Source organism: Sulfitobacter sp. CW3, from assembly GCF_019392245.1.
Lineage (GTDB): Bacteria > Pseudomonadota > Alphaproteobacteria > Rhodobacterales > Rhodobacteraceae > Sulfitobacter.
In genome coordinates, this window is the sequence record NZ_JAHXRL010000003.1 from 112910 (window position 1) to 334754 (window position 221845).

Sequence of the window (221845 nt, forward strand, 5' to 3'; positions counted from 1 at the left end):
GTTTTGGCCCGCAGGATGAGCCAGATCGGGCTTGTCGAGGCGGATGAGGGGCCGCGGCTTCAGGCGGCTTTGCGGCCGGGGCAGCGGTTGGTGTCACCCGAGGGTGATCTGTGGCGGTGGGATGGTTTTCGGGCTTGGGCCGAGGATGCCCCATCGGCGGCGGCACTTCGATTGCAGCAAATTAACCGATTGGAAGTGCTGAAGCAGTCGCTTGAGCAAGCCAGCCAGCGGGCAGATGGCGCGCGGGATGCCCATGAAGCGCTGCAACAAACGTTGGTTGCACAAACCCAAGCGGACAAGTTGGCCCGCGATGCCCGCCGCGACGCAGATCGTGCGGTTGCTGATGCGGGCCGCGCGCTGAGCCGGGCGGAGGCAGATCGCAACCTTGCTGAGGGGCGGCTGGAAAGCCTTGGGCTCGCGGTTTCGCGCCACGAGGAAGAAGCGATGGTGGCCCGCCAATCCGTGATCGAGGCGGAGCGTGCCTTGGCCGAGCTTGATGATGTGGCAGAGGCTCGCGAAGGGGTCGAGACGTTGCGCATGACGGTGGAGGGCGCGCGTATCGCGATGATGTCGCGCCGGTCCGCACATGATGAACTGCGCCGCGAGGGCGACGCGCGACTAAAGCGCGCGCAAGAAGTGACCAAGGAATTAAGCGGTTGGCGTCACCGTCTGGACACGGCTGAAAAACGCAGTGCCGAGCTGGTGGAACGTAAAACCGCATCAGAGGCAGAGTTGAAGGACGCCAGTGCCGCACCCGCCGAAATTGCTGCCAAACGGGATGAGTTAACGCAGGCGATTACCCGAGCAGATGCCCGCAAGGCGGAGGCCGCGGATCGTTTGTCTGTGGCAGAGGGCGGTTTGCGCGAGGCCACTGTCGCGGAGCGGGATGCAGAGCGGCTGGCATCAGAGGCGCGCGAAGCACGTGCCCGGTCCGAAGCACGCGCCGACGCGGCGAAAGAAACTGTTGCCTATGCCGCAGAACGTATTGCCGAAGATCAGCAAATGACGCCAAATCAGCTGCTGGTATCGCTGGATGTTGATCCTGACAAAATGCCGGCCTCTGATGTTCTCGAGGCTGATGTGAACCGCCTAAAGCGCCAACGCGAGGCGCTCGGCGCGGTGAATTTGCGCGCCGAAGAGGACGCCCGGGAGGTTCAGGAAGAACACGATAATTTAGCCACCGAGAAAGAAGACCTGACCGAGGCGATCAAGACCCTGCGCAGTGGCATATCAAGTCTGAACCGTGAGGGACGCGAACGGCTTTTGACGGCGTTTGAGCAGGTGAACAGCAACTTTACCATGCTGTTCCGGCATCTGTTCAACGGTGGCGAAGCGAATTTGGTCATGGTTGAATCCGACGACCCACTGGAAGCCGGGCTTGAGATTATGTGCCAGCCGCCGGGCAAAAAACTCAGCACGCTGAGCCTGCTGTCTGGGGGGGAGCAAACGCTCACCGCGATGGCGTTGATCTTTGCGGTGTTCCTGGCCAACCCAGCCCCGATCTGTGTGCTGGACGAAGTCGACGCGCCGCTGGATGACGCCAATGTAACGCGGTTCTGCGACCTTTTGGATGAAATGTGCCGCCAGACCAACACGCGGTTTTTGATCATCACCCACCACGCCGTCACCATGGCGCGGATGGACCGGCTGTTTGGCGTTACCATGGCCGAACAGGGCGTCAGCCAACTGGTGTCAGTTGATCTGAAAAAGGCTGAAACACTCGTCGCTTAAGAATGGCGCTCGCCGGTACCGTTAGCCCCGCCCGTGCGGCGCGTTGAAATCAATGTCGGGATTGATCGGTATGATCCGGTTCGGGTTTATGGTGTCATGGCTGTAGTGATAATGGCGCACGATGTGATCCATCCTCACCGTATCGGCCACACCCGGCACTTGATACAGTTCGCGCGTAAAGGCCCATAGGTTCGGGAAATCGGTGATACGCTTGCGATTGCATTTGAAATGCAGGTGATAGACGTTGTCGAACCGCACCAATGTTGTGAACAGACGCCAATCGGCCTCTGTTAGGGTGTCACCCACCAGATATCTGGTGTTGGCCAAAATCCCTTCGATCCAGTCAAGGCTTTCGAACAGGGGGTGCACCGCGTCATCATAGGCGGATTGTGTTGTGGCGAACCCGCATTTGTAGACGCCATTGTTGACGGTGTCATAGACGCGGCTGTTAACCGTTTCGATGTCATCGCGCAGGTGTTCGGGCCAGTAATCGGCGGTGTTGCCGGTAATCGTGTCAAACGCGCTGTTGAACATCCGGATGATTTCAGAAGATTCGTTTGAAACGATCGTTTCGTTCGTTTTGTCCCACAAGATCGGCACGGTCACGCGGCCGCTGAATGCAGGATCTGCGCGGGTATAGATGTCGCGGGCATAGGGGTAATCAAACAGCGTATCGCCCGTGGCACCGGGGAAATCCGTTGCGAACTCCCAACCTTCGCCCAGCATATCCGGGTGAACGGCCGAGATTGATATGTGATCCTCAAGGCCCTTAAGCGCCCGAAAGATAAGCGCCCGATGCGCCCATGGGCAGGCATAGCTGACATACAGGTGATAACGTCCGCTTTCGGCCTTGAAACCATCATCGCCGCTGGGTCCGGCGCTACCATCCGACGTCACCCAATTGCGAAATTTCGCAGCCGAGCGTTCGAATTTCCCACCAGAGGATTTCGTGTCGTACCATTGGTCTTTCCAGACGCCATCCACCAAAAGGCCCATTGATCACTCCTTTACCTTGTGGGGCTAGATTAGCCCTCCTTAGGATTATGGCCACAGGTATGCGCGCACATCAGCTCTGCAAAGATGCACCACTGTCATCTTTTTCTCAGCATCGGTTGATTTCGCGCTGCTTCACGTCATCTTGGTTGCATGGGGGTGTAACATGGAAATTTCTCTGCCAAAGGATATCCAAGCCGGGTTAGCTGCGGCGCGCATAGAAAGTTTGCGCAAGGCGTCTAAGCTGCGGATTGATGTGAATGGAACGCAGTATCAGGTGCTGCGCCATTGGAAGACCGGTTTTGCGATGGATGTCGAAATCGCGCCAAAGCTGCGCGGGCTGGTCGACCTGTATGACGGTTCAATCCATCTGTTTCAGTGCCTTATCATCGCCGCCGAGGAAGAAGGCGGCGAGATGCAGTTCGAATTCAAACGCGCGACCAAAGTAGCGAAAAAGCCCGCGCTTGATTTCGTGCGGGCATCTGATGCGCCCGTGGCGTTGATCGCCATGGACACACCAGCTTAGCTTTATTGAAGGTCGCTGAACGCGTCGCGTAACCGGTTGCAGGCTTCCTCGACCCGTGCGCGGGGCGTCGCGATGTTAAAGCGCATGAACGTCTCACCGCCTTTGCCAAAGGTCGGGCCGTGATTCGCGGCAATGGCTGCGGTTTCTTCGACCCGTTTAGTGAATTCCGACCGATCCATGCCTGTACCCTCGAAATCGACCCATGCCAGATAGGTTGATTCCAGCGGCATCGACTTTAGCCCCGGAATGGAATTGATCGTGGCGTCGAAAATTCTGCGGTTGTCATCCAGATAGGCGACCAGCTCGTCCACCCAAGCGGCCCCTTCGGGCGAATAGGCAGCGGTAGCCATGACAAGGCCGAACGAATTTGGCGACAGGCCCATCGCATTCATCCGCGCAGCAAAGAGCGCGCGAAGCTTGGGATCAGGGATAATCACATTGCCGGAATGACTGCCCGCGATGTTAAATGTCTTGGTTGTCGCGGTCATCATCACCAGACGATCCTGAACATCGTCGATCAACGCCATCGCTGTGTGGGTCGTGCCGGGAAAAACCAGATCGTGATGGATTTCGTCTGAAACCAACACCAGATCGTGACGCTTGGCAAAGGCCGCGACCTGGGCAAGCTCGTCCTTTGTCCAGACGCGGCCACCGGGGTTATGTGGCGAACAGAACACCAGCATCGTTTCATTGCCTGTCATTTGCGCGTCGTAGGCATCAAAATCCAGCTCGTATCGGCCGTCGTTGTTGACCATTTCGCATTCAACAACCTTGCGATCAGCAGCCGAGATAATCCGCGCAAAAGCGTGGTAAACTGGCGTGAACAGAACCACCCCATCGCCCGGTTTTGTGAAGGCATCGATGCACATCGCCGCGCCGTTAACCAAGCCGTGGGTCGTGAAAATCCAATCTTTGTCGACCTTCCAGCCGTGACGGTTCTCCATCCACCACTGGATCGCGGCAAGGTATTTGCTGTCGTCGCCGAAATAGCCGTAAACGCCATGATCCAGCATGTCCTGAAGCGCGTTTTGCACAACGGCTGGTGGCCGGAAATCCATATCAGCGACCCACATGGCAATGCCAGTGTCGGCTGGTACACCGTAAATCGGCTCCATCTTGTCCCATTTGGCGCAATGGGTGCCGCGGCGGTCGATGATTTCGTCAAAATCCATGGGGCACTCCTGTTTTTGTTCGCCGGTACGCTAAACCTAATCTGCCTGACCGCAAGCCCCGAGGTTGCAGCGCGCCACTGGTTACCCTAAATCAACGTCATGAAACGCAATATTCTTCTTCACCCCGATCCTCGCCTGAAAAAGGTCTGCGCGCCTGTCGCCAATATGACAGACGAATTGCGCAGCTTGGCAGATGATATGCTGGCCACCATGTACGACGCGCCGGGCATTGGCCTTGCTGCGCCCCAGATTGGTGTGCTCGAACGTCTGATCGTGATGGATTGCGTCAAAGAAGAAGGCGAGGCACCGCGCCCTTTGATTATGTTCAACCCCGAAGTCCTTGCCGGCTCGGACGAGCTGAACACCTATGAGGAAGGTTGTCTGTCGATCCCCGATCAATACGCAGACGTGACCCGCCCCGCCGAGGTTGACGTGCGCTGGATTGACCGTGACGGCAATGAGCAGACCGAGACATTCAGTAAACTTTGGGCGACCTGCGTGCAGCACGAGATTGACCATCTCGATGGCAAGCTTTTCATCGATTACCTTAAGCCGTTGAAGCGTCAGATGATCACCCGCAAGATGACCAAGCTAAAACGCGAGCTGGCCCGCGGATGAGCGTGCTGGATATCGTTATCTGGCCAGACGCGCGGCTGACGCAACTGTGCACGCCTGTCGACATCATCACGCCTGAAATCGTGCAATTGATGGCTGATATGTTCGACACGATGTATGATGCGCCGGGGCGGGGTTTGGCTGCGCCCCAAGTCGGTCGGACCGAGCGTATCTTTGTGTTTGATGCGGGCTGGAAAGATGGTGCACCGACGCCAATCGCTTGTGTAAACCCCGAAATTATCGCCCTGTCCGACGATCGTTTGACCGGAGAGGAAGGGTGTCTGTCGATCCCCGGTGTCCCCATGGACATCGCCCGCGCTGCCAAAGTGACTTTGCGGTGGACCGACCTTGAAGGCACCCAAGAGCGCAGCTTTACCGGTGCCGAGGCGGTGATCGTACAGCATGAATATGATCACCTTGATGGTATTGTGATCTATGACCGTGTTGAAAAGGATGCCGCCCAATGACGGTTCGCAAGATCGTGCCATGGCCCAATGTCTGCCTGCGCACAGCCGCGGCTGACGTGACCGAGATTACGGACGAGATCCGCAGTCTTTGGGACGATATGATTGATACGATGGACGCCATGCCCGGTGTTGGCCTTGCTGCGACGCAGATCGGGGTGATGCTGCGCGTTGCTGTGGTCGATGCGTCGCAGGGGCGCAACAAGCGGATCAGGTTGGCCAACCCGGAGATACTGGATGCCTCTGCCATCATGAACGAACACGACGAGGCAAGCCCGAACCTGCCCGGCATGTCGGCCAAGGTGAAGCGCCCGCGCGGTGTGACTGTGCGCTATATTGATGAAAACGGCGTTGTAACGCGCCGTGATTTTGTGGGCCTCGAGGCGACAAGCGTGCAGCACCAGATCGACCATTTGGCGGGCAAGATGTATTTCGATAACCTGAGCAAAACCCGCCGGGATATGCTGCTGCGCAAGGCGCGGAAGTTCAAAGGATAGCCAAATGCGCGTGATCTTTATGGGAACGCCTGAATTTTCAGTGCCGGTTCTGGATGCATTAGTTTTGGCTGGCCATGATGTCGTTTGCGTCTATTGCCAGCCGCCGCGCCCTGCGGGACGTGGCAAAAAGGATCGCGCCAGCCCCGTTCAAAGCCGCGCCGAGGATTTGGGCTTGCCCGTGCGGCATCCTGTTTCGCTAAAGACGCCCGAGGCGCAGGCGGAATTTGCTGCGTTAAACGCGGATATTGCGGTGGTCGTTGCCTATGGTCTGATCCTGCCGCAAGCGATCCTTGATGCGCCAGTGCAGGGCTGTTTGAACATTCACGCGAGCCTTTTGCCGCGTTGGCGGGGGGCGGCACCGATTCACCGTGCGATTATGGCGGGCGATGCCGAAACCGGCATTTGCATCATGCAGATGGAGGCTGGCTTGGACACCGGCCCCGTGATCTTGCGCGAGGCGACGCCGATACGGGCGACGGAAACAACGATCCAGTTGCATGACCGGCTGAGCGAGATGGGCGCGCGTTTGATCGTGGATGCCTTGGCAAAGCTACCTGATCTTGCGCCGGAAAAGCAGCCCGAGGACGGCGTGACCTATGCTGCCAAGATCGACAAGTCCGAGGCGCATATCGACTGGACCAAACCAGCGGTTGAGGTCGATCGTCTGATCCGTGGGCTTTCACCCTTTCCGGGCGCGTGGTTCGATCTGGACGGCACGCGGATCAAGGTGCTGGGTTCATCCCTTGCGGCGGGCAGCGGGGCGGCAGGCGAAGTGCTGGACCGCAACCTGCGGATTGCCTGCGGCGAGGGCGCTGTACAACTGACACGCTTGCAACGTGCGGGCAAAGCAGCGCAAGATATCGATGTATTCCAGCAAGGCGCGCAAATCGTGCCGGGCACGATTCTGGGCAAAGGATAGCCAGATGTTTCCATCCATGATCGGCACCGTCGTGATCGCAGGGATCGTTGGATACCTGGCGGAAAACTCCGGCTTTACCCGCAACGGCATTTTGGCGTCGATTATCATCTGTGTGGGTGGCGCGTTTCTGTTTTACTTTGTGCGCTTGATGTTCGGGTTTGGGTTCAATTCGCCCGGGCTGAACGCGATTGTTTCATCCATCGGGGCGCTGATTATTGTCCCGTTCCACTGGCGTCGAAAATAGCCTTAGACGCGGGGCGGGCGGCCTTTGTAGACCGGCAGGTTCCATCCGAAATACAAAGATCCCGCACGTAAAACCCATGTCACGCAGGCACCTGCAAACAGGGCTATGGCATCATCGTTCAGAAAAAAAATGCGCAGAACGACAGCCGTTGCAGCCCCTGCAAACGCGGCGGTGACATATAGTTCACCTTGCTTAAGAACCAGCGGGACCTCGCCCACCACAACGTCGCGCATCAAGCCGCCCATGCAGCCGGTGATCATACCCATGAGGACCACGATGACCGGGGACTGATCTAGGGAAAACGCCACACCGGCACCAGCGGCCACAGCCACAGCCAGCGCAAAACTGTCGAGCCAAATCAAGGTGCGATAGCGGCTTTCAAGCAGATGCGCGGTAAAGAAAACCACCAAGGCGGCAGCAGCGGCAACGCCCAAATAAGCCGGGTTCGCGATCCAGAAGATCGGGTTGCGATCCAATAACAGGTCGCGCAATGTACCGCCGCCCAAGGCTGTCAGGCAGGCGATAAACCCAAAGCCGACAAGATCAAGCTGGGCACGGCTGGCGACCAAGGCACCGGTAATCGCAAAGACCAAGACTGACGCGTAATCAAGAAGATCGGTCAAGATCATTTGCCTTTGAACGGGGCCATGCCCGCCCTTGCCAATTCATCGGCGCGTTCATTTTCGGGATGGCCTGCGTGGCCTTTGACCCATTCCCACGTGACTTTGTGGCTTGCGTTGGCAGCATCCAGACGTTGCCATAGCTCAGCGTTCTTCACGGGCTTTTTCGCGGCGTTCTTCCAGCCGTTTTTCTTCCAGCCAAAGATCCAGCCGGTGATGCCGTTTTTAACATAGTTGCTATCGGTCACGATGGTGATTTCGGTCGCGCGGGCCAGTGCCTCGAGCGCGCTGATCGCGGCCATCAGTTCCATACGGTTGTTGGTGGTTGCTGCTTCGCCGCCCTTCAATTCCCGTTCTTTGATAATCTTGCCGTCTTCGGTTGCGCGCATCAAAACGCCCCAGCCGCCGGGGCCGGGATTACCTGAACAGGCCCCATCGGTATATGCAGTCAGTTTCGCCATGCGCGCAGGCATACCCAGTCTGCGAGGGTGCCGTCCAGCCCCTTATCGCGTCCTTTTGCATGCTCTTTTACGGTTAGTCCCGCATCGGCTAAAAGACCGGTTAATTCGTCTTGGGTGAAATAGGTATAAAGCCGGCCAAGCGTATCGCGATGTTCACCCGTTCCCGTTTTTACCCCGATGTGGAAAACACCGTTTGGGCGCAAGGACGTGGCGATGTTTTTCAGGTGACGGGGCATGTCGCTGCGGGGGGCGTGCAAGAGGCTAAAGTTGGCCCAAACCCCGTCATAGATGCCGGTACCCGTCAGGTCGTCAAAGCTGGCCTGCTTGGCCGTAACCCCGTCTTTTTGCGCGGCGAGGGTCACCATTTCTGGCACAGGGTCTATCGCGGTGACGACAAGGCCCGCGCGGGCCATTTGCTGTGCCGCGATGCCCGGACCGCAGCCCAGATCCAGAACGGTGCCGCTCGGTTTTACGGCCTCAATGAATGCTTTGAGTTGTGGATCACCAGTGATGCTCTGGTTAAACTCAGCATATTCCTGCGCTTTGGCTGCGTAGACGCCTAGCGTTTCTGGATCGCTCATAAAAACACGCCTGTCGCGAGGCAGATCAACACAATCGCGGTTAATAAGACACGCAGTTTCATCCACCATTCAGGGGCCAGCCCCCACCGCCAAAACGCGAAATCTAGCGCCAGCAATCCGGCAAAGCCGAACATCAGGTTCATGCCAGCGCCGACAGGGCCGCCGCCAGTCATGAAGAACGCCCAAAGTGCCGGAATGACTGCAAGGGTATAGCCTGTTGCGGCCTGTGCGCCGTCGGCCTTGGTGGCAAAGCCCCACAAGACGCCAGACATAAAAGACAAAATCACTGCGCCATAGAAAAGCTGGATATAGGGGCCAACAAAACGTCCGCCCAGATTGGCGGCAGCCCAAGTCGCGAGTGGTTCGTTGACCACCGTCAACGCGCCCCAGACGAACGGGACAAGCCCGGCAAGGCCCAAGATTAGCGGGGCGCGGGGAATGGTTGTCATGCGGGCACCCGCAAAACACGAGGGACTTTGAATTCCACGTTCTCGATCGCGGTCTCAACCAGTTCTTCGGTGACCGCGTAGCGGGATTTAAAGGCGTCGATGACTTCGTTGATCAACACTTCGGGGGCCGATGCGCCTGCTGTGATCCCGATGCTTTTGATCCCGTCTAGCGCACGCCAATCGATATCATCCGCACGCTGAACAAGCTGGGCATAGGAACAGCCCGCACGCGATCCGACCTCGACCAGCCGTTTTGAGTTGCTGGAGTTCGGGGCACCGACAACCAGCATGGCGTCGCATTTGGGTGCCATGGCTTTTACCGCTTCTTGGCGGTTGGTCGTGGCATAGCAGATGTCTTCCTTGTGGGGGCCGACAATGGCGGGGAACCGCGCGTTCAGGGCCGCGACGATATCTGCGGTGTCATCGATGCTAAGGGTCGTTTGTGTGACATAGGCCAGTTTTTGGGGATCCCGCACGGTTACGGTCGCGACGTCTTGCGGGGTTTCCACCAACAGTACTTCGCCCTCGGGCAACTGACCCATGGTGCCAACGGTTTCGGGGTGACCCTCATGGCCGATCATAATCATCTGAAGCCCGGCATCCGCATGGCGTTGTGCTTCGATGTGGACCTTGCTGACCAAAGGACAGGTGGCATCGACATAGACCATATTTCGGGCCTGCGCTGCATTGGGGACCGATTTCGGGACACCATGCGCCGAGAAAATGACCGGACGGTCGTCGGGGCATTCAGAGAGTTCCTCGACAAAGACGGCACCCTTTTCGCGCAGACCGTCGACGACAAATTTATTGTGCACGATCTCGTGGCGGACATAGACAGGTGCCCCCCATTTTTCGATCGCCATCTCGACGATCTTGATGGCGCGATCCACCCCTGCGCAAAACCCACGCGGGGCAGCAAGATAAAGGGTCAGGGGTGATTTTGACATGTCCGGCTCCTTGGGCTTGGTGCTTAGATAAGTGTTGAAGGCACAATCGTCCAGACGGGGCGGCACCACCGGAGGGACCTAACGCACGCGCGGTACAATGTCGCACGTCCCTCGAACGGGGCTGCGAGCATTGTTTTGGGGGATTCTTGCGCCGCTCAACGGGGTGCGAACGAATCACATGATATGATTTTTGCGCAGCATGCAGTTCAAACTGCATGACAATCCCGCATGATTTGTGCCCGCAGCAGTTGCGGTACAAATCATGCGGGACTTTCAGTCAGGATCAGTCTTCGCTGGTTTCACGCGGGGGGCGTCCGATGACGTCGCGCAGGTCTTCCAGCTCGATAAAATTGTCTACTTGGCGGCGCAGTTCGTCCGAGATCATCGGTGGTTGGCTGCGAATGGTGCTGACCACGGACACACGCACGCCTTGGCGCTGGAGGCTTTCAACCAAAGGCCGGAAGTCGCCATCGCCTGAAAAGATAACGATGTGGTCAAGATGCGGTGCCAGTTCCATCGCGTCGACGGCCAGTTCGATGTCCATGTTACCTTTGACTTTGCGCCGGCCCATGCTGTCTGTGTATTCTTTGGCGGGCTTCGTCACCATGGTGAAGCCGTTATAATTCAGCCAATCGACCAAGGGGCGGATCGGTGAATATTCCTCGTTTTCAAGCAGAGCGGTATAATAGAAAGCGCGCAAAAGCTTGCCGCGTCTCATAAATTCCGTGCGCAACAGCTTGTAGTCTATATCGAAACCAAGGCTTTTGGCGGCGGCGTAAAGATTCGAACCATCTATGAATAGTGCTAAACGTTCGTCTTTATAAAACATATGATGTCCTTGTCGAAATAGACTTCTAGTAACTTAGGCTTGAAGAATGATGCGCCAGAATAGGGTCTTTTTACCTGAAATCAATCATGTCCTTTGGGAACCCATAGCCATTTGTGACGAGGCGGCAAGTGTTAAACAACAGTAAATATGTAAGTGCCTCAGCCAGCGGACAAAAAGACGTCTGGGTGGCTTTGGGCAGTAATCAACCATCGGCGGTGGGCGGCCCGGCCGACACCTTGCTCTACGCGATTGAGCTGTTGAAGCAAAAGGGATGCGACATCCAAGCCGTGAGCCGGCTTTTCGCTAATCCTGCTTTCCCGCTTGGATCGGGGCCGGATTATGTAAATGCTGTGGTGGGTTTTCGGACGGACCGGACGGCTGCTGAAATACTTGAGGTGTTGCACGACATCGAAGCAACGCTGGGCCGCGAACGGCATGTTCGGTGGGGCGCACGATCTGTTGATCTGGATCTGGTGGCGGTTGGGTCTGTTGTTTGCCCTGATGCACAGACACAGAATCACTGGCGCACGCTGCCCTTGAACGATCAGATGTCCCAGACGCCTGATGAATTGATCCTGCCGCATCCACGGCTTCAAGATCGGGCGTTCGTATTGATGCCCATGGCCGAAATCGCCCCGGATTGGCTGCATCCCACGCTGGGCAAGACCGTTTTGCAGATGTTGAATGACCTATCGCAACAGGATAAGGACGATGTCAGACCGATTGAATAAGCCCTTGTAAATCTCGCAAAGGGCTTCTAAATAGTCGGCTTCTTGCAGCATTCATGATTGGAGCATCCCTATGGCCCGCGTCACCGTTGAAGATTGTGTGGACAAAGTTCCAAACCGGTTCGAGCTTGTTATGCTTGCCGCGCACCGTGCCCGTGAAATTGCAGCAGGTTCGCCTGTTACAGTCGACCGCGACAATGACAAAAACCCTGTCGTTTCCCTGCGTGAAATCGCTGATGAAACGCAGTCTGCTGACGATCTGCGCGAGCGTCTGATCGAAAGCAACCAGAACCAGATCGAAGTTGACGAACCAGAAGAAGACGCCATGGCGTTGCTGATGGGGGCTGAACAGGACAAGCCGGAAGAAGACAGCATGTCCGAAGAGATGTTGCTGCGGCAACTGATGGCAGCGCAAGGGCAGGGCTAAGACCCGCGCCCTTCGGGGCAAAGAGGCAGTACAGGCATGAACACCGCCGACATTACGGCTGACGATCTTGTCGCGCTTGTTCGCGCCTATAACCCTAAATCAAACGAAAAACTCATCCGTCTCGCCTATGACTACGGCGAGAAGATGCACGAGGGGCAGTTTCGCCATTCAGGCGAGCCCTATTTTACGCATCCTGTTTCCGTTGCCGCCATCTTGACCGAGCAGCAGCTGGATGATGCCACGATCATTACCGCCTTGCTGCACGACACGATCGAGGACACCAAAGCGTCTTATGCCGAGGTCGAGAAACGATTTGGTCAGGATGTCGCCGAGCTGGTTGATGGCGTTACAAAGCTGACCAACCTTCAGCTGAATTCGACCGAGACCAAGCAAGCCGAGAATTTCCGCAAACTGTTTATGGCGATGTCCAAGGACCTGCGGGTGATCTTGGTCAAGCTGGCCGACCGCTTGCATAATATGCGCACGATCAAATCGATGCGCCCCGATAAGCAGGTTCAAAAGGCCCGAGAAACGATGGATATCTATGCACCGCTTGCCGGGCGCATGGGTATGCAGTGGATGCGCGAAGAGCTGGAGGATCTGGCCTTTCGCGTCTTGAACCCTGAGGGGCGGCAATCGATCATCCGCCGCTTTATCACGTTGCAGCGCGAAACGGGCGATGTGATCCAGCGGATCACCGGCGACATGCGTCAAGAGCTTGAGAAAGCCGGGATCGAGGCCGAGGTCTTTGGTCGTGCGAAAAAACCGTATTCGATCTGGCGCAAGATGCAGGAAAAGGATCTGTCGTTTTCGCGGCTGTCCGACATCTATGGCTTCCGTGTGATCACCACATCTGACGATGAATGCTATCGGGCGCTTGGTGTTATTCACCGGCGGTGGCGGGCGGTGCCGGGCCGGTTCAAGGATTACATCAGCCAACCCAAAACCAACGGGTACCGGTCGATCCACACCACGGTTTCAGGGCGTGATGGCAAACGGGTCGAGGTTCAGATCAGAACGCGCCAGATGCATGACGTTGCCGAAACCGGTGTGGCTGCGCATTGGTCGTATCGTGATGGTGTCCGGTCGCGGAACCCTTTTGCTGTTGATCCGGTGAAATGGGTGGCGCAACTGACCGAACAGCTCGACTCCGAAGAAGATCACGAAGATTTTCTCGAAGCCGTCAAGCTTGAGATGTACGCGGATCAGGTGTTCTGCTTCACGCCCAAGGGCGAAGTGGTCAAGCTGCCCCGCGGGGCCACGCCGATCGATTTCGCCTATGCGATCCACACGCGGATCGGGTCGGCCTGCGTCGGGGCCAAGATTGATGGTATGCGGGTGCCTTTGTGGACGCGCGTGAAGAACGGCCAATCCATCGAGATCATCACAGCCCAGGGGCAAACCCCTCAGGTGACCTGGCTGGATATTGCGACAACCGGCAAGGCAAAGACCGCGATCCGGCGATCTCTGCGCGAGGTAGATCGTGCCCGGTTTGTGAGCCTCGGGCGGGAACTGGCGCGCTCTGCCTTGGAGCAAATAGGCAAGAACGCGACTGAAAAGGTGCTGCGCACAGCCGCACGTAACCTGCGGCTGTCCAGCCCCGAGGAATTGCTGGCGCAGCTTGGGTCGGCCCGTTTGACCGGTGTCGAGGTCGTGCAGGCGGTCTATCCGCATTTGCAGCCAAAGCCGGGCGAACAGGTCGACCAAAAACGTGCGGTTGTGGGCCTGCAACCCGGGCAGTCCTATGACCGGGCACCTTGTTGTCAGCCGCTGCCGGGGGAACGCATCGTCGGCATCACCTATCGCGGCAAGGGCGTTACGATCCATTCGATTGATTGCGAACGCCTGTCCGCTTACGAGGATCAGCCTGACCGCTGGGTGGACTTGCGCTGGCACGAAGGCCCGCATCCTGCGGCTTACGGCGCGACGCTTGATTTGACAATTGGCAACGGGGCCGGCGTCTTGGGGCGCATCTGCACGTTGATTGGTCAATCGGGTGCCAATATCTCGAATCTAGAATTTTTGGATCGCAAACCTGACTTTTACCGGTTGCTGATCTACGTAGAACTGCGAGACATAGCGCATCTGCATTCTTTGATGCCCACCCTAGAAGCAGAAAGCGAAGTGGCAGAGATTAGCCGACATAGAAACATGAAGGCTTTGAAAGCGAACGACAAAGAAGCCTGAGCACGCGAAGTTTGCCAAATCCAAGGACGATGAGTTGATTTTTAAACGTCGCGATCCAAAACCTGCACTACGCGCCATGGCCGAATTCATGTGGCCGCGTGGTGGATGGACGCGTGCGTTTCACTATGTAAAGCACCGTATGCGGCGTCTGCCTGACACCCCCGAACGTATCGCGCGCGGGATTTGGGCAGGTGTTTTCACGACTTTCACGCCCTTCTACGGGATGCACTTTATCGTGGCTGCATTGGTATCGCGGGTGATGCGGGGCAATCTGCTGGCCGCGTTGATGGGAACATTTTTCGGCAATCCGTTGACCTATGTGCCGATTGGCCTGTCGTCCCTGTCGATGGGGCATTGGATACTCGGCTCTCCGATGCAGCGGGGGGAGCACCGGTCGTTCGGCGGCAAATTTGTTGATGCGGGTTATGATCTATTTGCCAATTTCGTTGCAATTTTTACCGACCGCACCGCAGATTGGTCTGGGCTGACCGTATTCTGGCATCAGGTGTTTTACCCCTATCTGATCGGGGGCATCTTGCCCGGTATCATCTGTGCGACCATCGCATATTATTTGTCGGTGCCGCTTTTGCGGGCTTATCAGAAGCGTCGAAAAGGTGTGATTAAAGCGAAATTCGACGCGCTCAAGAAAAAGGCAGCGGCCAAGGCCGAGGCAAAACGCATTATAGAGCAGACGGCTCAGAAAGGGAGTGATCATGGCAGTGCAGGGTAAGTTGAGACTTGGGGTCAATATCGACCACGTTGCCACGGTAAGAAATGCACGCGGCGGGGCGTATCCCGATCCCTTGCGTGCAGCGCGCGCAGCCCAAGACGCAGGTGCAGACGGCATTACCGCGCATCTGCGCGAAGACCGTCGCCACATCACCGACGCCGACATCGAAGGGCTGCAAGAGGTGCTGACCGTGCCGCTGAACTTCGAGATGGCCGCGACGGATGAAATGCAGGCGATTGCATTGCGCCACAAGCCACATGCCGTGTGTATCGTCCCCGAAAAACGCGAGGAACGTACAACAGAGGGCGGCCTAGAGGTCGCCCGTGAAGAGAACAAGCTGGCACATTTTATTGCGCCCCTGCGCGACGCAGGGTGCCGCGTCAGCATCTTTATTGCGGCCGACCAGCGTCAGATCGAAGCGGCCAACCGCATCGGTGCCGAGGTGATTGAATTGCATACCGGCGCGTATTGCGATGCCTTTGCCGAAGGCCATTGGGACGTTGCGCAAAAAGAACTTCAAAAGCTCGAGGAGATGGCCAAGTTTGGGCATGATCTGGGGCTGGAAATCCATGCCGGGCACGGTTTGACCTATGACACCGTTTCACCTGTGGCGGCTTTCCCCGAGGTCCAAGAGTTGAACATCGGTCACTTCCTGATCGGCGAGGCCATCTTTCTTGGTCTTGGCCCGGCTATCGTGGAAATGCGCCGCCTTATGGATGATGCACGGGAAGGGTAAGGCCGCGGTATGATCCTTGGTATCGGAACTGATCTTGCAAATATCGAACGTATCCAAGGAACGCTTGATCGTTTTGGCGACCGGTTTCGCAATCGTGTTTTTACGGACATCGAGCAAACCAAGGCCGAGCGTCGCCGCGACGTTGCGGGTACCTATGCAAAGCGTTGGGCGGCAAAGGAAGCCTGCTCAAAGGCGCTTGGGACCGGGTTGCGGATGGGGATCGCCTGGAAAGACATGGCGGTCACCAATCTGCACAGCGGCCAGCCGGTGATGCATGTCACAGGCTGGGCGGCCGAGCGTTTGGTCCAGATGACGCCCGCAGGTCACGAGGCCATCATCCACGTTACTTTGACCGATGATCACCCTTGGGCGCAGGCTTTCGTGGTGATCGAAGCGCGCCCAATCGGGTAATAGCCGCCTTTACGTGGCTATCTCTGGCTTTGGATCCGCTGGCGCGGCGTGCATCGCTTGACTTGGGGCAGTCCTGCCCGCATGTAACCACAAACGGATCATCAGGAGCGCCATCATGGCTGCGAAGGAAAAAACAGGCAACGCGTTTGTCGAAACCATCAAAACAATCGTCTATGCGTTGTTGATTGCAGGTGTATTTCGCACGCTGTTTTTCCAACCCTTCTGGATTCCGTCCGGGTCGATGAAAGAGACGCTTTTGATCGGCGATTTCCTGTTCGTGAACAAGATGGCTTATGGGTATTCCTATGCGTCCTGTCCTAGCATTATTGCCCCGCGGTTTGGTATCGAAGTCGATGCAAAAGACATTTGCGGTGTGTTTGACGGGGACAATTCCCGTTTGTTCGCATCCCAGCCCGAGCGTGGCGACGTGGTTGTATTTCGTCACCCTGTTTCGGGGCGCGACTATATCAAGCGGTTGATCGGCCTGCCGGGTGACAAGGTCCAAATTACACGGGGCGTGATCAGCATTAACGGCACAGCGGTGAAACTGCGCGACGATGGCGTATTTGAAGAATCGATGGAGCGCCAAGGCCCGCAAGGCATGCGGCCACGGTGCGAAAACGGTGCCATCGGCGAGGGCGGCATTTGCAAAAAATCCCGTCAGATCGAAACGCTGCCAAACGGTGTCGAGCACGCCATCTTGAACATTGGCGATCAGGCGTCTGACAACACCGGCATTTATACAGTCCCCGCAGGGCACTATTTCTTTATGGGTGACAACCGCGACAATTCGGCCGACAGCCGTTTGGCACAGCAAGCGGGCGGCGTTGGCTTTGTCCCGTTTGAAAACCTGATCGGCCGCGCAGACCGGATCATGTTCAGCTCGGGCGGGCGGTCCATGTTGTTCTTCTGGACGTGGCGCGGCGACCGTTTTTTCAAAGCGATCAAGTGAAGTTAAGCGCGGATCTGAAGGCCTTTGAGGGTCGCATCGGGTACAAGTTTGTAAAACCCGAGCTGCTTAATCGTGCGGTTACACATGCGTCGATGTCCTCGGCCAACCGGGACGACAATCAACGGCTTGAGTTTCTGGGTGACCGGGTTTTAGGGCTGGTTATGTCCGAAGCCCTGCTGGCGCTGGACCCCGGTGCCACCGAAGGTCAGCTGGCGCCCAGGTTTAATGCGTTGGTGCGCAAGGAAACCTGTGCCGATGTGGCGCGTGAAATCGATATGGGGGCTGTCCTTAAACTGGGGCGGTCCGAAATGCTGTCTGGTGGCCGCCGCAAGCAAGCCTTGCTGGGCGACGCAATCGAGGCAATAATCGCAGCGATCTACTTGGATGGCGGGTTGGAGCCTGCAAAAGACTTTATCCTGCGGCATTGGGGTGATCGTGTTAACACGGTCAAGCAAGATGCCCGTGACGCCAAAACAGCGTTGCAGGAATGGGCGCAGGCCCGAGGGTATCCACCGCCATCTTATACACAGACCGACCGGCAGGGGCCGGACCATGCGCCAGTATTTACAATATCTGCGCAGGTTGAAAATGGGGCAAAAGCTGTCGCAACAGCACCCTCGAAACGTCAGGCCGAACAGGCCGCCGCCAAAACGCTTTTGGCACAGCTGGAGAAGAACTCATGACCACGCGTGCTGGCTTTATCGCCTTGATCGGTGAGCCCAATGCGGGCAAATCCACGCTTCTGAACCGGATGGTCGGTGCGAAAGTATCGATTGTGACCCACAAGGTTCAGACCACCCGCGCGCGCATTCGCGGCGTTGCGATGGAAGGGGACAGCCAACTGGTGTTTGTTGACACGCCCGGCCTGTTCCAACCTCGTCGCCGTTTGGACCGCGCGATGGTCGCCGCCGCATGGGGCGGTGCTGCGGATGCTGATATCGTTGTGCTGCTGATCGAGGCAAACCGTGGTTTGACCGAAGGTGTCGAGCGGATTTTGGAGGGGTTAGAGGGGATCGCTGAGGGCCGTAAAGTTGCCTTGGCGATCAACAAAATCGACCGCGTCGATGCGCCCGTTTTGCTGGGCCTTAGCAAAGAGATGAATGAACGGTTCCCATTTGTGGAAACCTTTATGATTTCGGCCGAGCGTGGGCACGGTATTGATACGTTGCGGCAGTGGCTCGCGGGCGAGCTACCCGAGGGGCCCTGGCTGTATCCGGAAGACCAGATCGCTGATTTGCCGATGCGCATGATCGCGGCTGAAATGACCCGCGAAAAGCTGACATTGCGCCTGCATCAAGAACTGCCGTACCAGATGACGGTCGAAACCGAGAATTGGGAAGAACGCAAAGACGGCAGCGCCCGGATTGACCAACTGATCTATGTTGTTCGGGACGGTCACAAGGGCATTGTTTTGGGCAGCAAAGGCGAGACAATCAAATCTGTCAGCAAGGCCGCCCGTGAAGAGCTGGAAGAATTCCTTGGCCGCAAGGTGCATCTGTTTTTGCAGGTCAAGGTGCGACCGAATTGGCTGGATGACGCAGAGCGCTATACCGAGATGGGGCTGGAGTTTAAGGACGGCAATGTCTGATTGCTGGATTAAACGGCCCTGCGGGGCGGATTTTTTTCCATTTGGAATAGGGGCTGACGCATGGCGCGGCTGACAGCGCGTTTTTGGGTCGACGCCTATTTGGCGCGGCTTCGTGTCTATGATATTCCTGCGTTTGTGGTCGCCCATGGCGATGACACGGGCGGGATTGTTCTGGTCAAGCTTTCGACCCTTGATGGAAATGCCGCGCTTTTCCACAAAAGCTTTGATCTCATGAGCGGCGAACGCACCTGGGTCGAGATGACCAGTGGGACGGAGGCCGATGTAGATGCGTCTATCGCAAAGCAACGCGGCTTTGACCCTGATCTTTGGGTGATCGAGGTTGAGGACCGGCAAGGGCGGCATCTACTGTTTGATGAGGGGTTGAGCTAATGGAGTGGCGCGATCAGGGTATATTGCTGAGCGCGCGGCGACATGGGGAAACCTCGGCTATCATTGAGGTGTTTACCCCCTCGCGAGGGCGGCATGCTGGCATTGTGCGGGGTGGAACCAGCCGCAAGATCGCACCGATTTTGCAGCCCGGTGCGCAGCTTGACGTGGCGTGGCGCGCAAGGCTTGAGGATCATATCGGCGCGTTCACTGTTGAGCCGGTGCGCAGCCGTGCGGTGACAGCGATGCAAGACCGGCTAAGTCTTGCGGGTCTGAACACGGTCACTGCATTGTTGTCGTTTTGCCTGCCAGAGCGCGAGCCACATGCCCCGTTGTATCACCGCACTCAGTCTTTGTTGGATTTGCTGGATCAGGGGGATTTGTGGCCGCTGGCCTATTTGCAGTGGGAGCTAAGCCTGCTTGAGCAGCTTGGCTATGGTCTGGACTTAAGTGCCTGTGCTGTGACGGGTGCATCCGAGGGGCTGGTATTCGTGTCGCCAAAGTCTGGCCGGGCCGTGACCCGAGAGGGCGCTGGTGAATGGGCGGATAAGATGTTGCCTTTGCCGCCCGTATTACGGGGCGAGGGGGATGCCACAAATGAAGAGATCGCGTTGGGTTTCAAAACGACCGGCTTCTTTCTGGAGCAACGACTGGCACGCGATCTGGGCGGCAAACCCCTGCCAGAAGCGCGCGCACGTTTTATCGACGCGTTCAGTCGGCAGCGTTGAAAACCATCGTTAATCCTTCGGGGTTTGACAGGATCATCGTGTCGCCGAGGACCTCGGATATCGAGGCTGCTGACAGTGCATCAAAGAATGCGGTTTCTTGGGCCAAGGCCGGGCAGGCCACCTTGGTCGAGACGAATTGCGTTACCTCGAACCACGGGTAGGGGACTTTCAGTGTCGCGGCGAAATGATTGCAGGGGCCGTTGCCGACGATTTTGGATCTCGCAGGGAATGTGAGGATTGCCGTGTCTGTAAACGCTGTGCCGTTCAATTCGACCAACTGCCACGTCTTGTCGGCCCCGCCGTAGCTGCGCAGGGTTTCGTCTGCGTCACACCCCGCAAGAAGCGCAAGGGTCAGCGCGAGTGCGACAGGTCGAAACATGTGTGTCTCCGGTTGGGTATCTGCCCGATATGGCTAGCTATCGGGCAGATGTTGATCGGGTTGATTAACCAAGCAGGCGGCGTGCGATGACCTGCGCCTGAATTTCGGCTGCACCTTCAAAGATGTTCAGGATGCGGGCATCGCACAGAACGCGGCTGATCTTGTATTCAAGGGCAAAACCGTTGCCGCCATGAATCTGCAAACCATTGTCAGCCGCGGCCCACGCGACGCGGGCACCCAGCAATTTGGCCATGCCAGCCTCGACGTCACAACGGCGACCTTCGTCTTTCTCAAACGCAGAGAAATAGGTCAGCTGGCGGGCGATCATGATTTCCACGGCCATCATCGCGAGTTTTGACGAAACGCGGGGGAAGTTGATCAGGGATTTGCCAAATTGCTTGCGGTCGATCGCATATTTCATGGCGATATCCAACGCAGATTGGGCCACGCCGATCGCACGGGCAGCGGTCTGGATGCGGGCCGATTCGAAGGTTTCCATCAACTGCTTAAAGCCTTTGCCTTCTTCGCCGCCGAGCAGGTTTTCACCTTTGACCTGAAAGCCGTCGAATGCCAGTTCGTATTCTTTCATACCGCGATAGCCGAGAACTTCGATTTCGCCGCCGGTCATGCCTTCGGTTGGAAAGGGGTTCGCGTCGTCGCCGGGTGTCTTTTCCGCCAAGAACATCGACAGACCTTTGTAGTCGGTGGTGTTGGGGTCGGTGCGGGCCAGCAATGTCATCACATGGGTCCGCGCGGCGTGGGTGATCCAGGTTTTGTTACCGGTCACGCTGTAATTATCGCCATCCTTGACGGCGCGCGTCCGCAACGACCCAAGATCGGAGCCTGTATTGGGTTCGGTAAACACGGCAGTTGGCAAGGTTTCAGCGCTTGAGATGCGCGGAAGCCATTTGGCTTTTTGTTCGTCTGTACCGCCTGCGAGGATCAGCTCAGCTGCGATTTCAGAGCGCGTGGCGAGGGACCCAACACCGATGTAGCCGCGGGAAAGTTCCTCGGACACGACGCACATGGACGCCTTTGACAGGCCAAAGCCGCCGAATTCTTCTGGTATTGTCAGGCCAAAGACGCCCATTTCAGCCAGTTCATTGATGACTTCGAGGGGGATCAGTTCGTCTTTGAGGTGCCATTCATGGGCAAAGGGTTCGACTTTTTCGACGGCATAGCGACGGAACTGCTCGCGAATCATCTCGAGTTCTTCGTCGAGGCCGGACCGGCCAAACATGACGTTAGCGGACTGTTCCTGCATCAGCTCGACCAAGCGCGTGCGGGCGGCTTGAGTGTTGCCGTTTTGGGTGAGCGTCTGGATCGCAGGGTTCATCAGGCCGCGCTGTGCGTCTTGGCCCAAGCCCATATCCTGAAGGCGAAGGATTTCGCCCTGGTTCATCTGGATGCCACCGTAGATCTGCCAAAGGTATTCACCGAAAGCGATCTGATGGATCAACTGCTCGGTCTCGCCGAACTGGCCGTCAACGCTTAGCTTTTTGGCCCAAAGCTGCATCTGGTTCAAAGATTGCGCATATGTCGCCAACCAGGCCAAGCCATGTGCGGCAGTCTGGTTTGCCTCGACCAACCCGTTTGAAACGCGCCCATCAACAGATACCATGTCGCGCACAGATGCTTTGGCTTTTTCCAAAATCTCGTCAACGGGGGCCAATGCCTGGCCGGTCAATTCAAGAAGATCATCAAGTATGACTTGCGCGCCGCTGGTCAAGCCGTGTCCATCATGTGCCATTTCGTACAGTCCTTTTCTAGCTTGCGAGGGGGATACTCCTTTCGCAGGTGCAGCACAATAAAGATACGTTTTCATGCGTCAATTTGGATGAAAATTACGCGGCGGAATTTCCGTGCACTCGCTAGTTCAACTGATATGACGGCGTTATGGATATACTTTTTGCATTTTTGACACCGCAGCAACTGGTCTTTGCCTTTGGTATCGCGCTGGTGGCGGGATTCATCAAAGGGGTCGTGGGATTCGCGATGCCATTGGTGTTGATTTCCGGGCTCACTTTATTCCTGCCACCTGAACTCGCATTGGCGGGGCTGATATTCCCCACAGTGGCGACGAACCTGTTTCAGGCGCTGCGTCAGGGATTGCAGGCTGCCTGGGCGTCGACACGGCTGTTTAAGGTATTCCTGATATCGGGGGGGATCATGCTGGTTCTATCCGCCCAGATGGTGCGGTTCTTATCCCCGCAGACGATGGCGCTGGTTATCGGCGTGCCGGTTACGCTGTTTGCGCTGTGGCAGCTTACGGGACGGAGCTTTAGCCTTGCGCAGCGATCCACCAAGGTTGAGCTTTTGGTGGGTGGTTTTGCTGGTGCGGTGGGCGGCGTTTCAGGTGTCTGGGGTCCGCCAACGGTTGCATACCTGACCGCGCTTGGCACACCCAAGCATGACCAGATGCGCGTGCAGGGCGTGATTTACGGCCTTGGCGCGGTTGCACTGCTTTTTGCACATTTTGGGTCTGGCGTACTGCGGGCCGAGACGGTCCCGTTTTCGATTGCCATGATCCTGCCCGCCCTTATCGGTATGTGGTTGGGCAGCCAGATCATGGATCGGATTGATCAGGCGTCGTTTCGAAAAGCGACGCTTGCCATTCTTTTAGTTGCCGGCGCGAACCTCGTGCGCCGCGGGCTGATGGGCTAACGCCTTAGCCTTGGCGTGCAACGGTGACACCCGAAACGTCTTCGATGAATGTCACAATGCGGGACTTGACCCCGTCATCACGGATCGATGCCAAAGCGCTGACGATTTCGACGCTTGGATCGCTTTTGGGCGCATCGTTGGTGTTGTCGTGCAGACCTTCAAAGAAATACGACGGCGCGACGTTCAATATTTGAGACAGTTCAAACAGACGGCTGGCTGCAACGCGGTTCGAGCCGATTTCGTATTTCTGAATTTGCTGGAACGACAGATTCAGCTGCTTGGCAACGTCGGTTTGAGAGAGACGGCGTAGGGTGCGAATTTGCTTCAACTTTTTACCTACGTGGACATCTACAGGATGGGACATGATCACTAATACCTCTGGTTGTTGTCCCATAGTCATCGCCAGAACTCGTATTCCGATCAATTGGGTAGTTATTTTCAATTAGTGGTTATCTTTTCACCCTAGACGGGTTACAAATGTAGTATTAAGGTATTATAAATTTACCATCGGGCCATGATGACCAAAGAAGTGAAAATAGAAGCTATGGAAACAGTGCGCGAAAAGGCACCGGCTTTGCTGTACGAAATGATACGTTCTTTCGTGGTGCTTGCGGACACATTGAACCTTAGCCACGCGGTTATTCAGCTGGATAGTACGCGTCAGACGGTCAGACGCCACATTGCAAACCTAGAGAAGATTAAAGGCGGCGAGCTTTTTGAGGTTAAAGAGCGTCGTTATTCACTGAGCCCCTTGGGGCATCTTTTATTGCCTGAGGCCAAGGACTTGATGGCAAATGCATCGGCGTGGTTGCTAGGAAATGCAGGTCAGGTAGATGGCCTTCAATACTTGTCTCATAGTTCCGTTGACGGCCAGTTGTTCTACTTGCAGCAACATCAAATTGATCGTGTGTTTTCGTCATCTGCAACGATGCTCAAGGATGTTCTGGAAGGGTGGGCGCGTGGTGGCGGCCAGTTGCAGCACGAAGCACTGAAAGAGGTACGTTCTTACTGTAATATTTTTCGACGCATTAGCGGCGATCTGGTGTTCGCCGAGGTGGGCGAGGATAGCTCTTTCATGTCATGGTTTGGCGCGGATGTGGCCCAATCGACGGTCGGTCGGGCCTTAGGTCAGATGCCTGGCGGCGTCGATTTTGCCCGTTTGGTTGATATCGCATACGTCGAAATCGAGAGAAGTCAGGCGATTCGTTTGGACCATATCCATACCGTGATCCCGAATCCAAACTCAGAAGTTCCGATTCCAATCAGTTATGAAAGGCTGATGTTGGGTGCCCGTTTTCCGGATCAAAGCCCTGCAATCATATCAGTTGTCCGAAGAACGTATGATATTGAAATCAAGGGTGTAGAGTCTGAATTGATCAGAACCATGCCGGAAAGTTACCTTATGTAACGAAAATCGGCAAAGAATTAACCAAAAAATGACGCAGGTGCGATTTCGCGCTACACTAAAGGCTCAACTCTATTTTTTAGGTGGGCCTCATGGCGATTATTGGACTGAACCCAGAAGATAAATTCAAGGCTGCAAGTGCGGAAATTTTAGATCGCTACGGTATTCGGCTTAGTGCTGGGACTGATTTCGACGAATACCGCGAATATGTGGCCAAAGCCCGCCCAGACCATCGTGTCGGCGAGCCGTTTGATCACAGGGTTCATGATATGTCCGAGGGTAAGGCATCTTGGATCATTGGCCGCGATGAGAGCGGAGAGATTATTCACCTTCAGGCGCTTCGCCTTTTACCAACCGAAGGGCAGCCTGTTTCCGAGTATTTTAGACAAAGCTTTCACGAATTCTCCCCCTCAGAACTAGATATCGACTTTGCCAGATCCCGTTATCGTCCGGGTCCCGGAGCCAAAAGGATCAATGGGCGGGTGGTTTATTCAGGTGAAACTTGGATCGGCGGTGCCCCTGGCCAGTTCCGCGGTACGGGAATCTCAAGTGTTTTGGGGCGTTTTGCCCTGCTGTCCGCCCTGAATGAATTTAATGCTGATTATGTGGTCGGGTTTATGGCGCGGCCCGTCGCCTACAAAGGTTTCTGTCTGCGCATGGGCTTTATGCACGCAGAGCCAATGGCGTTGCGCTGGTACATCAAGCACCAACACGAGGCGCTGGAAGGCGTAATGGTCTACATGAGTGACGACGATATACGCTTCATGTTGGATCTGCCGACAAACGAGATCGAGGCGCTAGCCGCCTGAACAAAAAAGGAGCCGCGAATGATCGCGGCTCCCTTAAATATCATCGATGTCTGAGCCTTAGCCGATTGCGGCAGCTTTAACGTCTTCGTCGATATAGGGCATGTACTGTTCAAAGTTTTCCGAGAACATCTTGACCAGTTTGGCTGCTTGGCGGTCATAGGATTCCGGGTTGTCCCATGTACGGCGCGGGTCCAGCAAAATATCTGCAACACCATCGACCGATACAGGTACCTGAAAGCCAAAGTTCGGGTCTTTGCGGTACTCGACGTCGGCCATTGACCCTTCGAGTGCCGCTGTCAAAAGCGCACGAGTTGCTTTGATTGGCATGCGGCTGCCGGTGCCGTATGCACCGCCCGTCCAGCCTGTGTTCACCAACCAGCATGTAGCGCCATGTGCGGCGATTTTTTCGCGTAGAAGGTTACCGTACACTTCGGGGCGGCGGGGCATAAACGGCGCGCCAAAGCACGTCGAGAATGTGGGTTCGGGCTCTGTCACGCCACGCTCGGTGCCTGCTACCTTTGAGGTGAAGCCAGACAAGAAGTGGTACATTGCCTGCGCCGGTGTCAGGCGCGCGATGGGGGGCAAGACGCCGAATGCATCGCAGGTCAACATGATGATGTTCTTGGGGTGGCCGCCCGTCGCCTTGGCCGATGCATTAGAGATATAGTGCAGCGGATAGGCGCAACGCATGTTGGCGGTCAGTGAATCATCGTCAAAGTCGAGCTCTTTGGTGTCTTCATCAAAGATCATGTTTTCGATGACAGTGGCGAATTTTTCAGTCGTCGCGTAAATCTCGGGCTCTGCTTCGCGGCTTAGGTTGATGGTCTTGGCATAGCAGCCGCCTTCAAAGTTGAAGGTGCCGTTGTCAGACCAGCCATGTTCGTCATCGCCAATCAGCGTACGGCCCGGGTCAGCCGACAGGGTGGTTTTGCCGGTGCCGGAAAGCCCAAAGAATACAGCCGTGTCCACAGGGTTGCCCGTCGCGTGGTTGGCCGAGCAGTGCATCGGCATCACGCCTTTTTCAGGCAACAAATAGTTCAGCAGCGTAAAGACCGATTTCTTGTTTTCGCCAGCGTATTCAGTGCCACCAATCAGGATGATCTTTTTATCAAAGTTCATCGCGATCACTGTTTCGGAGCGGCAATCGTGTTTTGCAGGATCAGCTGAAAAGCTGGGGCAGTTGATAACGGTGAAGTCCGCGATGAAATCATCCAACGCGTCACGTTCGGGACGGCGCAGCATGTGGCGGATGAACAGACCGTGCCAGGCCAGCTCGGTTACCATGCGCACATTGATGGCATGCTTGGGGTCGGCACCGCCAACAAGGTCTTGCACGAAATAATCGCGGCCTTGCATGTGCGCCAACATGTCTTGGTACAGCGCGTCGAACCCTTCGGGCGACATCGCGGCATTGTTTTCCCACCAGATCGTATCGGCAACGCTGTCAGTTTTAACGACATGTTTGTCCTTGGGGGACCGGCCAGTGAATTTTCCGGTTGTGACCAGAAAGGCCCCACCTTTGCCCAAGGTGCCTTCTTGGCGCTTTAGCGCGGCTTCCACCAACGCAGGTTCGATCATGTTGTAATAGACATTACCTAGCCCGCTCATGCCTTGGTCTTCGAGGCGGAATTGCGGATTTACGCGGCCTAATGTCATGTGATGTCTCCTGTAGGTGCGCCGGGGTGTGACGCCAGTTAGTGCATAGAATGCTTGGTCTTCTTGACCATGTGGGCGTCTTAGCACGGCGATTTATCAGATGAACAGGCAGCTTTGACGCAGTTAGCGCCATCATCTTGTTCTTTGTTGGCTAGCCCCCCAAACGAGCGGTTTTCAGCAACGGATCGTTTTGCAATTATGACACAGTAAGTGCGGCAATTTAGTCATTCCTAACCAAATTGTGGGGGAAATAAGGCCATAAGCTCGGGTGATTCGCACTTTAGCATTGATTCGCCACCGTAAATTGACGATCAGTGAAAGAAAAAAAGTAATAATTGAGCAGTAGTAAGGAAACAGGCGATGTCCAAAATTGCATTGGTGGATGACGACAGGAATATTCTGACGTCGGTTTCGATGACACTCGAAGCAGAAGGTTTTGAGGTCGAAACATATAATGATGGCCAGGCAGCGCTAGACGCTTTCAATAAAAAGTTGCCAGACATGGCGGTGCTGGACATTAAAATGCCCCGCATGGACGGGATGGATCTGCTGCAGCGGTTGCGCCAGAAAACCGCGATGCCGGTGATTTTCCTGACCTCCAAAGATGACGAAATTGACGAAGTGCTCGGCTTGCGCATGGGTGCTGACGATTATGTCAAAAAGCCGTTTAGCCAAAGACTTTTGGTTGAACGTATCCGGGCGCTATTACGCCGCCAGGAAGCCGTTGAAACCAACGAAGTCGGCGATACCGAGGAAACCAAGGTTATCGACCGTGGCGACCTGCGGATGGACCCGTTGCGCCACGCGGTTAGCTGGAAGGGCAATGATGTTTCATTGACCGTCACTGAATTCTTGCTGTTGCAGGCTTTGGCGCAGCGCCCGGGCTTTGTGAAGTCACGCGACCAGTTGATGGACGTGGCCTATGATGATCAGGTGTATGTCGACGATCGGACCATCGACAGCCACATCAAACGTCTTCGTAAAAAGATGCGTTCGGCGGACGACACGTTCTCGGCGATTGAGACGCTTTACGGTATTGGCTACAGATATAACGAGGATTGATCTGAAGGATGGCGATTGCCGAAAGGGATTTTGTGCGGGACACGGCCACCAGTATTCGGGACGGCGATGTTGTGCTGGGCGACGATTGGGTTGCTCCGGACAAGGACGCGACTGACGAATTGCGTGGCAGCCGTGCGCGTCGCGGTCTCTTTTCGTTACGCACCTCGCCGCTGACGCGCAAGATCATCACGTTCAACCTCATTGCGTTGAATGTGTTGGTTGCGGGTATTTTATACCTCAATTCCTCGCGCGATAGTCTGGCTGTTCAACGTGGTGCGTCGTTGGTCTCAGAGGCCGAATTGATTGCCGATATTTTTGAGGCCCAACTGCCCCTTGGTACGACAACAGATCTGGCTGCGGGCGAACCGGTGGACGTGGCCGCAAGCCTGAGTCGTTTGGACCTGCGCAGCGGGATCGAAGTTTTCGTTTTCGCCCCCGACGAGACCCTTTTGACACGGTCCGAGGGGCGGACCCCAACAGAGCCGGTTCATCAGCCCAGAAAAACCTTTCTGACAGATGGCCTTAACTGGCTGTGGTCAAAGCTTTCGTACCCCTTTGGACAGGGCGCGCCAGCGGACGTGTTGCCTATTCAGGTTCAGCTTAAGACGATGATTGCGGATACGCTTTCGGGTGGCACGCAAATTCAGAACAACCTTGATGCGGATGGTGGCACCTTATTTACCGTGGCCACCCCGATCTCGCAGAACGGCGTGCCCATCGGCGTGGTCGCAGTGACATCCGCCGCCGGCGAAATCGACGAACTTGTGCGCGGTGAACGTGAACGTGTCCTCCAGATGTTTGTGATCGCGACACTTGTATCTATTGGGCTTAGCCTTGTTTTGGCGTCGACGATTGCCAATCCTCTGGCTGATTTGGCCGCAGCGGCTGAACTTGGCCGTGACAAGGACGCGCGCAAGATGAACCCGGGGCGCATTCGAATTCCCGACCTGACCGCGCGCCCAGACGAGATTGGCAGGCTGTCGGGTGCGCTGCGCGGTATGGTGTCGGCATTGTATAATCGCATCGACGGAAACGAACAGTTTGCGGCAGACGTGGCCCACGAAATCAAGAACCCGCTGGCGTCTTTGCGCTCTGCCGTGGGGACGTTGCGGTTGATCAAACGCGAGGACCAGCGCGAGAAACTATTGGATGTTATCGACCATGATGTCCGGCGGCTTGACCGCTTGGTCAGCGATATTTCCAATGCGTCGCGCTTGGACAGCGAATTGGTCAAGGAAGAAGAAGAGCCGTTTGATTTGCTCGCCATGATCGGCAATCTGTCGCAGTACCTAGGCGAAGACGCCCGCAAAAAAGGTATCGATTTCATCACGGATCTGCCGAACGAGCCGATTATCGTGCATGGCCTTGAGGCGCGGCTTGCTCAGGTTTTTGTGAACCTCATTACCAATGCGGCGTCCTTTTGCGAGGATGGCGATGCGATCCGCGTTTGGGCACGCAAGCGCGAGAATCGCGTGTTGGTCGTTGTCGAAGACACCGGCCCCGGTATCCCTGATCAGGCCCTTTCCAAGATATTCAAGCGGTTCTATTCGCAGCGGCCCGAGGAACATTTTGGAAATAACTCCGGTCTTGGCTTGGCTATTTCAAAACAAATCGTCGAGGCGCATGGCGGCGTGATCTGGGCCGAGAACATTCGTCCGACAGAGGCAGATATCACGTCCGAGCCGCTTGGCGCGCGCTTTGTCGTTGGCCTGCCCATCTAGGGCGTGGCGAACACGGCCCCGCCCGAACTGGTGATCCACGCCACGACGGTTGGTGTCGATGGACGTGGGCTTGTTATTCTGGGCCCTTCTGGGTCGGGTAAATCTGCTTTGGCCCTTCAGGTTTTGGCACTGGGTGCCGTGCTCGTTGCCGATGACAGGACGCAGATTTCTCGCTCACCCTCTGGCCTTGTCGCGCGCTGCCCCTCCGCGATCTGCGGCATGATCGAGGCACGCGGGGTTGGCATTCTGAATGTACCGCACGAACAGGACGTTCCAGTTTGCCTTGCGATTGACATGGGGCAAAACGAAACAGAGAGACTCCCTTCCCCCCATACGGTAGAGTTGTTGGGGCAATCCGTACCATGTTTACACAAAAGTGAAGGCCCGCATCTTGCCGCCGCTCTTTTCCTAACCCTCAAGAATGTGCAACCAACGCGAAATGACTGATGCCTTGAAAAAAGCCCGACGTGTTGTTTTGGTGACCGGCCCTGCGGGTGCCGGCCGGTCCTCTGCGCTCAACGTGCTTGAAGACGCTGGCTTTGAGGTGATTGATAATATCCCATTGCGGATGTTGTTGGCGCTGCTTGATGCCCCCGATCAGATACGGCCGATGGCCTTGGGTATTGATCAGCGGAACCGCGATTTTTCGACGGATCGTGTCACCGAGGTGATCGCGCAAATGCGGGCGCGGCCCGACGTTCAGGCCGAACTGTTGTATCTGGATTGCGCGACGGATGTTTTGTTGCGTCGCTTTTCTGAAACCCGCCGGCGTCATCCTCTGGCGTTGTCAGATGCGCCCTCCGAAGGGATCAGACTTGAGAAAGAGCTGCTGGCACCGGTACGCGCGCAGGCCGATACGCTGATCGACACGACCGAGCTTAACATCCATCAGCTGCGCGAGGAAATCGAACACTGGTTCGCTGTTGGCGGGACGCACCACCTTAGTATTTCAGTCCAATCGTTTTCGTACAAACGTGGTCTGCCGCGTAGCGTGGATATGGTTTTTGACTGTCGTTTCTTGCGCAATCCGTTTTGGGAACCGCAGCTGCGGCACTTGAACGGGACGGATAAAGCGGTCCAAGATTACGTCAAACAGGATCCCCTTTATGGGGCATTCGCGAAACAGGTTCTGGACCTGAGCTTGTTAATTTTGCCGGCTTGCCAGTCTGAGGGGAAATCCCACATTTCAATCGCGTTTGGGTGTACCGGGGGCCAACATCGTTCGGTCACTTTGGCGCAAGCGCACGCTTTCAGCCTTGCAGAAGCGGGCTGGCAGGTGTCAATTAGGCACCGCGAACTGGACGAAAAAAAGCGGGAAGAGACGGCGCGTTGATAGGCATTGTTATCGTAGCACATGGAGGGCTGGCCAAAGAATACTTGGCCGCAATCGAACATGTCGTCGGGTCCCAAAATGGCGTCCGTGCAATTTCGATCGATGCCGATCATGATCGCGCAGCCAAAGAACGCGAAATCTGCGAAGCTGCCAACGCGGTTGATACCGGCGGCGGCGTTGTCGTTGTCACGGATCTATTCGGGGGATCGCCTTCGAACCTCAGCCTGATGGCATGCCGCCCAGACAACCGGCGCATTCTCTATGGCGCCAACCTACCAATGCTTATAAAACTGGCCAAGTCCCGTGACTTAGATGTCCCCGAAGCCGTGCGCGCCGCGCTTGCCGCGGGTCGAAAATATATTGATAGCCAAAATGTCAGCGCAGGATAATAAGGCCCCATGATGACCCAGGTTTCACTGAAGATCGTCAACGAAAAGGGGCTCCATGCCCGTGCTTCCGCCAAATTGGTCGAAGTCGTCGAAGCGTTCGATGCACGCGCCGAGGTCAGCAAAGATGGCATGTCTGCCTCAGGTGATAGTATCATGGGCCTGTTGATGCTGGCGGCGTCAAAGGGATCGACCATCGACGTGCAGACCTCTGGCCCTGACAAGGACGCGCTCGCGGAAGCGTTGACAGCCCTCGTCGCCGATAAATTTGGCGAAGGTCATTAGGCCAGTAAGCCTGCAAGTGATCCACCTCGTGTTAGGGACATCTCGATTTGATGAATGAAACGCAGTCAATTCAAGCCCCGCTAAAATCCGGAGGAGACGTTGAAACCGTTTCCTTCACCAAATACGACCGCCGTAGTTTGTCCTATGCGTCGACTTTTGATCATCCGATCAAGTCGGGCGTGATCAACATAATCGAGCTTTTGACCGCCAGGCTGTCCGTGCTGCGGATGATCCGCAAATTCGAAGAAAATGGCGCGCCCAAGGGCCAGGGCTTTTGGCGCGCCGCGCTCGATACGATGGGGATCGAGCTGACAACACCCCAAGCCCAACTTGACCGCATTCCCAAATCGGGGCCCGTTGTCGTGGTGGCCAACCATCCGCATGGTATGGTTGACGGCATGATTTTCGCCGACTTGATCGGCCGTGTGCGTCCCGACTACCGGATTTTGACGCGCTCTTTGCTGACCTCGATTGACGAGGTCGCGGGCAGCTACATGATCCCTGTGCCGTTTCCTCATGATCCTGATGCCCAACGCAAAGGCGTTGAAATGCGCGCAAAAGCGATGTCTTTTCTAAAGGATGGCGGTGTCGTCGCGTTGTTCCCCTCCGGTGTGGTCGCCTCTTCCGAGACCTTTTTTGGCCCGGCAGTTGAAGCCGAATGGAATGTCTTTACGGCGAAAATGATCCGCCGCTCGGGGGCTCAGGTTGTGCCGATGAAATTTCCGGGGGCCAATAGCCGTGCGTACCAGATCGCCAACAAAATCTCGCCCATGCTACGTCAGGGCCTTTTGCTGCACGAGATCGTTCACGCGTGCGACAAACCCCAAGGTCCGATTGTCGGCGATCCGTTGACCGAGGCACAGGTGGCAGCGTTTAAGGACGACCCGCGCGGGTTCATGGCATGGCTCCGCAACCACACGCTTAACCTCAAAGACTAACGGGCTTCCAAATGGTCTAAAATCCCGGGGGTCTGGGGGCTGGCCCCCAGACGGTTCATCTATCCTCAGCGGGTAGGAACCGGCACATCGCCGCGGTAGTCATAAAAACCCCGTTGCGTTTTACGGCCCAGCCATCCCGCTTCAACATATTTGGTCAGCAGCGGGCAGGGGCGGTACTTGGTGTCGGCCAGCCCATCGTGAAGCACGTTCATAATTGCAAGGCATGTATCCAAACCGATGAAGTCGGCAAGTTCAAGCGGCCCCATCGGGTGATTGGCCCCCAGCTTCAGCGAACTATCAATAGATTCGACCGATCCCACGCCCTCATAGAGTGTGTACACAGCCTCATTGATCATTGGCATCAGAATGCGGTTCACAATGAATGCCGGGAAATCTTCGGCTGATGCTGCGGTTTTGCCCAATTTCGCGACCACGGCCTGACATGCTGCGAATGTTTCCTTGTCAGTTGCAATACCACGGATCAATTCGACCAGTTGCATCACGGGGACGGGATTCATGAAGTGGAAACCCATGAATTTTTCGGGCCGGTCGGTTCTGCTGGCAAGCCGCGTGATCGAGATTGAGGATGTGTTCGACGTCAAGATCGTGGTGGGCTTTAGATGCGGGATCAGGTCCTCGAAAATCGCCTGCTTCACTGTTTCGCGTTCTGTCGCCGCTTCTATCACCAGATCGCTTTGGCCAAGATCGCTTAGGGTCTGTGTTGTCGTAATGCGTGCCAGCGCGGCATCGCGATCTGCTTCGGCGACTTTGCCGCGACCGACTTGCCGATCAAGGTTGCCGGTGATGGTCTCAACGGCGGCTTTCAGGGCCTCGGCGCTGACGTCGGTCAACAGAACATCATACCCCGCCAGAGCCATAACATGGGCGATGCCGTTGCCCATTTGGCCCGCGCCAACGATGCCGATTGTCTGGATATCCATGCGCTGTCCTTTGTGATTTTGCGCGCAGCATAGGGCGCAGTGGGTAGTAGCTGCAAGGGCCGGATTTCATGATAAGTTCTCGCAAATTCAATCTTTAAGGTATTCGAAAACCTTTGCAGCCATCTTGGGTATTGGGTGAGTTAACAAAGGTGGGTGTAATGACCTATGTTGCGATGGGGCCGGGGGCTCTAGACTATCAGCCGTGCAGGTATGGTACGTCAAAATTACTATTCAGGGGGCCCAGGCGCGAGCTGGACGAACCCTATGTTGCATTTGTCGGCGGGACAGAGACGTATGGGCGCTTTATTGAGAAACCGTTCGCCGCGCTGGTCGAGGAGGAAACTGGCCAGCGCTGCGTTAATTTCGGCTGTCTGAATGCCGGCATCGATGTCTTCGCCCGCGACCCGTATGTTCCGGGTGCCGCCGCTGCGGCGATGATCACCGTTGTTCAGGTGATGGGTGCCCAAAACATGAGCAATCGATTCTATTCGGTGCATCCGCGGCGCAACGACCGGTTCTTGGCACCGTCTGATCTACTCAAGACGATCTTTCGCGAAATCGATTTTTCTGAATTTCACTTCAACAAGCATTTGTTGACGACGCTTAGGAAGGTGTCGCCGGATCGTTTCGATGCCATCTACACCGAGCTGCAAGCGGCTTGGGTCACGCGCATGAGGCTGCTGGTCAAACAGATGCACGGCCAGGTCATTCTGCTATGGTTTGCAGATCATCACCCTGCCGAGGATATTTTGCCGTTAAGCGGTCTTGGCGATGATCCGTTGTTTGTGACGCGCGGCATGATTGCTGAAGTCGCCCCTTACGTAACACGTGTCGTCGAGGTCGTGCCATCCAGCCGGGCCCAAGAGGACGGAACAGAAGGGATGGTGTTCGCACCACTAGAAGCACTGGTCGCAAAGGAGCTGCCCGGCCCACGGGCCCACGCGGAAACTGCGGCTGCGATCGTGCAGGCCATGTCGGGAATGATTTAGCCAAGGTTCCAAATGAAAAGGCCCGCCATTTCTGACGGGCCTTTCAGCATTCAATTCTCAAAGCTGGCTTACAGCTTTTCGATCAGCTCTGGTACTGCTTCGAATAGATCGGCAACCAGTCCAAAATCGGCAACCTGAAAGATTGGCGCTTCTTCGTCTTTGTTGATTGCGACGATGATTTTGCTGTCTTTCATACCGGCCAAGTGCTGGATCGCGCCGGAGATACCGACAGCGACATACAGTTCAGGGGCGACAACCTTACCGGTTTGGCCAACTTGCCAATCATTCGGGGCATAGCCTGAATCGACCGCAGCGCGGGATGCACCAACAGCAGCGCCCAGTTTGTCCGCCAGTTTTTCGATCAGGGCAAAGTCTTCTTCGGAACCGACACCACGGCCACCGGAAACAACCACACCGGCCGAAGTCAGCTCGGGGCGGTCGCTGGCTGCGACGTGATCTTCGATCCAGGAGGACAGGCCAGGATCGGCAGCTGCCGAAACTGTCTCAACCGATGCAGAACCACCGGTTCCGGCAGCGTCGAATGTCGACGTACGGAAGGTGATTACTTTTTTCGCGTCAGTGGATTTGACCGTCTGAACAGCGTTACCCGCATAGATCGGACGCTCGAACGTGTCTGCATCTACAACGCCGGAAGCGTCAGAGATAATCATGACGTCCAGCAGCGCCGCAACGCGAGGCATCACGTTTTTCGCGTCTGTCGTCGCCGGGGCAACGATGTGGTCATAGTCACCCGCCATCGACACGATCAATGCCGCTGTCGATTCGGCCAAACGGTGACCCAAAGATGCGTCTTCAGCGACGATCACTTTGGACACGCCATCGATCTTGGAGGCCGCTTCGCCAGCCGCGGCAGCAGAGCTGCCCGCGCACAATACGGTTACGTCACCGATTTGCTTGGCTGCGGTTACGGCCTTTGCGGTCGCGTCCATCGCCAATTCGCCATCGGTTACTTCTGCAAGGAGTAGAACAGCCATTACACAGCCCCCGCTTCTTTAAGTTTCGCCACAAGTGCGTCAACGCTATCAACTTTGATACCTGCTGCGCGTTCTGCTGGTTCAACCGTTTTCACGATTTCCAAACGGTTGCCGACCTCGACGCCGTAATCGGCTGGGGTCTTTTCATCCATCGGCTTTTTCTTGGCCTTCATGATGTTTGGCAGCGACGCATAACGTGGTTCGTTCAGGCGCAAGTCAACGGTTACAACTGTCGGCATCGACACCTTGATCGTTTGCAAACCGCCATCAACTTCGCGGGTCACAACGGCGCTGTCCCCTTCGATTTCGACTTTGGATGCAAAGGTAGCCTGAGACCAACCCAAAAGCGCAGACAGCATTTGGCCTGTTGCGTTCATGTCGTTGTCGATGGCTTGTTTGCCACAAAGAACCAGCCCTGGCTGTTCTTCGTCAACGATCGCCTTGAGGATCTTGGCAACGGCCAGCGGTTCGATGTCATTGTGAACGTCGTCTGCTGCAACAACCAGAATGGCCCGATCCGCCCCCATCGCCAAAGCAGTCCGCAAAGTTTCTTGCGATTGCTTTACGCCGATGGAAACAACCACGACTTCATCGACCTGACCGGCCTCTTTCAGACGGATCGCCTGTTCGACAGAAATCTCGTCGAACGGGTTCATGGACATTTTTACATTAGCAAGATCAACACCCGTGCCGTCCGCTTTGACGCGTACTTTCACGTTATAGTCGATCACGCGCTTTACAGGTACCAATACCTTCATGGGCGTTATCTCTCCTCAGTTTACGACTCGGATATTTGGCCAAGTCATTTGAACTCTTCGTCGGTGTAACGAAGCATTTCGTATCAAAACAGATCAAAAACGGCGTTTGACAGTATTTGGACGCGGCGTTTTCAATTATTTTTTGTTATCTATTTGCCCCCGGCACCCACAAAACGTCATTTTCGCCGCTATTGTTCGCCATGCGGGCAGCGACAAAGAACCAGTCGCTTAGACGGTTGAGATAGCGGACGGTTGCCTCGTTCACATCTTCTTGCTGGGCCAGAAGGACGGTCAGGCGTTCTGCGCGTCGGGCAACGGTGCGGCAGACATGCAGATGTGCGGCCAGTTCACTGCCGCCGGGCAGGATAAAGCTGCGCAGTGGCGCAAGCTCCTTGTTCATCACGTCGATCTCGCGCTCTAGCCGGTCGACTTGTTCAGGGGCGATGCGCAGGGGCGGGTATTCTGCTTTTGCATCGGCGCTCATGTCTGGGCGGCACAGGTCGGCACCGACATCAAACAGGTCATTTTGAATACGTGACAAGGCGATATCCGTTTCGCCGGTCGCAACCAAACGGGCAACCCCGACAAAGCAGTTTAATTCGTCCGAGGTGCCATATGCCTCGACCCGGGGGTCGTGTTTTGGCACCCGGGTTCCATTGCCAAGTGCTGTATCGCCTTTGTCGCCGGTGCGGGTGTAGATCTTGTTCAGAACGACCATCAGCCAGCGCCCTTGCGAAGATAGACATATAACACGATCAAAACCACAGCGATAAACTGCGAAATAAGCCGGAGCCGCATCAGTTTATTCGAATTGCGCTTGTTGAATTCGCCGCCGCTGGCAAAACCGCCCAATCCCATGATCAGAATGATGATAACAACCAGCACCGCGATGCAGACAAGTACGAAAAGAGGGTCTGAGAACATAGGCTTTCCTTTGTGCTACGCTCAGATGTAGCGGGGCAAGCGCGTAGCGCAACCGGAATTTACCGTGCCAGCACCCAGTCAAGCGCCCGCGTCGGCAGTATTCGGCGTAAAAAACCGGATATATAGGTGGGGGTCGTGACATAATAGCGCGGGCGCGGCTTGGGTGCCTCTAGCGCGTGAACCAGCTTTTTGACCACGGCCTTGGGGGGCAGCTCGAATGTGTCGGGGCCGCTGCTTTCATATAGCCGTTTTTTAAGCTTGCGTTCGTATTGATCCCTGCGCGGAGATGCCTGCCAATCGATCCAGCGTTCAAAATAGGGGATCGAATTGGCGCGGATTTTTGAGGTCACGGGGCCGGGTTCGATCAGGATGATGTGGACCGGCGTGTCACGCATTTCGATCCTTAGGGTATCGGTCAGCCCCTCGAGCGCGAATTTTGTCGCGTTATAGGCCCCGCGCCACGGCATCGTAACCAAGCCTAAAACAGAGGAACATTGCACGATCCGCCCGTGCCCTTGGGCGCGCATGAGGGGCAAAACGGCACGGGTCAGCTCGTGCCATCCGAAAAAGTTGCTTTCAAAGATATCGCGCAGCGCATCTGTGGGCAGGTCTTCGACGGCACCGGGCGTGGCATGTGCGCCGTTGTTATAAAGCGCATCCAGCGTTCCACCCGTGGCATCCAGCACCTGCGCAAGCGCGGCGTGAATGCTGGCACTGTCAGTGTAGTCAAGCAACGGGCTGTCGAACCCTTCGGCGGTCAGCCGGTCACAGTCTGCTTGCTGGCGGCAGGTCGCGAAAACACGCCATCCCCGCGCGCGCAGCCCATGCGCTGCGGCATATCCAATGCCAGAGGAACAGCCGGTTATCAAAATGCTTTTGTCGGTCACAAAGGGCCCCCTATTTGAGACCTTTCATCGCGTGTTCGCCCTGTGATGGCAACGCAGCTTAGCTGTCAGAGAGCAGATAATCCGCCATCCAGCCCACGGGTCCCCCGTTGATCGGACGGATCTGCACCCAGCCAGTGCCGCTATCGCCGATGATCTCAACGCTATCGCCGCGGGACAGTTGGGTCACGACCTCGTATTGGGTGCCGGGGCCACCGCGCACGTTCACGCTGTTGCCCGAAACCGACCGGAGGTCGCTAAATCTGCCGGTATCAAGGGCAACCGCGCCGGTATCGTCGGGGGTGATGAGGCTGGGAATAATTGCTGGTGTGTCTTGGCTGGACGTCGTGCTGCCAATGTTCTGGGGCACCAAAGTCACTTGGTTCACCAAGGGAGCTTCGGCTGCTTTGACAGCCTCATTAACGGCAGACAACAACAGGTCAATGTCTTGGGCTGCCTCTTCGCCGCTGGTATCATCAAAGCCGGGCGGGGTGGTATCGACCGGCTTGATCTTGGCGCGCATTTGTTCGGCTTGGGGGGCGATTTGCGGCTCAACGCTTTGAGGTTTGATCTGGGGTTTAGCTGTCGCAACCTTTTCTTTGATGGGCGACACTTCGCTGACCGGTGGGCGCGGGGGCTCGAAATCAGCACCGCCGCTTAGCTCGTAAAAAGCGAGGCCCAAAAAGCCAAAGGTCAGCAGAATAAACCGTTTCATCGTATGTCCTCAATGCAGTAAGGGCCGAGAAGCCATGCAGTTGGCAGCCCCGAGACACGCACTTAGCCTATTTATCACAAATTACCCGTTGACGGCGGGAGAATCTTTGGAACGTTGCAGGACAGTGACAGTCGGGTGTTGTCCAGCGCCTTTTTAGCCAAACAGCCGCTTGCCGCTTCACGCCTGCTTGGCTAAACACCTCCTATGTCAGATATTACCGCCCCCCCAGAGTTCGACCCTCGGAATGTGTCCGAACCGCTGCGTATCGCGTTGGGCGACCGCTATCTGACCTATGCATTGTCGACGATTATGCACCGTGCGCTGCCCGATGCCCGCGACGGGCTAAAGCCTGTGCACCGTCGCATTTTGTACGCAATGCGTGAACTGCGGCTAAGTTCGACCGGCGGTTTCCGCAAGTCGGCCAAGATTTCCGGCGACGTGATGGGGAACTATCACCCGCATGGTGATGCTGCGATCTATGATGCGATGGCGCGTTTGGCCCAAGATTTCAACGTGCGCTATCCGCTCGTTGACGGGCAGGGCAACTTCGGCAACATCGACGGCGATAACCCCGCCGCAAGCCGCTATACCGAAGCGCGCATGACAGCCGTCGCCGAGGCGATGCTGGAAGGGTTGAACGAGAACGCCGTTGATTTCCGCGAGAACTATGACGGCACGCTGACCGAACCTGTGGTGCTGCCCGCGCAGTTCCCGAACCTTTTGGCGAATGGGTCATCAGGCATTGCGGTTGGCATGGCGACGAACATTCCGCCGCATAATATTTCTGAGCTGGTGGATGCCTGTGTTCACCTGATCAAATTCCCGAACGCTGGCGATGACAAGTTGCTTGATTTCGTGCCCGGCCCCGACTTCCCCACCGGTGGGATTATCGTTGAACCCGCTGAAAACATCGCCAATGCTTATCGCACCGGCAAAGGTGGTTTCCGCCTGCGGTGTCGGTACGAAGTCGAAGATTTGGGGCGTGGGGCGTGGCAGATCGTTGTCACCGAAATTCCCTATCAGGTCCAGAAATCCAAGCTGATCGAGAAAATCGCCGAGCTGATCCAGCTTAAGAAGATTCCAATCCTTGCGGATGTACGCGACGAATCTGCCGAAGATATCCGTCTGATCCTCGAACCACGCTCGAAAAACGTCGATCCCGAAGTGTTGATGGGCATGCTGTACCGCAGCTCCGACCTTGAGGTGCGGTTTTCGCTGAACATGAACGTGTTGATCGACGGGCTGACGCCCAAGGTCTGCTCGATGAAGGAAGTGTTGCGCGCTTTCTTGGATCACCGCCGCGAAGTTCTGCAGCGCCGTTCTGCCCACCGGATGGAAAAGATCGATCACCGTCTTGAGGTGTTGGAAGGCTTTATCGTTGCCTTCCTGAACCTGGACCGCGTGATCGACATTATCCGCTATGATGATGACCCGAAATCGGCCCTCATGGCCGAGGATTGGGGCAAAGACCACGTTCGCGCGACGAATGAATCCGATTACGTGCCACCTGCGCCGACATCTGAAAATTCCCTGTCCGAAGTTCAGGCAGATGCGATTTTGAACATGCGCCTGCGGTCGCTGCGCCGTCTCGAAGAGATGGAGCTGCTGCGCGAGCAAGCCGCATTGATGGAAGAACGCGCAGGCCTTGAAGACCTGTTGGAAAACGAAGAACTGCAATGGACCAGCATCATTGATCAGTTGCGGGCCACCAAAAAGCAGTTCGGCAAAGACTGGACCTTGGACGGCAAGAATATCGGCAAGCGCCGTACAACGTTTGCCGAAGCGGGCGAGATCGAGGACGTGCCGCTTGAGGCGATGATCGACCGCGAACCGATTACCGTTGTCTGCTCTGAGATGGGGTGGATCCGGGCGATGACCGGCCACATCGATCTTAACCGCGAGCTGAAATTCAAGGACGGCGATGGCCCTCGTTTCATCTTCCATGCTGAAACGACTGACCGTTTGCTGGTATTCGGATCGAACGGGCGTTTCTACACCGTTTCCGCCGCGACGTTGCCGGGCGGGCGTGGCATGGGCGAGCCGTTGCGCTTGATGGTAGACTTGCCAAACGACGTGCAAATCATTGATATCTTTATTCATAAAGCGGGTCGTAAGCTGCTTGTTGCGTCCTCTGCCGGGGATGGTTTTGTGGTGCCCGAGGACGAAGTTCTGGCGCAGACCCGTACGGGCAAGCAGGTTCTAAACGTGCGCGGCGACGTCAAAGCGATGATCTGTGCCCCTATCGCGGGCGATTCTGTTGCCGTGGTTGGCGAAAACCGCAAAGTGCTGGTTTTCGGTCTGGATGAACTGCCCGAAATGGGACGCGGCAAGGGCGTTCGCCTGCAAAAATACAAAGACGGCGGCATGTCGGACGCGACAACATTCGTGCGCGCCGAAGGGCTAAGCTGGCTTGACCCGGCAGGGCGTACACGCACCGAGGCTGACCTGACCGAATGGACGGGAAAACGTGCCGGTTCGGGACGCATGGCCCCCCGTGGTTTCCCGCGTGACAACCGTTTTGGCTAATCGGTCCACCCGATGACGGATGTCGCTTTGACATCGTCCACGACTGATCCCGTCGGCCTTCCTGTGTATTTTGTTGGTACCCGTGGTGCCCTGTTTTGGTTGGCGCTAAAGACCGGATTTCTAACGGTTATCACGCTGGGTTTTTACCGGTTTTGGATGAAAACAAGAATGCGGCGCTGGTTCTGGTCGGCGACCCGGCCCGGTGGCCACCCGATGGAATATGTGGGCGATCCGTGGGAAAAACTGCTGGGCTTCTTTATCGCGGTGGTCATTCTGACGTTTTACATTGGCATCATCAATCTGGTGGTCATGTTCGTCAGTTTCTCGGTCTTTTCGAGCGCGTCTGTGGGGTATCTGGCCAGTGTCGTCGGGGTAATTCCACTGTGGTTTTACGCGCAGTATCGGGCGCGGCGCTATGTTCTGGCCCGGACCCGCTGGCGCGGCGTGCGCTTTGGCCTTGAAAAAGGCGCGTGGGGCTATGCGTGGCGGGCGTTGGTGCATTGGGCGATCACGTTGTTGACGCTTGGGCTGTTGTGGCCACGCATGACATTTTCGCTTGAAAAATACATGACGGATCGAACCTATTTCGGCTCGGCGCGGCTGCATCAGGGCGGCCATTGGACCATGCTGTACCGTGCTGCGATCCCGTTCATTCTATCGGTTTTGATTATGGTGGCGGGCGCAATCTGGGTGTTCTGGCTGGACCCGATCGTAGTGTCCGCTGACGTAACTACCGACGACATCATCCGCTCGTTCGAGGAAATGATGGACGGCGGTGCCGCGGCAGCATTCCCTGTTGCCGGGGCGGAGCGGTTGGCAGTATTTCTATTCGCGATCATCGGGTTGATTTACGGGGCAATTCATTATCGCTTTGTCTCGAAACGTCAGATGGCCAACTATAAAACGACCGAAGGGGTGACGCTGCATTCACGTCTTAGCGGACCACGGGTGGCGAGCATTTACGTTCTGGGCAGTATTATCGCCTATCTTGTCTTGGTGCTTGGGATCATCGGGCTGGTGGTTTTCGCCATTTTGACGCTGGGCCCGTCGGCGATGCTGGGCGGGGCAATGGGCGATTTCGGGGCGGCTGTCGATCTTCCAAAGAGCATCGCAGTGCCCTTGATCGCGGCCTTTTACCTGTCGATTTTCCTCATGTGGAATGTGCTTTACAGTACTTTTGTCACCTTTCCGTTGATGCGCCACATGGCCAAAACGCTATCGCTGCCACGGCGGCATGGTTTGCAGGTCGTCAGCCAGCGTGACCGCGATGAATTTACCGAGGCCGAAGGCTTTGCCGAGGCATTGGATCTGGGGGCCGCGATATGAGCACGGGCTTCAATGGTTTTGGCGCTGCCTATTTCGATGGTGACCGCCCGATTGGCAAAGAGGTCAGCCTGCACATCGCCAATCACAACCTTCAGATCGGGCTTGATAATGGCACGACCCTTTTTTGGCCCGTGGAAGATATTCGAGTTCTTGAGGATAACGCCAACGCGCAAAGCTTTACCCTGCGGCTGATCACGGACCCCTTGGCGCGGCTGTTGGTCGCAGATCAAATGCTGCTTTGGTATCTACCAAATGCAAAGCGCCGCAGTCCGCCAAAAGGGCGCGGTAAACTGGCGCTTTGGGCGGCCGGCGCAGTTGCCGCTGTCGCGCTTCAGGTTACGGTTTTGGTCCCTTTACTGGCCGACCGCCTTGCCGTTTTTATCCCGCCGGCTGGCGAACGCGCCTTGGGCGAAGCCACGTTCGAACAGATACGCGGCGCGTTGGGTGAAGCCGGGCTTGCGCCGCTGGCCATGTGCGAAAACCCTGCCGGGGCGAACGCACTTGCGCAAATGACCGCAGCGCTGAACGGGGGGGAAGCCGCGCCCGAGGGTTTAAGCGTGACAGTGCTGGACCATGACATGGTCAATGCCTTTGCGTTGCCTGGCGGGTTTGTCGTGATCTTTAAAGGGTTGATCGACCACGCAGAAAGCCCTGACGAAGTCGCCGCCGTTCTTGCCCATGAGATCGGGCATGTGGTCAGCCGCGACCCGACGCGCCACGCGCTGCGTTCGGCGGGGTCCATCGGTATTTTGGGCCTGTTGTTCGGTGATTTTGCCGGGGGCGCGGCGGTCCTGTTTTTGACTGAACGCCTGATCAGCGCGACCTACAGCCAGCAGGCCGAAACGGACGCTGATGCATTCGGCTATGCGCGGCTTGAGGCGGCAAATGTATCGCCAGCGGCCCTTGGCACGATGTTTGAACGCTTGCGCGAGGAACATGGCGACGGCAACGAATTGCTGAACCATTTTCTAAGCCATCCCAGCCTTTCGGATCGCATTGAAAATGCCCGGGCCGCTGCTGACGAAACACATGAGTATGCGCCGATACTGGATGATGCTGGCTGGAAGGCCCTGCAATCTATCTGCGATTAAACGGGTTCCGCCGTTAGCCAAACCCCGCCTTCGGGGCGCAACGTGAGGATCATCACGGGTTCAGGATCCTTGCCTGTTACGGCAGTGAATTTGAACCGCGATAGCAAGGTGGCAAGGATGATCACGGCCTCTTGCAGGGCAAAGCTGGCACCGATGCAAATACGCGGGCCGTCGCCAAAGGGCAGATAGGCATAACGGTCGATTGATTTGCGATCCGCAAACCGTTCGGGCCTGAACGCATCGGGATTATCCCACAGCTGTTCGTGACGGCCCAAAGCATAGATCGGGATCATCACAGTATCACCCGGTCTGATGTCGCGCCCGCCCAAAGTGTCGTGTTTTTGCGCCGTCCGCGAAAGGATACCCGCAGGCGGATAAAGGCGCAGGGCCTCGTCGATAATCTGGCGGATAAAGGGCAGGTTTTCGACATCGTCGCCCGTTGCCGCGCGACCCTTCAAAACCGATTGCGCCTCGGCGCGGGCTTTGTCTTGGGCGGCTGGATCAAATCCCATCAGATACAGCGACCATGACAATGTCAGGGCCGTTGTTTCATGCCCCGCAACGATGAACGTTAGCAAATTATCGCGCAGCTCTGCGGTGTTCATCTGACGTTTTGTTTTGGGGTCCACGCCTTCTAGCAGCAGGTCAAGCAGATCGGGGGTGCCGTCGCTGTCCCGTTTGGCGCGTGCCTCGATCGCGATATCGGCCAGACGCTTCATTCGCCGTACGGCCTTGCCGGATACGATCCGGTCGGGGCGGGGCACCCAGTCGGGGAAACCCAGTATATCGAATAGGCTGACCTTGCCCGCTTGTGCGATATAATCTTCGATCGCCACGTGCACGGCCTCGCGATCGATGGTGTCGTCGCCCGAAAATGTGACATCGGAAATCACGTCAAAGGTTGTCGTGACCATCTCGTCCAGCATGTTGATGGCGCGCGGGCTTGCTGCACTGATACGGTGGCAGGAACGTTCGGCAGCGGCTGTCATGATCGGTGATAGGTTCAGCATATTGCGCGCTGAAAAAACCGGGGCGGCCGCGCGGCGCTGCCAGCGCCAATGCGCGCCTTCTGCAATGAACAGCGAATCCCCGATGGCGGGTTTCAGCAGGTTTTTGACAACAAGAGACTTGGGATAATCGTCGAGCCGATCAAGCAGAACCTCGCGGATTGCCGTCGGATCCATGACCATGTGCCAGCGTTTGCCGGTCTTGCCCGATACCATGGGTTGCTTGGTGGCGATGGCGGGGATGATGCTTAGGATATTGCGCCGCGCCATTTGCAGGCTTTTCAAAATGCCCCAAGGTTGGGTCACTAGCGGCACACGGACGGGAAGGGGCGGTTGGCTCATGAAAAGGTGCCTTTCTGCGACATATTATAGATAGGGTTTCGGCACCCGGCTGCAAATGGCCCAAAAGATTGCACCCTTGTTGGGCATGGGGTATCGCCATGGACACAGTTTGCGCCGATGGAGGCTTTAGATGTTTCGTGTTCTTGCCATTTTGATGACCGTTACCTTTGTTGCCGCGTGCAACGGTGCGTCCGACCTGAACAAGGCACCTGTGCCGCTTGGCGACTTTAACCTGTATCACAACATCGTGGTCGCGCCCAAAGTTCAAAAGCTGCCGATCAGCCGCGAGGTGAGCGAAGAGGTGCTGACCACAGCCGTCAAAGATGCGATTGCAGAACGCTTTGATCGCTATGATGGCGCGCGTAATTATCACTTTGGCGTCAGCGTCGAAGGGTATGTATTGGCCCCTCCGGGTATTCCGCTGGTACTGGCACCCAAATCGGTGATGATCCTTAAATTGACGGTCTGGGATGACGCCGCAGGCAAGAAGCTGACCGACAAACCATATCAAATCACTGTGTTCGAATCGTTCGATCAGGGGCCGATCGTAGGGTCGGGTTATACCAAGACCGCGGAAGAGCAGCTCAAGAACCTGAGCCAGAATGCTGCAAAGTCGATTGAGAACTATTTAGTTAAGCAAAATGACGCCGAAGGGTGGTTCAACCGCCCCGCTGACGCTGTGATTGTGCGGTCTGGTACCGCGGCTGCACCCACTGCCGACACCGAATAAGCTGAAATTACTTTGCCGATGCTGGTTTCAGGGGCGAACAGACGCTTGATTTTATGCGCCAGACCCAATACATCGCCCGCCAGATAGGTTTGGGTCCGACGTAGGGCCCTCATTAATATAAAGGGCTGCACCATGGCTAAGGCAAAGTTTGAACGTAATAAACCACACGTTAACATCGGCACGATCGGTCACGTTGACCACGGCAAGACGACGTTGACAGCTGCGATCACCAAGTATTTTGGCGATTTCAAAGCGTATGACCAAATTGACGGCGCGCCCGAAGAAAAAGCACGCGGCATCACCATTTCGACCGCTCACGTTGAGTACGAAACCGAAGCACGTCACTATGCACACGTCGACTGCCCCGGCCACGCTGACTATGTGAAAAACATGATCACTGGTGCGGCACAGATGGACGGCGCGATCCTGGTTGTGAACGCGGCCGATGGCCCGATGCCACAAACCCGCGAGCACATCCTGCTGGGCCGCCAGGTTGGTATCCCGACCATGGTTGTTTACATGAACAAAGTTGACCAGGTTGACGACGAAGAACTGCTGGAATTGGTGGAAATGGAAATCCGCGAATTGCTGTCGTCCTACGACTACCCAGGCGACGACATGCCGGTTGTTCCTGGTTCCGCTCTGGCAGCCATGGAAGGCCGCGATCCTGAGATCGGTGAAAACTCGATCCGCGCGCTGATGAAAGCCGTTGACGAATACATCCCGACACCAGCACGCGCTGTTGACCAGCCGTTCCTGATGCCAGTGGAAGACGTGTTCTCGATCTCTGGTCGTGGTACAGTTGTTACAGGCCGTGTCGAGCGTGGCGTGATCAACGTTGGCGACGAAATCGAAATCGTTGGTATCCGCGACACCAAGAAAACCACCTGTACCGGCGTTGAAATGTTCCGCAAACTGCTGGACCGCGGTGAAGCTGGCGACAACATCGGTGCCCTGCTGCGCGGCGTTGACCGTGAAGGCGTTGAGCGTGGTCAGGTTCTGTGTAAGCCAGGTTCGGTTAAGCCACACACCAAGTTCACAGCCGAAGCGTACATCTTGACCAAAGAAGAGGGTGGCCGTCACACGCCATTCTTCGCGAACTACCGTCCACAGTTCTACTTCCGGACCACAGACGTTACCGGTACTGTTCAGCTGCCAGAAGGCACTGAAATGGTTATGCCCGGCGACAACCTGCAGTTCGACGTTGAACTGATCGCACCAATCGCGATGGAAGACGGTCTGCGCTTTGCGATCCGCGAAGGCGGCCGCACCGTTGGCGCGGGCGTTGTGTCCAAAATCAACGAATAAGCCGCAAAGCGGGCCCGCCCCGCACTGCAGCTGATTGTATCGAAGGCCGCTCTGGAAACAGGGCGGCCTTTCCTTTTGCCGCGGTTGGGTGGATAGATTATGCACTTTGCGAAAGGTTGCCAGTATGAACATTACCCACGATTTCTTTCCCGGCGCGATTGGCCAGATCATTCAATTGCATGGCACGCACTACGCCAAGAATTGGGGCTTCACGAGCTACTTTGAAGCTAAGGTAGCCCAGCAGATCGCAGGGTTCGCCCACGGCAAACAAGAGACCGATCTGGTGTTGATCGCGCAGGATGATCAAGGGGTTGCTGCGTCCTTGATCCTTGACCTTCACGATCCGGAATCAGGCCCGCGCGGGGCCCATCTGAGATGGTTTATCTGTGCGGACAGATGTCGGGGCACCGGGATGGGGCGCAAACTGATGGCCCAAGCGGTCGCCCATGCCGAAACCCACACCAACGGAAAAATGTGGCTGCGCACCTTTGCGGGGTTGGAGCCTGCCTTGCATCTTTACCGTAGCTTTGGCTTTGTGTTGCAGGCTGAAAAGGAGGGCGATGTTTGGGGAACCGTCGTGAAAGAGCAAGAGTACCACCGAGCCGGCGACATCTAGAAGGATTTTCCCACCCATTGGTGCATATGCTCTTGATCCTTTGGTGATTCCAGACTACCCCACCACTCGGCATAGGGGTTTAGCTCAGTTGGTAGAGCATCGGTCTCCAAAACCGAGGGTCGTGGGTTCGAGTCCCTCAGCCCCTGCCAATTTTCCAGACAATGTGATGACGACATGCATGCCCTTTGGGGCGACCTGTCGCATGCCGCGTCGGCGCTGATACGATTGAAGTCTTGAATTCGGTCGCATTGGCCGCTACATCGCAGAAACCTTTGAAAAATAGGAAACGCGTCATGGCCACAGTCAACCCACTCCAGTTCATTCAGCAAGTGCGCTCGGAAGTGTCGAAGGTGGTATGGCCCACCCGTCGCGAAGTGATGCTGACCACTGTAATGGTTTTCATCCTTGCGGCATTGACGGCGGTGTTTTTCGCAATCGTTGATATTTTGATCCGTGGCGGTTTGCAGTACGTGCTTGCCTACTTTGGCTGATCTAACCGGGGATGTGCAAAACCTTGCTCACCCCCTTGAAACATTTGGGTATGCGGGCTATCCCGCAACCCTAACCTGACAAGGGGCGTGCGGCGATTCGAGTTGCGCGCCGATTTTTTGTTCAGGAAAGGCAGGCAGGTGTCTGCCGCTTTATTGAGAATTTGATGCGGCATAGATGCGCATCGCAAGACAGGGACCAGAGTTCAGATGGCGAAAAGATGGTATTCGGTCAGTGTTTTGTCGAATTTCGAGAAAAAGATCGCCGAACAGATCCGCACCACGGTCGCCGAGCAAGAGCTTGAGGACCAGATTGACGAAGTGCTGGTCCCCACCGAAGAGGTGATCGAAGTTCGGCGCGGCAAGAAAGTCACGACAGAGCGGCGCTTTATGCCCGGCTATGTTTTGGTGCACATGGAGATGTCCGACCGCGGTTATCACCTGATCAACTCGATCAACCGCGTCACAGGTTTCTTGGGCCCACAAGGGCGCCCGATGCCGATGCGCGATGCCGAAGTCACCGCGATCTTGGGCCGCGTCCAAGAGGGCGAAGAAGCACCACGCACGTTGATCCACTTTGAAGTGGGCGAGCGCGTCAAGGTTGCTGACGGTCCGTTCGAAGACTTCGACGGTATGATCGAAGAAGTCGACGACGAAAACCAGCGCCTCAAGGTGTCTGTGTCGATCTTTGGCCGTGAAACACCGGTCGAATTGGAATTCACTCAGGTCAATAAACAGATCTGAGCGGGTCGGCGGGGCAACCCGCCATGCGGTGGCAACACCGTTCGTTTGTGGGAGGCGAGGCTGCGCGCAGTCAAACCGGACCACGCTAGTAAACGATCACAACGCGTTGTGGTTGCGTAGGGTGGGTGCGAACCCACCGACATCAAAAGGAGAAGGCCAATGGCCAAGAAACTCGTCGGTACGATGAAGTTGCAAGTTAAAGCGGGTCAAGCGAACCCATCCCCACCTGTTGGTCCTGCATTGGGTCAGCGCGGGATTAACATCATGGAATTCTGTAAGGCGTTCAACGCCAAGACAGCGGACCTGGAGCCAGGTGCCCCTTGCCCGACCGTGATCAGCTATTATCAGGACAAGTCCTTTACCATGGACATCAAGACGCCACCTGCGTCCTACTACCTGAAGAAAGCTGCCAAGATTAACTCTGGCGCGAAAACACCAAGCCGTGAAACTGTTGGTACAGTGACCACCAAGCAACTGCGCGAAATCGCAGAAGCAAAAATGGCCGATCTGAGCGCTGTGGATGTTGAAGCCGCGATGAAGATCATTCTGGGCTCCGCCCGTTCCATGGGCATTGAGGTGAAGTAAGATGGCAAAATTCGGAAAACGCACCCGCGCCGCACGCGAAGCATTTGCTGGCAAAGCAGATCTGTCCGTTGAAGAAGCGGTTACACTGATCAAAGCAAACGCAAACGCGAAATTTGATGAAACCATCGAAATCGCCCTGAACCTTGGTGTTGACCCACGTCACGCCGACCAAATGGTTCGCGGTGTTGTTGGCCTGCCAAACGGCACAGGCAAATCTGTACGTGTTGCAGTATTCGCCCGTGGCCCAAAAGCAGACGAAGCCACAGCAGCTGGTGCCGATATCGTTGGCGCAGAAGACCTGATGGAAGCTGTTCAAGGCGGCAAGATCGACTTTGATCGTTGCATCGCGACACCTGACATGATGCCAATCGTTGGTCGTCTGGGTAAGGTTCTTGGCCCACGCAACCTGATGCCAAACCCAAAAGTTGGCACAGTGACCATGGACATCAAAGAAGCTGTTGAAGCTGCCAAAGGCGGTCAGGTTCAGTTCAAAGCTGAAAAAGGCGGCGTTGTGCATGCTGGCATCGGCAAACTGTCCTTCGACGAAGCCAAGCTGGTTGAGAACGTGCGTGCCTTTGTTGGTGCCGTGTCGAAAGCCAAGCCTACCGGCTCCAAAGGTACATACATGAAAAAGATCGCACTGAGCTCCACAATGGGCCCAGGTGTGACTGTAGAAGTAGACAACGCTGTAACCGAGTAATTCTCAGTGCGGTATAGTTTGTGGACGGGCCCCCTTGATTGTCGAGGGGGCCCGTTTGCGTTTATCTGTCAATTATGGATCATGTCGCAGATAACGGCGTCAAAAAGGGGCCGCCGATGCAAGAGCCGACTTGGTCAACAGTAAGTTTTGTAAAAGACACGCCCGAAAACCTGCGCCGGTTTGTTTCCTATCATCTGGGGCTCGGCGCGGCGCAGATGCGATTGTTTTTTGACGATCCGAATGATCCCAGCATTGAAATGCTCGCGGCGGTCGACCGTGTGACGGTTATTCCGTGTGATCCGGCCTTCTGGCTTGATCATTTGGGGAACGCCGAGATCGCGCTGCACGGCAGGCGCCAGAACTCTGCCGCGACCATCGGCTATGGGCAGGCGACCGAAGATTGGGTGTTGAACCTGGACGGCGATGAGTTCCTGCATCTTGGGGGTGTTCCGGTTGGCGGGTTTCTTGCTGCATTGCCTGACGCGATTGATGTTGTACGAATCCGCCCTGCTGAAAGGGTGTTTGTTGAAGACGCACGGGGTCGAGAGCATTACCGCCTTCCCATTGACCGACGCGCCGTAACCGACGTTCATGGCCCATTCGGAGGCAACACAAAACGGCGCATGGGTTTTTTCGGTCATCTGGATGGAAAATCCCTGATCCGATCGGGGTTGACCGATATCCAACTGCGCCAGCACTGGCCCGAGGATACGAATGGGCAGTCGCTGATGGACCTTGATCTTGAAGCGTCTTCCCAATTGGCGCTGCTGCACAGAAACGCCGAAGACTTTGCCACCTGGCGCGGCAAATTGGATTTTCGCCTGAACTCCAATTCTATTCCGGGGCGGTTACGGGGGGTACTTGCTGCCCTGCGGGAAGCCGATGATGAAACAGGGTTGCACGATGCCTATACTCGCATCTTCAGACTCTCGGACGCGTCGCTGGAAAAGATGGAAGAACTGGACGGCGTCTTTGCGCTTGAATTGCCACTGGACCGTTTCGAGGCCGACTATTTCTAAACCGCTAGGGCGGGGCGTCAGCCCGATCTAATGCACCGGTGGCATGAAGTCTTGAAAGGCTTCAATTTTAGCCCTTGGCATTCCGCGCTACACCCCCTAAACACGCCTTCGATTCACCTGAAGTTTCTTCGGGTGAGTCTTCTGTCCGAGACGAAGGGTGGCGATGAGCCTTAATTTCCTTTCTGAGATGGGAGACGTTAGAATTACCAAGCGCGCAAGCGTGAGGGCATTTTGGCTTATTCCCGTAAAATGGACCAAGACTGTTTGCGAAAGCAAACTTAATTGAGCCGGGGGGTAACCCCCAGATTTGGAGAAAAACTGTGGATAGAGCCCAGAAAGAACAGTTGGTCGACGAGCTCGGCCAAATCTTTGAAAGCTCTGGCGTCGTTGTGGTTAGCCACTACGTCGGCCTGACAGTTGCTGAAATGCAGGACCTTCGTGCGCGCGCTCGCGCTGCGGGCGGGGCCGTGCGTGTTGCCAAAAACAGGCTCGCCAAAATTGCCCTTGATGGAAAGCCATGCGAAAGCATTGCAGATCTCCTGACGGGTATGACCGTTCTGACCTATTCCGAAGATCCAGTAGCCGCCGCTAAGGTTGCTCAGGACTTCGCCAAAGAGAATCAAAAGTTTGTGATTCTCGGTGGTGCAATGGGCGAGAACGCACTGGACGCCGCCGGTGTCGAAGCCGTGTCCAAAATGCCTTCGCGGGAGGAGCTTATCTCCACCATCGCGGGCATGCTGGGCGCACCTGCTTCCAACATCGCCGGGGCCATTGGCGCACCTGCAAGCAATATCGCATCCATCTTGTCCACGATCGAGGACAAGGCGGCTGCGTAAAGCAATATCGTCAAGCTGGCGCAGGGTTGAACACTCGCGTTGGAACACACATATCGTTAACGGAAAGAGCTAAAACATGGCTGATCTGAAAAAACTGGCAGAAGACATCGTTGGTCTGACACTGCTTGAAGCACAAGAACTGAAAACCATCCTCAAAGACGAGTATGGCATCGAGCCCGCCGCTGGCGGCGCAGTGATGATGGCTGGCCCTGCCGATGCAGGTGCTGCTGCTGAAGAGAAAACTGAATTCGACGTCGTTCTGAAGAACGCCGGCGCATCGAAAATCAACGTGATCAAAGAAGTTCGCGGCATCACCGGTCTGGGCCTGAAAGAAGCCAAAGACTTGGTTGAAGCTGGCGGCAAGATCAAAGAAGGCGTCGACAAAGCCGAAGCCGAAGAAGTAAAAGCCAAGCTGGAAGCAGCTGGCGCAGAGGTCGAACTGGCGTAAGCCATTTGATCTGGGTGCCGTTTTCTTTCAAAGAAAACGGACCGGAATTTTTGAAAAATTCCGGGGCAGCCCGCAAATGACAAGGCTGGATGGGGATGTTTCCCTGTCCAGCCTAACCTGTTTTGACAAGTATTTCGCGTGAAATGCTTCTCTGGATAGGTCCTAAGGGTCGGAAGAGGTACGGTGGGACGTGCTTCAAGAATTGACCAGGATTTACCGCTCTTATGGGCGCGCATCACGGCCCCGGTGATGGCGTGCTCGGCAAGAGACACGAAAGGTGACATGACACATGGCGCAATCCTTCCTTGGCCAGAAACGTCTACGTAAATACTATGGCAAAATCCGCGAAGTGCTGGAGATGCCGAACCTGATCGAGGTTCAAAAATCCTCTTATGATCTGTTCCTGCGCTCCGGCGATGCGGACACACCGACAGATGGCGACGGCATTCAGGGCGTCTTCCAGTCGGTATTCCCGATCAAAGACTTCAACGAGACTTCGGTGCTTGAGTACGTCAAGTACGAGCTTGAAAAACCCAAATACGATGTTGAGGAATGTCAGCAACGTGACATGACCTACAGCGCGCCTTTGAAGGTTACGCTGCGTTTGATCGTATTTGATGTGGATGAAGATACTGGTGCGAAGTCGGTAAAAGACATCAAAGAACAAGACGTGTTCATGGGCGATATGCCTTTGATGACGCCAAACGGGACGTTCGTTGTGAACGGCACCGAGCGTGTAATCGTTTCGCAGATGCACCGTTCGCCTGGCGTTTTCTTTGACCACGACAAAGGTAAAACCCACTCTTCGGGTAAGCTCTTGTTCGCGTGCCGGATCATTCCGTACCGTGGGTCCTGGTTGGATTTTGAATTCGACGCAAAAGACATCGTATTTGCGCGCATCGACCGTCGCCGCAAACTGCCTGTAACGACATTGCTGTACGCGCTTGGTCTCGACCAAGAAGCGATCATGGATGCCTATTACGACACCGTGAACTACACGCTACAAGCGGGTGAAGGCTGGGTTGCGCCGTTCTATCCGGATCGCGTGCGGGGCACACGTCCAACATATGATCTGGTTGATGCCGCGACAGGCGAAGTCCTGTTTGAAAAAGGCAAAAAGATCACGCCACGCGCCGTCAAGCAGTTGGTTGATGAAGGCAAAGTAACCGAGTTGCTTTTGCCGTTCGGCCACATCGAAGGCAAGTTTGTCGCACGCGACATCATCAACGAAGAAACTGGCGCGATTTATGTCGAAGCCGGCGACGAGATGACGCTTGAGTATGACAAAGACGGCACGCTGATCGGCGGCACCGCCAAAGAGCTTGTTGATGCGGGCATTACCGAGATCCCACTCTTGGACATCGACAACATCAATGTCGGCCCCTACATGCGCAACACCATGGCGAACGATAAAAACATGAACCGCGACACCGCGCTCATGGATATCTATCGCGTTATGCGCCCGGGCGAGCCACCCACAGTCGAGGCCGCGTCGAACCTGTTCGACACGTTGTTCTTTGATAGCGAACGCTATGACCTGTCTGCTGTTGGTCGCGTTAAGATGAACATGCGTCTGGCGCTCGACAAAGAAGACACACAGCGCACGCTGGACCGCGATGATATCGTGTCCTGCATCAAAGCGCTGGTTGACCTGCGCGATGGCCGTGGCGATATCGACGATATTGACCACCTTGGTAACCGTCGTGTGCGTTCGGTTGGCGAATTGATGGAAAACCAGTACCGCGTTGGTTTGCTGCGTATGGAACGCGCAATCAAAGAACGTATGTCCTCGGTCGAAATCGACACCGTCATGCCGCAAGACCTGATCAACGCCAAGCCAGCAGCCGCTGCGGTGCGTGAATTCTTCGGCTCTTCGCAGCTGTCGCAGTTTATGGACCAAACCAACCCGCTGTCCGAGGTCACGCACAAGCGTCGCCTTTCAGCGCTTGGACCAGGTGGTCTGACACGCGAACGCGCGGGTTTTGAGGTACGTGACGTTCACCCGACCCACTATGGCCGGATGTGTCCGATTGAAACGCCCGAAGGCCCGAACATTGGTCTGATCAACTCGTTGGCAACCTTTGCCCGCGTGAACAAGTATGGCTTTATCGAAACACCCTACCGTAAGGTTTCTAACGGTGTGGTTTCCGATGACGTTCAATACATGTCCGCGACCGAAGAAATGCGTCACACTGTGGCGCAGGCCAACGCGAACCTTGATGAGAACATGAAGTTCGTGAACGATCTGGTGTCGACACGGAAATCGGGTGACTACACGCTGTCGCCTTCCGAAAACGTTGACTTGATCGACGTTTCGCCAAAGCAGTTGGTGTCCGTAGCGGCGTCGCTGATCCCGTTCTTGGAAAATGACGATGCGAACAGGGCCTTGATGGGCTCGAACATGCAACGTCAGGCTGTTCCATTGCTTCAAGCCGAGGCCCCGCTGGTCGGGACCGGTATCGAAGAAGTTGTGGCACGGGATTCCGGTGCGGCCTATATGGCCAAGCGTGGCGGTATCATCGACCAAGTCGATGCATCGCGTATCGTTTTGCGCGCAACCGAAGACCTTGAGCTGGGCGATGCAGGGGTAGACATCTACCGCATGCGCAAGTTCCAGCGTTCCAACCAGAACACCTGTATTAACCAGCGTCCGCTGGTGAAAGTGGGCGACACGGTTGTTAAAGGTCAGGTTATCGCTGACGGTCCGTCGACTGACATGGGTGAACTGGCCCTTGGTAAAAACGTGATCGTCGCGTTTATGCCTTGGAACGGCTACAACTACGAAGACTCCATCCTGATCTCCGAGCGGGTTTCGCGCGATGACGTATTCACGTCGATCCACATCGAGGAATTCGAAGTGGCTGCACGCGATACAAAGCTTGGGCCAGAGGAAATCACACGCGATATTCCAAACGTTGGTGAAGAAGCGCTGCGCAACCTCGACGAGGCTGGCATCGTGTACATCGGCGCGGACGTTGAACCGGGCGATATCCTTGTCGGCAAGATCACACCAAAGGGCGAAAGCCCGATGACGCCAGAAGAAAAACTGCTGCGCGCCATCTTTGGTGAAAAAGCGTCTGACGTTCGTGATACATCGCTGCGCGTTAAGCCGGGCGATTTCGGTACAGTTGTCGAAGTCCGCGTCTTTAACCGCCACGGTGTTGAAAAAGACGAACGTGCCTTGCAGATCGAGCGCGAAGAGGTTGAACGCCTTGCACGCGACCGTGACGATGAACTTGGTATCCTCGATCGCAACATCTATGCGCGTCTGCGTCAGATGATCCTTGGCAAAGTTGCTGTCAAAGGTCCGAAAGGCGTCAAGTCGAACAGCCCGATCACCGAAGAACTGCTGGATGACCAATTGTCCCGCGGTCAGTGGTGGCAGTTGGCCTTGGCCGACGAAGATGATGCAAAAATCGTCGAAGCGCTGAACGAACAGTACGAAATCCAAAAGCGTACATTGAATGCCCGCTTTGAGGACAAGGTCGAAAAAGTACGCCGTGGCGATGATTTGCCCCCAGGCGTGATGAAAATGGTCAAAGTATTCGTAGCGGTGAAGCGTAAGCTGCAACCGGGCGATAAAATGGCCGGTCGTCACGGCAACAAGGGTGTTATTTCCAAGGTTGTACCGATGGAAGACATGCCGTTCCTTGCGGATGGTACGCCAGTTGACTTCTGTTTGAACCCGCTGGGTGTTCCATCGCGTATGAACGTTGGTCAGATCCTTGAAACCCACATGGGTTGGGCAGCACGCGGCTTGGGCATCAACATCGACGAAGCACTTCAGGAATACAAACGCTCCGGCGATTTGACACCTGTGCGCGACGCGATGAGCCACGCTTACGGTGCGGACGTTTACGAAGAAGGCATCGCCGGCTTGGACGAAGCGGATCTGTTGGAAATTGCGGGCAACGTGACCCGTGGTGTGCCAATCGCGACGCCCGTCTTTGACGGTGCCAAGGAAGCAGACGTGAACGACAGCTTGACACGGGCCGGGTTCGATACCTCGGGTCAGTCGGTGCTGTTTGACGGCCGCACAGGCGAGCAGTTTGCACGCCCCGTGACCGTCGGCGTCAAATACCTGCTGAAACTGCACCACCTTGTGGATGACAAAATCCACGCGCGTTCCACCGGTCCATACTCGCTGGTCACCCAGCAGCCGTTGGGCGGTAAAGCGCAGTTCGGTGGTCAGCGCTTTGGTGAGATGGAGGTCTGGGCTCTGGAAGCTTACGGCGCTGCATACACCCTGCAGGAAATGCTGACTGTGAAATCGGATGACGTTGCAGGCCGCACAAAGGTCTATGAAAGCATCGTCAAAGGCGAGGACAACTTCGAAGCCGGTATTCCGGAATCGTTCAACGTTCTTGTCAAAGAAGTCCGTGGCCTTGGCCTGAATATGGAACTCCTGGATGCGGAGGAAGACGAGTGAGTTAAGCGCCGGAGTTTTTCAAAAACTCCGGACCGTTTTCTTGCAAAGAAAACGTCTCATTCCTTTCGCTTTCGAGACTAATCTAAGGATTTAAGATGAACCAGGAACTGACAAACAACCCGTTCAACCCCGTCGCGCCGATGAAGACGTTCGACGAGATCAAGGTATCTTTGGCATCGCCAGAGCGTATCCTGTCGTGGTCGTTCGGTGAAATCAAGAAACCCGAAACCATCAACTACCGTACGTTCAAGCCAGAGCGTGACGGCCTGTTCTGCGCACGTATCTTTGGACCGATCAAAGACTACGAATGTCTGTGTGGCAAATACAAGCGCATGAAATATCGTGGCGTTGTCTGCGAAAAATGCGGCGTTGAAGTCACGTTGCAAAAGGTGCGCCGCGAGCGGATGGGCCACATCGAACTGGCGTCGCCTGTTGCGCACATCTGGTTCCTCAAGTCGCTTCCATCGCGGATCGGCCTGATGCTGGACATGACATTGCGCGATCTGGAACGTGTTTTGTATTTCGAAAACTATGTCGTGATCGAGCCCGGTCTGACTGAGCTCACCTATGGTCAGATGATGACCGAAGAAGAGTTCATGGAAGCGCAAGACATCTATGGCATGGACGCGTTCACCGCCAACATCGGTGCCGAAGCGATCCGCGAAATGCTGGCCGCGATCGATCTGGAAGCCGAAGCAGACACGCTGCGTGCGGATCTGAAAGAAGCGACTGGCGAATTGAAGCCAAAGAAGATCATCAAGCGTTTGAAGGTTGTTGAATCCTTCCTCGAGTCCGGTAACCGGCCCGAGTGGATGGTCATGACCGTCATTCCGGTTATCCCGCCAGAACTGCGCCCGCTGGTGCCGCTGGATGGTGGCCGTTTTGCGACGTCTGACCTTAACGACCTGTATCGCCGCGTGATCAACCGGAACAACCGTTTGAAGCGTCTGATCGAACTGCGTGCGCCCGATATCATCGTGCGTAACGAAAAGCGTATGTTGCAGGAATCTGTAGATGCGTTGTTCGATAACGGCCGTCGTGGCCGCGTGATCACGGGTGCCAACAAGCGTCCGTTGAAATCGCTGTCCGACATGCTGAAGGGTAAGCAAGGTCGCTTCCGTCAGAACCTTTTGGGTAAGCGCGTCGACTTCTCGGGTCGTTCGGTTATTGTGACCGGCCCTGAACTCAAACTGCACCAGTGTGGTTTGCCGAAGAAGATGGCGTTGGAGCTTTTCAAGCCGTTCATCTATTCGCGTCTTGAAGCAAAAGGCCTGTCTTCCACTGTGAAGCAAGCCAAGAAGTTGGTGGAAAAAGAGCGTCCCGAAGTTTGGGATATCTTGGATGAAGTCATCCGCGAACACCCCGTCATGCTGAACCGTGCGCCTACCTTGCACCGTCTTGGCATTCAGGCGTTCGAACCGGTTCTGATCGAAGGTAAGGCCATCCAGCTGCACCCGCTGGTTTGTTCCGCGTTTAACGCTGACTTTGACGGCGACCAAATGGCTGTTCACGTGCCACTTTCGCTGGAAGCCCAGCTTGAAGCACGCGTCTTGATGATGTCCACGAACAACGTTCTGTCGCCAGCAAACGGCGCGCCGATCATTGTTCCTTCGCAGGACATGATCTTGGGTCTGTACTACACGACCCTCGAACGCGAAGGCATGGTTGGTCAGGACATGGTGTTCGGCTCTGTTGAAGAAGTCGAGCATGCTTTGAACGGTGGTGCGATCCACTTGCACACCAAGATCAAGGCACGGATCAAACAGATCGATGCCGAAGGCAACGAAGTGATGAAGCGCTTTGATACGACACCTGGTCGTGTCCGTTTGGGTGCCTTGCTGCCTCTGAACGCCAAAGCGCCGTTTGATCTGGTCAACCGTCTGTTGCGCAAGAAAGAAGTGCAGCAGGTCATCGATACGGTCTATCGCTACTGTGGCCAAAAAGAATCCGTCATCTTCTGTGACCAGATCATGACAATGGGTTTCCGCGAAGCTTTCAAGGCAGGCATTTCGTTCGGTAAGGACGACATGTTGATCCCTGACAGCAAATGGCCACTGGTTGAAGAAACCCGAGAGCAGGTGAAAGACTTTGAACAGCAGTACATGGACGGCCTGATCACTCAGGGTGAAAAGTACAACAAGGTTGTCGATGCATGGTCAAAGTGTAACGACAAAGTCACCGATGCGATGATGGGCGCGATTTCCGCAACCACACATGCCGACAACGGTTCCGAAAACGAACCGAACTCGGTTTACATGATGGCGCACTCCGGTGCGCGTGGTTCGGTTACGCAGATGAAACAGCTGGGCGGGATGCGCGGTCTGATGGCGAAGCCGAATGGCGACATCATCGAGACACCGATTATCTCGAACTTTAAAGAAGGTCTGACCGTTCTGGAGTACTTCAACTCCACCCACGGTGCCCGTAAGGGGCTGTCGGATACCGCTTTGAAAACAGCGAACTCGGGTTACCTGACCCGTCGTCTGGTGGACGTGGCACAAGATTGTATCGTTCGTATGCATGACTGTGGCACCGAAACGGCAATCACAGCAGAAGCCGCGGTTAACGACGGTGAAGTTGTATCGTCGCTGGCAGAACGTCTGCTGGGTCGCGTTGCGGCTGATGATATCCTGCGTCCTGGCACTGACGAAGTGTTGGTACCTGCGCAGACCATCATCGACGAACGTCTGGCGGATATCGTGGATGAGGCGGCTGTTTTGTCCGCACGCATCCGCAGCCCGCTGACCTGTGAGGCCGAAGAGGGCGTCTGCGCCATGTGTTACGGTCGTGACCTTGCACGTGGTACATTGGTGAACCAAGGTGAAGCTGTCGGCATTATTGCCGCGCAGTCGATCGGTGAACCAGGCACCCAGCTGACCATGCGTACATTCCACATTGGTGGTGTTGCACAAGGTGGCCAGCAGTCCTTCCTCGAGGCATCCCAGCCCGGTAAGATCGTGTTCGAAAACGCCCAAACCCTTGAGAACGCCGCTGGCGATATCATGGTCATGGGCCGGAACATGAAGCTGTCGATCGTGGATGAAAACGGCGAAGAACGCGCCAACCACAAGGTCGGTTACGGTACCAAGCTGTTCGTCAAGGAAGGTCAGTCGATCTTGCGCGGCGACAAGCTGTTTGAATGGGATCCGTACACATTGCCAATCATCGCCGAGAAGTCCGGTATGACCAAGTTCGTCGACCTTGTGTCGGGGATCGCGATCAAGGACGAGACGGATGATGCGACAGGCATGACCCAGAAGATCGTGATCGACTGGCGCGCTGCCCCCAAAGGCAACGAGTTGAAGCCTGAAGTTATGATTCTGGATGCCGATGGCGAGCCGGTCCGCAACGATGCGGGCAACCCGGTGACCTACCCAATGTCCGTTGATGCCGTTCTGTCCGTTGAGGACCAGACCGAAATCAAGGCCGGTGACATCGTTGCGCGTATCCCGCGCGAAGGCGCCAAGACCAAGGACATTACCGGTGGTCTTCCACGTGTGGCCGAACTCTTTGAGGCACGTCGCCCCAAAGACCACGCTATCATCGCGGAAATCGACGGCTATGTGCGCTACGGCAAAGACTACAAGAACAAGCGCCGCATCTCGATTGAATCGTCCGAGGATCCGGATCACAAAGTTGAATACATGGTGCCTAAGGGTAAGCACATTCCGGTTGCGGAAGGTGACTTTGTCCAAAAGGGCGATTACATCATGGATGGCAACCCGGCACCGCACGACATTCTTGCGATCATGGGTGTAGAGGCTTTGGCTGACTACATGATCGACGAGGTTCAGGATGTTTACCGTCTGCAAGGCGTTAAGATCAACGATAAGCACATCGAAGTTATCGTACGTCAGATGCTTCAGAAGTGGGAAGTTCAGGACAGCGGCGACACAACGCTGCTGAAAGGCGAACACGTCGATAAGCAAGAGTTTGACCAAGCCTGCGAAAAGGCGATTTCCAAAGGTGGCCGTCCGGCAACGGGCGAACCGATCCTTCTGGGTATCACCAAGGCAAGCTTGCAAACCCGCAGCTTTATCTCGGCGGCATCGTTCCAGGAAACCACACGCGTGCTGACCGAAGCATCGGTTCAGGGCAAGCGCGACAAGCTGGTCGGTCTGAAGGAAAACGTTATCGTTGGCCGTCTGATCCCAGCCGGTACCGGTGGTGCGACCCAGCAGATGCGCAAAGTTGCAGCGGATCGTGACAATGTGGTGATCGAAGCCCGTCGCGAAGAAGCTGAAACAGCTGCACGCCTGGCAGCACCAGCTGCTTCGGATGACGTGGTCGGAGGGGATGTTTTTAACACCGTCTCAAACGATGACGAAAGCCGTAACTGATCTTTGATCTGAGCTAGAAAATCAAAGGCCCCCGCTGAGAGATCAGCGGGGGCCTTTTGCATTTGGGGACTGATTTCCAACAAGTGGCGTAAGCCAGGCGTTTGTTGGCGGCGGCCCTGTCGCCCGTCAGGAACGGGGCTGGTACTTTCGCGATCTATGGGGCAATGATCACGAAATAGATACCCAATCGAAAGCCCGCACATGTCGCCAAACCTAATCGGAGCTCTATTTATGATGGGCTCAATGGCGGCGTTTACGCTGAACGACACGATGACCAAGACCACCGGTGGCGAGGTCCCGTTGTTTCAGCTGTTGTTCCTGCGCGGGTTGATCTCAATCTCGCTTTTGTTGATTTTATGGGGGCGTCTGGGGCCGATGCACCTACGGCTCAGCCGTCGTGACTGGAAATTGGTCGGTATCCGGTCGGCTTCCGAAGTGGGCGCGAGCTATTTCTTTGTGACCGCTTTGTTCAATATGCCCTTGGCGAACCTCAGCGCGATTTTGCAATCCTTGCCGCTGACCGTGACCTTGGGCGCGGCGCTGTTTTACCGCGAGGCTGTTGGCTGGAAACGTATGTCGGCCATTCTGGTCGGTTTCATGGGCGTAATGCTGATCGTCAAACCCGGCACGGAAGGGTTCAACATCTGGTCAGTCTATGCGCTGGTTGCGGTGTTATTCGTGACCGTGCGCGATCTCAGCACGCGGCGTCTGTCCGGTGACGTGCCATCAATGACAGTCACGCTGGCGGCGGTTCTGTCGGTCACGGTGTTTTCCGGTTTGGCCCAACTTGCCACGCCTTGGGCCCCGGTTTCGGGTGCCCATTGGACGGCCATCGCGGCGGCGGCTGTCTTCGTTTTGATGGGCTATTACTTTAGCGTTCAGACCATGCGGATCGGTGAAATATCGTTCATCGCACCCTTCCGATATACGGGGCTGATCTGGGCGCTGATTTTGGGCTGGTTCGTTTTCGGGGACTGGCCGTTACCGTCAACCCTTGCCGGGGCAGGGATCGTCGCGGCCACGGGTTTGTTCACGCTATACCGCGAACGCAAATTGTCACGACGCTGAGAATGCCGCGCGGACGGTCGCTGCGTCGATGGCGAAACGTGTGCGAAACATCTCTTCTTGCTCGACCGTTAGGGGCGATACATTGGCGGGTTTTTCACCCTTTTGGCGGCTGTCGTTCGATCCGTTGTGACCCCGCACAAACATATGTTTGGTGTCAAAAGACACTGTCGGCATAAAGCGGTTAATCTTGTTATGGGCGAAGTTCATGATCGTCATGGGGCAGCGCGGGCGCGCGTACATGCCTAATGCGGCCACATCAAAGGGGCGAAAGACTTCGAGTGCGGCAATGCCATCTGGCCCGTATTCCGCAATAAAGCCTTTGTTCCAGTCAAACGCGACGGTGCGGTGCTGTGCGATCAGGCCGGAACAATCCTTTGGCGCGGCCCGCAAGCGTTCGACAAAGTCGACGGCGACGGCATCATCGTCGTCAAACCGGAACTGCATAGAAGCCACATCTTGGTCGCGGGTGGTGTTCAGGATTTCCTTCATCACCTCGCGGTGCGGGCGCGGCGGTTCTGCGTGAATGCGGGCTTGGGGCAAATCTGCGGTGATGTCGTGCAAGCGGTCCAGGTATTGCTTGGGCATCGTGTCACCGACGACAATCACCAGTTCAAAATCAGGATCAGTTTGCGCCTTTAGGCAGGGCAGGGCGACGGTTTCAAATAATCTAAAGCGTTCTTCGAGCCGCCCGGCACCATAGAGATAGGCAATGCGGTCTTCGATCGTGTCGTGCCCGACCTGAAAGCCGCCAAGCGCAGGATAGGAAAACCGGCAAAGACCAATGATCTGCATCTGATAGGGGCCTTTGATCAACCACGAGAACCGTTCAAATATGGCGGGGCGTTGGCCACCATTGCAAGCGACAATTCCGCAGTGCACCGGATCAGGGCCCATTGTTACCGCTACTGTTGACAGCGGCGGCGACTCTGCCTATACGCGCCCTATCTCGGATGTGGGGGTCGCCCCGCTGTGCCGAAATCATACCACCTGTGGTCACGATCCGGTCTAATGCTGACCCGATCCTCTGTTACCCCACCGCCTCGTTTTCCTCGGTACGGAAACGCTGCGGTGATTTTGCTTTGCGCCACTTGCGCTTGGTAAAAGCAGCTTCGCGGACGCGTGAGGGGACCGAAATTTAAACCGCACTGGGGTCCGCCCCGCTGCACCACATATGTGAGCTAAACGGGGATAAAACCGGAATGCCAACGATCCAACAGCTGATCCGCAAACCGCGCCAGCCTAAAATCAAACGTTCGAAATCCATGCACCTGCAAGAATGCCCGCAAAAGCGCGGCGTTTGTACACGTGTTTACACAACCACACCTAAAAAGCCGAACTCGGCCATGCGTAAGGTTGCCAAAGTGCGCCTGACAAACGGTTTTGAAGTCATCAGCTACATCCCAGGTGAATCGCACAACCTTCAAGAGCACTCTGTTGTTCTGATCCGCGGCGGTCGTGTAAAAGACCTTCCCGGTGTGCGTTACCACATCCTGCGCGGTGTTCTGGATACTCAGGGCGTTAAAGACCGTAAGCAGCGTCGCTCCAAGTATGGTGCAAAGAAGCCAAAATAATTTGGGTGGGTCTTGGGCGGTTTTTCAATCGCCCGGGGCCGTCCAGCATACTTTCCCTTCGGGGATGAGCTGGGGTTGAGAGATACGCTGAAATCCACGCCTTAGGGCAAGGGGTATACCGGCCGGATCCAACCTTGGCGCAAGAACATTAGGAGCCTTAAATGTCACGTCGTCACGCCGCTGAAAAACGCGAAGTTCTGCCAGATGCCAAATACGGTGATCTGGTCCTAACAAAATTCATGAACAACCTCATGATCGATGGTAAGAAATCGGTAGCTGAGCGTATCGTTTACAACGCGATGACCCGCGTTGAAGACAAGATCAAACGCGCACCCATCGAAGTTTTCCACGAAGCTTTGGACAACATCAAACCATCCGTCGAGGTGCGTTCGCGCCGCGTTGGTGGTGCAACCTATCAGGTGCCTGTCGAAGTACGCCCCGAGCGTCGCGAAGCACTGGCGATCCGCTGGTTGATCAAAGCGTCGCGTTCGCGCAACGAGAACACCATGGAAGAGCGCCTTGCAGGCGAGCTGATGGATGCTGTTCAGTCGCGCGGTACTGCCGTTAAGAAACGCGAAGATACGCACAAAATGGCCGATGCGAACAAAGCATTCAGCCACTACCGTTGGTAATTCAGGCGGCATAACACGCCTTCGTCGCGCCCCAGGCTGGGGCGCGATTTATCCGTTTCAGATATATTCGAGGAAGCAGCCCCATGGCACGCGACTATCCGCTCACACGCTACCGTAACTTCGGTATTATGGCCCACATCGATGCAGGTAAAACTACCTGCTCCGAACGCATCCTGTTTTACACCGGCAAATCCCACAACATTGGCGAGGTCCACGATGGGGCCGCAACAATGGACTGGATGGAGCAGGAGCAGGAGCGCGGTATTACCATTACCTCCGCTGCGACAACAACTTTCTGGCAGCGCCAGGAATTGCCAGACGCAAGCGCCACATCCGACACCAAGTACCGGATGAACATCATCGATACCCCTGGCCACGTTGACTTCACCATCGAAGTTGAACGTTCCTTGGCTGTTTTGGATGGCGCGGTTGCCGTTCTTGACGCCAACGCCGGTGTTGAGCCGCAGACCGAAACCGTTTGGCGTCAAGCTGACCGTTACAAGGTTCCGCGCATCGTTTTCGTTAACAAAATGGATAAAATCGGCGCTGACTTCTTCAACTGTGTGAAGATGATCAAAGACCGTACCGGTGCGACACCTGCGCCTATCCAAATTCCAATCGGTGCCGAAACCGAGCTGGAAGGCATGATCGACCTGGTCACCATGAAAGAATGGGTCTGGGCCGGTGAAGATCTGGGCGCGAGCTGGGAACAGCGCGAAATCCGCGCCGACCTGAAAGATCTGGCCGACGAATGGCGCGCGCATCTGATCGAGACTGCGGTCGAGATGGACGATGACGCGATGGAAAACTATCTGATGGACGGCGCAGAGCCTGACGAAGAGACACTGCGCAAGCTGATCCGCAAGGGTACGCTGGCCATCAAGTTTATCCCCGTTCTGTGTGGTTCCGCATTTAAGAACAAAGGTGTTCAGCCGCTGTTGAACGCTGTTATCGACTATCTTCCATCCCCGATGGACGTTGTTGACTACATGGGCTTTAAGCCAGGCGACGAAGAAGAAACACGTAACATCGCGCGTCGTGCTGACGACAACATGGCCTTCTCCGGCCTTGCGTTCAAAATCATGAACGACCCCTTTGTTGGCACGCTGACCTTTACACGCATCTATTCCGGCGTTCTGAACAAGGGCGACACGCTCTTGAACTCGACCAAAGGCAAAAAAGAGCGCGTTGGTCGTATGATGATGATGCACTCGAACGATCGTGAAGAAATTCAAGAAGCGTTCGCGGGCGACATTATCGCGCTGGCGGGTCTGAAAGACACAACAACCGGTGACACGCTTTGCTCTGTTGCTGATCCTGTTGTTCTTGAAACAATGACCTTCCCCGATCCGGTTATCGAAATCGCGGTCGAGCCTAAGACAAAAGCGGACCAAGAAAAAATGTCCGCCGGTCTGGCCCGTCTGGCTGCCGAAGATCCATCCTTCCGTGTTGAGACCGACATCGAATCCGGTCAGACCATCATGAAGGGCATGGGCGAACTTCACCTCGACATCCTGGTTGACCGTCTGAAGCGCGAATTCAAGGTTGAGGCGAACATCGGTGCACCGCAAGTTGCTTACCGTGAAACGATCTCTCGTGAAGCCGAAGTGGTTTATACCCACAAGAAGCAATCGGGTGGTTCGGGTCAGTTCGCTGAAGTTAAGATGATCCTGATGCCAACAGAGCCAGGCGAGGGTTACTCGTTTGAAAGCCGCGTTGTTGGTGGTTCGGTGCCTAAGGAATACATCCCGGGCGTTGAAAAGGGTATTAAATCGGTCATGGACTCCGGTCCTTTGGCTGGCTTCCCGGTCATCGACTTCAAGGTTGCGCTGATCGAAGGTAAATACCACGACGTTGACTCCAGCGTTCTGGCGTTCGAAATCGCTGCCCGCATGGGTATGCGTGAAGGGATGCGGAAAGCTGGCGCGAAACTGCTCGAGCCGATCATGAAAGTCGAAGTTGTCACACCTGAGGATTACACAGGCGGCATCATCGGCGATTTGACATCGCGTCGCGGTCAGGTTCAGGGTCAAGATACACGTGGCAACGCCATCGCGATCGACGCTCAGGTGCCATTGGCCAACATGTTCGGCTACATCAACACATTGCGGTCGATGTCTTCGGGTCGTGCGAACTTTACCATGCAGTTCTCGCACTACGAGCCTGTGCCACAGAACATCTCGGACGAGATTCAGGCCAAGTTCGCGTAACTGTCGCAACGAAATAACTGGGATGGCGGGGAAAACCCCGCCCTACCCAAACCGTAGGGTGGGTTTTATCCCCACCATCCAAATTGAAAATCAAGGAGGCCACCATGGCTAAGGCAAAGTTTGAACGTAATAAACCACACGTTAACATCGGCACGATCGGTCACGTTGACCACGGCAAGACGACGTTGACAGCTGCGATCACCAAGTATTTTGGCGATTTCAAAGCGTATGACCAAATTGACGGCGCGCCCGAAGAAAAAGCACGCGGCATCACCATTTCGACCGCTCACGTTGAGTACGAAACCGAAGCACGTCACTATGCACACGTCGACTGCCCCGGCCACGCTGACTATGTGAAAAACATGATCACTGGTGCGGCACAGATGGACGGCGCGATCCTGGTTGTGAACGCGGCCGATGGCCCGATGCCACAAACCCGCGAGCACATCCTGCTGGGCCGCCAGGTTGGTATCCCGACCATGGTTGTTTACATGAACAAAGTTGACCAGGTTGACGACGAAGAACTGCTGGAATTGGTGGAAATGGAAATCCGCGAATTGCTGTCGTCCTACGACTACCCAGGCGACGACATGCCGGTTGTTCCTGGTTCCGCTCTGGCAGCCATGGAAGGCCGCGATCCTGAGATCGGTGAAAACTCGATCCGCGCGCTGATGAAAGCCGTTGACGAATACATCCCGACACCAGCACGCGCTGTTGACCAGCCGTTCCTGATGCCAGTGGAAGACGTGTTCTCGATCTCTGGTCGTGGTACAGTTGTTACAGGCCGTGTCGAGCGTGGCGTGATCAACGTTGGCGACGAAATCGAAATCGTTGGTATCCGCGACACCAAGAAAACCACCTGTACCGGCGTTGAAATGTTCCGCAAACTGCTGGACCGCGGTGAAGCTGGCGACAACATCGGTGCCCTGCTGCGCGGCGTTGACCGTGAAGGCGTTGAGCGTGGTCAGGTTCTGTGTAAGCCAGGTTCGGTTAAGCCACACACCAAGTTCACAGCCGAAGCGTACATCTTGACCAAAGAAGAGGGTGGCCGTCACACGCCATTCTTCGCGAACTACCGTCCACAGTTCTACTTCCGGACCACAGACGTTACCGGTACTGTTCAGCTGCCAGAAGGCACTGAAATGGTTATGCCCGGCGACAACCTGCAGTTCGACGTTGAACTGATCGCACCAATCGCGATGGAAGACGGTCTGCGCTTTGCGATCCGCGAAGGCGGCCGCACCGTTGGCGCGGGCGTTGTGTCCAAAATCAACGAATAAGCCGCAAAGCGGGCCCGCCCCGCACTGCAGTTGATCGTATCGAAGGCCGCTCTGGAAACAGGGCGGCCTTTTCTTTTGCCGCGGTGGTGAGATTACCGGCAGGCCGCGAAAATTCCGGCAGATTTGGCTGAATTGCCCACAAGTTTACTGTTCAAGCATGCCAAATGGGCTAGTGTTGGTCTATGAGACAGAGTTCATCCATCATTTGCCGATTTTTTGCCCTGCTGTTGTTGCTGTGGCCCTGTACCGTTGTCGCGGGGGAATTTGACCGCTTCGCGGGGAGCTTTACCGGCGAGGCTGAATTCGTCTTTGACGGCGAAACGCAGCGCCGAGATATGAGTACCACGATCGTGCCCACGAAGAACGGGTTCAGATTAAGTTGGACATCCGTGAGCCACAAAGACGATGGCCGGGCCAAGTCGAAGACGTATAATATTTTGTTCGAACCCAGCGGCCGCAAGAATATCTATTCCTCGGCGATGAGAACCAATGTTTTCGGCAAAGATGTTCCCCTGAACCCACTAAAAGGCGAGCCCTATGTTTGGGCCAGATTAAACGGTGATACGCTGTCGGTGTTTTCGCTGGTTATCGACGAAACCGGGGAATACGAGATGCAAGAATATCATCGCACCTTGGTTGCAGAGGGCCTGGAGCTGGAGTTTATCCGCTTGCGCAATGGCGGTGCCCTCAAGGAAATCCGGACGCTTTTGCACCGTATCGATTAACGCCGGCTTTGACCGTCAGGCCTCAGTGGATCTAACCCATGTCGTCAGTTCACCCTTCTGAAGTATCCACGCAGCGGCAGTACCTTTTGGCGTCCCTAGAGGAGGCGCAAGCAACGGTGCGCGCCTATGACACCAAGGCCCAGATTGTCGGCATCGGATATACATTTGCGCTGAATATCGTGGCGACTGTGATCGGGGGATTGCCCGGATACGGGAACGAAGGGCTGGTCTATGTGGTCCTATTCTGGGCCGTGGTTATGGCTCCGCTGTTCTTTTTTGGCTATGTCCTGTATCCTTCAAGACGGACTGCGCCGAAAGTAAACGACGATACAGAGAACGGCGTCGAGCGGGTCCTATATGTTCAGACGGCACGCCATAGGACGGTGGCCGACCTGCAATCCGCAGTATCTAAGGCGGATTGGCTCGCCGAGTTGGCGTATGAAGTGTTAAAGGTGTCGAAACTGCGCGAGCAAAAACGCCTTCGGTTTATCGTGGCGCTTTATGCGACCGTCTTTTCCTTTGCGCTGCTGGCAGTGAAACAGCTTTCGTCTGTGATCTAGGCGGGGCTTGCCGGCAAACACCACAGGTTTCCGCAGTCTGGCTGGAAACGTGAACTCGATACGGCAATTCCCCCTTGCCACAGGGGGCGACTCGACCTATAGAGCGCAAGTCTCAGCGGGGTGCGTTTTTACGCGCCCCGTTTGATTTACGATAAAGCGCAATGAAGGGCCGTGATGAGGCGTCTCTTCCTCTTCGTTTCTACTCCCAATGAGGGATGATGACATATGGCACAAAGCCAAAACATCCGCATCCGGCTGAAGGCGTTTGATTATCGCGTGTTGGATGCGTCCACACAAGAGATCGTCAACACCGCCAAGCGTACCGGTGCCTCTGTTCGCGGCCCAATTCCGCTGCCGAACAAGATCGAAAAATTCACAGTTCTGCGTGGCCCCCACGTTGACAAAAAATCCCGTGACCAGTTCGAAATCCGCACGCACAAGCGTTTGCTGGATATCGTTGATCCGACCCCCCAGACCGTGGACGCGCTGATGAAGCTTGACCTGGCCGCTGGTGTGGACGTCGAGATCAAGCTGCAGTCATAAGCGTAGGAGGGTAATATTATGTTGCGCTCAGGCGTTATTGCAAAAAAGATGGGCATGACCCGTTTGTTCATGGAAGACGGCAAACAGATTCCCGTAACCGTTCTCCAGCTCGACAAACTTCAGGTCGTTGCACAGCGTACCATCGAACGGGACGGCTACACAGCTGTTCAGCTCGGCGCAGGTACAGCCAAGGTTAAACGGACATCGGCACCCATGCGTGGTCACTTTGCTGCGGCAAAGGTTGAACCAAAGCGTAAGGTTGCAGAATTCCGCATCGACCCAGAAGCTATGTTGAATGTTGGCGAAGAAATCATCGCCGATCATTACTTTGCTGGTCAGTATGTTGACGTTGCAGGCACATCCATCGGTAAAGGTTTTGCCGGTGCGATGAAACGCCACAACTTTGGCGGTCTGCGTGCGACACACGGTGTTTCCGTGTCTCACCGTTCGCACGGTTCCACCGGTCAGTGTCAGGATCCGGGCAAGGTTTTCAAAGGCAAGAAAATGGCCGGTCACATGGGTTCCGCCCGTGTAACCACTCAGAACCTCGAAGTTGTCAAAACTGACACCGCTCGTGGCCTGATCATGGTCAAAGGCGCTGTTCCCGGCTCCAAAGGTGGTTGGGTGACTGTTAAGGATGCGGTTAAGAAGCCATTCCCTGACAACGCCATTCTGCCAGCTGCTCTGCGCTCCGCCGCAGAAGAAGCATCGAAAGCCGCAGAAGAAGCCGCAGCAGCAGCTGCAGCCGAAGCAGAAGCAGCAGCAGCGGAAGCCGCAGCAGCCGAGCAGGCCGCGATGGAAGCCGCAGAAAGCACTGACGCAGCCGCGCCAGATGCAGAAAAGAAAGAGGGTGACGCATGAAACTAGATGTCATCAAACTCGACGGCGGCAAGGCCGGATCGATCGACCTGGACGAGGCCCTGTTCGGCCTCGAGCCACGCGCCGACATCCTGCACCGCGTCGTCCGCTGGCAGCGCAACAACGCGCAGCAAGGCACGCACAAGGTCAAGACACGGTCCGAGGTTAGCTATTCGACCAAGAAGATCTATCGTCAGAAAGGCACCGGCGGCGCACGCCACGGCGCACGTTCTGCACCGATCTTCCGTTCGGGTGGTATCTACAAGGGTCCAACCCCTCGTAGCCACGGCCACGAGCTGACCAAGAAGTTCCGCAAGCTGGGTCTGCGCCACGCTTTGTCCTCTAAGGCAAAGACAGGCAACCTGGTCATCATCGACGATGCCGCATCGGATGGGAAAACCGCAGCACTGGCCAAGCAGGTTAAGAACCTCGGCTGGAAACGCGCTTTGATCATTGATGGCGCGTCGGTGAACGAAAACTTCTTGCAAGCCGCGCGCAACATCGAAGGTCTGGATATCCTGCCAACGATGGGTGCAAACGTCTATGACATCCTCAAGCGTGATACACTCGTGATCACCAAGTCGGGGATCGAAGCACTGGAGGCCCGTTTGAAATGAGCACCAAGCACCAACACTATGATGTGATCCGCAAGCCGATCATCACCGAGAAAGCAACAATGGCGTCTGAGAACAACGCCGTCGTTTTCGAAGTGGCAATCGACAGCAACAAGCCAATGATCAAAGAAGCTGTTGAAGCTCTCTTTGGTGTCAAGGTGAAGGCCGTGAACACGACCATCACCAAAGGCAAGTCCAAGCGTTTCCGTGGCCAAATGGGCCGTCGCAAGGACGTCAAAAAGGCTTATGTTACGCTCGAAGAGGGTAACACCATCGACGTATCCACCGGGTTGTAATCCGGTTGGTGGGTTCGCACCCACCCCACGAAAATAGCAAAAGCCCTCTGCCGTACGGTAGGGGGCTTTTTGCATTTGGGGCTGGAGGTCTGTCGGGGTGTGTTCAGTGATCAGAAGGCCGCTTTTGACATTGAAGCGGGCCCTGCCTTTTTAGGGGGCAAACCGCGCGGATCATATTGCTGCGGCGTGGCGTGACTTCCAAATTCTTTGGGCGGATGCTATCCCACGCGGGATCGTGCCGCTGGACAGGGAGTTCTGACGTTGCCAACGAGTGAACCACAAACACCCCACCACGCGACCACTGCCGAGTGCGAGGCTGCACTGGAACACATTCTGTCTGCGCCGGAGAGCGGCGCTGTGATCGGGCAATTGTGTTTTCGGCCGGAGTTCGAACAGCGGAGCTTTCCTGACACATTGGAAATGACCGTCAAGCACGGGATCACCGGCGAGCGATGGACAAAGAAGCCTTGGCTAACGCTGCCCAACGGCGACCCGGACCCTAGAATACAGGTTTCTATTCTCTCGCAGAGGGTGATGGATTTGTGCTGGCGTGATCGCGAAAACACCGTGCATCCCGGCGACCCCATCGTTGTGGATATGGACCTGAGTGCCGCGAACCTGCCGGTGGGAACGCGGCTTAGCGCTGGTTCGGCGATCCTTGAGGTCAGCGACAAATTCAACACGGGCTGCATCAAATGGCACGACAGGTATGGCAACGATAGCCTGCGGTGGATCAACAAGGCCGATCATCGCGCGTACCGCTTGCGTGGAATTCTTTGCAAGATCGTACAAGACGGGACCGTTAAGGTTGGGGATCAGTTGATTAAGCTGTGATCCGGTAGTCGATGGATGTGTGACGCATATAGTGTCCCAGGCCTTCCGGTTAAGGGGGGCGATACGTGCCGATCATGGCATGTCGTATTTGATATGTAGTATGGTGGTACACATGCCACGCACCTTCGCCCTTGACCCTATCGCCATCGTGACCTAAACGACCCCATCGGCAGCGCCCCGGATTCGTCCGGGGCTGTGTCGTTTTGTGCGTTGGTGGGTTTCACTCACCCTACGCCGGTCGGGCAGAGGGGTTCTTTGCCAGACATTCAAATTGGGGACCTTCGGGGCCCTATAACCATCTCGGCTTCAACTTGTTGAAGTCGGGCACAAGCAAAACGGAAGACAGAAAACATGGCACTAAAGTCGTATAAACCGACGACGCCAGGCCAGCGTGGGCTGGTACTGATCGACCGTTCGGAGCTTTGGAAAGGTCGCCCGGTTAAAGCCCTCACAGAGGGTCTTAGCAAGCACGGCGGACGGAACAACACCGGACGGATCACAATGCGTCGCAAGGGTGGTGGTGCAAAGCGCCTCTACCGCATCGTCGATTTCAAGCGCAACAAGCTGGACATGTCCGCGGTTGTCGCACGTATCGAATATGACCCTAACCGGACCGCATTCATCGCACTGATCCAGTACGAAGATGGCGAACAGGCTTACATCCTGGCACCGCAGCGTATTGCTGTTGGCGACAAGGTGATTGCATCGGCCAAGGCCGACATCAAGCCTGGTAACGCTATGCCATTCTCGGGCATGCCTATCGGTACGATCATTCACAACATCGAAATGAAGCCAGGCAAGGGCGGCCAGATCGCTCGTGCTGCCGGTACCTACGCCCAGTTCGTAGGCCGTGATGGTGGATATGCTCAGATCCGTTTGTCCTCGGGCGAACTGCGTCTGGTGCGTCAGGAATGTATGGCCACCGTTGGTGCCGTATCGAACCCTGACAACTCCAACCAGAACTACGGTAAAGCGGGCCGCATGCGTCACAAGGGCATCCGCCCATCTGTGCGTGGTGTTGTTATGAACCCGATCGACCACCCCCATGGTGGTGGTGAAGGCCGGACATCGGGTGGTCGTCACCCTGTTACGCCTTGGGGCAAGCCAACCAAGGGTGCAAAAACCCGCAACAAGAACAAAGCGTCCAGCAAGCTTATCCTACGCTCGCGTCACGCCAAGAAGAAGGGGCGTTAATAGATGTCTCGTTCAGTATGGAAAGGTCCTTTTGTTGACTCTTATGTCCTCAAAAAGGCCGAAGCCTCCCGCGAAAGCGGTCGCAGCGAAGTGATCAAGATTTGGTCGCGCCGTTCAACGATCCTGCCACAGTTTGTTGGCCTGACGTTCGGTGTGTACAACGGTCACAAGCACATCCCTGTAAACGTCAGCGAAGAGATGATTGGTCAGAAGTTTGGTGAATATTCGCCAACTCGCACCTATTATGGTCACGCAGCCGACAAAAAAGCGAAGCGGAAATAAGCCATGAGCAAGGATAAAAATCCCCGCCGCGTGGCCGACAACGAAGCCCGTGCAAAACTGCGCATGCTTCGCACAAGCCCGCAGAAACTGAACCTCGTCGCCGCAATGATCCGCGGCAAGAAGGTCGACAAGGCCCTTACGGACCTGACCTTCTCGAAAAAGCGGATCGCAGTAGATGTGAAGAAATGTCTTCAGTCTGCAATTGCGAACGGTGAAAACAACCACAACCTTGACGTGGATGAACTGGTCGTTGCCGAAGCATATGTCGGTAAGAACCTGATCATGAAGCGTGGTCGTCCACGTGCGCGTGGCCGTTTCGGCAAGATCATCAAGCCGTTTTCGGAAATCACGATTGTCGTGCGTCAAGTTGAGGAGCAAGCATAATGGGTAATAAAGTAAACCCGATCGGTATGCGTCTTCAGGTCAACCGCACCTGGGACAGCCGCTGGTACGCTGACACGAAGGACTATGGTGATCTTCTGCTTGAAGACCTCGCCATCCGCGCCTTCATCAAGAAAGAATGTGCACAGGCCGGTATCGCCCGTGTGATCATCGAACGCCCACACAAGAAGTGCCGCGTTACGATCCACACAGCACGCCCAGGTGTGATCATTGGTAAAAAAGGTGCAGACATCGAAGGTCTGCGTCAGAAAATTGCCAAAATCACCAAGTCTGACCTGCACCTCAACATCGTTGAAGTTCGCAAGCCAGAGCTGGACGCCGCACTTGTTGGTGAATCCATCGCACAGCAATTGGAACGCCGGGTCTCTTTCCGTCGCGCCATGAAGCGTGCCGTACAGAACGCCATGCGTATGGGTGCCCTTGGTATCCGCGTTAACGTTGCTGGCCGTCTGGGTGGTGCAGAAATCGCGCGTACCGAATGGTACCGTGAAGGCCGCGTGCCGCTCCACACTCTGCGTGCTGACATCGATTACGCACATGTCGAAGCGATGACTGCCTATGGCATCATCGGGATCAAGACATGGATCTTCAAAGGCGAGATCATGGAACATGACCCGGCAGCGCGTGACCGTAAGGCACAAGAAATGCAAGACGGCCCAGCACCTCGCGGTGCCGGCGGTCGTCGCTAAGGGGGAATGAAAGATGCTACAACCAAAGCGTACGAAATTCCGCAAGCAGCACAAAGGCAAAATCAAGGGTCTTGCAAAGGGCGGGTCTGACCTGAACTTTGGTACCTTTGGCCTGAAGGCTCTGGAGCCTGAGCGTGTAACAGCGCGTCAGATCGAAGCTGCACGTCGTGCAATGACGCGTCACATGAAGCGTCAAGGCCGTGTCTGGATCCGGATTTTCCCGGATCTGCCAGTCACATCGAAGCCTACCGAAGTCCGTATGGGTAAAGGTAAGGGTTCCGTTGATTACTGGGCATGCCGCGTTAAGCCTGGCCGCGTAATGTTCGAAATCGACGGCGTTAACGAAGACATCGCTCACGAGGCTCTGCGCCTTGCTGCGATGAAGCTACCGATCAAAACACGCGTTGTGGTCCGCGAGGACTGGTAATCGCGTGGGTTTCACCCACCCTACGTGGGCTGGGTGAAACCTATTGACGCCGTAATAATTAAGAAGCCCCTGCTGAGTGATCGGCGGGGGCTTTTTCCGTTTTAGTAATCGCCCGTCTAGGCACAGATTCTTTCGGAAAGCGTCCTTCGCGCACGCCGCTTGGGCTGCTGGTGGGTGCAGTGATTGTTCCGTAGCGACAGGTGATCACCTGGGTTCCACCCACGCTACGTAGGGTGGGTGGAACCCACCAGTGCGATGCTGGCCAATGCGGACCCATCGGTCTAAGGTGATGCAAAGACCACCACCCACATAAAGGTCACTCCCCATGAAACAAGTCCCCAAGCCCACCACTGACGAAGACCTCATCAAAGAGTTCCTCAACAAAGGCGGTACGATCAAGAAGGGCAAGACCAAGCCGATGCCGGATGATCTGGGTCTTTCCAATAATCAGTGGGGCAATAAGCTGACCAAGGAAGAGAAGGCCGCGGTCAAGGAGCAGGAAGAAGCGCGGAAGAAGCGGTAGGGTGGGTGAAACCCACCTGTCACTATCTTACCACAGACAACGCATGGGTCAGAAGGGACGCGTGGGTTACACCCACCCTACGCCCAAGCGTAGTTGAACGACACCGAGATGCGGTCTTCTTCGGCCATGTTCATCGGGACTTCGTGGCGCAGCCAGCTTTCCCATAGCAGAACATCACCCACAACCGGTTTAGCATAGACGAACTGGCGCAGTTCCTGCGGGGCGTCTTTCAACCGGCCGGGGGCTGCCATCATCATCGGCAGGCGCGGGTCTTCTAGCTTCAAAGCGCTCGTGCCTTCGGGCATCGCCACATAGGTCGTCCCGGAGATCACCGAATGCGGGTGGATGTGCGCGGTGTGAATGCCGCCTTCGGGCAGGATGTTGATCCAGATATCTTCCAGCTTCAGTTTCCGGCCATCCAGATCGAATGCCAGATCCTTGGCAAATGCTTTGACGTGCTTATCCAGCGCTTTCTTAACCGTCTTGAAGATCGGGAACCGCCACGGGAGGTCGGTCAGCGACGCGTAGCTGGTGTAACCGGGAAAATCGTTCTGATCACACCATTCCTGGCCGGCCTCGTCATCTTCCGCGATGCTCAGGCATGCGGCTTCAAGCTCGGACGGGTCCACGGGTTTGCCATGTTCGGACAAAGGGGCGCGGTACAGGCGGGTGACGAAAAGGGAATCTATCTGTGACATGAGGCACCTTCTACATCACGTCGGGCAGGGTGGCGATACGCATTTGCATAAAGGTCGCTTGCCAAGTGGGGGTAAGGGATGTAGAGGAACCTTTCACATGAACTCCACCAGAATCATGGTCACCCATAAGGGGCCTGCTGGTGATGTCGAAAGGAACAGGCGATGAACGCCAAGGAACTGCACGACAAGACACCCGACCAGCTTCGGGATGAACTTGTTAACCTGAAAAAAGAAGCTTTCAACCTGCGTTTTCAGCAAGCCACTGGCCAGCTGGAAAACCCTGCACGTTTGAAGACCGTTAAGCGTGACGTTGCACGTGTCAAAACCGTTCTCAACCAGAAAGCCGCAACCGCGGCATCTGCTGAATAATAGGAGCCTGAGAGTATGCCCAAACGTATCCTGACAGGCACCGTGACAAGCGATGCCAACGCACAAACAGTAACCGTATCGGTCGAGCGTCGCTTTACCCACCCGGTTCTGAAAAAGACCATCCGTAAGTCCAAAAAGTACCGGGCGCACGATGAGAACAACACATTCAAAGTGGGCGACAGCGTTCGCATCATCGAATGTGCACCAAAGTCGAAAACCAAACGTTGGGAAGTGCTGGAAGCCGCAGAGGCCTAAAGCGCTGCTCGTTCGGGCGTGATACCCTTGTTTCCCTTGACTCTGAGGGGCACAGGGGCCACACGCACGGACGAGATGCCCATTATGGGCAGACCAATTTAATCGAAACCCTGGGGAACGGGCACGCATCGCCCCCCAGAAGGTCGGGAGAAACCAAATGATCCAGATGCAGACCAACCTGGATGTTGCTGACAACAGCGGCGCTCGCCGTGTTCAGTGCATCAAGGTATTGGGTGGTTCCAAGCGTAAATACGCATCCGTCGGCGACGTTATTGTCGTGTCGGTCAAGGAAGCCATCCCTCGCGGTCGTGTGAAAAAGGGTGACGTGCGTAAAGCCGTCGTCGTTCGCACTGCCAAAGAAGTTCGTCGTGACGATGGTACAGCCATCCGTTTCGATCGCAACGCAGCAGTTATCCTGAACAACTCGAACGAACCCGTAGGTACACGTATCTTCGGACCAGTTGTTCGCGAATTGCGCGCCAAAAACTTCATGAAGATTATCTCGCTTGCGCCGGAGGTGCTGTAATGGCTGCTAAACTTCGCAAAGGTGACAAAGTCATCGTGCTTGCTGGCAAGGACAAGGGCAAGACGGGTTCCATCTCGTCTGTTGACCCAAAAGCCAACAAAGCAATCGTAGACGGTATCAACATGGCAATCCGCGCCACGCGTCAGTCCCAGACGTCGCAAGGTGGCCGTATTCCCAAAGCGATGCCGATCGATCTGAGCAACCTGTCGCTGGTTGATGCCAACGGCAAGGCAACTCGCGTTGGCTTTAAGATTGAAGGCGACAAGAAAGTGCGCTTTGCAAAAACCACGGGGGACGTAATCGATGCTTGATACTGCAACATATACACCCCGCCTGAAGGGCGTTTACAACGACACGATCCGTGCCGCCCTTAAGGAAGAGTTCGGTTACAAGAACGAAATGATGATCCCTCGTTTGGATAAAATCGTTCTGAACATCGGCTGTGGCGCTGAAGCTGTCCGTGACAGCAAGAAAGCAAAATCCGCTCAGGAAGATCTGACAACGATTGCCGGCCAAAAAGCGCTGACAACCATTGCCAAGAAATCCATCGCTGGTTTCCGCGTTCGTGAAGACATGCCTTTGGGTGCGAAAGTTACCCTGCGTGGCGAGCGGATGTATGAATTCCTGGATCGTCTGATCACGATCGCAATGCCACGTATCCGCGACTTCCGCGGCATCAACGGCAAAAGCTTTGACGGTCGTGGCAACTATGCCATGGGCCTGAAAGAGCACATCGTGTTCCCCGAAATCGACTTTGATAAAGTTGATGAGACTTGGGGAATGGACATCGTGATCGCCACAACGGCGAAAACCGACGCTGAAGCGAAGGCACTGTTGAAAGCATTCAACATGCCCTTCAACTCATAAGCGCGGGGAGGATTTAGATATGGCTAAGAAATCCATGATCGCACGCGAAAAGAAGCGTGAAGCACTGGTCAAGAAGTTCGCTGCAAAGCGCGCTGCCTTGAAAGAGATCGTAAGCGATCAAGAAAAGCCCATGGAAGAGCGTTTCCGCGCTTCCTTGGCTTTGGCGAAACTGCCTCGGAACTCCAGCGCTGTGCGTCTGCACAACCGCTGCCAGCTGACAGGCCGTCCGCACGCTTATTATCGTAAACTGAAAATTTCGCGGATCGCGTTGCGGGATCTTGGCTCAAGCGGCCAAATCCCCGGCATGGTCAAGTCGAGCTGGTAAGGAGCGCATCACATGAACGATCCTATCGCAGATATGCTGACACGCATCCGTAACTCCTCGTTGCGCGGTAAATCCACAGTCATGACCCCAGCTTCCAAGCTGCGTGCATGGGTATTGGACGTACTTGCCGACGAAGGTTACATCCGCGGCTATGAAAAGACGACGGGCGCCGACGGCCACCCCGCCATCGAAATCAGCCTCAAGTATTACGAGGGCGAACCTGTTATTCGCGAATTGAAGCGGGTTTCCAAACCCGGTCGTCGCGTCTACATGGGCGTCAATGACATTCCCGTTGTCCGTCAGGGCCTTGGTGTGTCGATTGTCTCCACCCCCAAGGGTGTGATGTCGGATCAGAATGCACGGCACGCCAACGTTGGCGGCGAAGTGCTCTGCACCGTATTCTAAGGAGAACAAAATGTCTCGTATTGGTAAAAAACCGGTCGACCTGCCCAGCGGTGTTTCTGCATCGGTCAGCGGTCAGACCATCGAAGTCAAAGGCCCAAAGGGTACACGTACCTTTAAAGCAACTGACGACGTTACAATGAGTGTCGAAGACAACGTGGTGACAATTACACCACGTGGCAAATCCAAGCGTGCCCGCCAGCAGTGGGGCATGAGCCGCACAATGATCGGCAACTTGGTTACAGGTGTCACTGAAGGTTTCAAGAAAGAGCTTGAGATCCAAGGTGTTGGTTATCGTGCTGCCATGACTGGCAACTCGTTGAAACTGAACCTGGGCCTGTCGCACGACGTTGACTACACACCGCCAGCCGGTGTGACCGTCACGGTACCGAAACAGACCGAGATTGTGGTAGAAGGCATTGACGAACAGCTAGTTGGTCAAGTCGCCGCGAACATCCGCCAATGGCGCAAACCCGAGCCTTATAAAGGCAAAGGTATCCGCTATAAAGGTGAGTTCGTCTTCCGCAAAGAAGGCAAGAAGAAGTAAGGATAGCTCAGATGGCAAACAGCAAAAGACAACTGTTTCTGAAACGCCGCCTGCGCGTTCGGAACAAGCTTCGTCGGGTCAACGCAGGGCGGCTTCGCCTTTCGGTTCACCGTTCGAACAAAAACATCAGCGCCCAGCTGATCGACGATGTCAAAGGGGTCACATTGGCCTCCGCGTCCTCGCTCGAAAAAGACCTAGGCGTTGTTGGCAAGAACAACATCGACGCAGCGACCAAAGTGGGTTCGGCCATTGCCGAACGTGCTAAAAAGGCCGGTGTAACCGAAGCATATTTTGACCGTGGCGGTTTCCTGTTCCACGGCAAAGTAAAAGCTTTGGCCGACGCAGCCCGCGAAGGCGGCCTGAAAATCTAAGACAACGTAGGCGGCACGCGATGTGCCGCCTCGATGATCCGGGGGCCTTTGTGACCCACCAGGATTGACCAAGAAAGGCGCTTGCGCCGTACCAAAAGGATGATGCCGCATGGCAAGAGATGACAACCGGGGTGGTAACCGCCGCAACCAGCGCGAAGAGACCCCAGAATTCGCCGACCGCCTAGTGGCGATCAACCGTGTTTCCAAGACCGTTAAGGGTGGTAAGCGTTTTGGCTTCGCCGCACTTGTGGTTGTTGGTGACCAAAAAGGCCGCGTAGGCTTTGGTAAAGGTAAAGCGAAAGAGGTTCCTGAAGCCATTCGCAAAGCCACAGAGCAAGCTAAGCGCCAAATGATCCGCGTTCAGCTGCGCGAAGGCCGTACACTGCACCACGACATGGAAGGCCGTCACGGCGCCGGTAAAGTGGTTATGCGTACAGCACCAGAAGGTACCGGTATCATCGCCGGTGGTCCAATGCGTGCCGTTTTCGAAATGCTGGGCATCAAGGACGTTGTGTCCAAGTCCATCGGTTCGCAAAACCCTTACAACATGATCCGCGCCACTATGGACGGTCTGAAAAAAGAATCCTCCCCTCGTTCGGTCGCGCAGCGTCGCGGCAAGAAGGTTGCGGACATTCTGCCCAAGCGTGAGGACAATGTTGAATCGTCCGCACAAGTGGCTGAGGAGGCATAAGCATGGCTAAGACGATTGTAATCAAGCAGGTTGGTTCGCCAATCCGCCGCCCCGCTGACCAGCGTGCTACGTTGATCGGTCTGGGTCTGAACAAAATGCACCGTGTACGCGAGTTGGAAGACACACCTTCCGTCCGCGGCATGATCCGCAAGATTTCTCACATGGTAGAGATCATCGAAGAAAAAGGCTGAGGTTACGGTGGGTTTCACCCACCCTACCAACACGCCGTAAGGTGGGTGAAACCCACCTTGAATCAAACGCCTCGCAGGAAACTGCGGGGCGTTTTTTTTGACTTGTCATTGAAAAATGAATTGTAACCTTCCATGTATCAATGACATTTAAAAAAGTAAGGTTTCAAAAAATGGTAGAATTTTATAAACTTTTTGCTGAATACCGTGCTGACATTAAGCACGAGAAAACAGATGAGATGATTGATTTTAGGGCTCGCGTTTATCTGGGGCCGCCAAACGATAATTTCACTATCAGGTATTCCCACACATATGCTGGGCAAGAAGGGCGCAGTTTTTACTATAGCAACTCTCAAACGCGCGCTGACACAGCGGAGGAGGCCGAGGCAACAGTTCGACGCTGGGCGAGAAGTATTGCAGGTTCAGATCGGTACCAGGGCTGGACGGAAGAGCTTTGATCTTTGGTAGTTTGCCAAGACGCTGAAACACGGTGCTCGCGGCTTGATAACTCTGCTGGAGGTGGTTATACGCCCCCAGTGGCCACCGATCCGCCACAAGAATCATGAAACGCCGCGTTTGGCCGCTCCCGTCGCTGGGGGCCACATCCGGCAAAAGGAGAAGCGACATGAAACTGCATGAACTGTCTGATAACGAAGGCGCCACCAAGAAACGCAAGCGCGTTGGCCGTGGTCCTGGTTCCGGCACCGGTAAAATGGGTGGCCGTGGTATCAAAGGTCAGAAATCCCGTTCGGGTGTAGCGATCAACGGTTACGAAGGCGGTCAAATGCCATTGTACCAACGTCTGCCAAAGCGCGGCTTTACCAAGCCGAACCGCAAAGCATACGCAGTTGTGAACTTGGGCCTGATCCAGAAATTCATCGACGACAAAAAGATCGACGCTGGTGCCGCAATCACCGAAGACGCGCTGATCTCTTCGGGTCTGGTACGTCGCAAGCTGGACGGTATTCGCGTTCTGGCAAAGGGCGATTTCACCACCAAGGTTGACCTCCAGGTCACCGGTGCGTCCAAGTCCGCAGTCGAAGCCGTAGAGAAAGCGGGCGGCAAATTGACCGTCACAGCACCTGCCGCGGCGAACGCAGACGCGTAACCTACCCTTTTGCCTTGTGAGCGGGCCGCGTCCCGCTTACATAGTCAATCGAGTTTTCCCAAATGCCGCCCGCCGGAAAACGGCTCGGGCGGCGTTTTTGCAAAGAAAGAGCCCTAATCATGGTATCAGCCGTCGAAAGCATGGCCGCCAACACCAGTTGGTCCGCGTTGGGCAAGGCCACAGACCTTCGCAACCGGATTCTATTCACACTGGGTTTGCTGATCGTTTATCGCCTTGGCACGTTCATCCCGGTTCCCGGCATTGACGGCACCGCCCTGCGCCAGTTCATGGAAAGCGCGGGTCAGGGCATCGGCGGCATGGTTTCGATGTTTACCGGCGGCGCACTTGGCCGCATGGGCATCTTTGCCTTGGGTATCATGCCCTATATTTCGGCCTCGATCATCGTTCAGCTGATGACGTCGATGGTGCCCGCGCTTGAGCAGCTCAAGAAAGAGGGCGAGCAGGGCCGTAAGAAAATTAACCAATATACACGGTTCGGTACGGTGGCTTTGGCGACCTTGCAGGCCTACGGTCTGGCTGTCTCGCTTGAGGCGGGCGATATCGCGGCCGATCCGGGCATGTATTTCCGTATCGCTTGTATGATCACGCTGGTCGGCGGCACGATGTTCCTGATGTGGCTGGGTGAGCAAATCACCGCGCGCGGCATCGGTAACGGTATTTCATTGATCATCTTCGTCGGCATCATCGCCGAAGTTCCAGCCGCCATCGCGCAGTTCTTTTCCTCCGGTCGTTCCGGTGCGATCAGCCCTGCGGTGATTGTTGGCGTGTTGGTCATGGTTATCGTGACGATCATGTTCGTGGTCTTTATGGAGCGTGCCCTGCGCAAGATCCACATCCAGTACCCGCGTCGTCAGGTCGGCCAAAAGATGTACGATGGCGGGTCTTCGCATCTGCCGGTCAAGGTAAACCCAGCGGGTGTTATCCCTGCGATCTTCGCCAGCTCGCTTTTGCTGTTGCCTGTCACGATCAGCACGTTCTCGGGGAATTCTACAGGGCCGATCATGTCAGTCTTGTTGGCAAACTTTGGGCCGGGGCAGCCGCTTTACCTGCTGTTCTTCGTCGCGATGATAGTTTTCTTTGCGTATTTCTACACCTTCAACGTCAGCTTTAAGCCTGACGAGGTTGCGGACAACCTTAAGAACCAGAACGGTTTTGTGCCCGGCATTCGCCCTGGCAAGAAGACAGCCGAATATCTGGAATATGTCGTTAACCGCATCTTGGTACTCGGCGCGGCATATCTTGCTGCGGTATGTATTCTTCCCGAGATTCTGCGCGGTCAGTTCGCCATCCCATTCTACTTTGGTGGTACTTCCGTTCTAATTGTTGTGTCGGTAACGATGGACACCATTCAACAAGTGCAAAGCCATCTGCTTGCACATCAATACGAGGGGTTGCTTGAGCGGTCACAGTTGCGTGGCAAAACAGGTAAATCCCGCAAAAAACGGAGCCCAGCACGTAAATGAATATTATTCTGCTTGGACCGCCCGGAGCGGGCAAAGGAACACAGGCGCGTCACTTGGTTGAGACACGCAATATGGTTCAACTTTCGACCGGCGACATGCTGCGCGAAGCAAAAGATAGCGGCACTGAGATGGGCAATATGGTTGCCGATGTCATGGCGCGCGGCGACTTGGTCACCGACGAGATCGTAATCGGGCTTATCCGCGAAAAGCTGGAAGACAAGACCGAACACGGTGGTTTCATCTTTGACGGCTTCCCACGCACGCTGGCGCAAGCCACGGCCTTGGGTGAGCTGATGAAAGCGACCGGGAAAACGCTGGACTGCGTGATCGAGCTGCGGGTGAACGATGAGGCCTTGGTTAAACGTATTGCTGGCCGGTCGACATGCGGCAACTGCGGTGAAGTTTACCACGACGTGACAAAGCCCCAGCCTGCCGATGGCAAGTGCGTCAAATGCGGGGCGTCTGATTTCAAACGCCGGGCGGATGACAACGAAGAAAGCCTGCGCAACCGTCTGATGGAATACTACAAGAAGACGTCGCCGCTGCTGGGTTATTATTACGCGCATGATTTGCTGAAGCGGGTTGACGGCTTGGCAGACATCAAGGTTGTCCAAGCGAGCATCGCTGCAATTCTGGACGCTTAATTAGCTACCTTGCGTATCTAGTTTTCAAAACGGCACCGCTGCATCGCACCGGTGCCGTTTTCATTGGAGGCCGCGATTTCAGCAACGCGGACGCCCCCGTATCAGCCTGAATGCAGCCAACAAGACCAATGGTGGGTTGACGCTTGTTGTAAATGGCAATAACCAGCCGTATCTCGCAAGAGAATCGAATTGCAACGGGTCTAGATCAAACCCCGCGCATGAACACCTGATCAGCTGCAGCCCGATGGCAATTATCGCCTCGGGCTTCACGTTGTGAAAAAAGGGTCTGGTATAACGGACCCGCAACGAAAAAGGAATAGCACACGTGGCACGTATTGCCGGCGTAAACATCCCGACTGCAAAGCGGGTTCCAATCGCCCTCACATATATCACTGGTATCGGTAACTCTTCGGCTGCGCAAATCTGCGAAGCGGTTGGCATCGACATCACCCGTCGTATCAACGAACTTTCGGATGCTGAAATCCTGAAGATCCGCGAATACATCGACGAAAATTTCTCTGTTGAAGGCGACCTGCGTCGCGAGACACAGATGAACATCAAGCGTCTGATGGATCTTGGTTGCTACCGTGGCCTGCGTCACCGTCGTAACCTGCCGGTTCGTGGTCAGCGTACCCATACCAACGCTCGCACTCGCAAAGGCCCTGCAAAGGCCATTGCTGGTAAGAAGAAATAAGGGGGTCTGATCAATGGCACGCGAAAAGACAAAAACAAAGCGTAAGGTCAGCAAGAACATCGCCGCAGGTGTGGCGCATGTTAATAGCTCCTTCAACAACACAAAAATTCTGATCTCTGACGTTCAGGGCAATGCGATTGCATGGTCTTCGGCAGGCACAATGGGTTTCAAAGGGTCGCGTAAATCGACACCTTACGCAGCCCAGATGGCAGCAGAAGATGTGGGCAAGAAAGCACAAGATCACGGCGTGAAAACGCTGGAAGTCGAAGTGCAAGGCCCAGGTTCGGGCCGTGAAAGCGCATTGCGCGCTTTGGCTGCTGCAGGTTTCAACATCACATCGATCCGTGACGTGACACCTATGGCCCACAACGGCTGCCGCCCACCAAAGCGTCGCCGCGTCTAAGGACATATATTATTTATGGGGTCGCGCCTTTGCGTGCGGCCCCGTTCTGCTTTTCTGAAACCTCGGGAGTTTCTTCGCCGTTTGGACATGGGGCAAGAGACAAGAATGGAGGGACGTATGATCCACAAAAATTGGGCTGAATTGATTAAACCACAGCAGCTGGACGTGAAGCCGGGCAATGACCCAGCACGTCAGGCAACTGTGATCGCAGAACCGCTTGAGCGTGGTTTTGGTTTGACCATGGGCAACGCGCTGCGTCGCGTTCTGATGTCGTCGCTGCAAGGCGCGGCCATCACATCTGTACAAATTGACAATGTTTTGCACGAATTCTCCAGCGTTGCTGGTGTGCGTGAAGACGTTACCGACATCGTTTTGAACCTCAAGGGCGTTTCCTTGCGTATGGAAGTCGAAGGGCCAAAGCGCCTGTCGATTTCTGCAAAAGGCCCTGGCGTTGTTACCGCTGGCGACATTTCTGAAAGCGCCGGGATCGAGATCCTGAACCGCGATCACGTAATCTGCCACCTGGATGACGGTGCCGACGTGTACATGGAACTGACCGTAAATACGGGCAAGGGCTATGTTGCGGCGGACAAGAACAAGCCGGAAGACGCGCCAATCGGGTTGATCCCGATCGATGCGATCTATTCGCCAGTGAAAAAAGTGTCCTATGACGTGCAGCCGACCCGCGAAGGTCAGGTGCTGGATTATGACAAGCTGACGATGAAGGTTGAAACCGACGGTTCGATCACGCCAGACGATGCAGTCGCATTTGCGGCGCGCATTCTGCAAGACCAGCTGGGCATTTTCGTCAACTTCGACGAGCCTGAATCTGCGTCGCGTCAGGATGATGACGATGGTCTGGAATTCAACCCGCTGCTGCTTAAGAAAGTAGACGAGTTGGAACTGTCTGTTCGTTCCGCGAACTGCCTGAAGAACGACAATATCGTGTATATTGGCGATCTGATCCAGAAGACCGAAGCCGAAATGCTGCGTACACCGAACTTTGGCCGCAAGTCCTTGAACGAAATCAAGGAAGTGCTGTCGGGTATGGGTCTGCACCTTGGTATGGACGTCGAGGATTGGCCACCGGACAACATCGAAGACCTTGCCAAGAAGTTCGAGGATTCGTTCTAAGAATTCATGCGGTGGGGAGCGATCCCCACCACATGCAAGACTGGGCCAAGAGGGCCCCAAGGAGAGTTGGCGCTACGCACGCCAACCGGACAAAGCAAAACCGCCCGTAGAGGGCATATCGTTGGAGACTAGAAAATGCGTCACGCACGTGGTTACCGCCGCCTGAACCGTACTCATGAACACCGCAAAGCGCTGTTCGCGAACATGGCAGGCTCGCTCATCGAACATGAGCAAATCAAAACAACTTTGCCAAAAGCAAAAGAATTGAAGCCGATCATTGAAAAAATGATCACGCTTGCCAAGCGCGGCGATCTGCACGCGCGCCGTCAGGCAGCAAGCAAGCTGAAGCAGGACCAGTATGTCGCGAAATTGTTCGACATCCTTGGACCACGCTACAAAGACCGTCAGGGCGGCTATGTTCGCGTTCTGAAAGCGGGCTTCCGTTACGGCGACATGGCACCGATGGCCATCATCGAATTCGTAGATCGCGACCGCGACGCGAAGGGTGCAAACGACAAGGCACGCGTTGCGGCCTATGAAGTTGCAGAAGACTAAAGCCATCTGCTTTATCTAAGATTTTAAGGCCCCTGCTTCTGCAGGGGCTTTTTTTATGCCTTCGGCGAGGATTTTATTCCATTTGGAATATGGGTGTTGCGAAAGCACCTTGGGCTGCGCATATCTTGGGTATGAAATATATCCTTGTCCTGCTCGCCCTGATTTCACTGCCCGTTCATGCGCAGACTGTTCCGACCTCTGCGGTTCAAATGCAGCTTAGCTTTGCGCCTTTGGTGAAAGAGGCGGTGCCAGCTGTTGTGAACATCTATGCACGCACCATTGTGCCAAGCAGTCGCACGCCGCTGCAATCCGATCCGTTTTTCGAGCGGTTTTTTCAAAGCCCGGATGCGGGACTGCCGCGCGTTCAAAACTCGCTTGGGTCGGGCGTGATTTTGTCTGAGGACGGGATTGTGGTATCGAATTATCACGTGGTTGGTATGGCGACGGACATTCGTATTGTCCTTGCTGACCGGCGCGAATTCTCGGCCCGCGTGATGCTGAGCGATGCGGACAGTGATCTTGCGATCCTCAAGATTGATGATGTGGCAGACTTGCCGTTTCTGTCCTTGCGCGACAGTGACGGGGTTGAGGTCGGCGAGTTGGCTTTGGCCATCGGGAACCCGTTCGGCGTGGGCCAGACTGTCAGCAGCGGGATCGTATCTGGCCTTGCGCGGTCGGGTGGTATGAACGGCGGCGGGCAGGGGTATTTCATTCAGACGGATGCCCCCATCAATCCGGGCAATTCCGGCGGTGCGCTGATTGATATGCAGGGCGATCTGATCGGTATCAACACATCCATCCTGACCAGTTCGGGCGGATCAAACGGTATCGGTTTTGCCATCCCTGCCAATTTGGTCAGCGCGTTTATGGATCAGGCGCGCAGCGGTGCGACGCGTTTTGCGCGGCCTTGGGCCGGGTTAAGCGGGCAGGCGGTAGATGCCGATATGGCGGCACCGTTGGGCCTAGACCGGCCCGGCGGCATTATTCTATCGGGGCTGCATCCGGTCAGCCCGTTTTTGGCGGCGGGGTTTCGTGTCGGTGATGTGATCATCGCCGTCGATGGTCTGGATGTGCATTCCCCCGCCGAGATGATTTACCGGATGAGCGTTGCCGGTCTGGGCAAGCAAGCCGTGATTACGCGCCTGCGCGAGGGGGAGCAAACGGATCTGGTGGTACGGTTGATCGAGGCACCGGAAGAGCCGCCGCGCGAGACGGTCATCTTGGGTGATGAGGAATTGCTACCCGGTCTGGAACTGTCACGGATCAATCCTGCGGTCCTGTCCGAGCTGAACCTGTCGCTTGAAGTAGAGGGCGTCGCCGTGATGGATGTTGGGCCCTTTGGTATGCGCGTTGGTTTGCGTCCGGGCGACGTCATTCTGGGGGTTAACGGCCAGAATGTACAAAGCCCCGAGCAAGTACGCAAAGCATTCAGGGGCCAGCGGCAGGCCGAATTGTCCGTGCAGCGCGGCGGACAGCGATTGTCACTGCGGTTTCGGATCTAACCGGTGAGCGATCTATTTGGCAGCACCCAAACGATTGCGCAAGGGGGGCATCGCCCCCTTGCGGATCGGCTGCGCCCTAAAACGCTGGCCGAGGTGATCGGACAAAATCAGGTACTTGGCCCCGAGGCACCGCTGACGGTGATGCTGGAATCGGGTTCTTTGGGGTCGTTGATTTTTTGGGGCCCGCCGGGCGTTGGTAAGACAACGATCGCGCGGCTATTGGCCGATGAAACCGACCTGCATTTTGTCCAGATCAGTGCGATTTTCAGCGGTGTTCCCGAATTGCGCAAGGTGTTCGAGGCGGCCAAGATCAGGCGGCAAAACGGGCAGGGGACATTGCTGTTCGTCGACGAAATCCACCGTTTCAACAAGGCGCAGCAAGATGGTTTTCTTCCGCATATGGAGGACGGTACGATTTTGCTGGTGGGCGCGACTACGGAGAACCCGTCGTTCGAGCTGAACGCCGCTGTGTTGAGCCGTTCGCAGGTCTTGGTGTTAGAGCGTTTGCCGCACACCGATCTTGAGCGATTGGCAGCGCGGGCCGAAGCAGAACTGGGCCGCCCTTTGCCCTTGGACGCTGCGGCGCGGGAAAACCTGCTTGAGATGGCCGATGGTGACGGGCGTGCCTTGCTGAACCTGATCGAACAGGTCGCGGCGTGGAAGGTCGAAGGTGCCTTGGATGGCAAGGCGTTATCGGCACGGTTGATGCGTCGGGCCGCACAATACGACAAGGGCGGGGACGCACATTACAATCTGATCTCGGCGCTGCACAAATCGGTGCGCGGGTCCGATCCGGATGCGTCGCTATATTGGCTGGCGCGGATGCTTGAGGGCGGCGAAGACCCGCGGTATCTGATGCGCCGGATCACCCGTATGGCCGTCGAAGACATCGGGCTTGCCGATCCGCAAGCCCAGGCGATCTGCCTGCAATCGTGGGAAACCTACGAACGCTTGGGGTCGCCTGAGGGGGAGCTGGCGCTGGCCCAGGCTGTGACCTATCTGGCGTTGGCGCCGAAATCGAACGCGGCCTACGTGGCATACAAGGCCGCGCGGCGTGCAGCAAAGCAGACCGGGTCTGCTCCGCCGCCCAAACATATATTGAATGCCCCCACGGGAATGATGAAGGATCAGGGGTATGGCGCGGGCTATGCCTATGATCACGATGCGGAAGATGGGTTTTCTGGGCAGAACTACTTTCCTGACGGGATGGACCGGCCTCAACTCTATCAGCCCGTGGAACGCGGGTTTGAGCGCGACCTGAAAAAACGGTTGGATTATTTCGAAAAGCTGCGTGCGGCGCGCAAAACTTGACAATCCGCGCACAAAGCGTGACAGACCGCAGATGATTTCTACCCTGTTCTTTGTGGCCCTTGGTGGTGCTATCGGCGCGTCATTGCGATACCTTTGGGGTGTCGGGATTGTGCGTGCTTTTGGCATTCTGGATTTTCCGGTGGCTGTGTTGACGGTGAATATTCTGGGATCGTTCATTATGGGGCTGTTCATTGTGGTGGCCGCACAAAAGGGGCTGACCCATCTGAACCCGTTCATTGCGACGGGTATCTTGGGCGGCTTCACGACGCTCTCATCGTTTTCGCTGGAAACGGTAACACTGATCGAGCGCGGCCAGATCGCATCGGCAGGGATATATGTGGCACTGTCAGTCGGACTGTCGGTGCTAGGATTAATGCTGGGCCTGTTGATGGCCAGAGGAGTATTTGCATGAGCCGGGTTCAAAACCTGATCATTGAACAGGGCGACGGGGATCAGCGGTTGGACCGCTGGTTCAAACGTATGTTCCCGCTGATCAGTCAGGGGCGCATCGAAAAGATGTGCCGAAAGGGTGAAATTCGCGTCGATGGGGGGCGGGTCAAAGCGTCTACTCGGCTAGAGGTGGGGCAGGAAATTCGCATTCCGCCGCTGCCCGATACCGAGGCCCCGCCGCCACCAAAACGCACGCGGATTTCCGATGCGGATGCCAAATTCATCCGGTCATGCGTGATTTACCGTGACGATTATATCATCGCGCTGAACAAACCCCCCGGCTTGCCGGTGCAGGGCGGGTCAGGCCAATCTGATCGCCACGTTGATGCGTTGGCGGATGCGCTGATGTTCGATCTGGATGAAAAGCCACGACTGGTTCACCGTCTTGATAAAGACACCTCTGGTGTGTTGATCATGGCGCGGACACGGTCGATTGCGGCTGATCTGACATCGTCGTTCAGGCACCGCCAAACCCGCAAGATCTATTGGGCGGCGGTCGCCGGTGTTCCGCACCCCAAGAACGGCACGATCAAGTTCGGCTTGGTCAAGGCGTTCGGTCATGGGGCCCGCGGCGAAGGCGAAAAGATGTACTGCGTCCACCCCAAGGATATGGACACAACCGAAGGGGCCAAGCGCGCTACGACCGACTATGCGACATTGGCGCAAGCGGGCAATCGTACCTGTTGGGTTGCCCTGATTCCGGTGACGGGCCGCACGCACCAGCTGCGCGCGCATATGGCCGAGATCGGGCATCCTATTGTTGGCGATGGTAAATACGGCGGTTCTGGTCAGGAAAACATGGGCGACGGCTGGGGCGCGCAACTGGGCGGCGACATCTCGAAAAAGCTGCATTTGCATGCGCGGTCCCTGACGCTTGAGCATCCGGTGACCAAGGCGACGTTGAACCTGATTGCGCCAATGCCAGAGCATATGGTGCGCACGTGGAACACGTTCCAATGGTCGCCATCGGATGTACCCGCTGACCCATTCGAGGAAGACTGGGCGTAAGAGCAGCAGCGCACCTGATCAATCTACCCGATCAGGTGCCCGCAGTGCCGACCTAAATCTGGAGCATTGAAAAATGAGTGATTGGAAAGCCAAACGCTTTTGGAAAGAGGCAGATGTTGTCCCATGTGACGGGGGGCATTCGGTCGAGCTTGATGGTCGCCCGATCAAAACGCCGGCAAAGCAGTTGCTGGTGTTGCCCACCGCCAAAATGGCCGATGCAATTGCCGCTGAATGGCAGGCGCAGGACGGGGTGATCAATCCGCTTACTATGCCTTGCACAAAAACGGCCAATGCCGCGATCGACAAGGTTGCAATTCAGCACGCCGAGGTTGCAGATATGCTCGCCGCTTATGGCGATTGCGATCTGCTGTGTTATCGCGCGGACAGCCCGCAAGAGCTGGTTGACCGGCAAAGCGCCGCTTGGGACCCGATGCTTGACTGGGCAGAGGATGCCTTGGGCGCGAGGTTGCAGCCGCGCACGGGTATCATGCATGTGCCGCAAGACCCGGATGTGTTCGCTGGTCTGGTGCGCCGGACACATGCCTTGGATCACTTTGAACTGGCGGCATTCCACGACCTTGTCAGCCTCTCCGGGTCATTGGTTTTGGGCTTCGCCGCGGCGATGAATGCCCGCGATATGGAATCGCTTTGGTACATGTCGCGCCTGGATGAGATCTGGCAGGCCGAATTATGGGGAAAAGACGACGATGCCGAGGCCCTCGCTGCAGCCAAAAAGGGCAGTTTTCTTCACGCAAAGTTGATGTTTGACCTGAGTAACAGCGACGAGCTGGTAAACTAGGCAATTGCCGTTTGGTCGAGGCTGTTTTTTAGGCATATAGCCTTGACGCGCTGGCATAAATTCGCCCAAACTCAGAACCACTAATGGGATCAATCCATTAAAATGGCCTCCGACCCAAAAAAGGTGTCGGATAAACCGCCCATGAACGTGGCGGAATTCAGGAAGAGGTAACTATGAATAAATCCGTATTTTTCGGTGCGCTGACAGTTGCTGGCGTTCTCGCCGGTGCGTCTGCTGCCGCAACACTTGACGACGTGAAAGCGCGCGGCAAGCTGAACTGTGGTGTAACAACTGGTCTCGTCGGCTTTGCCGCACCAAACGCCAATGGCGAATGGGAAGGTTTTGACGTTGCGGTATGTCGCGCTGTCGCAGCCGCCGTTTTCGGTGATCCAACAGCCGTTGAATTCATTCCTACAACCGGCAAAACACGCTTTACTGCGCTTGCCTCGGGCGAGATCGACTTTCTCGCGCGTAACACAACATGGACGTTCTCCCGCGATGTCGACCTGAAGTTCGACTTCATCGGTGTGAACTACTATGACGGCCAAGGCTTCATGGTTCCAAAATCCTTGGGCGTTTCTTCCGCCAAGGATCTGGATGGCGCGACTGTCTGCATTCAGACCGGTACAACAACCGAACTGAACCTTGCTGACTTCTTCCGCTCCAACAACATCTCGTATGAGCCCGTGCCAATCGAGACAAACGCCGAAGGCCAGCAGCAGTACCTTGCCGGTGCATGTGACACCTACACAACTGACGCATCCGGCCTGGCATCTACACGTGCCACATTCGAGACACCTGGCGACCACATCATCCTGCCAGAAATCATCTCGAAAGAGCCGTTGGGCCCGCTGGTTCGTCACGGCGACAACGACTGGGGCGACGTAACACGTTGGGTTCTGTACGCTCTGATCGCAGCTGAAGAACTGGGTGTTACATCGGCAAACGTCGAAGAAATGTCCATGAACACAACCAACCCCGAAGTTGCCCGTCTGTTGGGTTCCGAAGGTACGTTGGGTGAAATGCTGGGTCTGGACGCCGCATGGGCCAAGAACGCAATCGCGTCTCAAGGCAACTACGGTGAAATCTTTGCCAAGAACATCGGCGAAGAAACACCAATCGGTCTGGCCCGTGGCCTGAACGCTCAGTGGACAGATGGCGGCCTGATGTACGCGCCTCCTTTCCGCTAAGAACTTTGTCAAAGGGCGTGGATTTTTCCACGCCCTTTGCGCCTTCCAAGACAAAAAAACAAAACCGGCCAGCGATATCGAATGATGCGCATGAATGGATCCGGAACACAGGGATAATCTGATGACGACAATGTCCGACCCTCAACAGGGCTCGTTCCGGCTGTCGATGTTGCTAAACGACACCCGCTATAGATCCTACACATTCCAATTTATTGCTTTGATGCTGTTGATTGCGTTGATGGCCTTTTTGGGTGTCAATCTGATGCGCAACCTCGCCGAAGCAGGCCTGAATATCTCGTATGATTTCTTGGGCGTTCCGGCGGGTTACGACATCAACCAAACGTTGATCGACTATAACAGCCAATCGTCGAACCTGCGGGCGGCAATGGTTGGCATCATCAACACGTTGCTGGTTGCGTTTCTGGCCTGTCTGACGGCGACTGTGATCGGCGTGATCGCCGGCGTTGCGCGCCTGTCGCAAAACTGGCTCGTATCCAAGCTGATGTCCGTTTACGTCGAGATTTTTCGCAACATCCCCGTGCTGATCTGGATCTTGATGATCTATACGTTGATGACGGCGGTCCTGCCTGCGCCCAACGCGTTCCGCGGTGACAATGCTACGTCCAGCATGTTGTTTGATGCCTTCGCCTTTACCAACCGTGGGGTCTATATCCCTGCGCCAGTTTGGGGCCCGGGATCGATGATGGTCGTTGCGACCTTCCTTTTGTCGATTGTTGCGGTGTTTTTCTACCGTCGCTATGCCGTCAAACTATTGTTTGAAACCGGTAAGCTGTTGCCGACAGGCTGGCCGACACTGGCGATCCTGATCGTACCTACCATTTTGATGTTCTTCGTGATGGGGAGCCCGGTTGGGTTGGACCTGCCCGAGCTTAAAGGCTTTAACTTTCGCGGCGGTATCCAAATTGGCGCACCGTTGATCGCACTTTGGCTGGCGTTGTCGGTTTATACAGGTGCCTTTATTGCGGAAAACGTGCGGGCAGGGATTCAAGCAATTCCAAAAGGCCAAACCGAGGCTGCTGCATCGCTGGGCCTGCGCCCCAAGCGTGTAATGAACTTGGTTATCTTGCCACAAGCGTTGCGCGTGATCATCCCGCCGCTGATTTCACAATATCTGAACATCACCAAAAACTCGTCTCTTGCGATTGCTGTTGGCTATGCTGATATCACGGCGACGCTGGGCGGGATCACCTTGAACCAGACGGGCCGCGCCATCGAGTGTGTGCTGTTGCTGATGCTGTTCTATCTCACGATCTCTCTTTCGATCTCGGCGATCATGAACGTCTACAATAACAACGTCAGCCTGAAGGAGCGGTAATATGTCAGATACACATGCCCAAACCGTTACCTATGTCCGCGATACGATGCTGCCTCAGGCTGCACCGCCATCGACGGCACAAGGCCCGGTCAAATGGCTCCGCGAAAGCCTTTTTTCGTCGATCCCGTACACGATCCTGACCATCGCAGCGCTTTACGTGATCTACGTGCTGCTTTCCGGTTTCCTACCTTGGTTGCTGGGCGGCGTCTGGACGACGGCCAACATCCGTGAATGCCGCGAAGTGTTGGACGGCGGGGCGGGGGGCTGTTTCTCGGTTCTGTCCGAGCGTTGGAACCAGCTGTTGTTCGGTATTTCATACCCCCAAGACGGGTATTGGCGCCCGACATTGGCCTTTGTGCTGCTCTTCGTTGCGGTCGCTCCGGTCTTGTTTTCGTCGCTGCCGCGCCAGTTGCTGATCGTGACCGCGCTGTACCCTTTCATCGCCTTTTGGTTGATCTGGGGTGGTTCGCTATTGGTGCCGCTTTCGGCGTTGGCCAGCATTGGCATCGGCTATTTCGTCTATAGCAAACTGGTAAAGACAAGCTTTGCAGCCGGATTGGCGGGTGGCGTCGTTGCCGCAGCGGTGATCTGGTTTGTCTTAAGCTTCATCACACCCAGTTTGTCAGGCGTTCTTGCGCTTGAGGAAGTGGTTTCGCGGAACATGGGTGGCTTTATGCTGAACATGATCCTCGGGGTGATCTGCGTGTCCCTATCGCTGCCTTTGGGTATCGTGCTGGCGCTTGGCCGCCAGTCGAGCCTGCCAATCATCAAGATGATCTGCGTGGTCTTTATCGAATTCATCCGCGGCGTGCCGTTGATCACCTTGCTGTTCGTGGCGAACGTGGTCCTGGCGTATTTCTTGCCGCCGGGAACAAGCTTTGACCTGATCTTGCGCGTGATCATCATGATCACAATGTTCGCATCAGCCTATATCGCCGAAGTTATCCGTGGCGGTCTGGCAGCGTTGCCGCGCGGCCAGTACGAGGGTGCCGAAAGCCTTGGCCTTGATTACGCACAATCCATGCGTTTGATCATCCTGCCTCAGGCGTTGAAGATCTCGATCCCGGGTATCGTTAACGTCGCCGTGGGTCTGTTCAAAGACACCACGCTGGTATCGATCATTTCGATGTTTGATCTGGTGGGCATGATCCGTGGTCCGATCCTCGCCTCGACGGATTGGAACGGCGTTTATTGGGAATTGTGGGGCTTTGCCGCCCTTCTGTTCTTCATCGTTTGCTACGGCATCTCGCAATATTCACAATGGCTGGAACGTCAACTCCAGACCGACCACCATTAAGGAAAGGCTGTTATTATGGCTGAACAAGCAAAAGCACTACAGGTCTCGGACGAGGTCGCCATTAGCATTCAAGGCATGAACAAGTGGTACGGCACTTTTCACGTGTTGCGCGATATTGATCTGACCGTTTACCGTGGCGAACGTATCGTGATTGCCGGCCCGTCCGGGTCGGGTAAATCGACGCTGATCCGTTGCATCAACGCATTGGAAGAGCACCAAAAAGGCCGCATCGAAGTGGATGGTACGGTCTTGTCTTCTGATGTGAAAAACATCGACAAGATCCGGTCAGAGGTTGGCATGTGTTTCCAGCACTTCAACCTGTTCCCGCATCTGACGATCCTTGAAAACTGCACGCTGGCCCCGATCTGGGTGCGTAAAACCCCCAAGAAAGAAGCCGAAGAAATCGCGATGCATTTCCTTGAGAAGGTTAAGATTCCGGATCAAGCGGACAAGTATCCCGGCCAGTTGTCCGGTGGCCAGCAGCAGCGTGTGGCGATTGCGCGCAGCTTGTGTATGCGCCCGCGCATCATGCTGTTTGATGAACCAACATCCGCGCTTGACCCCGAGATGATCAAAGAAGTCTTGGACACCATGGTCGAGCTTGCCGAAGAAGGCATGACCATGCTTTGCGTGACCCACGAGATGGGTTTTGCCCGTCAGGTCGCCAACCGCGTGATCTTTATGGATGAGGGTCAGATTGTTGAGCAGAACGAACCTGAAGAGTTCTTTAACAATCCACAAAGCCCACGGACCAAGCTGTTCCTCAGCCAGATCTTGGGTCACTAGAAATACCAGTGGGGCGGGGGAAACCTCGCCTTACTGCGACGCGGGTAAATCGCGGGGCACGACCATCTGGATCATCTTGCCCGTCCGCCATTTGACGTCCGCCCAATCCTTAACATCAAACGTCGCAACAAGCGTTGCACCCGTGGGATAGTGATCGATCCCGCCGTTCGTCGGCATTTCGATGATCATTTCGGCCATGATCCCGATGCCCGGATTATGGCCGACGATCAAAACCGTATCACCCGACGCTTCCCGCAGCTTGGCCAAGATACGCTCTGCTTCTGCAAGATACAGATCGCGCGTAAAATGCACCTCAGCGCCGGGGGCAAGCGCCAGACCATCCAACGTCTCGGCTGCACGTGTGGCGGTCGAACATAACACGGTATCGGGTGCTATCTCTTGCTGCCTGAGCCAATCACCAAGCGCTGTGGCACTGGTGCGGCCGCGTGTATTTAGCGGGCGATCATGGTCGGATGTCGCCCCCGACCAATCCGACTTTGCATGCCGCATCAGGACCAGACGTTTCATCTTAACCCTTGCGGATGATGCTGCCGGCACCGTGTTCGGTAAAGAGTTCCAGCAAACACGCGTTGGGGGCACGGCCATCAAGGATGACGGCGGCGCGTACGCCCCCTTCAATCGCGTTCAGGGCCGTTTCTGTCTTGGGGATCATACCGCCTGCAATGGTGCCGTCCGCGATCATCTCGCGAATTTGGGCCGCCGTCAGTTCGGTCAGAACCTCGCCATCGGCATTCTTGACACCTGCGACATCTGTCAACAGCAGCAGGCGATCCGCCTTAAGCGCCGCAGCAATGGCACCGGCTGCAGTGTCGCCATTGATGTTAAATGTCTCGCCGTTACGGCCCATACCCAAGGGCGCAATGACCGGAATAATGCCCTTGTCCGCCAGATCACGCAGAAGGCGGGGGTTAACCTCTGTAGGGGCCCCAACGAGGCCCAATTCGGGGTCTTCCTGGTCGCAGATGATCAATCCGCTGTCCTTGCCTGACACGCCTACACAGCGCCCGCCTTGGGCTGTTATGGCCTGTACGATACGTGCGTTGACGAGGCCGGACAAAACCATCTCGACGACTTCCATGGTCGCAGCATCGGTCACACGTTTGCCGTTAATAAATTCAGACTTGATATCAAGCCGCTTGAGCATGCTGTTGATCATCGGGCCACCGCCATGAATGATCACAGGGTTCACCCCTACCTGACGCATCAGGGCGACATCGCGCGCGAATTCTTCCATCGCTTCGTCGCTGCCCATGGCATGGCCGCCCAGCTTGATAACCACCGTGGCGTCGGCATAACGTTGAAGATAGGGCAAAGCCTGGCTAAGGGTTTGCGCTGTGGCGATCCAGTCGCGGTTCATCTCTTGTTTTCTCATTCTATGCCTAAGGTACCCAAGGGTGTCTTCTACTTTAACGTGCTGATAATCGCACGCAATGTGGGAATTCCCCAACCCTTTTCCGACGATGTCACGACGATTTCCGGATAGGCAGCGGGGTGTTTGGCGAGCGCAGCACGTACCTGATCAAGTATCTTGGCGCGCTCGGCTTCTTTCACTTTGTCAGCTTTGGTCAAAACGCATTGAAAGGTCACAGCGGAACTGTCCAACAGCGACATGATTTCATCATCTACTTTTTTGACCCCGTGGCGGGCATCGATCAAAACAAACGCCCGGCGCAGGGTTTGGCGGCCAGATAGATATTGTTTCAGCAAACGCTGCCATTTCTCGACCACAGGAAGGGGCGCATTCGCATAGCCATAGCCCGGCAAATCGACGAGGTAATGATCGTCGCCTGCGGTGAAAAAGTTAATTTCCTGAGTCCGCCCCGGTGTGTTCGAGGCACGCGCCAGTGCCTTCATCCCTGTCAACGCATTGATCAAGGTTGATTTACCCACGTTCGACCGCCCGGCAAAGCAGACCTCCATCCGGTCGGCGGGGGGCAAGCCGTCCATAGCGACGACACCTTTCACGAACTCGGTCTCGCCGGCGAACAACAGTCGGCCCTTTTCTGCGGTCAACGCATCGGGTTCTTCTGCGATATTAAATTGGATTTGCATCAGATTACCTCTGCTTTTGTGCCAAGCGCGATATCGCCTGATTTGATGACCTCAGCATAGACGCCAAAATTCTGATGTCCAAATGCGCTGTTCAAGATATCCAGCGTTGCTGTGTCGCGTTCGCCCGTTATCGGGTTCGTGTTGGTGACTGGGCATCGCTTGATGGACTCACAGATGCGCAATACGGCATCCCCGATTTTGACATCGCGACCGATCCAGCCGAATTCGGCCCAGGCTGCGATGTCATCCAACCAGATATTTCCGCGCCACCGTTCTTTGGTGATCTCAACCCCCAAAGCATCCGCAACAGCGTGATGCGAGGCGGTTTTCATGATCGAGATCGACGGATAGGCGCTGTCGGTCATGCCGCGGTCTGGCACCGCAACGATGGCCGTCGGTGCCGCACGGCTGGCGGGGCAAAGCGGGGCAACCCAGTCCAAGAAACGCGCCACGTCGGCAGCAACATCGGGCTGGATGGTCAACGGGGCAAGATCCTGATGCGTCAACGTAACTGCCCGTTCGGACGCGTCCAGCGTGGCCCAGATACCGACAAGGCCGGGGGTACGTGACCCGATCATAAAGTTGTGGCAGCTCGCCCATGCGGGTTGGTCTGCATCAAACTTGGTCGCCTCGTGGGTCACGGCCCAGACCCGATCCCACGGCATGGTCTGGCCCTGGGTCAGGTGCACCCGTTCAATTGCCTCGCGCCCATGGCTTTTTATCGGGTGCCGGTAAAGGGCGCGGACCTGCATTACTTTTTGCCTTTGGACGGCGCCTTAGAATCGTTGGCAGCTGCCTTGTTTTTGCGTTTCAGCCCGCTTGTGATGTTCCCAAGCAGATCCGGTTTATACCCTTGGCTGCGCATGATCAGGTACTGCTGCGTAAAGGTGATGGTGTTGTTCGCGATCCAGTAGACGACCAGACCCGACGCAAAACCACCAAGCATGAACATGAATACCCATGGCATCCAGGCAAAAATCATCTGTTGGGTTGGGTCTGTGGGGGCCGGGTTCAGCTTTTGCTGAAGGAACATCGAGATACCCAAGAGCAGCGGCAAAATACCGATAAAGACCAATGCCATGACCGAACCCGCATCGGGTGACGCCCAAGGCAGCAAACCGTAGAAGTTGAAGATCGACGTCGGATCGGGGGCGCTAAGATCTTGGAACGGACCAAAGAAAGGTGCGTGGCGCAGCTCGAGTGTGACAAAGATCACCTTGTATAGCGAGAAAAAGATCGGGATCTGCATCACGATGGGCAAACAGCCCGCGGCCGGGTTCACCTTTTCACGCTTGTACAGTTCCATCATGCCTTGCTGAAGCTTTTGACGGTCTTCGCCGGCGTCTTTCTTCAGTTTTTCCATCTGCGGCTGAAGCTCTTTCATCTTCGCCATCGAGACATATGATTTATAGGCAAGCGGGAACAACAACGCCTTGATCAGCAGGGTAAGTCCGATGATCGCAATGCCCATGTTCCCGATCAGCAGGTTCAAGTGGTGCAGGACCCAGAAAATTGGTTTGGTCAGGAAGAAGAACCAGCCCCAATCGATCGAGTCGATGAACTTGTAGACGCCCTTTGCTTCATACTCGCGCAGAATTTCCCATTCCTTGGCACCGGCAAACAATTGGGTGGTTACGGTCGCGGTCGTACCCGATGCAATCGTTTGGGTCGGCAACACGGCCTCGGTTTGGAAGATTTCGGTGTTAGGCAGATATTTCACGGTCAGACGAGACGCTTGCGCAGGGTCCGGAATAAGGTTGGTCATGAAATAGTGGCCGGTGAAACCGATCCAGCCGTTCGTGACGCCGTCGATGCGTTCGGATGGGACACCATTAATCGGGTCAAGATCAGGGATGTCGTCCCAACCGGTTTCAAGGAGTTCACCATTGTTCATGGCGACCATACCCTCGTGAAGAATAAAGAAGTTTTGTGCGTCAGACGGAATACCGTGCCGGGCAATGATCCCGTAAGGTGCCATCGTAACGGATGTTTCGGATGTGTTTTCAACGGATTGTTCGATGTTAAACATGTAGTTTTCATCGATGGAGATAACCCGAGAAAAGATCTGGCCTGCGCCATTGTCCCACGCCATCGTCACAGGGGTGTCGACGGTAAGGGTTTCACCTTCGATCAACGACCAAAGAGTGTTGGGGCCTGGTACCTGTTCAGGGGCGATACCCGCGCCAGCAGCCCAGCCATAAAGCGCGTAATATGCATCTTCAGTGCCGGCGGGCGACAAGAGCGTCACGATCGGTGCATCGTCGTCAATTGTGGTCCGGTAGTCCTTGAGCATCAAGTCGTCGACCCGGCCACCCAAAAGCGAGATAGATCCCGTCAGGCGTCCCGTTTCGACAGGAATGCGTGGCGCTTGTTCAAGGGCATCCGCGCGGGTTTCGGCGGGATTGGGGGACGTTGCCGTATCGGTGCCGGTTGGAACCGTCGCGATTGGCGCGGTTGCGTCCGCCGCGGTTATCGACGTGGGTTGGTCAACGGTGGGGGCGGTTTCCGGAGGTGGAAACATCACAAACCACCCAAGAATCACTATGAAACTGAGAACCGTCGCTATAATGAGATTCTTGTTCTGATCGTCCATATGACCGCCACCTGATGTCTATAATATCAGCGTGGGTTCAACAGAGTGCAGCGCCAAAGGTCAAGCGGATTCGGCCTTGCGCCTGTAGTATTGGGGTTGGTTTTCTGCTGCGGAACTAGGCTTTTCCACCCATAATCCTTGGAACATCATGCAGTTTGCCGTTGTGCGCTTCGATCCAGGCAATCGTTTGATCGACAGGCATCGGGTGTGCAATCCCGAAACCTTGGACATGGTCGCAGCCAAGCTGGGCAAGAATGACGTGTTCTCCGACGGTTTCGACCCCCTCTGCCAACGTCTCAACTCCGAGCCGTTCGGCCATGGTAAGGATGGCGCTGATCATGCGCTGTTGTTCGGGGTCCCGGTCCGCTTTCAGTACAAAGGAACGGTCGATTTTGATGCGGTTTACACCAAAGCGACGGATCGACGTGATCGAAGCATGGCCCGTGCCAAAGTCGTCCAGATCGATGCGGCAGCCCAACTCTCCCAGGGCATTGATATTCCGAGTTATCATATCATCGGGTGCGCTTGCGACGACCGTCTCTAGGACCTCTATCGCGAGCCTATCCGGTGTGAGGTCAAAACGGTCCAGTTCCCAGCTGATTTTCTTGATCAAAAGCGGATTGCTGAGTTCAGAGCCGGCAAAGTTCACGCCGATTTGTGGCACGTGCAATCCCGCCGCGTCCCAGCTTTGTACTGCTGCAAACGCGTGATACATCATCATCTCGGCAAGCCGCTCTGACAATTCTGCCTGTTCCAGCGCGGGCAGAAAATCTGACGGCAGCAGCATCCCGCGGGTGGGATGAGACCACCTTGCCAATGCCTCGAATCCGCTGATCTGTCCCGTTTCAGTCGATATTTGCGGCTGGAACCACGGCATAATCTGACCGTTTTCCAACGCTTGGGCGACTTCGTCAATCAGGGCCGCAGATTGACCCGTTGGCGGTATCATCCGGTCGGTAAAGGCCCGGATACCGGATGGCCCATGGCGGGTCGCCTCTTTCAGCGCGGTGAGCGCAGCCCCTAACCAGCCGTCACCAGTGCTGCTGGGGGATCGCGCGTGCTGGCAGAACCCAACAGAGACCGAGACGTAAATTGCTGTTCCATCAATTGAAATCGGGTCTTCCGAGGCGCGTTGCAACCGGGCCGCCATTTGGATGCACAGTTCAAGGTCAAGATGCCTTACGGGATCAAGGCAGACGGCAAAGGTCACGTCGTCGATTATCCCCACACTGTCTTTGTCACGAAGGGAGGAAATAAGACGTTCTGAAATTTCCGTTCGCACTTGATCGGCTGCTGATTTGCCAAAGCGGTTTTGCAGCTCGGTAAAATCCTCAATCTCGAATGAAAAAATCGCTGATTTCCAGCCGATTTCGGTCGCTTTTCGAGATACCTGATTGGCCAGGTCTTTGAATGCATCGGGCTGGAGAAGGCCGGTCACCCCTTCGCGTGCGAGCAGCAGTTGGTTGGTTGACCCGTAGAAGCTGCCCAAAAAAAGATAGATAATGGGGATGGCAACAGCGCAGATCAGCAGCGCCCCTTCACCCCCGAACCAATACGTAGACAGGCAAAGAGCGGGTAAAAACGCCAAAGCCGGCGGGCCGGTCATGATCGTTGAAATACTGCGTCCCAAGTGTAGAACTGTTGCCTGCAAACTGCGCGCCATCGTTAAACCCCCATCTGACGCGGCTTGCGCGTCGGTGGATCAGCACTAGGGGCTTGCTGGTATCTGTCAGGTTAATGTTCCTGTTTTCTTCCAGCCTGAATGAGTAAGATTAGACGAAATTCTGCTAGGTATTTCTGGTCAACGCAGCAAAATCGAACAGTTTTGGGTCCAAGAGGTGTGAGGGCCTGGCGTTCATCAGGGCCCGAAACATGACCTGTCGGCGTCCGGGGCTGTTTGCTTCCCAGCCGTCTAGAATCGCCTTGACCTGCTGGCGTTGCAGCCCATCTTGCGATCCGCATAGATCGCAAGGAATAATAGGGTAATTCATAGCGTTAGAGAATTTCTCGCAGTCGGCTTCGGCGACATGGGCGAGGGGCCGATACACAAAAACATCGCCTTCTTCATTCAACAATTTCGGCGGCATTGTCGCAAGGCGACCGCCGTGAAACAAATTCATGAAAAATGTCTCTAGAATGTCATCACGGTGATGACCCAACACAACCGCACTGCAGCCTTCCTCGCGGGCGATACGATACAAATGACCGCGGCGCAGACGGCTGCACAGCGCGCAAAATGTCCGACCCGCAGGTATTTTATCCATCACGATGGAATACGTGTCTTGATATTCGATGCGATGCGGAACGCCCATTTTTTCAAGGAATGCGGGTAAAACAGTCGCGGGAAAGTTTGGTTGGCCCTGATCCAGATTACAGGCAATAAGCTCAACCGGGAGCAATCCGCGCCACTTCAATTCGTAAAGAATCGCCAGCAAGGTATAGCTGTCCTTGCCGCCAGACATACAAACCAGCCACTTGGTCCCCGGTTCAATCATGCCATATTGTTCAATCGCCTCGCGCGTGTGCCGCACAAGCCGCTTGCGCAGTTTGCGAAATTCGGTGCTTTGGGGGGCACCGTAAAAAAGCGGGTGAATATCGTCAGGTTGATCCAGCATGGACTTGGCTTAGATCAACTGCATGCGCCGATCAAGCGGCGGTTTGACCGTGGGGCTTATCGGCGTAGGTTTTTTATTAGATAATGTAGCTGCAATCCGTGCGGGCCGCGCGCGCAATGAACGCTAGTCCGGGACGTTATCAATGCCGCTGCTGCCCCAAGGGTGGCAGCGTGCAATACGGCGCACGGCAAGCCAGCCGCCTTTGATGCCGCCGTGTTTGTTTAAAGCCTCAAGCGCGTAGGCGCTGCATGTCGGCTGATACCGGCAGTTTTTGCCAATCCACGGGCTGAAAACCAAACGGTAGATATGCACCGGAACAGCAAGAAGACGCGCAAATATGGTCATTTCGCTTTGCCGTGTAGGATATCAAGGGCTTTGATCAGATCGGCCTGCAACTGCGAAAAGGGAATGCTGGCTGTTGCACCTTGCCGCCCGACCAACACGTAATCCATCCCGTAGCGCCCGTGATCTGGCAAAGCCAAACGGGCAATTTCACGCAGACGGCGCTTGGCGCGGTTACGGGCAACGGCATTCCCGACCTTTTTAGAGCAGGTGAACCCAACGCGGACGCCCTCTGCTTCGTCTGGGGCGCGTTTTCGCATCTGCAGGATAAACCCCGGCATGGCGACGCGGGGCGATCTGGTGGCCCGTTGGAAATCCGGTCTGTTCTTAAGCGTTGTCAAACGCAAAGAAACCGCCGGATGCGTTTCCCTTGGGGTGGCTGCTGTGCCATCCATGGGTGCCTCCGACGGTGTCATATTTTGCAAAAACTGAAAGCGCGAATTACGCGCTCAGTTTGGCCCGGCCTTGTGCGCGGCGCGAGTTGATGATCTTACGGCCCGCTTTTGTTGCCATACGTGCACGAAAACCGTGGCGCCGCTTGCGCACAAGGTTTGAAGGTTGAAAGGTGCGTTTCATCGCTCCGGCTCCACTTAATACGTTAGATCAGCACCAGATTCGGCGCATCACTGTTAATTCAAGCCCTGCCTCTAAAGCTGCTGCGCCCGCAAGTCAAACCCTTGAGGCGGCTAATTTGGCGAAGCTGCAATAAAAACGGCGATTTTTACCGCTTGGTGTTTCAATCCGGTGTTATAACGCCGGTTTTCTGCAACATACAGGGCTTTGCGATCAAGCGCGCGTGAGGTCCCTATCTGATAGCGGCGTAGTGGCCCATCTATAGGGCAGGCGGCGACATTGGCCGAGATAAAGGGTGACCCGAGATATGGTAGAGCAAACAAACGACAAACCCGCATGGCTTGGATATCTGCCAATCGCTGTGATCGTCCTTGTGGCGGTCGTCGGTTTTTTCACCCTGCGCGATTACCTGAGCTTTGAAACGCTACGCGACAATCACGAGGCGCTGATTGCGTTTCGGGATTCTCATTACGTGCTGACTGTCATTGCGTTTATTGCGACCTATATCCTGATTGTGGGGTTTTCGTTGCCGGGGGCAGGGATCACCACAATCACCGGGGGGTTCCTGTTTGGCACCCTGTTTGGTGTGATTTTCAATGTGACAGGGGCCACCCTTGGGGCCGTTGTGATCTTTTTGGCGGCGCGTATGGGTTTTGGCGAAAAGCTGAAGGCGCGCATGGATGCGTCAGAGGGTATGGTGCGCAAAATTAAAGACGGGATCGATAATAACCAGTGGTCAATGTTGTTCTTTATCCGGTTGGTACCTGCGGTGCCGTTTTTCGTGGCCAATTTGATACCGGCATTTCTGGGCGTGATGCTGTACCGTTTCGTGATCTCGACATTCTTGGGAATTATCCCCGGATCGTTGGTCTATACGTCGGTCGGTGCGGGGTTAGGCGCAGTGTTTGCCCGTGGTGAGACACCGAATTTCGGCATCATATTCGAGCCATATATATTGCTACCCATCCTCGGCCTCTGCGCCCTGTCACTTCTTCCCGTCGTACTGAAAGCCGTCACCGGCAAAAAGGAACTGCTGAAATGAACCGTATTAAAACCGACCTTTTAATCATTGGCGCAGGCTCTGGCGGGCTGTCTGTCGCTGCGGGTGCCGCGCAGATGGGGGCGGATGTTGTCCTACTTGAGGGGCATAAGATGGGTGGTGATTGCCTGAACTACGGGTGCGTGCCGTCAAAAGCGTTGATCGCGACGGGCAAGGCGGCATATGGCCAGCGCCATTCGGAACAGTTTGGCGTCGCAAACGCAGCGGGTGATGTGGATTATGCCGCAGCCAAAGATCACGTGGCCGATGTAATTGCACAGATTGCCCCGGTGGATAGCCAAGAACGATTCGAGGGGTTCGGGATCAACGTGATCCGCGAATTCGGGCGCTTTATCTCGAAGGACGAGGTGCAGGCGGGGGACACGATCATCAAGGCGCGCCGTATCGTTATTGCGACGGGATCGTCCCCCTTGGTGCCGCCGATTCCCGGGTTGGACAAAACCCCGTACGAGACGAATGAAACCCTGTTCGAACTGCGCGAAAAACCCGATCATCTGCTGATTATTGGCGGCGGCCCTATCGGGATGGAAATGGCCCAGGCGCATATCCGTATGGGTTGCCAAGTGACTGTGATCGAAGGCCGCAAGGCGCTGGCCAAGGACGACCCCGAAACGGCTGCAATCGTGCTGCAATCGCTAAAAAACGAGGGCGTCGAGATTGCAGAAGATGCCGAGGCCGCCGAAATCAGCGGCGATGTCGGTGCGATTGAGGTCAAAGCCAAGGATGGTCGGGTGTTCAAGGGCTCGCATCTGCTGGTCGCCGTCGGGCGCAAGACGAATACGGCCAAGCTGGACCTGGACAAAGCCGGGATCGAGCCCACCAAGAACGGTATCAAGGTGGATGCATCCCTGCGCACGACGAATCGCAAAGTGTATGCGATTGGGGATGTGGCAGGCGGGATGCAGTTCACCCATGTCGCGGGATATCACGCGGGTGTTGTGATCAGATCGCTGATGTTTGCGATCCCGTCCAAGGCGAAAACTGCGCATATCCCCTGGGCGACATATACGGATCCCGAATTGTCGCAGGTCGGTCTGACCGAGGCACAAGCCAAGGATGAACACGGCGATAAGGTCGAGGTGGTCCGCTTTCATTACAATCACAATGACCGCGCGATTGCAGAGCGTAAAACCAAGGGGTTTATCAAGGTGATGGTGGTCAAAGGACGCCCCGTTGGCGTCAGTATTGTCGGGTATCAGGCGGGCGAGCTGATCAACCTGTGGGCATTGGCGCTGGCAAATAACATGAAAATGAGCCAGATTGCCGGCATGGTTGCGCCTTATCCTACGATTGGCGAAGTCAACAAACGCGCGGCAGGGGCCTATTTCTCGCCGCGGCTGTTTGAAAGCGATCTGGTCAAAACCGTCGTGCGATTGGTGCAACGGTTCATCCTCTAGGGCACGCCGCGCATGTTGAAATCCTTTTCAGGCCGACTGCTTATTTTGACCACCATCTTTGTGATGTTGGCCGAGGTTCTGATTTTTGTCCCGACCATCGCGCGTTTCCGCGAAGAATATCTGATGAACCGGCTTGAACGGGCGCAGATTGCGTCATTGACGCTGTTGGCGAATGACATGATCGATCCGGCGCTCGAGGCTGAATTGCTAAGAACAGCCGAGGTGTTCAACGTGGTGTTGCGGCGTGATGAGGTACGGCAACTGGTGCTGTCATCGCCCATGCCGCAGTCAATTATGAACACCTATGATCTGCGCGATTCGACGGCGCTGATGCTGATCAAAGACGCATTCATGCAGTTGGCCGATACGCGGGACGGGGTGATCCGGGTGATCGGGGCACCGGTGCAGGATGCAGGGTCTTCGATTGAAATCACCATGCAAACCGTGCCGTTGCGCGACGCGATGATTGATTACGGCATTCGGATTTTGCTGTTGTCTGCCGTGATCTCGATCATCACCGCGTCATTGTTGTTTGTTGCTTTGCGCGCCTTGTTGTTGAAGCCGATCAAAGGCGTGGTTGGCCATATGCAAAACTATGCGCGGGCCCCAGAAGACGCGCGCCGCATTATCACGCCCTCGGCCGGTGTGACCGAAGTGCGCGAGGCAGAAGAAGCTTTGATGAAGCTTGAGACAGATCTGACCCAAGCCCTGCGCCAGAAAGAACGGTTGGCGCAGCTTGGGCAGGCGGTTAGTAAAATCAGCCATGATTTACGCAACATCCTAACCACGGCGCAGCTGTTCACCGACCGTATCGAGATGTCAGAAGACCCTAGTGTGAAACGGATGGCACCCAAGCTGGTCAGTTCGATCACCCGGGCCGTGCATCTGTGCGAATCGACGCTGGCCTTTGGCAAGGCCGAAGAACCCAGCCCGACACTGACTGTCACCGCGTTGGATCACATCATTCAGGACGTCGTGGACAGCGAGCGACTTGCTGCGGATGGGGCTGATATCAAATTTGTGCTGGATGTACCTGCGGACCTGAAAGTGCGTGCCGATCCCGAACAGTTGTTTCGTGTGCTGTCTAATCTGGCGCGCAATGCACGTCAGGCAATTGCCGCCACAGGGCAGGGCGGGCAGATTCGGTTAACAGCGACAGATCAGCCCAAACATTGGGTGATCGAGGTGCAAGATGACGGGCCAGGCCTGCCTGCAAAGGCCCGCGAGCATCTGTTCACAGCCTTTCGTGGCGGCGCGCGCAAGGGCGGCTCTGGCCTTGGCCTAGCGATTGCTGCCGAATTGGTGCGCGGACATGGTGGTACGCTTGAGTTAACGGAAACAGGCGCGTCCGGGACAGTTTTCCGGATATTGCTGCCCAAAGGCGACGGTACTTTTTAGGTCAATTGCAGGAAATTGCAGTTCAGGCCAAACAAGGGGTTGCAAAGCTCAGCGCCCAGAACTAAACCGCGCCGTAGTGCACCCGTAGCTCAGCTGGATAGAGTACCTGACTACGAATCAGGGGGTCAGAGGTTCGAATCCTCTCGGGTGCACCATTACTCTCTCAGACATATCCAGCACGGTCAGGCTATCGTCGTAGCATGTGCCGAAAATGAGAATCGTAGCAAAGCTGCCGTTCGTGTCGTTAGCAACCGATGACCGCTTGCGGGTCTAGCGTTGCCGGTTTTGCGTTCAGACAACCGTCCCAAAAATGACGACGCCGCCGATGACAAAGCGGCAGGCAATGCGTTGATTGCGCAGGGGGAGCAGACGCAAAAACACGGCACCGTATCGACCAAAGATATCTAGGTTTCCGGTCCGAGGTACCGCTTCAAACCCGGTCAGGGTTCATCGAACATGACAACGGCCCATTGCGCGACGCTATCAGTTGCCGCGAAATATCCGCGATTCGCCGATCATCTGTTCAAGGGCCGCGATGCGTTCAGCGCTTTGATCGGAACTGCGCGACTGGACTTCGGCAACCAGCGCTTCGATCAGGAAATTGATCGCAAGGGTCGAATCCCAGCTAGAGGGGACCTCGACCATTGACCGGAAACAGAACCGCGCGTGTTTCTCGATGGGCGATCCCCACGCGTCGGTGAATAGTACGATGCTGGCCCCCTGTTTCACGGCAAGGTTGGCCAGTTTTTCCAGCTCTTTCTCGTAGCGGCGAATGTCAAAGATCACCAAAACAGCGCCGGCATCCATGTCCAGCAAGGATTGCGGCCAAACGCTTGGCGACGAATCCAGCAGCGTCACCTGAGGGCGGATGATTTGCAGGTGGTTGAAAAAGTAATGCGCATTGGACCGTGTGATACGTCCGCCCAGCAAATAAAGGCGATGCGCGGGGTCGGACAGCAGCTCGGCGACTTGGTTGAACTCGGCCAGATCAAGCCGGTCTAGGGTGCGGTTGATGTTGTCAGACACCGCTTCGATAAAGCGCGACACGATATGATCGCGGCTGTCAGACGGGGGCGCGGCCTCCAGCTTGGCAAGCGGTTGTTTCATCCGTGCGCCGATTTCCTCGCGGATGGCGTCTTGCATATCCGAGAAACCGTCGAACCCCAGTTTGCGTGCCAATCGGATGATCGTGGGCGATGACACCTCGGCGCATTCGGCCAACCGGTTGATGGATTGCAGTCCGGTCAACAAGGAATCGTCGAGTAGAACAGCCGATAATTTACGCTCCGCTGCGGTAAGCTCTGTCTGCTTCTCTTTTAGCAAATCGCGGACGAGTGCTTTTTTGTGCAATAGCTGTTCCTTTTGGTACAGAATTTCAATTTGTGAAGTAAAGGTTACAGGAAAAATCTTGACAGGCTAGAAAAATCTGTAGTGATGGGGGTCAGTCAAAAAGGTTATTTTCGTTTTGAACAGCAATTGGACAGCAGCGCAGGTGATCAACAGCAACGGGCAGGCCCCTGTGTTGCTGATCTGCGAACACGCATCCAGTTTTGTCCCTGACGAATTCGAACTTGGGCTTAGTGCAGATGCGCAGGCGTCCCATGCCGCTTGGGATATCGGCGCGCTGGATGTCGCGGCCTTGCTGTCCGACGCACTTGATGCGCCGTTGGTTGCCGGTGGCGTTTCGCGTCTGATCTATGATTGTAACCGGCCCCTCACGGCACCGGATTGCGTTCCGGCACGCAGCGAGGTTTTCGATATTCCGGGCAATACGGGCCTGTCTGAGCTGGAAAAACAAAGCCGCTTTGACCGGGTGCATACGCCATTTCATGACGCCGTGGATAAACAGCGCGCGCAGACAACGCCGCAGCTGGTGGTGACGATTCACAGCTTTACCCCGATCTATAATGGCAAAAAACGCGATGTCGAACTGGGGTATCTGTATCATTCCGATCCGTCCGCCGCACAGGCGCTTTTGGCGCAAGAGCAGACAACAGGCACGTATCGCGCTGCGTTGAATGAACCATACGCGGCCACGGATGGTGTGACCTATTCCCTTGAAAAACACGGCGAGGCTTGTGGGCTGCCTGCCGTGATGATCGAAATCAGGAATGACCTGATAGATACGGATCAAAAGGCACAAGCAATGGCGCAACACCTAACCGGGTCGCTCACCGCTGCGTTCCCCACGCTTTTTCAAGAGGCAGATGAATGAACGCGATGCGCAAATATATCTCGGTTGTGGATGGGTTTAACCACGGGCTGGGACGCATCGCGATGTATGGCATCTTTGTCCTGATGGGCATTTTGCTGTGGTCGTCGTATAACAAGACCTTTGCATCGCCCCAGCTTTGGACGCTGGAAATGGCCCAATTTGTCATGGTTGGGTATTATATTCTGGGCGGTCCATACGCGATGCAGATGGGCGCGAACGTGCGGATGGACCTGTTCTATGCCGAACTGACCCCGCGCAAAAAAGCGTGGACAGATTGCATTACCGTATTGTTTTTGCTGATTTATCTGGTCGTCTTGCTGTGGGGTGGCATCGAATCCACGATGTATTCCTTTAAATATGGTGGCGAACGCAGTCCGACCGCGTGGCGCCCCTATATGTGGCCGGTAAAGGTCACTATGTGCATCGGCATATCGCTGATGCTGCTTCAAGCTGTCTCTGAGCTGTTCAAGGACATCCTTTTCCTCAAATCCGGTGAGGACACACGCGATGCCCTATGAACTGATCGCCATATTGATGTTTTCGACCATGATGCTGATGCTGCTGACAGGGCAGCGGGTATTTGGTGCTATCGGGTTTGTCGCCGTGATTGCTGCGCTGTTTTTGTGGGGCGACCGCGGTGGCTATGACATCGGGTTTTCCGCCGCGATCAAGCTGATGCGCTGGTATCCGTTGCTGACCCTGCCGATGTTCATCTTCATGGGGTATGTACTGTCCGAGTCCAAAATCGCGGATGACCTCTATAAGATGTTTCACGTCTTTATGGGTGGTGTGCGCGGTGGTTTGGCCATCGGGACGATTGGCTTGATGGTGCTGATCTCCGCGATGAACGGTCTGTCTGTTGCGGGTATGGCGATTGGTGCCACTATTGCGCTGCCTGAATTGCTGAAACGGAATTATGACAAGCTGATGGTGACAGGCGTTATTCAGGCCGGATCAAGCTTGGGCATTCTGGTGCCGCCATCCGTGGTGTTGGTGCTGTATGCGATGATCGCGCGGCAACCCGTTGGGCAATTGTGGCTGGCGGGGGCCATTCCGGGTCTGATGATGGCGACGATGTTCATTATTTACATCGCCATTCGCTGCCGGATTAACCCCGAGCTTGGCCCGGCATTATCCGAAGAAGAACGCGATGTTGGCTGGCCCGAAAAACTGCGCCTGCTGCGCGCTGGGCTGCTGCCTGTCGTTATCTTTGCCGTGATGATGGTGCCGTTTGTGAACGGGTGGACATCGCTGGTCGAAAGCTCGGCGATTGGGGCCATCGCCGCGTTTCTTGCGGCTATCCTTAAGGGGCGCATGACGCGTCAGGTGTTTGAAACATCAGTGCGCCAGACGCTGGCGATCACCTGCATGTTCATGTGGATCATTCTTGCGGCGCTGGCCTTTGGCGCGGTGTTTGACGGGTTGGGCGCGGTCAAGGCGATCGAGAACCTGTTTACCGAACAATGGGGCCTTAACCCGTGGGTGATCCTGATCCTGATGCAGCTGTCATTTTTGGTCATGGGCACGTTTCTGGATGACACGGCGATGCTGGTCATTGTGGCCCCGCTTTATGTGCCGCTGGTGGGTGCGTTGGGTTTTGATCTGGTGTGGTATGGTGTGCTTTATACGATCACCTGCCAGATCGCCTATATGACCCCGCCGTTCGGGTATAACCTGTTCTTGATGCGCGCGATGGCCCCGCCCGAGATTACGATTACCGATATCTACCGTTCCATCATTCCGTTTGTGGGTGTGATGATACTAGCCTTGGCCGTTGTGATGCTGTTCCCGCAAATAGCGCTTTGGCTACCCAACTATGTCTACGGAAAATAGCCGAAATAATTACCACGTGGCCGGATGAACCGGCCCTTCAAATCCGAAACCCAACAAGGAGTATGTCAGATGACAACTAGACGTAAGTTTCTTAAGGGGGCCGCAATTGCAGGTCCCGCAGCCATTGCCACACCATCGATCCTGCACGCGCAGGAACCGATCCGCTGGCGCTTTCAAACCTATGCCGGTGCGGCCCTTGGTGAAGAAGTAACAAAACCCGCCATTGATGCGATCAACGCGGCTTGCCAGGGCGAGCTTGAGATCGAATTGTTCTACGCCGACCAGATCGTACCAACTGGCGAACTGTTCCAAGCGTTGCAGCGCGGCACCATTGATGGCGTGCATTCGGACGACGATTCCATGGCGTCGCCAACACCTGTGCGGTCCTTTGGCGGGTATTTCCCGCTGGCGACCAAACACGCGTTGGACGTGCCTGTGCTGTTCAACCAATACGGTCTGGCTGACATCTGGCGCGAGGAATACGCCAAGGTTGGCGTGCATTGGCTGTCTGCTGCGGGTCAGGATCCGTGCAACTTTAACACCGTCAAACCGATCACATCGCTTGCCGATATGGACGGTCTGAAGCTCTATACCTTCCCGACTGCTGGCCGTTTCCTGTCGCAGTTTGGTGTTGTTCCGGTGAACATCCCTTATGAGGACGCCGAAGTTGCCGTTCAAACAGGCGAGCTGGACGGTATGGCGTGGTCGGGCATCACCGAAGACTACACCGTGGGCTGGGCCGATGTGACCAACTATTTCTGCACCAACAACATTTCGGGTGCATGGATCGGGTCGTTCTTTGTGAACGCCGAGAAATGGGCAGAGCTGCCCGATCACCTGAAGCAGATCGTGTCGTCCGCAATCGAGGCAAGCCACACCTACCGCAACCAGTGGTATTGGGGCGGCGAGGCGCGTTTGCGCGCGTCCGGCGAAAAGCTGAAGCTGACATCGGTCCCGCAGGAAGAATGGAAGGTCGTCGAAGAGGCAGCCGTCAAGTTCTGGGACGAGATGGCCGAGGAAGGCGAAACCGCCGCGAAGATCGTCCAGATTTTCCGCGACTATAACGAAGTGACATCGAAAGCGGGCCCGCCCTATACCTTTGGCTGATCGCTTCTAAAATCACGATAAACGGGGCGGCGCGGTTGTGCCGCCCTCACACATGCAAAAGGAACGTCTGCACATGGGCAACTTAACATTCGATACGCTCAGGGAAATGGCCGATAACGGCGAGGTCGACACCGTATTGGTGGCCCTTGTCGACATGCAGGGCCGTCTGATGGGCAAGCGTTTCCACGTCACCAATTTCATCGACCATTCTCACACGGAAACCCATTGCTGCAATTACTTGCTGGCCACCGATCTCGTGATGTCCACACCCGAAGGGTTCGCATCGACCAGTTGGCAAACCGGTTACGGTGACTATGTTTTGCGCCCCGATATGTCGACAATGCGTCAGGTACCATGGCTGGATAAAACCGTTCTGGTGCTGGGTGATGTCCTTGATCACCACACCCATGAACCCGTGCCCCATTCGCCCCGTTCGATGCTGAAAAAGCAGATTGCGCGGCTCGATGCCTTGGGCTTTGACGCGATGATGGCGACCGAGCTTGAGTTCTTTTTGTTCGAGGGCGATTACCGCACTCTCCAGAAAGAGAAATACGCAAACCTCGTGCCACTGAATGGCCATAACGAGGATTACTGCCTGTTCCAAACGTCCAAAGAGGAAGCGTTCCTACAACCGTTGCGCAACCATCTGGTTGCCGCAGGTGTGCCGATTGAATGCACCAAGGGCGAGGCCGAGACCGGCCAGCAAGAGCTGAACATCCGCTATGCCGCCGCCCTTGATTGCGCGGATAACCACACGATTGCGAAACAGGCGACCAAGGAAATTTCCTTTCAGCAGGGGTTCTCGGCATCGTTCCTGCCAAAATGGTCGGCGGATAAGGTCGGATCGTCCAGCCACGTGCATATGTCGCTGTGGAAAGACGGCACACCTGCGTTTTTCGACAAAGACGCCAAGCTGGGCATGTCCGAGTTGATGGGGCATTTCATGGCGGGGCTGATCAAGTACGCGCCTGAATTTACCTATTTTCTGGCCCCCTACATCAACAGCTACAAACGGTTCGCCAAAGGCACCTTTGCGCCCACGAAAACTGTTTGGTCCGTTGATAACCGCACCGCCGGTTTCCGGCTCTGTGGCGATGGCACCAAGGGCATTCGCGTTGAATGTCGCATCGGCGGATCGGACCTGAACCCCTATCTGGCGCAGGCTGTTTTGCTGGCGGCGGGTCTCAAGGGGATCGAGGAAAAGCTGCCCCTGCAAGAACCCACAATGGGCGATGTCTATGAAGACGCAAGCGTGACCGAAATCCCGCGCACCTTGCGGGCTGCAACTGAAACTTTGCGCAACTCTGCTATGCTGCGCGAGGCCCTTGGCGACGATGTCGTTGACCATTACACCCGCGCAGCCGAATGGGAGCAGGAGGAATACGACAAGGTCGTAACCGACTGGGAAATTAACCGCGGATTTGAGCGAGCATAAGCAATGACAAAGACCCTGAAATGTATCTCACCGATTGACGGATCGGTTTATCTGGAACGCCCTGTCCTGTCGCTGGATGCTGCCCGTGACGTATGTGCGCAGGCGAAATCGGCGCAGGTTCTGTGGGCTGCACGCCCGTTGGCCGAACGTATTGATCTGGTACGCGCCGCCATCGCCGAGGTCGGCAAAACGACAGACCGCATGGCAGTTGAACTGGCCCATCAAATGGGTCGCCCCGTCCGCTATGGCGGTGAATTCGGCGGGTTCAACGAACGTGCCAGCTATATGGCCGACATCGCCGAACAGGCGCTGGCCCCCATGATCATCGAAGACAGCGAAAAAGCCACACGCAAAATCACCCGCGAGGCGCGCGGCGTTGTGCTGGTCGTGGCCCCTTGGAACTATCCTTACATGACGGCGATCAACACCGTTGCCCCTGCATTGATCGCGGGCAACACCGTTGTGCTGAAACACGCCACGCAAACCTTGCAGGTGGGTGAACGTCTGGCCGAAGCCTTCCACGCCGCAGGCATTCCCGAGCATGTATTCCAGAACGTGTTTCTGGACCACGACACCACATCGGCCCTGATTGCTGAACGCCAGTTCGGGTTCGTCAATTTCACCGGTTCGGTCGGTGGCGGCAAGGCCATGGAAGTGGCCGCAGCAGGCACATTCACCCCCGTCGCGACCGAACTGGGCGGCAAGGATCCCGGTTACGTGCGGGCAGACGCGAATGTGGATGCGGCGGTTGACGGGTTGATGGACGGCGCGATGTTCAATGCTGGCCAATGTTGCTGCGGGATCGAACGGATTTATGTCCACGAAAGCCTGTATGATGCATTCGTCGAAAAAGCGGTGGCGTGGGTAAATGCCCTGAAACTTGGAAACCCGTTGGAGCAGGAAACCACCATTGGTCCGATGGCCAACGTCCGCTTTGCCGCCGAAGTGCGTGCGCAGATTGCCGAAGCGGTGGCCGACGGTGCGACCGCGCTTATCGAGCCCTTTGCGCAGGATGACGGTGCCGCCTATCTGACCCCGCAAATCCTGACGAACGTGACCCACAACATGCGCGTCATGCGCGACGAAAGTTTCGGCCCCGTGGTTGGTATCATGCCGGTCAAGGACGACGCCGAAGCGATTGCGTTGATGAACGATTGCCAGTTCGGTCTGACCGCTGCGATTTTCACCAAGGACGCCGACGCCGCTGACGCGATCGGCGCGCAGCTGGAAACCGGCACGGTGTTTATGAACCGCTGCGATTACCTTGATCCCGCATTGTGCTGGACAGGCTGCAAAGACACCGGCCAAGGCACAGGATTGTCCGTGCTTGGCTTTCAGGCGCTGACGCGTCCCAAATCTTACCACCTTAAAAAGGCTTGATCCTATGGAGCTGAAAAACAACTGGTCCTACCCCACCGCGATGCGTTTTGGTGCGGGCCGTATTTCCGAGATCGGCGAGGCCTGCGCGGCCGTTGGTATCAAAAAGCCATTGCTGGTGACCGACAAAGGTTTGGCCACGATGGACATCACCAAAAACACGCTTGATCTGCTCGAGGCCGCAGGTCTTGGCCGTGCGATGTTTTCCGAAGTCGACGCCAACCCGACCGAGATTAACCTTGCCGCAGGGCTTCAGGTGTACCGTGACGGTGGCCATGACGGCGTGATCGCCTTTGGCGGCGGATCGGGCCTTGATCTGGGCAAGATGATTGCGTTTATGGCGGGCCAGACGCGCCCCGTTTGGGATTACGAGGATGTGGGTGATTGGTGGACGCGCGCCGATGCAGACGCCATTGCGCCGATCATCGCCGTGCCCACAACGGCTGGCACCGGATCAGAGGTCGGTCGCGCGTCGGTGCTGACCAACTCTGAAACCCACGTGAAAAAGATCATTTTTCACCCCAAGGTTCTGCCAACGGTCGTGATCTGTGACCCCGAGTTGACAGTCGGGATGCCGAAACACATCACGGCGGGCACCGGTCTTGATGCCTTTGCCCACTGTGTCGAGGCGTTTAGCAGCCCGTTTTACCACCCCATGAGCCAAGGTATCGCGCTTGAGGGGATGCGTCTGGTCATCGACTATCTGCCCCGCGCCTATGCGGATGGCACCGATATCGAGGCGCGTGCGCAGATGATGTCAGCCGCGGCGATGGGGGCCACGGCCTTTCAAAAAGGGTTGGGTGCGATCCACGCGATGAGCCACCCGATCGGGGCGGTGTTCAACACCCACCACGGCACCACCAACGCCGTGTGTATGCCTGCCGTGCTGGACCTGAACGAAAGCATGATCCGCGAACGGTTTGATCGCGCGGCTGGATATCTGCGGATTGATGGCGGCTATGACGGGTTCCGCAGCTTTGTTCAGGAATTCAACGACAGCTTTGCCATTCCGCGCAAACTGTCTGAAATGGGCGTGACCGCGGATCGTATGGATGATCTGGTCGCCATGGCACTGGAGGACCCGTCTTGCGGCGGTAATCCGGTGAAATTGACCGCCGATAACCTGCGCAAGCTGTTCGAAGCGACCATTTAAACCGAAAAAATGCCCCGATAGATTATCTATCGGGGCATTTAGGCGGGGCGTGTGGCTGCCTGATCGGGCGAGGGGAAGCCCGCCAGCAGCTCGGTTATGCGTCTTTTGCGGCCAAGGTGCCGATCTTGACGGCGCGGGTCACTTCCTTGCCCCTGTGCAAAACGACCACATCAGCCGTTTGATCAGGGTCTGTGTCCGCCACAGCGCGGGTTAGATCGCGCAGCTCGTCAATGGCGGTGCCGTTGAACGACAAGATGATATCGCCCTTTTTCAGCCCGGCTTTTTGCGCGGGGCTATCGTCGCTAATGGCTTCGATCACGGCCCCTTTGGGCGCGTCATAGCCAAGAACTTGGGCAACTTCGTCGGTCATCGGACGGATTTGAACGCCCAGCCAACCGCGTGTGATCGCACCGTCATCGGCCAGATCGGCGACGATATCCAACACCAGATCGGACGGCACGGAAAAGCCGATACCGACCGACCCGCCACCGGGGGACAGGATCGCGGTGTTCACGCCAATCACTTCGCCAGCGTTGTTGAACAGCGGGCCGCCGGAATTGCCACGGTTGATCGCCGCGTCAGTCTGGATGAAATCATCATAAGGACCCGCGTTGATGTTGCGCGATTTGGCCGAGATGATACCGGTGGTCACTGTACCGCCAAGGCCAAAGGGGTTGCCCATCGCCACGACTTCGTCGCCCACGCGCATGCTGTCGGACGATCCGAATTTCACGGCGGGCAGATCAACATCAGTTTCGATTTTCAGCAGGGCAATATCTGTCAAAGGGTCGTTGCCCACCACTTTGGCCTCAAAGCTGCGCCCGTCCGATAGTTTGACCGTTACCTTGTCCGCGCCTTCGACCACGTGGTTATTGGTCACGATCTGACCGTCGGTCGAAATTATAAAGCCGGACCCAAGACCGTGAACAGGCTGCGCCTCGGCACCTTGGCCGGGCATCATCTGTTCAAACCGCTTGCGCAGTTCTTCGGGCATACCTTGGGGCATTTCCATTTGCTGGGCGGGTTTTGTGGAGGTTCCTGTAACTTCGATAAACACGACCGAAGGGGATATGGTTTCAACCAGATCGGCATATCCGCCAGCGGGGACAGCCAATGCGGTGGTCGGTGCAATCGCCACAAGAGAGGTCGACGCCAAAGCAGCGGCCAATACAAATGGCATCGCGCGGCGGGGTGATTTCATTAGAGATGTCATGTTTGCTTCCTTACATCATCGGTATGAGACCCAAATGGCAGCCCGTTGTTACAGGGTGTTTTTGCCCCATATACAAATCTGTTAGATTGCTTTGCAGGGCTGCCAGACGTCGGATTTTAGGGTATCGCCGTGGCATGGCTCAGACGGAACGGATGAAATGAAACTGCTTGTAGTAGAAGACGATGCCACCACCGGCACCTATATCGCACGCGGCTTGCGCGAAGAGGGGCACACGGTTGATTTGGTGACGGAAGGCCGCGAAGGGCTGTTTCAGGCAACGTCAGGCAGCTATGATGTGCTGATCGTCGACCGGATGCTGCCAGAGGTCGACGGGCTGACGCTGGTCAAGACATTGCGGGGGGCGGGCAATACCACGCCGGTGTTGTTTCTGACTGCGATGGGCAGTGTGGATGACCGGATCAGCGGATTGAATGCGGGCGGGGATGATTATCTGGTCAAGCCGTTTGCCTTTGGCGAGCTGTCGGCGCGGGTCGCGGCATTGGCCCGCCGCCCGCAGGCGCTGGAACAGGAAACCGTTCTGCGCGCAGGTGACCTTGAGATGCATTTGATCACGCGCAAGGTCACGCGTGCCGGTCAAAACATTGATCTGCTGCCGCGCGAATTTGCTTTGTTGGAACATCTGCTGCGCCGCAAGGGCAGGGTGCAGACCCGCACCATGCTGCTAGAGGCCGTATGGGACATCAGTTTCGATCCCATGACAAATGTCGTTGAAACCCACATCAGCCGGTTACGCGCCAAAGTGGATAAGCCGTTCGAGCGCGAGTTGATCCAGACCGTGCGCGGTGCCGGCTACAGGATTGATGCATGAGGGCCCGCATCCGGCAGCTTTGGCGGTCCATGCCGGTTCGGTTGGCGCTGCTGCTGGTGCTGCTGTTTTCAACCGTCAGTTTGATCAGCCTTTTGGCCAGCTATGCGGTCACCCAAAATTCGTTTGAAACGGCTATCCGCGCCGATCTGGAACAAGATATCGCCGGGTTTCGGGCCGCCCCGAATGCGCGGGCGGTTTCGCTGCTGGTGGATGCTGAATCGCGCGATACGGACCCGAGCCGCGTGATCCTAAGCTATATCACGCCGAACGGACAGATATTCGGCAACGGGGCCATCGCGCGCGACGATGAAGGCTATCACATCGTGTCGCTTGCCGAGAGCCGGACAGAATATGATGGTGATTATTTGTCCCTGACCATCAGGCTGTATGGCGGGCAGCTGACCGTCGCACGCAGCCTTGCCCAAGTCGAAGCGCTGCGGGTTGTGTTCTTTAACATCCTGTTGCTCAGTCTGTTGCCAACCGTTCTGATTGCTTTGTCAGGCGGGTTATACCTTGCGCGGCGCAGCAAACGCCACGTTGAGGTCATCGGCGGGATGCTGGATGATCTGACCAATGGCGATCTGTCGGCGCGGGTGACAATGGGGCCGCGTTGGGCCGATGATTTGGTCCGCATCGGTGGCAAGCTAAACCAGATGGCCAGCGCGCAAGAGGCGCAAACCCAGATGTTGCGGCAGGTATCATCGGATATTGCGCATGATCTGAAAACCCCGATCCAACGGGTCGCCGTGCATCTGGATGATCTGGCCCGCACCGTCCCGCCCACATCGGACGAAGGCGTGTTGCTGGGCAAGGCCCAAGACGAGGTTGCGGGCATCGCATCGGTGTTCCAGTCGTTGCTACAGATTGCCTCGGTTGAAACCGGATCGCCCAAGGCGCATTTCAAACCCGTCGATCTGAACCAGCTCTGCCAGACGATGACTGAGGTTTACGAACCTGCGGCCTTTGCCAATGACCAGTCGTTGGTATGCACTGTTCCCCCCCAAACGGTTCAGGTGTTGGGCGACAAAAACCTGTTGGGGCAGGTGCTGGCTAATCTGGTGGAAAACGCCATGCGCCACACGCCTAGGGGCAGTGAGATCACGGTAAACCTTGAGCAAAACGCAGGCCACGCGGTGTTAGAGGTCGCGGATAACGGCCCCGGTATTCCAGCATCCGAGCGTGAAAACGTGGTGCGCCGTCTGTACCGGCTGGACCGCAGCAGGCACACGCCCGGCAACGGTTTGGGCCTAAGCTTGGTCGAGGGGGTGGTGAAGCTGCACGGCGGAAGTTTAACGTTACTGGACAATGCGCCGGGCTTGAAAGTCAGGATTGAATTTCAGACGCCTTCACCTGCGGCAATTTGATATTGTGACACTGGCCAGGATTTAGATTAGATCTAAGTTAATAAATGCAAAGGTGCTCCTTTGCGTTCAATGACGAAAGGTTTGATATGCTAGACGGGTTTTCAGCCGAGGTTTTGGCGCGGGTCCAATTCGCCTTTACCATTTCGTTTCACATCATTTTTCCGGCATTCTCGATCGGGTTGGCCAGCTTTCTGGCCGTTCTGAACGCGCTGTGGCTGTGGACCAAGGACGATACCTATCAGGTGCTGTTCGATTACTGGAAAAAGATATTTGCCGTGGCATTCGGGATGGGCGTCGTGTCGGGAATCGTCATGTCCTATCAATTCGGCACCAACTGGGCAGTGTTTTCCGACAAAGCGGGCCCGGTAATCGGACCTTTGATGGCCTACGAGGTCCTTTCGGCGTTCTTTCTTGAGGCAGGATTTCTGGGCATCATGCTGTTTGGCCTGAAACGCGTGGGGCCGGGGCTGCACATGTTCGCAACCGCGATGGTGGCTTTTGGCACATTGCTGTCGGCCACCTGGATTCTGTCGGTGAACAGCTGGATGCAGACGCCAGCGGGCTACGGCATCAACGAGGTCGGGCAATATATCCCGCTTGATTGGTGGAAAATCGTCTTTAACCCGTCCTTCCCCTACCGGTTGCTGCACATGGTGCTGGCGGCCTATCTGACGACTGCGCTTGTGGTCGGTGCAGTCGGCGCATGGCATCTGTTAAAAGACAACAAAGGCCCGGCATCCCAACGCATGTTTTCAATGGCCATGTGGATGTTGCTGTTTGTGACGCCGCTGCAAATCGCGGCTGGGGATTTCCACGGCATCAACACGTTGGAACACCAGCCCGCAAAAGTCATGGCGATGGAAGGTCACTTTGAGAGCCACCCCGACGGTGCGCCGCTGATCCTGTTCGGCATCCCGAACCAAGCGGAAAAGCGCGTCGATTATGCAATCGAGGTGCCCAAGCTATCGTCGCTGATCCTCAAGCATGATTTGAACGCGCCGCTTGCCGGTCTGGATACCATCCCTGACGAGGACGAGCCGCCCGTGGCCATCGTGTTCTTTTCCTTCCGCGTGATGGTCGGGCTTGGCTTTGCGATGCTGGGCTTGGGACTGTGGGGTGCGATTGCACGGTGGCGCGGTAAATTGCACGCCACCCCGATGCTGCACCGCGCGGCCATCTTGATGGGGCCGATGGGATTTGTTGCGGTTCTGGCCGGGTGGATCACCACCGAAGTCGGCAGGCAGCCGTTCACGATTTACGGCCTTTTGCGGACCTCGGACAGCCTTGCACCGGTTGGCGCACCAGCCGTTGCCGCGTCGCTTACCGCGTTTATCATCGTCTACTTTTTCGTCTTTGGCGCGGGCGTCTATTATATCCTGCGTTTGATGGGGAAACGGCCCAAGGTTGGTGCCAGTGACGACATTACGGACGGACCAATCCGGGCTGCGGGCACAACCCAAGTCGCGCATGAAGGCCACAAAAACCAGCGCCCAGCGGAATAGGAGAGACACCATGTTTGGACTTGAACTTTCTTTCATCTGGGCGGGGCTCATCGCGCTGTCAGTTTTGATCTACGTGATCCTTGACGGGTTTGATCTGGGCGTCGGCCTGCTGTTCCCGCTGTCCAAGGACGAAGAAGAACGCAACCTGATGATGAATTCGGTCGCGCCGATCTGGGACGGCAACGAAACCTGGCTGGTGTTGGGCGGTGGCGGATTGTTCGCGGTTTTTCCGCTGGCCTATGCCACGATTATGCCTGCGCTCTACATGCCGATCATCCTGATGCTGCTGGGGCTGGTGTTTCGCGGTGTGGCGTTTGAATATCGCTGGCGGACGACACGGTGGAAAGGGCTTTGGGATATCTCGTTCTTTGGCGGGTCTTTCGTTGCGGCTTTCTGTCAGGGCATCGCCTTGGGCGCGCTGGTGCAGGGGATCGAGATTGAAAACCGTGCCTATGCGGGCGGTTGGTGGGATTGGCTGACGCCGTTCTCTATCCTGACCGGCGTTGCGGTGACGATGGGCTATGCCATGCTGGGTGCCACTTGGCTGAACATGAAACTTGAGGGCCGCATTCAAACCCACATGCGTCGGCTGGCGTGGCCCTTTGCGATTGCCACGGTGGTGTTCATGGGCATTTTCAGCATTTGGACACCGTTTCTGGATGGCGAATATTACGCCCGCTGGTTCGCATTCCCTACGGCGATCTTTACGTTTCTTGTGCCCGCGCTGGTCGCGGTTGCAATCTATGGGCTGTTCCACGGCCTGCGACGTCATTGGGATGTGACGCCGTTCCTATGTGCCCTTGCCTTGTTCGTGCTTGGCTTTATCGGGATCGGTATCAGCTTTTACCCGCATATCGTGCCGCCATCATTGACCATCGCCGAAGCGGCGGCACCCGACAGCAGTCTGAAGTTCGCGCTGGTCGGCACCTTGGTGTTGTTGCCGATGATCCTGTCCTACACTGCCTACACCTATTGGGTGTTCCGCGGTAAGATCAATCCCGCCGAAGGATACCACTGATGGGGGAAAACTGGCTTTCAAGAACCGGCTGGTTCGTCCTGATTTGGGTGCTGAGCGTGCTGGCCCTTGGTATTGTCGCCTATGCGATCCGGCTGGCGATTGTGCCGTAACGCAAGGTAATCGCGCTGATTGCCAGCGGCCCAGCGGACGGGGTTGCAAAACCGCCGATCCTCTGGCCCTTTTGCGCCCAGCTTTATCGACAGACCAATCCAAGGATTTTCCCCATGCGCGCTATGCAAGTCACCGCCTATGATCAGCCTCTCAAGATGCAAGACCTTGAGATGCCGATGCCTGGCCCGGGAGAAGTCTTGGTCAAGGTTGAAACCTGCGGTTTGAACTTTGGCGATCTGCTGCTGATCAAGGGGACCTATCAGGAAAAGCCACCGCTGCCGTTCACCTTGGGGATGGAACTGGCAGGCACCGTGACTGCGGTAGGCAAGGGGGTGCAGGGCGTCGCAAAGGGCCAGCGCATCGCGGCCTACAGCGGTTTTCACGGATTGGCGGAATATGCTGTGGTGCCCGCCGACATCTGCGTGGCAATCCCGGATGAGATGAACGCCGTCGACGCGGCCGCCTTTCTGATAGCTTACGGGACCAGCCACGTGGCGCTAGAGTATAAGGCGCGGTTGCAGCCCGGCGAACGTCTGCTGGTGCTGGGCGCATCGGGCGGTGTGGGCCTTACGGCGGTCGAGCTGGGCAAACTGATGGGGGCCGAAGTGATCGCCTGTGCCCGTGGTCAGGCCAAGCTTGATATCTGCCGCGCGGCGGGTGCGGATCATCTGATCGATTCCGAAGTTGATGACATTCGCGAGGTCGTCAAATCGCTGGGTGGGGCTGATGTGGTCTATGACCCGATTGGCGGCGACCAGTTCAAGGCTGCCATGCGCGCCTGTAATCCCGAGGCGCGGTTACTGCCGCTTGGGTTTGCATCGGGCGAGGTGCCGCAGATCCCGGCGAATATCGTCATGGTAAAGAACCTGAATATCCTCGGTCTGTTCTGGGGCGGCTACAAGAAATTTAACCCCAAGGTGCTAACCGACAGCTTTAGAACGCTGATTGACTGGTATGTGGCGGGGCAGTTGAAACCCCATGTCAGCCATGTCTTGCCGTTGGAACAGGCGAACGAGGCGCTGGACCTGCTGCGCACCCGCAAGGCAACCGGCAAGGTCATTGTGCGCGTGTCTGGCTAAAGGCCGCGCGTGGGTTGGGCGCGCAAGGACGCGCGGGCCTTTTGACGTTCGCGCAAAAACACGAACAGCCCCGACCCCAAGATCAACGCGATGCCGACCCACACTTCCCATACGGGCATGTCGCCAAAGATCACCAAGCCCCAGAACACGGCCAATGGCAGGCCGATGTATTCGAACGGTGCAACGGTGGCTGCATCGGCGATACGGTATGCTTGGCTTAGGCAATAGCCGATCACCGCGGCGTTCAGGCCAAGACCCAAAAACACCAAGATGTCGCCCCGCGCCGGCCAGACCCATTCGCGCAGCAAGAACAGCATCGAGGGCGCACTGTCGTCGGTGGCAAAGCGGCCATCGCCCGCGACCAGAAAAAACCCGATCGAGACGACCAGAAACGTACCTTGAATATAGATGGCCAACGCCGATGCCTTGCTGTGCACGCCCAGCTTGCGGGTCATCAGCTGGTTCAACGCATAGGTCAGCGCCGCCACAACCGGCAGCAAAAGCACCAGCCGCGAGGCTTGCAAACTGTCTGCGCTCGCCCATGGGCGCTGCATAATAATGACCCCTAAAAAACCAACCGCCACGGCGCTTAAGCGCATGATGCCTACTTTTTCGCCAAGGATCGGGATCGACAGTAATGTGATAAACAGCGGCGCCACAAAAAACAGCGCGGTCGCATCGGCCAAGGGTAGGGCGGCCAAGGCCAGAAAGAATGTCATATTGGCGATCACGACGAACAACCCGCGCAACACATGCCAGTGCCACTGCGAGGTTTTCAAAATGCGCCATCCGCCCTCGAGCTGAACCAAGCCAAGGCCGAACAGGATACCGATCAAGGCGCGTGCAAAGACGATTTCATGCAAAGGATAGCCACCCGACAATTGCTTGATCAGCATGTCGTTGATCGAAATTGCGAATACTCCCGCAAAGATAAAGGCGATGGCTGCGCTGGATTGGCTGTGTGCATTTGCATTCATATCGCAGACCTATCAGCTACACACATCCTGTCCAGCGTGTTTCCATCTTGGCGTCCGCATCGCAACTGCGCTAGGCTGGTGGAAATATCGCCCCAGGAGGATACGCCAATGCAAATGTCAGACACGCGCCAGATCGCCGCCAGCCCAGAAGAGGTGTACGCAGCATTGCTGGACCCCGATATGCTGATCAAATGTGTGCCCGGCGCGACCGAAGTGACCGGATCGCCCGAAGACGGCTTTGAGGCGACCGTGGTGCAAAAGGTCGGCCCCGTGAAGGCAACCTTTAAGGGGCAGGTGGCAATGACCGATCTGGTGCCGGGGCAATCGCTGACGATCAGCGGCGAGGGCAAAGGCGGCGCTGCGGGCTTTGCCAAGGGCGGTGCAGATGTCCGGTTATCGGCCAAGGATGGCGGCACCGAATTAACCTATGACGTCGAGGCCAAAGTCGGCGGCAAGCTGGCGCAGCTTGGCAGCCGGATCATTGACGGCTTTGCCAAGAAAATGGCCGATCAGTTTTTCAACAACCTGCAAGAAACCCTTGAAGGGCCTGCCGATGCGGATGCGGCGGACGGCGAAGATGTCGCGGCGGACGCACCTAAAAAGAAAGGTTGGTTCGGTCGGGAAAAGTCCTGAACTAGCCCCCTGTTATCTCGGCTCTAATCAGTTTAGCGTCCGGAAAAAATTATCCGGAGGCTTTGATGCCAGATATTGTCGAAATCCATGACTTGCGCAAAGCTTATAGCGACGGTTTCGAGGCCCTAAAAGGCGTCACGCTAAACATCAAGAAGGGCGAGATTCTGGCCCTTCTTGGTCCGAATGGCGCGGGGAAAACGACCCTTATTTCAACAGTTTGTGGCATCACCACTGCGACCGGTGGGTCGGTCAAAGTGGGCGGCCATGACACTGTTTTGGATTACCGCGCGGCCCGTTCGATGATCGGTTTGGTGCCCCAGGAAATCAACCTAGAGCCGTTCGAGACGGTGATGAGCACAGTCCGCTTCTCGCGTGGATTATTTGGTAAGCCCAAAAATGCCGCGGCGTTAGAGAAGATCCTCAAGCAGCTGTCGCTATGGGATAAAAAAGATACCCAGATCCGGGCATTGTCAGGCGGCATGAAGCGCCGCGTGTTGATTGCAAAGGCGCTTGCCCATGATCCGCGTGTGTTGTTTCTGGATGAACCAACGGCAGGCGTCGACGTCGAATTGCGCCGCGACATGTGGGAGATCGTGGCCGAGCTGAAAGCAGACGGCGTGACGATTATCCTGACCACCCACTACATCGAGGAAGCGGAAGCGATTGCAGACCGTATCGGCGTGATCGCCCACGGTGAATTGCTGCTGGTCGAGGACAAAGACAAGCTGATGGCGCGCATGGGTAAAAAGCAACTTACCGTGCAACTGTCCAAGCCGATTGACGCGCTGCCCGCCAGCCTGACCTCGGATACGCTGGCGCTGTCGCCCGATGGTGAAAGCCTGATCTACACATATGACACGCGGGCCGAACGCACTGGCATCACCAAATTGCTGTCCGATGTTGCGGCGGCTGGCCTTGTGTTGACCGATATTGAAACGTCTCAAAGCAGTCTGGAAGACATCTTTGTGGATCTTGTAAAGGAGGGTGCGGTATGAACTGGATCGCTGTTTCATCCATCTATAAATTCGAAATGACCCGCTTTTTCCGGACGATCACCCAAAGCTTTGTATCGCCGGTTTTGTCGACATCGCTATATTTTGTCGTCTTCGGGGCCGCGATCGGCAGCCGCATCCAAGAGGTCGAAGGCATCAGCTATGGGGCGTTTATCGTACCGGGCTTGATCATGCTGAGCGTTATCACGCAGTCGATTTCGAACGCGTCTTTTGGTATCTATTTCCCCAAATTCATCGGCACCGTGTTTGAGCTGCTGTCCGCGCCGGTCAATTTTATCGAGATCGTTCTGGGCTATGTCGGGGCCGCTGCGACCAAGGCGTTGTTTATCGGAGTTATCATTCTGGCCACGGCGTTTTTCTTTGTCGATATCACGATCCAACACCCTGTTTGGATGGTTGTGTTCTTGGTGCTGACCTGTGTCAGCTTTTCCCTGTTCGGCTTTATTATCGGGATTTGGGCCGGCAATTTTGAACAGCTTCAACTGGTGCCGTTGTTGATCATCACGCCGCTCGTTTTCCTTGGCGGGTCGTTTTATTCGATTTCGATGTTGCCGCCGGTCTGGCAGGTGATCTCGCACTTTAACCCGGTTGTTTATCTGATCTCGGGGTTCCGCTGGTCCTTCTTTGGGGCAGCCGATGTGCCGATCCTCACCAGCCTTTTCGCGATTGCGGGCTTCACCGCGCTGTGCCTTGCTGTGATTTGGTGGATTTTCCGCACTGGGTGGCGGATTAGGCAATAACTATCGCGAGGTCCTCCTTGTTTGAGAACGAAACGCATTCTACATGGAAGAGTATGAGAAAATACATTCCCTTTATGGCGTCGCATCCAGTCGTGGCGGTCGTCCGTTTGTCTGGCGTGATCGGCGGACGTGGCCGGACCGGTCTGACCGACGAAAGCATCGGACCCGTCCTTGAAAAAGCATTCCGTCGCGGGAAACCAGCGGCGGTCGCTCTTGAGATCAGCTCTCCAGGCGGTAGCCCGGTGCAGTCGTCCTTGATCGGGGGCCGGATCAGACGGCTGGCTGCGGAAAAAGACATTCCCGTCATTGCGTTCGTCGAAGATGTGGCCGCTTCGGGTGGCTATTGGCTGGCGGCGGCGGCGGATGAAATTTACGGCGACCCAAGTTCGATTGTTGGATCAATCGGTGTGATCTCGTCCTCCTTCGGGGTGAACGAACTGATCAGCCGCTACGGTATCGAACGCCGTGTCTATACGGCTGGGCAGTCGAAATCGATGCTTGACCCGTTTCGCCCCGAAAAGGCCGAAGATGTTGACCGGTTGAAGGCCTTGTTAGGCGACATTCACACCAATTTCATCGACCACGTCAAAGAACGGCGCGGCGACAAGCTGGATACAGACACGGATCTGTTCACAGGCGAGATCTGGCTGGCAAAACGCGCCACCGAACTAGGGTTGATCGATGGCATCGGCCATCTGAACCCCATGCTAAAAGAACGGTTTGGCGACAAAGTAAAATTCGCACGCTATGGCAGCAAAAAAGGTCTGTTGTCGCGCTTTGGTGCGCAGATTATCGGCGATGCCGTTGACAACATCGAAGAACGCGCTGCCTATTCGAAGTTCGGCCTATAAATATGGTTCTTAAGATCGTACTGCTGTTTCTGGTCGCTATGGGTGTACTTGCCTGGTTCGGTAAAATGCACTGGCTGGGCGGTAAACGGTTCAATCAATCAAAGTGTCAGTTCTGCGGTCGTTATCGCATTGGTAAAGGCCCCTGTGGCTGTAGGGGTAAAAGCGGATGATCATGCCATGGCTACTAAGTATTCTGGGGCTGGTGATCCTGCTTTTGGCAGGCGACGCCCTGGTTAAAGGTGCGGTGAACCTGTCGCTACGTTTGGGCGTGCCGGCCTTGATTGTCAGTTTGACGATTGTGGCATTCGGAACCTCTGCGCCGGAACTGCTGATTTCAATCAAAGCCATCTTGGACGATGCGCCGGGCATCGCGCTTGGGAATGTTGTCGGGTCCAACACTGCCAATATTTTGTTGGTGCTTGGGGTGCCCGCGCTTTTGGCGACGATGCACACATCGGAATGCAACACACGTAAGACATTTAATATGATGATCGCTGCATCGGTCATCTTTATCCTATTGGCCCTGCGTGGGGTATATGATGCCTATGCTGGGTTCGTTTTGCTGGCGTGTCTTGTCTATGTGTTGTTCGATGCGGTCTGCGACACACGAAAGCACCGCCGCGATAGCAAAGGCATGTGCGCGGCCGGTGTTGAAGAACCCGAAGGGGCAGACCCCGATATGCCGGGCTGGCGCATCGCCGTTTTCCTTGTCTTGGGCTTGGTCGGGCTGCCGTTGGGTGCGGGCCTGTTGGTGGACAATGCATCGGTGATCGCGCGGGCATACGGCATCAGTGACACGGTCATCGGTTTGACCCTTGTTGCGATCGGCACGTCCCTACCCGAGCTTGCAACAACGGTCATGGCCGCATTGCGCCGTCAGGCGGATGTGGCATTGGGCAATGTCATCGGATCGAACATGTTCAACCTGTTGGGCATTATCGGCGTGGCAAGTCTGGTTGGCCCGATTGAAGTTGATCCGCAGTTTATGCGCTTTGATTTTTGGGTGATGTTAGGCGCGTCTTTGCTGCTGATCCCCTTTGTGTATTTGCGCCGCGATATCACACGGGTTTGGGGTATCGTGCTGTGCGGACTATATGTGCTGTACCTAGGCGCTATTCTGATCTGAGAAAGGCCGCATGATGAAGACTGCATTGGTAACGGGGGCCGGTGCGCGGCTGGGCCGTGCGATGGCGCTATATCTGGGCGCGCGCGGCTATGATGTCGCTGTGCACTACAATACATCCTCCAAGGGCGCAGATGACGTTGTTGCCGCGCTCAAGGCGATGGGCCAGCGCGGCGTTGCAGTTCAGGCCGATCTGTTGAACGAGGATGAGACACAAAGCCTGTTCTCGCGTGCGGTGGCAGCACTGGGCGCGCCGATTACCTGTTTGGTGAATAACGCGTCGATATTCGAAGACGACAGGATCACCACCGCAACATCCGAGAGCTGGGACCGTCATATCGGCAGCAACCTGCGCGCGCCGTTCATCTTGACCCAAGCCATGGCGCGGCAGGACCTTACCCCACTGACCGACGAAAATGGCGAACCAAAAGCGCGCGGATTGATTGTGAATATGCTGGATCAGCGGGTCCGCAATCTGACCCCCGAATTCATGACCTACACCATTGCCAAAATGGGGCTGTGGGCGATGACACAGACCACAGCGCAGGCCTTGGCCCCGGCCATCAGGGTCAACGCGATTGGTCCGGGCCCGACGCTGCAAGGCACCCATCAAACCGCCGAGATTTTTGCAAAACAGCGAAAGCGGGCGATTTTGGAACGCGGGGCGAACCCTGACGATATCACGGCGGCGCTTGGCTATTTTATCGACGCATCATCGGTCACAGGGCAGCTATTGTGCACGGACGGAGGCGAGCATCTGGTGTGGAAAACGCCGGAAGCACAAGGGTTTGAGTAGACCCGACCAAGAAAGTTTTGCACTTTGTCATGTGTGTTTACAAATCTGTAACAAATAATGTCGTGTTTTCAGTAGTTTGGGTGGTCATGACTAAAATGTGGCGTAATTACAGGCATTTGGGCGAGCGCCTAAAAAGTAGGCATTCGGTGGAAGTCCGCTGAAAACAAGGGAAAACACGACTTCGCAGAAAGTTATCTGCAAGGTTATCCACAGGAGTCGGGGGTATGTTTCACCTTGTCCCTGATGCCCAACCATTGCAGCACGAGAGCCAGAGATTAGCGAATCGATGACGGATATATCTGAAACACCCAAGACCGGTTACGAGGTCATCCAAGGCTACCTGAAGACCATTGATGGGTCTCCGGGGGTGTACCGCATGCTGGATTCCGAAAGCCGGGTTTTATACGTGGGCAAGGCGCGCAACCTGCGGGCCCGGGTCAGCAACTATGCGCGGCCATCGGGGCATTCGGGACGCATCACGCGGATGATATCGAACACCGCGTCGATGATGTTTCTGACGACCAAAACCGAAACCGAAGCGTTGCTGCTGGAACAGAATCTGATCAAGCAGCTGAAGCCCAAATTTAACGTTCTGCTGCGCGACGATAAAAGCTTTCCCAATATCCTCGTTACCGACGATCAGGACTATCCGCAGATTAAAAAGCATCGCGGCGCGAAGAAGGAAAAGGGCAGCTATTACGGGCCCTTTGCCAGTGCCGGGGCTGTGAACCGCACGCTGAATCAGTTGCAGCGGGTGTTCTTGTTGCGCGACTGTTCTAATGCGATGTTCGAAAGCCGGACGCGTCCGTGTTTGCAACATCAGATCAAACGGTGCTCGGCCCCGTGTGTGGGCAAGATCAGCCCCGAGGAATACCAAAAAACCGTTCAGGACGCGCAGAAGTTTCTGAATGGTAAATCCACGGACATCCAAGGCAGGCTTGCCGCCGAAATGGCCAAGGCGTCAGAAGAGATGGAGTTTGAACGCGCGGCCGCGTTGCGCGACCGGATCAAGGCGCTGACACAGGTGCAGACGGCGCAGGGGATCAACCCGCAAGGGGTGTCCGAGGCTGACATCATCGCCTTGCACATGGCGCAGGGGCAGGCGTGTGTTCAAGTGTTCTTTATCCGGGCGAACCAGAACTGGGGCAACCGTGACTATTATCCGCGCGTCGGCCCGGATGTGGACGCCGCCGAGGTTCTAGAGGCCTTTATCGGCCAGTTCTATGACACCCGCGAACCGCCCCGCCAGTTGATCCTGTCAAACGAGATCGAGAACATGGATCTGATGGCGGATGCCCTGTCAGGCAAGCTGGGTCGCAAGGTCGAACTGCTGGTGCCCCAACGGGGCGAAAAGGCCGAACTGGTGGATGGTGCCTTGCGCAATGCGCGCGAATCCCTTGCGCGCAAGATGGCCGAGACCGCAACCCAGACGAACCTGCTAAAAGGGCTCGCGGAAGCGTTTGATCTGGACGGCCCGCCGCAGCGGATCGAGGTTTACGACAACTCGCATATTCAGGGCACCAATGCCGTGGGGGGGATGATCGTTGCCGGACCTGACGGGATGATGAAAAACCAGTACCGCAAGTTCAACATTCGCGGCGAAGACCTGACGCCGGGGGATGACTTTGGCATGATGAAAGAGGTGCTGACGCGCCGGTTCAAGCGGCTGCTGAAAGAAGATCCCGACCGCAAGCTGGGCATGTGGCCCGAGCTGCTGCTGATTGATGGCGGGGCAGGGCAGGTCAGTGCGGTTGCGTCGATCATGCGCGAATACGGGGTAGAGGACATCCCGATGGTGGGCGTTGCCAAGGGTATCGATCGTGATGCCGGCAAGGAAGAATTCTACCGTGTCGGTAAACGCCCCATGGCCCTGCGGCATAACGATCCGGTGCTGTATTTCATTCAGCGCTTGCGCGACGAGGCGCACCGCTTTGCGATTGGGACACACAGGGCCAAGAGAGCCAAAGCCGTGGGCGCAACGCCGCTGGACGATGTGCCCGGCGTAGGTGCGGCACGCAAGCGCGCTTTGCTGGCGCATTTCGGGTCAGCCAAGGCCGTGGGCCGCGCGAACCTGAGCGATCTGTTGGCGGTTGATGGCGTGTCTCGAGCATTGGCGGAACGAATTTACGCGTTCTTTCACGAACGGGGCTGATCAGGCAGCCACGGCTGTTCCTGTCTTAGGGGCGCGGACGCTCCGCGGGGAGTTTATTCGGCAAAATGAATACGATATCTTGGTGCTTCCCCCTCGCTGGTTCGCGCTGTAGAGTGCGGAAATGAAGTGGAATATCCCGAATACCTTGACGTTACTACGTCTGATCGCAGCGCCCGGTATTGCCGTGCTGTTTTTGTTTCTGTCACGGCCCTATGCGGACGTATTTGCGATGCTGCTGTTTATCTCGGCAGCCGTGACAGATTGGTTTGATGGCTATCTTGCCCGCGCATGGAAGCAGGAAACCAAGCTGGGTGCGATGTTGGACCCGATTGCCGACAAGGCGATGGTGGTGATTGCATTGATGGTGATCGTCGCATTTTCAAGTTGGTCGCCGTGGCTTGTTTTGCCGGCGACTGTGATCTTGTTTCGTGAAGTGTTCGTATCCGGTTTGCGGGAGTTTCTGGGGGATGTGTCAGGGACGTTGAAGGTCACCAAGCTTGCCAAATGGAAGACCACCGCGCAGATGGTCGCGATTGCGGTTCTATTCAGCCAAGGTGTTTTCGAGCATTACTTTGGGATATCCGACATGGGCGTAGATATGATCACGGGCGAGGTGACAGGGATCGGGCTTGAGCACGAGTTGACCGGCGTCGATCTGGACCTTGAGATATGGGCCGGTTTTGTCGGGCTTGTTCTGTTGTGGATCGCTGCCGCCCTGACCGCGATTACCGGCGTTGATTATCTGCGCAAGGCCTTGCCACATTTGACGGAGCCGAAGTGATGGACGTTCTGTATTTCGCCTGGGTGCGTGAACGCATCGGTTTGCCGCGTGAACAGATTGAAACAGCTGCTGCGACAGTGATGGATCTGGTGGAAGAGTTGCGGGCGCGGGAAGAACGCTATGCGTTGGCGTTCTCGGATCTTAGCAGCCTTAGGGTCGCCGTAGATCAAGAGCTTGTTGATTTTGACGCGCCTTTGGCCGGTGTGCGCGAGGTTGCGTTTTTCCCACCGATGACCGGGGGCTGAGATGCATATTTCGGTTCAGCTGGAGGCCTTTGATCTGGGTGCTGTATCGGCCGATTTTGCGCGCGGTCACACAGACATGGGCGCGATCGTGACCTTTACAGGTATTGTGCGCGATCTGCCCGATGACCCGTTGCAAGCGATGGAGATCGAGCATTATCCCGGTATGACGGAACGGGCGTTGCGCGGCATGGCTGAACAGGCAATCGCGCGGTTTTCACTGGGTGATGCGTTGGTTATTCACCGCTATGGCACGTTGGTGCCCGGTGAAATGATCATGATGGTTGCGACAGCAGCACGGCACCGCAAGGATGCGTTTGAGGCCGCCGAATTCCTGATGGATTATCTGAAGTCCCGTGCGCCGTTCTGGAAGCGTGAGATCACCAAGAACGGGTCGGAATGGGTTGCATCCAAAGACGAGGATGAAGACGCGCTGGCGCGCTGGTAATCAGTCGGGCTGTTCGCGTTCGATATAGGCGCGCATTTCTTCGGCCTCGTGACGCGCGTCGCGCAAACCATCCATTGCCGCACGCAATTCCGCCTCGGTCTGGCTAAGCTGGTTGGTCAGCTCTGCCTCGCGTTGCTGTAGATAGGTGATCGCCTGATCGCGGGTTTCTTCGGCTTCGTGCAGTTCCTGGCTCATCCGGTCAAGTTCGGCAACATCGCCAGCGGCAACCCGTGTAAAACGGTGCAACAGCCAGTTGGCAAACCAGCCCAGACTAAAGGCGACGAACAGGACAATTGCAGTGGCGATAATAAACTCGGTTCTGCTCATGTCAGTTGCCTTCCTGCGTGGTCGTTGATGCGTCGGGCTTTGTATCGCCTGTATCCTCGGCGTTTTCCAGCGTTGTTTCGTCTGTTTCTTGAGGGATCAGCCGGAACTCAATCCGGCGGTTGGCTTCGCGGCCCTCTTCGGTCCCGTTCGACGCAATCGGGTTTTCTTCGCCAAATCCCTTTGCGACAAATGATGCTGTCAGCACGCGGCGGGCACGCAGTTCATTCAGTACCGATTGGGCGCGTGACTGGCTCAGAGCAAGGTTCATTTCCTCCCGGCCTTGGCTGTCGGTATACCCTTGGACCTCAAGCGCGATACCGCCGCATTCTTTCAGAATTTCAGCAATCTGATCCATCGTCCCCAAGGCGGATGCGTCAATGGTGGCGCTGCCCGGTTCAAAGGTGATTTTCCCCTTGGCAATCACGGCACCAATCTGGGCTTCGCATTCTTCGGGGGTCGGCAGGCCAAGCACAGGATCAAGCCGCTCTTGATACACAACGGCAACATCGTAGTCCTGGCCTTCGCCCAGCTTGCCGGCCAGTAAGGTCGCGATTTGAGAGCCGGCATCGGGGTTGCCGGTATTGCCCGTGACGCGAATGGCGTCCGGGCTGACAATGACGGTACCGTTTGCCAGCTTTGACAGGGCATCAAGCCCGGACAACACGCGTGTGGGCCAATCACTGGGCAGATCATCAACGATGCGGGCAGCGGTATAGACCTTGTCGGATCCAAACTTGGCCTTGGCATAGCTGTCGGCCAAGTTGCGCAAAGCGTCATCGCTAAGGCGGCCACGCAATTGCACATCGCCTGTTGGTGACAAGGTTGCGACGAATTCCGGTGGCCCTGCGTTGGGGTCGGATGCAACGGGCAGTGTCGCTGTCAGGGCGAAAACATCCGGCAACGAGGTTTCAAGTTCGCCAATCACGCGATCGAAAAGCGCCTGATCGGTGCCTTCTTTTGCGATCAGGTGAATGTCGGCATCGACAAAACTGACCGACCCGCCACCAATCTTGGAAAGCGCTGCAATCGCAGTTTCAACGGCATCGGCCCAACGCGGCGTTGGCACACCCATGCCCACGGTGCAGCGTTGTCCTTCGGGGGCACCTGCTTTTACCGCAGCATTAAGAATCTGATCGCGTGCCGCTTCGGTGTCGGCGCTACATCCGTCGAAATCGGTCTCTTCTTCGCTGATCTGAAAACGCAGGGTAAAAGGCGTGATGACCGGGCGCGGGGCCGAAATGTTCAATGTCACATTCAAACCGGGCGGGGTCGCGCGGCGGAGCTGTGTTTCCAGACGTGCCTTGGCCTCTGCGCTGTCAGAGATTGCTGTGATGATCACACGCCCTGCGGATACCGACACTTTGGCGCGGGGCAGTTTTGCCATCGCCGAAATGGCAAAGCCAAACGCGTCTTCCCAACCATGCGGGGACGGGTAGTTTGCAGATTCAAGAAAATCGGCGACATGATCCTTGCCGGCCATAGCGTTAAAACTTTGAATGGCAGCGTCGCGGTCCGTGGTGGTCGGGATCAAGCCGCTGATCGACACGCCGGAATCGTTGCGCAGGATTTCAGCCGAAAACCGTGGGGCTGCGATTGCTGCCTGTGACTCCACAGCCATCTGATCAATCACACGCGCCGCGTCGACCACCGTTCCCGCAGCGCTCAGCGCGTTAAAGCGAACAACCTCGTTTGGGGCGGTTCCAGACAGTGCAACCTGAAGCCCGTCTGCCTCGACTTCTGCCCATGACATGTCTTGTTCATCCAGCACGTTGCGGACGGCGATTTCAGAGTTGTCTTCGATCAATTTGACCGAGAAATTAGCCGCAACAAGGGAAAGCGTTGCAGCGACTGAAAATGTCAGCGCGATGATCAGAATGGCAGACAAACGCATAAGTTCATTTCTGAGATCGTTAATGTTAAACAAGGTGATACGCGTGGGGGCCGATCTGTGCAATCAGACCAGCAGTGCCGCCGCGAAAAATAACAGCGGAATTATGCCAGTATCGCGGTTAACGTGAAACAGCTTTAACAACTTATCGTTATTGTTGATATCCAAGCCGCGCAATTGCCACGTCATATGCCAGCCCATTGCCCATGGTCCCGCTATTGCGAGAACCATCGCCAGAAACGAGTCGTTGTCGCGTAGGGCAAAGATAACTGCCACCCCCATCAGCCCGACGGTCGCCACCAGAAAACGGCGCATCCATTGCGGTGTTTCGTCGCCAAACAGCCGCGCCGTGGATTTAATCCCGATCAAGGCATCGTCTTCGGTGTCGAGATGCGCATAGATTGTATCATAAAAAAGCGTCCAGGCGATGCCAGCCATATAAAGAACGACCGCAGGGGCACCCAGCGATCCGGTATGCGCAGTCCATGCCAGCAATGCGCCCCAGTTGAAGGCGATGCCCAGAAATACCTGAGGCCACCACGTAAAACGCTTGGCGAACGGATAGATCGCAACCGGCAAGAGCGCCAGAATGCCCAAGGCAATTGCAGCGTAGTTAAAGCTAAGCAAAATGAAAAATGCGATCAGGGCCTGCGCAACCATCCATGCGACCGCGCCTTTTACGCTGACTTGCCCTGACGGGATCGGGCGGGAACGCGTGCGTGCCACCTGCGCATCAAAGTCGCGGTCGGTGATGTCATTCCATGTGCAGCCCGCCCCGCGCATCAGCCATGCGCCGAAGGCGCAGCCGATAAAAATCCACAGATCAAACCAGCGAGGTTGCTGATCTGACAGCATGGCCAGCATCAGACCCCACCAACATGGCAACAACAAAAGCCACGTCCCAATCGGGCGGTCTGCACGGCTAAGCCGCAGATAGGGGCGGGTAGAGGCGGGCGCAAAACGATCAACCCAATTGCCTGCGACGGCATCCGCCACAGGTTCATTTTCGGTGCCATCTGGTACAGTTGGATCGTCTTGCATATATCCGTGCCTATGAATGCGAAAATTAGACTTTATGTAGAGCATCCCTTGGGTCAGGGGCAATCGGTTCCTTTGGACAAGGCGCAGGCGCATTACCTGTTCGGGGTGATGCGGCAGGCCGAAGGTGCGCATGTATTGCTGTTCAACGGCACCGATGGCGAATGGTTGGCGCAGGTCACCCAAGCGGGCAAACGTGGCGGGGTTTTAACATGTGTCGAGGCGACGAAACCTTTGCATGTGCCGCCAGACCTGTGGCTGATCTTTGCGCCGATCAAGAAGGCCCGCACAGATTTCATCGTCGAAAAAGCCGCCGAAATGGGCGCGCGCCGGATCGTGCCGGTGCAGACTGATTTCACCAATTCGGGCCGTGTCCAGCGCGACCGGTTGCAGGCCCACGCGGTCGAGGCGGCAGAGCAATGCGGCGGGACATTCGTGCCGGAAGTGGCCGAGATGATCAAACTTGACCGTCTGTTGGATCAATGGACGCCCGAGCGGTCACTGATGTTTTGTGACGAGGCGTTGGTGGGGCAAGAGGCAGGGTTGGGCGCGGCAAAGCCTGGACCATGGGGGATTTTGATCGGTCCCGAGGGCGGATTTTCGGATCGCGAGCGGGCCCGGTTGCAACGGCTGGAGTACACCCGGCCTGTTACCCTGGGGCCACGTATCCTGAGGGCGGATACGGCTGCGGTTGCTGCGATGACAGTTTGGCAGCAGGCTTTGGGGGATTGGACTTGAGCGTGGGACCCGCTGTAACCGATACCCAAGTGGGGGTTGCACACCCCCACACCCCCGTGGAGTTTACTTGGCAAAATGAAGGTGGGATGAAGCCATGAGTTTTTTGCGGCCTGAGGCGAAAGCGGAGTTGTGGCGGTGGCGCGAGGTTCTTGGCGGCGCGGCTGTCATTCTGTTGGGATGGTGGTTGGTCGCGGGGCCGGGGCTTTTGTTGGCGGTGCCGGGGTATGCGTTGATTGCTGCCGGCGTTGCGTTTGTTTGGCTGGGTGTCCAGCGTGTCCGGTTTCGTAAATCGGGCCATGGGGCCGGTGCCGTGCAGGTGGACGAAGGGCAGATTGCTTATTTCGGGCCCCTGACGGGCGGGATCGTGGCGCTGCGCGAGATGGAACGGCTGAGCCTCGTGCGCGGATCATATCCGGCCCATTGGAAACTGGAGCAGCCTGGACAAAATGCCGTGATGATCCCGGTGGATGCCGCTGGCACTGAGGCGTTATTTGATGCCTTTGCGGTCTTGCCGGGGTTGAAAACCGAACGGATGCTGGCCGAACTTGCCGATGACAAGACACTTTCGGTCGTAATCTGGGAGCGACAACCAATGCGCCCGGCAAGCGTCCTGTTGCATTGACACCCCCGAGAATTCGCACCATCCCTAACGAGCACGTGAACTATTTTCTCCCTGAAACCTAACGAAACAAACCCGGAGCCACCCCCTTATGTCTATCCCTCAATCCGGCGGCGGCCCGATCGAAAACCATGCGCAGCTGGCGCAGTATCTGGCTGACGGCTGCAAGCCCAAAGAAGACTGGCGCATCGGCACAGAGCACGAGAAATTCGGCTATAACAAAGAAACGCTTTTGCCGCTGCCCTATGAGGGGGCGTGTTCCATTCGCGCAATGCTTGAGGGTTTGCGCGATGGCCATGGTTGGGCCCCCGTCGAAGAGGGTGGCAAGCTGATTGGTTTGGTCAAGGATGGCGCGAATGTATCGTTGGAACCGGGCGGCCAGCTTGAGCTGTCAGGCGCGCCCGTCGAGACCATTCACGAGACATGTGACGAGGTAAACGTGCATCTGCGCGAAGTCCGCGATGTGGCGGACCGTATCGGCGCAGGGTTCATCGGGCTGGGTGCCGCACCAGTATGGACCCATGAGCAGATGGATCTGATGCCCAAGGGGCGTTACAAACTGATGAACGAATACATGACCAAGGTTGGCACGATGGGCCGGGTCATGATGCGCCGGACCTGTACCGTGCAGGTGAACCTTGATTTCGGATCCGAGGCCGACATGGTGCAAAAGCTGCGCGTTGCCTTGGCCTTGCAGCCGGTTGCGACGGCGCTGTTTGCGAATTCCCCGTTCTTTGAAGGCAAGCCGAACGGCCATAAATCCTGGCGCAGCCGGGTGTGGCGTGATCTGGACCCTGCGCGCACCGGCATGTTGCCTTGGGCGTTCGAGGACGGCATGGGGTTTGAACGCTGGGTCGAATACGCGTTGGATGTCCCGATGTATTTCGTCTACCGCGACGGGCAGTATATTGACGCATTGGGGCAGTCGTTCCGTGATTTCCTGAAGGGCAAGCTGCCCGCACTGCCGGGTGAAATGCCAACGCTCAGCGATTGGGCGGACCATCTGACAACCGCATTTCCCGAAGCGCGGATCAAGAAATTCATCGAAATGCGTGGCGCGGATGGCGGGCCTTGGCGGCGACTATGTGCCTTGCCCGCGTTTTGGGTCGGCTTGATGTATGATCAAACCGCGCTGGATGGCGCGTGGGATCTGGCCAAGGGCTGGGATGCAGAGACCCGTGAAGGGTTGCGGGTTGCGGCGTCTGTCGACGGTTTACAGGCTGAATTCAACGGCGTGAAAATGCATGATCTGGCCCGCGAAGCTGTGGCACTGTCCGAGCATGGGTTGAAAGCCCGCGCGCGTAAGGGTGCCGGTGGCATGGTCCCGGACGAGACCCATTTCCTGAACGCGCTGAAGGAAAGCATCGAGACCGGCAAGGTCCCGGCGGACGAGTTGCTGGACGATTATAACGGTAAATGGAATGGCGATCTAAGCCGGATTTACGCTGAGTATTCGTACTAAAATCAGGTGGCCGCAGGCAGTGCTGTCTGCGGCTTTGATGCATAGAAACGCTACCGATGACGGCAATCGAACGCAGCCGTGAAGCCTGTTGGCAGTTGCGCCTAGGCTTTCTTTGCGCCGATCTTGGGCTCGGTGCCTGCTCTGATCCGTTTGATGTTTTCGCGGTGGCGCCAAAAGATCAGCAGGGTTAAAAGCACCCCAAGGAAAAATGCGCTCCCGTAGCCTAGGACAAGCAAGAACACGGTCGAAGTGGATGCTGCGGCAATCGCGCCCATCGACGAAATGCGGGTGACAAGCGCGCCGATGAGCCACGCCAGACAACAGGCCAGACCGGCGGGCCATGCCAAGGCCAAGATCACGCCAAGGAATGTTGCAACGCCTTTGCCGCCTTTGAATTTCAGCCACACCGGGTAACAATGCCCGATCATTGCGGCAAGCCCGGCGATCTGCGCGGCGTCTTCACCAGCAAAGAAACGGGCCAGCAGAACGGCCACCGCCCCTTTGGCCCCGTCCAGCAGCAAGGTCAGGGCGGCTGCGGTTTTGTTTCCGGTGCGCAGAACATTGGTTGCCCCGATATTGCCCGACCCGATGGTGCGCAAATCGCCCAAATTCATGGCGCGCGCCAATAGCAGGCCAAATGCGATTGAGCCGATAAGATAGCCCAGCACGGCCCAAAGAGAGAGCACGGCGAGCGATGAATCGATGATGGGCATGGTTACGAGGCCTTATAAATACATTTACCGGAAACATAGGTTTCCAAGACCTTACCCTGCATGCGCATCCCGTCAAAGGGCGTATTGCGCGATTTCGAGCGCAGGGTTTCACGGTCCATGACAAAGGGCGCGCCATCGTCAAACAGCACCAGATCAGCGGGCGCACCGGCGGTCAGGCGACCCCCGGGCAGGCCCAGCCGTTTTGCGGGGTTAAACGACAACGCCCGCCACAGGGTTGCGATGTCCATCATATCGGAATGTACCAACCGCAGGGCGGCGGGCAGCAACGTCTCAAGACCGACGGCACCGGATGCGGCTTCCTCGAACGGCAGGCGTTTGGATTCCTCGTCTTGGGGGGTGTGCATGGAACAGATGATATCAATCAGCCCCGAGGCGACGGCCTCGACCACGGCGATGCGGTCGTCTTCGTCACGCAACGGGGGCTTGAGCTTGAAGAACGTCCGGTAGTCGGCCACATCGAGCGCGTTCAAAGTCAGGTGGTGAATGCCAACGCCTGCGGTAATATCCAGCCCGTTGTTTTTAGCGCGCTCAAGCGCGGGCAGGGCGCGGGCGGTGGTGATTTGATCGGCGTGATAGCGGGCTCCGGTCATCTCGATCAAGGCGATGTCGCGGTCCAGCCCCATGCGTTCGGCCATTGGCGATACGGCCGGCAGCCCGCGCAATGACGCGAATTTGCCCGATGTTGCGGCGGCACCTTTGCTCAGGATTGGTTCCTGAGGGTGGGCAATAACCAACGCGCCCAGACTGCGCGCATAGGTCAACGCGCGCGAGAATACTTTGGTGTCGGTGATCACCCGGTCGCAATCGGTAAAGGCGATGGCCCCTGCGTCCATGAGAAAGCCGATCTCGGTCATCTCGCGGCCTTCGCGGCCTTTGGTCAGCGCGGCCATGGGCACCACGTTAACGGGCGCTGCCTCGTTTGCGCGGCGGGTGACAAATTCCAACACTTCGGGGCTGTCGATGGTCGGGTTGGTATCCGGGCGCGTGACCATCGTGGTGACGCCGCCCGCTGCTGCGGCCAATCCTGCCGATCGAAAGCTTTCCTTGTGACGCTCGCCCGGCTCGCAAACCTTGACGCCCAGATCGACAATGCCGGGGGCCAGATACTTGCCGCGACAATCGACAACCGTACTGTCACCCGGAATGGGTGCATCCTCGGGCAGGATCGCGGTGATCTGACCGCCCTCGACCCGCAGGGTGCCGTGGGTCACAGTGCCCGCTTCGGGGTCGATCAGTTTCGCGTTCACAAAGTGCAGCATGACGTTACTATCTTTCACAAAGGGCTATCCGCCGATCCACACCATCATCGCCACGACGCCAAAGGCGACGAGCAGGGCAACAGTGGCAACGCGGCCGGACATTTTCGGATCAGGTTTTGGTTCTTTCACAACAGCCACCATAAGATCAGGCCAATCGCTACGATTAGCGCCAGCAATATCACCGCCCCGCCTGCGCGGCCACGCGGTGGTGTTGTGGGGGTCATATTCGGCACGCCGGTATAGGGCTGCGCTGCGTCGGCGGTCAGGGGCGCGGTGGCCATGGTGGGTTGTTCTTCGCCATAGGTGCCGATCAGGGTCAGGTCGGGCCCGATGCGCAGCGTGGTTTCGGCCCCGTCAAAGGCGGATGAAAACAGCAGCAAAACATAGCCTTCCAATGCGTCAAGGCGGGCGCGGTCCGCGGTAATCTGCGCCTCGGTCACGGTATAGCCGTCCGTCAGATACCGTGGCAGACCCACGCCTGTCAGATCGGATACGGCAAACAGTTCAGCCGACCCGGACGGCACGGCAAACCCGAGGAGATCGGAAATAACCGCCGCTTTGTCATTGTCTTGCAACGTGCGGGCCATGGCATCAACGGGTCGGTTCACGGCGAACAGCCTGATCTGGCCATGCTCGGCTGGGGGGATTGTAAGTGTTGTCATTGTTTTGCACCTTTGTACGCGGTTGCCATCAGACTACATAAACTGGTGCTGTCCTGAACATATTCAAATCCGAGATGAGCCGCGAGCGCAGGATTGTCACCGCGTTCTTGTCGAATGAAAAACACCGACGGCGGGCTGGTCGGTTTGACATCGGGGGCGGTCTCGAGGCTGCGGGAAAACGCTTTGACGCGGGTTTCGCCCTTGTGCAGACGAAAGAACAGCGCGCGGTGGTTTGTCAGCGCATACCGCGTGCGGGTCAGTTCAGCCCAGCGGTTCAGGCCTTTGACCAGCGACAAAACGACCAAACCGATCACGACGGCCAACACCACCGATTGCGACACGGGCAGGCTGTTATAGGTCAGCAACACACCACCCGCGATCACGGTGCCCGCAGCCCCAATAAACGGCCCCAACAGTTGAAAGTTTCGAAGCGAAATGCGTGGCTTGGGACGACCTGTCCAAAGCAGCTTTTCACCATCCTCAAGAACATTTTGCCAAAAGTCATCGGTCATAGCGCGGCCTCGCGTGCGGCGGCGATCCGTGCTTTGGTCTCGCGTAGGTTCGGCACCAGAGGGAGCGTGATGCTTTGACGGTTGGGCAAACGCAAGGTGATCGACCAGAGCGACAGCTTGCCGATGGCCGCGATATCGGTCAGCGCCAGTTCCAAGGGGGCGACAACATCAGGTTCATTGATATAAAGCGCACGATTTGTCAGACGCCAGACTGTTTTGCGGTTTGCGTACCAGATTTGAAATTCTTCGAAAATCCACATGTAAAACAAGGCCGTGATGGCCGATGCCACTGTCCATGTCAGAACATCGAAATACGGCAGGATCGGAGAGCACACCAGCATCGTCAACACCATCAACACCGCAGTCCGCGACACAAACGCGCCCCACGAAATGCGCCAGCTTAGCAGTTCACGTTCGTCTGAGGGCGAAGACGTCACGCGGCCCCCTTGCGGCGGTCGCTAAGGTTCTGCGCCAAAAGATCCATCGCAGCCATCCGCACGGCGACGCCCATTTCCACCTGATCCTGAATAACGCTGCGGTTGATGTCGTCGGCAAGGGTGCCATCGATTTCAACGCCGCGGTTCATCGGGCCAGGGTGCATGACGATAGCATCGGGCTTGGCGTGGCTCAGTTTTTCGGCATCCAAGCCAAAGCGGTGATAATATTCACGCTCTGAGGGGATGAAGCCGCCATCCATGCGTTCTTTTTGCAGGCGGAGCATCATCACCACGTCAACGTCTTTCAGCCCCTCTGCCATGTCATCGAACACCTCGACGCCAAATTCGCCGATTTGCGAGGGCATCAACGTGGGCGGGCCAATCAGGCGGATGCGGTTTTCCATCTTGCCCAGCAGCATGATGTTGGACCGTGCAACACGGCTGTGTGCGATGTCACCGCAAATGGCGATGGACAGACGGTGCAACCGGCCCTTGGCACGGCGAATGGTCAGCGCGTCCAGCAACGCCTGTGTGGGGTGTTCGTGCCGCCCGTCACCGGCGTTCAGCACGGCGCAGTTTACCTTTTGGGCGAGCAGATCAACGGCACCGGATTGCGGATGGCGCACGACCAGCAGATCGGGGTGCATCGCATTCAGGGTCATCGCGGTGTCAATCAGGGTCTCGCCCTTCTTGATCGACGACGCCTGCATTGCCATGTTCATCACATCCGCGCCAAGACGTTTGCCCGCGATCTCAAAGCTTGCCTGCGTGCGCGTCGAGTTCTCAAAGAACATGTTGATCTGGGTCAGACCCTTGAGAGCATCACTGTGCTTGTGCGGTTGTCTGTTCAGATCGGCATAGGTGTCGGCCAGATCCAGCAGCGTTGTAATGTCATCTTGCGACAGCGGCTCAATACCAAGAAGATGTTGGTGTGCGAAACTCATAAGGCGACCCCACGCTATTTGTGGCGTTATAGGCGGCGGGGCGAGGCTGGGCAAGTCATCTGGCGGCGCATCTGACCGTGACGGAGGAATGGATTTAAGACCATTTGGAAGTTGGGATTTTTATTAGCCACGTCAGCGCGTAAGTTGGAAACATGGAATCAGTGGAATATCATCAAGCGCTCGCGCTTTTGCATTGGCAGATCGAACTTGGCGCGACCGAAGCGATTTGTGATGCGCCGGTTAACAGGTACGAAGTGCCGGCCGCGGTTGAGAAACCAAAGGCTGCCAAACAAGGCGGACCGCGTATCGTGCCAATGGCGGCGGGTATTGATCCTGTAGCCGAGGCCGAGCGTATTGCGGCGGGGGTCGGATCGCTGGACGAATTGCGCGCCGCCATGGAAAGCTTTGAGCATTGCGAGCTGAAACGCGGCGCACGTAATATGGTGTTCAGTGGTGGCACGCCGGGTGCGCGGGTGATGATTGTCGGCGAGGCACCGGGCCGTGATGAGGACCGCGAGGGCAAGCCTTTTGTCGGGCGCGCGGGGCAATTGCTGGACAAGATGCTGGCCGCGATTGACATGGGGCGAACCCATGAAACAGCGCCGGTGTATATCACCAACGTGTTGCCGTGGCGGCCACCGCAGAACCGTGATCCAAAGCCGATCGAGATCGCGATGATGAAGCCGTTTCTTGAAAAACATATCGCCCTGGCCAAGCCCGAGGTGTTGGTGATTGTGGGCAACTGGTCAGCGCAGGCATTGCTGGGCAAGCGCGGCATCACACGTTTGCGTGGCCAGTGGACCGAAGCGCTGGGTCTGCCTGCGTTGCCAATGTTCCACCCGGCTTATTTGCTGCGCAGCCCCGAATTCAAACGCGAGGCTTGGGCCGATTTGCTGGCGCTGAAGGCAAAGTTGAACCGTGGTTGATCCCCTGACGCTTTTGGCATTCGTGCCCGCTGCCTTGGCGCTGAACCTGACGCCGGGGGCGGATATGATGTTTTGTTTGGGGCAGGGCATGCGCTTTGGCCCCCGGGCTTCTGTCGCGGCAAGTGCGGGCATTTCGTTGGGCGGCATGGTGCATGTGACGCTTGCAGGGTTGGGGCTGGGTGCGCTGGTGGCTGCGGTGCCTTGGGCCTTTGACGTGATCCGCTGGGTTGGTGTCGCGTATCTGCTGTGGCTTGCGGCGCAGACGTTTCGCGGGGGGCGGAATACCCAAACCGGTGCCGTGCCCCCATCGGCGTTTCGCGGTGCCCTGATCGTGAGCCTGACCAACCCAAAGGTGATTTTATTCGTGCTGGCTTTTGTGCCACAATTCGTGGTGCCCGAAGCGGGGCCGGTTTTGATGCAATTCCTGATCTTTGGCGCGGTTCTGTCGCTTGGCGGATTTGTGATCAATGCCTTGGTTGGCGTTTTTGCCGGTGGGCTGGGGCGCAAATTGGCCAAGGGTGGGCAAGCGCTGCGCTGGATCAGCAGTGGCATATTCGTCGCTCTTGCAGCGCGGTTAGCAGTATTGGAGCGGGCATGAGCCGTATCGATGAAACCAAAGAATTTATCCCTGTGCGCATTGCGGTGTTAACCGTCTCGGACACGCGCGCCATGGCTGATGATCGGTCTGGCGATGTCTTGGCCGCGCGGATTGCCGAGGCGGGGCACGATCTGGCGCATCGCGCAATCATCCGCGATGAACGGGCACAGATTGCGGACCAGCTGCGCACGTGGTGTGCGGATGACACGGTTGACGTGATCATCAGCACGGGCGGCACTGGGTTGACCGGCCGCGACGTTACCGTCGAGGCGCACCGCGATGTGTACGAAAAAGAGATCGACGCGTTCGGGATTGTTTTTACGATTGTGTCGATGCAAAAGATAGGCACCTCGGCCGTACAAAGCCGCGCGACAGCCGGTGTGGCCCAAGGTACGTATCTATTCGCGTTGCCCGGATCGCCCGGGGCTTGCAAGGATGCGTGGGACGAGATCCTGCTGAAGCAGCTGGATTACCGGCACATGCCCTGTAACTTCGTCGAGATTATGCCCCGTTTGGACGAGCATCAGCGGCGAAAGTAACGAAACACATATTTTTCTGGCAACCCCGCGACGGAAAGCCATGGTACATCCGTATCATAACTGTGTTTTTGTATTTTTAAGGGGTGGGTTACCTTGCGCCACAGTGGTTTTGAGATCGGACAAAGATGCGTTTTCTAAGACAAAGTATGATTGGCCTGTTCTTGGTCGCGACTGCCTTGGGTCTTTTGGTGTTTGCCGCTGACAGAATTGGTGGTGCCTTGCAAAAACGCATGGCAGACGCACCCGCCCCGCAGGCCCCGCGCGAACGGGTTTTTTCAGTCAATGTTGTTCTTGCCACCCCAAGCAATGAGATACCTGTTTTAGAGAGTTTCGGCGCGATTCAAAGCCGGCGGCAGCTTGAACTGCGGGCGGCTGTTGGGGGGCGTGTGATCGAACTTGCCCCTGAGTTTGAGGACGGCGGCAAGGTGCGGGCGGGTCAGGTTCTGGTCCGGCTGGACCGCGCCGATGCGCTGGCCGAGGTCGAGCGTGCCAAAAGTGATGTGCAGGATGCCAAGGCAGAAGGGCGCGATGCCGCGCGTGCGTTGGAACTGGCCCTTGATGAACAAGCGGCCGCCGAGGAACAAGCAGTTCTGCGGTCCCGCGCTTTTCAACGTCAAAGCGATCTGGCGGATCGCGGCGTGGGCACCGCGATTGCGACAGAAACGGCCGAGCTTGCAGCATCAAGCGCGCGGCAGGCCGTGTTGGCACGTCGGCAGGTCGTGACCCAGACCGAAGCGCGCATTGACCAAGCCGCCAGTTCACTGTCGCGCGGACAGATCGCGTTGGCCGATGCACAGCGCCGTCTGGACGAGACAACAATTTCGGCCCCCTTTGATGGCACCCTTAGCGGTGCCTTGGTTGTCGAGGGGCGATTGGTGTCCGCCAATGAACGTCTGGCCGAGCTGATTGACCCGAACGATCTTGAGGTGTCATTTCGTGTGTCCACCGCGCAATACGCACGGCTGATTGATACGGATGGTAACCTTATCAAGGCCGATCTTACCGCCACTTTGGATGTGGCCGGTCTTGACCTCGAGGCGATAGGCAAGATCACCCGCGCAAGTGCTGCCGCGGGCGAGGGGGCCAGCGGGCGGTTGATTTTTGCGACGCTGACGCAAGCACCGGGGTTCAAGCCGGGTGATTTTGTCACTGTCCGTATCAACGAGCCCGAGCTTGAAAACGTTATTCGCCTGCCAAGTTCGGCGTTGGATGCACAGGCGCGTGTCTTGGTGATTGATAGCGAAAACCGGCTTGAGGCCGTGACTGTTGAGGTTCTGCGCCGTGTCGGAGACGAGGTTCTGGTGCGCGGTGATATCGCGGGCCGCGAGGTGGTCGAGGCACGCTCGCCGTTGTTGGGCGCTGGTATCGCGGTCAAGCCGCTGCGGGCAGGGGCTGCACCGCGCGAAGAAAACGTAATGGTCGCGCTGACCGACGAACGCCGGGCCAAGCTGATTGCCTTTGTTGAAGCGAGCACCCGTATGCCAGAGGCGGCCAAAGCCCGCGTCTTGGCACAACTGGCAGAGCCAGAGGTGCCCGCGCAAATGGTCGAGCGTCTAGAAAGCCGGATAGGGGGATAAGCGATGGCCCGCAGTATGTCGCGTACCACTGGGGGCATCTTGTCCTACTTTGTCCGGCATAAGACGGCGGCGAACCTATTGCTTGTTGTGCTGCTGGTGTGCGGGGCCGTTGCTGCGCCGAACATGCGGGCGCAGTTCTTTCCGGATGTGATTGTCGATAATGTCAGCGTGACCACGGTGTGGACCGGGGCCGGGGCTGAAGACGTGGATGGTGCCATCATTCAGGTGTTGGAACCCGCGCTTTTGACAATCGAAGGGGTTGAAAGTTCGACCGCGGCGTCGCGCGAGGGGCGCGGCACTGTCACGCTGGATTTCGAACCGGGCTGGGATATGGCGCGCGCTGCCGGTGATGTGCAAACTGCCGTCGACGCGATAACGACCTTGCCAGAAGAGGCCGAAGATCCGGTCGTGCGTCGCGGTGCGTGGCGGGACCGGGTTACAGATGTGGTGATCACCGGCCCGATCAGCCCCGAACAGCTTGGCCGCTTTGCGGATGAATTCGTCACGCGGCTGTTTGCCGAAGGGGTGACGCGCAGTACGATCCAGGGGGTTGCGTCGCCTGAGACCCTGATCGAAGTGCCATCCACCAAGTTGATAAGCTATGACATTACGATGGCCGAGATCGCCAGCGTCATCGCGGCCGAGGTTGATGCCGACCCTGCGGGTGATGTGACCGGCGCGAATGCACGGGTCCGGACCGGAACGGCCAAACGCAGCGCCGAGGCGCTTTCTGGGGTGGTGTTGCGGACGAATGCAGACGGGTCGGCCTTGACCGTTGGCGATTTGGCGCGGGTGATCGAACAAGGTTCTGACCGCGACGTCGGTTATTTCGTCGGGCAAGATCCGGCAATTTCGGTGCGCATTGATCGGTCTGATCGGGGCGATGCCATCGGCATCCAGCGCAGTGTCGAAGACGTCGTGGCCGAGATGACTGTGATGTTACCCCAAGGTGTCACGATGGAGCTGATCCGCACCCGCGCCGAAGCCATTACCGGTCGTCTTGATTTGTTGATCGACAACGGGTTGATGGGCCTGGTTCTGGTGGTCAGTCTGCTGTTCTTGTTTTTAAACGCCCGCACGGCGTTCTGGGTTGCCGCCGGTATTCCCGCGTCCATGGCTGCGGCGATTGCATTGATGTATGCGGGCGGGATCACGATCAACATGATCTCGCTTTTTGGTCTGATCATTACGCTGGGTATCGTCGTTGATGATGCCATCGTGGTGGGGGAACACGCCGATTACCGCCACAAGGAACTGGGCGAAAGCCCGATCGTCGCGGCGGAAAATGCAGCGCGTCGCATGGCGTTGCCGGTGTTTGCGGCCACCATGACGACGATCATCGCATTCTTTGGATTGTTGGCGGTCGGGGGGCGTTTTGGTAGCTTGATCGGTGATATCCCCCTGACGGTCATTGCCGTTTTGGCGGCGTCCTTGGTTGAATGCTTTTTGATCCTGCCCAACCACATGGCCCATGCCATGGCCGCCGGGGCCAAGGAACATTGGTACGATTTGCCCAGCCGCGTGGTGAACAAAGGCTTCCTATGGGCCCGCGAGACCCTGTTTCGGCCCTTCATGGCGGGTGTGATTGCTGGGCGTTATGTGGTGTTGGCGGGGGTGTTGGCGGTGCTGGCATCGCAAGTCGCACTGTTCATCCAGGGTGATGTGCAATGGCGGTTCTTTAATGCGCCTGAACGTGGGTCCGTCACCGGGAACTTTGCCATGCTCGAAGGGGCCACCCGCGAAGACACCATGGAAATGATGCGCGAGATGCAGCGCGCGACAGAAAGCTTGGGTCTAGAATACGCGGAACGTTATGGCACCAACCCGATTGACTATGTCATCGCGCAAATCGGCGGCAATGCGGGCCGCGGCCTTGATGGTGCCGACAGCAAAGATGCCGATCAGCTGGGCGGCATTTCAATCGAACTGATCGACGCCGATCTGCGCCCCTATTCCAGCTTTGCCTTTGTGGCCGAACTGCAAGATGCGGTTGTTAATCACCCGCTGGCCGAAACTGTCAGCTTTCGCGGTTGGCGGTCCGGCCCCGGTGGTGATGCACTGGACGTGCAGTTTTACGGGGCCGAGACTGATGTGTTGAAAGCTGCATCCGAAGATCTGCAAAACGCCCTGCGCCGCTATCCCGAGGTCAGTGCGGTACAAGACAATCTGGCCTACGATAAAGAAGAGCTGATCCTTGATCTGACCGCGCAGGGGCAATCGCTTGGCTTTACCATCGACACCCTTGGCCGCGCGCTGCGCAACCGTCTTGGCGGGATCGAGGCCGCAACCTATCCTGACGGGCCGCGTTCCGCGACAATCCGGGTAGAGCTGCCCGCGGGTGAATTGACGGCAGATTTTCTGGACCGCACCCAGATGCGTACGCCCGATGGGCACTATGTACCGCTTGCCGATATTGTGAGCGTCGAGCGGCGCACAGGGTTCAGCACGGTCCGTCGTGAAAACGGGATCAGATTGATTTCGGTAACGGGGGATATTTCCGAAGATGACCCTACCCGCGCAACCGAGATCACAACTGCGCTGCAAGACGAAATCCTGCCGACCATCGCGTCAGAGCGGCAGGTTGAATTCCGCATCAGCGGACTAAGCGAACAAGAAGACACATTCCTATCCGAGGCGTTAACAGGTCTGATCCTGGTCCTGACGGGCATCTATCTGGTGCTGTGCTGGGTGTTTGGCAGTTGGACACGGCCCCTCGTGGTGATGTCGGTGATCCCGTTCGGGCTGGTTGGCACAATCTATGGCCATGCGGTCTGGGATGTACCGCTTAGTATGTTCACCGTTGTGGGATTGTTGGGGATGACGGGCATTATCATCAACGATTCCATTGTTTTGATCGGCACGATTGACGAATACGGCGAAACGCGCGGGGTGATCCCTTCGATCATTGATGGTGCATCTGATCGGTTGCGGCCCGTGATGCTGACGACGCTGACCACCGTTCTGGGGATGGCACCGCTGCTGTATGAGCAAAGCCAACAGGCGCAATTCCTGAAACCGACTGTGATCACGCTGGTTTATGGGTTGGGCTTTGGCATGTTCCTCGTTCTGCTTGTGGTGCCTGCGTTGATCGCGGCCCAGCATGACATCTCGCGGCAGGTGCGGGCCATGCGGCGTGGTCTTGGCGCGCGTGCCGTCGGGCTGCGCTTTGGTTTGATGGCGCTTTGGGCGGTGATGATCGGCTGGGCCGCGCTGACATTGGGGTGGGTCGGCTGGCAGGGCGCGTTGCATCCCGTGTTGCTGTCGCTGGCACCGGGAATGGCAGAGATGGCACCGCTTACGGCCGCGTTGATCCTGTTTATCGGCGGGGCTGCGGTTTTGTCGCTTGGCGGGTATATCGTCGGTGCCGTGGCTTTGGCGTTGTCACGGCGGAAACGCCCTGTGTGATTAGCCGGGCGTGCAGCCCCGAATATCCACCGCGTGTTTGCTGCCAAAAACGGTCATGCGGATGTGTGATCTGTTCAGTGCAATCGGCCCGCCGGTTGAATGGGCGACATCAACCCTAGAGGTCAGGGTGCCACCGTGCCGCGTTGTGTCTGCTTCGCTGATCCACAAATCAGGTTGCCCGGTTTCAATCACAACCAATTCCGGACCGCCCGTGTCTGGCAGGGTAATGGCTGTTTCCAGCTCAAGATCACCATCGTTAAAGCGGATCGTGCAGGTGGCTTTTGTTACACCGGCCTCTTGCGCGGAATAGGGGCGCTGGGCAAGGGCTGCTGCAATCGCAGGCTCCGCACGGGTCGCATCGGTGTCGATCATACCGTCCAGATGCAATTGCGCAGGCACGCAGACATCCAGACACACGCCCAGATCGATTGTGGTCTGCAGGCGAACGGGCGCGCCCTTGTGCGGGGTGGTGATGACCAAAGGCAAAACCACCTGATCTTTATACCCGATTGTGGTCAGGTTTTCCTCGCGGAACACGGTCGGGGCGGGCCATTCCACAGCGACTGCTGACAGGTTTGTTGATCCGGCCCAATCAAAATGCGGTGGAATGCCCATATCACCCGGCGCGCGCCAATAGGTTTTCCACCCCGGTGCCATCGTCATACGGATTGCGGCAACGCGGTTGCCGTCGGGGCGGACCCACCCTTGCAGGATTTCACCCTTGATCACATCCATGGCGGATGCAGGAAGCGGGGCAAGCAAAGCTGCGAGGATCAGCGGGATCAGTGTTGTTTTCATCCGCCTTTCATGGGCCAAAGGCGGATGTCTGCCAAGTCACTATTGCATTATGAAACGTTACAACGCGGCGGGGTTGAAAGGAACGGAACCACAGGCCATTCTGATCGGGCAGCATTTTACGGGGGACGCATGGGGCTGGAAATGGATCTTACGGGGCAATTGCTGGTGGCGATGCCTGGCATGGGCGACCCACGGTTCGATCATTCTGTCATCTTTATTTGCACCCATTCCGCCGATGGGGCGATGGGGCTGATCGTCAACAAACCAGCGCCTGATCTGAAACTTACTGACGTTTTGGATAAACTCAGCGATGTTGAGTTTAACGATACATCGGGGCTTGGCGTGCATTTTGGCGGCCCGGTCGAGACATCGCGCGGCTTTGTTTTGCACAGCGCTGAATACCAATCGGTGCTGCAAACCCTGAATGTCACAGACGGGTTCGGGATGACCGCCACTTTGGACGTGCTAGAGGATATCGCCCGCGGCAAGGGGCCTGCGCAGGCGTTGTTGATGTTGGGCTATGCCGGTTGGGGTGAGAATCAGCTTGAACACGAGATTGCCCAAAACGGCTGGCTGACTTGCGATGCCACGCCCGAGATCGTGTTCGATCTGCCCGACGCTGATAAATGGGCGGCGGCGCTGTCATCGCTTGGCATTGACCCGCTGGGCCTAAGTTCGGCTGCGGGACGTGCCTAGCTAGCGTGGTGCGGCGGCGCGGCGCAGGCGGTCATTGATGGCCCGACCAAGACCGTGATCCGGAATAGGCGCAATGGCGATGGGTTTAGCCATCGCATCAAGGGCATGCAGATAATCGAACAGATTGGCCGCAGCTTGGGTCAGATCACCGCTGGGCGAAAGGTTCAAATCGCCTGAAATCGTGCCAAATCCTAACAGAACCTCGCCCTCTGATGCCGTTTGTGCGTTCAGACGGACTTGCGCGGCGGGCGCGTAATGCGATGTCATTTGCCCCGGCGCGATGATCTCTGCACCGTCGGCGACGTCTATCTGCATGCCAAGCGCGGCTTCAATCGCCTCAATAGGGAGACCCCCTGCGCGCAGCAAAATAGGTTTTGTTTGGGTTAATCCGATGATGGTGCTTTCTAGCCCGACTGCACAGGGGCCGTCATCCACGACAGCGTCAATGCGCCCGTCCAGCCCCGCCAGCACATGGGCCGCTGTTGTCGCGCTGATGCGCCCCGACGGATTGGCCGATGGTGCTGCAATGGGGCCGTCAAACGCCTGCAAGATCGCGTGCGATGTCGGGTGTGCGGGCACGCGCAGGGCAACGCTGTCCAACCCTGCGGTGACAAGCGACGACAAGCCATGATTGCTGGTTAACGGCAAAACCAACGTCAGCGGACCGGGCCAAAATGCAGTTGCAAGGATTTCGGCGTTGTCCGACCAAACGCCATAGCGCTGCGCGTCATCAACATCGGCAAGGTGCACAATCAGCGGGTTAAAGCTGGGCCGGCCTTTTGCTTCATAGATACGGGCCACCGCCGTGCCATTGCGGGCGTCAGCAGCCAGCCCGTAAACCGTTTCAGTGGGCAGCGCGACCAATCCGCCAGCGGCCAGAACAGCGGCGGCGCGGGCGATCCCTTGGGGGTCAGGCTGCAGGATATCGGTCATCTGTTCACTCAAAGCCTTTGTGACGCTGTGTTTCGGGTTGCGGTGGCGGGCCAGTCGCAGCATCCTTGCGAAACTGCCCCCGGTTTATGTTTGTGGGCTTATCAGGTCGATGCTCTATTTGCCAAGCAGACGCGCACGCCCAAGGAGGAATTACGATGCCATACCGCGCCCCCGTCGAGGATTATAATTTTCTGTTCAACCATATTGTTGGGCTTGAGGACGTGCGTGCCACGGATAAATTCGCCGAGGCCACGGATGATGTGACCCGTGCGATTTTGGAAGAAGCGGGCAAGCTGTGTAATGATGTGATGGCCCCCCTGCAGCGCCCCGGCGATCTGCAACCTGCCAAGCTGGAAAACGGTGTGGTGCGCACATCGCCCGGTTATGCGGATGGTTTCAAAGCCATCGCAGACGGCGGTTGGATCGGCATCAGCGCGGACCCCGAATATGGCGGGATGGGCCTGCCGTTGACCATGGCCAGCGCCGTGAACGAAATGATGAGCGGCGCGTGCCTGTCGCTGCAATTGGCCCCGTTGATGAGCCAAGGCCAGATCGAGGCGCTGGAACACCACGCCAGCGACGCGATCAAGGAATTGTATTTGCCCAAGCTGATTAGCGGCGAATGGACCGGCACGATGAACCTGACCGAACCGCAAGCCGGATCGGACGTGGGCGCGCTTTCCTCAAAGGCCGAAGACAACGGCGATGGGACGTTCAACATCTCGGGTCAGAAGATTTATATCAGTTGGGGCGATAATGATTTTGCGGACAACGTCTGCCATTTGGTGCTTGCGCGCCTGCCGGGTGCGCCTGCGGGCACCAAGGGGATCAGCCTGTTCTTGGTGCCCAAGTTTCTGCCAAACGAAGATGGCAGCCTAGGGGCCAGAAACACGCTGCAAGTGGTCAGCCTTGAGCACAAGATGGGCCTACACGGATCGCCCACATGCGTGATGCAATACGACAAAGCCGTCGGTTGGCTGGTCGGTCCTGAACAGGGCGGCATGGCGGCGATGTTTACCATGATGAACAACGCGCGGCTGGGCGTCGGCGAACAAGGTATCGGCGTTGCCGAAGCGGCCTATCAACATGCGCTGTCCTATGCGTTGGACCGCAAGCAGGGCAAAAACATCCGGCCAAACGGGTCTGGTACCATTGTTGATCATGCGGACGTGCGCCGCATGTTGATGACGATGAAGGCCGAAACCTTTGCCGCGCGGGCCATTGCTGCCAGTTGTGCGGTGGCCATCGACATGACCAACGCCACCGGCGAGGCGGAGTGGAAATCGCGTGCCGCATTCCTGACCCCGATCACCAAAGCGTTCGGAACAGACGTCGGGGTAGAGGTGGCGCAGATGGGTGTGCAGGTGCACGGTGGCATGGGCGTAATCGAAGAAACAGGCGCGGCGCAGTACTGCCGCGATGTGCGCGTGACCGCAATCTACGAGGGTACCAACGGCATTCAGGCGATGGATCTGGTGGCACGCAAGATGATGGATGGCGGCGAGGCCGCGAACCGACTGATGGACGAAATCGAAGCCCATGCCGAAGCGGCGCGCGACGCGTTCCCGAACATGGCCGACGCGGTTTGGCAAGCGACAGAAACCCTGCGCGAGACCACCGAATGGCTGGTTGCCCAAGACGACATGGACACGCGGTTCGCCGGTGCGGTGCCGTATCTTCGGGCCTTTGCACGCGTGTTGGGGGGGCATTTGCACCTCAAGGCGGCCTTGGCTGACAAGGGCGGTCCGCGCGAAAAGCTGGCGCGGTTCTATATCCTGCGCTTGTTGCCTGAACATGCGGGCCTGCTGGTGCATGCGCAGTCGGGGGCAGATGATCTGTTTGCACTGACCACAGATGAATTGGTTGCCTGATGACCGTTAAAAAAGTCGTGGGCCTGCGTTACCCTTGGGATACGCCGCCCGCCCATAACGAGGCGATCGAGGTCGCGCCGGGTGTGCTTTGGCTGCGCTTGCCGCTGCCGATGAAGCTGGACCATGTGAACGTCTATGCCTTTGACGAAGGCGACAGCTGGACAATCATCGATACCGGATTTTCGTCCAAGAAAGCCAAGGGAATCTGGACCGAACTGATGGCGGGGCCCCTTGGGGGCAAGCCGGTTTCGCGCGTGGTCGTGACCCATCACCACCCCGATCACATCGGGCTGGCAGGGTGGTTCCAAACTGAACACGGGGCCGAACTGGTCACCACCCGCACGGCATGGCTGACGGCGCGGATGTTGACGCTCGACACTCAAGAAACACCTGCCGCCGAAACACTGGCATTCTACAAGATGTCGGGCATGGATCGTGATCTATACGAAAAACGCGCCTCCGAGCGGCCATTCAACTTTGCCGATATCGTTGATCCGCTGCCCTTGGGCTTTACCCGCATCAAGCAAGACGATCAGATCACCATCGGTGGGCGCGTGTTTGACGTGCACATGGGCAATGGCCACGCGCCCGAACACGCCACCCTATGGAGCAGGGATGACAATCTGGTCATCGCGGGCGATCAGATTTTGTCATCGATCAGCCCGAATGTAGGTGTGTATGCAACTGAACCCATGGCCGACCCAATCGGCGAATGGCTGGAGGCCTGCGAACGTCTGGCCCCGATGGGCCGCGAGGATCATCTGGTACTTGGTGGGCACAAACTGCCGTTCACGGGGCTGCCCACGCGCATGCGCCAGTTGATCGACAATCACCACGGCGCGCTGAAACGGTTGGTCAAATATATCGACACGCCGAAATCTGCCTCGGAATGCTTTCCGACCTTGTTCAAACGCAAGATTGGCGAAGGCGAATATGGGCTGGCATTGGTCGAGGCAGTCGCACATCTAAGTCATCTGTATCAAACCGGTCTTGCCACGCGCGAATTGCGGGCAGAAGATGGGGCTTGGGTGTATCAGGCAACGGAACAAGCCAATGGATGATCTTATCAGAACCGCCGCCGAGGCCGCCGAGGCGGATGCCTTGCCGCGTTTGCACGAGGTCCATTCTGACGCCACACAGCGTAATGCCGCCCAGCAAGCGGTGCCAAAGGGCATGACAAACACGCCTGTGTCAAAGAAATCACCGGCACAATGGGCCTACGAGCGGGTCGTGCTGTACCTCAAAAACTTTGAGGAGCAGTTGGACGGGGACCAAGAGGTCGCAATGGGGTTCACAGGCGGCGACGCGGGCGTTTTGCGGATCGAAGGAATGGGGTATTTCGACCCTGATATTGTCACCTTTTACGGTCAGGACGGCGGGGGTGGACGGATGCAATTGGTGCAGCATGTCAGCCAGTTGAACGTCGCCTTGCGTGCCTTGCCAAAGGCCAAGCCCGAAAAGCCCGCGAATCGGATCGGCTTTCGCTTGGTCGAGGATATCGAAGCTGATGCAGCCCTGACGCAGACAAAAAACACATAAGATCGTGTTCTTTGATATCGTGACATGGGCGCGCGAATGCAGTAACCACGTTTTCAAATTGGATGAACACCAAGTCAAAGGATTACGAAAATGGCCAAACATGAACACGGCTCCATGGATACCACGTCACAGGAAAAGACCTTTGACAACTTCATGAACTGGGTCAAATGGTCCTCGATCGTGATCATTGGTATCCTTGTCTTTATGGCAATCTTCGCCCGCTAAGACCTTCGGCACCTACCCAACAGGACTATAATATGCGTATTTGGATGGCACTGGCCTGTGTCGCAATCGTTGCGGCATGTGCGAACGATACCGGCATTGATAATTCACCGGCCGAAGTCGCCGCCGCAGCCTATTCCGCGCCGGGCCCTAAATCACTGACTTTGCTGACCATGGTTAACAACCGCTCGGGCAGCGGCGCGCACACGGCGTTGCTGGTGAATGGGTCGCAGCAGGTGATCTTTGATCCGGCAGGGTCGTTTCGCGACCCACGGGTGATTGAACGGGGTGATGTGCTTTATGGTATGTCGCCAAACTGGGTCGAGGCCTATAAATCCTCGCACGCTCGTAAAACGCACCACGTGCGCAGTCAGACCGTCTCGGTGACCGAACAGCAAGCTGAACAGCTTCTTAAAGCGGTGATGACTAACGGGCAGGTCCCCGCAGCCTATTGCGCCAGCGCGACATCAAGCTTGCTGTCGGACGTGGCGGGTTTCGAGGGGATCGGCAAAACCTATTATCCCGGTAAATTGTCCGAGAGATTTGCGGCGCTGCCAAATGTCACCACGACGCAGTATTACGAAAATGACGCAGGTCACGTGCTTGATGGTGTGCAGGCGGCGCTGTTAGCCGAGTAACCAAAGCAGGCCGTATAGCGTGGCGGCACCGCTGATAATCGCCAGCAACACGTTCTTTGTGATGATCCCCACAGTAAGTGCAACCGCCGCTGCCGCAAAACGCGGGGGATCGAACTGTCCCCCCGTCGCGGCGGGGGCAAAGACCTGAGGGACCACCAAAGCGGGCAGGATGGCAACGGCGGTGTAACGCAGATGGCGCAGCAGCCATGCGGGCATTTCGCGGTCGCCCACCAATCCGGTAAAGACAAAGCGCAAGCCAAAGCTGCCGATGCCAAGGCCGATAATCACAAACCACAATGTGCCCTTATCGATCATCATGCTGCTCCCTCCGACCGGCGATCAAGCAAGACTTCGGTCTGGGCACCTGCCATCATGCCGACGACCCCCGCCACGATCAGACCCAGCGAATAGGGAATACCCGCTGTTGCCAAAGACGCAACTGACGCGACCAACGCGGCGACCACATGCGCGGGTGTACGAAACATCGGCGCGATCATCGCCAGAAATGTGATGGGCAGGGCGAAATCCAACGCCCAGCTGTCCGGGATCTGCGCGCCCAACAAGGCACCGACCAGCGTGAATAAATACCAAAGCGGGACGATAGGCGTCACGCAGCCAAAGAAATACGACATCCGCTGCGGAATGGTCATGTCGGGCTGTTTTTCATATTGCGCCATCGAGCACACATAAGATTGATCGACTGTCAGATACGCCGCAAACGCGCGTTGCCACAGGGGGGCTGCACCGATGTAGGGCGTCAGGGACGCGGAATACATCGCCATGCGCAGGTTCACCGCCAGCGCCGAGGCCAGTACAATCGCCGTCGGGGCGTGTTCCTGCATAAGTTGAAGCGCCGTAAACTGCGCCGCACCCGCGATCACGACGACGGAAAAGGCCAGCGTTTCAAATACGCTCAGCCCTGCCTCGGTCGCGAGAATGCCGAACAGGGATGAAAATGGAATGATCACCAAAACAAACGGGGCCGCATCGGCCAGGCCCTTGCGGAAGGCCGATTTCGTGGTGGTGATGGTCATGCTTTACCCCTAGGCTATTCCCATATCCTTAGCCGCCGTCCGAAGGGGATGCAATTGCCTGTGAACCTTGACACCGATGCCTATCTGATCGCCCCGCAGCCGGGGGCACCACGCCTGACCCGTGCGGTAAAGGGCCGCGACCACACCGGGGCAGAATTGACCATCAATGTGGTAGAAGAACGCCCGCTTACGATTTTTCTGAACGCGCAGGAAATCGTGACGGCAATGACCATCGGCGACTACCCTGAATATCTGGCGCTTGGGTTTCTCCGCAACCAAGGCATGCTGCGCGACGGCGAGGAAATTACCCGCGTAGACTATGACGAAGACCTTGAGGTCGTCGTGGTTCGCACCGCCCGCAAAACCGATTACGAAGACAAGATGCGCAAGAAAACCCGCACCAGCGGCTGCGCTGTCGGCACTGTTTTTGGCGATATGATGGAGGGGCTGGAGGGCGTAAGCCTGCCCGCCACACCGGTCCATACTTCGTGGCTTTACCGTCTGAGCGCGCAGATCAACCGCACGCCCAGCCTGTATCTCGAGGCTGGCGCGATCCATGGAACGATTCTGTGCCAAGGCGATAAGCCATTGGTTTATATGGAGGACGTCGGGCGTCATAACGCCGTCGACAAGATCGCAGGCTGGATGTTGTCTGAAAATGTGCCTGCGGATGACAAGATATTATACACCACCGGGCGCCTGACCTCTGAGATGGTGATCAAAACCGCGATGATGGGTATTCCGGTGCTGGCGTCGCGGTCTGGATTTACCGCATGGGGCGTTGAAATTGCGAACCAGGTTGGCCTGACGTTGATCGGCCGGATGAAGGGCAAACGTTTTATCTGCCTCGCCGGAGAAGACCGCCTTGTGCGCGACGCTGACCCGGATTTGGTTCTTGAGGAACCTAAACGCGCCGGGCGGAAGGGATCGGAATGAAACAGCCACTTGGGGTTATTCTGGCCGGTGGGCAGGCCACGCGCATGGGCGGCGGTGACAAGGGTTTGCTGAGGTTGGGTGGTCGCACATTGCTGTCTCATGTGATCGAACGTCTGTCGCCGCAGGTTGCTGAACTGGCGCTGAATGCCAATGGCGATGCGGCACGGTTTGATGCGCTTGATCTGACGGTTTTGCCTGACAGTATCGATGGTTTTGTGGGGCCCTTGGCGGGCGTCCTTGCGGGGATGGATTGGGCCGCCGAACGGGGCGCGGACACCATCGTCACTGCTGCCGCGGATACCCCGTTTTTTCCCGGCGATCTGGTGCCACGGCTGCTGCTTGCCAGCGAGGGGATGACCCACCCGCTGGTCTTGGCGGCAACACCTGATGCAACAGGCGGCACGGCGCGGCATCCGACATTCGGCCTGTGGCCAGTCGCATTGCGCGATGATCTGCGGGCGGCGCTGAACGGCGGGCTGCGTAAGGTCGTGATGTGGACCCAACAATACGGCGGACGCGAGGCGTTGTTTCCGCACGAGGCTGCGTTCTTTAATGTGAATACGCCAGATGATCTGAAAATCGCCGAGGGCATGCTATGAGAATTTATGGCGTCACGGGTTGGAAAAATGCTGGAAAAACGGGGCTTATGGAACGGCTGGTTGCCGAGATTACAGGGCGTGGGTTCAGCGTGTCGACGGTAAAACACGCGCACCACACGTTCGAGGTGGATCATCCAGGCAAGGACAGTCATCGCCACCGCGTCGCCGGTGCCCGCGAGGTTCTGCTGGCCTCGCGCAATCGCGTCGCACTAATGCACGAACTGCGCGACGAGGAAGAACCGAAGCTGGAGGCGCTGCTGGCGCGGTTAAGCCCCGTCGATCTGGTGTTGATCGAAGGCTACAAACGCGACGCTCACCCCAAGATCGAGGCGCATCGTGCCGAAACGGGGAACGCTTTGATTGCGCCCGATGATCAAACCATCAAGGCCGTGGCCAGCGATACCCCGCTTGCGTTGGACCGCCCGGTTTTTGACTTGAATGATACGGTCGCGATCGTAGATTTTATTTTGGCCGAGGTCGGGCTGTGACCGGGTTCGATACATTTGTGGTGATCGATTGGTCAGGCGGCAATGACACGGGGGGCAGCCCGCGCAAGGATGCGATTTGGGCGGGTGTGAATCGCAACGGGCAGGACCAAGACCCGGTTTATTTGCGCAACAGAACCGTGGCCGAGGCGTGGATCGTTGATTTAATCCGGGCCGAACTTGAGGCCGAGCGCCGTGTGATGATCGGCTTTGATTTTCCTTTCGGTTATCCCGCCGGTTTTGCCGAGGCGTTGACAGGTTATACTGACCCGCTTGTGCTTTGGGATTGGTTCGAGGCGCGGATCGAGGATAGCCCCGAAACAAACAACCGTTTTGATCTGGCGGCAGAGATGAACCTGGGACTTGGTGACGGGGTAGGCCCGTTTTGGTTCAATGGTTTGCCCAACCGCGACATTCCCGGCCTGCTGCGTCGCAAGGAAGGGTATGCGAACCCGTTTTCGGAAAAAAGACAGGCGGAAACTCGGGCGAAAGGCGCGTTTTCCTGCTGGCAAATGGGCGGGGCGGGTGCCGTCGGATCGCAGGTGTTCATGGGTTTGCCGGTGTTGTCGCGCCTGCGCAAACGGTTTCATGGAGAGATCAACGTTTGGCCCTTTGAGCAGCTAAAGCGTCCGGTGGCGTTTGTTGAAGTCTGGCCGTCGCTGACGGTTGGCGATGCACCGGCTGAAATGATCAAGGACGCGTGGCAGGTTCAAGAACTGTCGCGCCAGATGAGCGAATTACCAGCGGCTGCATTGGATGAAATGTTGGACGTATACGCCCCCGAAGAAGGCTGGATTTTCGGGTTGGGTTTTGAGGACCGCATGAAAACGGCGTCTCCGCTGCGGAACGACTGTTTTGCCCTGCCGCCGGGGGTGCATTGGACACCGGTGGACGAGGCGTTGTCGTTGCTAAGATCCCGGTTGTCACCGGTCGTGTCGGTTGAAACGGTAGAGATTGGCGGCGCATTGGGGCGTATTGTTGCGCAAGACGTGACTGCCAAACGTGCCAACCCGCCGCTGCCAAACACCGCTGTTGATGGCTATGGTTTTGTAGGCGGGCGGGGCGATGGGCCGCATCAATTGCCTTTGGCCGATGGCCGCGCTGCGGCGGGGGATGCGCCGGGAACCGTGCCAGCAGGGCAGGCGATCCGCATTCTGACAGGTGCCGCGCTGCCCACGGGCGTCGATACGGTTGTGTTGCAAGAAGACGTTCGGATCGAGGATGGCGCCGTGGTGTTCAATGGCCCCATCAAACCGGGCGCGAACACCCGCAAGGCGGGCGAGGATGTTGAACAAGGCCACGTTGTCACGCGCGCCGGACGGCGTGTTGCGGCGGCTGATCTGGCCCTGATGGCGGCGACGGGGAATGATGCGCTGGATGTTTATCAGCCGTTGCGGGTTGGTGTCATTTCGACCGGTGACGAGATCGTGGAACCCGGCGGGGCGGCATCTGATGGCCAGATTTACGATGCCAACCGACCGATGCTTTTGGCGCTGGTCCGGCAGTTCGGACATACTGCGGTTGATCTGGGGCATGTCGGCGATGATCGTGCAGCATTGCGCGCCCGCCTGAACAGCGCCACCGGAGATGTGGATGCGATCCTGACCAGCGGCGGCGCATCTGCGGGGGACGAGGATCACGTATCTGCCCTGCTGCAAGAGGCCGGTGCCCTGTCGCTTTGGCGGGTTGCGGTCAAACCGGGGCGGCCCTTGGCATTGGGGATGTGGCACGGCCTGCCGGTCTTTGGGCTGCCGGGTAATCCGGTCGCCGCGATGGTCTGTACGTTGATCTTTGCGCGGCCCGCGTTGTCGGTGATGGCGGGGCAAGAATGGACCACGCCGCAAGGGTTCGATGTGCCTGCAGCGTTTGAAAAGCGCAAGAAACCGGGCCGCCGCGAATTTCTGCGCGCGCGGATGTGCGACGGCCGTGTCGAGGTGTTCGCCTCAGAAGGGTCGGGCCGGATCAGCGGGCTGAGCTGGGCGGAAGGTTTGGTTGAACTGCCGGACGGGGCGGTGCATGTGCGTCCGGGCGATATGGTGCGGTATATCCCTTATGGATCGTTCGGGATTTAGGGTGTCGGGCCGGAAAAGCTGACCCTAGTCAAACGTTCCGGCGACGCGACCCAACAGCATGAACGCACGCGCGGTGCGGGTTTCGGCAAGCGCTGATATTTCACCGTCAGATGCCTGGGCTTCGAACCCTGAAAAGACGCGGTCAAAGCGACGTAGGAAATGGTGCGCTGCATCGCGAAAGATCGGGTCCTGTTTCATCCGCGCGTTGGTCAGGGCAAGGGACGACCGATCGCGAACGCCACCAAGGGCCGCGATTGTGCGCCCGCGTGCGCCTTGGGCAAATTCGCGCCAAACTTCGGGGCGGGCACGGTCGGGGTGCAGATCGTCCATGTAAATGCCATCGTGGCTTAGCAGGGTCAGCACGTCTTGGGCGGCTTGGACCAGTTGCGATGCATTGCGGTCTTTCAAGGCTTTGCGCAGGGCTGTGAAACCTTCGGTGTCTTCTGCCGTTTCCGGAAAGTTCAGCGCGCGAATGAAATCATCGTGGGACAGTGCAGGTGCCATATCGCTGGCTTGGGTGCCAAGCGCCAAGGCCGGCTGATCATCCGAGGGTGCAGTTGCGGCAACCGGGGCTGCGGCACGTGGCGTTGCATCGCGGCGGGTGTGAAACGTGGCAAGGGCGGTTTCGGTTTTGCGCGCGGCGGCGGCGATTTCGTCCAACTTGCGCGTGACCGATGCATCTGCCTCAAAGGTTTTGCCTTGTTGCTGGGCGATATACGCTTGGCGAATGGCGTCGATTGCGGCCTGCAAGCGCTGGCTTTCTGTGCGCATTACACGGCTGGCACGCGCGGCAGTGGCCGCGACCCAAATCATCGCGAGCGGCATAAAAATGGCCAAGGTCGTCATCACGAACCGTAGGCCGCGATCACTGGTATCAGGTGCACTGTCAGAGGGTTGCATCAAAAAGAAGATGCCACAGCCCAAAAGCCAAAGCACGCTTAGTGCAATGGCGATGATTTCGATGCTGGAAATCGTTTGATCATTTGGACGTGAATAGACGCCAAACGGGGTCGACCGCGCAGGCTGGCGCGGCAACTTTGGCGGATGGGCAGGCGTAGTATCGGTCATGTCGATTGCCCCGGATCAAGCGTAGATGATCTTGAGAACCTCATAGGATCTTTCGCCCCCCGGTGTGCGCACCGTGACGCTGTCGCCTTCGTCTTTGCCGATCAACGCCCGTGCAATAGGGGATTTGATGTTCAAAAGACCCTTTTCAATGTTGGCCTCGTATTCACCAACAATCTGATAGGTTTTTTCTTCGTCTGTGTCTTCGTCCACCAATGTTACCTTGGCACCGAACTTGATCGAGCCGGACATTTTCGATGGGTCAATGACGTCAGCCAGCGAAATCGCCCCTTCAAGCTCTTTCACGCGGCCTTCGATAAAGGACTGTTTTTCCTTGGCAGAATGGTATTCGGCGTTTTCGGACAGGTCACCATGCTCGCGCGCTTCGGCAATCGCTTTGATGATTGCAGGACGTTCAGTCGTCTTCAGGTGCTTTAGTTCGGTTTCCAAAGCAATGTGACCGGCGCGGGTCATAGGGATTTTTTCCATTGTGGTCGTCCACGCAATGAGGGTCACAGCCCCGGAGATGGTCCGAGGGTGCAACCGATTTGAATTAGCCCTTACCTGACCTAAACTGGCGCGTGATTGCAAGGGCCGAGTGCGCGCCGTGACATCAATGCGCGCTTATCCACCATATTGAACAAGCTCGTATTCGACCCCGTCGTGGTCGTGAAAGTAAAACCGTCGTCCCGGTTCATAGTCTGCATGGTTTTTGGTTTCGAACCCGTGGAATTTGAGGGCGGCCTCGGCTGCATCCAGATCATCGACGACGATACCGATGTGATTGAGCCCCCCAACGGTCGTATAGCTGCTTGGGGCCGTTTCCAGCCCGTTTTTGGGCGTGTAAAGCGCGATATAGTCGTTCTGCGTGCCAACATGCACGGTGCGTCCCCCGGCGATCGCATCGCCTTGCCAGCGGATATGCCAGCCAAAAATCTTGACCATCCATGCGGCGGTGGCCTCGGGGTTGGTGACAGTGATATTTGCGTGTTCAAGCTGCGCTGACATGGCGGGTCTTTCCTTGTTGTTGTGTTGACCCTGTTGTTTGTAATTCCTAAACCTAACTTTAGGTCAAGGGGATTTTTTCGAGGGAAATTATGGCTGTAAATGATGGTCTGTCTATTGGTGCGCTTGCGCGGCGTACGGGGTTGGCGGTGTCGGCGATCCGCTATTACGAGGCGCAAGGGTTGATTAAACCATGGCGCAATGCAGGCGGGCAGCGGCGGTTTGAACGCGCGGATTTGCGGCGGCTTAGCTTTGTGATGATTGCCCAGCAATTTGGTTTTACCCTGCCGCAGATCAAACTCGAGCTTGACCGCTTGCCCGGCGGGCGCACCCCGACCAAGGCAGATTGGGCACGGATCAGCCAATCTTTTCGCGCCGGACTGGACCAGCGGATCGCCACATTGACGCGGCTGCGCGATGATCTGGATGGGTGTATCGGCTGTGGCTGCCTAAGCCTAAAGGCCTGTGCGCTATATAACCCCAAGGATAGGGCTGGCGAAAACGGCCAAGGTCCGCGCTATCTTATGGGCGATCCGCGGCCCTGATCTATTTCGCGTGGCGAAACATTATGACGGCTGGCTCATTATATTGTTACGAAACTGTCGCGGCCCTTCATTTTAACGTCGTGTCGCGATTGCAAAGCAAGCCGTGCTGGTTTAGCCAAATCCAAACCCATTTTCTGCCCGAAGAGGAGCCCCAAATGGCCGAAGTTGAACGCGAAGCAATGGAATATGACGTCGTTATTGTTGGCGCTGGTCCTGCGGGCCTGTCAGCCGCGATCCGTCTGAAACAGCTGGATGCTGACTGCAATGTGGTTGTGCTGGAAAAGGGCTCCGAAGTCGGGGCGCACATCCTGTCGGGTGCGGTGCTGGACCCGATCGGTCTGGACGCGTTGATGCCGGACTGGAAAGAAAAAGGCGCGCCGATCAAGACCAAGGTGATCGAAGACAACTTTTACATGTTGGGTGAGGCGGGCAAAATCCGCGTGCCGAACTTCCCCATGCCGCCGCTGATGAACAACCACGGCAACTATATTGTGTCGATGGCGAATGTCTGTCGCTGGATGGCCGAGCAAGCCGAAGAACTGGGCGTCGAGATTTTCCCCGGCATGTCCTGTTCCGAGCTGGTTTGCGGCGAGAATGGTGAGATCAAAGGCGTGGTTGCCGGTGAATTCGGGATCAACCCTGATGGCACCAAAGGCGACAATTACGAGCCGGGCATGGAGTTGCACGGCAAATACGTGTTCCTGTCCGAAGGCGTGCGCGGCAGCCTGTCAAAGCAGGTGATCGCGAAATACGATCTGGATGCAGGCAAGGAACCGCAGAAATACGGCCTTGGCATGAAAGAAATCTGGGAAATCGATCCCGCCAAGCACAAAGAAGGCACTGTGACCCACACGATGGGTTGGCCTTTGAACAAGAACGCCGGTGGCGGTTCGTTCATCTATCACATTGAAAACAATCAGGTCTATGTCGGCTTTGTTGTGCACTTGGGCTACAAAAACCCGCATGTGTTCCCTTACATGGAATTCCAGCGTTTCAAACATCACCCGATGGTGGCCGAGCTGCTGAAAGGTGGCAAACGCGTGGCATATGGCGCACGTGCGATCACCGAAGGTGGCTATCAGTCGATGCCCAAGATGGTTGCACCCGGTGTGGCGCTGCTGGGCTGTTCGGTGGGCATGGTCAACGTGCCGCGCATCAAGGGCAACCACAACGCAATGCTGTCGGGCAAAGCCGCCGCCGAAGCCGCATTTGCGGCCATCCAGGCGGGGCGTTCCGGTGACGAACTGTCTGAGTATGAAACAGACGTGCGCAGCGGCGAAATCGGCAAAGACTTGAAAAAAGTACGCAATGTCAAACCATTGTGGAGCAAATACGGCCTCATGACATCGCTTGCCGTGGGCGGGTTCGACATGTGGACCAACACGCTCGGCTTTTCCTTGTTGGGAACCCTTGGCCACGGAAAATCCGATGCCGAGGCGACCGAAAAAGCCGCCGATCACAAAAAGATCGACTATCCAAAACCGGATGGAAAGCTCAGCTTTGACCGTCTGACCAACGTGGCGTTTTCGTTCACGAACCATGACGAAAACCAGCCGGCGCACTTGACGTTGAAAGATCCGTCCGTGCCAGTGAACGTGAACCTGCCGGTTTATGCAGGGCCATCTGCGCGGTATTGCCCCGCAGGTGTTTACGAATTCGTCGAGGAAGAAGGCAAAGATCCGCGCTTTGTGATCAACTTCCAGAACTGTGTGCATTGCAAAACCTGCGACATCAAAGACCCGTCGCAGAACATCGTTTGGACCACACCTCAGGGTGGCGACGGCCCGAACTATCCAAACATGTAAACTGTTCCCTAACGAAATCATGAAAAGGCGTGCTGCGGCGCGCCTTTTTTCGTTATAGAACGGGCAAATTACTGCTCACGGTTACGTGCTTGGGGGGCGGGGTGCCATTGCGCTTGGGGGTGAACCTGATAGCGTAAATATAAATAAAATAAGGCCTGCATGTTATGATCCGTACCCTGTTGTTTTCTGCCAGTGTCATCGCTTTGGGGGTGACCGGCGCGCTGCCGGTTGGCGCGCAATCGGTGTCGGGTGCTTATCTGGCGGGCCGCCACGCTGCTGTGCGCAGTGATTTTGCGGAAGCTGCTGATTATTATGGCCGGGCATTGGCGCGTGACAGCATGAACGTCGAACTGCTGGAAAGCACGATCCTTGCCAATCTGTCTTTGGGTGATGTCGCCAAGGCGGTTCCCTTGGCCAAGGTTCTGGCGGCGAAAAACCAGACCTCTCAGGTCGCTCATCTGGTGACCACAGCCGACAAGGCGCAAAGGGGCGACTATGACGGGTTGTTGGCGCAAGACGGCGATAGCGTCGGCATCGGCCCTTGGGTCGACGGGCTGGTCAAGGCGTGGGCCTATGTCGGTAAGGGCGACATGACGCAAGCCGTCGCTGAGTTCGACAGGCTGAGCCAAGAACCCGGGATGCAGGGGTTTGTGATGTATCACAAAGCGCTTGCGCTGGCATCGGTTGGTGATTTCGAGGGGGCCGAGCGTATCTTTGCCTCGAACAAGGCGGGTGCCGCCGGGCACACGCGCCGCGGGGTGATTGCGCGGGCCGAAATTCTGGGGCAGCTTGACCGCAACGCCGAGGCGCTGGCCCTTCTGAACTCCAGTTTCCAGGGCAGTACGGACCCTGAACTTGAGGCGCTGATTTTAGCGCTTGAGGGCGGGGAACCGGTCAAGTTCACGCAGATTACCGATGCCAGAGCCGGGATCGCCGAGGTGTTTTTCACCTTTGCTGCGGTTTTGCGCAGTGAATCGGCTGGCGACTACTATGTGCTGCTATATGCGCGGATTGCCCGCTATCTGAACCCTGATCATATCGACGCGTTGTTGCTGACGGCAGACTTGCTTGAAAGCCTTGAACAATATGATCTGGCGATTGCTGAGCTTGCAAATGTCCCCGCCAATGATCCCGCCTATCACGCCGCTGAACTGGGCCGCGCGGCCGCTTTGCGTCGGTCCGGTAAACCCGGCCGGGCGATCGAGGTGCTGCAGCAATTGACCCGCAGCCATGGTGAATTGCCGTCGGTGCATTCGGCCCTTGGCGACGCGCTGCGCGCAGAAGACAAGTTTGGCGAAGCGATTGCTGCCTACGATATGGCGATCAACAAGACGTCGGAAACGAACCCGCAACGTTGGGTGTTGTTCTACGCGCGCGGCATCGCGGAAGAGCGCCGTGGCGATCTGGACAAAGCCGAGACCGATTTTCGGGCGGCACTGGCCATCAACCCCGACCAGCCGCAGGTGTTGAATTATCTGGGGTATTCGCTTGTTGAACAGGGGCGCAATCTGGACGAGGCGCTGAATATGATCGAGCGCGCTGTCGCGGCCAGCCCCGGATCGGGGTATATTGTCGATTCACTGGGATGGGTTTTGTACCGTCTTGGCCGCTATGAAGAAGCGGTCTCTCAGATGGAGCGTGCGGTGGAACTGGTTGCGGTAGACCCCGTGGTGAACGACCATCTGGGGGATGTTTACTGGGCCGTTGGACGCGAACGCGAGGCGGAATTCCAGTGGCGCCGGGCGTTGTCCTTTGTTGATCCCCAAGACACAGATAGCGAGGCCGACCCGGCCCGCATGCGCCGCAAGCTTGAGATCGGCTTGGACGCGGTGTTGAGCGAAGAGGGCGCGCAGCCGTTGGCCAAAGTATCGACGGACTGATGCGCACAAACAGCGCCGCACTGGGTTCAGCAATCTCCGAGCCGGCTTGGGCCAAGATTAACCTGACGCTGCATGTGACGGGTCAGCGTTCCGACGGGTATCATCTGTTGGACAGCTTGGTCGTGCGCGCAGCGGTTGGCGACACGCTGAGTGTTGCGCCGTCAGCCCAGCTGGAACTGTTCGTCGAGGGCCCCTATGCCGGTGCGGCACCGTTGGATGACCGCAACCTTGTCATCCGCGCGGCACAGTTACTTGATCCGGAGGGCACGCGGGGTGCGCGGCTGCTTTTGACCAAGGTGTTACCAGCGGCGGCAGGGATTGGCGGTGGATCAGCTGATGCTGCCACAGCGCTAAAGCTGCTAAGCCATCACTGGGATGTCCCGATTCCCGAGGATGTGGCCAGCTTGGGTGCTGATGTGCCTGTATGTCTGCACGATAGCCCCCAGCGAATGCGCGGCGTCGGAGAGATGCTGACGCCGGTGCCACCGCTGCCCCCTTGTTGGCTGGTTCTGGTGAACCCGAACAAATCCGTTTCTACGCCTGACGTCTTCAAGCGGCTGACATCTAGGCACAACGATCCGATGCCTGACAGCATTCCGGCCTTTGATTCTGGGCAAGGTTTTGCCGCTTGGCTGGCGGCGCAGCGCAATGATCTGGAAAAACCCGCGCTCGGTGTTGTGCCCGAAATCGCGGCATGCCTTGCGGCGCTTGATGATGCCCTGTTGGCACGGATGTCAGGATCGGGTGCCACCTGCTTTGGCTTATATGACAGCGAAAAGGCAGCAAACCACGCGGCTGGCCGTATCGACCATGCGCATCCCGATTGGTGGGTTACCGCAGCCGAAGTTTTTAAGTGAGGCGCGCCACGACATAGTCGGCAAGGTCGTGCAGCATTTCACGTAACGCGTGATCGGGCAGGGCGTGCAAAGCCGCCTTTGCCTGCGCAGCCCATTCCATCGCGTCGGCGCGGGTTGCCGATAGCGTGTCATGCTTGTTCAACAGGGCAAGCGCGTGATCCAGATCACCGTCTTCCTGACGCCCTTTTTCGATGGTACGGGTCCAGAACGCGCGTTCTTCGGGGTCTGCTTTTGCGATGGCTTTGATCACGGGCAGCGTCAGCTTGCGTTCACGGAAATCGTCACCAACATTCTTGCCGGTCGCGTTGGTGTCGCCCTGATAATCCAGCAGGTCATCGGCGATCTGAAACGCAATACCCAAGGCATCACCATAATCATACAGCGCTTTAATCTGGGCTGCGGGGGCACCGGCCACCACGCCGCCGACCTCGGTCGCGGCTGAGAACAGGGCAGCCGTCTTGCCGCGCACAACTTTCAGATACACGGATTCGTCGGTGGCAAGGTTCTGCGCCGCCGTCAGCTGCAACACCTCGCCTTCGGCGATGGTTGCGGATGCATTCGACAGGATAGCAAGCACGCGCATGTTGTTCGTTTCGGTCATCAACTGGAAACTGCGCGCAAACAGATAGTCGCCCACCAGCACCGATGATTTGTTGTCCCAAAGCAGGTTCGCCGTCGGGCGCCCGCGCCGCTGACCGCTTTCATCGACGACATCATCATGCAGCAATGTGGCCGTGTGAATAAATTCGACCGTGGCGGCAAGGTGGATGTGATAGGGGCCATCGTAGCCACAGATATGGGCCGCGGCCAAGGTCAGCATGGGGCGCAAACGTTTTCCGCCTGCCTCGACCAGATGTGCCGTTACTTCGGGGATTCGGGGCGCATGTTCGGATGCCATGCGGTCGCGGATCAGTTCGTTTACCGCGGCCATGTCGGCAGCAAGATAGCTGGCCATTTGATCATGCGGCTTTTGACTTGCGTCGTTCTTCATCTACATGACCCCATCTGAAGGCTCGACAATCTTGCGCGATTGCACTTACATCTCTGTTATGAAGGAACTTTTGCGCACCACCGACCCGACGATCATTGCTTTTGCCAGCGCCCTTCTTCAGGGCGAGGATATAGACTGCTTTCCGTTGGACGTAAATATGAGCGTTCTCGAAGGTGGTATTGGGATTTTCCCGCGCAGGTTAATGGTTCACGAAGATAAGCACAGCGCAGCCCTGCGCGTGCTGCGGGATAACGATATTCCTACCGGCCTGCCTGATTGACCCCGTGCCAAGTTTTCACCCTGACGATCTGACGTATGATGCTTTCTTGGGCGGCAAACTGCATCTGTGGCAGCCGCGTAAAGGGTATCGCGCAGGGGTCGACCCCGTTCTACTGGCGGCAACTGTGCCGGCGGTACCCGGACAACATGTGCTAGAGCTAGGCTGCGGTGTCGGGGCTGCGTCACTTTGTCTTGGTGCGCGTGTGCCCGGATTGTCCCTGACCGGGGTCGAGGTTCAGCCGGCCTATGCCGAACTCGCCCGTCGGAATCATCCCGCGTTCGAGGTGTTCGAGGCCGATCTTGCCGCGATGCCATTGTCGTTGCGGCAGCGCCAGTTTGACCACGTATTGGCGAACCCCCCGTATTTTGACCGCGCGGCATCTATTGCTTCGCAGGACAGCGCACGTGAAACCGCGATGGGTGAACAAACACCATTGGCGAAATGGGTTGAAATCGCTGCCAAAAGACTGGCCCCGAAAGGGCAGGCGCATTTCATTCACCGGGCAGAGCGGCTTCCTGATCTGATCCGGGCATTGCCCCATGATATGGGCAGCATCGAGGTGCTGCCGATTGCCCCGCGGATCGGACGTATGGCCGAGCTGATTATCCTACGGGCGCGCAAATCCGGCCGGGGGGCGTTTCGGCTATGTGCGCCGTTGATCATGCATGAAGGGGCTGAACATGTCTCGGATGGGGACAGCTATGTTCCCGCGATCCGTGCGGTGCTGCGCGACGGCGCGGCGCTGCCATTCTAGGCATCAACCAGCCGATCGTTCGACTTGTTCGTAAACTTGCTGCACCGCCGCGTGACAGGTGAATTTTTTCGTGGTTCACTTGTATCACGCAACCCAACAAAGGAGAGTTAAGTGGCATTTGACGCACATCTTGAAGCTTTGAAACGGAAACACTTGGCGGTGAGCGACGCTGTAGAGGAAGCACAGCGCGCCCCGGGTATCGACGATCTGAAAGTTGCGACGATGAAGAAGAAAAAGCTTCGATTGAAGGAAGAGATAGCGAGACTAACCGTTTAGAAGCTTAAGCTAGACTTACCATAGCTGGCGCGCGCTGCAAAAACGAGCGCCGCCAGTGATCAGTGTCGAGGCCCGTCAGGTGGGCCGCCGCATTCATTCCCCCAACATTTACGCATAAATCGACTGGGTCTGGGTCTAGTCTTGCGATTGTTATGCGGGCTGTCTGGAAATGATCGGCATACTGTCTGCAACATCCGACGTTTTGCCAATCTCGTGTAGGATCCATTCCCTAAACGCGGCGATCTGCGGACGGTCCTGTGCTGAGTTAGGGCATAGAAACCAAAACCGCGCACCGGTATCCAGCGCGGCATTATATGGCGCGACCAACCGGCCTTCGACCAGATCCTTGATGACCAATGCGCGCCGTCCCATCACCACACCAACCCCTGCCAGTGCTGCGTCTGTGGCATGATCCGCTTGGGAAAACCTTGGCCCTAGCGCGACAGGCGGGGCAAGGCCCATCGCTGCAAACCAAGTGTTCCAATCCGTCGGTAGGTCCAGAAACCCCATCGAATCATCCACGATCAACGGCGCGGCGCGCAGGCTGGCCGGTGTCGGGTAACGCGCGGCCAATTCTGGTGTCATCACCGGGGTGACCCATTCGTCAGCAAGGGGCAGGGCATAGAGGTCTGGATCGACGGAAGATCCAAACCGGATCGCCACATCAATATTGTCACGGGCAAAGTCCATTTTACGCAAGGAAGCCGAGAACCTTAGCTCGACCTCTGGGTGGGCTTGGGCAAAGTCGTAAAGCCGGGGGGCCAACCATTTGGCAGTAAACGCAGGGCCTGCGGTCACGGTAAGCGATTGATGGTCTTGGGTGCGCTGTGCGGCCCGCCAGGCGGCGGCAAGCGTTTGAAACCCGTCCGTAGTGCCGGGGGCGAGGGCGATTCCTGCCTCGGTCAACGCCACGGCACGATTGAGCCGCCTGAAAAGCGGCGCGCCGAAATGCGCCTCAAGCGATTTGATCTGAAAGCTAAGCGCCGCTGGCGTGACGTTAAGCTCAGCCGCAGCTGACGCAAAAGACAGATGTCTTGCAGCGGCTTCAAATGCGCGCAAAGCGGTTAGCGGGGGCAGGCGGTCGGACATTTCAGTTCAATATTTCTTGTGTGAGGCAAAGAAAGTCTCGTTTGTACGATGCCCACTATAGGACCAAGTTAGAGGAAGAACAGAAATTCTTGATAGCCGGAGGCTGAACATGATCGAGGCAACAACAAACCGCGCCGCACGAAACGCAATGGAAGAGGCACACCGTGAACGGGCCCGTGCAACGCTTGAGTTCTGGGGGTGGCTGTTCGGATCGGCCGAGCGGCGCAAATTAAACTAAAACAAAAAGGCCAGCGCATCGCTGCACTGGCCTTATGCAATTTAACGGGCGGTCACATTACGTGATGTATTGTGCACCGTTCGCTGTGATGGTGGAGCCGTTGATGAAACTGGCGTCATCAGAGGCCAAGAATAGCACCGCGCGTGCAATGTCTTCTGGTTCACCCAAGCGGCCAGCTGGGATTTGCGCAATAATCGATTCGCGCACTTTTTCCGGAACAGCCATGACCATGTCAGTGGCGATATAGCCCGGACAGATCGCGTTGGCGGTAATGCCGGCACGTGCACCTTCTTGTGCAAGTGATTTGATGATGCCCAGATCACCGGCTTTGGTGGCGGCATAGTTCACTTGGGCGAACTGGCCCTTTTGCCCGTTGATCGAGCTGATAACCACGACGCGACCGAATTTGCGTTCCCGCATGCCGGGCCAGATCGGGTGAATGGTGTTGAACACGCCGGTCAGGTTGGTGTTGATCACCTGATGCCATTGTTCCGGGGTCATTTTATGGAACGGCGCGTCGCGTGTGATGCCTGCATTGGCAACCACAACCTCAATTGGGCCAAGGTCTGCTTCGACGTTTGCGATGCCAGCCTTTGAGGCGTCGTAATCGGCGACATCCCATTTATAGGTCTTGATACCAGTGCTCTCGGTGAATTTTGCAGCAGCTTCATCGTTGCCTGCATAAGTGGCAGCGACGCTATAGCCGGCATCCTTGAGTGCTGTTGAAATGGCGGCACCGATCCCTCGGCTACCTCCGGTCACAAGTGCGACACGTGACATTGTTACCCCTTCCCTTGCGGTAATGTTATTTCGTTTGCGATAACAATTTAGTAATTTTATTACGCCCTGAATAGATAGGACATCATATACCGGCTTTGCAACCGTTTTGGGTCGGTTTTTGGGAAATGATTTAGGAGAGTGGTGCACGGCGCATCCAACTGCGCCGTGCAGGCGTTAATTAGGGGCGTTCAAGGCACATCGCGACGCCCATGCCGCCACCGATACACAATGTGGCAAGGCCCTTTTTCGCACCGCGACGCTGCATTTCAAACAACAGCGTGTTGAGGATTCGCGCGCCAGAGGCACCGATCGGGTGACCAATCGCAATAGCGCCACCATTGACGTTCACGATTTCTGGGTCCCAACCCATGTCCTTGTTCACGGCACAAGCTTGTGCGGCAAAGGCTTCGTTCGCCTCGACCAAGTCCAGATCTTCCGGCTTCCAGCCCGCTTTTTCCAGCGCTTTGCGTGATGCGTAAATGGGGCCGGCACCCATGATGCTGGGGTCTAGGCCAACGGTTGCGTAGGATGCGATGCGGGCCAATGGCGTGATGCCGCGCTTTTCGGCATTGTCGGCAGACATCAACAAGGCACCAGCGGCACCATCGTTCAAGCCCGAGGCGTTTGCCGCGGTGACAGAGCCATCTTTGGTGAAAGCAGGGCGCAGTTTTTGCATCGCTTCCATCGACGCGCCATGACGAATGTATTCATCGCTATCGACAACGCTTTCGCCTTTGCGGGTTTTGATCGTATAGGCCACGATCTCGTCCGCGAATTTGCCTGCTTTTTGTGCGGCCTCGGCCTTGTTCTGGGAACGGACGGCGAACTCGTCTTGTTGCTCGCGGCTGATTTGCCATTTTTCCGCGACGTTTTCAGCGGTTTGGCCCATGTGATAGCCGTTGAACGCATCCCAAAGACCGTCTTTGATCATGGTGTCGATGAACTGCAAATCGCCCATTTTTTGCCCGGGGCGCAGGTTTTGCGCGTGGGGGCTCATGGACATGTTTTCCTGACCGCCGGCGGCCACAATATCAGCGTCGCCCAGTTGAATGTGCTGCGCGGCCAAGGCAACGGCGCGCAAGCCGGAACCACACACCTGGTTGATCGACCATGCGGCAGATTCAATTGGCAGCCCCGCGTTTACATGTGCCTGACGTGCGGGGTTTTGCCCCTGTGCGGCTGTGAGGACCTGACCCAAAATGGTCTCTGACACTTCGGATGCATCAATTCCTGCGCGCGCAACAATCTCTTTCAAGACCGCCGCGCCCATGTCGTGGGCAGGTGTATTTGCAAAAGATCCGTTGAAGCTGCCCACGGCAGTGCGCGCCGCGGATGCGATGACAACATTCGTCATGTGTATTCCCTCAGGTTATTGACCAACGGGGTACCTATCGCAGTGCATCTGCGATCCCCTAGCCTTCTGGGAACGGGATATATCGCATCGCAGCACATGCGGCAATCTCGACCTGCTTATCCTGATTTTCGGTTCTCCGGTTTGATGGACCAATAGGGCCGTGTGGTTGGCCCCCCGAACAGATACCCTTGTTGGCAATCGATCCCCAGCTCGCGCAGCATAGCGGAATCTTCTTTATTTTCGACCTGTTCTGCGACGGTTACCATGTCAAAATTCTCGGCAATCGATACCATCACTGTGATCAATGCGCGGTTTTCAGCATTTTTTGAAATTCCGCGCGTAAATTGCCCGTCAATTTTCAAGATATCGAAATAGAGGTCCTTGAAATAGCGGATGGCAGTATAGCCTGACCCGAAATTATCCAGCGCAAAGCACACGCCCTGATCCTGCATGTTGTTGATGAAATCCGCGACAAGCTCTGGCATCAACATCGCCGATTGTTCGCTTATTTCAAGGATCAGGCGTTCACCAAGTGTGGCATCACGTGACAGCCACCTGTTCATCATGCTGGTCCACGCCTTGAACCCGATCGAGCGCGCGGACATGTTGATTGAAATGCGTAAATTCGGGTTTTGTTGCAGTGCCATCATCCCTGCGCGCAAGGATAGAACATCGATTTCGCGGCCTAATTGGGTGGTCTCAACCACGGACATGAATTCACGTGCGGGAATGACGCGGCCGGTCGGGTCGAGTACACGAATAAGCCCCTCGTGAAACGCGACGCTGTTACTGGACACATCACGAATTACGGGCTGGTACGCCATCAACGTCTGTTTATGATCAACCGCGTCCCGCACCATCGTGAGCGTCGATTTGTCGCGCTGCGCCACCGCGTATTCCAGCGGATTTTCCCCACCCTCGGGGAGGTTGGCGAAGCGATGTTTGGACCGCTGTTGCACGTCGCAGATTCCTTTTGCGCTAGGTTACCCGTGCGTTAGTGCATGATGTTTTCATAAGAGCGGGTTAAACGACTAATGAGAGTATATTTTTACACATAGAAGGCGGGCCGGTAGTGCCAGCTGGAAAGGGATGAAGATGCAGCGTTGCGATTGGGCCGGCCCGGAGCAGATCTACCTTGATTATCATGACACTGATTGGGGTGTGCCAGAATATGATAGTCGCGCATTGTGGGAAAAGCTGGTTCTGGATGGGTTTCAGGCGGGGCTTAGCTGGATCACAATCCTTAAAAAACGAGAGAATTTTCGCGAGGCTTTTGCCGGATTTGATCCTGATGTGATCGCACGCTGGGGTGACGCGGAGGTCGAGACCTTGCTGCAAAACCCCGGAATCATTCGCCACCGTGGCAAGATTGAAGCGACGATCACCAACGCCCGTGTCTGGCAAAAAATTGAAGCTCGGGAAGGGTTTGATACCTATCTATGGAACTACGTCGGGGGTGCACCTTTGCAAAACCGTTTTGCGTCCCAAGCGGATGTACCGCCGTCGACTGCGTTGTCAGCGCAGATATCAAAAGACCTAAAGAAAGAGGGGTTTAAGTTTTGTGGCCCCACGATCGTCTATGCGTTCATGGAGGCCGTAGGCATGGTGAACGATCACCTTGTTACCTGCCATCGACACGACGTCGTCGCGTCGATGGCAAAGGAGTAACACGCAGTTTTAACCGCGCTATTTTGCTTTTCTGGCCTGTGCAAATGACAGCAGTTTTTTGCTGCTTTCATCCCACAGATGCAGACGTGCGTTTGCGAAGCTTTCCCGCAGCGTAAGAGTGTTGATCTGCGCCAAGGCGTTATGATCACGCAATACTTCGGGCAGGCGGTAGAACGGAATGCGGCTGTACAAGTGATGCACGTGATGGATGCCGATATTCGCGCTAAGCCATTGCAAAGGCGCGGGAAGTTTATAGTGAGAGCTGCCGTTCAGGGCGGCTTCGTGAATGTCCCATGTTGGGTCGACATCCCATAGGGTCGTTTCAAACTGGTGCTGAACGTAGAACAGCCAGACGCCAGCGGTCGCCGCCAACAGGGTCGTGGGCAGGAAAATCAGCAAGATTGGTTTCACGCCGCCAAAGTAGAAAACGATGGAAAGCGCAACAAGGATTGCCGCATTGGTGCACATGGCGCTGACCCAATAGCGCGCATGTTTGGTCAGCCCCATCGGAACCCGTTGTTGGATAAAGAACAGGTACAGCGGGCCCAGGCCAAACAGCACTAGCGGATGGCGATACAGGCGGTAATATAGACGTTTTTTCGGTGTCAGCGCGCGATATTCGGCCACAGTCAGAGTATCGATATCACCAATGCCGCGGCGCGACAGATTGCCTGACGTGCTGTGGTGCATGGAATGCGAACGTTTCCAGACATCATATGGTGTCAGCGTCAAAACGCCCAGAACACGGCCCAGCCAGTCGCTTAGGGACCGGTTCGAATAAAAGGCATAGTGCCCGCAATCATGTTGGATTGCGAACAAACGCAGCAAAAACGCCGCGTTACAGACAGAGATAGCGAGCGTAAGCCAAGGCGTGATGGACAGTGATACCCAAGCCAATGACCACAATGCGATAAATGGCACGACCGTTACCGCGAGCTCGAAGGTGCTTCTTACAGCATCGGGATCACGGTAGTTCGAGAGGACCTTGATCCACTCGCGCGCCGGAGTGGCGTTCGCGGGTTGCCCGAAAACATTGGAATTGTCGTTCATATGCCTGCTTTTCTTATTTTTACCCGCCGTCTTGATAAACGAATGTACGATTTAGACAACGCATAAAAGCTGACCAAGCCCAAGGGACGCTTTCCATCATTGCAACGCAGTCAAGCGGCATCCCAATTGGCGACGACCCTAGGGACCATTTAGCTAACACATCGTTAATTTCGCTGATAAAGCGTGTGGACCACGTCGCGGATTGCACGAAAACCACCTTTCGCCTCGTTTTCGACCTTCTCGCATTGACTCCGCGCTGAACCCTCGTATAAGCGCGGCTTCATTGGTGTTGGTGGACCCTGCAAGGGGAACCCTGTCGGGCTTTATGCCAGAGGACAACGCCCTTTACCGCCTGAAAAGGCCATAAAAAGGAGAACAGCCGTGACTAAACGCACCGCTGCCAAGCACAAAATTGACCGCCGCATGGGCGAAAACATCTGGGGCCGTCCAAAATCCCCAGTAAACCGTCGCGAATATGGCCCCGGCCAGCACGGTCAGCGCCGCAAGGGCAAAATTTCCGACTTCGGTATCCAGCTGCGCGCCAAGCAGAAGCTCAAGGGTTACTACGGCGACCTGACCGAAAAGCAGTTCCGCCGCATTTACGGTGAAGCCGAGCGTGTAAAAGGTGATACAGGTGAAAACCTGATCGGTCTGCTCGAGCGTCGCTTGGACGCGGTTGTATACCGTGCCAAGTTCGTTGCGACTGTTTTTGCTGCGCGCCAATTCGTGAACCACGGCCACGTCAAAGTTAACGGCAAGAAGGTTAACATTCCTTCCTACCGCGTAAAAGAAGGCGACGTGATCGAAGTACGTGACCGTTCCAAGCAGATGGCAGCATTGCTTGAAGCCACTCAACTGGCCGAGCGTGACGTTCCTGATTACATGGAAGTCGATCACTCCAAGATGACAGCGACATTCGTACGCACCCCGACTTTGGGCGACGTGCCATACCCTGTCATGATGGAACCGAACCTCGTGGTCGAATTCTACGCGAAGAACTAAGGTTCCTCGCATATCTATTGCCAAGGGGCCGCGCTGGAGAATACCGGCGCGGCCCTTTTCCGTTTGATCAAGGGGCAGGCGTGGGGCATATGCCACGTGACGTAGGGCCAACATCATAGGTGGCGCTAACTAGGGTGCGGGTCTATGGTCCGCCCGACAGGAGATTTAACAGATGACAACCGCAATTCGTCCGCAGCCCGGCATCATGGATATCGACCTTTACCAAGGCGGCGCGTCTCATGTGGATGGGCTTGATAACGTGATCAAGCTTAGCTCGAATGAAAACCCGTTGGGGCCATCTGACGCCGCAATCAAGGCGTTCCGCGATGCGTCCTATGATTTGCACCGCTATCCCACGTCTGATCACAGCCGCCTGCGTCAGGCGATTGCCGGTGTTCACGGGCTAGACGCCGACCGCATCATCTGTGGTGCCGGATCGGACGAGATTATCGCCTTTTTATGCCAAGCATTTTCGGGCGAAGGCACCGAAGTGCTGCACACGGAACACGGGTTTGGCATGTACCGCATTTCGGCCCTAGCCAATGGGGCGACACCGGTCGAGGTCAAGGAAAACGAACGCGTCACAGACGTGGATGCGTTGTTGGCGGGCTGTACCGATAAAACCCGGCTGGTGTTCATCGCCAACCCCAATAACCCCACAGGCACAATGATCGGCCTCAGCGAGATTGAGCGCCTAGCGAATGGCATTCCAAAGCAGGCGATTCTGGTGCTTGACGGTGCCTATGCTGAATATGTCGAAGGGTATGATGGCGGTGCGGCGCTGGTGGATGCGCATGAAAACATCGTGATGACGCGGACGTTTTCCAAGCTTTACGGCTTGGGCGGTTTGCGCGTCGGCTGGGGCTATGGGCCTGCGCATATCATTGATGTGCTGAACCGCGTCCGGGGTCCCTTTAACCTGTCCCAAGCAGCGGTAAACGCCGCCGAAGCCGCGATAAACGATGTGGACTATGCCAATCACTGCCGGATCGAGAACGCGCGGTGGAGAAATTGGATGGCCGATGCTTTGGCTGAAATCGGTGTGCCGTCGGACGTATCATGCGCCAACTTCATCCTCGCGCGGTTCAAATCGCAGTCAGAGGCCGAGGCCTGTGATGACTATCTGAAAACCCAAGGATTAATCGTACGTCGCGTGGCAGGTTACAAACTGCCGTCCTGTCTGCGTATTACCGTAGGCGACGAAAGCGCATGCCGCCGTGTCGTTCATGCCATCCGCCAATTTAAGGGCGATTGATATGCCTGTGATTTACAACAAAGTCGCCCTGATCGGGCTGGGTTTGATCGCGTCCTCGATGTTTTGGGGCATGAAACGGGCCGGACTTGCCGGGACGGTATCGGGGTTCGCGCGCAGCGCCGAAACCCGTGACACGGCGCGCGAAATTGGGCTGTGCGACGAGGTTTGCGATTCTATCGCCAAGACTGTCGAAGATGCCGATCTGGTTGTCTTGTGTGTTCCGGTGGGCGTCATGGGATCTGTTGCCGCCGAGATGGCAGGCTTTTTGAAACCGGGCTGTACGGTCACCGATGTGGGGTCGGTCAAGGCGGATGTGATCGCACAGGTCGGGCCGCTTTTGCCCGAAGGCGTGCATTTCATTCCCGCCCACCCTTTGGCGGGTACAGAACATTCCGGCCCGCGCAGTGGCTTTGCCGAACTTTTTGACAACCGTTGGTGTCTGTTGGTACCTGCCCCTGACAGCAACGCGAATGCCGTCGCGCGGTTGCGGCATCTGTGGGAAGGTCTGGGCGCGAATGTCGAGGAAATGGATGCAGAGCATCATGACCTTGTATTGGCCGTGACCAGCCATGCCCCGCACCTGATTGCTTACACGATGGTCGGCGTTGCCGACGATTTACGCCGGGTGACGGATAGCGAAGTCATTAAATATTCGGCAGCTGGTTTCCGGGATTTTACCCGGATTGCGGCCTCGGACCCGACCATGTGGCGCGATGTGTTCCTAACCAACAAGGACGCAACCCTCGAGATTTTGGGTCGTTTCACCGAAGAACTGTTTGCCCTACAGCGCGCCATTCGCACCGGCGATGGTGACCATCTGCACGCCTATTTTACCCGCACCCGTGCGATCCGCCGCGGTATTATTGAGGCGGGACAAGATACGGACGCCCCGAACTTTGGTCGCCAACCGGCGAAGAAATGATTCGCTGGGCATGTATATGCCTTTTGCTGTCCAGTGCAGCTTTGGCGGGGCCGGACAGATCGCTTCGCCCCGTATCGCGCGGGAACATACTGACGCTCGAGCCATCAGGCAGCATTACGCCCAGCCCGCGCGCGGACACAGCAAAAGCAGCAGCCACGCGTGAAAACGGGGTTGTCGTTTCACTCCGGCCCGCCTTGCGCAGCCGCAGGGTGGAAAAGCAGGCAAAGACACAACGCGCATTGCTGGCCAAAGGGGCGGTGTGCGGTGACATCTCAATTCAAGGCAAGGCGATTGGCCGCGTGAAACCCAAGATCAAAGGGTGCGGGATCGATAATGCGGTTCAGGTCGAATCGGTTTCGGGTGTCAGGCTAAGCCAAGCCGCCGTGATGGATTGCACCACGGCAACGGCCCTAAAGGGGTGGATCGAAGGATCGGCCAAGCCTGCGTTCGCCAAAAAAGGTGGATTACGCGGCCTGCGTGTTGCTGCACATTACGCTTGCCGGACGCGGAACAATCAACCTGGCGGCAAGATATCGGAACACGGACGTGGGCGCGCAATCGATATTTCGGCGTTCCAACTGCACAGCGGTGCCGAGGTGACGGTGTTGAGCGGGTGGCACGCCGCGCAAAGCAGCAAAACAATGCGGCGCGTGCATAAAGGCGCATGCGGGCCGTTCGGCACCGTTTTGGGGCCGAACGCAGACCGTTTCCATCAAGACCATTTCCATTTCGACACGGCGCGGTACCGCTCCGGATCTTACTGCCGGTAACCCTAGCGCAGGATAATGCGGGGTGCGCGGCCCAGCGGAATGAACCCCATAGACATACGTCCGTCCTGAAAGCTGAGCGTCAGGTCCAACCCGGTTGTCTTTCCGGTCATTTGCGCCAGTCCTTTTAGCATTTGTTCGGCTTGTGGGCGCATATTGGGCGGCAGGTAACCCGCGTTTTGAACCATATCCAGCAGGGCAGGCCAGTTTTCAGCCTTTACGGACAGTGCCCCGCTGATCAATCCGTCTTCATCCACGGTCAGATCACCGGTGGCCAGAATTTCGATGTCCCCCCAGGTGAAATGCGCGCGCTTTAGGTCGATCACACGCGGCTGCGGGCGGCGTTGTTCTAACGCGCGACGATCCCAGACGCGGTCAAACGTGACCATCAGATCGGCGGTAAATGCGTCAAACGCCAAGGGCCAGTCATCAGAAAGCCCAACAAAACCGCGCGAAATCTTGCCGGGGGCAAGGTTGTCGGCGTTCACCTTTAGGGCATACACGGGGGTATTGGCGGCCTGCTGAAGCATGCTCAGATCAATGGCGTCCGCTGCGACGATGCTGTCCGCCGCTGTATCCAGCGACCATGCGCCGCCGGACAAACCAAGGCTTTCCAACTGCAGCGACCGGCCCGGGCGCAGCCGCAAATCAGCGACGGCCCCGTTCGCGGTCAAGCTGGTGCGCAAATTGGGGTTGGCCAAGGTGATCGGCGTTTCCGGCAGCGCCACGGTGACATATCCGGGCCAATAGGTCGGCGCTGAAATATCCAGCCGGTCCATGCTCACGGCAACGCCAGTGGTCGGATCGGCAATTGCGACATCGTTCAGCCGGGCGTGCAACCGCAAGGGAAAGCCCTGCTTTTGCATGCTTCCAACGTCGGCCTGCCAGCCCAAGCTGCGGCGCACATCCAGCCATTTAAAAATGCCACGCTGCATGCCGGCAGACGCAAGCGCCCACCATCCGCACCATACAACGGCGACCACAACGACTATTCCGACCAGCTTGCCCATGGCGACAAAAACCTTATTAACACGACAGATGAACCCGCTTTAACCATGCGGGAGACAAAGGACCAGTAGGATGGAAATGTGGGTGTTCGGATACGGCAGTTTGCTGTGGAAACCGGGGTTTGACGTCGCGGAAAGCGTCATCGGGCGCTTGCCGGGGTATGCCCGGTCATTCTGCATGCGGTCGATCCACCATCGCGGAACGGTCGATCATCCGGGGTTGGTGCTGGCGCTGGATGCGATGACGGGCAGGGCATGCGATGGCATGGCGCTACGCGTTGTGCCGGGGCAAGAGGCCCAGACCCTAGACTATCTGCGTGAACGCGAGCTGATCTCATCTGCGTATGTGGAAAAGACCCTTGATGTGCAGCTGACCGATGGGCGTACTGTCGCGGCGGTGGTCTATGTGATTGATGCGGATCATGACCAGTATTGCGGCGGCATGCCCTTGGAAGAACAGGCGCAAATCATCACCACGGCTGTTGGGGGGATGGGCCCCAACACCGAATATTTGTTCAATACGGCCAGCCATCTTTCGCAAATCGGGCTGCATGACCCGTCGCTTGAGTGGCTGCACGCGCGTGTGAAGCAGCTTTGCGTATAAATCCTTGGCATATTGGCCGGAGTTGAGTGTAGGGTGCGACAATAGAAGCACAAAAGTGTCAGGATTAATGAGGCATGGCGCAGTCAGACCGCGAGTCTAAACCACAATTCTCCCAGCCGGTACGGCAGATTACGTTGATGCTGATCGCGCTTGGGTTGACCGGAATGGGTGCGTTTTTGGCGTTGCCCAGCGTGTTGCCCATTTTTGCGGCAAACCCCTATCTGAACGGCGTTATTATCGCGGTGTTTTTCATCGGTGTGATCGCGTGTTTCTATCAGGTTTTGCAACTTATCGGGTCCGTGCGCTGGATCGAAAACTTTGCCTCTGATGCGCCTGATCCTGATACGGTTGCGCCGCAGTTGCTCGCCCCGCTTGCATCGCTGCTTCGGACGCGCGGCGCGCGGATGCAGGTGAATGCAACCTCAACCCGGTCGATCTTGGATTCTGTTGGTACCCGCATCGACGAGGCGCGTGAAATAACGCGCTACATAGTCAATATGCTGATTTTCCTTGGTCTTTTGGGTACATTTTACGGCTTGGCCACAACCGTGCCAGCGGTGGTCGAAACCATTCGCAGCCTTGCCCCGCAAGAAGGCGACGGTAGCACCGATATGTTCGCACGGTTGATGACCGGGCTTGAATCGCAACTGGGCGGGATGGGCGTTGCCTTCGGATCGTCTTTGCTGGGTTTGGCGGGATCGCTGGTTGTGGGCCTGCTTGAACTCTTTGCCGGTCACGGCCAAAACCGGTTTTATCAAGAACTAGAAGACTGGCTAAGTTCGATCACCCGCATCGGTTTTTCAGCCGGAGAAGACGGCGCATCGGACCACGGTGCCGTTGCGGGTGTGCTGGACCACATTACCGAACAGATGGATACGTTCCGTGAACTGATCGGCCAATCAACCGAAAGCCAAACCGCCTTAAATGCGCGTCTTGGGACGCTTGCCACCGCAGTAGAAGCGTTGACCGAACGCAGCGCGCAGGGCGACATATCGAACGATAGCCTTGACCGGATCGCCAAGGGCCAAGAACGCATGATTTCAGTGCTTGAGGGGCAGGAGACGGACGATCAGATAGACGCCGAAAGCCGTATGCGTCTGCGGTCGATTGACGTCCAGATGCTCCGGATACTCGAGGAAATATCGGCCGGGCGACAAGAAACGATGGCCGAGTTGCGCAAAGATATCTCGTTGCTGGCCAAGGCGCTTTCGGTCCCCAGATCGCCAGAACCACGCCGTATGCGCACCCCGGATAAGCCCGCGTCCGAGGACAGCTAACCATGGCGCTTTCCCGACGCTCAGGATCACGGTTTCAATCCTCCATCTGGCCCGGTTTCGTCGACGCGATGACCGGGCTTTTGCTGGTGCTGATGTTTGTATTAACCATCTTTATGGTGCTGCAAGCGGTACAAACCCAGCGGATCAGCGGACAAGAAGACGAACTGAATTCTCTTTCCGGTGAGGTCGCAGCGCTTGCTCAGGCCCTTGGGATGGAGCGCCAAACCAGCGCAGATCTTGAGGCACGGGTGGGGGCATTGAATGCGTCGCTTACATCCGCGCAGGATCAGGCGGCACAGCAGGCGGCGTTGATCGCATCGCTGACCTCAGCAGCCCAAGCGCAGGCCGCGCAGTTGCAGGATGCGCAGGCACAGATCACTGATTTCGAAGCGCAGGTCGCGAGTTTGCTGTCGCAACGCGATGATGCGCAGGCGCGCGTCACCTCGCTTGAGGGCGAACAAGCTGATTTGCTAAGCGCGCAAGAGGCGCTGAACCTTGCCTTGGCCCAAGCGCGCAGCGAAACAGATGCGCAGGCCGAAGCAGCACGGCTTGCCGCAGCGCGTCGTGAAGCGTTGGATGCACTGGTTGCTGATTTGCGCGCCCGCAATGCCGATGTTCAGGCGCAGTTGGCGACCGCAGAACAAGCCAATGCCGCCGCCCTGGCGCAGGCCGAAGCAGACCGTCTGGCCAACGTGGAAGCGCTGTCCGAGGCCGAGGCCGCCAAGCTGGCAGAGGCCGCCGCAGCAGAGTTGTTGCGCGCAAAACTTCAGGATGCTGATGCTGAGCTAACCGCCATGACCCTCGCTCTTGAGGCGCAGCGTAAGGATGCCGAAGACACGTTGACCCTGCTGGCAGCCGCCCGCGCCGCCGAGGCCAAGTTGAACGCCCAATTGGATGCATCCGAAACCGCGCGGCAGGATGCCATGGCGCAGGCTGCCAAGCAGATGACCGATGCGGAAAAACAGGCCGCGCTGTTGGCCTTGGCGCAGTCTGCCCTAGCCGGAGAGGAAGAGATCAGCGCAGAAGCGCAGCGCCAGACAGAGCTGTTGAACCAGCAAGTCGCATCCTTGCGCGGGCAATTGGGCGAATTGCAGGCGTTGTTGGACGATGCCGTGGCACGCGATGCTGCGAAAGAGGTGCAATTGCAATCGCTGGGGTCTGATCTGAACACCGCATTGGCCCGTGTCGCCGCCGAAGAACGCCGTCGTGCGGAATTGGAAGCCGCTGAACGCAAGCGTCTAGAGGCAGAGACGAAAAACCTTGAGCAGTATCGGTCAGAGTTCTTTGGACGGCTGCGCGATCTTTTGGGCAATCAGGCGGGCGTGCGCATCGAAGGGGACAGATTTGTATTCTCGTCCGAGGTGCTGTTTCCGCCCGGTGCCGCGACGCTTTCTAGCGACGGTCGCAACGAAATAGCCAAGGTTGCGCGCATCTTGCGGAACGTCGCTTCGGAAATACCGCCGGAAATCGACTGGGTCATTCGGGTGGACGGCCACACCGATAATCAACCGCTCTCGGGCCTAGGAGAGTTCGAGGACAACTGGGAGCTAAGCCAAGCGCGCGCGCTGTCTGTGGTCAAATATATGATCAACTTCTTAGGCATCGCGCCCGACCGGCTTGCCGCAAACGGGTTCGGCCAATACCAGCCCGTCGCGGCCGGAGATAGCGAAGAGGCCCGCGCACAGAACCGCCGGATCGAGCTGAAATTCACGGAAAAATAGGTCTATCGAACGTCGATATTGATGGTTTTGTGGTCCACGGTTTTGAGGCCACGGGTCAATGTCACCTCGCCGTTATACCGACCCGTGGGCCACCGCTTGCCCCGGCGTTTTTTACCAATAGCGCGAAAGGATTGTGCCTGCGCCTTGGTAAGAGTGACGTCATCCGCGATCACCACACCTTGGGGACCGGTGATCGACAGCTTTAGGGTGTCGCCGGGTTGGCTACCAAACAGATATCCCCAAATCACCAGCGCGGGTGCGTTGGCGGGTAGCGTCTGCACCGCAGCAGAACCCGCTTTGATGTCGTCAAATTCGGGAATTTCTGGCGCGAACCCGGCACCGATTAGGCCCCCGGGCCGATAGTCCGGGCGGACCTTCCACAGTGTGCTGTCCCCTACGGCGGCGCAGTTCGTGACACCATCGGGGTCAAACGGGTCGATGACCTTGCCATCTTTGCGCACGGATAGATGAACATGGGGAAACGCGGCCTTGCCTGACTGGCCGACAAACCCAATTTCTTGGCCTCGCCATATTTTTTGACCGGGTTTGACAACGACGGAGCCCTGTTTCAGGTGGCAATATTGGGTTTCCCAACCGTCCCCGTGGTCGATCACCACACCGTTCCCGCATTCGCGGCCCGCGACTTCATCAGCAGTTTCTTTCGAATAACTGACGTCTGCCATCCCGTCGCGCACGCCTTTGACCCGCCCGGCGGCACTGGCCAAAACACGGATGTTTCGCGCAATTTCGCTGCGGCTGGCCAGGGCGAAATCGGTGCCTTTATGACCGTCATAGCTGAGGGTGGAACAGGTGAAATCCGACGCACGGGGGGATGGATCGCTGTCGACATATTGTTGGATGTAGCAGTCAGAAGCCAGATCGCAGTCGATGGGGGAGGAAAGTAAAAAGGCCTCTGCCAGCGCGGGGCTGGCAAAGGCCAAAGCGAGGCTGAGCGCCGCGCCGGTTAGCTTCATTCTGCCGTTAAGAGTGGCGGCTTGTTTCCTGTCAGCTTGGGGTTTTCTGCTCCCAGAACTGTCAGGTCCAGTTCGCCTTTCTTGACGCCAACTTTGACAACACCACCTTTGGCCAGTTTGCCGAACAGCAATTCTTCGGCCAACGGCTTTTTGATGTACTCTTGGATCACGCGGCCCAAAGGACGCGCACCCATTTTCGCATCATAGCCTTTGTCAGCAAGCCATTCAGCAGCTTTGGTGGACAGCTCAATCGTCACATTGCGGTCCATCAGTTGCGCTTCAAGCTGAAGAACAAACTTTTCAACCACACGCATGATGACTTCTTTGGGCAGTGGCGCAAAGCTGATCACGGCGTCCAGACGGTTGCGGAACTCGGGCGTGAACGTGCGTTCGATCGCGGCGGTGTCCTCTCCGGTGCGGCGATCACGGCCAAAGCCGATTGCCTCTTTGGCCTGTTCAGACGCCCCCGCGTTCGAGGTCATGATCAGCACGACATTGCGGAAATCCACGGTCCGGCCATTGTGGTCGGTCAGCTTGCCGTGATCCATCACCTGCAACAGAATGTTGTAGACGTCCGGGTGTGCCTTTTCCATTTCGTCCAACAGCAACACACAATGCGGGTGCTGGTCGACGCCATCGGTCAGCATGCCGCCCTGATCGAACCCGACATAGCCGGGAGGGGCACCAATCAACCGCGAAACGGCGTGTTTTTCCATATACTCGGACATGTCAAAACGCAGCAGTTCCACACCAAGGGTGTCGGCCAACTGTTTTGCGACCTCGGTTTTACCCACGCCGGTTGGACCTGCGAACAGGTAGTTCCCGATGGGTTTTTCCGGTTCGCGCAGACCAGCACGGGCCAGTTTGATTGCTGACGCCAGCGCATCAATCGCCTTGTCCTGACCAAACACAACACGCTTAAGCGATGCTTCGAGATCCTTGAGGACAATAACATCGTCTTTCGACACGTTCTTTGGTGGGATGCGGGCGATTTTGGCGACCACAGCCTCGACCTCTTTCGTGCCGATTGTCTTGCGCCGCTTGGAGGCAGCAACGAGATGTTGTGCGGCACCGGCTTCGTCGATCACATCGATGGCCGAATCCGGCAGTTTGCGGTCGTTGATATAGCGGTGCGCCAGTTCCACAGAGGTGCGGATCGCATCGGCGGTATATTTGACCGAGTGGTGATCCTCGAAGTAGGGCTTGATACCGCGCAGAATTTTCACTGCATCCTCGACCGACGGTTCGTTTACGTCGATCTTTTGGAAACGGCGGGCCAAGGCACGGTCTTTTTCAAAGTGCTGGCGGAATTCCTTGTAGGTGGTCGACCCCATGGTGCGCAGCTTGCCGCCTGCAAGTGCAGGTTTCAGCAAGTTGGACGCATCCATTGCGCCGCCGGACGTCGCGCCGGCACCGATCACGGTATGAATTTCGTCGATGAAAAGAACCGCATTCTTGTGCTCTTCCAATTCGGTCACGACCGCTTTGAGGCGTTCTTCAAAATCACCGCGATAGCGCGTGCCAGCAAGCAATGCGCCCATATCCAGCGAATAGATCGTGGTTTCGGCAAGCACCTCGGGCGTTTCGCCTGCAACGATCTTGCGTGCCAGACCTTCAGCGATGGCGGTTTTACCAACGCCGGGATCGCCGACCAAAAGCGGGTTGTTCTTGCGGCGGCGGCATAGCACCTGAATGCAACGCTCGACTTCGGCGTCGCGGCCGATCAGCGGGTCGATATCGCCTTCGCGCGACTTGGCGTTCAAATCCACGCAGTATTTCTCAAGCGCGGTTTCTTTCTTGTCGCCGTGGGTAACGCCTTGGCTTTCTTCCTCGTGCTCGGGCGCACCCGAGACAGAGCGTGGTTCACCGAATGCAGGGTCTTTGGCCACGCCATGGGCGATGAAATTCACGGCATCATAGCGGGTCATGTCCTGTTCTTGCAGGAAATAGGCGGCGTTGCTTTCGCGTTCGGCAAAGATCGCGACAAGCACGTTCGCGCCGGTCACTTCGGTGCGGCCTGAAGATTGCACATGGATCGCGGCGCGCTGGATAACCCGCTGGAATGCGGCTGTGGGTACGGCTTCGGATCCGTCAATATCAGTCACCAGATTGCTCAGGTCCTCGTCGACGAATTCAACGAGGGTTTCGCGCAATTCAGTCATGTTGACGGAACATGCTTTCATGACCTGAACCGCATCGGGTTCATCAATCAGGGCCAGCAGCAAATGTTCAAGCGTTGCAAATTCGTGTTTGCGCGCGTTTGCCAGGGCCAAAGCTGAGTGAATGGCTTGTTCTAATGTAGACGAGAATGAAGGCACGGGCGTGCTCCTTTTCGATCTGTGTCGGTTCGGTGTCCACGGATAGGCGCACCTGAGCCGAGCATGGCCTCATAGTATTAGAGTTTGGTTGATCATGGCAAAGCTTCAAGGCTTTTTTGTAATATTCTCGTCACAATTAGCGTGAACGGGCGTTTTTGACCATGATTGCCCGCTCAGAACCTATCTTTGCGGGCGCGGATTTCGGCAAACACATCTGTGTCGGTGGCGTTTTCCATTCCCAACTGCGCGCGAATGCCTGGATCGGCAGGGCGCAAAAATGGGTTGGTTTGAAGTTCCGTTGAAAGCGTCGAGGGCACCGTCGGCACGCCATCCTTGCGCGCCTGATCGATTTCTCTTGAACGAGATATAAGGGCCTGATTTTCAGGATCAACCGTTAAGGCGAATTTTGCGTTTGATTGCGTGTATTCATGGCCTGAACAAACGGTGGTCTCTGCGGGCAGTTTCATCAGCTTTTGCATGCTGTCCCACATCTGCGCGGGCGTACCTTCGAACAGGCGACCACAGCCAAGCGCCATGAGGCTATCGGCGGTAAAGACGCATTTTGCGTCCGGTACATATAGTGCGATGTGACCGACCGTGTGGCCAGATACGTCCATCACCTGCACGTCGTGGCCGGCGAATTGAAATGTCTCACCGTCGATCAGGGCGTGATCAAGCGCGGGCAGGCGGTGGGCGTCGGCCTTGGCCCCCAGAATACGCGCGGGGTGTTCGGCGGTCAGATCAGGCACCCCTTGGATGTGGTCCGGGTGGTGATGGGTCAGCCAGATTTCCGACAGCGTCCAGCCTAGTTCCTTTAGCTTGGCCGAGATGGGGGCGGCCTCGGGCACGTCGATCAGCGCGACTTGTCCGCTGTCTTGGTCGCGCAACAGAAAGGCATAGTTGTCCGACAGGCAGGGAATGGTCACAAGATCGAATGGCATGGCGGGGCTCCTGTCTGGGTGTTTCAGTTAATAGTAGCCGCCGCACACCGAGGGGCAAGGGGATAACAGGTGACCCGGCTGCAAGGGCAAGTGTGGCTGGTCTGGAGTTTGAACCGAAATTCAATCGTCATCGGCATGTCCCTTTTGCAAATGATCGGTTCGGGCTAAGGTCTGACCATCCGTTCCGGCAAAAGGCCCGCCCCATGCATCTTGATGTACAAGATCTGCGCAACTTTTATTATCGCAGCGCGCTTGGCCGTGCCGCGCAGTTCTCCTTGCGCAGCCGTATGCTCGAGCTGTGGCCTGAAGCGAAAGGCCAGACTGTTGTCGGCTTTGGCTTTGCCGCCCCGTTGCTGCGGCCCTATCTGGCGGATGCGCGCAGGGTGATGACCCTGATGCCCGGTCCGCAAGGCGTGATGCCGTGGCCTGCGGGGATGGCAAACACATCTGTCCTGACCGAAGAAACCCTATGGCCGATCGAGACAGGCCACGTGGATAAGCTGGTTTTGATGCACGGGCTTGAGACATCTGACAGGCAGGGCGATCTGCTTGAGGAATGTTGGCGTGTTTTGGGGCCGGGGGGCAGGGCGCTGTTTATTGTGCCCAACCGCGCGGGCCTGTGGGCGCGGCGCGATATCACACCGTTTGGCTATGGGCGCCCGTATTCGCCGGGGCAGCTTGAGACACAACTGCGCAAACACCAGTTTTTGCCCGAACGCCAATTGGGCGCACTGTATCAGATGCCATCACCAAAGCGGGTTTGGATGCGATCGGGCAAGCTGTTCGAGAAAGTCGGGCGGCACGTCCCCACGATGATGGCGGGTGGTGCGGTCATGGTCGAGGTGACAAAGCTGGTCTATCCGCCCAAGGGCAAAGTCGAACGCCGCGCCGCGCGTCGGTCTATCCGCGTGCTTGAAGGGGTCGGTTCGCCAATCGTGAAACCGGTGTGACAAGTTGCCGTACTGGTTAAAGGGCTGGCTAGAATCGTTTCCAAATGGTTAATGGAGCTGCACCCTTGTAGATAGGGCGGTTTGACACGGGTCAAAGCGTCGCAGTTCAAGGGGGCATTAAGAATAAGGGGCGGTTTCCGGTCAGAACCTCACTATACTGTGTTGCGGGGCGCAAACCTGTCTGCTACATCGGCCCTGATTTTGACGTCTTGGGTTAATTCAAGCCGCGCCAACACCCCGGTGACGCGAGTTATTCGCATATCCGGCACTGACGTACGAGAGGATGGACGTGTCCGAAACAGCATCGATCTCTACAGGTATCGCAAACCGCTATGCGACTGCCGTGTATGAACTGGCCTCTGAGGCCAAAACCCTTCCGCAGATTGAAACCGATCTTGATGCGCTGCAAGCCTCATTGGCTGACAGCGAAGATTTTCGGGACCTGATCCATTCGCCGATCTATACGCGCGAACAGCAGGCTTCCTCGATCAGCGCCATCGCCAAAAAGATGGGCCTGTCTGATACAATGTCGAAAACGCTGGAATTGATGGCAAACAAGCGTCGCTTGTTCGTTATGCCCCAGCTGATCCAGAACCTGCGCGAGATCATCGCGGTGGAAAAGGGTGAAGTCACAGCTGATGTGGTTTCGGCCAAGGCGCTTACCAAAGCGCAATCTGATAAATTGTCCAAGTCGCTCGCTGCGACAACCGGCAAAAAAGTAACGTTGAATGCGACTGTTGATGAATCCCTCATCGGTGGTCTTATCGTCAAAGTGGGCTCTAAGATGATCGACACGTCGATCCGCGCAAAGCTCAATTCCCTCCAGAATGTAATGAAAGAGGTCGGATAAATGGGTATCCAAGCTGCAGAAATTTCTGCGATCCTTAAGGACCAGATCAAGAACTTTGGTCAAGAAGCAGAAGTAGCCGAAGTTGGCCGCGTTCTGTCCGTTGGCGATGGTATCGCTCGTGTTTACGGTCTGGACAATGTCCAAGCCGGCGAGATGGTCGAATTCCCCGGTGGCATCATGGGCATGGCCCTGAACCTTGAAACCGACAACGTCGGTGTTGTTATCTTTGGTTCCGACCGGGACATCAAAGAAGGCGACACAGTCAAGCGCACCAACTCCATCGTGGACGTGCCAATCGGCAACGGCCTGCTGGGTCGTGTTGTTGACGGTCTGGGTAACCCCATTGACGGCAAAGGCCCCATCGCATCCACAGAGCGTGGCCTTGCAGATGTTAAAGCCCCCGGCATTATCCCACGTAAATCGGTTCACGAACCAATGGCGACAGGCCTGAAATCTGTCGACGCGATGATCCCTGTTGGCCGTGGCCAGCGCGAATTGATCATTGGTGACCGTCAGACTGGTAAAACAGCTGTCGCACTTGACGCGATCCTGAACCAACAGCAAGTCAACGCCGCCGCTGGCGACGACGAGAGCAAGAAAATGTACTGCGTGTACGTTGCGATCGGTCAAAAGCGTTCGACTGTTGCCCAGCTTGTTAAAAAGCTCGAAGAAACCGGCGCGATTGAATATTCCATCGTTGTTGCCGCAACCGCGTCCGAGCCTGCACCAATGCAGTACCTCGCGCCTTACTCTGCGACAGCCATGGCGGAATTCTTCCGCGACAACGGCCGCCACGCTTTGATCATCTATGATGACTTGTCCAAGCAGGCTGTTTCTTATCGTCAGATGTCCCTGTTGCTGCGTCGTCCACCCGGCCGCGAAGCTTACCCAGGTGACGTTTTCTATCTTCACTCCCGGTTGCTTGAGCGTTCCGCGAAACTGGGCGATGACGCAGGTAACGGTTCTTTGACAGCTCTGCCGATCATCGAAACCCAAGGCGGCGACGTTTCGGCGTTTATTCCGACAAACGTGATTTCGATCACCGACGGTCAGATCTTCCTTGAAACCGAACTGTTCTACCAAGGCATCCGCCCTGCTGTGAACACCGGTCTGTCGGTTTCGCGCGTTGGTTCCTCGGCTCAAACCAAAGCAATGTCTTCTGTTGCTGGTCCGGTTAAATTGTCCTTGGCTCAGTACCGCGAAATGGCGGCCTTTGCTCAGTTCGGTTCCGACCTTGATGCGTCCACACAGCAGTTGCTGGCCCGTGGTGCACGTCTGACAGAACTGATGAAGCAGCCACAGTACTCCCCACTGACCAACGCAGAAATCGTTTGCGTTATCTATGCGGGTACAAAAGGCTTCCTTGATAAGATCGACGTCAAGCAAGTCGGTCGCTTTGAAGCTGGCCTGCTGGCGCACCTGCGCAGCAAGCACGCTGATCTGATGAAAGACATCACCGAAAACGATCGCAAGGTGAAGGATGAGTTGGAAGACAAGATCAAAGCTGCCATCGAATCTTTCGCCGCTGACTTCGCTTAAGGGAGGGAAGGCAGATGCCAAACCTCAAGGACCTAAAAAACCGGATCGCGTCGGTGAAAAACACCCGCAAGATCACGAAAGCCATGCAAATGGTTGCCGCGGCGAAACTTCGCCGCGCGCAGGAAGCTGCCGAGCAGTCACGCCCCTACACAGAGCGTTTTAACGCTGTGATGTCGCGGCTGGCCGCATCGGTAGGTGGATCGGATTCCGCGCCCAAACTGCTCAGCGGTACAGGCGAGAACAAGGTACACCTGCTGGTGGTCATGACCGCTGAACGCGGTTTGTGCGGTGGTTTCAACGCCAACATCGCAAAGCTTGCCAAAGTCCATGCCCGTCGCCTGATTGGCGAGGGCAAGGAAGTCAAAATCTTGACTGTTGGTAAAAAAGGTCGCGACAGCATTCGTCGCGAGTTTGCCAAGAACATCGTGGGTCACGTTGACCTGACCGAAGTCAAGCGTATCGGCTATGCCGACGCGCAAGGCATCGCGAAAGATGTGCTTGGTCGCTTTGACGCGGGTGAATTTGATGTCGCAACGATCTTTTTCGCAAAGTTCGTGAACGTCGTCAGCCAGACCCCAACGGCGCAGCAGATCATCCCTGCCTCCTTCGACACCGAAGAAGGCGCGGGCGAGGCGACAACACTGTTCGACTACGAGCCCAGCGAAGAGGCCATCTTGGCCGATCTGCTGCCGCGCGGCGTCGCAACGGCGATCTTCTCGGCTCTGCTGGAAAACGCGGCTTCTGAACAGGGCGCGCGGATGTCTGCAATGGACAACGCGACACGTAACGCCGGTGAGATGATCGAAGATCTGACCATCGAATATAACCGTTCCCGTCAGGCCGTCATCACCAACGAGCTGATCGAAATCATTTCCGGCGCGGAAGCGCTGTAAGGTATTGGAGAAAAACGACATGGCAAACGCAGTCGGTAAAATTACACAAGTCATCGGCGCCGTCGTCGATGTGCAGTTCGAGGATCACCTGCCAGAGATCCTTAACGCTGTAGTAACAGACAACCACGGCAGAAAGCTGATCCTCGAAGTGGCTCAGCACCTTGGCGAAAACACAGTGCGCACCATCGCGATGGACGCGACCGAAGGTCTTGTTCGTGGCCAGAAGGTTGAAGACACAGGCGCGCCGATCTCGATCCCCGTGGGTAACTCCACATTGGGTCGCATCATGAACGTTGTGGGCGAGCCCATCGACGAAAAAGGTGAAATCGTATCGACCGAGCGTCGCTCGATCCACGCGGACGCGCCCGAGTTCTCTGAGCAGTCCACAACATCCGAAGTTCTGGAAACAGGCATCAAAGTTATCGACCTTTTGGCCCCATACGCCAAAGGTGGTAAAATTGGTCTGTTCGGTGGTGCCGGCGTTGGCAAAACCGTTCTGATTATGGAACTGATCAACAACATCGCCAAAGTGCACTCTGGCTACTCGGTTTTCGCCGGTGTGGGCGAGCGTACACGTGAAGGTAACGACCTTTACCACGAGATGATCGAATCCAACGTTATCAACCCTGATGACCTGGAAAAATCGCAAGTGGCGCTGGTGTACGGCCAGATGAACGAGCCTCCAGGTGCGCGTATGCGTGTTGCTCTGACAGGTCTGACATTGGCCGAACAGTTCCGCGACCAGTCCGGTACAGACGTTCTGTTCTTCGTCGACAACATCTTCCGCTTTACACAAGCGGGCTCCGAAGTTTCGGCTCTGCTCGGCCGTATTCCTTCGGCGGTTGGCTACCAGCCAACACTGGCGACCGACATGGGTGCGATGCAAGAACGCATTACATCGACCAAATCCGGTTCGATTACATCGGTGCAAGCCGTTTACGTTCCTGCGGATGACCTTACCGACCCTGCGCCTGCGACATCGTTTGCGCACCTTGACGCGACAACCGTTCTTGACCGTTCGATCTCGGAAAAGGGTATCTACCCTGCTGTTGATCCGCTCGGTTCGACATCGCGCTTGATGGACCCGTCCATCGTTGGCGAAGAGCACTATAACGTTGCGCGTGACGTTCAGGGTGTTTTGCAGCGCTACAAGTCGCTTCAGGATATCATCGCGATCCTCGGCATGGACGAATTGTCAGAAGACGACAAACTGGCCGTGGCCCGTGCACGCAAGATCGAACGTTTCCTCAGCCAGCCTTTCGACGTTGCGAAAGTGTTCACTGGTGCCGACGGCAAGCAGGTTCCTTTGGAAGAAACAATCCAGTCGTTCAAGGCTGTTGTTGCAGGCGAATACGATCACCTGCCCGAAGGTGCCTTCTACATGGTTGGCGGCATCGAAGAAGTGAAGGCGAAAGCCGAGAAAATGGCGGCAGACGCCGCTTAAGGAGCGCTGACAATGGCAGACACAATGCAATTCGACCTCGTTTCGCCAGAGCGGCGGCTGGCCTCGATGCAGGTGACGGCCGTTCAGATTCCTGGGTCCGATGGGGACATGACAGCAATGCCTGATCATGCCCCCACGATCACCACGTTGCGCCCTGGTGTGCTGCGTGTTGAGGGCCCCGGAGGTGCTACGGAGTATGTTGTGACAGGCGGTTTCGCTGAAATCTCAGCCAGTGGTGTTTCGGTTCTTGCCGAACGCGCCGTGCCAAAGGGTGCAATGACCCAAGAGCATCTGGACGAGATGATGGAAGAAGCCAAAACAACATACGCGACGGCCAAAGAAAACTTTGTCAACGAGCCGGGCCCCGTCGATGACGCAGCCAAGCTGTTGTCTGACATGGTTGCACTTGGGGATCACATCGGTTTGTCCAGTAAACAACCCAACCTCTGATCCAAACGTCGCATATATAATGATTAAAGGGCCTCGCAATGCGGGGCCTTTTCTATTTCATAGTATAACATTAAGCTTACCTAACTTATTGGATTATGAAGCTAAGGCTAAGTGACACTGCATGAAAAGGATGGATGGAAATACCGTAGGCGTTGAAAACGGCGAGACCGTTCTTTTTACGGATTTCGAGGATGGCGGCGAGATGTGGACCGGCACCGGCGAACGCGAACGCCGCCAGCGTATTTTCTTTTCCACACCGTTTAAATTCCCCCCGACCGTTCAAGTATCACTGTCCCTGTGGGACGTTGACGCGGGTACGGTGATGCGAGGGGATCTGGTCTCCGAGAATATTGCCGAAGAGGGTTTTGATATAGTGTTCAAAACCTGGGGCGACACGCGATTTGCGCGTGCCAGGGTCGCATGGCTGGCGATTGGCCAGTTACCCCGCGAGGATGATTGGGACCTCTACTAGAGGCCCCAAACCGGTCACCCGCTTAGCTTGGGTTGTACATGCCGTCATAGATCGGTTCGAGGGATTCAGCGTCAAACAGCGACGACACAGAGGTGCCGTTCCAGATGTTCAGGATCGCTTGGGCAAAGATCGGTGCCGTCGGCACGATCCGGATGTTCTCGGCCTGCTTGACGGCTGCGGTGGGCTGGATGCTATCCGTGATAACCAGCGATTTCATGACGGAATCCGTGATCCGTTGAACCGCCGGGCCCGACATGACGCCGTGGCTGATATAGGCGTGCACTTCCTTGGCACCAGCTTCCAGCAGCACCTCGGCCGCCTTGCAAAGCGTGCCAGCCGTATCGCAAATATCGTCGACGATCAGACATACCTTGTCGGTGACATCACCGATCACGGTCATTTCAGACACTTCGCCAGCTTTTTCGCGGCGTTTGTCGACAATCGCGAGGGGGGAGTTGATGCGTTTGGCCAGCTCACGCGCGCGCGCAACGCCGCCCACATCGGGCGAGATGACCATCAATTCGTCCATGCGATCCTTGAACTCGTTTTTGATGTCGAGCGCAAAGACCGGCGATGCGTAAAGGTTATCAACGGGGATGTCGAAGAACCCCTGAATCTGCGCTGCGTGCAGGTCCATTGTCAGAATACGTTCGATGCCCGTGCCGACCATCATATTGGCGACCAGCTTTGCTGTGATGGGCGTGCGGGCTTTGGTGCGGCGATCCTGACGGGCATAACCGAAATAGGGCAACACGGCTGTGACACGTGCGGCTGATGAACGGCGCAATGCGTCGGCCATGACCAGGAGTTCCATCAGGTTGTCATTGGCAGGGTTCGACGTTGGCTGGATGATGAACATATCCTCGCCGCGGACGTTTTCAAAAACCTCGACGAAAACTTCGCTGTCGTTGAACCGTTCAACCCGCGCATTCACCAATCCGACGTTCACACCGCGGTGCAGCGACATGCGCCGTGCAATCGCTTTGGCCAATGGCATGTTTGCATTACCTGAGATCAGTTTCGGTTCGGATGTTTGAGCCATGTGCAAAGGGTCCCCGGTTGCATAACATGTGACAGAATCGTGACGTTGACACCGCTTAACATGACCTTACGGTCTGGCAAAGCTGCACAGGACTGGAACGGAGACCTTAATGCCCCATATCGACTATTTTTTCGCGACTCTTTCGCCATATGCCTATTTGGCGGGAAACCGGCTTGAGGAAATCGCCTCAAAGCATAACGCGACGATTACCTACAAGCCGTTTGACTTGATCACGGCTTTTGGGCGGACAGGGGGGCAACCGCCCAAAGACAGGCACCCCAGCCGTCAGGAATACCGCGCGATCGAACTGCCGCGCCAGGCCAAGAAACTGGGCATGCCGTTCAAGCTGAAACCGGCATTCTGGCCTACAAATGGTGCCCCGTCTTCCTATGCGATTATTGCCGCGCAAAACGAAGGTGGCGGCGATGTTGGAAAATTGTGCCAGTTGATTATGCATGCCGTCTGGGCCGAAGACCGCGATATCGCCCAAGACGACGTGGTGCGCGACTGCCTGACCAAAGCCGGATTTGACCCCGCCGTGGCTGACAAAGGGTTGTTGCCAGGGGCCGACACCTATGCCCGCAATCTGGAAGAAGCGGTCGAAAAGGGCGTGTTCGGTGCGCCGTTCTATATTCTTGATGATGGTCAGAAATTCTGGGGCCAAGACCGGCTGGAAGACCTTGAAATGTGTTTGGACGGCCGTTTGTGACGATCAAGACTTTTTCGCGCAGCTTTGGGCATGGTCCCCGCTGCGCATTGGCGATTCACTGTACGCTGGCCCATTCCGGCGCGTGGCGCGGCGTGGCCGAGGCATTGTCTGATGATTTGACCCTGCTTGCCTATGATCTGCCCTCGCACGGGAAATCGGGTGATTGGGACGGGCAGGGCAATGTGCATGATGTGGCCACCGATATGGCCCGGGCGTTGTTAACCGAACCGATGGATATTATCGGCCATTCCTTTGGGGCGACGGTTGGCCTGCGTCTAGCCATTGAGAGCCCGGAACTGGTGCGCAGCCTGACCATGTTCGAACCGGTCTATTTTGCCGCCGCTGTGGTTGATGATGCTGCACGTGTGATGGCCGCAGACCGCAACAGCGCCGCCTTCAATGCCGCCTATGAAAGCGGTGACATGATGGAGGCCGCGCGCATTTTCAACACCGGTTGGGGGGACGGCAGCGGATGGGAACAGACGCCTGAAAAGCTGCGCCAATACATGGCCGACCGCATTCACTATGTGCAGGCCAGCCAGCCGTTCTTGCGTGATGACAGCGCCGGATTGCTGAAGCCGGGGATGTTCGGGCGGGCGACAATGCCGGTGCTGCTGATGGATGGCGCGATCTCGGGCGATATGGCCTTTGCGATCAATGAATCCTTGGCTAAGCGGCTGCCCAATGTCACCTGTCGCACGATTGAAGGGGCAGGGCACATGGCCCCGCTAACCCATCCCGCTGCCGTCGCGGATGAAATCAGGTCGTTTCTGGCCGGGATCTAGCGCCTAAAAATGCGAAAGAAACTGGTCGATCGCAGGTTTGCCGATCGACCAGTCGCACACCAGCCGCGCACCAAGCGGTTCTTCGGGATCGTCGCCTTCAAGCGACCCATTCCAGATGTAATATTTGGCACCCGCGTCATGCAGCTTTTGGTGAATGCGGCGCGGCCAGCTGGCGAAAATCATATTGGCGTCGGGCTGGTGCAGGAACGTTGCCCCCGCCGCGCGCAGCCCAGCGACAAGATGCGCCGCATTGTCATTGGCCTGCTGTGCCATCGTCACCCAAAGGTCGTCCTGCATATACCCCGCCATCTGCGCGGATAAAAAGCGATGCTTGGAAAAAAGATGCGCCCCGCGTTTGCGGCGCAATTCGAATTCCCACGCTTTGGCGGGATCAAAGAACACGACCGCCTCGACGCCCATGCAGCCGTTCTTGGTGCCGCCAAAGCTGACGACGTCAACGCCGGCTTTCCATGTCATTTCCGCCGGGGTGCAACCCAACGCCACCAGCGCATTGGCAAAGCGCGCGCCATCCAGATGCACCGGTAGGGCGTATTCCTTGGCCACAGCGGTCAACGCGCGGAGTTCCTCCAGCGAATGCACCGACCCGCGCTCGGTGACTTGGGTGATCGACACCGGCCCACGCTGCGCACCATGCACATTGCCGTCAGGGTGCTTTTCAATGGCGCGGCGCAGGGCGTCCGGCGTCATTTTGTCGTCGGTCTCAATCACCGTCAGCTTGGCCGCACCCGCATAGAACTCCGGCGCATTGCATTCGTCTTCGTTGATGTGGGATGTCGTCGAACAGAAAATCGTCTGCCACGGTTGGGTGTAGCAGGCCAGTGCCAGCACATTGGCAGCCGTGCCGGTGGCGACCAGATAAACCTCTGCCTGAGGGGCCTCGAACGCGGTGCGAATAGCATCGCGCACCTCGTCCATGATCACATCCTTGCCATAGGGCATCGCGTGCCCCTCGTTGGCTTGGGCCAGCCGCGTCATGATTTGCGGATGAACAGGGCCTGCGTTGTCAGAGGCAAAAAACATCAGGTCGGCTCCTCGATTATGTGATCTTCCCATTCTTCGAACGGGGTGTCGAACTCAGATACGGTATTATATTGCACCGAAATCCCGGCGGTATGCACGCTGTCAGGATCGCCCGAAATCAGCGGATGCCAGTCATACAGGGGCTTGCCCTGCCACAGCAGACGGTACGCGCAGGTCAGCGGCATCCAATAGGCGTGGGTGTCCAGATTTTCAGGCTTGAGCACGATGCAGTCGGGCACAAACTGATGGCGGTTTTCATAGTGGGTGCAGCGGCAGGTGGAATCGTCCAGCAACCGGCAGGCCACACGGGTCAAAGCGACCTCTTGCGTGTCCTCATCCTCAAGCTTGTTCAGGCAGCATTTGCCACAACCATCGCACAGCGCTTCCCACTCGGCGGGGGACATTTTGGTAAGCGGCTTCTTCTCCCAAAACCGCTTTGCCAACCCTTTTGCTGCAATCGGATCGGTCATAGCGCGGCCAGAATTGTGCGGGCCTGCAGGCTGTCGGCATCCATCTGTGTGATCAAGGCATCCAGCCCGTCAAATTTTTCCTCGCCGCGCAGATGTTCAATCAATGCGACGGATACGTGTTTGCCGTACAAATCGCCGGTAAAGTCAAAAATAAACGTCTCAAGGTTGGCTTTATTCTCGCCAAACATCGGACGCACCCCAAGGCTGGCGACCCCGTGATAACGCCCGGCTTGGGGCCCTTCCAACACGTCAACCAACACGGCATAGACGCCGAACGCAGGCGGGTGCAGGCCGTCAACCGACATATTCGCTGTCGGGTAACCCAATTCACGGCCCCGCTTTTCACCATGCAAGATCGGGCCTTCTACGCGGTGCCAATGGCCTAGCATGGCAGCGGCGTCGCGGGGTTTCCCGTTTGATAAGGCGGTGCGGATCGCGGTTGATGACACGGTGCTTTCGCCCTTGGCCATCAACGGGGCGACGGTTACGCCAAATCCCATCTCGGCCCCGAAATCACATAACATCTGGGCAGTACCGGCGCGTTTCTGGCCAAAACAAAAATCGGCACCAACCACCACATGACGCAGGCCCAACCCATCAACCAAAACTTCCCGTGCAAAGGCGCGGGGGCTTAGCGCGGACAGCGCGGCATCGAATTGTAGCTCGTAAAGTTTCTTAACCCCCAGCTTTTCCAGCTGATGCGCGCGCGCTTCGGCGCTCATCAGGCGAAACGGCGGGGCAGAGGCGGCAAAAAATTCACGTGGATGCGGCTCAAACGTGACAACGCCCAAGGGGGCATCTGGGTTGGCGTTCCGGGCAAGGTCAATGACAGACCGGTGCCCCAAATGCACGCCGTCAAAATTCCCGATCGCAGCCGAGGCCCCGCGATCGGAGGCACTTACAAATTGATAATCTCGAATGATGTCCATGGCCAAGGTCGTAGCCCCGTCTGGCCTGACTGACAAGCAGCCGCCCCGCTTCTCTGGCTCAAAAATACCCCGGGGGTGTGGGGGCTGGCCCCCACCCGGCGCAGAATTAGTCAAACGGCCGACAAACGGCCTGTGCCGCGCTCAGTCGAATTTGCGCGATGGTGCCAGAACGGTTGCTTCGCCAATCAGCACTTTCTTACCCTCGACCGCACAATGGCAGTCCAGCTTTACCCGACGCTTGGCGAAATCAATGTCGATCACTTTGACTTCGGCATATACCATGTCACCGGGCCGCACGGGGGCCAGAAACTTCAGCGATTGGCCCATGTACACAGTGCCATGACCGGGCAATTGCTCTCCGATCACTGCCGAGATCAGGCCAGCGGTCAGCATCCCATGGGCGATACGCCCCTCAAAGATCGTGTCCTGGGCGTAGTCGTCATCCAGATGCACCGGGTTCCGGTCGGTGGAAATCTGCGCGAACATTTCGATGTCTTCGTCCGTCACGACCTTTTGCAGGTAGCGTGACATGCCCATTTCGATGTCTTCGATACAGATCGTTCCGCGCGGAAGGTTATCCAACATGCTACACCCTTCAAGTAATAAAGTGACGCGCCCGAAGGCGTTTGAGACACTTAATTACTTTGCACGCGCAGAAAAGCAAGCGAAAAATCGGTTATCGTAAGTGCCCGATGGTATAAGTCGGCGATGACATTTCTTTTTCCAGATAGCGGTTCAACGCCTCGGGATCGGGCTGGGTTGTTGTTTGCGTCTCTTGCGCGGCCAACCCGCCCGATATGAAAAGCGAATCGATATCTTCGCCCATCGCGCCTTTGACGTCGGTTTGGGCACCGTCGCCGATCGCCAGAATATCCTTGTCGGAAATATCGCCTGCGACAGAAAACAGCCGGCGTCGCGCCAGATCATAGATTGGCGGGTGGGGCTTGCCGAAATACAGGCTCTCTCCGCCCATCTCGGTATAAAGTGCGGCCACAGCGCCGGCGCACCATTCGCGCACGTCGCCCCGGTCGACAACAATGTCAGGGTTCGCACAAAGCAGTTTCAAGCCTTTTTGTTTGGCCAAAAGAAGTTGCGGGCGCAGGACGCTGGGATCTTCCATGGCGTCAAACGGCCCCGTGCAAACGATCCCTTCGGCGTCCTCAAGTGCTACTTTGTTAATCGTGACCGGGTTTTCGAGGATGTCGATCGGATCAAAGAAATGTTTGTCGCTTGGTGGGCCAAGGTGCCACACATTATTGCCCACGGTGCCACGGTACATCGCCGCACGCGCAGAATCCCCAGAGGTGGCAATGTCATCCCATGCATCATCTGGCACGCCAAACTGGATCAGCTGTTTTATCACATTGGCACGGGGCCGGGGGGAGTTGGTGACCAAAATCACCTTGCCGCCGCCCTTGCGGTAGGCCTGTAGCGCAGCAACCGCGTCTGGCAGCGCCTTGACCCCGTCATGGACACAGCCCCACAGGTCGACAAACAGCGCCTCATACCGATCTGAGACTTCGAATAGGTTGTTGATGATCTGGGTCATGGGGGTGTTCCGATCTGCAATGCATTTTTACTGCAGAAAGCATACATCCCAAGGCGGGGCAACAACCTGTGCGGGCCCTAGGGTTAGAGTGTGGCCAGATTATCCGCGATCTCGGTTGCGATGGCATTGGCATCTACGCCATCGCGTTCCGCAGAGACGCGCAAGCCCAAAACATCAGATTGATATCTGCGCGCCAGATTGCGCGGATCATGTGCGGGACCAATGTCGCCAGACGCCTGTGCCTGTTCAAATAACTCGGCGAAAAGCTGTTCCATCTTTAACAAATGCGCGTTCGCCTCTTGGGCGAGCGGATGACCATGCGCCTGAAGTTCAAGCAGGGTTTTGGACAGCATACAGGCCTTGGCCGGGGCTTTTTCGTTGGTGATTGCCATGGCTGGAAAACGTTTCAGCGCCTCAAGTGGCCCGTATTCCTTGGCGAGTTGTTTCAGCCGCTCAGTCCCGTCCGACGCATATTTGTCGAGTGCCAGCGCGAACAGGGCATCCTTTGACCCAAATGCCGCGTAAAAGCTGCCCGGTTTCATTTTCAGGGACGCCTCGAGGTCCTTCAAAGATGTGCCGGCCCATCCGCGTTGCCAAAACAAATCGCGGGCGCGGTCAATCAATTCGTTACGGTCGTAGTTCGGTTTGCGTGGCATCAGATCACCTAATCTTGAACGATCACTCAATTATATACTTGAGTGATCGCTCAATAAACCCTAAATGGGCATAACAGACATAATTTAAAGGATGCCATGAAATGACTTTCCCTTCCCACGATCTCGACTCCGCGCCCGAAGCGTCCAAGCCGCTATTGGAACAATCGCAAAAAGCGTTCGGCCGTTTGCCCGGTCTACACAAGGTTTTGGCAGAAAGCCCGCAGGCCTATGAAGGGTATCAAGTTCTGCACAAGCTGTTCACCGAAACAGATTTTGATGCTGAGGAACTGACCGTTGTCTGGCAGGCGATCAACGTCGAGAACGAATGCCATTATTGCGTTCCGGCCCACACTGGCATCGCGAAAATGATGAAAGTATCCGAAGAGATTTCCGAAGCACTGCGCAATGAAACGCCATTGCCCACGCCCAAGCTTGAGGCGTTGCGCACCTTTACGGTTCAAATGTTCCGCGACCGTGGCAATGTGAGCGACGCGCAAATGCAGGCGTTCTTTGATGCGGGATATGGCCACCGCGCGGTGCTGGATGTGGTCTTGGGGATGGCGCAGAAAACCATGTCCAACTACGTTAACCACGTAGCGCAAACACCGGTCGATGAGGTGTTTAAACCCCTCGCTTGGACCCGTAGCGATACACCGCTCAAGGTCTAATCGCGGCGTCTTAACTGCAGTCAAACATACAAAAAGACCCCTTCGGATCGAAGGGGCCTTTTCGTTTCAAGTCGTCAAAATGTCTTTAATCTCAGACCTTAAGGTTCGGGATGATCTGTTTTTTACGGCTCATGATGCCGGGCAGAACGACCGTGTCACCGGTGACCGTCGCGCCAAAGCTTTTCTCGGCTACGGATTTGGTCAGATCGTTGGGGATCAGCATGGTCGCTTCTTCGTTCAGGATGTCGACCACGAACAGCAGCACCTGATCGGCACCGTCTTGGGTCGCCACGCCGGGCATTGCCGCCATCAGCGCATCCTTGCGGTCCAGCACGGACGCAGGCGATGTGGTTTCCAGCACGGACACACGGAACTGCTTGCCGCCGACTTCGTATTCCTTGCTGTCCATCCGCAGCAATTCAGCCTCAGAAAAGGACGAAACGTCGGATTTCGCTGCAAACATCTGTGCCGCATATTCTGCGACGTCGATGCCCAGATCTTTGGCCAGCGCCTGTGCGATTGCCGTGTCTTCCGGGGTTGTGGTCGGGCTGCGGAATTCCAGCGTGTCGGACAGGATGCAGGTCAGCATCGCGCCTTTGATGTTTGTGGGCATCTTTGCGATGTCGTCACCGATCAGCTTGTACATGATCGTGGCGGTACAGGCCAACGGCTCCATCGTGATGCTGATCGGGCCTTTGGTCTCGAGGCCGCCAACCAGTTTGTGGTGGTCGATGATGGCCTTGATATCCGCGTCATTGATGTTGTCGGGCAGTTCAGCCGGGTTGTTGGTGTCAACGATCACAACAGGTTGGTCGGCTTCGACGCCCGAAATGATCTGTGGTTTGTCCAGCTTCCAGTGGTCCAGCATGAACAATGCTTCGGTGTTGGGTTCACCCAGCAAGGCGGGGGCGGCATCGACGCCTGCGATCGCGTTCAGGTACCACGCCCAGATGATCGGGCTGCCGGTGCTGTCGGTGTCGGGGGATTTGTGGCCAAAAACGAGCGTTGTCATATGCGGTGTCCTGAGAAGGGTGTGTTGGGTTGCGCGCCTTATAGGGGCCAGTGCTGCGCTTGTCACCACCTTGAACAAAGCGGGTGCCTTGGGGGTTCTCAGGGTGGGGCTATTGCTGATAGCTAACGGATATGAGCAGCCCGCGCGAAACCGATCTTTACCCGCCTGTGAAATCCTTTCTCGAGGATCAAGGTTATGTGGTGAAAGCCGAAGTCGGAGCCGCCGATGTCGTCGCGATCCGCGGGGAGGAGCCGCCTGTGGTGGTCGAGCTGAAGCTGGGGTTCTCACTCGCTCTGTTTCACCAATGTGTTGAGCGTTTAAAGGTCAGCGACGACGTGTATCTGGCCGTCGCGCATAAACCCGGCAAGCCGTTTTACAAAGCGGTCAAGGCGAACACCGTGCTGGCACGGCGGTTGGGCTTGGGGTTGATGACCGTGCGGGTGTCGGACGGGCTGGTGTCGGTGCATTGCGATCCAGGGCCATATGCACCGCGCAAAAATAACAAACGCAAGACATCGTTGCTGCGCGAGTTCGCCCGCCGTCAGGGCGACCCGAATGATGGCGGACAAACGCGCGTCGGGTTGATCACGGCATATCGCCAAGACGCTTTGAAACTGGCGATGTATCTTTTCGAGGTCGGTGCCAGCAAAGGGGCCGACGTGGCCCGCGAGACCGAAGTGAAGCGCGCGACCGTTATGATGCGCGACAACCACTATGGTTGGTTTGAAAAGGTCGAAAAAGGCATCTATGGTATCTCGCCCGAGGGGGCAGAGGCGGTACAGACCAGCGCACGCGTTTTGGGGTCCGGCTGATATTGGCCGCCCAATCCGGCCCGTTACAATTTTTCACAACACAATGGTTGACTAGGGCAGGGTACATCCTTAGCTAAACCTCGTTAGCACTCAAGGTTACTGAGTGCTAATGGCCGCTTCCCCGAACGGGGGAACGTGGCTTGGGAGAATAACTTTGAGCCTTAAGGAGCTGAAAGATGGCATTAAAACCGCTTCACGACCGCGTGTTGGTGCGTCGCACCGAAAGCGAAGAAAAAACCAAGGGTGGCTTGATCATCCCTGATTCCGCAAAAGAAAAGCCTGCTGAAGGCGAAGTTGTTGCTTGCGGCGAAGGTGCACGCAAGGACAGCGGTGAACTGATTGAGATGGCTGTAAAAGCCGGTGACAAAGTTCTGTTCGGCAAATGGTCCGGCACAGAAGTCACGCTCGACGGTGAAGAGCTTCTGATGATGAAAGAAAGCGACATCATGGGGATCCTGTCCTGATTTCAGGCCAGACGGGGGCCTAGCGCCCCACCCAAGATACGCTGACATCAAAACAAGAATTTAGGAGAGACACTATGTCTGCTAAGGACGTAAAATTCGGGACCGACGCCCGTAACCGTATGCTCAAGGGTGTGAACATCCTTGCCGACGCGGTAAAAGTCACGCTGGGCCCAAAAGGCCGTAACGTGGTTCTGGACAAATCCTTTGGCGCACCGCGCATCACCAAAGACGGTGTATCCGTAGCCAAAGAAATCGAACTGGAAGACAAGTTCGAAAACATGGGCGCACAGATGGTCAAGGAAGTTGCTTCCCGGACCAACGACGAAGCAGGCGACGGTACAACAACCGCGACTGTTCTGGCCCAAGCCATCGTTAAAGAAGGCATGAAATCGGTTGCCGCTGGCATGAACCCGATGGACCTGAAGCGCGGCATCGACATGGCGACATTGAAAGTCGTCGAAGCGATCAAAGCAGCAGCGCGCCCTGTCAACGACAGCGACGAAGTAGCCCAAGTTGGTACGATCTCTGCCAACGGCGAATCGGAAATCGGTCGTCAGATCGCTGATGCGATGCAAAAAGTCGGCAACGAAGGCGTTATCACTGTCGAAGAAAACAAAGGTCTGGAAACAGAAACCGATGTTGTTGAAGGCATGCAGTTCGACCGCGGTTACCTGTCCCCTTACTTCGTCACCAACTCCGACAAAATGACTGTCGAGCTGGAAGACGCGATCATCCTGTTGCACGAAAAGAAACTGTCGTCGCTGCAGCCAATGGTTCCTCTGCTCGAGCAGGTCATCCAGTCGCAAAAGCCACTGTTGATCATCTCGGAAGACGTTGAAGGCGAAGCGCTTGCAACTCTCGTTGTGAACAAACTGCGCGGCGGTCTGAAAATCGCAGCGGTCAAAGCACCTGGCTTCGGCGATCGCCGCAAAGCCATGTTGCAAGACCTTGCAATCCTGACAGGCGGTCAAGTGATCTCCGAAGATCTGGGCATGAAGCTTGAGTCCGTTACAATGGACATGCTGGGTTCCGCCAAGAAAGTAACCATCACCAAAGACGAAACAACAATCGTTGATGGCGCTGGCGAAAAGGCCGAGATCGAAGCACGCGTTGCTCAGATCCGTAACCAGATCGAAGAAACCACTTCCGATTACGACCGTGAAAAACTGCAAGAGCGCGTTGCCAAACTGGCCGGCGGTGTTGCTGTGATCCGCGTTGGCGGCATGTCCGAAATCGAAGTAAAAGAGCGCAAAGACCGCGTTGACGATGCATTGAACGCGACACGTGCCGCTGTTCAAGAAGGTATCGTTGTTGGTGGTGGTGTTGCTCTGGTTCAGGCCGGCAAGAAACTTGAAGGTCTGACAGGCGACAACGCTGATCAAAACGTTGGTATTGCGATTGTGCGTAAAGCGCTTGAAGCACCCCTGCGTCAGATCGCTGAAAACGCTGGTGTTGACGGTTCCGTAGTGGCCGGCAAAATCCGCGAAAGCGACGACCTGAAGTTCGGCTTTAACGCCCAAACCGAAGAATATGGCGACATGTTCAAGTTCGGCGTTATCGACCCTGCCAAAGTTGTCCGTACCGCGCTGCAAGATGCGGCATCCGTTGCTGGTCTGTTGATCACAACAGAAGCCATGGTTGCTGATCGTCCGTCGAAAGACGGCGGCGCAGGCGGCGGCATGCCCGATATGGGTGGCATGGGCGGCATGGGCGGCATGATGTAAATCACGCCGTAGGGTTTTCGAACCCTTCGCTGACAGAATTAAGGGGCGCATCGTTTGATGTGCCCCTTTTTCGTTGGCACGTCCCGCGCGGCTGGCCTAAGCAGTCGCTATGCGTATTTTCCTTTTGACCGCCCTCGTAATGATCGCCTTTGCCGCGAACTCTGTTCTGACCCGCTTTGCCATTGCGGGCGGGCATATCGACCCGACAGGTTTTGCCGTGGTGCGGGTCATATCGGGTGCGGCGATGCTGTGGCTGTTCCTGACGCTGCGCGGCGGGCGCTTGCAGATATTCAGCCGCACACGTGCCTTTGGCGCACTGACCTTGGCGGTTTATATCATCGGATTTTCGCTGGCTTATTTAACGCTGGATGCGGGGCTAGGGGCGTTGATCCTGTTCGGTGTTGTACAGATTGCGATGTTTGCCCATGGCGCATTGTTCGGGGTCACGCCGACCCCGCGCAAGATGATCGGTGCGGCAGTTGCCTTTGCCGGGTTGGTTCTGGTGCTGTGGCCAAGCGCGGCAGTGCAGGTTGATCCCGTTGGTGCCGTCCTGATGATTGCCGCCGGTCTGGGCTGGGCCGCCTATACGATCAGCGGCAAAGGGTCTGATGATCCGCTGGCGAACACTGCGGGTAATTTTCTGATCTGCGCGCCCATTGTCGCGTTATTGATGCTGGTGCAGAACACGTTTTACACCCCCACGGGGCTGATTGTCGCCATCCTGTGCGGCGCTGTGACATCGGGGCTGGGCTATGCTTTGTGGTACGCGGTGTTGCCGAAACTGATGCAATCCACGGCGGCTGTTGTTCAACTGTCTGTGCCGGTGATTGCGATCCTTGCGGGGGCCGCGATCTTGGCCGAACCACTGGACCTCAAGGTCGTTTTGGCGACCGTGCTTGTCCTTGGCGGGATCGGTTTGGCGGTCAGCGAACGATCAACTCAAGCGGGTCGTAGCTGACCGGGGCATCGCCGAATGCAATGTCGATCAAGCTGTCGGGTTTGACCCGCAATTCCGCCATTTGCGCGTGGGTAACCCACCGCCGGTCTGTCACGATATTCTCGACGTCTTGCCACGCGGGTGCAATTTCCGTTGATCCGATGACCGTACACCGAAAATAGAAATCGACCTGATGGAAGCCGGCTGTCGGATCGTGGAATTCATTGACCAGACACGGCGCACCGACATCAATCCGCAGGCCTGTTTCCTCAAACACCTCGCGGGCGAGGTTATCGGGCAGGGACGCGCCCAGTTCGACGCCGCCGCCGGGGGCGCACATCAGATCGCTTTGACCATTGGCATAGGCGTTGACCAACAGCAGCCGATCGTCGTGAACAATCACAGCTCGTACTGCCAGACGCGGGCCATTTTTCGCCATTTGTTGCTCTTTCCATTATCGCAGTCGTCAAAGCATTTCACATGTCGGAATTTCAGTCTATCTGATCACACATGAAAACCGTTCTTTCCTCCTTTATCCTGTCCTTCGCGTTGAATGGCTACGCTTCTGCGCAATCCGATCTGACGCAGGCAGGCGAGGGACGCTGCGTTGTGCTGTTGCATGGGCTGGCGCGTACGGAAACATCCTTTGCCGTCATGGAATCGTCGCTGGAAACCGAAGGCTATAAGGTCGTGCGCCCCGGCTACCCCTCGACCGAGGCACCGGTAGAAGAGTTGACCCGGCGTACCTTGCCTGATGCCGTTGCAGCCTGCGGCACCGCCAAAGTGGATTTCGTAACCCATTCGATGGGCGGTATCCTGCTGCGGCAATGGGTAGCCGAAGTCGGTGATGAACAGGTGGGCCGCGTGGTGATGCTTGCCCCGCCCAACCACGGCAGCGAGGTCGTTGATACCTTTGGGGATATCGCTGCGTTCGACTGGATGAACGGACCTGCGGGCGCACAGATGGGGACGGGTGAAAACTCACTCCCCCGTCGGCTGCCGCCAGTGACGTTCGATCTGGGAGTGATTGCAGGTACTCAATCGCTGAACCCCTATTTTTCGTCGCTTTTACCGGGCCGCGACGATGGCAAAGTTTCCGTGAAATCCACGCGCATTGATGGCATGCGGGATTTCCTGATGCTGCCTGTCACCCACACGTTTATCATGATGAACCCCACGGTGATTGCGCAGACGATGATCTATCTGAACACGGGCAAATTTGATCGGTCGCTGACCTTTATCGATGCTGTCCTTGATTCCATTGGCTGCCCGGAAGGGGATTGCCTGCCCGGAGCGGAGGATAAAAATGCTAAACCTTGACCTGACAGGCGGGCAAATCTTGGGCGAGGGCGGGCTGGTTCCGCGCGTTCTGTCGATCGCGGATGGGCTGGTCGTTGACGTCCGTCAACAACGCTCGGTCGATCTGAGCGGTTATATGATTTTGCCCGGTATCGTTGACGTGCATGGCGACGGGTTCGAGCGTCACCTCGCCCCGCGACGCGGTGCGATGAAGACACTTTCCGAAGGGTTGGTCGCCGCCGAAGCAGAGCTGGCCGCGAACGGGATCACCACTGCGGTGTTGGCGCAATTCGTCAGTTGGGAAGGCGGGCTGCGTGGGCCCGAATTTGCCAAACAGGTGTTTGATGCAATGCGTAAAACGGCGCCCGGATTGGTAACGGACCTGCGCGGACAGTTGCGGTTCGAGACGCATATGCTTGATCTGTATGATGAAATCCCACAGCGGATGGCCGAGTGGGGATTGTCATATATCGTGTTCAACGACCATCTGCCGCATGAACGTCTGTCCGAGGGGCGCGTGCCAAAACGTATGGTTGCCCAAGCGCTCAAGGCGGGGCGAAACCCCGACGCGCATCTGAAACTGATGCAGGAGCTACACGCCAATCGCGATGCGGTGCCTGCTGCGCTGGACGCTCTTTGCAACACCCTTGCAGCCCAAGGCATTCAAATGGGCAGCCATGATGACACCACGGCGCAGGGCCGTGCGGCATGGCGCAAGCGTGGTGTTCAGGTGGCCGAGTTCCCCGAGACATTGGAAGCCGCCGAAGCCGCAGCAGAGGCCGGTGATCTGGTGGTGCTGGGGTCGCCTAATGTGGTGCGGGGCGGGTCGCATAACGGCAATGTATCGGCAGTGGACCTGATCGCGATGGGCGTCGGCGCGGCGCTGGCGTCAGACTATCATTATCCGTCGCCCAGACGTGCTGCGTTCATGCTGGCCGATAGCGGCGTTCTGCCTTTGCAGGACGCGTGGCGGCTGGTTTCAGCAGGCCCAGCGGATGTTTTGGGTCTGGCTGATCGCGGCGACCTGAGCCTTGGCAAAAGGGCCGATCTGGTGGTGCTGGATGCAAAAACGCGCCGTGTCGCCATGACGATGTCAGGCGGGCGCGTCAGCTATATGTCGGGCGATATCGCGATGCGTTTTACCGCTTGATGATATTGACGTGGCCCATCTTACGGCCCGCTTTCACGTCGACTTTGCCATATAGATGCAGCGCTGTATCGCGTTGCTTGGCCAGTTCTGGCACGCGGTCCATATCGTCACCGATCAGGTTTTCCATCACCACATCGGCATAGCGGCTGCCATCGCCCAAGGGCCAGCCCGCGATGGCACGAATGTGCTGTTCGAACTGGTCAATGGCGCAGCCGTTTTGCGTCCAATGGCCGGAATTATGCACGCGCGGGGCGATTTCATTCACGATGAACCCTTGCGGCGTCACGAAAAGTTCGACACCCAGCACGCCGACATAATCAAGCGCGTTCAATATCTTGGCTGCCATCAACACGGCATCCATTCGCAAAGAGCCGGACAGATTTGCAGGCACGGTCGTTGTGTGGAGGATGCCATCGCGGTGGACGTTTTCACCGGGATCGAAACAGGAAACCTCGCCCGAGGGGCTGCGTGCCGCGATAACGGAAACTTCGGAGGTAAAGTTGACGAAGCCTTCCAGAACCGCAGGGCTGCCGGCCATATCATCAAGTGCTGTCTGCGCGTCATCGGCAGAGCGCAGTCGCGATTGGCCTTTGCCGTCATAGCCAAACCGGCGGGTTTTCAAGATCGACGGCGTGCCGATGGTTTGCATCGCGGCATCAAGATCTCCGGCGCTGGCGATGTCAGCAAAGGGGGCGACGCGCAGGCCCAGCCCCTCAAGGAATGTCTTTTCGGTCAGGCGATCCTGACTGGTGCGCAAAGCCTCGCGATTTGGATGAATGGTGCGGATGGTTTCGATCACATCCAACGCTTCGGTCGGGATGTTCTCGAATTCATAGGTGACGACGTCCACCGCATTGGCAAACGCTTTGAGTGCTTCAACATCATCATAACCGGCCGTCGTCACGCGGTGGGCGACATCGGCAGCAGGCGGGTTCGCGCCGGGTTCAAAGATATGCGTGCGAAACCCCAGACGTGCGGCAGCGACAGAGAGCATCCGCCCCAACTGCCCGCCACCCAAAATACCGATGGTCGCACCGGTTGCCAAAGGATCAGTCATCGGAAGGCTCCTGCGGGATTGAGGCGCTGAGAGCGTCGCGCCAGTCGTCGAGCCGTTTGGCAAGCGCATCATCCTGAAGCGCCAGAATGCTGGCGGCCATCAACGCCGCATTGGCAGCACCCGCAGCGCCGATTGCCATCGTGGCCACGGGAAACCCGCGTGGCATTTGCAGAATGGAATATAATGAATCGACACCCGACAACGCTTTGGTCTGGACCGGAACGCCAATCACAGGCACGCGGGTTTTTGATGCCATCATACCGGGCAAATGTGCCGCCCCGCCAGCCCCTGCGATGATCACCTGTAATCCGCGATCTACCGCCGTTTTGCCATAGTCCCACAATCGGTCGGGGGTGCGGTGGGCCGATACGATCTTGGCCTCATAGGCGATGCCCAACTCATCTAGTAAGGTCGCGGCCTCGCGCATCGTGCTCCAATCGGATTGAGAGCCCATGATGATACCGACGGGGGGATTTTCCATATTGGATATGCCTTTACTAGATCGCCTAAGAAAGGCGTACTATAGCCATCATGGGTGGGGTGGCAATCGGATCAGGCCGTAATATCGGGTGTTAAACGGTCTTCGATCTGGGCAATCAAATCTTTCAGGCGCAACTTGCGCTTTTTCAGCCGTTGCAGCGTTAATGCATCTGCCGTCCCCTTCTCAACAAGGGCTTGGATCGCATCATCAAGATCGCGGTGTTCGCGGCGGAACACAGCTAGCTCGACGCGCAGGATGTCGTCGTTTTTCATCGACAGGTCAGTTGGGGCATTCATATGGCTGGGCGATTCTTCTTTTGATCAGGTCTTATAACATAAGCGTTAGCCAATCATTGGCATAGCCCTTGCTTATGCCACGTCTGCTCCCCATATTTAGGGGGTAGGTCGCCGATATAGGGGCCTGAATGATTGACTGTCGCTTGACTTAAGGACGTGTCTTATGACGAAATTAACGCTAGCTTCTTACCCGCATATGTTGGGTTTTGAGCAATTGGAACGAGTGTTGGAGCGTACTGCCAAGGCAGGAAACGAAGGGTATCCCCCTTTCAACATCGAACAGACATCAGATTATAGCTACCGCATAACGCTGGCGGTTGCAGGATTTGCAGAAGAAGATTTGGCAATCACCGTCGAAGATCGGCAATTGGTGATACGAGGCCGCCAAACCGATGGCCCGGATGACCGGATTTTCCTGCATCGCGGGATCGCAGCACGGCAATTCCAACGGTCATTCGTATTGGCCGACGGGGTCGAGATCGGCGAAGCCTTGATGGAAAACGGCCTACTTCATGTGGATCTAAGCCGTTCGAAGCCGGAAAAAGTAGTTCAGACGATTAAAATCAGAAAAGGGGAATAAAATGCACAATACAGAAACGCATCTTAAAGACCGGACCGTATACGTGAAAACGATTGCTGTCTCGGACCTGCCCCTTGAAGTGCGCGAACAGGCCGAAGGGCTTGAGCAGCTTTATGCGGTTCACGATGCAAAGGGCCAGCAATTGGCGCTGGTCGGTGATCGAAAGCTGGCCTTTAGCTTGGCCCGCGACCACGATTACGCGCCGGTGATGGTACACTAAGACCTCACTGGTAAGACGAATACGAAAGGGCCGCGCATCAGTGCGGCCTTTTCTATTTTTGGTACTGTGGTTAGGAAGACAGGGATTTATCTAGAGGTGCCGCGATGACTGAACCTGCGATAGCTGTTTTGCCCTACGGTAGTAAACTGGGCAGCCGTTTGGCAAAGCGTAGCCTTGATGATCTGGTTTGGCCTTTGGGGCGGCCTGACCGGCTGGCACAGGGTACAGTGGCATCGCTGGACAAAAACGATCACCTGATCATTTTCCCCAAGACCAACATGCATTTTTTGCCAAATTTGGGGACGAAGGCGCATGTTTCGCCACTTGTGATCGAGCCGGCAATCATCCACGCGCGGCATCTTCGTTGGTTGCGCTGGACATATCGTCGCTTTTTCAAGGTCTTGGCATTTAATCAGGACCTGTTGCAGCGCATTCCAAACGGATTGTTTTTGGCGTTCGGAACGACGTGGGTTCCGGAATATAAAGATATATCAGTCGCCAAAAGCAAACATATGTCACTGATCGCCTCTGGAAAACGCGACCACGAGGGGCATATTTTACGCCACAGCTTGGTTGAATATGTGCAGGCAAAGGGCCTTGATGTGACGGTTCTGGGCCGGGGCTATGCCCCGTTCGACGCAAAAAGCGAGGGGCTGGCTCCCTACCGTTTTTCGGTTGTTATCGAAAACGTCCGTGAACCCAACTATTTCACCGAAAAGCTGGTTGATGCCGTCCTGTGCGAGACGGTCCCGATCTATTGGGGTTGCCCGAATATCGGCGATTTTTTCGATACGGACGGGATGATTATTTGCGAAACCCAAGAAGAGCTTGAGCAGGCCGTCGCGACAGCATCCGAGGCGCAATATGAACGGCTCGCCCCCGCTTTACGTGCTGCGAAATCACAAGCTGCGTCTTTTGCCGACGTCGAAAAGCGCGCGGCAGAAACGTTAAAGGCTAGCCTGTAGCGGCTAGCCTTTACGATTTTCGTTCGACCAAATTAACGTTGATCAGCCCTTGATCAGCCCCATGCTTTCCAGCTTGAGCAGCACTTGGTGGGCGCAGTTGTCGACATCGACGTTTTCAGTCTCAACGGCCAGTTCAGGGTTTTCAGGCACATCGTAAGGGTCTGATATGCCTGTGAATTCCTTGATCTTGCCTTCGCGGGCCAGCTTGTACAGACCCTTGCGGTCGCGGCGTTCGCATTCCTCGATGGAGGTGGCGACATGCACCTCGACGAAGGCACCAAAGTTTTCCACGTCTTCGCGCACGGCGCGGCGGGTGGTCGCGTAGGGAGCAATCGGCGCGCAGATTGCGATGCCGCCGTTTTTGGTGATCTCGGACGCGACATAGCCGATGCGGCGGATGTTCAGGTCGCGGTGTTCTTTGCTAAAGCCCAGTTCCGACGACAGGTTTTTGCGCACGATGTCGCCATCAAGCAGCGTCACCGGACGGCCGCCCATTTCCATCAGCTTGACCATCAAGGCATTGGCGATGGTGGATTTGCCCGAGCCCGAGAAACCGGTGAAAAACACGGTAAAGCCCTGCTTGTTGCGTGGCGGGCGTGTGCGGCGTAGCTCGGCGACGACCTCGGGGAAAGAGAACCATTCGGGGATCTCAAGACCTTCTTGCAGGCGGCGGCGCAGCTCGGTGCCCGAGATGTTCAGGATAGTGATGTCATCTTTGTCTTTGATCTCGTCGATGGCCTCGTATTGGGCGCGTTCTTGCACCCAGACCATGTGTTTGAAATCGACCATTTCGATGCCCATTTCCTCTTGATGCTCGCGGAACAGGTCCTGCGCATCATAGGGGCCATAGAAATCTTCGCCTTTGGAGTTGTTGCCGGGGCCAGCGTGATCGCGGCCGACGATGAAATGGGTGCAACCGTGGTTTTTGCGGATCAGACCGTGCCAGACGGCCTCGCGGGGGCCGGCCATGCGCATGGCAAGGTTCAGCAGGCTCATCGACGTGGTCGCGGCGGGGTATTTGTTCAGCACCGCCTCGTAGCAGCGCACGCGGGTAAAGTGATCGACATCGCCGGGCTTGGTCAGGCCGACAACGGGGTGGATCAACAGGTTGGCCTGCGCCTCGCGGGCGGCGCGGAACGTTAGTTCCTGGTGCGCGCGGTGCAGCGGGTTACGGGTTTGAAACGCCACAACTTTACGCCAGCCCATCTTGCGGAAATAGGCGCGCAATTCGTTTGGCGTGTCGCGACGTGCCTTGAAATCATAGTGAACAGGCTGCTGGATGCCCGTGATCGGGCCACCCAAATAGACGTTGCCAGCCGTGTTGTGCAGATAGTTTACGGCAGGGTGGGCGCTGTCATCGGCACCGAATACTTTTTCCGCCTCGTTCGCCTTGTTGGGCGTCCAACGGTCGGTGACGGTCATGATGGCAAGAATAACGCCCTCTTGATCGCGCAGGGCGATGTCTTGGCCAATCTCAAGCCCTTCGGCGAATTTATCGGACACATCCAGGTTGATCGGCATCGGCCACAGTGACCCGTCTGCCAGACGCATGTTCTCGACAACGCCGTTATAATCTTCTTCGGTCAAGAAACCCTTAAGCGGGTTGAAACCGCCGTTCATCAGCAGTTCAAGATCGCAAATCTGGCGCGGCGTCAGGTCATGGCTGACCAACTCGCCCGCCTCGATCTTCAGCTTCTGCGCCGAATCGTAAGAGACATAAAGTTCGGGGATCGGGGCTAGGTTCGGCGTCTGCATAAGAATCTCGCAATATATTAGTACAAATGGCGGTTTTGCCGGGGTTTAGACCGGTGCGTTTGGGCTAATCAAGGCTTGCGTCCTGTTTGCGGTAAATTACGGACAATGACGTGAATTTTGTTGGGAAATGGCAATTCTTTCCCAACAAATCATCGTCAGCCCGAAAGTTAGACGCCCTCTTTTACTTCGGCACCGTAGCCCAATGGCAGTGATGTGTCTTTACCTTCGTCATCACCGACTTCAGCCAGAAACCGCTCGGCTTCGAGCGCCGCCATACAGCCCATCCCCGCGCTGGTCACAGCCTGCCGGTATTTGTGGTCGGTCAGATCACCCGCGGCAAAAACACCGGGGATCGACGTTTCGGTGCTGTCAGGTTTGGTGACGACATAGCCGCCCATGTGGGTTTCCAGCACATCCTTGACCAACTCGTTGGCAGGCGCGTGGCCGATAGCGACAAACACGCCTTTGGCCGGAATGTCCGTAATCTCGCCGGTTTTGACGTTCTTGACCTTAACGCCTTCGACACCCAGCGGCATGTCGGTGCCATAGACTTCGTCAAGCTCGTGAAACCACATCGGCACGATTTTGGGGTTCTTCTCAAGGCGGTCAATCAGGATCTTCTCGGCGCGCAGTTCGTCGCGGCGGTGGATAAGCGTCACTTTCGAGGCGAAGTTGGTCAAAAACAACGCTTCTTCGACGGCGGTGTTGCCGCCGCCAATGACGACAATCTCTTGGTTGCGATAGAAAAAACCGTCGCAGGTGGCGCAGGCTGACACACCGAAGCCCTTGAATTTTTCCTCGGTCTCAAGGCCCAGCCATTTGGCGCGCGCGCCGGTCGCAAGAATAACGGCATCCGCAATATAGGTGGTACCGCTGTCGCCTTTTGCATGAAAGGGGCGGCTTGAGAGGTCAAGATCGTTGATAATGTCGCCGATAATCTCGGTGCCCATCGCCGCTGCGTGCTCTTGCATGCGGACCATCAGATCGGGGCCTTGCACCTCACTATCGCCCGGCCAGTTCTCGACCTCGGTTGTGGTGGTAAGCTGGCCGCCCGGTTCAATGCCCTGAACCAGAATGGGGTTCAGCATGGCCCGGCTGCCATAAACCCCGGCGGTATAACCCGCAGGGCCTGAGCCAATAATCAAAAGCTTGGTTTTGCGTGTCTCGGCCATGATAAGCCCCCTGAATTGAGTGATCAAAATTGTTAGGCGTAATATAGCGACGCCAAGGGGGGCCTTAAACCCCATGATTACATAACGGTCGGTAACTGTTTGCTATTTCGCGGCGATGCAACGACAAGCACCAACGACACCAGAATCATATTGTTGCGTGCTGGCGAAAGAATATTGCGCCCTACTGCACGGGTGTTATAACAATTGGAAATAAACTGGGGGTTTTATGGCGGGGACGCGGCTTGATCCGATAGATCGGAAAATTTTAGCCGAATTGCAGGCAGACGGTCGCATGACGAACGTTGAGCTTGCAAAACGTGTTGGTATCTCTGCGCCCCCCTGTTTGCGGCGTGTGCGCACGCTTGAGGAAAGCGGCTATATCCGTGGCTATCATGCCGACGTGAACGCCCGCGATCTGGGTTTCGAAGTACAGGTGTTCGCGATGGTCGGTCTGGCCAGCCAAGCGGAATCAGACCTGACAACATTCGAGGGCAAATGCCGCGGTTGGCCGCTTGTCCGCGAATGCCACATGCTAAACGGCGAAGTCGATTTTATCCTGAAATGTGTGG

245 protein-coding genes and 2 tRNA genes (2 of these 247 cut by a window edge) are annotated in these 221845 nt (G+C 56.6%); 172 read left to right on the forward strand and 75 right to left on the reverse strand.

Annotated features, from left to right (window positions below; genetic code table 11):
- Positions 1–1731: the 3' portion of a chromosome segregation protein SMC gene (gene smc, locus KZZ06_RS07325; protein ID WP_219579406.1), read on the forward strand. 1725 nt of this gene lie to the left of the window's left edge; the window shows 1731 of its 3456 coding nt (coding positions 1726–3456); its start codon lies beyond the left edge, outside the window; it ends in the stop codon at positions 1729–1731.
- A gap of 21 nt (positions 1732–1752) precedes the next feature.
- On the opposite strand, the gene KZZ06_RS07330 is transcribed toward smc, so the two are convergent.
- Positions 1753–2727 (reverse strand): glutathione S-transferase family protein, encoded by a 975-nt coding sequence (locus KZZ06_RS07330; RefSeq protein ID WP_219579407.1) that lies wholly within the window; start codon positions 2725–2727, stop codon positions 1753–1755.
- 163 nt (positions 2728–2890) lie between these two features.
- Here KZZ06_RS07330 and KZZ06_RS07335 point away from each other — a divergent pair, with 163 nt between their 5' ends.
- Positions 2891–3250: a hypothetical protein gene (locus KZZ06_RS07335; RefSeq protein WP_219579408.1), complete on the forward strand. Its 360-nt coding sequence runs from the start codon at positions 2891–2893 to the stop codon at positions 3248–3250.
- A 2-nt stretch (positions 3251–3252) separates the two neighbouring features.
- Here KZZ06_RS07335 and KZZ06_RS07340 read toward each other — a convergent pair whose 3' ends face one another.
- The gene (locus tag KZZ06_RS07340) at positions 3253–4422 is read right to left on the reverse strand and encodes a MalY/PatB family protein (protein WP_219579409.1); all 1170 of its coding nucleotides are present in this window, start codon (positions 4420–4422) and stop codon (positions 3253–3255) included.
- Positions 4423–4521: 99 nt separating this feature from the next.
- On the opposite strand from KZZ06_RS07340, the gene def (KZZ06_RS07345) reads away from it, so the two are divergent.
- Genes def (KZZ06_RS07345) through KZZ06_RS07365 form a run of 5 tightly spaced genes read left to right on the forward strand, consistent with a single transcriptional unit; the run spans position 4522 to position 7161 of the window.
- Positions 4522–5040: a peptide deformylase gene (def, locus tag KZZ06_RS07345; RefSeq protein WP_219579410.1), complete on the forward strand. Its 519-nt coding sequence runs from the start codon at positions 4522–4524 to the stop codon at positions 5038–5040.
- On the forward strand, positions 5037–5504 hold the full coding sequence (gene def, locus KZZ06_RS07350; RefSeq protein ID WP_219579411.1) for a peptide deformylase: 468 nt from the start codon (positions 5037–5039) through the stop codon (positions 5502–5504). The genes def (KZZ06_RS07345) and def (KZZ06_RS07350) overlap by 4 nt, the downstream gene beginning before the upstream one ends.
- Positions 5501–5998: a peptide deformylase gene (def, locus tag KZZ06_RS07355; protein WP_219579412.1), complete on the forward strand. Its 498-nt coding sequence runs from the start codon at positions 5501–5503 to the stop codon at positions 5996–5998. The genes def (KZZ06_RS07350) and def (KZZ06_RS07355) overlap by 4 nt, the downstream gene beginning before the upstream one ends.
- A gap of 4 nt (positions 5999–6002) precedes the next feature.
- Positions 6003–6917 (forward strand): methionyl-tRNA formyltransferase, encoded by a 915-nt coding sequence (gene fmt / locus KZZ06_RS07360; protein WP_219579413.1) that lies wholly within the window; start codon positions 6003–6005, stop codon positions 6915–6917.
- A 4-nt stretch (positions 6918–6921) separates the two neighbouring features.
- A complete protein-coding gene (locus KZZ06_RS07365) occupies positions 6922–7161 on the forward strand; it encodes a hypothetical protein (protein ID WP_219579414.1) in 240 nt (79 codons plus the stop codon).
- A 2-nt stretch (positions 7162–7163) separates the two neighbouring features.
- On the opposite strand, the gene KZZ06_RS07370 is transcribed toward KZZ06_RS07365, so the two are convergent.
- The 6 genes from KZZ06_RS07370 to KZZ06_RS07395 form a co-directional block, all read right to left on the reverse strand.
- Positions 7164–7790, reverse strand: coding sequence for a trimeric intracellular cation channel family protein (locus KZZ06_RS07370; protein WP_219579415.1), 627 nt, complete (start codon positions 7788–7790; stop codon positions 7164–7166).
- Positions 7787–8242, reverse strand: a complete 456-nt coding sequence (rnhA, locus tag KZZ06_RS07375) for a ribonuclease HI (protein ID WP_219579416.1) — start codon at positions 8240–8242, stop codon at positions 7787–7789. The genes KZZ06_RS07370 and rnhA overlap by 4 nt, the downstream gene beginning before the upstream one ends.
- Positions 8230–8823 carry a class I SAM-dependent methyltransferase gene (locus KZZ06_RS07380; protein WP_219579417.1) on the reverse strand — a complete coding sequence of 198 codons (594 nt, stop codon included), beginning with the start codon at positions 8821–8823 and terminating at the stop codon, positions 8230–8232. The genes rnhA and KZZ06_RS07380 overlap by 13 nt, the downstream gene beginning before the upstream one ends.
- Positions 8820–9272, reverse strand: coding sequence for a DUF3429 domain-containing protein (locus tag KZZ06_RS07385; RefSeq protein ID WP_219579418.1), 453 nt, complete (start codon positions 9270–9272; stop codon positions 8820–8822). The genes KZZ06_RS07380 and KZZ06_RS07385 overlap by 4 nt, the downstream gene beginning before the upstream one ends.
- Positions 9269–10219 (reverse strand): 4-hydroxy-3-methylbut-2-enyl diphosphate reductase, encoded by a 951-nt coding sequence (ispH, locus tag KZZ06_RS07390; protein ID WP_219579419.1) that lies wholly within the window; start codon positions 10217–10219, stop codon positions 9269–9271. The genes KZZ06_RS07385 and ispH overlap by 4 nt, the downstream gene beginning before the upstream one ends.
- A 283-nt stretch (positions 10220–10502) precedes the next feature.
- A complete protein-coding gene (locus KZZ06_RS07395) occupies positions 10503–11048 on the reverse strand; it encodes an NYN domain-containing protein (RefSeq protein WP_219579420.1) in 546 nt (181 codons plus the stop codon).
- Between the two features lie 185 nt (positions 11049–11233).
- Here KZZ06_RS07395 and folK point away from each other — a divergent pair, with 185 nt between their 5' ends.
- The 11 genes from folK (at position 11234) to recO (ending at position 19922) form a co-directional block, all read left to right on the forward strand.
- Positions 11234–11779, forward strand: a complete 546-nt coding sequence (folK, locus tag KZZ06_RS07400; RefSeq protein WP_308340007.1) for a 2-amino-4-hydroxy-6-hydroxymethyldihydropteridine diphosphokinase — start codon at positions 11234–11236, stop codon at positions 11777–11779.
- 70 nt (positions 11780–11849) lie between these two features.
- The gene (gene rpoZ, locus KZZ06_RS07405) at positions 11850–12203 is read left to right on the forward strand and encodes a DNA-directed RNA polymerase subunit omega (protein WP_093731733.1); all 354 of its coding nucleotides are present in this window, start codon (positions 11850–11852) and stop codon (positions 12201–12203) included.
- A gap of 36 nt (positions 12204–12239) precedes the next feature.
- Positions 12240–14390, forward strand: coding sequence for a bifunctional (p)ppGpp synthetase/guanosine-3',5'-bis(diphosphate) 3'-pyrophosphohydrolase (locus KZZ06_RS07410; RefSeq protein WP_219579422.1), 2151 nt, complete (start codon positions 12240–12242; stop codon positions 14388–14390).
- 34 nt (positions 14391–14424) lie between these two features.
- Positions 14425–15120 (forward strand): DUF2062 domain-containing protein, encoded by a 696-nt coding sequence (locus KZZ06_RS07415; protein WP_219579423.1) that lies wholly within the window; start codon positions 14425–14427, stop codon positions 15118–15120.
- Positions 15104–15856 carry a pyridoxine 5'-phosphate synthase gene (locus KZZ06_RS07420; protein WP_219579424.1) on the forward strand — a complete coding sequence of 251 codons (753 nt, stop codon included), beginning with the start codon at positions 15104–15106 and terminating at the stop codon, positions 15854–15856. Before KZZ06_RS07415 ends, KZZ06_RS07420 begins: the two co-directional genes overlap by 17 nt.
- Before the next feature lie 9 nt (positions 15857–15865).
- A complete protein-coding gene (gene acpS / locus KZZ06_RS07425) occupies positions 15866–16267 on the forward strand; it encodes a holo-ACP synthase (RefSeq protein WP_219579425.1) in 402 nt (133 codons plus the stop codon).
- Between the two features lie 115 nt (positions 16268–16382).
- Positions 16383–17219 (forward strand): signal peptidase I, encoded by an 837-nt coding sequence (gene lepB / locus KZZ06_RS07430; protein ID WP_219579426.1) that lies wholly within the window; start codon positions 16383–16385, stop codon positions 17217–17219.
- Complete coding sequence (gene rnc, locus KZZ06_RS07435) at positions 17216–17902, forward strand: ribonuclease III (protein ID WP_219579427.1); 687 nt, start codon at positions 17216–17218, stop codon at positions 17900–17902. The genes lepB and rnc overlap by 4 nt, the downstream gene beginning before the upstream one ends.
- Positions 17899–18807 (forward strand): GTPase Era, encoded by a 909-nt coding sequence (gene era / locus KZZ06_RS07440; RefSeq protein ID WP_219579428.1) that lies wholly within the window; start codon positions 17899–17901, stop codon positions 18805–18807. Before rnc ends, era begins: the two co-directional genes overlap by 4 nt.
- A 60-nt stretch (positions 18808–18867) precedes the next feature.
- Positions 18868–19197: a DUF1491 family protein gene (locus KZZ06_RS07445; protein ID WP_219579429.1), complete on the forward strand. Its 330-nt coding sequence runs from the start codon at positions 18868–18870 to the stop codon at positions 19195–19197.
- Positions 19197–19922: a DNA repair protein RecO gene (gene recO, locus KZZ06_RS07450; RefSeq protein WP_219579430.1), complete on the forward strand. Its 726-nt coding sequence runs from the start codon at positions 19197–19199 to the stop codon at positions 19920–19922. Before KZZ06_RS07445 ends, recO begins: the two co-directional genes overlap by 1 nt.
- On the opposite strand, the gene KZZ06_RS07455 is transcribed toward recO, so the two are convergent.
- Both KZZ06_RS07455 and KZZ06_RS07460 read right to left on the reverse strand, forming a co-directional pair.
- On the reverse strand, positions 19906–20301 hold the full coding sequence (locus KZZ06_RS07455) for an META domain-containing protein (protein WP_219579431.1): 396 nt from the start codon (positions 20299–20301) through the stop codon (positions 19906–19908). The genes recO and KZZ06_RS07455 overlap by 17 nt on opposite strands.
- A gap of 64 nt (positions 20302–20365) precedes the next feature.
- Positions 20366–22051 carry an acyl-CoA dehydrogenase family protein gene (locus tag KZZ06_RS07460; protein ID WP_219579432.1) on the reverse strand — a complete coding sequence of 562 codons (1686 nt, stop codon included), beginning with the start codon at positions 22049–22051 and terminating at the stop codon, positions 20366–20368.
- Between the two features lie 146 nt (positions 22052–22197).
- Between KZZ06_RS07460 and KZZ06_RS07465 the strand changes: the two genes are divergently transcribed.
- Positions 22198–22965, forward strand: a complete 768-nt coding sequence (locus tag KZZ06_RS07465; RefSeq protein ID WP_219579433.1) for a sulfite exporter TauE/SafE family protein — start codon at positions 22198–22200, stop codon at positions 22963–22965.
- A gap of 4 nt (positions 22966–22969) precedes the next feature.
- On the opposite strand, the gene KZZ06_RS07470 is transcribed toward KZZ06_RS07465, so the two are convergent.
- Positions 22970–23329, reverse strand: a complete 360-nt coding sequence (locus KZZ06_RS07470; protein WP_093917597.1) for a helix-turn-helix domain-containing protein — start codon at positions 23327–23329, stop codon at positions 22970–22972.
- A gap of 150 nt (positions 23330–23479) precedes the next feature.
- Here KZZ06_RS07470 and KZZ06_RS07475 point away from each other — a divergent pair, with 150 nt between their 5' ends.
- Together KZZ06_RS07475 and KZZ06_RS07480 are read left to right on the forward strand one after the other, a co-directional pair.
- Entirely contained in the window at positions 23480–24373 is an 894-nt protein-coding gene (locus KZZ06_RS07475) for a LysR family transcriptional regulator (RefSeq protein ID WP_219579434.1), read from the forward strand.
- Between the two features lie 89 nt (positions 24374–24462).
- Positions 24463–25179 carry a hypothetical protein gene (locus tag KZZ06_RS07480; RefSeq protein ID WP_219579435.1) on the forward strand — a complete coding sequence of 239 codons (717 nt, stop codon included), beginning with the start codon at positions 24463–24465 and terminating at the stop codon, positions 25177–25179.
- Between the two features lie 57 nt (positions 25180–25236).
- Here the strand turns inward: KZZ06_RS07480 and KZZ06_RS07485 are convergent, their stop codons facing one another.
- On the reverse strand, positions 25237–26835 hold the full coding sequence (locus tag KZZ06_RS07485) for a phosphoenolpyruvate carboxykinase (protein WP_219579436.1): 1599 nt from the start codon (positions 26833–26835) through the stop codon (positions 25237–25239).
- Between the two features lie 360 nt (positions 26836–27195).
- Here KZZ06_RS07485 and KZZ06_RS07490 point away from each other — a divergent pair, with 360 nt between their 5' ends.
- From KZZ06_RS07490 to KZZ06_RS07520, 7 genes are read left to right on the forward strand one after another with little or no spacing between them, the layout of a single operon-like run.
- Entirely contained in the window at positions 27196–27897 is a 702-nt protein-coding gene (locus KZZ06_RS07490) for a response regulator transcription factor (protein WP_219579437.1), read from the forward strand.
- An 8-nt stretch (positions 27898–27905) separates the two neighbouring features.
- Entirely contained in the window at positions 27906–29618 is a 1713-nt protein-coding gene (locus tag KZZ06_RS07495) for a sensor histidine kinase (protein ID WP_219579438.1), read from the forward strand.
- 3 nt (positions 29619–29621) lie between these two features.
- Positions 29622–30065 carry an HPr kinase/phosphorylase gene (locus tag KZZ06_RS07500; protein ID WP_219579439.1) on the forward strand — a complete coding sequence of 148 codons (444 nt, stop codon included), beginning with the start codon at positions 29622–29624 and terminating at the stop codon, positions 30063–30065.
- On the forward strand, positions 30058–30951 hold the full coding sequence (gene rapZ / locus KZZ06_RS07505) for an RNase adapter RapZ (protein WP_219579440.1): 894 nt from the start codon (positions 30058–30060) through the stop codon (positions 30949–30951). Before KZZ06_RS07500 ends, rapZ begins: the two co-directional genes overlap by 8 nt.
- Positions 30948–31340, forward strand: a complete 393-nt coding sequence (locus KZZ06_RS07510; protein ID WP_219579441.1) for a PTS sugar transporter subunit IIA — start codon at positions 30948–30950, stop codon at positions 31338–31340. Before rapZ ends, KZZ06_RS07510 begins: the two co-directional genes overlap by 4 nt.
- 12 nt (positions 31341–31352) lie before the next feature.
- Positions 31353–31622 (forward strand): HPr family phosphocarrier protein, encoded by a 270-nt coding sequence (locus KZZ06_RS07515; protein WP_219579442.1) that lies wholly within the window; start codon positions 31353–31355, stop codon positions 31620–31622.
- Between the two features lie 50 nt (positions 31623–31672).
- The gene (locus KZZ06_RS07520) at positions 31673–32560 is read left to right on the forward strand and encodes a lysophospholipid acyltransferase family protein (RefSeq protein ID WP_219579443.1); all 888 of its coding nucleotides are present in this window, start codon (positions 31673–31675) and stop codon (positions 32558–32560) included.
- Positions 32561–32625: 65 nt separating this feature from the next.
- Here KZZ06_RS07520 and KZZ06_RS07525 read toward each other — a convergent pair whose 3' ends face one another.
- Positions 32626–33501 (reverse strand): 3-hydroxybutyryl-CoA dehydrogenase, encoded by an 876-nt coding sequence (locus KZZ06_RS07525; RefSeq protein WP_219579444.1) that lies wholly within the window; start codon positions 33499–33501, stop codon positions 32626–32628.
- A 158-nt stretch (positions 33502–33659) separates the two neighbouring features.
- On the opposite strand from KZZ06_RS07525, the gene KZZ06_RS07530 reads away from it, so the two are divergent.
- Positions 33660–34490: a DUF6473 family protein gene (locus tag KZZ06_RS07530; protein WP_219579445.1), complete on the forward strand. Its 831-nt coding sequence runs from the start codon at positions 33660–33662 to the stop codon at positions 34488–34490.
- A gap of 68 nt (positions 34491–34558) precedes the next feature.
- Here KZZ06_RS07530 and KZZ06_RS07535 read toward each other — a convergent pair whose 3' ends face one another.
- From KZZ06_RS07535 to KZZ06_RS07560, 6 genes are all read right to left on the reverse strand, one after another.
- Positions 34559–35485 carry an electron transfer flavoprotein subunit alpha/FixB family protein gene (locus tag KZZ06_RS07535; RefSeq protein ID WP_219579446.1) on the reverse strand — a complete coding sequence of 309 codons (927 nt, stop codon included), beginning with the start codon at positions 35483–35485 and terminating at the stop codon, positions 34559–34561.
- The gene (locus KZZ06_RS07540; RefSeq protein WP_219579447.1) at positions 35485–36243 is read right to left on the reverse strand and encodes an electron transfer flavoprotein subunit beta/FixA family protein; all 759 of its coding nucleotides are present in this window, start codon (positions 36241–36243) and stop codon (positions 35485–35487) included. Before KZZ06_RS07540 ends, KZZ06_RS07535 begins: the two co-directional genes overlap by 1 nt.
- A 145-nt stretch (positions 36244–36388) precedes the next feature.
- Positions 36389–36961: a cob(I)yrinic acid a,c-diamide adenosyltransferase gene (locus tag KZZ06_RS07545; protein WP_219579448.1), complete on the reverse strand. Its 573-nt coding sequence runs from the start codon at positions 36959–36961 to the stop codon at positions 36389–36391.
- Positions 36961–37167, reverse strand: coding sequence for a twin transmembrane helix small protein (locus KZZ06_RS07550; RefSeq protein ID WP_219579449.1), 207 nt, complete (start codon positions 37165–37167; stop codon positions 36961–36963). Before KZZ06_RS07550 ends, KZZ06_RS07545 begins: the two co-directional genes overlap by 1 nt.
- A 59-nt stretch (positions 37168–37226) precedes the next feature.
- Positions 37227–38054, reverse strand: a complete 828-nt coding sequence (locus tag KZZ06_RS07555) for an SDR family oxidoreductase (protein WP_219579450.1) — start codon at positions 38052–38054, stop codon at positions 37227–37229.
- A 58-nt stretch (positions 38055–38112) separates the two neighbouring features.
- The gene (locus tag KZZ06_RS07560; RefSeq protein WP_219579451.1) at positions 38113–38766 is read right to left on the reverse strand and encodes an SH3 domain-containing protein; all 654 of its coding nucleotides are present in this window, start codon (positions 38764–38766) and stop codon (positions 38113–38115) included.
- A gap of 204 nt (positions 38767–38970) precedes the next feature.
- Between KZZ06_RS07560 and parC the strand changes: the two genes are divergently transcribed.
- From parC to KZZ06_RS07575, 3 genes are read left to right on the forward strand one after another with little or no spacing between them, the layout of a single operon-like run.
- Complete coding sequence (gene parC, locus KZZ06_RS07565; protein WP_219579452.1) at positions 38971–41292, forward strand: DNA topoisomerase IV subunit A; 2322 nt, start codon at positions 38971–38973, stop codon at positions 41290–41292.
- A gap of 27 nt (positions 41293–41319) precedes the next feature.
- A complete protein-coding gene (locus tag KZZ06_RS07570) occupies positions 41320–42618 on the forward strand; it encodes a YjgN family protein (protein WP_257884251.1) in 1299 nt (432 codons plus the stop codon).
- On the forward strand, positions 42615–43709 hold the full coding sequence (locus KZZ06_RS07575; protein WP_219579454.1) for a M48 family metallopeptidase: 1095 nt from the start codon (positions 42615–42617) through the stop codon (positions 43707–43709). Before KZZ06_RS07570 ends, KZZ06_RS07575 begins: the two co-directional genes overlap by 4 nt.
- Here KZZ06_RS07575 and KZZ06_RS07580 read toward each other — a convergent pair.
- Positions 43706–45058 carry a cytochrome P450 gene (locus KZZ06_RS07580; protein ID WP_219579455.1) on the reverse strand — a complete coding sequence of 451 codons (1353 nt, stop codon included), beginning with the start codon at positions 45056–45058 and terminating at the stop codon, positions 43706–43708. The two genes, KZZ06_RS07575 and KZZ06_RS07580, sit on opposite strands and share 4 nt — an antisense overlap.
- A gap of 130 nt (positions 45059–45188) precedes the next feature.
- Here KZZ06_RS07580 and KZZ06_RS07585 point away from each other — a divergent pair, with 130 nt between their 5' ends.
- From KZZ06_RS07585 to KZZ06_RS07650, 14 genes are all read left to right on the forward strand, one after another.
- Complete coding sequence (locus KZZ06_RS07585) at positions 45189–45788, forward strand: hypothetical protein (RefSeq protein WP_257884252.1); 600 nt, start codon at positions 45189–45191, stop codon at positions 45786–45788.
- 132 nt (positions 45789–45920) lie between these two features.
- On the forward strand, positions 45921–47096 hold the full coding sequence (gene tuf / locus KZZ06_RS07590; protein ID WP_219579456.1) for an elongation factor Tu: 1176 nt from the start codon (positions 45921–45923) through the stop codon (positions 47094–47096).
- A gap of 124 nt (positions 47097–47220) precedes the next feature.
- Positions 47221–47712 carry a GNAT family N-acetyltransferase gene (locus KZZ06_RS07595; protein ID WP_219579457.1) on the forward strand — a complete coding sequence of 164 codons (492 nt, stop codon included), beginning with the start codon at positions 47221–47223 and terminating at the stop codon, positions 47710–47712.
- Positions 47713–47785: 73 nt separating this feature from the next.
- A tRNA-Trp gene (locus tag KZZ06_RS07600) sits at positions 47786–47861 on the forward strand.
- A 144-nt stretch (positions 47862–48005) separates the two neighbouring features.
- Positions 48006–48203: a preprotein translocase subunit SecE gene (gene secE, locus KZZ06_RS07605; RefSeq protein WP_093917757.1), complete on the forward strand. Its 198-nt coding sequence runs from the start codon at positions 48006–48008 to the stop codon at positions 48201–48203.
- A gap of 207 nt (positions 48204–48410) precedes the next feature.
- Positions 48411–48944 carry a transcription termination/antitermination protein NusG gene (gene nusG, locus KZZ06_RS07610; protein WP_219579458.1) on the forward strand — a complete coding sequence of 178 codons (534 nt, stop codon included), beginning with the start codon at positions 48411–48413 and terminating at the stop codon, positions 48942–48944.
- 159 nt (positions 48945–49103) lie between these two features.
- Positions 49104–49529 carry a 50S ribosomal protein L11 gene (gene rplK, locus KZZ06_RS07615; RefSeq protein ID WP_219579459.1) on the forward strand — a complete coding sequence of 142 codons (426 nt, stop codon included), beginning with the start codon at positions 49104–49106 and terminating at the stop codon, positions 49527–49529.
- A 1-nt stretch (position 49530) separates the two neighbouring features.
- The gene (rplA, locus tag KZZ06_RS07620; RefSeq protein ID WP_219579460.1) at positions 49531–50229 is read left to right on the forward strand and encodes a 50S ribosomal protein L1; all 699 of its coding nucleotides are present in this window, start codon (positions 49531–49533) and stop codon (positions 50227–50229) included.
- Between the two features lie 116 nt (positions 50230–50345).
- Positions 50346–51248 carry a glycosyltransferase family 2 protein gene (locus tag KZZ06_RS07625; RefSeq protein WP_219579461.1) on the forward strand — a complete coding sequence of 301 codons (903 nt, stop codon included), beginning with the start codon at positions 50346–50348 and terminating at the stop codon, positions 51246–51248.
- A gap of 320 nt (positions 51249–51568) precedes the next feature.
- On the forward strand, positions 51569–52084 hold the full coding sequence (gene rplJ / locus KZZ06_RS07630) for a 50S ribosomal protein L10 (RefSeq protein ID WP_093917762.1): 516 nt from the start codon (positions 51569–51571) through the stop codon (positions 52082–52084).
- Positions 52085–52160: 76 nt separating this feature from the next.
- Positions 52161–52532, forward strand: a complete 372-nt coding sequence (gene rplL / locus KZZ06_RS07635) for a 50S ribosomal protein L7/L12 (protein ID WP_219579462.1) — start codon at positions 52161–52163, stop codon at positions 52530–52532.
- A 289-nt stretch (positions 52533–52821) separates the two neighbouring features.
- A complete protein-coding gene (rpoB, locus tag KZZ06_RS07640) occupies positions 52822–56961 on the forward strand; it encodes a DNA-directed RNA polymerase subunit beta (RefSeq protein ID WP_219579463.1) in 4140 nt (1379 codons plus the stop codon).
- Positions 56962–57056: 95 nt separating this feature from the next.
- On the forward strand, positions 57057–61301 hold the full coding sequence (gene rpoC / locus KZZ06_RS07645) for a DNA-directed RNA polymerase subunit beta' (RefSeq protein WP_219579464.1): 4245 nt from the start codon (positions 57057–57059) through the stop codon (positions 61299–61301).
- A 201-nt stretch (positions 61302–61502) separates the two neighbouring features.
- Positions 61503–62369 (forward strand): DMT family transporter, encoded by an 867-nt coding sequence (locus KZZ06_RS07650; protein WP_219579465.1) that lies wholly within the window; start codon positions 61503–61505, stop codon positions 62367–62369.
- Here KZZ06_RS07650 and KZZ06_RS07655 read toward each other — a convergent pair.
- The gene (locus KZZ06_RS07655; RefSeq protein ID WP_219579893.1) at positions 62358–63161 is read right to left on the reverse strand and encodes a putative rhamnosyl transferase; all 804 of its coding nucleotides are present in this window, start codon (positions 63159–63161) and stop codon (positions 62358–62360) included. The genes KZZ06_RS07650 and KZZ06_RS07655 overlap by 12 nt on opposite strands.
- A gap of 407 nt (positions 63162–63568) precedes the next feature.
- Between KZZ06_RS07655 and rpsL the strand changes: the two genes are divergently transcribed.
- From rpsL to KZZ06_RS07740, 17 genes are all read left to right on the forward strand, one after another.
- Positions 63569–63940, forward strand: a complete 372-nt coding sequence (rpsL, locus tag KZZ06_RS07660; protein ID WP_005849863.1) for a 30S ribosomal protein S12 — start codon at positions 63569–63571, stop codon at positions 63938–63940.
- Between the two features lie 161 nt (positions 63941–64101).
- Positions 64102–64572 (forward strand): 30S ribosomal protein S7, encoded by a 471-nt coding sequence (gene rpsG, locus KZZ06_RS07665; RefSeq protein ID WP_008224920.1) that lies wholly within the window; start codon positions 64102–64104, stop codon positions 64570–64572.
- Positions 64573–64655: 83 nt separating this feature from the next.
- Positions 64656–66782 (forward strand): elongation factor G, encoded by a 2127-nt coding sequence (fusA, locus tag KZZ06_RS07670; RefSeq protein ID WP_219579466.1) that lies wholly within the window; start codon positions 64656–64658, stop codon positions 66780–66782.
- A 104-nt stretch (positions 66783–66886) separates the two neighbouring features.
- Positions 66887–68062 (forward strand): elongation factor Tu, encoded by a 1176-nt coding sequence (gene tuf, locus KZZ06_RS07675; protein WP_219579456.1) that lies wholly within the window; start codon positions 66887–66889, stop codon positions 68060–68062.
- Between the two features lie 182 nt (positions 68063–68244).
- Positions 68245–68787 carry a hypothetical protein gene (locus tag KZZ06_RS07680; protein WP_257884253.1) on the forward strand — a complete coding sequence of 181 codons (543 nt, stop codon included), beginning with the start codon at positions 68245–68247 and terminating at the stop codon, positions 68785–68787.
- Positions 68788–68825: 38 nt separating this feature from the next.
- The gene (locus KZZ06_RS07685; RefSeq protein ID WP_219579467.1) at positions 68826–69347 is read left to right on the forward strand and encodes a hypothetical protein; all 522 of its coding nucleotides are present in this window, start codon (positions 68826–68828) and stop codon (positions 69345–69347) included.
- A 225-nt stretch (positions 69348–69572) separates the two neighbouring features.
- Positions 69573–69890: a 30S ribosomal protein S10 gene (gene rpsJ, locus KZZ06_RS07690; RefSeq protein WP_005849850.1), complete on the forward strand. Its 318-nt coding sequence runs from the start codon at positions 69573–69575 to the stop codon at positions 69888–69890.
- Between the two features lie 18 nt (positions 69891–69908).
- Complete coding sequence (rplC, locus tag KZZ06_RS07695; protein ID WP_219579468.1) at positions 69909–70751, forward strand: 50S ribosomal protein L3; 843 nt, start codon at positions 69909–69911, stop codon at positions 70749–70751.
- Positions 70748–71365: a 50S ribosomal protein L4 gene (rplD, locus tag KZZ06_RS07700; protein WP_219579469.1), complete on the forward strand. Its 618-nt coding sequence runs from the start codon at positions 70748–70750 to the stop codon at positions 71363–71365. Before rplC ends, rplD begins: the two co-directional genes overlap by 4 nt.
- On the forward strand, positions 71362–71658 hold the full coding sequence (locus KZZ06_RS07705; protein WP_093917634.1) for a 50S ribosomal protein L23: 297 nt from the start codon (positions 71362–71364) through the stop codon (positions 71656–71658). Before rplD ends, KZZ06_RS07705 begins: the two co-directional genes overlap by 4 nt.
- A 261-nt stretch (positions 71659–71919) precedes the next feature.
- Positions 71920–72492, forward strand: a complete 573-nt coding sequence (locus tag KZZ06_RS07710) for a hypothetical protein (protein WP_219579470.1) — start codon at positions 71920–71922, stop codon at positions 72490–72492.
- A 351-nt stretch (positions 72493–72843) separates the two neighbouring features.
- Positions 72844–73686: a 50S ribosomal protein L2 gene (rplB, locus tag KZZ06_RS07715; protein WP_037228490.1), complete on the forward strand. Its 843-nt coding sequence runs from the start codon at positions 72844–72846 to the stop codon at positions 73684–73686.
- Positions 73687–73689: 3 nt separating this feature from the next.
- The gene (gene rpsS, locus KZZ06_RS07720) at positions 73690–73968 is read left to right on the forward strand and encodes a 30S ribosomal protein S19 (protein WP_005849833.1); all 279 of its coding nucleotides are present in this window, start codon (positions 73690–73692) and stop codon (positions 73966–73968) included.
- Positions 73969–73971: 3 nt separating this feature from the next.
- Entirely contained in the window at positions 73972–74352 is a 381-nt protein-coding gene (gene rplV / locus KZZ06_RS07725; RefSeq protein WP_219579471.1) for a 50S ribosomal protein L22, read from the forward strand.
- Positions 74352–75059, forward strand: coding sequence for a 30S ribosomal protein S3 (gene rpsC, locus KZZ06_RS07730; RefSeq protein WP_093917638.1), 708 nt, complete (start codon positions 74352–74354; stop codon positions 75057–75059). The genes rplV and rpsC overlap by 1 nt, the downstream gene beginning before the upstream one ends.
- A gap of 13 nt (positions 75060–75072) precedes the next feature.
- Entirely contained in the window at positions 75073–75486 is a 414-nt protein-coding gene (rplP, locus tag KZZ06_RS07735; protein ID WP_008226768.1) for a 50S ribosomal protein L16, read from the forward strand.
- A 325-nt stretch (positions 75487–75811) separates the two neighbouring features.
- Complete coding sequence (locus KZZ06_RS07740) at positions 75812–76009, forward strand: hypothetical protein (RefSeq protein WP_219579472.1); 198 nt, start codon at positions 75812–75814, stop codon at positions 76007–76009.
- 77 nt (positions 76010–76086) lie between these two features.
- Here the strand turns inward: KZZ06_RS07740 and KZZ06_RS07745 are convergent, their stop codons facing one another.
- Entirely contained in the window at positions 76087–76707 is a 621-nt protein-coding gene (locus KZZ06_RS07745) for a TIGR02466 family protein (protein ID WP_219579473.1), read from the reverse strand.
- Positions 76708–76869: 162 nt separating this feature from the next.
- Between KZZ06_RS07745 and rpmC the strand changes: the two genes are divergently transcribed.
- The 28 genes from rpmC (at position 76870) to KZZ06_RS07885 (ending at position 96949) form a co-directional block, all read left to right on the forward strand.
- Complete coding sequence (gene rpmC / locus KZZ06_RS07750) at positions 76870–77076, forward strand: 50S ribosomal protein L29 (RefSeq protein WP_093917642.1); 207 nt, start codon at positions 76870–76872, stop codon at positions 77074–77076.
- 15 nt (positions 77077–77091) lie between these two features.
- Positions 77092–77331 (forward strand): 30S ribosomal protein S17, encoded by a 240-nt coding sequence (gene rpsQ / locus KZZ06_RS07755; RefSeq protein ID WP_093917643.1) that lies wholly within the window; start codon positions 77092–77094, stop codon positions 77329–77331.
- A 157-nt stretch (positions 77332–77488) separates the two neighbouring features.
- Positions 77489–77857, forward strand: coding sequence for a 50S ribosomal protein L14 (gene rplN, locus KZZ06_RS07760; protein WP_093917644.1), 369 nt, complete (start codon positions 77489–77491; stop codon positions 77855–77857).
- On the forward strand, positions 77857–78168 hold the full coding sequence (rplX, locus tag KZZ06_RS07765; RefSeq protein WP_093731778.1) for a 50S ribosomal protein L24: 312 nt from the start codon (positions 77857–77859) through the stop codon (positions 78166–78168). The genes rplN and rplX overlap by 1 nt, the downstream gene beginning before the upstream one ends.
- On the forward strand, positions 78161–78724 hold the full coding sequence (gene rplE, locus KZZ06_RS07770) for a 50S ribosomal protein L5 (RefSeq protein ID WP_219579474.1): 564 nt from the start codon (positions 78161–78163) through the stop codon (positions 78722–78724). Before rplX ends, rplE begins: the two co-directional genes overlap by 8 nt.
- Before the next feature lie 19 nt (positions 78725–78743).
- On the forward strand, positions 78744–79049 hold the full coding sequence (rpsN, locus tag KZZ06_RS07775; RefSeq protein ID WP_219579475.1) for a 30S ribosomal protein S14: 306 nt from the start codon (positions 78744–78746) through the stop codon (positions 79047–79049).
- A 12-nt stretch (positions 79050–79061) separates the two neighbouring features.
- The gene (gene rpsH, locus KZZ06_RS07780) at positions 79062–79454 is read left to right on the forward strand and encodes a 30S ribosomal protein S8 (RefSeq protein WP_093917647.1); all 393 of its coding nucleotides are present in this window, start codon (positions 79062–79064) and stop codon (positions 79452–79454) included.
- Between the two features lie 10 nt (positions 79455–79464).
- Complete coding sequence (rplF, locus tag KZZ06_RS07785; protein WP_219579476.1) at positions 79465–79998, forward strand: 50S ribosomal protein L6; 534 nt, start codon at positions 79465–79467, stop codon at positions 79996–79998.
- Positions 79999–80009: 11 nt separating this feature from the next.
- Positions 80010–80369: a 50S ribosomal protein L18 gene (gene rplR, locus KZZ06_RS07790; RefSeq protein ID WP_093917649.1), complete on the forward strand. Its 360-nt coding sequence runs from the start codon at positions 80010–80012 to the stop codon at positions 80367–80369.
- 109 nt (positions 80370–80478) lie between these two features.
- Complete coding sequence (gene rpsE, locus KZZ06_RS07795) at positions 80479–81060, forward strand: 30S ribosomal protein S5 (protein ID WP_219579477.1); 582 nt, start codon at positions 80479–80481, stop codon at positions 81058–81060.
- Positions 81061–81062: 2 nt separating this feature from the next.
- The gene (rpmD, locus tag KZZ06_RS07800) at positions 81063–81251 is read left to right on the forward strand and encodes a 50S ribosomal protein L30 (protein WP_005849797.1); all 189 of its coding nucleotides are present in this window, start codon (positions 81063–81065) and stop codon (positions 81249–81251) included.
- 170 nt (positions 81252–81421) lie between these two features.
- Positions 81422–81706, forward strand: a complete 285-nt coding sequence (locus KZZ06_RS07805; RefSeq protein WP_219579478.1) for a hypothetical protein — start codon at positions 81422–81424, stop codon at positions 81704–81706.
- 167 nt (positions 81707–81873) lie between these two features.
- Entirely contained in the window at positions 81874–82356 is a 483-nt protein-coding gene (rplO, locus tag KZZ06_RS07810) for a 50S ribosomal protein L15 (RefSeq protein WP_219579479.1), read from the forward strand.
- A 119-nt stretch (positions 82357–82475) separates the two neighbouring features.
- The gene (secY, locus tag KZZ06_RS07815; protein WP_219579480.1) at positions 82476–83840 is read left to right on the forward strand and encodes a preprotein translocase subunit SecY; all 1365 of its coding nucleotides are present in this window, start codon (positions 82476–82478) and stop codon (positions 83838–83840) included.
- Positions 83837–84484, forward strand: a complete 648-nt coding sequence (locus KZZ06_RS07820; protein ID WP_219579481.1) for an adenylate kinase — start codon at positions 83837–83839, stop codon at positions 84482–84484. Before secY ends, KZZ06_RS07820 begins: the two co-directional genes overlap by 4 nt.
- Before the next feature lie 325 nt (positions 84485–84809).
- Positions 84810–85178 (forward strand): 30S ribosomal protein S13, encoded by a 369-nt coding sequence (rpsM, locus tag KZZ06_RS07825; protein ID WP_176250637.1) that lies wholly within the window; start codon positions 84810–84812, stop codon positions 85176–85178.
- A gap of 13 nt (positions 85179–85191) precedes the next feature.
- The gene (gene rpsK / locus KZZ06_RS07830; RefSeq protein WP_008226467.1) at positions 85192–85581 is read left to right on the forward strand and encodes a 30S ribosomal protein S11; all 390 of its coding nucleotides are present in this window, start codon (positions 85192–85194) and stop codon (positions 85579–85581) included.
- 117 nt (positions 85582–85698) lie between these two features.
- The gene (locus KZZ06_RS07835) at positions 85699–86715 is read left to right on the forward strand and encodes a DNA-directed RNA polymerase subunit alpha (protein ID WP_219579482.1); all 1017 of its coding nucleotides are present in this window, start codon (positions 85699–85701) and stop codon (positions 86713–86715) included.
- Positions 86716–86850: 135 nt separating this feature from the next.
- Positions 86851–87270 (forward strand): 50S ribosomal protein L17, encoded by a 420-nt coding sequence (gene rplQ, locus KZZ06_RS07840; protein ID WP_219579483.1) that lies wholly within the window; start codon positions 86851–86853, stop codon positions 87268–87270.
- 131 nt (positions 87271–87401) lie between these two features.
- On the forward strand, positions 87402–88772 hold the full coding sequence (locus KZZ06_RS07845) for a trypsin-like peptidase domain-containing protein (protein ID WP_219579895.1): 1371 nt from the start codon (positions 87402–87404) through the stop codon (positions 88770–88772).
- Between the two features lie 3 nt (positions 88773–88775).
- A complete protein-coding gene (locus KZZ06_RS07850; protein ID WP_219579484.1) occupies positions 88776–90083 on the forward strand; it encodes a replication-associated recombination protein A in 1308 nt (435 codons plus the stop codon).
- Positions 90084–90114: 31 nt separating this feature from the next.
- Positions 90115–90495, forward strand: coding sequence for a fluoride efflux transporter CrcB (gene crcB / locus KZZ06_RS07855; RefSeq protein ID WP_219579485.1), 381 nt, complete (start codon positions 90115–90117; stop codon positions 90493–90495).
- Positions 90492–91541: an RluA family pseudouridine synthase gene (locus tag KZZ06_RS07860; RefSeq protein ID WP_219579486.1), complete on the forward strand. Its 1050-nt coding sequence runs from the start codon at positions 90492–90494 to the stop codon at positions 91539–91541. The genes crcB and KZZ06_RS07860 overlap by 4 nt, the downstream gene beginning before the upstream one ends.
- 73 nt (positions 91542–91614) lie before the next feature.
- The gene (locus KZZ06_RS07865; RefSeq protein ID WP_219579487.1) at positions 91615–92340 is read left to right on the forward strand and encodes an ATP12 family chaperone protein; all 726 of its coding nucleotides are present in this window, start codon (positions 91615–91617) and stop codon (positions 92338–92340) included.
- A gap of 173 nt (positions 92341–92513) precedes the next feature.
- Complete coding sequence (locus tag KZZ06_RS07870; protein ID WP_219579488.1) at positions 92514–93530, forward strand: amino acid ABC transporter substrate-binding protein; 1017 nt, start codon at positions 92514–92516, stop codon at positions 93528–93530.
- 121 nt (positions 93531–93651) lie between these two features.
- The gene (locus KZZ06_RS07875; RefSeq protein WP_219579489.1) at positions 93652–94866 is read left to right on the forward strand and encodes an amino acid ABC transporter permease; all 1215 of its coding nucleotides are present in this window, start codon (positions 93652–93654) and stop codon (positions 94864–94866) included.
- 1 nt (position 94867) lies between these two features.
- Positions 94868–96163, forward strand: coding sequence for an amino acid ABC transporter permease (locus KZZ06_RS07880; RefSeq protein WP_219579490.1), 1296 nt, complete (start codon positions 94868–94870; stop codon positions 96161–96163).
- Positions 96164–96178: 15 nt separating this feature from the next.
- A complete protein-coding gene (locus KZZ06_RS07885) occupies positions 96179–96949 on the forward strand; it encodes an amino acid ABC transporter ATP-binding protein (protein WP_219579491.1) in 771 nt (256 codons plus the stop codon).
- A gap of 30 nt (positions 96950–96979) precedes the next feature.
- Here KZZ06_RS07885 and KZZ06_RS07890 read toward each other — a convergent pair whose 3' ends face one another.
- From KZZ06_RS07890 to rpmH, 10 genes are all read right to left on the reverse strand, one after another.
- A complete protein-coding gene (locus KZZ06_RS07890) occupies positions 96980–97477 on the reverse strand; it encodes a histidine phosphatase family protein (RefSeq protein WP_219579492.1) in 498 nt (165 codons plus the stop codon).
- Position 97478: 1 nt separating this feature from the next.
- Positions 97479–98342: an acetylglutamate kinase gene (gene argB / locus KZZ06_RS07895; protein ID WP_219579493.1), complete on the reverse strand. Its 864-nt coding sequence runs from the start codon at positions 98340–98342 to the stop codon at positions 97479–97481.
- A gap of 29 nt (positions 98343–98371) precedes the next feature.
- A complete protein-coding gene (gene yihA / locus KZZ06_RS07900) occupies positions 98372–99022 on the reverse strand; it encodes a ribosome biogenesis GTP-binding protein YihA/YsxC (protein WP_219579494.1) in 651 nt (216 codons plus the stop codon).
- Complete coding sequence (locus tag KZZ06_RS07905) at positions 99022–99774, reverse strand: MOSC domain-containing protein (RefSeq protein ID WP_219579495.1); 753 nt, start codon at positions 99772–99774, stop codon at positions 99022–99024. The genes yihA and KZZ06_RS07905 overlap by 1 nt, the downstream gene beginning before the upstream one ends.
- A complete protein-coding gene (gene yidC, locus KZZ06_RS07910) occupies positions 99774–101615 on the reverse strand; it encodes a membrane protein insertase YidC (protein ID WP_219579496.1) in 1842 nt (613 codons plus the stop codon). The genes KZZ06_RS07905 and yidC overlap by 1 nt, the downstream gene beginning before the upstream one ends.
- 115 nt (positions 101616–101730) lie before the next feature.
- A complete protein-coding gene (locus KZZ06_RS07915) occupies positions 101731–103278 on the reverse strand; it encodes a bifunctional diguanylate cyclase/phosphodiesterase (RefSeq protein WP_219579497.1) in 1548 nt (515 codons plus the stop codon).
- A gap of 124 nt (positions 103279–103402) precedes the next feature.
- Positions 103403–104230: a tRNA 2-thiocytidine(32) synthetase TtcA gene (ttcA, locus tag KZZ06_RS07920; protein WP_219579498.1), complete on the reverse strand. Its 828-nt coding sequence runs from the start codon at positions 104228–104230 to the stop codon at positions 103403–103405.
- 123 nt (positions 104231–104353) lie between these two features.
- Positions 104354–104575 (reverse strand): membrane protein insertion efficiency factor YidD, encoded by a 222-nt coding sequence (gene yidD, locus KZZ06_RS07925; protein ID WP_219579499.1) that lies wholly within the window; start codon positions 104573–104575, stop codon positions 104354–104356.
- The gene (gene rnpA, locus KZZ06_RS07930; protein WP_219579500.1) at positions 104572–104967 is read right to left on the reverse strand and encodes a ribonuclease P protein component; all 396 of its coding nucleotides are present in this window, start codon (positions 104965–104967) and stop codon (positions 104572–104574) included. The genes yidD and rnpA overlap by 4 nt, the downstream gene beginning before the upstream one ends.
- A gap of 46 nt (positions 104968–105013) precedes the next feature.
- Positions 105014–105148, reverse strand: a complete 135-nt coding sequence (gene rpmH, locus KZZ06_RS07935) for a 50S ribosomal protein L34 (RefSeq protein ID WP_008228036.1) — start codon at positions 105146–105148, stop codon at positions 105014–105016.
- A 304-nt stretch (positions 105149–105452) separates the two neighbouring features.
- Between rpmH and KZZ06_RS07940 the strand changes: the two genes are divergently transcribed.
- From KZZ06_RS07940 to KZZ06_RS07955, 4 genes are all read left to right on the forward strand, one after another.
- Entirely contained in the window at positions 105453–106187 is a 735-nt protein-coding gene (locus tag KZZ06_RS07940; protein WP_219579501.1) for a TVP38/TMEM64 family protein, read from the forward strand.
- Positions 106184–107602 carry an NAD(P)/FAD-dependent oxidoreductase gene (locus KZZ06_RS07945; protein WP_219579502.1) on the forward strand — a complete coding sequence of 473 codons (1419 nt, stop codon included), beginning with the start codon at positions 106184–106186 and terminating at the stop codon, positions 107600–107602. The genes KZZ06_RS07940 and KZZ06_RS07945 overlap by 4 nt, the downstream gene beginning before the upstream one ends.
- A 12-nt stretch (positions 107603–107614) precedes the next feature.
- Complete coding sequence (locus tag KZZ06_RS07950; RefSeq protein WP_219579503.1) at positions 107615–109000, forward strand: HAMP domain-containing sensor histidine kinase; 1386 nt, start codon at positions 107615–107617, stop codon at positions 108998–109000.
- Positions 109001–109078: 78 nt separating this feature from the next.
- A tRNA-Arg gene (locus tag KZZ06_RS07955) sits at positions 109079–109155 on the forward strand.
- A gap of 328 nt (positions 109156–109483) precedes the next feature.
- Here KZZ06_RS07955 and KZZ06_RS07960 read toward each other — a convergent pair.
- A complete protein-coding gene (locus tag KZZ06_RS07960) occupies positions 109484–110350 on the reverse strand; it encodes a MurR/RpiR family transcriptional regulator (RefSeq protein WP_219579504.1) in 867 nt (288 codons plus the stop codon).
- Between the two features lie 115 nt (positions 110351–110465).
- Between KZZ06_RS07960 and KZZ06_RS07965 the strand changes: the two genes are divergently transcribed.
- The 7 genes from KZZ06_RS07965 to KZZ06_RS07995 all read left to right on the forward strand — a co-directional run bounded on the left by KZZ06_RS07965 (position 110466) and on the right by KZZ06_RS07995 (position 118120).
- Positions 110466–111215 carry an N-formylglutamate amidohydrolase gene (locus KZZ06_RS07965; RefSeq protein WP_257884254.1) on the forward strand — a complete coding sequence of 250 codons (750 nt, stop codon included), beginning with the start codon at positions 110466–110468 and terminating at the stop codon, positions 111213–111215.
- On the forward strand, positions 111212–111733 hold the full coding sequence (locus tag KZZ06_RS07970; RefSeq protein WP_219579505.1) for a TRAP transporter small permease subunit: 522 nt from the start codon (positions 111212–111214) through the stop codon (positions 111731–111733). The genes KZZ06_RS07965 and KZZ06_RS07970 overlap by 4 nt, the downstream gene beginning before the upstream one ends.
- On the forward strand, positions 111723–113048 hold the full coding sequence (locus tag KZZ06_RS07975; RefSeq protein ID WP_219579506.1) for a TRAP transporter large permease subunit: 1326 nt from the start codon (positions 111723–111725) through the stop codon (positions 113046–113048). The genes KZZ06_RS07970 and KZZ06_RS07975 overlap by 11 nt, the downstream gene beginning before the upstream one ends.
- A 69-nt stretch (positions 113049–113117) precedes the next feature.
- Positions 113118–114155 carry a TRAP transporter substrate-binding protein gene (locus KZZ06_RS07980; RefSeq protein WP_219579507.1) on the forward strand — a complete coding sequence of 346 codons (1038 nt, stop codon included), beginning with the start codon at positions 113118–113120 and terminating at the stop codon, positions 114153–114155.
- 73 nt (positions 114156–114228) lie between these two features.
- Positions 114229–115590 carry a glutamine synthetase family protein gene (locus KZZ06_RS07985; RefSeq protein ID WP_219579508.1) on the forward strand — a complete coding sequence of 454 codons (1362 nt, stop codon included), beginning with the start codon at positions 114229–114231 and terminating at the stop codon, positions 115588–115590.
- Positions 115591–115593: 3 nt separating this feature from the next.
- Positions 115594–116970, forward strand: a complete 1377-nt coding sequence (locus KZZ06_RS07990; RefSeq protein WP_219579509.1) for an aldehyde dehydrogenase family protein — start codon at positions 115594–115596, stop codon at positions 116968–116970.
- Between the two features lie 4 nt (positions 116971–116974).
- Positions 116975–118120 carry an iron-containing alcohol dehydrogenase gene (locus KZZ06_RS07995; protein WP_219579510.1) on the forward strand — a complete coding sequence of 382 codons (1146 nt, stop codon included), beginning with the start codon at positions 116975–116977 and terminating at the stop codon, positions 118118–118120.
- A 94-nt stretch (positions 118121–118214) separates the two neighbouring features.
- Here KZZ06_RS07995 and KZZ06_RS08000 read toward each other — a convergent pair whose 3' ends face one another.
- Complete coding sequence (locus tag KZZ06_RS08000; RefSeq protein ID WP_219579511.1) at positions 118215–119333, reverse strand: Do family serine endopeptidase; 1119 nt, start codon at positions 119331–119333, stop codon at positions 118215–118217.
- Positions 119334–119490: 157 nt separating this feature from the next.
- Here KZZ06_RS08000 and KZZ06_RS08005 point away from each other — a divergent pair, with 157 nt between their 5' ends.
- From KZZ06_RS08005 to KZZ06_RS08030, 6 genes are all read left to right on the forward strand, one after another.
- Positions 119491–120162: a response regulator transcription factor gene (locus tag KZZ06_RS08005; RefSeq protein WP_219579512.1), complete on the forward strand. Its 672-nt coding sequence runs from the start codon at positions 119491–119493 to the stop codon at positions 120160–120162.
- Complete coding sequence (locus KZZ06_RS08010) at positions 120159–121526, forward strand: HAMP domain-containing sensor histidine kinase (RefSeq protein WP_219579513.1); 1368 nt, start codon at positions 120159–120161, stop codon at positions 121524–121526. Before KZZ06_RS08005 ends, KZZ06_RS08010 begins: the two co-directional genes overlap by 4 nt.
- An 86-nt stretch (positions 121527–121612) precedes the next feature.
- Positions 121613–123028 (forward strand): cytochrome ubiquinol oxidase subunit I, encoded by a 1416-nt coding sequence (locus KZZ06_RS08015; RefSeq protein ID WP_219579514.1) that lies wholly within the window; start codon positions 121613–121615, stop codon positions 123026–123028.
- Positions 123029–123038: 10 nt separating this feature from the next.
- Positions 123039–124046 (forward strand): cytochrome d ubiquinol oxidase subunit II, encoded by a 1008-nt coding sequence (gene cydB / locus KZZ06_RS08020; protein WP_219579515.1) that lies wholly within the window; start codon positions 123039–123041, stop codon positions 124044–124046.
- Entirely contained in the window at positions 124046–124156 is a 111-nt protein-coding gene (locus KZZ06_RS08025) for a DUF2474 family protein (RefSeq protein WP_219579516.1), read from the forward strand. The genes cydB and KZZ06_RS08025 overlap by 1 nt, the downstream gene beginning before the upstream one ends.
- 114 nt (positions 124157–124270) lie before the next feature.
- Positions 124271–125236: an NADPH:quinone oxidoreductase family protein gene (locus KZZ06_RS08030; protein WP_219579517.1), complete on the forward strand. Its 966-nt coding sequence runs from the start codon at positions 124271–124273 to the stop codon at positions 125234–125236.
- Here KZZ06_RS08030 and KZZ06_RS08035 read toward each other — a convergent pair.
- Positions 125233–126213 carry a DMT family transporter gene (locus KZZ06_RS08035; RefSeq protein WP_219579518.1) on the reverse strand — a complete coding sequence of 327 codons (981 nt, stop codon included), beginning with the start codon at positions 126211–126213 and terminating at the stop codon, positions 125233–125235. The genes KZZ06_RS08030 and KZZ06_RS08035 overlap by 4 nt on opposite strands.
- 108 nt (positions 126214–126321) lie before the next feature.
- On the opposite strand from KZZ06_RS08035, the gene KZZ06_RS08040 reads away from it, so the two are divergent.
- The 10 genes from KZZ06_RS08040 (at position 126322) to KZZ06_RS08085 (ending at position 134992) form a co-directional block, all read left to right on the forward strand.
- On the forward strand, positions 126322–126846 hold the full coding sequence (locus tag KZZ06_RS08040; protein WP_219579519.1) for a CoxG family protein: 525 nt from the start codon (positions 126322–126324) through the stop codon (positions 126844–126846).
- 65 nt (positions 126847–126911) lie between these two features.
- Positions 126912–127841 (forward strand): ABC transporter ATP-binding protein, encoded by a 930-nt coding sequence (locus KZZ06_RS08045; protein ID WP_219579520.1) that lies wholly within the window; start codon positions 126912–126914, stop codon positions 127839–127841.
- Positions 127838–128599, forward strand: coding sequence for an ABC transporter permease (locus tag KZZ06_RS08050; RefSeq protein WP_219579521.1), 762 nt, complete (start codon positions 127838–127840; stop codon positions 128597–128599). Before KZZ06_RS08045 ends, KZZ06_RS08050 begins: the two co-directional genes overlap by 4 nt.
- A 53-nt stretch (positions 128600–128652) precedes the next feature.
- Positions 128653–129450 carry a S49 family peptidase gene (locus KZZ06_RS08055; RefSeq protein ID WP_219579522.1) on the forward strand — a complete coding sequence of 266 codons (798 nt, stop codon included), beginning with the start codon at positions 128653–128655 and terminating at the stop codon, positions 129448–129450.
- Positions 129451–129622: 172 nt separating this feature from the next.
- A complete protein-coding gene (locus KZZ06_RS08060; RefSeq protein WP_219579523.1) occupies positions 129623–130576 on the forward strand; it encodes a calcium/sodium antiporter in 954 nt (317 codons plus the stop codon).
- Between the two features lie 13 nt (positions 130577–130589).
- Positions 130590–131369, forward strand: coding sequence for an SDR family oxidoreductase (locus KZZ06_RS08065; protein ID WP_219579897.1), 780 nt, complete (start codon positions 130590–130592; stop codon positions 131367–131369).
- Positions 131370–131655: 286 nt separating this feature from the next.
- Positions 131656–133521 (forward strand): excinuclease ABC subunit UvrC, encoded by a 1866-nt coding sequence (gene uvrC / locus KZZ06_RS08070; RefSeq protein WP_219579524.1) that lies wholly within the window; start codon positions 131656–131658, stop codon positions 133519–133521.
- Positions 133522–133642: 121 nt separating this feature from the next.
- Positions 133643–134302 carry a CDP-diacylglycerol--glycerol-3-phosphate 3-phosphatidyltransferase gene (pgsA, locus tag KZZ06_RS08075; protein ID WP_219579525.1) on the forward strand — a complete coding sequence of 220 codons (660 nt, stop codon included), beginning with the start codon at positions 133643–133645 and terminating at the stop codon, positions 134300–134302.
- Complete coding sequence (gene moaD / locus KZZ06_RS08080) at positions 134302–134547, forward strand: molybdopterin converting factor subunit 1 (protein WP_219579898.1); 246 nt, start codon at positions 134302–134304, stop codon at positions 134545–134547. Before pgsA ends, moaD begins: the two co-directional genes overlap by 1 nt.
- Position 134548: 1 nt before the next feature.
- The gene (locus KZZ06_RS08085; protein ID WP_219579526.1) at positions 134549–134992 is read left to right on the forward strand and encodes a molybdenum cofactor biosynthesis protein MoaE; all 444 of its coding nucleotides are present in this window, start codon (positions 134549–134551) and stop codon (positions 134990–134992) included.
- On the opposite strand, the gene KZZ06_RS08090 is transcribed toward KZZ06_RS08085, so the two are convergent.
- The 3 genes from KZZ06_RS08090 to ubiA form a co-directional block, all read right to left on the reverse strand.
- Complete coding sequence (locus tag KZZ06_RS08090) at positions 134993–135319, reverse strand: hypothetical protein (protein WP_219579527.1); 327 nt, start codon at positions 135317–135319, stop codon at positions 134993–134995.
- Between the two features lies 1 nt (position 135320).
- On the reverse strand, positions 135321–137210 hold the full coding sequence (locus KZZ06_RS08095; protein ID WP_219579528.1) for an OmpA family protein: 1890 nt from the start codon (positions 137208–137210) through the stop codon (positions 135321–135323).
- A 63-nt stretch (positions 137211–137273) separates the two neighbouring features.
- Positions 137274–138248 (reverse strand): 4-hydroxybenzoate octaprenyltransferase, encoded by a 975-nt coding sequence (gene ubiA, locus KZZ06_RS08100; RefSeq protein ID WP_219579529.1) that lies wholly within the window; start codon positions 138246–138248, stop codon positions 137274–137276.
- Between the two features lie 12 nt (positions 138249–138260).
- Here ubiA and KZZ06_RS08105 point away from each other — a divergent pair, with 12 nt between their 5' ends.
- The 3 genes from KZZ06_RS08105 to KZZ06_RS08115 all read left to right on the forward strand — a co-directional run bounded on the left by KZZ06_RS08105 (position 138261) and on the right by KZZ06_RS08115 (position 141064).
- Complete coding sequence (locus KZZ06_RS08105) at positions 138261–138983, forward strand: 16S rRNA (uracil(1498)-N(3))-methyltransferase (protein WP_219579530.1); 723 nt, start codon at positions 138261–138263, stop codon at positions 138981–138983.
- 94 nt (positions 138984–139077) lie between these two features.
- Entirely contained in the window at positions 139078–139605 is a 528-nt protein-coding gene (locus tag KZZ06_RS08110; protein WP_219579531.1) for a hypothetical protein, read from the forward strand.
- An 88-nt stretch (positions 139606–139693) separates the two neighbouring features.
- Positions 139694–141064: a glutamate--cysteine ligase gene (locus KZZ06_RS08115; RefSeq protein WP_219579532.1), complete on the forward strand. Its 1371-nt coding sequence runs from the start codon at positions 139694–139696 to the stop codon at positions 141062–141064.
- 101 nt (positions 141065–141165) lie between these two features.
- Here KZZ06_RS08115 and plsY read toward each other — a convergent pair whose 3' ends face one another.
- From plsY to KZZ06_RS08145, 6 genes are all read right to left on the reverse strand, one after another.
- Positions 141166–141777, reverse strand: a complete 612-nt coding sequence (plsY, locus tag KZZ06_RS08120) for a glycerol-3-phosphate 1-O-acyltransferase PlsY (RefSeq protein ID WP_219579533.1) — start codon at positions 141775–141777, stop codon at positions 141166–141168.
- Positions 141778–141779: 2 nt separating this feature from the next.
- A complete protein-coding gene (pyrC, locus tag KZZ06_RS08125; protein ID WP_219579899.1) occupies positions 141780–143057 on the reverse strand; it encodes a dihydroorotase in 1278 nt (425 codons plus the stop codon).
- Between the two features lie 125 nt (positions 143058–143182).
- A complete protein-coding gene (locus KZZ06_RS08130; protein ID WP_219579534.1) occupies positions 143183–143719 on the reverse strand; it encodes a hypothetical protein in 537 nt (178 codons plus the stop codon).
- The gene (locus tag KZZ06_RS08135; RefSeq protein ID WP_219579535.1) at positions 143716–144231 is read right to left on the reverse strand and encodes a hypothetical protein; all 516 of its coding nucleotides are present in this window, start codon (positions 144229–144231) and stop codon (positions 143716–143718) included. Before KZZ06_RS08135 ends, KZZ06_RS08130 begins: the two co-directional genes overlap by 4 nt.
- Positions 144228–144668, reverse strand: a complete 441-nt coding sequence (locus KZZ06_RS08140) for a hypothetical protein (protein ID WP_219579536.1) — start codon at positions 144666–144668, stop codon at positions 144228–144230. Before KZZ06_RS08140 ends, KZZ06_RS08135 begins: the two co-directional genes overlap by 4 nt.
- Positions 144665–145612, reverse strand: coding sequence for an aspartate carbamoyltransferase catalytic subunit (locus KZZ06_RS08145; protein WP_219579537.1), 948 nt, complete (start codon positions 145610–145612; stop codon positions 144665–144667). Before KZZ06_RS08145 ends, KZZ06_RS08140 begins: the two co-directional genes overlap by 4 nt.
- A gap of 152 nt (positions 145613–145764) precedes the next feature.
- On the opposite strand from KZZ06_RS08145, the gene KZZ06_RS08150 reads away from it, so the two are divergent.
- The 5 genes from KZZ06_RS08150 (at position 145765) to KZZ06_RS08170 (ending at position 152657) form a co-directional block, all read left to right on the forward strand.
- Complete coding sequence (locus tag KZZ06_RS08150) at positions 145765–146538, forward strand: uracil-DNA glycosylase family protein (protein WP_219579538.1); 774 nt, start codon at positions 145765–145767, stop codon at positions 146536–146538.
- A complete protein-coding gene (locus KZZ06_RS08155; protein WP_219579539.1) occupies positions 146531–147136 on the forward strand; it encodes a LysE family translocator in 606 nt (201 codons plus the stop codon). Before KZZ06_RS08150 ends, KZZ06_RS08155 begins: the two co-directional genes overlap by 8 nt.
- Positions 147133–147675, forward strand: a complete 543-nt coding sequence (gene moaB / locus KZZ06_RS08160; protein WP_219579540.1) for a molybdenum cofactor biosynthesis protein B — start codon at positions 147133–147135, stop codon at positions 147673–147675. The genes KZZ06_RS08155 and moaB overlap by 4 nt, the downstream gene beginning before the upstream one ends.
- A gap of 125 nt (positions 147676–147800) precedes the next feature.
- Complete coding sequence (locus KZZ06_RS08165; RefSeq protein ID WP_219579541.1) at positions 147801–149252, forward strand: efflux RND transporter periplasmic adaptor subunit; 1452 nt, start codon at positions 147801–147803, stop codon at positions 149250–149252.
- A 3-nt stretch (positions 149253–149255) separates the two neighbouring features.
- Positions 149256–152657, forward strand: a complete 3402-nt coding sequence (locus KZZ06_RS08170) for an efflux RND transporter permease subunit (RefSeq protein WP_219579542.1) — start codon at positions 149256–149258, stop codon at positions 152655–152657.
- Here KZZ06_RS08170 and KZZ06_RS08175 read toward each other — a convergent pair whose 3' ends face one another.
- On the reverse strand, positions 152658–153455 hold the full coding sequence (locus tag KZZ06_RS08175; protein WP_257884255.1) for a protein-disulfide reductase DsbD domain-containing protein: 798 nt from the start codon (positions 153453–153455) through the stop codon (positions 152658–152660).
- Between the two features lie 129 nt (positions 153456–153584).
- Between KZZ06_RS08175 and KZZ06_RS08180 the strand changes: the two genes are divergently transcribed.
- Positions 153585–154151, forward strand: a complete 567-nt coding sequence (locus KZZ06_RS08180; RefSeq protein ID WP_257884256.1) for a YqgE/AlgH family protein — start codon at positions 153585–153587, stop codon at positions 154149–154151.
- Here KZZ06_RS08180 and KZZ06_RS08185 read toward each other — a convergent pair whose 3' ends face one another.
- A complete protein-coding gene (locus tag KZZ06_RS08185) occupies positions 154152–155084 on the reverse strand; it encodes an L-threonylcarbamoyladenylate synthase (protein ID WP_219579544.1) in 933 nt (310 codons plus the stop codon). It abuts the gene before it with no gap.
- 155 nt (positions 155085–155239) lie between these two features.
- On the opposite strand from KZZ06_RS08185, the gene KZZ06_RS08190 reads away from it, so the two are divergent.
- The 5 genes from KZZ06_RS08190 to KZZ06_RS08210 all read left to right on the forward strand — a co-directional run bounded on the left by KZZ06_RS08190 (position 155240) and on the right by KZZ06_RS08210 (position 159354).
- Positions 155240–156955, forward strand: a complete 1716-nt coding sequence (locus KZZ06_RS08190; protein ID WP_219579545.1) for an acyl-CoA dehydrogenase — start codon at positions 155240–155242, stop codon at positions 156953–156955.
- Positions 156955–158016, forward strand: a complete 1062-nt coding sequence (locus KZZ06_RS08195) for an MBL fold metallo-hydrolase (protein WP_219579546.1) — start codon at positions 156955–156957, stop codon at positions 158014–158016. The genes KZZ06_RS08190 and KZZ06_RS08195 overlap by 1 nt, the downstream gene beginning before the upstream one ends.
- Positions 158009–158494, forward strand: coding sequence for a DUF6173 family protein (locus tag KZZ06_RS08200; protein ID WP_219579547.1), 486 nt, complete (start codon positions 158009–158011; stop codon positions 158492–158494). The genes KZZ06_RS08195 and KZZ06_RS08200 overlap by 8 nt, the downstream gene beginning before the upstream one ends.
- 90 nt (positions 158495–158584) lie before the next feature.
- The gene (locus tag KZZ06_RS08205) at positions 158585–158719 is read left to right on the forward strand and encodes an aa3-type cytochrome c oxidase subunit IV (RefSeq protein ID WP_093915506.1); all 135 of its coding nucleotides are present in this window, start codon (positions 158585–158587) and stop codon (positions 158717–158719) included.
- 32 nt (positions 158720–158751) lie between these two features.
- Positions 158752–159354 carry a hypothetical protein gene (locus tag KZZ06_RS08210; protein ID WP_219579548.1) on the forward strand — a complete coding sequence of 201 codons (603 nt, stop codon included), beginning with the start codon at positions 158752–158754 and terminating at the stop codon, positions 159352–159354.
- On the opposite strand, the gene KZZ06_RS08215 is transcribed toward KZZ06_RS08210, so the two are convergent.
- Positions 159343–159669, reverse strand: coding sequence for an AzlD domain-containing protein (locus tag KZZ06_RS08215; RefSeq protein WP_219579901.1), 327 nt, complete (start codon positions 159667–159669; stop codon positions 159343–159345). The two genes, KZZ06_RS08210 and KZZ06_RS08215, sit on opposite strands and share 12 nt — an antisense overlap.
- The gene (locus KZZ06_RS08220) at positions 159669–160388 is read right to left on the reverse strand and encodes an AzlC family ABC transporter permease (RefSeq protein ID WP_219579549.1); all 720 of its coding nucleotides are present in this window, start codon (positions 160386–160388) and stop codon (positions 159669–159671) included. The genes KZZ06_RS08215 and KZZ06_RS08220 overlap by 1 nt, the downstream gene beginning before the upstream one ends.
- 48 nt (positions 160389–160436) lie before the next feature.
- On the opposite strand from KZZ06_RS08220, the gene KZZ06_RS08225 reads away from it, so the two are divergent.
- The 4 genes from KZZ06_RS08225 to glp are packed head-to-tail and all read left to right on the forward strand — an operon-like array spanning position 160437 to position 164480.
- Entirely contained in the window at positions 160437–161324 is an 888-nt protein-coding gene (locus tag KZZ06_RS08225) for a formate dehydrogenase accessory sulfurtransferase FdhD (RefSeq protein ID WP_219579550.1), read from the forward strand.
- Positions 161321–161923: a molybdenum cofactor guanylyltransferase MobA gene (gene mobA / locus KZZ06_RS08230; RefSeq protein WP_219579551.1), complete on the forward strand. Its 603-nt coding sequence runs from the start codon at positions 161321–161323 to the stop codon at positions 161921–161923. Before KZZ06_RS08225 ends, mobA begins: the two co-directional genes overlap by 4 nt.
- Positions 161920–162411 (forward strand): molybdopterin-guanine dinucleotide biosynthesis protein B, encoded by a 492-nt coding sequence (gene mobB, locus KZZ06_RS08235; RefSeq protein WP_219579552.1) that lies wholly within the window; start codon positions 161920–161922, stop codon positions 162409–162411. The genes mobA and mobB overlap by 4 nt, the downstream gene beginning before the upstream one ends.
- A complete protein-coding gene (glp, locus tag KZZ06_RS08240; protein WP_219579553.1) occupies positions 162408–164480 on the forward strand; it encodes a gephyrin-like molybdotransferase Glp in 2073 nt (690 codons plus the stop codon). The genes mobB and glp overlap by 4 nt, the downstream gene beginning before the upstream one ends.
- Before the next feature lie 24 nt (positions 164481–164504).
- Here the strand turns inward: glp and KZZ06_RS08245 are convergent, their stop codons facing one another.
- The 3 genes from KZZ06_RS08245 to KZZ06_RS08255 all read right to left on the reverse strand — a co-directional run bounded on the left by KZZ06_RS08245 (position 164505) and on the right by KZZ06_RS08255 (position 166553).
- Complete coding sequence (locus tag KZZ06_RS08245) at positions 164505–165548, reverse strand: hypothetical protein (protein ID WP_219579554.1); 1044 nt, start codon at positions 165546–165548, stop codon at positions 164505–164507.
- Positions 165549–165563: 15 nt separating this feature from the next.
- The gene (gene greA / locus KZZ06_RS08250) at positions 165564–166034 is read right to left on the reverse strand and encodes a transcription elongation factor GreA (protein WP_219579555.1); all 471 of its coding nucleotides are present in this window, start codon (positions 166032–166034) and stop codon (positions 165564–165566) included.
- 135 nt (positions 166035–166169) lie between these two features.
- Positions 166170–166553: a VOC family protein gene (locus KZZ06_RS08255; protein WP_219579556.1), complete on the reverse strand. Its 384-nt coding sequence runs from the start codon at positions 166551–166553 to the stop codon at positions 166170–166172.
- A gap of 89 nt (positions 166554–166642) precedes the next feature.
- Here KZZ06_RS08255 and soxR point away from each other — a divergent pair, with 89 nt between their 5' ends.
- The 4 genes from soxR to KZZ06_RS08275 all read left to right on the forward strand — a co-directional run bounded on the left by soxR (position 166643) and on the right by KZZ06_RS08275 (position 171637).
- Complete coding sequence (gene soxR / locus KZZ06_RS08260) at positions 166643–167095, forward strand: redox-sensitive transcriptional activator SoxR (protein WP_219579557.1); 453 nt, start codon at positions 166643–166645, stop codon at positions 167093–167095.
- A gap of 155 nt (positions 167096–167250) precedes the next feature.
- Positions 167251–168900 (forward strand): electron transfer flavoprotein-ubiquinone oxidoreductase, encoded by a 1650-nt coding sequence (locus tag KZZ06_RS08265; protein WP_219579558.1) that lies wholly within the window; start codon positions 167251–167253, stop codon positions 168898–168900.
- A gap of 164 nt (positions 168901–169064) precedes the next feature.
- Entirely contained in the window at positions 169065–170780 is a 1716-nt protein-coding gene (locus tag KZZ06_RS08270; RefSeq protein WP_219579559.1) for a tetratricopeptide repeat protein, read from the forward strand.
- A 32-nt stretch (positions 170781–170812) separates the two neighbouring features.
- On the forward strand, positions 170813–171637 hold the full coding sequence (locus KZZ06_RS08275) for a 4-(cytidine 5'-diphospho)-2-C-methyl-D-erythritol kinase (RefSeq protein WP_219579902.1): 825 nt from the start codon (positions 170813–170815) through the stop codon (positions 171635–171637).
- Here the strand turns inward: KZZ06_RS08275 and KZZ06_RS08280 are convergent.
- Positions 171630–172628 carry a polyprenyl synthetase family protein gene (locus KZZ06_RS08280; RefSeq protein ID WP_219579560.1) on the reverse strand — a complete coding sequence of 333 codons (999 nt, stop codon included), beginning with the start codon at positions 172626–172628 and terminating at the stop codon, positions 171630–171632. The genes KZZ06_RS08275 and KZZ06_RS08280 overlap by 8 nt on opposite strands.
- Before the next feature lie 58 nt (positions 172629–172686).
- Here KZZ06_RS08280 and KZZ06_RS08285 point away from each other — a divergent pair, with 58 nt between their 5' ends.
- From KZZ06_RS08285 to KZZ06_RS08295, 3 genes are all read left to right on the forward strand, one after another.
- Positions 172687–172908: a DUF2007 domain-containing protein gene (locus KZZ06_RS08285; RefSeq protein WP_093916049.1), complete on the forward strand. Its 222-nt coding sequence runs from the start codon at positions 172687–172689 to the stop codon at positions 172906–172908.
- A 4-nt stretch (positions 172909–172912) separates the two neighbouring features.
- Positions 172913–173662 carry a tRNA1(Val) (adenine(37)-N6)-methyltransferase gene (locus KZZ06_RS08290; protein WP_219579561.1) on the forward strand — a complete coding sequence of 250 codons (750 nt, stop codon included), beginning with the start codon at positions 172913–172915 and terminating at the stop codon, positions 173660–173662.
- Between the two features lie 111 nt (positions 173663–173773).
- Positions 173774–173938, forward strand: coding sequence for a DUF465 domain-containing protein (locus KZZ06_RS08295; RefSeq protein ID WP_219579562.1), 165 nt, complete (start codon positions 173774–173776; stop codon positions 173936–173938).
- A gap of 150 nt (positions 173939–174088) precedes the next feature.
- Here KZZ06_RS08295 and KZZ06_RS08300 read toward each other — a convergent pair whose 3' ends face one another.
- The gene (locus KZZ06_RS08300) at positions 174089–175027 is read right to left on the reverse strand and encodes a transcriptional regulator GcvA (protein WP_219579563.1); all 939 of its coding nucleotides are present in this window, start codon (positions 175025–175027) and stop codon (positions 174089–174091) included.
- Positions 175028–175136: 109 nt separating this feature from the next.
- On the opposite strand from KZZ06_RS08300, the gene KZZ06_RS22505 reads away from it, so the two are divergent.
- Complete coding sequence (locus KZZ06_RS22505) at positions 175137–175265, forward strand: hypothetical protein (protein WP_257884258.1); 129 nt, start codon at positions 175137–175139, stop codon at positions 175263–175265.
- 57 nt (positions 175266–175322) lie between these two features.
- On the opposite strand, the gene phbB is transcribed toward KZZ06_RS22505, so the two are convergent.
- The 3 genes from phbB to KZZ06_RS08315 form a co-directional block, all read right to left on the reverse strand.
- Positions 175323–176045, reverse strand: coding sequence for an acetoacetyl-CoA reductase (gene phbB, locus KZZ06_RS08305; RefSeq protein WP_219579564.1), 723 nt, complete (start codon positions 176043–176045; stop codon positions 175323–175325).
- 178 nt (positions 176046–176223) lie between these two features.
- Entirely contained in the window at positions 176224–177399 is a 1176-nt protein-coding gene (locus KZZ06_RS08310) for an acetyl-CoA C-acetyltransferase (protein ID WP_219579565.1), read from the reverse strand.
- Between the two features lie 116 nt (positions 177400–177515).
- Positions 177516–178358: an EAL domain-containing protein gene (locus tag KZZ06_RS08315; protein WP_308340010.1), complete on the reverse strand. Its 843-nt coding sequence runs from the start codon at positions 178356–178358 to the stop codon at positions 177516–177518.
- 136 nt (positions 178359–178494) lie between these two features.
- Here KZZ06_RS08315 and KZZ06_RS08320 point away from each other — a divergent pair, with 136 nt between their 5' ends.
- Positions 178495–179067, forward strand: a complete 573-nt coding sequence (locus tag KZZ06_RS08320; protein ID WP_219579566.1) for a DNA-3-methyladenine glycosylase I — start codon at positions 178495–178497, stop codon at positions 179065–179067.
- An 18-nt stretch (positions 179068–179085) separates the two neighbouring features.
- Here KZZ06_RS08320 and KZZ06_RS08325 read toward each other — a convergent pair whose 3' ends face one another.
- A complete protein-coding gene (locus KZZ06_RS08325) occupies positions 179086–180117 on the reverse strand; it encodes a fatty acid desaturase (protein WP_219579567.1) in 1032 nt (343 codons plus the stop codon).
- Between the two features lie 381 nt (positions 180118–180498).
- On the opposite strand from KZZ06_RS08325, the gene rpsD reads away from it, so the two are divergent.
- The 4 genes from rpsD (at position 180499) to KZZ06_RS08345 (ending at position 184066) form a co-directional block, all read left to right on the forward strand.
- On the forward strand, positions 180499–181119 hold the full coding sequence (rpsD, locus tag KZZ06_RS08330) for a 30S ribosomal protein S4 (protein WP_219579568.1): 621 nt from the start codon (positions 180499–180501) through the stop codon (positions 181117–181119).
- 172 nt (positions 181120–181291) lie between these two features.
- Positions 181292–182374 (forward strand): histidinol-phosphate transaminase, encoded by a 1083-nt coding sequence (hisC, locus tag KZZ06_RS08335; protein ID WP_219579569.1) that lies wholly within the window; start codon positions 181292–181294, stop codon positions 182372–182374.
- Position 182375: 1 nt separating this feature from the next.
- Positions 182376–183296 (forward strand): prephenate/arogenate dehydrogenase family protein, encoded by a 921-nt coding sequence (locus tag KZZ06_RS08340; protein ID WP_219579570.1) that lies wholly within the window; start codon positions 182376–182378, stop codon positions 183294–183296.
- Positions 183293–184066 carry an extensin family protein gene (locus tag KZZ06_RS08345; RefSeq protein WP_219579571.1) on the forward strand — a complete coding sequence of 258 codons (774 nt, stop codon included), beginning with the start codon at positions 183293–183295 and terminating at the stop codon, positions 184064–184066. Before KZZ06_RS08340 ends, KZZ06_RS08345 begins: the two co-directional genes overlap by 4 nt.
- 2 nt (positions 184067–184068) lie before the next feature.
- Here KZZ06_RS08345 and KZZ06_RS08350 read toward each other — a convergent pair whose 3' ends face one another.
- The gene (locus tag KZZ06_RS08350; RefSeq protein ID WP_219579572.1) at positions 184069–185073 is read right to left on the reverse strand and encodes a DUF2125 domain-containing protein; all 1005 of its coding nucleotides are present in this window, start codon (positions 185071–185073) and stop codon (positions 184069–184071) included.
- A gap of 70 nt (positions 185074–185143) precedes the next feature.
- Between KZZ06_RS08350 and KZZ06_RS08355 the strand changes: the two genes are divergently transcribed.
- The 3 genes from KZZ06_RS08355 (at position 185144) to KZZ06_RS08365 (ending at position 188672) form a co-directional block, all read left to right on the forward strand.
- Complete coding sequence (locus tag KZZ06_RS08355; RefSeq protein ID WP_219579573.1) at positions 185144–185674, forward strand: gamma-glutamylcyclotransferase; 531 nt, start codon at positions 185144–185146, stop codon at positions 185672–185674.
- Positions 185675–185748: 74 nt separating this feature from the next.
- The gene (locus tag KZZ06_RS08360) at positions 185749–186951 is read left to right on the forward strand and encodes a biopolymer transporter ExbB (RefSeq protein ID WP_219579574.1); all 1203 of its coding nucleotides are present in this window, start codon (positions 185749–185751) and stop codon (positions 186949–186951) included.
- A gap of 2 nt (positions 186952–186953) precedes the next feature.
- Positions 186954–188672 carry a peptidoglycan -binding protein gene (locus KZZ06_RS08365; RefSeq protein WP_219579575.1) on the forward strand — a complete coding sequence of 573 codons (1719 nt, stop codon included), beginning with the start codon at positions 186954–186956 and terminating at the stop codon, positions 188670–188672.
- A gap of 2 nt (positions 188673–188674) precedes the next feature.
- Here the strand turns inward: KZZ06_RS08365 and KZZ06_RS08370 are convergent, their stop codons facing one another.
- From KZZ06_RS08370 to gloB, 3 genes are all read right to left on the reverse strand, one after another.
- Positions 188675–189646: a M23 family metallopeptidase gene (locus KZZ06_RS08370; protein WP_219579576.1), complete on the reverse strand. Its 972-nt coding sequence runs from the start codon at positions 189644–189646 to the stop codon at positions 188675–188677.
- On the reverse strand, positions 189643–191964 hold the full coding sequence (clpA, locus tag KZZ06_RS08375) for an ATP-dependent Clp protease ATP-binding subunit ClpA (protein WP_219579577.1): 2322 nt from the start codon (positions 191962–191964) through the stop codon (positions 189643–189645). The genes KZZ06_RS08370 and clpA overlap by 4 nt, the downstream gene beginning before the upstream one ends.
- Before the next feature lie 173 nt (positions 191965–192137).
- Positions 192138–192905, reverse strand: coding sequence for a hydroxyacylglutathione hydrolase (gene gloB / locus KZZ06_RS08380; RefSeq protein WP_219579578.1), 768 nt, complete (start codon positions 192903–192905; stop codon positions 192138–192140).
- A gap of 203 nt (positions 192906–193108) precedes the next feature.
- Here gloB and KZZ06_RS08385 point away from each other — a divergent pair, with 203 nt between their 5' ends.
- The 7 genes from KZZ06_RS08385 (at position 193109) to KZZ06_RS08415 (ending at position 199503) form a co-directional block, all read left to right on the forward strand.
- Positions 193109–193855, forward strand: coding sequence for a class I SAM-dependent methyltransferase (locus KZZ06_RS08385; protein WP_219579579.1), 747 nt, complete (start codon positions 193109–193111; stop codon positions 193853–193855).
- A gap of 289 nt (positions 193856–194144) precedes the next feature.
- Positions 194145–194705, forward strand: a complete 561-nt coding sequence (locus KZZ06_RS08390) for a F0F1 ATP synthase subunit delta (RefSeq protein WP_219579580.1) — start codon at positions 194145–194147, stop codon at positions 194703–194705.
- Positions 194706–196244 (forward strand): F0F1 ATP synthase subunit alpha, encoded by a 1539-nt coding sequence (gene atpA / locus KZZ06_RS08395; RefSeq protein ID WP_219579581.1) that lies wholly within the window; start codon positions 194706–194708, stop codon positions 196242–196244.
- Positions 196245–196258: 14 nt separating this feature from the next.
- The gene (locus tag KZZ06_RS08400; RefSeq protein WP_219579582.1) at positions 196259–197137 is read left to right on the forward strand and encodes a F0F1 ATP synthase subunit gamma; all 879 of its coding nucleotides are present in this window, start codon (positions 196259–196261) and stop codon (positions 197135–197137) included.
- Between the two features lie 19 nt (positions 197138–197156).
- Positions 197157–198581: a F0F1 ATP synthase subunit beta gene (gene atpD / locus KZZ06_RS08405; protein WP_219579583.1), complete on the forward strand. Its 1425-nt coding sequence runs from the start codon at positions 197157–197159 to the stop codon at positions 198579–198581.
- A 12-nt stretch (positions 198582–198593) separates the two neighbouring features.
- On the forward strand, positions 198594–199031 hold the full coding sequence (locus KZZ06_RS08410; protein ID WP_219579584.1) for a F0F1 ATP synthase subunit epsilon: 438 nt from the start codon (positions 198594–198596) through the stop codon (positions 199029–199031).
- Between the two features lie 121 nt (positions 199032–199152).
- A complete protein-coding gene (locus KZZ06_RS08415) occupies positions 199153–199503 on the forward strand; it encodes an H-type lectin domain-containing protein (protein ID WP_257884260.1) in 351 nt (116 codons plus the stop codon).
- 22 nt (positions 199504–199525) lie between these two features.
- On the opposite strand, the gene KZZ06_RS08420 is transcribed toward KZZ06_RS08415, so the two are convergent.
- Positions 199526–200545 carry a ribose-phosphate pyrophosphokinase gene (locus tag KZZ06_RS08420; protein ID WP_219579585.1) on the reverse strand — a complete coding sequence of 340 codons (1020 nt, stop codon included), beginning with the start codon at positions 200543–200545 and terminating at the stop codon, positions 199526–199528.
- A gap of 109 nt (positions 200546–200654) precedes the next feature.
- Between KZZ06_RS08420 and KZZ06_RS08425 the strand changes: the two genes are divergently transcribed.
- Together KZZ06_RS08425 and KZZ06_RS08430 are read left to right on the forward strand one after the other, a co-directional pair.
- Entirely contained in the window at positions 200655–201254 is a 600-nt protein-coding gene (locus tag KZZ06_RS08425; RefSeq protein ID WP_219579586.1) for a 2-hydroxychromene-2-carboxylate isomerase, read from the forward strand.
- Entirely contained in the window at positions 201251–202039 is a 789-nt protein-coding gene (locus KZZ06_RS08430; protein WP_219579587.1) for an alpha/beta fold hydrolase, read from the forward strand. The genes KZZ06_RS08425 and KZZ06_RS08430 overlap by 4 nt, the downstream gene beginning before the upstream one ends.
- 3 nt (positions 202040–202042) lie before the next feature.
- Here the strand turns inward: KZZ06_RS08430 and KZZ06_RS08435 are convergent, their stop codons facing one another.
- The 6 genes from KZZ06_RS08435 to KZZ06_RS08460 form a co-directional block, all read right to left on the reverse strand.
- A complete protein-coding gene (locus KZZ06_RS08435) occupies positions 202043–203080 on the reverse strand; it encodes a low specificity L-threonine aldolase (protein WP_219579588.1) in 1038 nt (345 codons plus the stop codon).
- Positions 203080–203550 (reverse strand): YcgN family cysteine cluster protein, encoded by a 471-nt coding sequence (locus KZZ06_RS08440; protein WP_219579589.1) that lies wholly within the window; start codon positions 203548–203550, stop codon positions 203080–203082. Before KZZ06_RS08440 ends, KZZ06_RS08435 begins: the two co-directional genes overlap by 1 nt.
- Positions 203547–204479: a bifunctional riboflavin kinase/FAD synthetase gene (locus tag KZZ06_RS08445; RefSeq protein ID WP_219579590.1), complete on the reverse strand. Its 933-nt coding sequence runs from the start codon at positions 204477–204479 to the stop codon at positions 203547–203549. The genes KZZ06_RS08440 and KZZ06_RS08445 overlap by 4 nt, the downstream gene beginning before the upstream one ends.
- 141 nt (positions 204480–204620) lie before the next feature.
- The gene (locus KZZ06_RS08450) at positions 204621–205064 is read right to left on the reverse strand and encodes a MaoC family dehydratase (protein ID WP_219579591.1); all 444 of its coding nucleotides are present in this window, start codon (positions 205062–205064) and stop codon (positions 204621–204623) included.
- Between the two features lie 91 nt (positions 205065–205155).
- The gene (locus KZZ06_RS08455) at positions 205156–206028 is read right to left on the reverse strand and encodes a TIGR01459 family HAD-type hydrolase (RefSeq protein WP_219579592.1); all 873 of its coding nucleotides are present in this window, start codon (positions 206026–206028) and stop codon (positions 205156–205158) included.
- A gap of 83 nt (positions 206029–206111) precedes the next feature.
- Positions 206112–206684, reverse strand: coding sequence for a TetR/AcrR family transcriptional regulator (locus tag KZZ06_RS08460; protein WP_219579593.1), 573 nt, complete (start codon positions 206682–206684; stop codon positions 206112–206114).
- 101 nt (positions 206685–206785) lie between these two features.
- On the opposite strand from KZZ06_RS08460, the gene KZZ06_RS08465 reads away from it, so the two are divergent.
- Positions 206786–207352 (forward strand): carboxymuconolactone decarboxylase family protein, encoded by a 567-nt coding sequence (locus KZZ06_RS08465; protein ID WP_219579594.1) that lies wholly within the window; start codon positions 206786–206788, stop codon positions 207350–207352.
- A 91-nt stretch (positions 207353–207443) separates the two neighbouring features.
- Here KZZ06_RS08465 and KZZ06_RS08470 read toward each other — a convergent pair whose 3' ends face one another.
- Positions 207444–208364, reverse strand: a complete 921-nt coding sequence (locus KZZ06_RS08470; RefSeq protein WP_219579595.1) for a manganese-dependent inorganic pyrophosphatase — start codon at positions 208362–208364, stop codon at positions 207444–207446.
- A 131-nt stretch (positions 208365–208495) separates the two neighbouring features.
- Between KZZ06_RS08470 and KZZ06_RS08475 the strand changes: the two genes are divergently transcribed.
- The 4 genes from KZZ06_RS08475 to KZZ06_RS08490 all read left to right on the forward strand — a co-directional run bounded on the left by KZZ06_RS08475 (position 208496) and on the right by KZZ06_RS08490 (position 212322).
- Complete coding sequence (locus KZZ06_RS08475) at positions 208496–209176, forward strand: DUF2161 domain-containing phosphodiesterase (RefSeq protein WP_219579596.1); 681 nt, start codon at positions 208496–208498, stop codon at positions 209174–209176.
- 176 nt (positions 209177–209352) lie between these two features.
- Positions 209353–209640, forward strand: a complete 288-nt coding sequence (locus KZZ06_RS08480; protein ID WP_219579597.1) for a co-chaperone GroES — start codon at positions 209353–209355, stop codon at positions 209638–209640.
- 74 nt (positions 209641–209714) lie between these two features.
- Positions 209715–211364 carry a chaperonin GroEL gene (gene groL, locus KZZ06_RS08485; RefSeq protein WP_219579598.1) on the forward strand — a complete coding sequence of 550 codons (1650 nt, stop codon included), beginning with the start codon at positions 209715–209717 and terminating at the stop codon, positions 211362–211364.
- 109 nt (positions 211365–211473) lie between these two features.
- Positions 211474–212322, forward strand: a complete 849-nt coding sequence (locus KZZ06_RS08490) for a DMT family transporter (protein ID WP_219579599.1) — start codon at positions 211474–211476, stop codon at positions 212320–212322.
- Here the strand turns inward: KZZ06_RS08490 and KZZ06_RS08495 are convergent.
- Positions 212288–212740 (reverse strand): NUDIX domain-containing protein, encoded by a 453-nt coding sequence (locus KZZ06_RS08495; protein WP_219579600.1) that lies wholly within the window; start codon positions 212738–212740, stop codon positions 212288–212290. The two genes, KZZ06_RS08490 and KZZ06_RS08495, sit on opposite strands and share 35 nt — an antisense overlap.
- 71 nt (positions 212741–212811) lie before the next feature.
- On the opposite strand from KZZ06_RS08495, the gene KZZ06_RS08500 reads away from it, so the two are divergent.
- On the forward strand, positions 212812–213621 hold the full coding sequence (locus KZZ06_RS08500) for a triacylglycerol lipase (RefSeq protein WP_219579601.1): 810 nt from the start codon (positions 212812–212814) through the stop codon (positions 213619–213621).
- Positions 213608–214750 carry an alpha-D-ribose 1-methylphosphonate 5-triphosphate diphosphatase gene (locus KZZ06_RS08505; protein ID WP_219579602.1) on the forward strand — a complete coding sequence of 381 codons (1143 nt, stop codon included), beginning with the start codon at positions 213608–213610 and terminating at the stop codon, positions 214748–214750. The genes KZZ06_RS08500 and KZZ06_RS08505 overlap by 14 nt, the downstream gene beginning before the upstream one ends.
- On the opposite strand, the gene KZZ06_RS08510 is transcribed toward KZZ06_RS08505, so the two are convergent.
- The 3 genes from KZZ06_RS08510 to KZZ06_RS08520 form a co-directional block, all read right to left on the reverse strand.
- Positions 214740–215807 (reverse strand): 5-(carboxyamino)imidazole ribonucleotide synthase, encoded by a 1068-nt coding sequence (locus KZZ06_RS08510; RefSeq protein WP_219579603.1) that lies wholly within the window; start codon positions 215805–215807, stop codon positions 214740–214742. The genes KZZ06_RS08505 and KZZ06_RS08510 overlap by 11 nt on opposite strands.
- On the reverse strand, positions 215800–216288 hold the full coding sequence (gene purE, locus KZZ06_RS08515) for a 5-(carboxyamino)imidazole ribonucleotide mutase (RefSeq protein WP_219579604.1): 489 nt from the start codon (positions 216286–216288) through the stop codon (positions 215800–215802). The genes KZZ06_RS08510 and purE overlap by 8 nt, the downstream gene beginning before the upstream one ends.
- A gap of 71 nt (positions 216289–216359) precedes the next feature.
- Positions 216360–216584, reverse strand: a complete 225-nt coding sequence (locus tag KZZ06_RS08520; protein ID WP_219579605.1) for a YdcH family protein — start codon at positions 216582–216584, stop codon at positions 216360–216362.
- A gap of 163 nt (positions 216585–216747) precedes the next feature.
- Here KZZ06_RS08520 and KZZ06_RS08525 point away from each other — a divergent pair, with 163 nt between their 5' ends.
- From KZZ06_RS08525 to KZZ06_RS08535, 3 genes are all read left to right on the forward strand, one after another.
- Positions 216748–217164 carry an Hsp20 family protein gene (locus tag KZZ06_RS08525; RefSeq protein WP_219579606.1) on the forward strand — a complete coding sequence of 139 codons (417 nt, stop codon included), beginning with the start codon at positions 216748–216750 and terminating at the stop codon, positions 217162–217164.
- A 1-nt stretch (position 217165) separates the two neighbouring features.
- Positions 217166–217384 (forward strand): DUF1150 family protein, encoded by a 219-nt coding sequence (locus KZZ06_RS08530; RefSeq protein ID WP_219579607.1) that lies wholly within the window; start codon positions 217166–217168, stop codon positions 217382–217384.
- 104 nt (positions 217385–217488) lie between these two features.
- Entirely contained in the window at positions 217489–218349 is an 861-nt protein-coding gene (locus tag KZZ06_RS08535; RefSeq protein WP_219579608.1) for a glycosyltransferase family 10, read from the forward strand.
- A 42-nt stretch (positions 218350–218391) separates the two neighbouring features.
- Here the strand turns inward: KZZ06_RS08535 and KZZ06_RS08540 are convergent, their stop codons facing one another.
- Positions 218392–220104 carry a bifunctional sulfate adenylyltransferase/adenylylsulfate kinase gene (locus tag KZZ06_RS08540; protein ID WP_219579609.1) on the reverse strand — a complete coding sequence of 571 codons (1713 nt, stop codon included), beginning with the start codon at positions 220102–220104 and terminating at the stop codon, positions 218392–218394.
- 167 nt (positions 220105–220271) lie between these two features.
- Positions 220272–221276 carry a thioredoxin-disulfide reductase gene (gene trxB / locus KZZ06_RS08545; RefSeq protein WP_219579610.1) on the reverse strand — a complete coding sequence of 335 codons (1005 nt, stop codon included), beginning with the start codon at positions 221274–221276 and terminating at the stop codon, positions 220272–220274.
- 226 nt (positions 221277–221502) lie between these two features.
- Between trxB and KZZ06_RS08550 the strand changes: the two genes are divergently transcribed.
- On the forward strand, positions 221503–221845 hold the 5' portion of the coding sequence (locus KZZ06_RS08550; RefSeq protein ID WP_219579611.1) for an Lrp/AsnC family transcriptional regulator. It continues 158 nt past the right edge of the window; the window shows 343 of its 501 coding nt (coding positions 1–343); it begins with the start codon at positions 221503–221505; its stop codon lies beyond the right edge, outside the window.

Bases quoted from the DNA above. Each gene is read 5' to 3' on its own strand.
- KZZ06_RS07330 (WP_219579407.1), bottom strand. From the start codon at position 2,727: ATGGGCCTTTTGGTGGATGGCGTCTGGAAAGACCAATGGTACGACACG.
- KZZ06_RS07335 (WP_219579408.1), top strand. From the start codon at position 2,891: ATGGAAATTTCTCTGCCAAAGGATATCCAAGCCGGGTTAGCTGCGGCG.
- KZZ06_RS07340 (WP_219579409.1), bottom strand. From the start codon at position 4,422: ATGGATTTTGACGAAATCATCGACCGCCGCGGCACCCATTGCGCCAAA.
- def (WP_219579410.1), top strand. From the start codon at position 4,522: ATGAAACGCAATATTCTTCTTCACCCCGATCCTCGCCTGAAAAAGGTC.
- def (WP_219579411.1), top strand. From the start codon at position 5,037: ATGAGCGTGCTGGATATCGTTATCTGGCCAGACGCGCGGCTGACGCAA.
- def (WP_219579412.1), top strand. From the start codon at position 5,501: ATGACGGTTCGCAAGATCGTGCCATGGCCCAATGTCTGCCTGCGCACA.
- fmt (WP_219579413.1), top strand. From the start codon at position 6,003: ATGCGCGTGATCTTTATGGGAACGCCTGAATTTTCAGTGCCGGTTCTG.
- KZZ06_RS07365 (WP_219579414.1), top strand. From the start codon at position 6,922: ATGTTTCCATCCATGATCGGCACCGTCGTGATCGCAGGGATCGTTGGA.
- KZZ06_RS07370 (WP_219579415.1), bottom strand. From the start codon at position 7,790: ATGATCTTGACCGATCTTCTTGATTACGCGTCAGTCTTGGTCTTTGCG.
- rnhA (WP_219579416.1), bottom strand. From the start codon at position 8,242: ATGGCGAAACTGACTGCATATACCGATGGGGCCTGTTCAGGTAATCCC.
- KZZ06_RS07380 (WP_219579417.1), bottom strand. From the start codon at position 8,823: ATGAGCGATCCAGAAACGCTAGGCGTCTACGCAGCCAAAGCGCAGGAA.
- KZZ06_RS07385 (WP_219579418.1), bottom strand. From the start codon at position 9,272: ATGACAACCATTCCCCGCGCCCCGCTAATCTTGGGCCTTGCCGGGCTT.
- ispH (WP_219579419.1), bottom strand. From the start codon at position 10,219: ATGTCAAAATCACCCCTGACCCTTTATCTTGCTGCCCCGCGTGGGTTT.
- KZZ06_RS07395 (WP_219579420.1), bottom strand. From the start codon at position 11,048: ATGTTTTATAAAGACGAACGTTTAGCACTATTCATAGATGGTTCGAAT.
- rpoZ (WP_093731733.1), top strand. From the start codon at position 11,850: ATGGCCCGCGTCACCGTTGAAGATTGTGTGGACAAAGTTCCAAACCGG.
- KZZ06_RS07410 (WP_219579422.1), top strand. From the start codon at position 12,240: ATGAACACCGCCGACATTACGGCTGACGATCTTGTCGCGCTTGTTCGC.
- KZZ06_RS07420 (WP_219579424.1), top strand. From the start codon at position 15,104: ATGGCAGTGCAGGGTAAGTTGAGACTTGGGGTCAATATCGACCACGTT.
- acpS (WP_219579425.1), top strand. From the start codon at position 15,866: ATGATCCTTGGTATCGGAACTGATCTTGCAAATATCGAACGTATCCAA.
- lepB (WP_219579426.1), top strand. From the start codon at position 16,383: ATGGCTGCGAAGGAAAAAACAGGCAACGCGTTTGTCGAAACCATCAAA.
- era (WP_219579428.1), top strand. From the start codon at position 17,899: ATGACCACGCGTGCTGGCTTTATCGCCTTGATCGGTGAGCCCAATGCG.
- KZZ06_RS07445 (WP_219579429.1), top strand. From the start codon at position 18,868: ATGGCGCGGCTGACAGCGCGTTTTTGGGTCGACGCCTATTTGGCGCGG.
- recO (WP_219579430.1), top strand. From the start codon at position 19,197: ATGGAGTGGCGCGATCAGGGTATATTGCTGAGCGCGCGGCGACATGGG.
- KZZ06_RS07455 (WP_219579431.1), bottom strand. From the start codon at position 20,301: ATGTTTCGACCTGTCGCACTCGCGCTGACCCTTGCGCTTCTTGCGGGG.
- KZZ06_RS07460 (WP_219579432.1), bottom strand. From the start codon at position 22,051: ATGGCACATGATGGACACGGCTTGACCAGCGGCGCGCAAGTCATACTT.
- KZZ06_RS07465 (WP_219579433.1), top strand. From the start codon at position 22,198: ATGGATATACTTTTTGCATTTTTGACACCGCAGCAACTGGTCTTTGCC.
- KZZ06_RS07470 (WP_093917597.1), bottom strand. From the start codon at position 23,329: ATGTCCCATCCTGTAGATGTCCACGTAGGTAAAAAGTTGAAGCAAATT.
- KZZ06_RS07475 (WP_219579434.1), top strand. From the start codon at position 23,480: ATGATGACCAAAGAAGTGAAAATAGAAGCTATGGAAACAGTGCGCGAA.
- KZZ06_RS07480 (WP_219579435.1), top strand. From the start codon at position 24,463: ATGGCGATTATTGGACTGAACCCAGAAGATAAATTCAAGGCTGCAAGT.
- KZZ06_RS07485 (WP_219579436.1), bottom strand. From the start codon at position 26,835: ATGACATTAGGCCGCGTAAATCCGCAATTCCGCCTCGAAGACCAAGGC.
- KZZ06_RS07490 (WP_219579437.1), top strand. From the start codon at position 27,196: ATGTCCAAAATTGCATTGGTGGATGACGACAGGAATATTCTGACGTCG.
- KZZ06_RS07495 (WP_219579438.1), top strand. From the start codon at position 27,906: ATGGCGATTGCCGAAAGGGATTTTGTGCGGGACACGGCCACCAGTATT.
- rapZ (WP_219579440.1), top strand. From the start codon at position 30,058: ATGACTGATGCCTTGAAAAAAGCCCGACGTGTTGTTTTGGTGACCGGC.
- KZZ06_RS07515 (WP_219579442.1), top strand. From the start codon at position 31,353: ATGACCCAGGTTTCACTGAAGATCGTCAACGAAAAGGGGCTCCATGCC.
- KZZ06_RS07520 (WP_219579443.1), top strand. From the start codon at position 31,673: ATGAATGAAACGCAGTCAATTCAAGCCCCGCTAAAATCCGGAGGAGAC.
- KZZ06_RS07525 (WP_219579444.1), bottom strand. From the start codon at position 33,501: ATGGATATCCAGACAATCGGCATCGTTGGCGCGGGCCAAATGGGCAAC.
- KZZ06_RS07530 (WP_219579445.1), top strand. From the start codon at position 33,660: ATGACCTATGTTGCGATGGGGCCGGGGGCTCTAGACTATCAGCCGTGC.
- KZZ06_RS07535 (WP_219579446.1), bottom strand. From the start codon at position 35,485: ATGGCTGTTCTACTCCTTGCAGAAGTAACCGATGGCGAATTGGCGATG.
- KZZ06_RS07540 (WP_219579447.1), bottom strand. From the start codon at position 36,243: ATGAAGGTATTGGTACCTGTAAAGCGCGTGATCGACTATAACGTGAAA.
- KZZ06_RS07545 (WP_219579448.1), bottom strand. From the start codon at position 36,961: ATGGTCGTTCTGAACAAGATCTACACCCGCACCGGCGACAAAGGCGAT.
- KZZ06_RS07550 (WP_219579449.1), bottom strand. From the start codon at position 37,167: ATGTTCTCAGACCCTCTTTTCGTACTTGTCTGCATCGCGGTGCTGGTT.
- KZZ06_RS07560 (WP_219579451.1), bottom strand. From the start codon at position 38,766: ATGAAACGGTTTATTCTGCTGACCTTTGGCTTTTTGGGCCTCGCTTTT.
- parC (WP_219579452.1), top strand. From the start codon at position 38,971: ATGTCAGATATTACCGCCCCCCCAGAGTTCGACCCTCGGAATGTGTCC.
- KZZ06_RS07575 (WP_219579454.1), top strand. From the start codon at position 42,615: ATGAGCACGGGCTTCAATGGTTTTGGCGCTGCCTATTTCGATGGTGAC.
- KZZ06_RS07580 (WP_219579455.1), bottom strand. From the start codon at position 45,058: ATGAGCCAACCGCCCCTTCCCGTCCGTGTGCCGCTAGTGACCCAACCT.
- KZZ06_RS07585 (WP_257884252.1), top strand. From the start codon at position 45,189: ATGTTTCGTGTTCTTGCCATTTTGATGACCGTTACCTTTGTTGCCGCG.
- tuf (WP_219579456.1), top strand. From the start codon at position 45,921: ATGGCTAAGGCAAAGTTTGAACGTAATAAACCACACGTTAACATCGGC.
- KZZ06_RS07595 (WP_219579457.1), top strand. From the start codon at position 47,221: ATGAACATTACCCACGATTTCTTTCCCGGCGCGATTGGCCAGATCATT.
- secE (WP_093917757.1), top strand. From the start codon at position 48,006: ATGGCCACAGTCAACCCACTCCAGTTCATTCAGCAAGTGCGCTCGGAA.
- nusG (WP_219579458.1), top strand. From the start codon at position 48,411: ATGGCGAAAAGATGGTATTCGGTCAGTGTTTTGTCGAATTTCGAGAAA.
- rplK (WP_219579459.1), top strand. From the start codon at position 49,104: ATGGCCAAGAAACTCGTCGGTACGATGAAGTTGCAAGTTAAAGCGGGT.
- rplA (WP_219579460.1), top strand. From the start codon at position 49,531: ATGGCAAAATTCGGAAAACGCACCCGCGCCGCACGCGAAGCATTTGCT.
- KZZ06_RS07625 (WP_219579461.1), top strand. From the start codon at position 50,346: ATGCAAGAGCCGACTTGGTCAACAGTAAGTTTTGTAAAAGACACGCCC.
- rplL (WP_219579462.1), top strand. From the start codon at position 52,161: ATGGCTGATCTGAAAAAACTGGCAGAAGACATCGTTGGTCTGACACTG.
- rpoB (WP_219579463.1), top strand. From the start codon at position 52,822: ATGGCGCAATCCTTCCTTGGCCAGAAACGTCTACGTAAATACTATGGC.
- rpoC (WP_219579464.1), top strand. From the start codon at position 57,057: ATGAACCAGGAACTGACAAACAACCCGTTCAACCCCGTCGCGCCGATG.
- KZZ06_RS07650 (WP_219579465.1), top strand. From the start codon at position 61,503: ATGTCGCCAAACCTAATCGGAGCTCTATTTATGATGGGCTCAATGGCG.
- KZZ06_RS07655 (WP_219579893.1), bottom strand. From the start codon at position 63,161: ATGCAGATCATTGGTCTTTGCCGGTTTTCCTATCCTGCGCTTGGCGGC.
- rpsL (WP_005849863.1), top strand. From the start codon at position 63,569: ATGCCAACGATCCAACAGCTGATCCGCAAACCGCGCCAGCCTAAAATC.
- rpsG (WP_008224920.1), top strand. From the start codon at position 64,102: ATGTCACGTCGTCACGCCGCTGAAAAACGCGAAGTTCTGCCAGATGCC.
- fusA (WP_219579466.1), top strand. From the start codon at position 64,656: ATGGCACGCGACTATCCGCTCACACGCTACCGTAACTTCGGTATTATG.
- tuf (WP_219579456.1), top strand. From the start codon at position 66,887: ATGGCTAAGGCAAAGTTTGAACGTAATAAACCACACGTTAACATCGGC.
- KZZ06_RS07680 (WP_257884253.1), top strand. From the start codon at position 68,245: ATGAGACAGAGTTCATCCATCATTTGCCGATTTTTTGCCCTGCTGTTG.
- KZZ06_RS07685 (WP_219579467.1), top strand. From the start codon at position 68,826: ATGTCGTCAGTTCACCCTTCTGAAGTATCCACGCAGCGGCAGTACCTT.
- rpsJ (WP_005849850.1), top strand. From the start codon at position 69,573: ATGGCACAAAGCCAAAACATCCGCATCCGGCTGAAGGCGTTTGATTAT.
- rplC (WP_219579468.1), top strand. From the start codon at position 69,909: ATGTTGCGCTCAGGCGTTATTGCAAAAAAGATGGGCATGACCCGTTTG.
- rplD (WP_219579469.1), top strand. From the start codon at position 70,748: ATGAAACTAGATGTCATCAAACTCGACGGCGGCAAGGCCGGATCGATC.
- KZZ06_RS07705 (WP_093917634.1), top strand. From the start codon at position 71,362: ATGAGCACCAAGCACCAACACTATGATGTGATCCGCAAGCCGATCATC.
- rplB (WP_037228490.1), top strand. From the start codon at position 72,844: ATGGCACTAAAGTCGTATAAACCGACGACGCCAGGCCAGCGTGGGCTG.
- rpsS (WP_005849833.1), top strand. From the start codon at position 73,690: ATGTCTCGTTCAGTATGGAAAGGTCCTTTTGTTGACTCTTATGTCCTC.
- rplV (WP_219579471.1), top strand. From the start codon at position 73,972: ATGAGCAAGGATAAAAATCCCCGCCGCGTGGCCGACAACGAAGCCCGT.
- rpsC (WP_093917638.1), top strand. From the start codon at position 74,352: ATGGGTAATAAAGTAAACCCGATCGGTATGCGTCTTCAGGTCAACCGC.
- rplP (WP_008226768.1), top strand. From the start codon at position 75,073: ATGCTACAACCAAAGCGTACGAAATTCCGCAAGCAGCACAAAGGCAAA.
- KZZ06_RS07740 (WP_219579472.1), top strand. From the start codon at position 75,812: ATGAAACAAGTCCCCAAGCCCACCACTGACGAAGACCTCATCAAAGAG.
- KZZ06_RS07745 (WP_219579473.1), bottom strand. From the start codon at position 76,707: ATGTCACAGATAGATTCCCTTTTCGTCACCCGCCTGTACCGCGCCCCT.
- rpmC (WP_093917642.1), top strand. From the start codon at position 76,870: ATGAACGCCAAGGAACTGCACGACAAGACACCCGACCAGCTTCGGGAT.
- rpsQ (WP_093917643.1), top strand. From the start codon at position 77,092: ATGCCCAAACGTATCCTGACAGGCACCGTGACAAGCGATGCCAACGCA.
- rplN (WP_093917644.1), top strand. From the start codon at position 77,489: ATGATCCAGATGCAGACCAACCTGGATGTTGCTGACAACAGCGGCGCT.
- rplX (WP_093731778.1), top strand. From the start codon at position 77,857: ATGGCTGCTAAACTTCGCAAAGGTGACAAAGTCATCGTGCTTGCTGGC.
- rplE (WP_219579474.1), top strand. From the start codon at position 78,161: ATGCTTGATACTGCAACATATACACCCCGCCTGAAGGGCGTTTACAAC.
- rpsN (WP_219579475.1), top strand. From the start codon at position 78,744: ATGGCTAAGAAATCCATGATCGCACGCGAAAAGAAGCGTGAAGCACTG.
- rpsH (WP_093917647.1), top strand. From the start codon at position 79,062: ATGAACGATCCTATCGCAGATATGCTGACACGCATCCGTAACTCCTCG.
- rplF (WP_219579476.1), top strand. From the start codon at position 79,465: ATGTCTCGTATTGGTAAAAAACCGGTCGACCTGCCCAGCGGTGTTTCT.
- rplR (WP_093917649.1), top strand. From the start codon at position 80,010: ATGGCAAACAGCAAAAGACAACTGTTTCTGAAACGCCGCCTGCGCGTT.
- rpsE (WP_219579477.1), top strand. From the start codon at position 80,479: ATGGCAAGAGATGACAACCGGGGTGGTAACCGCCGCAACCAGCGCGAA.
- rpmD (WP_005849797.1), top strand. From the start codon at position 81,063: ATGGCTAAGACGATTGTAATCAAGCAGGTTGGTTCGCCAATCCGCCGC.
- KZZ06_RS07805 (WP_219579478.1), top strand. From the start codon at position 81,422: ATGGTAGAATTTTATAAACTTTTTGCTGAATACCGTGCTGACATTAAG.
- rplO (WP_219579479.1), top strand. From the start codon at position 81,874: ATGAAACTGCATGAACTGTCTGATAACGAAGGCGCCACCAAGAAACGC.
- secY (WP_219579480.1), top strand. From the start codon at position 82,476: ATGGTATCAGCCGTCGAAAGCATGGCCGCCAACACCAGTTGGTCCGCG.
- KZZ06_RS07820 (WP_219579481.1), top strand. From the start codon at position 83,837: ATGAATATTATTCTGCTTGGACCGCCCGGAGCGGGCAAAGGAACACAG.
- rpsK (WP_008226467.1), top strand. From the start codon at position 85,192: ATGGCACGCGAAAAGACAAAAACAAAGCGTAAGGTCAGCAAGAACATC.
- KZZ06_RS07835 (WP_219579482.1), top strand. From the start codon at position 85,699: ATGATCCACAAAAATTGGGCTGAATTGATTAAACCACAGCAGCTGGAC.
- rplQ (WP_219579483.1), top strand. From the start codon at position 86,851: ATGCGTCACGCACGTGGTTACCGCCGCCTGAACCGTACTCATGAACAC.
- KZZ06_RS07845 (WP_219579895.1), top strand. From the start codon at position 87,402: ATGAAATATATCCTTGTCCTGCTCGCCCTGATTTCACTGCCCGTTCAT.
- crcB (WP_219579485.1), top strand. From the start codon at position 90,115: ATGATTTCTACCCTGTTCTTTGTGGCCCTTGGTGGTGCTATCGGCGCG.
- KZZ06_RS07860 (WP_219579486.1), top strand. From the start codon at position 90,492: ATGAGCCGGGTTCAAAACCTGATCATTGAACAGGGCGACGGGGATCAG.
- KZZ06_RS07865 (WP_219579487.1), top strand. From the start codon at position 91,615: ATGAGTGATTGGAAAGCCAAACGCTTTTGGAAAGAGGCAGATGTTGTC.
- KZZ06_RS07870 (WP_219579488.1), top strand. From the start codon at position 92,514: ATGAATAAATCCGTATTTTTCGGTGCGCTGACAGTTGCTGGCGTTCTC.
- KZZ06_RS07875 (WP_219579489.1), top strand. From the start codon at position 93,652: ATGACGACAATGTCCGACCCTCAACAGGGCTCGTTCCGGCTGTCGATG.
- KZZ06_RS07880 (WP_219579490.1), top strand. From the start codon at position 94,868: ATGTCAGATACACATGCCCAAACCGTTACCTATGTCCGCGATACGATG.
- KZZ06_RS07885 (WP_219579491.1), top strand. From the start codon at position 96,179: ATGGCTGAACAAGCAAAAGCACTACAGGTCTCGGACGAGGTCGCCATT.
- KZZ06_RS07890 (WP_219579492.1), bottom strand. From the start codon at position 97,477: ATGAAACGTCTGGTCCTGATGCGGCATGCAAAGTCGGATTGGTCGGGG.
- argB (WP_219579493.1), bottom strand. From the start codon at position 98,342: ATGAGAAAACAAGAGATGAACCGCGACTGGATCGCCACAGCGCAAACC.
- yihA (WP_219579494.1), bottom strand. From the start codon at position 99,022: ATGCAAATCCAATTTAATATCGCAGAAGAACCCGATGCGTTGACCGCA.
- KZZ06_RS07905 (WP_219579495.1), bottom strand. From the start codon at position 99,774: ATGCAGGTCCGCGCCCTTTACCGGCACCCGATAAAAAGCCATGGGCGC.
- yidC (WP_219579496.1), bottom strand. From the start codon at position 101,615: ATGGACGATCAGAACAAGAATCTCATTATAGCGACGGTTCTCAGTTTC.
- KZZ06_RS07915 (WP_219579497.1), bottom strand. From the start codon at position 103,278: ATGGCGCGCAGTTTGCAGGCAACAGTTCTACACTTGGGACGCAGTATT.
- ttcA (WP_219579498.1), bottom strand. From the start codon at position 104,230: ATGCTGGATCAACCTGACGATATTCACCCGCTTTTTTACGGTGCCCCC.
- yidD (WP_219579499.1), bottom strand. From the start codon at position 104,575: ATGACCATATTTGCGCGTCTTCTTGCTGTTCCGGTGCATATCTACCGT.
- rnpA (WP_219579500.1), bottom strand. From the start codon at position 104,967: ATGGATGGCACAGCAGCCACCCCAAGGGAAACGCATCCGGCGGTTTCT.
- rpmH (WP_008228036.1), bottom strand. From the start codon at position 105,148: ATGAAACGCACCTTTCAACCTTCAAACCTTGTGCGCAAGCGGCGCCAC.
- KZZ06_RS07940 (WP_219579501.1), top strand. From the start codon at position 105,453: ATGGTAGAGCAAACAAACGACAAACCCGCATGGCTTGGATATCTGCCA.
- KZZ06_RS07945 (WP_219579502.1), top strand. From the start codon at position 106,184: ATGAACCGTATTAAAACCGACCTTTTAATCATTGGCGCAGGCTCTGGC.
- KZZ06_RS07950 (WP_219579503.1), top strand. From the start codon at position 107,615: ATGTTGAAATCCTTTTCAGGCCGACTGCTTATTTTGACCACCATCTTT.
- KZZ06_RS07970 (WP_219579505.1), top strand. From the start codon at position 111,212: ATGAACGCGATGCGCAAATATATCTCGGTTGTGGATGGGTTTAACCAC.
- KZZ06_RS07975 (WP_219579506.1), top strand. From the start codon at position 111,723: ATGCCCTATGAACTGATCGCCATATTGATGTTTTCGACCATGATGCTG.
- KZZ06_RS07980 (WP_219579507.1), top strand. From the start codon at position 113,118: ATGACAACTAGACGTAAGTTTCTTAAGGGGGCCGCAATTGCAGGTCCC.
- KZZ06_RS07985 (WP_219579508.1), top strand. From the start codon at position 114,229: ATGGGCAACTTAACATTCGATACGCTCAGGGAAATGGCCGATAACGGC.
- KZZ06_RS07990 (WP_219579509.1), top strand. From the start codon at position 115,594: ATGACAAAGACCCTGAAATGTATCTCACCGATTGACGGATCGGTTTAT.
- KZZ06_RS07995 (WP_219579510.1), top strand. From the start codon at position 116,975: ATGGAGCTGAAAAACAACTGGTCCTACCCCACCGCGATGCGTTTTGGT.
- KZZ06_RS08000 (WP_219579511.1), bottom strand. From the start codon at position 119,333: ATGACATCTCTAATGAAATCACCCCGCCGCGCGATGCCATTTGTATTG.
- KZZ06_RS08005 (WP_219579512.1), top strand. From the start codon at position 119,491: ATGAAACTGCTTGTAGTAGAAGACGATGCCACCACCGGCACCTATATC.
- KZZ06_RS08010 (WP_219579513.1), top strand. From the start codon at position 120,159: ATGAGGGCCCGCATCCGGCAGCTTTGGCGGTCCATGCCGGTTCGGTTG.
- KZZ06_RS08015 (WP_219579514.1), top strand. From the start codon at position 121,613: ATGCTAGACGGGTTTTCAGCCGAGGTTTTGGCGCGGGTCCAATTCGCC.
- cydB (WP_219579515.1), top strand. From the start codon at position 123,039: ATGTTTGGACTTGAACTTTCTTTCATCTGGGCGGGGCTCATCGCGCTG.
- KZZ06_RS08025 (WP_219579516.1), top strand. From the start codon at position 124,046: ATGGGGGAAAACTGGCTTTCAAGAACCGGCTGGTTCGTCCTGATTTGG.
- KZZ06_RS08030 (WP_219579517.1), top strand. From the start codon at position 124,271: ATGCGCGCTATGCAAGTCACCGCCTATGATCAGCCTCTCAAGATGCAA.
- KZZ06_RS08035 (WP_219579518.1), bottom strand. From the start codon at position 126,213: ATGAATGCAAATGCACACAGCCAATCCAGCGCAGCCATCGCCTTTATC.
- KZZ06_RS08040 (WP_219579519.1), top strand. From the start codon at position 126,322: ATGCAAATGTCAGACACGCGCCAGATCGCCGCCAGCCCAGAAGAGGTG.
- KZZ06_RS08045 (WP_219579520.1), top strand. From the start codon at position 126,912: ATGCCAGATATTGTCGAAATCCATGACTTGCGCAAAGCTTATAGCGAC.
- KZZ06_RS08050 (WP_219579521.1), top strand. From the start codon at position 127,838: ATGAACTGGATCGCTGTTTCATCCATCTATAAATTCGAAATGACCCGC.
- KZZ06_RS08055 (WP_219579522.1), top strand. From the start codon at position 128,653: ATGAGAAAATACATTCCCTTTATGGCGTCGCATCCAGTCGTGGCGGTC.
- KZZ06_RS08060 (WP_219579523.1), top strand. From the start codon at position 129,623: ATGCCATGGCTACTAAGTATTCTGGGGCTGGTGATCCTGCTTTTGGCA.
- KZZ06_RS08065 (WP_219579897.1), top strand. From the start codon at position 130,590: ATGAAGACTGCATTGGTAACGGGGGCCGGTGCGCGGCTGGGCCGTGCG.
- uvrC (WP_219579524.1), top strand. From the start codon at position 131,656: ATGACGGATATATCTGAAACACCCAAGACCGGTTACGAGGTCATCCAA.
- pgsA (WP_219579525.1), top strand. From the start codon at position 133,643: ATGAAGTGGAATATCCCGAATACCTTGACGTTACTACGTCTGATCGCA.
- moaD (WP_219579898.1), top strand. From the start codon at position 134,302: ATGGACGTTCTGTATTTCGCCTGGGTGCGTGAACGCATCGGTTTGCCG.
- KZZ06_RS08085 (WP_219579526.1), top strand. From the start codon at position 134,549: ATGCATATTTCGGTTCAGCTGGAGGCCTTTGATCTGGGTGCTGTATCG.
- KZZ06_RS08090 (WP_219579527.1), bottom strand. From the start codon at position 135,319: ATGAGCAGAACCGAGTTTATTATCGCCACTGCAATTGTCCTGTTCGTC.
- KZZ06_RS08095 (WP_219579528.1), bottom strand. From the start codon at position 137,210: ATGCGTTTGTCTGCCATTCTGATCATCGCGCTGACATTTTCAGTCGCT.
- ubiA (WP_219579529.1), bottom strand. From the start codon at position 138,248: ATGCAAGACGATCCAACTGTACCAGATGGCACCGAAAATGAACCTGTG.
- KZZ06_RS08105 (WP_219579530.1), top strand. From the start codon at position 138,261: ATGAATGCGAAAATTAGACTTTATGTAGAGCATCCCTTGGGTCAGGGG.
- KZZ06_RS08110 (WP_219579531.1), top strand. From the start codon at position 139,078: ATGAGTTTTTTGCGGCCTGAGGCGAAAGCGGAGTTGTGGCGGTGGCGC.
- KZZ06_RS08115 (WP_219579532.1), top strand. From the start codon at position 139,694: ATGTCTATCCCTCAATCCGGCGGCGGCCCGATCGAAAACCATGCGCAG.
- plsY (WP_219579533.1), bottom strand. From the start codon at position 141,777: ATGCCCATCATCGATTCATCGCTCGCCGTGCTCTCTCTTTGGGCCGTG.
- pyrC (WP_219579899.1), bottom strand. From the start codon at position 143,057: ATGCTGCACTTTGTGAACGCGAAACTGATCGACCCCGAAGCGGGCACT.
- KZZ06_RS08130 (WP_219579534.1), bottom strand. From the start codon at position 143,719: ATGACAACACTTACAATCCCCCCAGCCGAGCATGGCCAGATCAGGCTG.
- KZZ06_RS08135 (WP_219579535.1), bottom strand. From the start codon at position 144,231: ATGACCGATGACTTTTGGCAAAATGTTCTTGAGGATGGTGAAAAGCTG.
- KZZ06_RS08145 (WP_219579537.1), bottom strand. From the start codon at position 145,612: ATGAGTTTCGCACACCAACATCTTCTTGGTATTGAGCCGCTGTCGCAA.
- KZZ06_RS08150 (WP_219579538.1), top strand. From the start codon at position 145,765: ATGGAATCAGTGGAATATCATCAAGCGCTCGCGCTTTTGCATTGGCAG.
- moaB (WP_219579540.1), top strand. From the start codon at position 147,133: ATGAGCCGTATCGATGAAACCAAAGAATTTATCCCTGTGCGCATTGCG.
- KZZ06_RS08165 (WP_219579541.1), top strand. From the start codon at position 147,801: ATGCGTTTTCTAAGACAAAGTATGATTGGCCTGTTCTTGGTCGCGACT.
- KZZ06_RS08170 (WP_219579542.1), top strand. From the start codon at position 149,256: ATGGCCCGCAGTATGTCGCGTACCACTGGGGGCATCTTGTCCTACTTT.
- KZZ06_RS08175 (WP_257884255.1), bottom strand. From the start codon at position 153,455: ATGAAAACAACACTGATCCCGCTGATCCTCGCAGCTTTGCTTGCCCCG.
- KZZ06_RS08180 (WP_257884256.1), top strand. From the start codon at position 153,585: ATGGGGCTGGAAATGGATCTTACGGGGCAATTGCTGGTGGCGATGCCT.
- KZZ06_RS08185 (WP_219579544.1), bottom strand. From the start codon at position 155,084: ATGACCGATATCCTGCAGCCTGACCCCCAAGGGATCGCCCGCGCCGCC.
- KZZ06_RS08190 (WP_219579545.1), top strand. From the start codon at position 155,240: ATGCCATACCGCGCCCCCGTCGAGGATTATAATTTTCTGTTCAACCAT.
- KZZ06_RS08195 (WP_219579546.1), top strand. From the start codon at position 156,955: ATGACCGTTAAAAAAGTCGTGGGCCTGCGTTACCCTTGGGATACGCCG.
- KZZ06_RS08200 (WP_219579547.1), top strand. From the start codon at position 158,009: ATGGATGATCTTATCAGAACCGCCGCCGAGGCCGCCGAGGCGGATGCC.
- KZZ06_RS08205 (WP_093915506.1), top strand. From the start codon at position 158,585: ATGGCCAAACATGAACACGGCTCCATGGATACCACGTCACAGGAAAAG.
- KZZ06_RS08210 (WP_219579548.1), top strand. From the start codon at position 158,752: ATGCGTATTTGGATGGCACTGGCCTGTGTCGCAATCGTTGCGGCATGT.
- KZZ06_RS08215 (WP_219579901.1), bottom strand. From the start codon at position 159,669: ATGATCGATAAGGGCACATTGTGGTTTGTGATTATCGGCCTTGGCATC.
- KZZ06_RS08220 (WP_219579549.1), bottom strand. From the start codon at position 160,388: ATGACCATCACCACCACGAAATCGGCCTTCCGCAAGGGCCTGGCCGAT.
- KZZ06_RS08225 (WP_219579550.1), top strand. From the start codon at position 160,437: ATGCAATTGCCTGTGAACCTTGACACCGATGCCTATCTGATCGCCCCG.
- mobA (WP_219579551.1), top strand. From the start codon at position 161,321: ATGAAACAGCCACTTGGGGTTATTCTGGCCGGTGGGCAGGCCACGCGC.
- mobB (WP_219579552.1), top strand. From the start codon at position 161,920: ATGAGAATTTATGGCGTCACGGGTTGGAAAAATGCTGGAAAAACGGGG.
- KZZ06_RS08245 (WP_219579554.1), bottom strand. From the start codon at position 165,548: ATGACCGATACTACGCCTGCCCATCCGCCAAAGTTGCCGCGCCAGCCT.
- greA (WP_219579555.1), bottom strand. From the start codon at position 166,034: ATGGAAAAAATCCCTATGACCCGCGCCGGTCACATTGCTTTGGAAACC.
- KZZ06_RS08255 (WP_219579556.1), bottom strand. From the start codon at position 166,553: ATGTCAGCGCAGCTTGAACACGCAAATATCACTGTCACCAACCCCGAG.
- soxR (WP_219579557.1), top strand. From the start codon at position 166,643: ATGGCTGTAAATGATGGTCTGTCTATTGGTGCGCTTGCGCGGCGTACG.
- KZZ06_RS08265 (WP_219579558.1), top strand. From the start codon at position 167,251: ATGGCCGAAGTTGAACGCGAAGCAATGGAATATGACGTCGTTATTGTT.
- KZZ06_RS08270 (WP_219579559.1), top strand. From the start codon at position 169,065: ATGATCCGTACCCTGTTGTTTTCTGCCAGTGTCATCGCTTTGGGGGTG.
- KZZ06_RS08280 (WP_219579560.1), bottom strand. From the start codon at position 172,628: ATGAAGAACGACGCAAGTCAAAAGCCGCATGATCAAATGGCCAGCTAT.
- KZZ06_RS08285 (WP_093916049.1), top strand. From the start codon at position 172,687: ATGAAGGAACTTTTGCGCACCACCGACCCGACGATCATTGCTTTTGCC.
- KZZ06_RS08300 (WP_219579563.1), bottom strand. From the start codon at position 175,027: ATGTCCGACCGCCTGCCCCCGCTAACCGCTTTGCGCGCATTTGAAGCC.
- KZZ06_RS22505 (WP_257884258.1), top strand. From the start codon at position 175,137: ATGATCGAGGCAACAACAAACCGCGCCGCACGAAACGCAATGGAAGAG.
- phbB (WP_219579564.1), bottom strand. From the start codon at position 176,045: ATGTCACGTGTCGCACTTGTGACCGGAGGTAGCCGAGGGATCGGTGCC.
- KZZ06_RS08310 (WP_219579565.1), bottom strand. From the start codon at position 177,399: ATGACGAATGTTGTCATCGCATCCGCGGCGCGCACTGCCGTGGGCAGC.
- KZZ06_RS08320 (WP_219579566.1), top strand. From the start codon at position 178,495: ATGCAGCGTTGCGATTGGGCCGGCCCGGAGCAGATCTACCTTGATTAT.
- KZZ06_RS08325 (WP_219579567.1), bottom strand. From the start codon at position 180,117: ATGAACGACAATTCCAATGTTTTCGGGCAACCCGCGAACGCCACTCCG.
- hisC (WP_219579569.1), top strand. From the start codon at position 181,292: ATGACAACCGCAATTCGTCCGCAGCCCGGCATCATGGATATCGACCTT.
- KZZ06_RS08340 (WP_219579570.1), top strand. From the start codon at position 182,376: ATGCCTGTGATTTACAACAAAGTCGCCCTGATCGGGCTGGGTTTGATC.
- KZZ06_RS08345 (WP_219579571.1), top strand. From the start codon at position 183,293: ATGATTCGCTGGGCATGTATATGCCTTTTGCTGTCCAGTGCAGCTTTG.
- KZZ06_RS08350 (WP_219579572.1), bottom strand. From the start codon at position 185,073: ATGGGCAAGCTGGTCGGAATAGTCGTTGTGGTCGCCGTTGTATGGTGC.
- KZZ06_RS08355 (WP_219579573.1), top strand. From the start codon at position 185,144: ATGGAAATGTGGGTGTTCGGATACGGCAGTTTGCTGTGGAAACCGGGG.
- KZZ06_RS08360 (WP_219579574.1), top strand. From the start codon at position 185,749: ATGGCGCAGTCAGACCGCGAGTCTAAACCACAATTCTCCCAGCCGGTA.
- KZZ06_RS08365 (WP_219579575.1), top strand. From the start codon at position 186,954: ATGGCGCTTTCCCGACGCTCAGGATCACGGTTTCAATCCTCCATCTGG.
- KZZ06_RS08370 (WP_219579576.1), bottom strand. From the start codon at position 189,646: ATGAAGCTAACCGGCGCGGCGCTCAGCCTCGCTTTGGCCTTTGCCAGC.
- gloB (WP_219579578.1), bottom strand. From the start codon at position 192,905: ATGCCATTCGATCTTGTGACCATTCCCTGCCTGTCGGACAACTATGCC.
- KZZ06_RS08385 (WP_219579579.1), top strand. From the start codon at position 193,109: ATGCATCTTGATGTACAAGATCTGCGCAACTTTTATTATCGCAGCGCG.
- atpA (WP_219579581.1), top strand. From the start codon at position 194,706: ATGGGTATCCAAGCTGCAGAAATTTCTGCGATCCTTAAGGACCAGATC.
- KZZ06_RS08400 (WP_219579582.1), top strand. From the start codon at position 196,259: ATGCCAAACCTCAAGGACCTAAAAAACCGGATCGCGTCGGTGAAAAAC.
- atpD (WP_219579583.1), top strand. From the start codon at position 197,157: ATGGCAAACGCAGTCGGTAAAATTACACAAGTCATCGGCGCCGTCGTC.
- KZZ06_RS08410 (WP_219579584.1), top strand. From the start codon at position 198,594: ATGGCAGACACAATGCAATTCGACCTCGTTTCGCCAGAGCGGCGGCTG.
- KZZ06_RS08415 (WP_257884260.1), top strand. From the start codon at position 199,153: ATGAAAAGGATGGATGGAAATACCGTAGGCGTTGAAAACGGCGAGACC.
- KZZ06_RS08420 (WP_219579585.1), bottom strand. From the start codon at position 200,545: ATGGCTCAAACATCCGAACCGAAACTGATCTCAGGTAATGCAAACATG.
- KZZ06_RS08425 (WP_219579586.1), top strand. From the start codon at position 200,655: ATGCCCCATATCGACTATTTTTTCGCGACTCTTTCGCCATATGCCTAT.
- KZZ06_RS08435 (WP_219579588.1), bottom strand. From the start codon at position 203,080: ATGTTTTTTGCCTCTGACAACGCAGGCCCTGTTCATCCGCAAATCATG.
- KZZ06_RS08440 (WP_219579589.1), bottom strand. From the start codon at position 203,550: ATGACCGATCCGATTGCAGCAAAAGGGTTGGCAAAGCGGTTTTGGGAG.
- KZZ06_RS08445 (WP_219579590.1), bottom strand. From the start codon at position 204,479: ATGGACATCATTCGAGATTATCAATTTGTAAGTGCCTCCGATCGCGGG.
- KZZ06_RS08450 (WP_219579591.1), bottom strand. From the start codon at position 205,064: ATGTTGGATAACCTTCCGCGCGGAACGATCTGTATCGAAGACATCGAA.
- KZZ06_RS08455 (WP_219579592.1), bottom strand. From the start codon at position 206,028: ATGACCCAGATCATCAACAACCTATTCGAAGTCTCAGATCGGTATGAG.
- KZZ06_RS08460 (WP_219579593.1), bottom strand. From the start codon at position 206,684: ATGCCACGCAAACCGAACTACGACCGTAACGAATTGATTGACCGCGCC.
- KZZ06_RS08465 (WP_219579594.1), top strand. From the start codon at position 206,786: ATGACTTTCCCTTCCCACGATCTCGACTCCGCGCCCGAAGCGTCCAAG.
- KZZ06_RS08470 (WP_219579595.1), bottom strand. From the start codon at position 208,364: ATGACAACGCTCGTTTTTGGCCACAAATCCCCCGACACCGACAGCACC.
- KZZ06_RS08475 (WP_219579596.1), top strand. From the start codon at position 208,496: ATGAGCAGCCCGCGCGAAACCGATCTTTACCCGCCTGTGAAATCCTTT.
- KZZ06_RS08480 (WP_219579597.1), top strand. From the start codon at position 209,353: ATGGCATTAAAACCGCTTCACGACCGCGTGTTGGTGCGTCGCACCGAA.
- groL (WP_219579598.1), top strand. From the start codon at position 209,715: ATGTCTGCTAAGGACGTAAAATTCGGGACCGACGCCCGTAACCGTATG.
- KZZ06_RS08490 (WP_219579599.1), top strand. From the start codon at position 211,474: ATGCGTATTTTCCTTTTGACCGCCCTCGTAATGATCGCCTTTGCCGCG.
- KZZ06_RS08495 (WP_219579600.1), bottom strand. From the start codon at position 212,740: ATGGCGAAAAATGGCCCGCGTCTGGCAGTACGAGCTGTGATTGTTCAC.
- KZZ06_RS08500 (WP_219579601.1), top strand. From the start codon at position 212,812: ATGAAAACCGTTCTTTCCTCCTTTATCCTGTCCTTCGCGTTGAATGGC.
- KZZ06_RS08505 (WP_219579602.1), top strand. From the start codon at position 213,608: ATGCTAAACCTTGACCTGACAGGCGGGCAAATCTTGGGCGAGGGCGGG.
- KZZ06_RS08510 (WP_219579603.1), bottom strand. From the start codon at position 215,807: ATGACTGATCCTTTGGCAACCGGTGCGACCATCGGTATTTTGGGTGGC.
- purE (WP_219579604.1), bottom strand. From the start codon at position 216,288: ATGGAAAATCCCCCCGTCGGTATCATCATGGGCTCTCAATCCGATTGG.
- KZZ06_RS08520 (WP_219579605.1), bottom strand. From the start codon at position 216,584: ATGAATGCCCCAACTGACCTGTCGATGAAAAACGACGACATCCTGCGC.
- KZZ06_RS08525 (WP_219579606.1), top strand. From the start codon at position 216,748: ATGACGAAATTAACGCTAGCTTCTTACCCGCATATGTTGGGTTTTGAG.
- KZZ06_RS08530 (WP_219579607.1), top strand. From the start codon at position 217,166: ATGCACAATACAGAAACGCATCTTAAAGACCGGACCGTATACGTGAAA.
- KZZ06_RS08535 (WP_219579608.1), top strand. From the start codon at position 217,489: ATGACTGAACCTGCGATAGCTGTTTTGCCCTACGGTAGTAAACTGGGC.
- KZZ06_RS08540 (WP_219579609.1), bottom strand. From the start codon at position 220,104: ATGCAGACGCCGAACCTAGCCCCGATCCCCGAACTTTATGTCTCTTAC.
- trxB (WP_219579610.1), bottom strand. From the start codon at position 221,276: ATGGCCGAGACACGCAAAACCAAGCTTTTGATTATTGGCTCAGGCCCT.